This is a genomic window from Cupriavidus sp. SW-Y-13 (assembly GCF_009793345.1).
GTDB lineage: Bacteria > Pseudomonadota > Gammaproteobacteria > Burkholderiales > Burkholderiaceae > Cupriavidus.
In genome coordinates this window covers 1,950,470-2,181,155 of record NZ_WHLX01000001.1, presented here as the reverse complement: position 1 = coordinate 2,181,155, position 230,686 = coordinate 1,950,470, and the positions used below count along the sequence as shown (strand labels likewise).

Below are 230,686 nucleotides of genomic sequence, written 5' to 3'. Positions count from 1 at the left end.
GGCAATGGCCGAAACTGCGTATCGCCACCGAGGTCAGCCACCCGCGTGCGTTGCTGGATGCGCTCTACGCGGAGCAGGTCGATTTCGTCGTGATCGAGCACAGCACGATCCCGACTGCCGCCGAGCTGGAAGTGGTGCGCCTGCCAGCCGGCCCCGGCGGCGTCTTCGTCCGCGCCGGCCATCCGCTGGCCAGCGCGCCTGTGGATCTTGCGACGGTACGCGCCTCGGCGCTCGTCTCCGTCGTCTTTCCGCCGGAAACCCATGAACGCCTGCGCAAGCTACTGCGCTGCAAGCCCGGCGAAGACCTCCCGTTCCAGGTGGAAAGCAACGACTTCCGCGCGCTGACCCATCTTGTGCGCGACGCCGACGCGCTGCTGCTGGCCCCCGCCCGCGCGGTACGTGAAGAACTGGAGGCAGGGCGCCTCGTGCCGCTCGATATTGCCGAACTCCGTGACATCCCGATGCAGTTCGCTGTCGTCTGGCTGACCCAGCGGACGCTGTCGCCAGCGGCAGAGCGGGCGGTGGGGGTGATTTTGGAGGTGGCGGGGGATGGTGTTTCGCAGTGAACGGGTTGACGAGTTCCCAATCTATATTCGGTGTCAACTACTAACCGGAGCCGATTGTGCCCGCAGAGCTAGACCCTGACAGCGACTGGCAAACGTCCTCATTGCTGAGGATTCTCGCCCTTGGACAACTGCAGATCAATCGGCGCCAGTTTTCCGGAATTCAGGACGTGTTCGCAGAATTGGATGAATTGGATGAATTGGATGAATTGGATCGCCGGGACAAGTCCAATAGTTTGTCGAATACACATCCTGCCAAATGAAGAAGCGCCCAAACGGGGCGCTTCTTCATTCGGCAAACAAACTACCAAACCGCTTACTCTTCCACCGCCGTACCGACGATGTTGTAGCCGCCATCGACATACGTGATCTCGCCGGTCACGCCGCTGGCCAGGTCCGACAGCAGGAAGGCGGCCACGTTGCCGACTTCCTCGATCGTGACGTTACGGCGCATCGGGGCCACGTCTTCGAAGTGCTTCAGCAGCTTGCCGAAATCCTTGATGCCCGAGGCGGCCAGCGTCTTGATCGGGCCGGCCGAGATGCCGTTGGCGCGCATGCCCTTGGGACCCACGGCCGATGCCAGGTAGCGGACGCTGGCTTCCAGCGATGCCTTGGCCAGGCCCATCGTGTTGTAGTTGGGAACCACGCGCTCGGCGCCGAGGTACGTCAGCGTGAGCAGCGATGCCTTGTCGTTCAGCAGCGGCATGGCGGCCTTGGCCATGGCCGGGAAGCTGTAGGCCGAGATGTCATGGGCGATGCGGAAGCCTTCGCGCGACAGGCCGTCGAGGAAGTCGCCGGCGATGGCTTCGCGCGGCGCGAAGCCGATCGAATGCACCAAACCGTCGAATTTATCCCAGCGTTGCCCCAATGCGGCGAACGTGGCGGCGATCTGCTCGTCGCTGCCGACGTCGCAGTCATAGATCATGTCGGAACCGAATTCCTTGGCGAAGTCCGTGATGCGGTCCTTGAACCGTTCGCCCACGTACGTGAAGGCCAGTTCGGCGCCTTCGCGCTTGCATGCCGAGGCGATGCCGTAGGCAATCGAACGGTTGGAAAGCAAGCCCGTGATCAGGATCCGCTTACCTGCCAGAAATCCCATAGAAACTCCATGATTGGTTGTGTGGACGGGCATGTTTTGTGCACCGGGCCGTGGCCTGGTGCATCGGCGGGAATCATTGCCCGCATTTTGTTGCGCCGCGTAGAGGGAATGTCCGGATGGCTGGTCGCCAACCGAACGCATGTAAAATTGTCGCACAACTTCGCCCGGCCACAAGCCGTCGGGCTGTCTCGGGCACTGTGGAGGTCTGCAACCGGATGCTGATTCATGCACGTTGGCCGCGTTGGGCGGCAGGGCGGTGCTTCCGTCGACGCGCGGCGATGCAGTGGGGTCTGGCGCTTTCGATCATGGCTACGGGTTTTCCCGTATCGGTTCATGCCGGTCATGGCTTCGCGCTGCATGGCGACCTCAAGTATCAAGCCGATTTCTCGCATTTCGACTACGTCAACCCGACGGCGCCCCAGGGCGGCACGCTGACGCTTGCCAATCCGGACCGCCGCACCAGTTTCGACAAGTTCAACCCGTTCACACTCAAGGGCACGGCCGCGCCGGGCCTGACCTCGCTGATGTTCGAAACGCTGCTGATCAGCAGCGCGGATGAATCGGCCAGCGCCTATGGCCTGCTGGCCAACGACGTGACGGTGGCGCCAGACCAGCTTTCGGTCACGTTCCAGATCCGTCCCGAGGCGCGTTTCAATAATGGCGATCCCGTGCTGGCCGCCGACGTCAAGTATTCCTACGACATGCTGATGAGCAAGTCCGCCAGCCCGGGCTACCGCAGCATGTGCTCGGACGTGAAAGCCGTGGTGGTAACCGGCGAGCGTTCCGTACGGTTTGACTTCAAGCAGCGGAATGCCGAGTTGCCGCTGATCGTGGGGCAATTGCCGATCTTCTCGAAGAAATGGACGGCCAAGGTACCGTTCGAGAAGGTCACGTTCGAAGAGCCTGTGGCCAGCGGCCCCTACCGGATCGAGCGATTCGACGCCGGGCGCGGCATCATTTTCCAGCGCAATCCGGCCTATTGGGGCGCAAAGCTGGCCGTGCGCAAAGGCACGTTCAACTTCAATCGCGTGGTCTACCGGCTCTACAAGGACGAGACCGCCCGGCTCGAGGCATTCAAGGCCGGCGAGTTCGATGCGATCGTCGAATATCGCTCCAAGAACTGGGCCAAGAGCTATGTCGGCAAGCGGTTCCGTGACGGCAGCCTGATCAAGACCGAGTTTCCGCACCGGAACGGCGCCGGGATGCAGGGCTTCGTCATGAATATGCGCAAGCCGATTTTCCAGGACGTGAACGTACGCCGGGCGCTGATCCTCGCGCTCGACTTCGAATGGCTGAACCGCCAGTTGTTCTATGGCGCCTATCGGCGGCTCGACAGCTGGTTCTCCAACAGCGACCTGGCCGCGAGCATCACGTTCGACGGCAAGCCGGGCCCCGGCGAGCTGAAGCTGCTGGAACCACTGCGTCACGAACTGCCGCCGGAAGTGTTTGGCGTGGATGTGGTGCAGCCCACCACCAACCCGCCACGCTCGTTGCGTGACAACCTTCGCGACGCCCGGCGTCTGCTGGCGCAGGCCGGCTGGACCTACGCAGACGGCGCGCTGCGCAACGCCAAGGGCGAACCACTCGTCTTCGAATTCCTTGACGATGGCGGCGCGATGAGCCGCGTGATTACCGCCTACGTGCGGAACCTGGAAAAGCTCGGCATCCAGGTGCATCAGCGCACCACGGACTTCGCGCTGTACCAGAAGCGGCTGGAAGATTTCGATTTCGACATGGTGTCGATTCGCTTCCCGGACTCCCAAAGCCCGGGCAACGAACTGCGCGACCGCTTTACGGCCGAGGCGGCCGGCACGCCGGGCTCGGACAACCTGTTCGGGCTCAAGTCCCCGGCGGTGGACAAGCTGGTGGACGCCGTGCTGCACGCCGAATCGCGCGATGACCTGATCGTGGCGGGCCGGGCACTCGACCGTGTGCTGATGCATGGGTACTACATCGTGCCGAACTGGTACAGTGCGTCCCACCGTGTGTCGTACCGCAAGGAGCTGTCGTACCCGACGCGCCTGCCGTATTTCTACACCGCGGAGGGCTGGATTCTCTCCAACTGGTGGCGCAGCGACCTCGCGCCCAAGACGCAGTAAGGATACCGAAGGCCAATGCTTGCCTATCTGCTGAAGCGAATCCTGCTGATGATCCCCACGCTGGTAGGGGTCATCACGCTGACGTTCATCGTGATCCAGTTCGTGCCGGGCGGTCCGGTCGAACAGATGATGATGGAGATGAAGGGCCGTGGCGGCGCCGCGGAAGCCAGCGGCGGCGGGGCGGAGTACCGCGGCCGGCGTGGCGTGGACCCCGAGAAGATCAAGGAAATCCAGGCGCTCTACGGCTTCGATAAGCCGCCGCTCGAACGCTATTTCATGATGCTCAAGCGCTTTGCCCAGTTCGACCTGGGCCAGAGCTATTTCCAGCACCGCAGCGTCTGGGAACTGGTGAAGTCGAAAATGCCGGTATCCATCAGCCTGGGGCTGTGGACTTTTTTCCTGACCTACCTGATATCGGTGCCGCTCGGCATCTCGAAAGCGATCCGGGCGGGCACGCGCTTCGATGTCATCAGTACGATGATCGTGCTGGTGGGCTACGCGATTCCCGGCTTCGTGCTGGGTGTGCTGCTGCTGGTGCTGTTCGGTGGCGGCACGTTCCTGCAATGGTTCCCGTTGCGCGGCCTGACCTCGGACAACTGGGAACAGCTTTCGCTGATGGGCAAGGTCATGGACTACCTGTGGCACCTGGTCATGCCGATCACGGCGTCGGTGGTCGGCAGCTTCGCGGTGGTGACGATGCTGACCAAGAACGCGTTTCTCGAGGAAATCCGCAAGCAGTACGTGCTGACGGCACGGGCCAAGGGCCTGTCCGAACGGCGCGTACTGTGGAAGCACGTGTTCCGCAATGCACTGATTCCGCTGGTCACCGGATTTCCTGCGGCGTTCATTGGCGCCTTTTTCACGGGTTCGCTGCTGATCGAGACGCTGTTCTCGCTCGATGGCCTGGGCCTGCTCTCCTATGAAGCCGTGCTGCGCCGCGATTATCCGGTGGTACTCGGCACGTTGTACCTGTTCACGCTGATCGGCCTGGTGACGCGCCTGATTTCCGATGTCTGCTACGTGATGGTGGACCCCCGCATTCATTTCGAGGGGATGCACCGATGAGATTCCGCGCCAAAGCCGCGACAGGTGTCCCGAACCTGCCGCACTCGCTCTCGCCACGCCAGCGCGCCTGGCAGCGGTTTCGCCGTAACCGGCTGGGGTACTGGAGTTTGGTGCTATTCGTGATCCTGTTCGTTCTGAGCATGGGCGCCGAACTGCTGTCGAGCGATCGTCCGCTGATGGTTCGCTACAAGGGCGAGTACTACTTTCCGATCGTCAAGGTCTACTCCGAAACCACGTTCGACGGTGACTTTCCCACGCCCGCCGACTACCTTGATCCGTTCATCCGCGACCGGATCACGAGCAACGGCAACTTCGCGATCTTCCCGCCGAACCGGTATTCCTACGATTCGCTGAACTACTTCGCCAAGGAGCCGAACCCGGCGCCCCCGTCGGCAGAGAACTGGCTCGGCACCGACGACCGGGGTCGGGACGTGCTGGCCCGGCTGCTGTATGGCTTCCGCGTCTCGGTACTGTTCGGGCTGGCATTGACGGTCATCGGCGTGCTGGTTGGCACGCTCACGGGCGCCTTGATGGGTTTCTTCGGGGGCCGCTTCGACCTGGTTTCCCAGCGCGCCATCGAGATCTGGAGCTCCATGCCGGAGCTCTACCTGCTGATTATCTTCGCCTCGATTTTCGAACCAAGCCTGGCGCTGCTGGTCATCCTGCTTTCGCTGTTCGGGTGGATGGGCCTGTCGGATTACGTGCGTGCCGAGTTCTACCGCAACCGCTCGCTGGACTACGTCAAGGCGGCCCGCGCGCTGGGACTCTCCAACGTGCAGATCATGTGGCGCCATATCTTGCCCAACAGCCTGACGCCCGTGATCACGTTCCTGCCGTTCCGCATGAGCGCGGCCATCCTGGCGCTGACCAGTCTCGACTTCCTCGGCCTGGGCGTGCCGCCAACCACGCCGAGCCTGGGCGAACTCCTGGCGCAGGGCAAGGCCAATCTCGATGCGTGGTGGATCTCGCTGTCGACCTTCGCAGTGCTGGTCCTGACGCTGCTGCTGCTGACCTTCATGGGAGATGCCCTGCGCGATGCGTTCGACACCCGCCTGGGCCTGGCGCAGTTGCGGGGTCGCGTGGATCCCAAGGTGCCGGCCGGCAGTCCCGCTGCGGAGGCCACGCCATGAGTGCCGTGACGCCGCTGTTCGATGAATCCGTGGCGCCCCCGGCGCCCGGTACGCAACTGATGTGCGTGGATCGCCTGTCGGTGACGTTCGGCGAGGGAGAGCACGCCACGCGCGCCGTGCGCGAGGTGAGTTTTGATCTGCGCGCCGGCGAGCGCTATGCACTGGTTGGCGAATCGGGCTCGGGAAAGACCGTCACCGCGCTGGCCATGCTGCGGCTGGTTGGCGATGCGCAGTACCACGGAGCGATCCGCTTCGAAGGCAAGGACCTGCTCCAGGTGTCCGATCGCGAGATGCGCGGCATCCGTGGGTCGGAAATCGCGATGATCTTCCAGGAGCCGATGACGGCGCTAAACCCGCTCTATACGATCGGCAACCAGATCGTGGAAACGCTGGCGCTGCATGAGGGGCTGGACCGGCGTGCTGCGCGTGCCCGGGCCATCGCGTTGCTGGAGCGCACAGGTATCAGCGACGCTGCCAATCGCTTCAACAGTTTTCCGCACCAGCTTTCGGGCGGGCAGCGGCAGCGGGCGATGATCGCCATGGCGCTGGCCTGCCGCCCCAAGCTGCTGCTGGCCGATGAGCCGACGACCGCGCTCGACGTGACCATCCGCGCCCAGATCCTCGACCTGCTGCGCAGCCTGCAGGCGGAGTTCGGCATGGCCGTGATGTTGATCACCCATGACCTCAACATGGTGCGGGCATTTGCCCAGCGCGTGGGCGTGATGGAGAAAGGCGTGCTTGTGGAAACTGGCGAAACCGCCGAGGTCTTCGCCAATCCACGCCATCCGTACACACGCAAGCTGATCGATAGCCGGCCGAAGCGCGAAGTCTTGCCGCTCGTGCCGCTCGCTCCCGTGCTGCTGGAAACCGACGCGCTGTGCGTCAACTACCAGAAGAAGAAGCCCGGATTTGCCGGCTGGTTCGGCAAGGAAGCCTTTGCGGCGGTCAAAGACGTCACGCTGCAACTGCGTGAAGGCGAGACTGTGGGCATCGTCGGCGAATCGGGTTCGGGAAAGACCACGCTGGCCCATGCGGTGCTGGCGTTGCAGCGCAAGAGCGGCGGGGCGATCCAGTTTCTGGGGCGCAGCTTCGACGCCTGCTCCACGAAGGAGCGCAGCGCGTTGCGTTCGCGCATGCAGGTGGTCTTTCAAGATCCGTTCGGATCGCTCTCGCCGCGCATGACGATCGAGCAGATCGTGGGCGAGGGCCTGGCCCTGCATCAGCCGGGACTGTCGCCGGAAGCCACGCGAGAACGTGTGATCGAAGCGTTGCGCGAAGTCGGTCTCGACCGAACGGCGCTGGGACGCTACCCGCATGAGTTCTCGGGCGGCCAGCGCCAGCGCATCGCCATCGCACGTGTGCTGATTCTGAAACCGCAGGTTCTGGTGCTCGATGAGCCGACTTCGGCACTGGACGTATCGATCCAGCAGCAGGTGCTGGCGCTGCTTTCTCAACTCCAGCACAAGTACAACCTCAGCTATCTGTTCATCAGCCACGACCTGGCCGTGATTCGTGCGATGGCGCACCGAGTCATCGTGATGAAAAACGGTGAAGTGGTGGAATCCGGAGAAACGGATACGGTGCTTGGTGCGCCGCAGCATCCGTATACGCGCAAGCTGATGGCTGCAGCACAACTTGGCGCACCGGGATGATGTGATCGCAGGGTCTTGTTTAACGGTCGTGTCACATGGATTCTTTATAGCGAATCCGAGAAACAAGATGACTTTTTTGCGCTAGTTCGTTGATTTGCTAGTCTTTTGCGGGGAATTTGTAACCAACTTTGACACGTCAAGGTGGGTACTTTAGTATCCTGCGATAAGTTTTGTCGGGGGTGGTTCGTCCGCCGCATGCAGGCCTTGGGGAAGGCCGGAGTTGCACGCGGCTGGTGCAGTCCAGTTGGCGTACTTCTTGCGTACGTTCCGCCCTGATGTTTTCACGCTGTCCGGCTATGTCTGACAAGCCGGTCAGATTTGTCCGATCATCAGGAGAGCCAATGCAAACGGTACTTCATTCGCTGGCGCGTGCCGCTATCGGAATTGCCATTGCCTGCGGCGCGACTGTGTCGAATGGAGCGCTGGCGGATACGGTCTTCAAGGACCCCGACTCCCGGATCGAAGCGCGTGCCGACCAGGCCGCCGATCATCCGGAACACAAGCGTGGCTTGTTGTCGTCGGTCATGAATTCCACCAGCAACGTTGCCAGCAAGGCTGGCGACCTGGTTGTGAACGCGCTGGGCCTGATTGGTGTGCGTTACCGCTTCGGCGGCAACAGCCCCGAATCGGGCCTGGATTGCAGCGGCTTCGTCCGCTACGTGTTCAACGACACCTTCGGCTTCATGTTGCCGCGCCGATCCGTTGAAATGAGCCAGGTGGGCACCACCGTGGTGGCCAACGAGCTGCGTCCGGGGGATCTTGTGTTCTTCAACACGATGCGCCACACCTTCTCGCACGTCGGCATCTATATTGGCGACAACAAGTTCGTGCATGCGCCGTCCACCGGCAGCAAGATCCGCGTGGATGACATGCGGGCCTCGTACTGGGTGACGCGTTACAACGGCGCCCGCCGCATCGACGATTCGGCACGTGGCTCGGTGGACAACACGGGCAGCATGATCGAGACGCTCAAACGTTTCGATCCAAATGCCCAGGGCCGCTCGATGCTTGTGGGTGGCTGACCGGATCCCCGATCTGGTTCCAGCAAAAAGGACTGCCTTGGCAGTCCTTTTTGTTTGTCGCGCTAACTGCTGCCCGCCGCTACCGTCAGGAGGGTGACACTGGCTGTCGGCTCGGTTGACGCTTTTTGTCAGCGTTGTGGTCGAGGTGACAACAATCGCGAGACGTCCCAAGCAGTCAGGGGGCGGCGCCGATTGTCGCCACGGGGCGGTTGCGCGCCTGTGCGAGCTTGTCTTTCAGCGTGGCCAGCACTGCTGCCGTGGCCTGTTCGCCAGCAAGGATCGCCCGGTTGCGCGATGCAAAGTCGCTGCCACCCATATCGGGCAGGTCAGGGCGGATCACCACGTCAGCGCGTGCCAAAGACATCTTGTTGATCGAGTTGCCCATGATGGCGGTGGTCTGCAGCAGCACGCCGCTCTGACCATTGTTCTTCTGGCTCGACGGATCGGCCGAGATGTTGACGGCGATAACGAAGTCAGCGCCCATCTCGCGGGCCGAATCTACCGGCACGGGCTCCACCAGACCGCCATCGACATAGTCCTGACCACCAATGGAAACCGGCTGGAATACACCGGGGACGCTGCTCGATGCGCGCACGGCCTGCCCGGTATTGCCGCGCCGGAACAGGATGCGCTCGCCGGTCTTGAGGTTGGTTGCCACGATGCCCAGCGGCAACTTCATCGACTCGATCGGCCGATTCTTGACCAGCCGGTTGACGTAGTTCTGCAGCGCCTCTCCCTTGAGCCAGCCGCCGAACTTGGTGCCAAACGGCAGCGCCCAGTCGGCAATCGCCGCCTCGTCCATCGTCAGCGCCAGCTTGTTGAGTTCGAAGCCATTCATGCCCGTGGCATACAGGGCGGCGACCACGGACCCGGCACTCGTGCCCGTGACGATCTCGGGATGGATGCCCTGGGCCTCCAGCGCCTTGATGACACCGATATGGGCAAAGCCGCGCGCGGCGCCGCCGCCCAGTGCCAGGCCGATGCGAATCGGGCGCGGCGGGGCGACGGGCGGTACTGTTGCGATAGGCGGGACCGTCGGTGCGGGTTTGGGGCCGAACGAGCAGGCCGCCAGTAGCAAGGCCGCCGAGGCGCCCAGGAAGTTTCGTCGTTGCATCTGGAATGGGAGGCTGGGAAGTGACGCGTCGGGCATTGCGGATGCCGACGAGTCTGAGACCGGTGGCAGGATAAATGATTCCAGGGCCGATGGGTGCGCTGCGCGCGGATGGCGGTAGGGGAGGCGTATAATGCGGCATCCAGCGAAATCCGGCCTGCGCGCACCCGTGCGCGGGCCTTTTTGTTTCTCCCCGACCATGACACAACGCGTCCGCACCCGCTTTGCGCCGAGCCCGACCGGCTTCATCCACCTCGGCAATATCCGCTCCGCGCTCTATCCGTGGGCTTTCGCCCGCCGCATGAAAGGCGACTTCATCCTGCGCATCGAAGACACCGATGTGGAGCGCTCCTCCGAGGAAGCGGTTGACGTGATCCTGGAAGGCATGGCCTGGCTCGACCTCGATATCGATGAAGGCCCGTTCTACCAGATGCAGCGCATGGACCGTTATCGCGCGGTGGTGCAGCAGATGGTGGACAGCGACATGGCCTATCGTTGCTACATGAGCACCGAGGAACTCGACGCGCTGCGCGAAGCCCAGCGCGCTGCAGGCGAGAAGCCGCGCTACAACGGTTTCTGGCGTCCGGAACCAGGCAAGACGCTGCCCGAGCCGCCCGCCGGCGTGCAGCCCGTGATCCGCTTCAAGAACCCGATCGGTGGCAGCGTGGTGTGGGACGACGCCGTGAAGGGCCGCATCGAGATTTCGAACGACGAACTCGATGACCTGGTGATCGCGCGCCCGGATGGCACGCCCACCTACAACTTCTGTGTGGTCGTCGATGACCTCGACATGAAGATCACGCACGTGATCCGGGGCGACGACCACGTCAATAACACGCCGCGCCAGATCAACATCATTCGTGCGCTCGGCGGCGAGGTACCCGTCTATGCCCACCTGCCTACGGTGCTGAACGAGCAGGGCGAGAAGATGAGCAAGCGTCATGGCGCGATGCCGGTGACCGGTTATCGTGATGAAGGGTTTTTGCCCGAGGCCGTGCTGAACTACCTGGCACGCCTGGGCTGGGCACACGGCGATGCCGAGATTTTCTCGCGCGAGCAATTCGTCGAGTGGTTCGACCTGGAGCATCTCGGCAAGTCGCCAGCGCAGTACAACCCGGAAAAGCTCGCCTGGTTGAACAACCACTACATCAAGACGGGCGACAACGCGCGTCTGGCGGACCTGACGCGCCCGTTTATCGAGGCCGAGGGTGGCAAGGTGGAAGGCGCCGATCTGGTCGGTGTGATCGCACTGGTCAAGGACCGCGCCAATACGCTCAAGGAGGTGGCTCAGGCCGCGATGCTGTTCTATCGTGGCGAGCCCCAACCCGACGCCGCTCTTAAGGCCGAGCACCTCGCAGACGAGATCCGGCCCGCGGTGCAGGCACTGGCGACGCAGTTGGGTGCGCTGACCGAGTGGAAGCGCGAGGCCATCAGCGCCACGTTCAAGGCCGTACTCGCGGAGTTCGGTCTCAAGATGCCCAAGCTTGCAATGCCTGTGCGTCTGCTGGTGGTGGGGCAGTTGCAGACCCCGGCCATTGATGCTGTGCTGGAACTGATCGGTCGCGATACGGTGCTGCGCCGGCTGGCCGCTGGATAAAAAGTGCGGAAAAGTCTCGGCGGGGGCTTGCGCTCAGGCCGGGACTTCAGCATAATCTCGTTCTCCCTGCTGCACGGCGCAAGTCAAGCAGCCCGGTTGAAAAACAGGAAAAAGGGACTTGCAAAATGCGGTGACTGATTTATAATCGCCGCTTCGCTGAAACGCAGTTAGTAAGTAACAAAGCGGTCGGCGGCAAGCAGTAGCAAGGCAGTAACTATTGGGGCTATAGCTCAGCTGGGAGAGCGCTTGCATGGCATGCAAGAGGTCAGCGGTTCGATCCCGCTTAGCTCCACCAAAGTTTCTGTCCCCTTCGTCTAGAGGCCTAGGACATCACCCTTTCACGGTGAGTACAGGGGTTCGAATCCCCTAGGGGACGCCAAACATTGGACGTAATCACTCGTCCAGTTGGCTGTCCGGAGCGAAGCTCCAGATAGCAACCAACAACGGAGCGGTAGTTCAGTTGGTTAGAATACCGGCCTGTCACGCCGGGGGTCGCGGGTTCGAGCCCCGTCCGCTCCGCCAGACTGAGCCCGCTTGGGTGAAACCAAGCGGGTTTTTATTTGGGTGAGAAGTGAGTATTTGATAATCACTTTTCGATTTGCCCTGGACTGGTTTTGAAGTCCTGAAAAATCAAAAACATAATCATGGCGTTCGCAAGAAATCGTGATTATGTATTCCAGCAGTATATGGGGCTATAGCTCAGCTGGGAGAGCGCTTGCATGGCATGCAAGAGGTCAGCGGTTCGATCCCGCTTAGCTCCACCAGGATTGAACAGGCGCTGAAGTAGTAAAAAAGTTGCCTGAAATTGTGAAAGTTCTGCTAGAATAGCGGACTTCGCAGCAGTAGACGGAAACGTTGCTTGCAATCGATTTCTGTCCCCTTCGTCTAGAGGCCTAGGACATCACCCTTTCACGGTGAGTACAGGGGTTCGAATCCCCTAGGGGACGCCAAACATTGGACGTAATCACTCGTCCAGTTGGCTGTCCGGAGCGAAGCTCCAGATAGCAACCAACAACGGAGCGGTAGTTCAGTTGGTTAGAATACCGGCCTGTCACGCCGGGGGTCGCGGGTTCGAGCCCCGTCCGCTCCGCCAACTTTTAAAAAAGCCTGCGCAAGCAGGCTTTTTTTTCGTCTGTAGGAAATACAAGCAAGCCCCGACGGTCTGCGCCCCTCTCCGGGAGAGGGGCGGGGGAGAGGGGAACTGAAACGGTAGGGGTCCCTCAACCCACTCGACTCACCCTCATGAAATACCTCACCAACAACGTTCCTGCGATTGCCAGGCTCACGCTGTTGGCAATCCAGAATCCGGACGCGCCGCGCGTGAAGGCTGGCATCCAGTCGATCAGACCGAATCCCAGGACGTAGCCGCCGCCGAGACCGACGCCCCATAGTGAGCCGGCGTAGATCAGCGTGGGAATCAACGCAATCTTGTAGGCACGCAGGATGAAGCCGGTCATGACCTGCACGGCATCGAACGCCTGGTAGAACGCCACGAACAGCACCAGCGGCAGAGCCTTCGCAATCACGGCAGGGTCTTTCACGTAAGCGTGTAGCAGTGGTTCGCGCAGCAGCCAGAGCAGAACCCCGACGACAACGGCCATGCCTGCGCCAAAGCGGATGCCTCGCCAGCCCAGGCGACGCGCACCGGCCATGTCGCGAGCGCCGATGAGCTGAGCCACCAACGTGGAAGTGGCAATCGATAGCGACAGCGGCATCATGTACGCCACGGCGCCAAGATTGGCGATGATCTGGTGACCGGCCAGCGTCTCGGTACCAAGCCGCGTGATGAAGATCGACATCAGCGTGAACGACGTAATCTCTATCAGATAGGTCAGGCCCATTGGCACGCCCAGCCGTAAAAGCGGCATGATCCGGTCCCGACGTGGCCATTCCCATCGTGTGAAAATACCCAGCGGATGGTAGGCGCTGCCGAGCCGCAGGATGCACAGGCCCACGATGCACCAGACCCAGCTGATGATCGTCGATGCCAGGGCGCAGCCCGGGCCGCCCATGGCCTCGATGCCATAGCCGCCGTGGATGAACCACGCGTTGAGAGGCACTTTCAGAACCAGCCCGCCGATCTGCAGCACGGTGACCATGATCGGCCGGGACAGCGCATTGTTGAGCGCCATGTAGATACGAAAGCCCAGTGCAGCCGGCAGCCCGAAAGCAACGATGTGGAGGTATCGTGCCGCCTTGTCGACAAGTTCGGGGGGTGCCTTGGCGAAGGCCAGTAGCGGCTCCGGAAACAGCAGCACCAGCATGCCCGGAACGGCCAGGGCCACGCCGAGCCATGCCGCTTGTCGGACTTCGACGCCGATTTCTGCAGTGCGTCCCGCGCCGTAGAGCTGCCCGGCAATCGGCGAGAGGGCCTGCAATACGCCCATCAGGCTGATATAGACGGTGACATAGATCGAGCCACCCAGGCCAACGGCTGCGAGGTCGGCCGCGGAAGCGCGACCGGCCATGATGGTATCGATGACACCGAAAGCGATCACGGCGAGCTGGCCGACCAGTACCGGCGCGGCCAGATGGATGATGCGACGAAGGTCCTGCAGCGCGCTGCTCATTGTTATTGTCGATTGGAGGATGACAACGCGTGATGCCTGCACGGCCAGGAAGACCATGCAGGTTGCGTCAGGGGCGCCGAACTGCCGCCTACCGCATTACTGCGGTGGGAGGCGTCGCTGCGAGGAGGGGCGGGCCGGCTTGACGGTCGACAGATCGACCAGTCGATACATGCGGAACCGCTCATCGCGGTCGGCGGGGCGTCGGCCTTCCCAGATCAGGCGCCATTCAAAATGCGAGAGGTTGCCCGGGGCGCCATAGTCGACGGCATCGTGCCGCAACAGGATGTCGCATCCGTCCTCGGGACCGCCAAAGCGGATATGCCCGAAGTAGGCGAACGAGGCCAGTTGCGCATTGCCCATCCGGATCGGCTGCACGCAGCGGTAGGTCGACGGCAGCGCCAGCGAAGCGGCCTGGGCCACGTCGCGGTACGTCTTGCCGTAGTTGATCGAAGGGAGCCACAGCGTCATGGCGATCACCCACATCAGCGTGGTGCCAGCGGCCGAAATGACCACGGGGCGCCAGATCTGCTTGGGTGCGCGCGACAGGCGCCAGCGCACGACCAATACCCACGCGAGCGTGACAATCAACGCGATAACCACGGCCGTGGCCGTGAACGTGTGCTGGAAACCGGGAATCTGGCGGAACACGTTGGCCGCAATCTTGGGTGGCCAGCCAGTGGTCTTGGCGATCCACATGAACCAGACGGTGCCGCCGAAGATCGTGAAGAAGAGCAGGGCGAACCAGTCGATCGCATTGATTGCCGCGCGCGGTAACGTGGGCAGTGCGAACGCCGCCAGGATGGCCATGGGCGGCAGCAGAAGAATGAACTGTACATCGCCGGGGCTGCGCTGCAGCACGAGCAGCAGGAACAGCATCGCCAGTACCGTCAGCGGTAGCGCCACGTGAGCGGCCCGGCGCATGCCGCGCCATGACAGCCACGCGAAGGCCGTGATCGGCCAGACCGGCCAGGTGTAGAGGAAGAAATTCCGGGCGATAAAGCCGCCGGTTTGCCAACTGGGCGCGCCGTATGTACGGCGGTCGTAGCGTGCCCATTCGCGGATAAAGGTTACGGCGTCATCGGTGACCGTGGCGCCGAAATAGGTCGCGGCCATCCACGCCAGCACCATCGCCAGCGCTATGCCCACGCCGATAGGCAGCAGACGTCGCAGCGGCAACGGCTGACACACCACGCCCGCAATGATTGTGGCCGCCAGCAGCGAAGTCGCCAGCAACGGTCCGCTGGCCAGGCACAGCGCGCCCAGGCCCACGCCGAACCAAAGGCTGCCCTGGATCGGCATGTCGAGGCTGCGCACCATGCCGTACAGCATGAACGCGATAAAGCAGACCTGACCGACCTGCGCCGTGGTTTCATGGCCACGCATGGCCAGGCCCACGCAGGCCAGGAAGATCAGCAGCGCACCATCGGCCAGCGCCCGGCCGTACGAGCGGGCATCGGGCTGGCCACCGAACGCGAACGCGAACGGCTGCACTTCGTCGCGTCGGCCCAGCAGATAGGTGGAATACCAGATGAAAGCGCAGGTGCCGAAGTAGAACAGCGCTGTGGACAGGCGTGCGGCATCCGGTGCGCCAAGCCATCCGCCGAACAGCCGGATCATCAGGCCGCCGATCCAGAAGACCAGCGGGCCGTCCTCGCTGTAGGGGCGGCCGACGATGTTCGGCATCAGCCAGTCCTGCAGGCCGCCCGTACCCAGTTGCCACATCACGCCGAAGCCAGCCGCATCCTCGTTCTTCCATGGATCGCGACCGAACAGTCCAGTCAATCCGTAGATGATGCAGATCGCCAGCAGCAGGTAACGCGGCAGGGCTCCGGTGGCGGCGGCGGTCAGGTGAACGGGAGTGGTCTTGGCTTGGGACATCGGCAGAGGTTCGTGGCGGCAACCCACAGCTGTGCACAAGCCGCTATTGTGGGCCACAAATGCAAAGAGGCAGCCGATGCTGCCTCTTTGTCAGGTCGCGCGCTGCAGGAGCATCTGTCCCGGCAGGCGCGGCATTCGCTCGGTAGAGCGGCGCGCTTACTTCTTGGCGGCCAGCTTCGAACCGAACTTCTGACGGAACTTCTCGACGCGGCCAGCCGTGTCCATGATCTTCTGTTGGCCGGTGTAGAACGGATGCGATTCCGACGACACTTCGATCTTGGCCAGCGGGTAGGTCTTGCCTTCGAACTCGATCGTGTCCTTGGTCTGGATCGTCGAACGGGTCACGAACTTGAAGTCGCAGGACATGTCCTGGAACACGACTTCGCGGTAATTCGGGTGAATGCCTTCTTTCATGGTGCTTCCTTTCTGGTTGGGTAGCCAGTCCGCTCTACGATGCACAACCTGCTGGGTTGCGCGAGCGAACCACTTGCCTGTAACGGGCAAACCGGGATTATGGCAGAAAAACAAGCACTTGGGCAATCTCCTTGGACATTGGCAACACGACAATGGGGTCGGCGCTAAAGCGCCTCAAGCCGCATGTTTTGCGGGATCTTGTCGATAGAACCTCGCCAGCGTGTCGTAAAGGACTGGCCAATGCTTCTGCAATCCGCCTGGCTCGACAAAGAATGTCTCTGACGCCACCGCGAAAAACTCGCTGGCAGCCTCGCATCCGTAGGGGTCGATGACGAGGAGTGCTGGCGGGAGGCGTTCGGGGTGGTCCCAGTCGGCGTCGGGCACCTGTTCGCAGGCATCCGCAAAGCGATCGTACTCGGCGAGTAGCGATTCCGCCCACGCTTCGGCGTCGATGCCGGGGTGAAGCACGCGCGAAAAGGGCGGCACCCCGTCGGGTTCGCCGTCCAGCATGTCGAGTTTGTGGGCGAACTCGTGGATGACCACGTTGTAGGTGTCGGCCGGTAGCGCGTGGTCGCCGTCGAGTCCGGCGCCCGGCGTATGGACATCGGGCCAGGACAGGATGACCGGGCCATGCTCCCAGGCCTCGCCGCTCGCTTCTTCCTCCACGCCATGCACGAGGCCGATGTCGTCCTCCACGGTCTTGCGGATCAGGAATTCGCCGGGATACAGCACGATGCCGTGCCAGCCGCGATACCACTCGATACCCAGCTTGAGGATGGGCACGCAGGCTTGCACGGCCACGCTGACCACCATCTCGTCGGTCAGTTCGAGTTCGTGCGCCGTCGAGTATTCCTTGCTGGCGATGAACAGCGTGGCCAGTTCGCGGAGCGCGGTCAGATCCTCTGCCACATAGCGTTGCACGAACGGTAGCGCCGCCACTGTTTGCGCCCAAAGTTCGTCGGGGATGGCGTAGTGGGCGAGCTTGCGTTCGCGGGAGCGGGTCCGCAGAAAGCTGGACAGTTTGCCGAGCATCGTTTTCCGGAAGGGTTGGCGAGCGCCGAAAATAAAAAAGGCGCACCCGAAGGGTACGCCTTTCCGCATGCATCGCAAGGGACAGCTACGGCATCAGCCGCAATCAGCCGCCACGACGCATCATGTCGAAGAACTCTGCGTTGTTCTTCGTCGGCTTCATCTTGTCGAGGATGAATTCCATGGCCTGGACTTCGTCCATGTCCGAGATGAACTTGCGCAGGATCCAGATCTTCTGGAGGATTTCCGGCTTGATCAGCAGTTCCTCGCGGCGAGTGCCCGACTTGTTCAGGTTGATGGCCGGATAGACACGCTTTTCCGCCAGACGGCGTTCCAGGTGCACTTCCATGTTGCCCGTGCCCTTGAACTCTTCGTAGATGACGTCGTCCATGCGGCTGCCGGTTTCGATCAGCGCCGTGGCGATGATCGTCAGCGAACCGCCTTCTTCCAGGTTACGCGCGGCACCGAAGAAACGCTTCGGACGTTGCAGCGCGTTGGCGTCCACACCGCCGGTCAGCACCTTGCCCGATGCCGGGACCACGGTGTTGTAGGCGCGGGCCAGACGCGTGATCGAGTCCAGCAGGATCACCACGTCGCGCTTCAGTTCCACCAGGCGCTTGGCTTTCTCGATGACCATTTCGGCCACCTGTACGTGGCGGATGGCCGGTTCGTCGAAGGTCGACGCCACGACTTCGCCGCGCACCGAGCGCATCATCTCGGTCACTTCTTCCGGACGCTCGTCGATCAGCAGCACGAACAGATCCGCTTCGGGATGGTTGTTCGCGATTGCGTGGGCAATGTGCTGCAGCATCACGGTCTTGCCGGATTTCGGCGATGCCACCAGCAGGGCGCGCTGGCCACGGCCGATCGGGGCGATCATGTCGACGATACGGCCGGTGATGTTTTCTTCGGCGCGGATATCGCGTTCGAGCTGGAGCGGCCGGTTCGGATGCAGCGGGGTCAGGTTCTCGAACATGATGCGGTTTTTCACCGCTTCGGGAGGCTGCCCGTTGACCTTGTCCACCTTGACCAGCGCGAAATAGCGCTCGCCGTCCTTGGGCGTGCGCACTTCGCCTTCGATCGAGTCGCCGGTATGCAGGTTGAAGCGGCGGATCTGGGAGGGACTGATATAGATATCGTCCGTGCTCGCGAGGTACGACGTTTCCGGCGAGCGCAGGAAACCGAAGCCATCGGGCAGTACTTCCAGCGTGCCGTCTCCGTAGATGGTTTCGCCCATCTTGGCGCGCTTCTTGAGGATCGCAAACATCAGTTCTTGTTTGCGCATCCGTTGTGCGTTGTCGATCTCGAGCGTAGCCGCCATTTCGAGAAGCGCAGACACGTGAAGCGATTTGAGTTCTGTCAGGTGCATAGACAAAGGGTACAGGGGGTACAGAAGGGCCCGAACGGGCAAGACCTTGGAGAAGGGGGAGGAATGAGCGAACGCTCGGGGAAGTTGTTGGGTGGCATCTTAGCACAATCCGGCCGGCGCGCCAGGGCAGGCGCACGCGAAGCCGGATCATGCATGGCGAGGGCGCGGACGCCCCGGCCGGTTTGTGGATTAGACCTGTGCGTCCAGGAACGCGGTCAGTTGCGACTTCGACAGTGCGCCAACCTTCTGGGCGGCCACTTCGCCGTTCTTGAACAGGATCAGCGTCGGGATGCCGCGGATGCCGAACTTGGCCGGCACCTGCTGGTTTTCATCGACATTGATCTTGGCGATCTGGACCTTGCCGGCGTAGTCGCGGGCGACTTCGTCCAGGATCGGGGCAATCATCTTGCAGGGGCCGCACCATTCCGCCCAGAAGTCGAGCAGGACGGGCTTGTCGGACTTGAGAACGTCGTCTTCGAACGATGCGTCGCTCACATACTTGATTTGATCGCTCATGGCGGGAAACCTCTGGGTTTGCTTTTACGCTGTATTGGTGATGGCGGAATTGCGCAAGACCTGACCGCTACCTTACACGACATCGGACTGCTCCGCCGGTGAGGCTCGGCGTGCATGCACGCGGCCCTTGGCGCCGATATGTTACCAGCTTGCCGGAATTCAAGCGCACTGCAGCGCTCCCTGCCGATAATAGTTTCAATGGGCCCGAGAGATGCACGCTATCGGCATCCCCTATTGGAGTTATTGTGTGCTGCGCAGCAGCAGGGCGGGTTCGCTGGCATGATCTAGAATGCACCTCAGGGGGCATTCCGGCACGCGTAGAATGACTGACGCGGACTTTCCACACACTCCGACCAAGGCCATCATCATGACGCCCGAACCCAGCAAGCCCGAAACACCAGACACCCAGGCCAGCCCGCAGCAGGCTCCGGACGCTGATCAGTTGAGCGACGCGCTGGCGCATCTTTCCACCGCCGTCGAATCCGACAGCATCGCCACCGGCGCCGCCAAGGGGCTGGTCTACAGCGTAATGGAAACGCTCGGCACGCTGATCGGCGACCCCGACCTGCCCGAACATGCCCGCTCGGGCTACGAGGGGTTGTTGGAGACCGCTCGCGAGCTCCGTGCCCGCCTGGAGCACGGCGGAGACGACAACTAATATTCGCTGCATGGCCGTGGGGCGCCGGGTCGCCCCGCGGTCGCGCAGCCGCGCCCCCTTCATCCATGACCCGGCTTTCTTTTCCCCCCGGCCCTTCGTTCCTGGAACAGGCCGCCACGGCTGCGTGGTATTTCCTTGACCGCTGCGGGCCGTCCGCGGCGGATGCGCACGTGGTCGTACCCACCGCCGCCCAGATTCCCGGCGTGCGCCAGGCCCTGGACGCCGCCGCGCGCGCCGCCGGGCAGCCCCGTCTGCTACCGCGCGTGCTGACGCTTGGCCATTGGCTCCTCGACCTGCCTCCCGATCTCGAAAGCGAACCGGTGCCGGCACGCAGCCACGCAGCCAGGCTGCTGGCCGTGCAGCAGGCCATCCGCGCGCAAGATTGGTTGCGCGAAGCGTTCGGCGCGCAGACCGAGGGTGCGGCCTGGGGGTTGGCGCAGACGCTGCTGTCGATCAGCGACGAATTGAGCGCACGCTGGCTGGAGGACGCCGCGATTCGCGAGGATGACGATATCGACGGCGATGACCGTGCGGCTCTGCTGCAAGGCGCGCTGCAACGTACCTACGCGCACCTGACCGAGCGGTTTCTCGGCCAGGAAGCACAGATCGTGCTGGCGTTCTGGCAGATGCTGTCCGGTCCGGAGGATCCACTGCCTGCACGCCGTCGCGCGCTGCAGCGTCTAGCGATGATGGTGCCCGGGCCGGTACTGTGGATCGGTCCGACGCCACCGGAGCCTATCGAAGCCGCGTTCCTGCGTCAGGCGGGCGAAGTCATGCCGACCATCGAGATCGGCTATGACTGGACCGGTGCGGCCGAGGGCGATGACCCGGACGGGGCGGGAGAGGGGGCCTGGTATCGCACGTTGCTGGCGCTGTGGCCCGAGGCATGCCGCGCGCATGATTCCGGCGAGGATGTGGAGGAATGGGATGCGGAATCCAGCGCCGCGCCGCCCCCCGTCTTGCCGCAAAGCCTGCCTGCGAAGCGACCGCGCGTGCGCGTCATCGGCAGCGCACGGTTCGAGGACGAGGCGGCGGCGGCGGCCGACCAGCTCGTTCAATGGCTCAACGAAGGCCGCAAGCACGTGGCGCTGGTGGCGCACGACCGGGTCGTGGCGCGGCGCACGCGCGCGCTGCTGACGCGTGCCGGCGCGCCTGTGCGCGACGAGACCGGCTGGAAACTCTCGACCACGCGTGCGGCGGCTGCGCTGATGCGCTGGTTCGACGTGCTTGTACGCGATGGCGACACGGCCGCGCTGCTCGATCTGCTCAAAAGCCCGTTTTGCCTGCCGGATGCTGCCCACCGTGGCGCCGCTATCGCGCTGCTGGAGCGCCAGATTCGCCGGGATGTGATCACTGGCGGCTGGTCACGTCTGCGGCATCTGTTTGCGGAGCGCCAGCGCACCGAGGAGTCCGGTTCCCAGACCGTTGTCGATATCGAGACCATGGAGGCCAGCGACGCCATGCTCGACATTCGCGCCGCCGCCAGAGCGCTGATCGCCACGCTGGCGGACGAAGCCGCGCAGTGGCCGCGCGGCCACGCCCAGCAGCCGTTGTCGGTCTGGCTGGAACGGCTCGATGCGATGCTCGACACGCTCGGCATGCGTGCGGCCTTGTCCGCCGATGATGCGGGGCAGCAGTTGCTGGACGCGCTGGCCCGGCTCGGTGAACTGGGAGAGGACGAGACCAGCGGCCACGCTACCCTGAACCAGCAGGAGTTCCGCGCGATGCTGTCGGCGCTGCTCGAATCGGTGGCCTACAAGGAGCCCGGCGCGCAGAGCCAGGCGCGCATCACGATCCTGCCGCTGAACGGTGCGCGCATGCGGCGCTTCGAGGGCGTGGTAGTGGTGGGCTGCGACGATGCGCAACTGCCCTCGCGTGCCGCCGAGCTGATGTTCTTTTCGAACCAGATGCGCCGCGAACTCGGCCTGGAAGACCGCGAGGCGCGTTTCGCGCAGCAGGCGCGGGATCTGGCCGAGGTGCTGCTCAACAACGATGACGTGGTGCTGACGTGGCAGCGTTTCGGCGGCCGGGGCGAGCCGCACCACGTTTCGGGCTGGATCGAGCGGTTGTCGGCCTGCTGTGCGCGGGCCGGGGCGCCGATCGAAGCCAGTGCCGTGCCGCAGTGGCTCGACACCTTCGCGCAGCCGGGCTACATGCCAGCGCCATCGGCCCCCGAGCGCGTGCCTGCACGCTGGAGCGCGGCCGCGTACAACATGCTGCGGCGCTGTCCGTACCAGTTCTTCGCCGGCCGCATGCTGGGGCTGGCTGGGCTGGACACGCTCAATGATGATCTTGAGAAGCGCGACATCGGCAACCTGTTGCACCGCGTGCTGCTGCAGTACCACGAGGAAGTCCACGCCAGCGGTGAACGCGACGATGCGCGCCGGCTGACGCGGTTGCGCGAGATCTCGGATACCGTGTTCGGCAAGCAAATGGCAGAGGACGGCAACGCCATTAGCTACTACCGTCGCTGGTGCGAGGTGCTGCCTTCCTATGTCGCGTGGCAGTCTGCTCGCGAGGAAATGGGCTGGTACTGGCGCGCTGGCGAACTCGATGCCGGCGTGGACATGGCGATGCCCGATGGCATGCCGCTGCGGCTCGGCGGACGGATCGACCGCGTGGACAAGGGGCCGGACGGCGCCCATGCCGTGCTCGACTACAAGACGCAGCCAGCCAGCCGCCTGCGGCGCAAGGTGGGCGATGCCGAGGAAGACTGCCAGCTCGCGTTCTATGGGCTGTTGCGTGCGGATGCCGTGGCCGGCAGTTGGGTGTCGCTCGAAGGCGTGAAGCAGGGCGGCAGGGATAGCACGCCGGGCGCGCAACGCGAAATCGACCTGCCCGAGTTCCAGGCCGCCGTGACCTGGCTCGAACGCCAGTTGCGGCGGGACGTGGGCCGTCTGCGGCAGGGCGCCAAACTACCCGCCTTCGGCGATGCCGCCGCCTGTACGTATTGCGAAGCCCGCGGCCTGTGCCGCAAGGGCTTCTGGGAATCCACCGCCTTGCCGGACCTGCAGTCATGACCGCCAGCCCATCGATCCATGCCTATCTGCGCGACGGTGAACCCGTTGGCGAGGCCGATTTCACGCGCGCGGCCTGCGATCCGGCGCGATCCGTCGTGGTCGAAGCCTGCGCGGGCAGCGGCAAGACCTGGCTGCTGGTGGCGCGACTCGTGCGCCTGCTGCTGGCCGGCGCCGCGCCGCACGAGATCCTGGCGATCACGTTCACGCGCAAGGCTGCCGAGGAAATGCGTGAGCGTCTGCTGGAGGTGCTGTCGCAACTCGCCAGCGGCACCGACGAGGCTGTGCTGGGCCAACTTGAAATGCGGGGACTGACCGCCGACGCCGCGCGTGCTGCCTTGCCACGCGCGCGTCAACTGCATGCGCAGGTGCTGGCATCGCCGGGCCGCATGGCCATTGATACGTTCCACGGATGGTTTGGCACGCTGCTGCGTGGCGCGCCGCTCTCGTCGGGCATCGTGCCCGGAGCGTCGCTGCGCGAGGATGCGCTGCGCATGAAGCGCGAGGCGTGGGCGCCGTTCTGGCGCGCGCTGGCGCATCCGCAGCATGCCGAACTGCGCGAAGCGTACGAGCAACTGGTCGATGCCATCGGCGATTTCCAGGCGCGTGGGCTGCTCGACCGCATGTTCCACGCCCGCAACGAGTGGATGGCGTTCCGCGAGGCTGGCGATCCCGCACGGCTTCTGGCGGACGATCTGGGCGAGGATGCCACGTCCGATGTCCTGGTCGAGGCATTGGCCGACGACGAATGGCTCGACGAATGTGCGCAGTTGGCGCAGACGCTGGGGCGGGGCGGCAAAACCGAGCAGGGCCATGCCGGCCGGCTCGCGGAGGGCATTGCAGCCATCCGCGCGTGGCGCGAGGCAGGCGCCGGAGCCGGTGACGCGGCCACGCAAGCCTTCAACGTGCTGCGCAGCGCCTTTTTCACCGATGCCGGCAAGCCGCGTTCGATGAAACGTACGAGTGCGCTGGTCAAGGCGTGCGGCAGCGAGGGCAGCGCCGATGAACTGGTGGCCTGCATGACGGTGCACTGCGAGCGGCTCGAGGAGATCGGGGCGCGACGCTGCGAGGCGGCAGTGCTCGCCATCAACCTCGCGTTGTACCGGCTTGGCGACGCGCTGCTGGATCGCTACCAGCGCTATAAGGGCGAGCAGCGGGCGATGGATTTCGCGGACCTCGAATGGCTGGCCGCAAAGCTGATGGCCAGCGAGGAAACCGCCACCTATCTGCAGGTGCGGCTCGATGCGCGCTATCGGCACCTGTTGCTCGACGAATTCCAGGACACCAATCCGCTGCAGTGGCGCATCCTGCAGGGGTGGCTGGCGGGCTATCAGGGACTGGGCGACAAACCGACCGTGTTTCTCGTCGGCGATCCCAAGCAGTCGATCTATCGCTTCCGTCGTGCCGACGCGCGCCTGTTCGACGCGGCGCGCGACATGCTGCAAGCGGCGTTTCACGCGGGCGTGCTGCGCACGAACCGAACGCGCCGCAATCGGCCCGAGGTGCTGGATTGGGTCAACGCCGTGTTCGACCACGCCCGCAACGAGGGCCGCTATCCGCTCTACGAGACGCAGACCACGGCGCTGACGCAGCCGGGCGGACCGGTGTGGCTGTTGCCATTGGTCGAAGCTGGTGACGCTGCGGAAGACGATGCTGACAAGGAAGATGCTGCCGAAGACGGCCATCGCGATACGCTGACGCAGCCGCGTCGCCAGCAGGGGGATTCGCTGCGTCTGGAGGAGGGCCGTCGCGTGGCTGCGTGGCTGCATTACCTGCGTGATCAAGTGCCCGTGCGCGAGGGCGACAAGGAGCGTCGCGCCGGCTGGCGTGACATGCATCTGCTGGTGCGCCGCAAGACCTATCTGCCCGACTATGAAAGGGCGCTGCGCGAGGCCGGCATCCCGTGCCTGAGCCCTCGGCGCGGCGGGCTGCTGACCACGCTGGAAGCGCTCGACATCTCGGCCTTGCTGGCATTCCTGATGACGCCGGAGTCAGATCTCGATCTCGCTCACGTGCTCAAGAGTCCGATTGTCGGCGCTACCGACGACGACCTGATGATGCTGGCCGCGCAGGAAGGCGAGGGCGGCTGGTGGGCGCGCATCGAGGCGCTGGGGCTGCCCGCGTTGGTGTCCGATGCACTGCGCGATGGGGTAGAGCGGTTGCGCGCCTGGCTAGCGCTGGCGCCGCACAAGCCGGTCCATGACCTGATCGACCGGATCTATCACCAGGGCGAGGTGCGCCGCCGCTATGCGGAAGCCGCGCCGTCGGCCATCCGCGAGCAGGTGCTGGCCAATCTCGACGCGTTCCTGAAGCTGTCGCTCGACCTCGACGGCGGCCGATATCCGAGCCTGCCGAAGTTCATCGACGAATTGCAGGAAATTCGCCGGGGAGAGGAAGACGAGAGCCCCGACGAGGGCGGGATGGGCGAAGGCACCGAAGACACCGACGCCGAACCCGACGATAGCGGGGACAGCCAGCTCGATGCCGTGCATATCCTCACCGTCCACGCGGCCAAGGGGCTCGAAGCGCCGTTCGTGGTGCTGCTCGACGCCAATCACAGTAATCCGGCCGCGGATCGGGGCGGCATCCTCGTCGACTGGCCGCCAGCCTCGGCCGTGCCCCAGCATTTTTCGGCCTACGGCAAGCGCAGCGAACGCGGGCTGGCGCGCGCGCCGATGTTCGAAGCGGAAGCCGCATTGGCCGAGCGCGAGAACTGGAATTTGCTCTACGTGGCGATGACTCGCGCGCAACAGGGGCTGCTGGTCAGCGGCGTGAAAGGGCGCGTGAGCAAGGCTGCACAGGAGGAGGCGGGCGCCGAAATCGCGGGCAGTTGGTATGTGCGGCTCGCGGCGGCAGGGGTGGGCGCTGAGGTGGGCGCCTGGCCCGAGGCCGATATCGCTGCCGTGGATACACTCGCCCCGGTCAGCGAACGCATTCGCTATGCGGACTTCCGGCTGCGGTATCGCGGTGCGGGAGAGGAGGTTCTCGACGATGCCCTCGAGGAGGATGCCGAAGAGATCGTATTCGATGCCGCTGCCGCAGCGCATGGCGAACTCGTCCACGCTTTGCTGGAGCGCCTGACGCGCTATCCGGACGCCCACGCGGCAGTGCCTGATGTAGAAACGATCATGCGCTGGTTCCCGCTGGCGGGTGCCGGTGCGCCGCAGGCGCGCGAGCGCTGGCAGCAACAGGCAGAGGCGGCGCTGGCGGACCTGCGCACGATGCTGGCGGCGCCGGGCTTGCGGCCGTTGCTGTTCCCGAGTGACGCGGTGTCGGCGCGCAACGAAGTGGAGCTGTACGACGGCCGTGGCCGCTTGCTGCGTATCGACCGGCTCGTGGAATTCAACGACCGCGTAGTGATCATCGACTACAAGCTGCGGCTCTTGCCCCAGGAGCACGCTGCCTACGGCGCCCAGTTGGCCCGCTACGTGGCCGCCGTGCAGCCAATGTTCCCGGACAGGCGGATCGAGGCAGGCGTGGCAACCGCTGCCGGCGAGTGGATCGATGCCGGGCAACTACGCATGGCACCGCGTTCTCCGGCCCCGATTTCCACGTCGCAGCAAGGGAGTTTGTTCTGAGGGGGATTGGGCGCAGAATAGGCCAACGTTTCTAGCCCACTCTGTTTTCGCTCCCCTCTCCCGCGAGCGGGAGAGGGGCTGGGGGAGAGGGCCAGCAGTTCAAATTGCGACAAGTTGGCAAGCAGAACCGCATTGCCCTCTCCCCCGACCCCTCTCCCACGTAGTGGGAGAGGGGAGCAAACAGCGGGAGAAAAGAAGGGCTCGCGCTTCATCAATGCGATGGCGCGAAGATTCTGAATGAGCAGGAAGGCGCGGAGAAGTCCGCAAGAACAACAAGAAAAACAAGAAAAACAAGAAGGGGGACGAGCCTGACCGTTGTCACCCATGAAATTATTCCCTTGTAAATCAAACACTTGCCAGATAATTGGTTAGTGAGGTGACGCCTTCAGGTGACACACCAATCCCGAGTTTAACAGACAAAAGCCTACGCCATGTGGGGGGTTTGCCACATCTAGACGGAATGCTAGGGTGCCCATTTCATCACTAAAATGAGGGGCAATATGGGTCCGATTGGGAGGTGGGCTGCGGCAGTAGCACTGTCGGCAGCTTCTTTGTCGGCGCTGGGCGCAGATCAAGGGCTACGACAGCCGAAGAAAGCGGAGATGGCAGCCATCACACAGGCAATCAAGGATCAAGTTAAAGACCCGGACAGCGTGAGACTACGCGGGGTTATGGCGGTGCAAGAGGAGGGGGTGACGAAATTCTGTGGCGAGGTAAATGCGAAGAACTCCTACGGCGGCTATGTCGGGTTCAAACCGTTTTACGCGTTCATGTTGATCAGCGGTGCGAAGCCCGTGTATGCCTCGGTGTCTGGCCTTGGCGACGATGTTAGCTCGCAGTCGGCGGTGATCATGTGCAAAAAGCTGGGCTATGAGCCTCGGACATAGGCACGCATCTTCCTACCTACCTTTTTGACACCACACGGGTTCACTGATGAACAAGTTTATTCGAGCAGTAGTAGTTGCGGTTGTAGCAGTTTGGCTAACAGGCTGTGCCACAGCAGGAAGCGGCAAGATCGACTGGAATAATGCGCGGCAGGTCAAAGACGGTATGACCAAAAAGGAGGTCGCGGCGTTGATGGGCACGCCTTATCAAGTCGTTGCTCGTAACGATGGCACTCAGCGTTATGTTTGGGTCAACGTCAATCTGTTCAGTGGCACCCAGTCCGCTGCATTGGACTTCGATAGGGACGGGAAAGTAGTGAAGGCGTTCCAGATACCGGACAACTTTTGAGTCTACGCCTGAGGCAAAGTCTGGAAGGACGGACGCGGTAATAATCCCTCCAGACTCGAAGCAGTGCAGTGCGCACAGATGCCTACGCTTCGGGCGGGGTTGGCTCCGGCAGTTGATTCCACTTTCGTATCTCCGCGCACAGTTCAGACACCTTTGCATTCAATTCCGGGTCCGCTGTCAGATTGTCTTTGGTGACGAAATCGCGGAACGATTCTGCCAGCACGGCCTTCTGTTTCGACATTTTTTTCCCGAAGCCACTCTTTCGGGCGTCAAGATAGTCGAATACCGAAACAAACCGCTCTGGCGGTGTCTTTAGCTTTATTTCCTTTCCTTCTGCCCACGCTTTTAGGCATGAGAACGGTACGCAATTTTCGATTTCTCTCCCAGAGGTTACCCAAGCAATTCCTCCCATACTTTTTACTTCACTAATTATGCGTTGCTTGGTATCGTTAAGTGGATCATCGGCAGTCCGCTTATCGCTATCGATGATGACAGCCGCGTTCCGATTGACCCGCAGAATCGATACGCCTTCTACAGTATCACTATCCGTTTCATCTGCGGAAAGATGGGAAAGTAAGCGCCCCCCATAAAAAACGCATTGATAGTGAATGCCTTCTGTTAATTCGCCATCAGAATATAAATTTATCCAATGGTTGATGTAAACTCTGTCTGATGGTCCTTCGACCCAGATAATCCCGTTGGCCTGTAGAAGATCACTTGCGCGAATATCTAAGTCATCCAGAATGCCTCTGTGCGCGACGTATGCTTCCACTCGAGTACATTTTGATTCGGTGCCGTCGTGAGTGACATGGTATATAGACGACTCTTGACGCTTGTTGAATAGATCAATCGCGATGCTGGAGTGGGTGGTGAGGAAGACCGGGAAGTTATGTTCGATTGATTTTTTGTAGATATAGTCGAGCAGACGACGTTGAAGTGCGGGGTGTAAATTATTTTCTAGCTCTTCAAATGCCATGATAAATGTATCAAGCGATTTGTCAAGTATATGCGGAACAAGGTGAATAAAGCAAAGTGTCGCTATAACCGTCTTTAGCCCGCTACCTGACTGGGAGAGTGCAATCAGCCCTTTTTTGTGCTCGGCGAGAAATATTTCCCATGCGTTATTCTCTTGTTGGCGACAAATAATCTCATCGAAGCTGGTGTCGGGGTTGAAAATGCGATTAAGAGCGTTGAGCAGTTCGACGCGAATGAGATCGCGAGGAAGGTGTGACTTATTGAGATACCTCTGTATCGCCGATGTTATGCCTGTTCCATTCCATTGAATGTTCTGGTTGGAGTCGGTTTCCGGCGAGATGTCACGCTCGGCATTCAGCCTAATAAAAGTTCGACCGATCAATGGATTCCGCTCCGGTCGATTCGCAAGCGCCTGGAGAAATCGATGAGCATGCTGCACCTCCTCGCGATAATCTCGTTCAGGACATTCTAGGTCTAGGATTCGGCTAAATTCTCGAGCGTCATTTTGTCCTAGCAGTGCGACTAGGCGCTTACCTTCGAACTGGCGTCCATATGCATAGTAGTTTCCCATGCTGTCATTGGATTGGTTCGACGGAAAGGTAAATTTTATTTCTTCGGGAGAAATTGTTGTCTCGGTTGTGACGATGGTTGGCTTGCGGTTGTGCCACTGTATTTCGTTGGCAACGAGATTTCGTTCTACAACTAGGCTGACTAAGTCTATTAGTGCCGATTTTCCTGAGTTGTTTCGGCCTACCAGTATATTTATATTGTCAATCCGTGGGAAGCCTTGTGGGGTAGGGCCGAAACTCTTGAAATTTGCAACCCGTAGCGCCATGTCGATAAGTGGCATATGCTCTCTGTTGTTTTTAATGTTGCTGCGAGCCAATACTAGATTTCGATGAAAAAGTAAGTAATTGCCTTATCGCCTCTGCGATACTCTGGCCGTGTAGCGAATTTGTCTGCAGTCGATGTCAAAGAGTAGACGTCTCTTACCTTTAGCAATTTCCAGCCTGCACGCTCACCGCTTTCGCTACCCCCCGAAACTTGATAGCAGCGCAAAATTTCATCACCGTCCTTGTCTCGACCATACGCGTGAGGTTCCACAAGGCGAGAATACCCATGGTATCGAAGCTCAAGAAAGTTATGATTTCGAATGGCGTCCGCAATGATGAGATTCATATGTTGTTATCCCTATCGGTCAAAGTGGGTAGGCATTGCCACTTGCATATAGGTGTCCACAACTAGTGCAGACTTTTTTGTCGAAAGTCTTCTCCACCAACTGGCGCTTCCGGTGGTCGCTCTCCCAGCAACGCAAGCAGTATGGGATGCCGGTTGGCTTGCCGTCCGCGCCCACCTCGTAGAATGCATCACTAAAACGCACCAAGGTGTCTTTGCTTTGAAACGCCTCTTCCAGCTCAGCGATTCTCTTGTCTTTCGCGGCCAGCGTCTCTTGGACTTCTACAAGTTCGATTTTTGTGTCGGCCAGCGCGCCGATCAAGTCCGCGAGCTTGCTCTTCAACTCTGCTCTCTCAAGTGATAGATCGCTCTCCCGGAGGAATTTGGCGATGTCCGTGGCGGTCTTGACGCTGCTCAGGACGGTTGCAACAGTGGCGAGGTCTGGCATATTACTGGGGAGGTGGTTGCCGAGTCAGATCAAGAATACAACAGCCTAAACATCCGTACAGGAGTCCATATGATCGCCCAAGAGGAAGTGGAAGACATCGTCGGTCGTCTTCAGGAGGAACTGAAGCTACCCAACGGATTTTTCCAAAAGCTTCGGGACGAGGATGATTGGTCGTTTGTTATCAAGCTGCATGCCATGCTTGAGGCAGCATTGGGGCACGTGATAGTCCACAGGTTGGGCTACGATGCGCTTGCAGACGCCGTGAGCTATATGGACATGAGCGACAAGCGGAAGGGCAAGGTTGTCATAGCCGCTGCCCTTGGGATGCTTGTGAGCCATGAGATAACGTATTGCGACGTGCTCTCTGAGCTTCGAAATGTTTGTGCCCACGACATCCGCGAATCAGTGGCGTTCGATCTGGTCAAGACCTGTGCCGCGATGAAGCCTAGCCAGCGTGGGAAATTCATAAAAGGCGTCTGTGGTGATGACGGCAACGACAAGATTGAAGTGGCAGGCCGCGCTACGACTCGGAGCGAGGTGGCACTAGAAAACCCGAAATGGGCGCTATGGCATATCGGCATGTACGTGCTGGCACACCTGTGCTTACAGAAGGAAACAGAGGCATTGCGTCGCCAGTACGACGAAGCAGTGAAAAAGGGCTACGACAGTCTAGTGAAGCAGCGCGAGCAAGATACCGGACGAAGTTCACTGCTGGACGCGCTTATCCTTGCTCGAACACGGCAGGAGCAGGAGCAGGCAGGTAGCCAGAACAAGGAAGCCCTCTGACACTGCGCACCGTACGTCAACAAGAGAACAACAGCATGAGCAAATCAGTGAAATTCCTTTTCGCCTGCTGGGGGTGTGCGCTGGTCGCGCTCGCGGTCGGCTATGCGTATCAGTGGAAGCTAGAGCGGGACGTTAGGAATGCTGTCGCAGAGTGTGAAGCGGAAGGGGTGGCGAAAGTAGCGAAGGGTAAGGCTGAAGGAAAGGCTGGCGAGTGGGAAACTCTGTCCCTGATCTGTGACCCTGAGATGCTCTATAAGCTTAGCCGGGAGGGTGCTATACCGGGTGTACAGGGGCGAATCACGGATTTGCACACGGAGGTGGCACGGGGGGAAGTGAAATTCTTTGCTTATTTCACTGCAATGATGCTCGGGCTGTTGGGTCTGATGCCGCTCGTCTGGTATTTCCTCCTGCGACGACTCAGGGAGGTTTCAGCGGCTGTGCGGGGGAGTGACTAGTCCCATTTCTAGCGGGTACATTTTTTGAAAATTTTTTGGGGCGATTTCGCAGGGGGTGGGGGCTCTTTGAATCGTCCGTCAGAAATGTATCAACGGGCAGCGCGGGGAGCCATTGTCCACGGCGCCATTCAGCGCATGGCTACTCCCCCAAAACGCCACGTGGTAAGCGTTAAAATATTCAAAGGGGAGCCGCAAGGGCCAGGATGGGTCAAGGCTTCTCGAACGCTTTACGAGGCTGTAGAGCGGTCCTAGCACTTCAGACGCTTGCCCAGTTCTGCACAGGTGCGGACGCAGCAGAAGACAGCAGCACGTACCGTTTGATTGTGGACTCAGACAGTCCGAAGTGCTTGGCCGTGGCGCTAATGCTGGCAGCGTTCTCCATCCGCCATGCAGCTACAGCCTTAGCATCAGCCTTTACGGGACGGCCCAGCGATTCTTTTCCCCGATGTGTCTTGCCGGTGGCAGCCAATGCAGCCTTTGCAGTGTCGCGGCCAGCCGCTGTCCTCTCACGGATGCGGTTGCGTTCCATCTCAGCTACTTGTGCCAGCACGGCAACGATAAGCTCACCTACGCCCTTGCCAATGAGGCCAAGACCACGGACATCCACCTGTACGCCCTTGTCCAGTAGCGCACGGATAGTGGTTTGTACGTCGATAGCATCCCGTCCCAGTCGATCAACTGCATAGACGTGTACTACGTCGCCTTCACGCACATACGACAGCAGGGCAGCGAACCCGGGGCGGTTGGCAGCCAGTACGGCCCCCGACACCCCCTCATCCGAGAATTCCTTGTCGAACTTCAGTCCGTCACGTTGCATCGTCTGGCGCTGGGTCTCTACCGACTGCGACACGTCACTAACGCGGGTGTACAGGATGTTGGACATGGCTCGCTTTTGGTTCAGAAGATAGTGATTGTATTATGAGCCGGATCATAACAATGATCAACTATCTTTTGAGCTAGGTGAATCGTAGCTGTGGCTGGTGGCCCTTAAGGTACAAGTTTTGAACCCGCCATGCCGGGTATCGTTGCCCCCGCATCGATGTTGCCTGCATGACTGTGTTGCTCCGTAGCCTTAGGCCGTTTTCGCGGGCTTATCTCACGTAGCTAGGCGGGTTTGAGGGCGATAAAAGTGCGTGGAAAATGCGGTAAATCGTTGTTTTTCAACGTATTTTCCCCCGTAAATTGGGGGCGTTGTGACCCGCTTTCCGGTCTCTGGCTGAGACGTGACAAGGGTTTCGGGGTGATTCACGGTGGAAGATGGCGCTTCGGGAATCAATTCACGAAGAATGAACGCGCAGGTTTGCTTAACCAATCGCCCTTTGTCACAGGGTTGTCCAGGCGGAGTCAGAGCACGAAAGTGGCGCTTTCCTCGGGGTAGGGGAGATTCCATTGCACCGGCAGACCACGACGGGCAAACCGGATGTACTGCAGGTACTGAGGAAGGGCGTCCAAGTGAATCGCCACTAGTCCCACCTTGGCGTAGGCAATCATGGTGGCATAGGGCACCCGTTCTGCAAACACCACAATCATGTTCTGGGGCGTCAGCGCCGATTGCACAGCGGCCTGCTTGTACCGGCTGTGGCTGAATTGGTTCTGCAACATGTGGTACGTACCGAAGGGCTGACCGCGTAGGCTGCAATCACGACGCGCACGCGCTTCCGCGCTAGCGGCGGTCTTAACAGTCGTCTTGCAGTTGAGCGTCCCGCTTTTGGTTTCGACGTACAGGTCTAGCTCGACGTGGTGCCAGTCAGGCCGGGCGCTGAAGGTCGCGCCTGTCTTGTCTCGGAATTGCTGTAGCTGGCCGTCAAGACGGAAGTAGTCATTGCTGCGGACGAAGCCAAGGGCTTCAAGTGTTGGCGCAATACTGCGCTCGAATGCTGAATCGAAAGTTGTCATGTTCTCCTGTATGGCGTTGCCTATCCTCAGGCTGTCGCCTTCGTATGTAATAGAGAGTTCGCGCATCAGTGCATTAGCTGCATTAACGCCGTGAGTTTCCCGCAAACCGTTGTCCAGCAAGGGATGGCCGACTTCTTGGCTTTGCATTAAGGCTGCATTAGCGTTGCATCAGCACTGCATTAACGGTTCAGTACGTTGGCGACAGCACCGCCTGAATCGCTTTTGCTTCGTCTGGTTTCAACGCGCGGGCGCGCCTTCCGGTTGGGATCGGCTGCCACAGGTAGTGTTGAGTCTCGCCACAACCGGGAACTGCACGGCGCACTTGCTGGTAGTTCAGCGCCGCCATCTTTAGCTTGAGCAAATCGCCGTCCGGGCGGCGGCATCCCTGCTCGTCCAGATACTGCATCAGTTGATTGCCGTGGAAGATTTGCGAGTCTTGTACGTAGTCCTTTAGATGCGTTTCCAGTACGGTTGTGCTCAGTCCGACCATCTGTGCATGTGTGGCGGTTTTGACTGTAGACCCGTGCACAAAATCTCTGAGGTCTTCCTTGCTCAACCAGTGAAATAGGGTGGTCGGGGTGTCCGGGTGGTCTAGCCAGTCATTGAATCGCACAAAGAACGCCGCAGTCTCTTCCGGGCTGACTGTGTGCTGGCAGGGTTCGCAGACGTACAGGCGCCTGTCGCCTTCCTCAATTCGTAGCGGTCGCGGGTTGTTGCTGCAAATCATGATGCGGGCGTACACGTCACGTTGTACTGGCTTCTGTACGCCTTTCAACTCAACGGACATTGATGTTCGGGTGATGGCTTGCTTGAGCTTGTGATACGTGCTCTTGTTGTCTGCCGGTGCGTCATCAAAGGACACTAGCAGGTTGTCTGGCAGAACTTCTGAGAACTGCTTAAACGCAGGTGTGTATTCGTTGTGCTCCCACGTATGGCGATTGCCCAGTGCAGCGGACACCAGACGAAATAGCGACGATTTTCCCGTACCTTGAGCGCCAGTAATTACGACGGCCCACTGTGGGCGACGCGCCGGGTTCTGGATGATGTCGGCCATGAATTCCACTATGCGCTTCCTGTCCTCGTCATTCATGAATATGCGGTCCAGGTACTCACTCAGGATGTCAGGCATCACGAAGACATCCGGCACAGTTGGACGGAACGGTACGTAGGTGTTGGCGAACGTTGCGCCGCTATTGGTGAAAAACTTCTCAGGGATGGGGCGAAAGGACGAGCCGACAACGCGAGGCAACATCGGGATTAGCCGGTCTACAAGCGAACTGAGAAACTTCTGATACTCGCCCGTATCGACACGAACTTTGTTAGCACGTGCCCACGATGGGAATTCGTACTTGAAGTTTTCTGGTGCGGCGTTGTAGTTGCTGTCTGCGTGTAAGGCTTTGATGGGATGGCTGGAAACGTCGATGCACCATGACAGCTTCATCAAGTGCTCGGCATAGAGACCGATAACGTCTTTGGCAGGAAGGGTGGTGGTAGAGGTGTTGTCACTCCGAACGAGCGACAGGAGAGGTTGTGCTGTCATGAAAGTCCTTTTCAACTTGTGCGCCTACGGGGGCGGTAATGAGATTGCAGATGAATTGCGAGGCGCTGACGCCTGAGGATGTGGAGCGGGTGTACACGTCGTCCCACACCGATTCCGGTAGGTAGACGTAGCACCGAAGCAACTCCGTGCCTGACGCGGTTTGGACGCGCTGGCGGTTGTGTTTTGTCATGTATGTCCTTAAGCAAAAAAAGAACGGCCCACGAAGGACCGTCCAAAGGGTTCGCCTAATGAAGGGAGGCGATTATTTCGTCTTGCGTGCCGGGGCTGCTGGCTTCGTAAGGGTGGCGCAGTAGTACGAGGGCATGAACGCGCCAATGCCTTCCTCCGAGAGTCCATAGCCTTGCTTCACCCTGTGCTGGAATTCGGTCAAGAAAGTGAATGGGTCCGAGGCAATGACAGTCGCCGTCTCAGGCTCGGAATCTAGGAATTCCTGCCGTGCCTTGGCTGCTGCCAGAGCAGCTTCGTCGCGTTCGCGCTGACGCCGCTGGGCTTCTTCCCAATCCTTTCGCTTGATTTCGTCGTATTCCTCATCCGTCAGATATCGGAAGCTGGCCTCAGGCTCCGTCGTCACGGGTGGTTTGGAATCTTCGCGCAGGCTGGCTTCATAAACCGACATTGCGGTGGTCCATGCTTTACGCTCAGCAATTGAGACGTATCGGTCGGTGGGCAGCGGCTCCGGTTTAGTGATTGCAATGCTCATTGTTTTCTCTCTCAATTGGTGGCGTTAAACATCGGCTGGAACCGGAATGATTTGCCCGAGGGCAACACGGCAAAACCCGCGTGGAGCATGGCTAGGATCAGTCCCGCGAAAGAGATGCGTTTTTGCGTGACTCGTTCGAAGTGACGGCAGAGGGCCGATGGGGTCAGCGTGGAGTCAAAGCCTGACAGATCAGACTTGATGATTGCTGCAAGGTCATTTGCAGAGAGGTTTGCTTGGTTCATGAATAACTCCGGGTTTGATTCGGCAGACGCAAAAAGCCCATGCCGGACAAGATGTCGGGAGGGATTGCACTGCTGGGATTGGTTGAGAGTGCGGCGGAGGGCCGCTGGTGAGGCTGTAGGCTACTGGCGAGTGCCAGAGGCCAAGGGTGTGCGATGCAAGCAGTAAGGCTTACAGCAGAATTTCGAAGCCTCGCGGCGTGGTTAAGACTTGGCCTTCGTCACGCGAGAGCATGCCAACAAAGACGAGGCGGCAGATGGCTTGATAAATCTTTGACGGATGAGCGTCAGGGTGTTTGCACTTGTACAGGGCGAGCTTCACGCTGGTCGCGGTCCAATTGGCACCGCTGGGGGCGGGTAGCTGCGAGTCGTTCAGTAGCCTTGCCAGCTTGGCGTGTGTGAGTCCGGCGCGAATGCCATCAATGAGCAAACGGATGACGGCAAGATAGAACGCAAGGGAGTGCGTTTGACGGGGGTGATGCTTAGTAGGCAATAGGGTTCCTTTGAGATAGTGCTGTAGATAGAAGGCTTGACGGGAGCAAGAATTTTGCGCATAATGATAAATTACTTGCGTAGCTATTCGCTCGACAATAGTATTTTACCATAATTCGGCGCATCTGTCAATAGTGCGACGGATGGATTCTGTGCGATTATCGGTCTACTTCATTCTCGCCTGAGTCAATTCCTACCCGTACTGCGCCGAGTTCGGTCTGTAGGGCGTGATGAGTACTCTGGGCGTGGTTCAGCAGCTTAGCCACTGCGACGTGCAATGCGTCGTCTGATTTCGCAGCAACTACAGTTCCCATAGCTCTTATCTCAGTATCCTGTGTCCGACGGAAACGTGGGGGCATGGAAGTGAGGCGGTGATCGTGACGACTACGAGGTACAACTTAGGGGTGGGGCTGTTGGACGTCTGCGAGCAGATTGTGGGAATGCAGGCCACGCAGCGTGGCCTGCAGCGTCCAGTTTGCCAATATTGACGGGGCGGCTAGCCGCGTGCGTACACTCGATGCAGCAAAAGCTCCGGGTACTGAATCGCTTCCACGGCTTCTTGTAGCTCGTCATCTGCGAGGTGCGTGTACACGCGGGTGCCTACACTGCCTTGCACTTCGTGCCCGGTGATTTTGTCCTGAGTGGCGACGGGAACCTTTGCCCGATTCATCCTAGATCGCACCGTATGTCGGATGCTATGGAAGTCAGGTACGTCTACCTGGGATGTCTTGCGGTAGGTGCCGAACCAGTTGGAGAAGGGGCGTCCCGGCTTGTCTTCGCCTAGCTTAAGTGCAGGCCACAGGCGTTCTGCGCCTCGCTTGCGAACGTCTCGCACATAGTCTAGGAATCCAAGTCTGATAAGTTCGCTGTGCAAGGGAATGTTGCGTATGCTTGCGTCCGTCTTGACTGTCGATCCCTCGCCTACCTCGTTGATGCTTATGAACGGCACGCCATTGCGCTCTATCACATCAGATGCGCGAAGCTGGCAGAGTTCGCCGACACGGGAGCCGGTGAAAAATCCGAGCAGGGGAATCCAGTATCCCGCGTCTTTGCCTGCGTTCTGTTGCTTGGGCAGTTCGTACTGCGTGAACAGGGGCAGATTGAAAAGCGCCTTCACTTGCTCAGGCGTCCAAGGTTCCCGCTTGTTCTCCGTCTTATGCTTGATATCCAGTCCTTCCCAAGGATTCTTTTTTAACCATTCAAGGTCACGGGCAGCATAGTTGAGGAGCGTTTTTAGGGCGGTCAGCTTGTCATGGTGCGTTTTGGATGCTCCGCCTTGCTGTCGCAACCACGCCCTGAAGGCATCGCCCATATCACGGGTGATGTCCGCAAGCGTTGGGTTGCCTGCCTGCGTCTCGAAAGCCTTTAGAGCACGTTCTGTCGCGCGGATCGAATCGGGCTTGCGGTCTGATGATTCCTTCCAGCGATCGAACACATTGCGCAAGCGGCGTGGCTTGATGAGTTCGATTGCTTCTTTTGTCGGTGCAGGAGGTCGCAAGGCCAGTGGCGCATTCAGCGTCGCAAGCTCATGTATGTAGTGGTGGACTGCCTCGCCAGCGCCGGGAGTTGCTTCGTTAAAGCCGATGCCAATCCGCTCTCCTATCTGCTGCATCTCCGTCATACCCAAGCGGTACAGCGTACGGAACATAGCCCTACGCTGTCGAAGGTCTTCCCGCACGGATGATTGCTCCAGCACATCATGAAGGACTTGCTGTGCAATCACTTGCGCCATTTCTGGCGTGACAGTTTCCACCATCAACGGAGCCAGCGTCGCCCGCTGTTCGTCAAAGGTGCGGAGCCAATCGGCACGTAGCTGCGTGGCCTTGAGGTTGGCTTGCCTAAGGTCGGGGGTTCCGAGGGAGCAGTTTTCAGCCCAGTCGGAGGAATACAAGTGGCGGAGGTCTTTGGGTGCTCGAATCTTCCATTGCCAGATGTTGCTACCCCTGCGAGAGTAGACGCCAATGGCTTTTTTCATGGGATCAGTGGTCATCGGAGGTTGCTCAAGTGACACACTGAAAGGCACGCACACCGCTGTAAGTGCTTGATCTACCGTAGGATCTAGGCAGAATAAGGAACAAAAAGGGGGGAGGTGGACGAGCCTGACCCTCGGCACTGGTGGAAAACGGCTGTGGCTGCTTCGTTCCCGACCTGACCAGGTTGACCGCGCCACCATGCGAGGAGGCCCGTCCGACCGGCATTCTAACTCAATCTGAAGCGGCGGTCTGAATTTCGTTGTTATGCGATGTTTTCTTGAGCGGCTTTTGATCTGACACCGGGGTGGTGTGTGGCCATGCTGGCAGCATGGCGGACGGCGAATTTCAGCCGGTACATTCTCATCGACACAGGTTGGGCATGAACGCAAACGACCAGATCCTCCGCGGCGCACTCGTGCCGCAAGAAATCTCCATCGAAGTGCTGCAGGAAAAGTACGCCAAGGGCGAGGAGCGGACGATCGACGATGTCCGTCGACGCGTGGCGCGGGCGCTGGCCGAGGTGGAACCTGCCGATCGCCGCGAAGCGTGGGCAGCGCGATTCCTTTGGGCGCAAGACAACGGCTTCGTACCTGCGGGGCGAATCAACTCGGCGGCCGGCACCGGCATTCAGGCCACGCTGATCAACTGCTTTGTACAGCCCGTGGGCGATTCGGTTTCCGAATCCAGGGGCGGCAAGCCCAGCATCTATACGGCCGTGGCCCAGGCGGCCGAGACAATGCGACGCGGAGGCGGTGTCGGTTATGACTTCTCCTCGATCCGGCCGGGTGGCGCGCTGGTGCGTGCCACGCATTCGCGTGCATCGGGTCCGGTCTCGTTCATGAAAGTCTTTGACGCGTCTTGCGCCACGGTGGAGTCCGCCGGCGCGCGGCGCGGTGCACAGATGGGCGTGCTGCGCTGCGACCACCCGGACATCGAGAGCTTCATCCATGCCAAGGACCGTGGGGACCTGAGCAACTTCAATATCTCGATTGGTGTGACGGACGCATTCATGCAGGCGGTGGAAGCCGACGCGGAAGTGGAGCTCGTGCATGAAGCCGAACCAGGCATGGACGCCATCGACGCCGGCGCATACCGGCGCGACGATGGCATGTGGGTGTATCGTCGCGTGCCGGCCCGCCGGCTGTGGGATCAGGTCATGCAGGCCACCTACGATCATGCCGAGCCGGGCATCTTGTTTCTGTCGCGCATCAATGCCGACAACAACCTCTATTACTGCGAACAGATCGAGGCCACCAATCCGTGCGCCGAACAGCCGCTGCCGTCGTATGGCTGCTGCTGTCTGGGATCGATCAATCTGACGCGCTTCGTTCGCCAGCCGCTCACGGGCGAAGCACATTTCGATTTCGAGGCGTTTGCCGAGGTGGTGCGGGTATCGACGCGCATGCTCGACAACGTGCTCGACATCACGTACTGGCCGTTGGTCGAGCAAGAGGCGGAGGCGCAGGCCAAACGCCGCATCGGGCTCGGTTTCCTGGGGCTGGGCAGCGCCCTGGTCATGCTGGGCCTGCGCTACGACACCAATGCCGCGCGCGACATGGCAGGGCGGATCTCGGAGGCGATGCGCGACAACGCCTACCTTGCCTCGGCGGAACTGGCCGACGAGAAGGGGCGATTCCCCCTGTTCGATGCAAACCAGTACCTGCGCGGAGGCTTCGTCAGCCGGTTGCCCGAAGCGGTGCGCGATGCCATTGGTGAACACGGGTTGCGCAACTCGCATCTGTTGTCGATTGCGCCGACGGGCACGATCACGCTGGCGTTCGCGGACAACGCGTCGAATGGCATCGAACCGGCGTTTTCGTGGACCTACAACCGCCGCAAGCGCATGCCCGATGACAGCTTCCGGACGTTCGAAGTGGCCGATCACGCATGGCGGCTGTATCGGCACATGGGCGGCGATGTCGAGCAACTGCCGGAGAGCTTCGTCACGGCGCTGCAGATGTCGGCACTCGATCATATGCGCATGCTGGAGGCCGTGCAGCCTTATATCGATACGAGTATCAGCAAGACGGTGAACGTGCCGGAAGACTATCCCTACGAGGCTTTCCGCAATCTGTACGTCGAAGCATGGAAGGCAGGTCTCAAGGGGCTGGCCACGTACCGGCCGAACCAGGTGCTGGGTGCCGTGCTCTCGGTGACGCCCGTGGCGCCGGTCACGCCAGCCGCTCCGGCCACGGACGATGACCCGCTGTTGCGGCCGTTCGGCAGTCGTCCGCTGGGTGACCTTGAAGGCGTGACATCCAAGGTCGAATACCTGACATACGAGGGGCACAAGACCGTCTATCTGACTGTGAACTTCATGCGCGTCGCGGGCATCGTCGATGGACAGGCCGTGACGATCGAGCGGCCGATCGAGTTCTTCATGCCGGCGGGACAGCGGTCCGAAGGCCAGCAGTGGATTACCTCGACGATGCGCCTGCTCTCGATGGTAGCCCGTTCGGGTGGCCCGATTGCCAAGGCATTGGCCGATATGCGAAACGTGGTGTGGGACAAGGGCACGGTTCGCTACGGGTCGCTTGTGCGCCAGGACGGCACCGAGGTGCCGCGCTTCCACGATTCCGAAGTGGCTGCCTTGAGCTACGCGCTGCAGCGCATCCTGATCAAGCGTGGATTCCTGGACGATGAAGGCGGTCAGGTGCCGGCTCAGGCGCTGGCCGCAAGGCTGGCGCGGCGTGACGGCGGGGAGACTGCCGTGACCCTGGCGCGGCCAACGCAATCATCCCCCGCCACATCCGCTACGGGACTGGGTACCGGCAAGCGTTGCCCGGAGTGTGGTGCGCATGCATTGCACAAGGTGGATGGCTGCGCGAAGTGCGCGAATTGTGGGTATGTGGGGGAGTGTGGGTAAGTGGAGCCGCGTAACTTCGCCGTCGCTTTTCTCCCCTCTCCCGCTCGCGGAAGAGGGGAGCAAGCAGCATCCTTCCGCGCCTCGAACACCCGTTTGAAGGAGTACCCTCCCGCGATGGTTGTAAGGAGGTACTTAAGCCTGCTCCCAGCAAAAACCCTGATCCCTGAATCCGATTCATCACTTTGGTGACTGAATTTAGGGATCGTTGCCGGGAACCTCGTACTTACAATCTCCTTTCTGTTGTCTGCGTGCGGCGTTTGCGTCGCCTGCAGGGCAGTATCGGCCGCCAAGCCCGTCAGAGGCGTATGGCCGTTTCAACCAGAGGAGGATTCAATCGTGTGGAGTCAAGTCTACGACCCGCTCGGCAGTATGGCGCTGTCCACTATTGCCGCGGGTGTGCCGGTTGCTGTGTTGCTTGCAGCGCTGGCGTTTTTCCATATGCAGGCGCACCTGGCGGCCGGGCTGGCGCTGGCGGTCGGCGTCGTTGTCGCGTCGTTCGTGTTCGGCATGCCGGCCGCGATGGCGGGCAAGGCGGCCGGGTTCGGCATCGTGTCCGGTCTGTTCCCCATCGGTTGGATCGTTCTCAATATTATTTTCCTGCACCGGCTGACCACGTTGAACGGGTCATTCAAGGTCTTGCAGAACTCGATCTCGGGTGTGACCGAGGATCGCCGCCTGCAACTGCTGCTGGTGGCGTTCAGCTTCGGCGCGTTCTTCGAGGGCGCGGCGGGCTTCGGTACGCCGGTGGCCGTGACCGGTGCCATCCTGATCGGCCTCGGCTTCTCGCCGCTGGCGGCGTCGGGTCTGGCGCTGATCGCCAATACGGCGCCCGTGGCCTTTGGCGCGCTGGGTGCGCCGATCATCGGGCTGTCGTCGGTGACCGGTATCGATCAGGTGCAGTTGTCCGCAATGATCGGTCGCCAACTGCCGTTCTTCTCCGTGCTGGTGCCGTTCTGGCTGATCTGGGCGTTCGCGGGCTTCCGCGGCATGCTCGCGATCTGGCCTGCGATTCTCGTGGCGGGCGTCAGCTTCGCAGTGCCGCAGTTCCTGGTGTCGAACTTCCACGGCCCGTGGCTGGTGGACGTCATCTCGGCGCTGATCTCGATGGGCTGCCTGACGATGTTCCTGAAGGTATGGCGCCCGAAGGAAATCTGGACCTCGACGCGGATCCTGGGTCGCCATGACGACTCCAAGATCGACCATCCCGAAGCGCTCGAAGCGGACGCCAAGGCCAACGCGGCATCGGCCAGCATCTCGGTCGTCAAGGCATGGATGCCGTGGGTAATTCTGACGGTCTTCGTGTTTGTCTGGGGCGTGCCGGAATTCAAGAAGCTGATGGATGGGATCTGGCTCTGGAAGTATCCGATTCCGGGTCTGGACAAGGCCATTCTCAAGGGCCCGCCCGTGGTGCCGAAGGAAATCGCCGAAGGTGCGGTCTTCAACTTCAATGTGCTGTCGATGGCTGGCACCGGCATTCTGGTGTCGGCGGTGGTTGGCGGGCTGCTGATGGGCTATTCCATCCCTCGCCTGTTCAAGGAGTATTGGGAGACCATCAAGCTGGTGCGTTACTCGCTGCTGACGATCTGCGCGATGTTCGGTATCGGCTACCTGACCCGCTATTCGGGCCTGGACGCCACGTTGGGGCTGGCGTTTGCACAGACCGGCGTGTTCTATCCGCTATTCGGTACGATGCTGGGCTGGCTGGGTGTGGCGCTGACAGGTTCCGACACGGCGTCGAACGTGCTGTTCGGCGGATTGCAGAAGACCACAGCCGAGCAATTGGGCCTGTCTCCCACGTTGATGGCAGCGGCCAACAGTTCGGGTGGCGTGATGGGCAAGATGATCGATGCGCAGTCCATCGTGGTGGCATCCACCGCGACCAAGTGGTACGGGCACGAGGGCGAGATCCTGCGCTACGTGTTCTTCCACTCGGTTGTGCTGGCGATCATGGTGGGCCTGTTCGTGACGCTGCAGGCGTACGTGTATCCGTTCACGCTGATGGTGATCCACTGATCGCCGGATCGCTGCAGCAGCCTGAAGCCCCGCCCGTATGGCGGGGCTTTTTCGTTGGGGCGCGCCCGGTCGCCCGGGTCTGCGTTTTGCTACAATCGCCGCCATGAGTTATCAAGTTCTAGCGCGCAAATGGCGCCCACGGGATTTCACCACGCTGGTCGGCCAGGAGCACGTGGTCCGCGCGCTCACGCACGCGCTGGAACAGCAACGGCTGCATCACGCCTACCTGTTTACCGGTACGCGCGGGGTGGGCAAGACCACTTTGTCCCGGATTCTGGCCAAGGCGCTCAACTGTACCGGCCCTGACGGCAACGGCGGCATCACCTCCCAGCCGTGCGGCCAGTGCCAGGCGTGTACGGAAATCGACAGCGGGCGGTTCGTCGATTACATCGAGATGGACGCGGCTTCGAACCGCGGCGTCGATGAAATGGCGCAACTGCTGGACAAGGCGGTCTATGCGCCGTCGGTCGGCCGTTTCAAGGTCTACATGATCGACGAAGTCCACATGCTGACCAACCACGCCTTCAACGCCATGCTGAAGACGCTGGAAGAGCCGCCCGGACACGTCAAGTTCATCCTGGCCACGACCGATCCGCAGAAGATCCCGGTTACCGTTCTGTCGCGCTGCCTGCAGTTCAACCTCAAGCAGATGCCGCCAGGGCATATCGTCTCGCACCTCGACCACATCCTGGGGCAGGAAGGCATCCAGCACGATGGCAGCGCACTGCGGCTGCTGGCGCAGGCTGCCCATGGTTCGATGCGCGATGCATTGTCGCTGACCGATCAGGCCATCGCCTACAGTGCCGGCCAGGTATCCGAGGATGCCGTGCGTGGCATGCTCGGCGCCATCGACCAGAGCTACCTCGTGCAACTGCTCGATGCGCTGGCCGCAGAGGATGGCGCCGCGATGATCGGAATTGCCGATGCGATGGCGGATCGCAGTCTGTCGTTTGCCGGCGCGCTGCAGGACCTGGGTTCGCTGCTGCACAAGATCGCGCTGGCGCAGGCGGTGCCGGCATCGGTACAGGACGAATGGCCCGAGGCCGAGGACGTGCGTCGGCTGGCTGGTCAGTTCGACTCACAGGAAATCCAGCTTTTCTATCAGATTGCCAACCTGGGCCGAAGCGAACTGGCGCTGGCGCCGGACGAATACGCCGGCTTCACGATGACGCTGTTGCGCATGCTGGCGTTCCGTCCCTCGGCTGCGCCGGCCACGCCGGCAGGCGGGCAGGGCGGTGGCCAGCAGGTGGCGCGTCCGCGTCCGGCCAGCGCGCCGGGCGGTGCTGCGCCGCGTGCGATGGCGGTGGCGCCGGTTGCTGCAGTGGCAGCGCCAATGCCCTCGGCCCCGCCGAAGATCGAACCTGCCCCGGTGCGAGCCGTGCCACCGCAGCCGATGGTGCAGGAAGCCCGGCCGGTGGCGGCACCGGCTGCTGCTGTCCCGCCAGCCCCTGCCGCCCCGAACACGGCATCCGCGCCTGCTGCGCCATCCGCCAGCCGCGCGCCGATGTCTCCGGCCCGTGCAGCACTCGACGCGGCGCGTCAGGCATCGGCAGGCAAGGGTGGTGCGCGTCCGGCAGGGATGGGCGCACCGCCGATGGCGGGTGCGACGGCCGCCGCCGCGCAGCGCCAGTCCGCCCAGCCGCTGCGTCCGCCTTCGGCTTCGCGTCCGGCCACCGCTGCTACGGCGGCGCCTGACGCGCCCGTCGCGCCAGCGCCTTCCGCTGCACCGGCTGTGCGTCCTGCAGTAATGCCTGAATCCGCTGCACGGCCCGCCCCGGCGGCACCCGCTGCGCGGACCAGCGACGTGCCGCCGTGGGAAGAGATGCCGCCCGACTTGCCGATGATCGGCCCGTACGACGCTGACCCCGGTGTGTCGCAGGATTACGATCCGGGCTTCGATCCGAACTTCGGCGGTTTCGACAACGGTTTCGAAGCGGAAACCGTAGACCGCGCGCCGCGCGGCCATCGTGCCCCGACCTCCCCATCCGCCCCGTCGATGCAGGCCAGCAAGCCGGCACCCGAGCCGGAACCCGCTGTGGCGCTGGCACCGGCCGTGCCGCCGGTGGCCCCAAGTGCTGCCGACGATGGCACGCCGCCCGTGCTCACCAGCGATTGGCCGGAACTGGCCGCTCGTCTGCCGCTCAAGGGTCTGGCGCAGCAACTGGCGTTGCAGAGCGAGATGCACCGTGTGGTGGGCCGCGCGCTGCATCTGCGCGTCCCCGTGGCGGCGCTGGCGGAAGCGAATGTTGCCGAACGCCTGCAGGCCGTCCTGAGCGAAGAATTCGGCGTGGAAGTGCGGCTGCAATGCGAGGTTGGCGCGGTCACGCACACCGCAGCGGCGGTGGATGCCGCTGCGCGCGCCGAACGGCAGCGCGAAGCCGAGGCCGAGATCGACCGCGATCCGTTTGTGCAGGGTTTGCTGCGCGAGTTTGGCGGACAGATCGTGCCGGGCTCGGTGCAGCCGCGCGCCGCCTGATATTCCAGAGGCGGCCGCCTGGAGCCAGGGAGCGCCGCCCGTATATAACTACCTATTTCGCATATTTCCAAGGAGTGATCCCATGATGAAAGGTCAACTGGCGGGGCTGATGAAGCAAGCCCAGCAGATGCAGGAAAACATGAAGAAGATGCAGGACCAGTTGGCACAGATCGAGGTCGAGGGCCAGTCCGGCGCCGGTCTCGTCAAAGTGCTGATGACCTGCAAGAACGACGTGAAGCGCGTCACCATCGATCCGAGCCTGCTGGCTGATGACAAGGACCTGCTCGAAGACCTCGTGGCTGCCGCGTTCAACGACGCCGTGCGCAAGGCCGAGGCCACCACGCAGGAAAAGATGGGCTCGATGACGTCGGGCCTGCCGCTGCCCCCGGGCTTCAAGCTGCCGTTCTGATCGATATATCGATGCCAGTATTTCCGCAGGCGGCGCCGCGATGAAAGCGGCTCCGCCCACCTCGCTGCAGGCGCTGGTCGAGGCCCTGAAAGTGCTACCCGGCGTGGGGCCGAAATCGGCCCAGCGCATGGCGTATCACCTGCTCCAGCACGACCGCGACGGCGCGCGCAAGCTCGGTGACGCCTTGCGCGGTGCGGCCGACGGCATTCGCCATTGCGAGCGCTGCAATACGTTCACCGAGCAGGACATCTGCGAGACCTGCCGCGATGCGGAGCGCGACGCGTCGCTGCTGTGCGTGGTGGAGACACCAGCCGATCAGATCATGATCGAGCAGACGCTGACATACCGGGGCCAGTACTTCGTGCTGATGGGGCGGTTGTCGCCGCTCGATGGTATTGGCCCGAAGGAAATCCACCTTGACCGCTTGCTGGCGCGGGCCACGGACCCCGAGTTTGGCGGGCCGGCCACCGAGGTGATCGTGGCCACCAATTTCACGAGCGAGGGCGAGGCCACTGCGCACTACATCGGCGAGATGCTGAAGGCGCGTGGCCTCAAGGTGTCGCGGTTGGCCCGTGGCGTGCCCGTGGGCGGCGAACTCGAATACGTGGATGCGGGCACCATCGCCCGCGCCGTGATGGACCGGCGCACGCTGTAACGGCATGAATCTCGCGCGCTTCGATCTCGTCACGCTCGGTCTGTTCGTGGCCGTGGCCCGGCAGGGCAGTATCTCGGCCGGAGCGCGGCAATCGCACCTGGCCGTGGCGGCTGCCAGCAAGCGGATCTCGGATCTGGAGACCGCGGTTGGCGCACCGCTGTTCTTTCGACATGCTGCCGGCGTGCAACTGACCGAGGCCGGCCAGGCGTGCTTTCACCATGCGCTGACCATCCTGCAGGACGTGGAACGCATGGCCGGCGTGATGTCGGACTATGCGTCAGGCGTGCGCGGACAGGTGCGCGTCTGCGCCAATACCTCGGCGATCACGCAGTTCCTGCCCGACGATCTGGCGCAGTTCATGCGCCAGCATCCCACCATCCGCATCGAACTCGAGGAACACAACAGCAGCGACATCGTGGCCGCGCTGATGGAGAATCGTGCCGATGTCGGTATCTTTGCCGATCGCACACCCTGCACGGGGCTGGTGACGGTGGAGTACCGGCAGGACGAACTGGTCATCATCACGCCGCCGGGCCATCCGCTGGCTCAGCAGGGCGCCGTCCACTATGCCGATGCGCTCGAATACGATTTCGTCAGCCTGCCGCAGGTGACATCGCTGGCGGCACGCCTGCTCGAAGAGAGTAGCCGGCTGGAGCGCCAGTTCCGGTTGCGCATCCAGGTGCGCAGCTTTGACGCCATGTGCCGCATGGTCATGGCCGGACTGGGCGTTGGCGTGCTGCCAAGAATCGCGGCGGAACCGCACGTCAAGTCGATGGGCCTGGCGCTGGTGGGGCTGCAGGACGCGTGGGCGCGACGATCGCTACTGATTGGCATGCGCGACCCGGCGGGGCTGACGGTGTCGGCCAGGTTGTTGATTACGCATTTGTGCGGGGATCGGGCGCCGTTTTGAGGCTGTATCTGCCGTGGTTTGCTCCCCTCTCCCACTAACGCGGGAGAGGGGAGCAAACCATCAAGGCACCAAAACCCCCACCTCCCCAAACTCCACCCGATTCCTCCCCTTCCTTTTCGCTTCATACAACGCCTGATCCGCGCGAGAAATCATCCCGTGGATGGTATCCCCCGACTGGAAGCTGGCTACGCCGAGGCTGGCGGTCATCGCGCCCATTACCGAAAAATCCTGCGCTGAGATAGCTTGCCGCAGCGCCTCGGCCTGGGCGGCAGCGTCCGGGAGGTCGGTGTCGGGGCATATGATCAGGAATTCCTCGCCGCCCCAGCGGCCGACGATATCGCCGGGACGCTTGGCGTCGAGGATGCGCTGGGCCATGTCCACGAGCACGCGGTCGCCGATCTGGTGGCCGTGGTTGTCGTTGATGGATTTGAAGCGGTCCACGTCGAGCAGGATGATCGAGAATACCGTGCCGCTGTGGGCCAGCGCATCGATCAGCGCCTCGTCGAGACGACGCCGGTTGTACACGCCGGTGAGCTGGTCGGTACGCGACAGCGTTTCGAGTTGCCGATTTTTCTCGACAAGTTCGGCTTGGGTGGCCTGGATCTGTGCAAACGCGTTGTTGCTGCGCTGGATGGCCGCGCGCACGGTCAGTTCGGCCTCGGTGCGCTCCGCGATGATCAGCTTGAGCTTGCGCAGCACCTGGTTGAAGCCATCGATCACGCTGTCGAACTCCTGACGTCCCAGTTTGGCGAGCTCCTCGGGTTCTTCCTCGTGACGCGAGGCAAGCTGGAACAGGGCGCGCTGCAGGCGCTCCAAGGGGACGAAGATCATGCGCAGGCCGAACGTCAGCAGCAACACCAGCACCACGTCGATGGCGGCCACCTCGGTCACGCCCTGGATCATCGCCGCCCGCAATGTTCCATCCATGGGCCTGCGGCTGAAGCGAACCACCGCCTTGCCGATGGAGACCTCGCGCCGCGTGGCATCGATGCCATCGGGCGGGTAGATGACGACGCGGTCAAGCAGGTCATCGGCACCCGCCGATGCACACGGCTCTCCGTTCGGGGATGCGGGTCGGCCGGCAGCGGCGTAGATTTCCTGCCCGTCCGGCGAGAACACACAGGCTTCGACGACCTCAGGGTGGATCAGCGTGGCGTCGAGCCGCGTCCGCAGGATGCCGACGTTCAAGGCCCAGGTGGGTTCCGCCAGGCTCTGCGCGAGGCTTTCGAGCACATCGGCACGGGTCCGTTCGAACCGTTGCTCAAGATCCTGCCGCAGCAGCCAGTGTCGATGCGAGGCAAATGCGCCCAGCGTTGTCGTGATGACAACAATAAACAGCACGATCATCCGGGTCCGGATCGAACGAACCGGGGGCAGCGGTGGCATGGGGCGAAGATCCTGGCAAGGTCCAGCGGGTCCAGCGGTTCGGGCGAGTCAGTGCGGCATTCTATTCAGGCGCCGCCTGGTTGAACAGCTGTCGGAATTTCGCCAATTCCGGATGGGCTTCCTCGTACTTCTTGCTGAATCCTATGTGCACGGTCTCGGTTTTGATGACCAGGGCGCGCCGGGACTTGTAGCGCATGCGCTCAGGTAGTCCGCGCGTTTCCAGCGATCGCAGCGCTTCCTTGATGACGATGCTGGGGTTGACCACGCAGTCGATTTCGCCGACCAGCATCTTCTTGACCAGATCCTGGAACTCGTGCCCCTCCACCATCGTGATGCGGCCTTCCTTCACCATCTGGAAGAAGCGCGGGCCGGGCGCCAGATAGTTGCGCTGGTTGCCGAATCGGAGTCCGGCGAAATCATCGGGATAGTGGTGGAAGGTGCGGCCCTCGATGGCGTCTCGATTGCAGTGTACGGCCACCTCTTCGGCGTAGAACGCCTTCGAATGATTGAGGTACGGCCGTTCTTTAGGTCGGTAATACACCCCCAGGATGCCGGCGCTGTTGCCGTTCTTCGCTTCCTCGACCGTGCGTGCCCACGAGGCGAATCGGATCTCGACCTGATAGCCCGGAATCCGGTTCGCGACGCGCATGAAGTGGTCGATATAGTCGCCTTTGGGCGCGCCGTTTTCCTCGTACGAAAGGGGCCGCTGACCCGCTTCGGAGTACAGCACCACGCGGGTTTGCGCGCTGGCGGGCGGGGCGGTGCCGAGCGTCGCGACTGCAAGCAGCGCGGCGGCGCTGAGGGTCCGGCAAAGGCGGGCGATGTCCATGGCGTCTGTGCCGTCGATTGTTTTCGGCGCGGGAAGAGCGAGGAAGGGAGAGATCGACACGGTTGCCGCGTGAACCCCAATCCCCCAGTAACGGCAGGCGGGCCCGGAGATTGAGCGTTGCCGGGCAGGGTATTCCCGAATCTTTCGCATTCCGAGATAGCCCGCTTTCCGGATTGCCGATTCCGCGTCACTGCGCAACGGGGCACACTCCGTCGAAACAAAGCCACGACGACAATCCCCCGACGGGTCAGCTTAACGGAGACGTTCCCCAACATGGCACAACAGATTCTCAATGGCATTCGTGTCCTGGAACTGGGACAACTGATTGCCGGCCCATTCGCCGCCAAGACGCTGGCCGATTTTGGCGCTCACATTATCAAGGTGGAGCCGCCCGGTCAGGGCGATCCGCTGCGCAAGTGGCGCATGATCCACGAGGATACCTCGGTCTGGTGGGAGGCGCAGTCGCGCAACAAGCAATCTATTGCCATCGATCTGCGCCAGCCGGAAGGCCAGGCGCTGGTGCGCAAGCTGGCTGCCGAGGCCGATGTGCTGATCGAAAATTTCCGCCCCGGCACGATGGAGAAATGGGGCATGGGCTGGGATGTCCTGCACGCCGCCAATCCCAAGCTGATCATGGTGCGCGTGTCCGGTTACGGCCAGACCGGCCCGAAGCGCGACGAACCGGGCTTCGCCGCCGTGGCCGAGGCCATGAGCGGGCTGCGCCACCTGACCGGCGAGCCGGGCCGGCCGCCGGTGCGCGCTGGGCTGTCGTTGGGCGACACCATCGCCGGCCTGCATGGTGCGCTTGGCGTGTTGCTGGCGCTGTACGAGCGCGATGCGCGTGGCGGCGAAGGGCAGGTCATCGACGTGGCGCTCTATGAATCGCTGTTCAACTTGAGTGAAAGCCTGCTGCCCGAATATTCCGCATTCGGCGCCGTGCGCCAGCCGGCTGGCGGCGCGCTGCCCGGCATCGCCCCATCGAACGCCTACCTGTGCGGTTGCGGTGACTATGTGCTGATCGCCGCCAATGGCGATGCCATTTTCAAGCGCCTGATGACGCTGATGGACCGCAACGACCTTGGCGACGATCCGGATCTGGCTCGCAACGATGGCCGCGTGAAGCGCGTGGACGAGATCGATGCCGCCATCGGCGTCTGGACGAAAACCCAGACCGTGGCCTCCGCGCTCGATGCATTGCGCGGCGCGGACGTGCCGTCTGGCCGGATCTACACCGTCAAGGACATCGCCGAAGATCCCCACTACCGGGCGCGCGGCGTGATCGAGACGGTGACGTCGGCCCGGGGGCTCAGTGTCGAGGTACCGGGAATCATCCCCAAGCTGTCCGGCAATCCGGGCGCCATCCACGACCGCGCGCCCACGTTGGGCGAGCATACCGACGCGGTGCTGGCCGAATCCGGCATTGATGCGGCAGCCATTGCGGACCTGCGGGCCCGGGGAGTGATCGCATGAGCGCCAACATTCAGAATCGCTATCCGCTTGCCGGACCCGCGAAGATCGAAATCAACGATGTGGCGCCGCGCGACGGCCTGCAGATCGAGTCGTTCATCGTGCCGACTGAAGGCAAGGTTGCCTTCGTCGATGCACTGGCCCATTGCGGATTCGCGCGTATCGAGGCCACCTCGTTCACCTCGGCCCGCGCCATTCCCGCGCTGGCCGACGCCGAGGCGGTGATGCACCAGATCGAACGCGTGCCGGGCGTGGCCTATACGGTGCTGGTGCCAAACCTGCGTGGCCTGGAGCGCGCGTTGTCGTGCCGTCCCGATGAAGTCAATCTGGTGATGTCGGCCAGCGAGACCCACAACCGCGCCAATCTGCGCATGACGCGCGAGCAGTCGAAAGCGCAGTTGCTGGCGATGATCGCGGAAGCCGGGAAGGTTGGGGTGCCGGTGAACGTGTCGCTGTCCACCGTGTTCGGTTGCCCGTTCGAAGGCGAAGTGGACGAGGCCGAGGTCATGACCCTGGCCCACGGGTTTGCCGAAGCCGGCGCGGCTGGCATCACGTTGTGCGATACCACCGGCATGGCCTATCCGAATCAGGTGGCCGCGTTGTGCGAGCGCTTCCAGCGGGAACTGCCGAAGACTGGCTTGACGATCCACCTTCACAACACGCGCGGCATGGGCCTGGCGAATGCCATGGCCGCGTGGCAGACCGGCGTGACGCGCTTCGACGCCGCAGCCGGCGGTCTGGGCGGCTGCCCCTACGCGCCCGGTGCGAGCGGCAATGTCAGCACCGAAGAACTCGTGCATATGTTCGCGTCGATGGGCGTGGACACCGGCATCGATCTCGAGCGCCTGCTCGGCGTGGTCGGCGGCGTGTCGGAACTGGTTCAGCGTGACGTGACCAGCCAGTTGTTGAGCGCAGGGCCACGGCTGCGCACGCACCAGCCGCCTGGATGGATGGCGGAATTTTTTGCGGCTTCCTGATTTCCCAACCCGATGGTTTTCTCCCCTCTCCCGCGTGCGGGAGAGGGGTGGGGGTGAGGGCAAGCGGTTCTGCCACGACAGGTCGCAATTTGAACCGCCAAGCCCTCACCCCCAACCCCTCTCCCACTAGTGGGAGAGGGGAGCAAGAACAGAACAGATTCTTAGAGTCCCCCACTACAACAACGGAGACAACCCATGAAACGCACTCTTATCGCCGCGCTAGCGCTCGGCCTGACCTACACCGCTACTGCTTACGCCCAAGACGGTTCCTACCCGAACCGCCCGATCATGCTCGTGGTCTCGGCCTCGGCCGGCGGCACTACGGACCTCGCCGCGCGCCTGATCTCCGAGCCCCTGTCTAAGGCGCTCGGCCAATCCGTCGTGGTCGACAACAAGCCGGGCGGCAACGGCAGCATTGCCGCGCAGGCCGTGCAGCGTGCCAAGCCGGACGGTTACACGGTGCTGGTGCAGTACTCCGGCTTCCACGTGATCACGCCGCTGCTGACCAAGATGCCGTGGGACCCGGTCAAGGATTTCGCGCCCGTAGCCAACCTGCTGTCCGCGCCGCAGGTACTGGTGGTGCGGCCGAACCTGCCGGTCAAGTCGCTCAAGGAACTGGTGGCTTACGCCAAGGCCAATCCGAACAAGCTGAATTACGCGTCGTCGGGCAATGGCTCGCTGCAGCATGTATCCACCGAGCTGCTGAACCAGATGGCCGGCATACAGATCACGCACGTCCCGTACAAAGGCACTGGCCCGGCGTTGACCGACCTGCTGGGCGGCAACGTGGACATGACGATGACCACGCCGCCGCCACTGATGGGCCATATCGCCGCAGGCAAACTGCGTCCGCTCGTGGTGACCAGCAAGACGCGTATCGCCAGCCTCAAGGATGTACCGTCGGCGCCCGAGGCCGGCTACCCCGATCTCGACGTATCGTCGTGGTTTGCCATGTATGCGCCGGCCGGCACGCCAAAGCCTGTCATTGATCGCCTGACGACCGAGATCGAGAAGATCATGAAGTCCGATGCGTTCCGCAAGAAGGCCGAAGAACTGGGCGCCGAGGCGCATTACATGAATCCGCAGCAACTGGACCAGTATCAGAAGGCCGAACTGCAGCGCTGGGGCAAGGTCATCAAGTCGGCGGATATCAAGGCCGAGTGACGCCCATGTCCATACATTGGACGTTTAGGTGTTGATCCCGATGTGGGATCGCGCCCGAGGGCGGTAGCATCGCCGGGAGCCGCTTTGCGGCATCCCGGCTTTTGTGCGTGGTGCGAAAGACGACGAAGCAAAAAGAAGTAAAAAAGATGCAGGAGACAACGATGTACGACAAGAAATTCTGGAAGCAGTTGCTGATTGCGCTGGCACTGTTCCTGGCAGGCTGGTTCACGTTCGGCAGCAATGCCTTTGCGCAAGGCAAGCCAGAGAAGTCCAAGGTGACCATCGCCGTGGGCGGCAAGAACCTGTTCTACTACCTGCCGCTGACGATCGCCGAGCGCCTGGGTTACTTCAAGGACGAAGGGCTGGAGGTGGAAATCGTTGACTTCGCCGGCGGCGCCAAGGCGCTGCAGGCTGTAGTGGGTGGCAGCGCCGATGTGGTGTCGGGCGCCTACGAACACACGATCAACCTCCAGGCCAAGGGCCAGCAATACCAGGAGTTCGTGCTGCAGGGCCGCGCGCCGCAGATCGTGCTGGTGGTATCGAACAAGACGATGCCGAACTTCCATTCGATCGCCGACCTGAAGGGCAAGAAGATCGGCGTGACCGCGCCGGGTTCGTCCACCAACATGATGGCGAACTTCGTGCTGGCCAAAGCGGGGCTGAAGCCGTCGGACGTGTCGTTCATCGGCGTGGGCGCCAGTGCCGGTGCGGTGGCCGCGATGCGCTCGGGCCAGATCGACGCCATGGCCAATCTCGACCCCGTGATCTCGATGCTGACGCAGAAGAACGAGGTCAAGATTGCCTCGGATACGCGCACGCTCAAGGAAACGCAGGCGGTGTTCGGCGGCAATATGCCGTCGGGCTGCCTCTACGCTTCGACCAAGTTCATCGAGCAGAATCCGAACACCACGCAGGCGATGACCAACGCCATGGTGCGCGCACTGAAGTGGCTGCAGAAGGCGGGACCGTCGGACATCGTCAAGACCGTGCCGGAAAGCTACCTGCTGGGCGACCGCGCGCTGTATCTGTCCGCGTGGGACAAGGTCAAGGAAGCAATCTCGCCAGATGGCACGATGCCGGCCGATGGTCCGAAGACGGCGCTGAGCACGCTGCAGCAGTTCGATCCGGAACTGAAGGGCAAGGCCATCAAGCTCGACAACACGTTTACGAACGCGTTCGTGCAGAAGGCCAACGCCAAGTACAAGTAAGTTCTGTCGAGGCATTCGGATAACGTTCCGGATGCTCCCGTCGCCCGCCGCGCGGCTTTTCGTCCGGCGGGCGAAGCATTTTGCGCCATTGTCTCCATGAGCACGCCCGCACTCTCCCTTGAAAACGTGACCTGCACCTTCGTCTCGCGCGAAGACCGGGCGCAGCGCTATACCGCCGTGCGCGATGTCACGATGTCGATCCAGCCCGGCGAGTTCCTGTCCGTGGTCGGCCCCACCGGCTGCGGCAAATCCACGCTGCTGAACGTGGCGGCCGGCCTGCTCGAACCCTCGTCCGGCGAGGTACGCGTATTCGGCGAACCGCTGCGCGGCATCAACACGCGCGCCGGCTACATGTTCCAGTCAGAAGCGCTGATGCCGTGGCGCAGCGCGCTCGACAACGTGATCGCCGGCCTGGAGTTTCGCCGTGTGCCGAGAGCGGAAGCAGTGGAGCAGGGCGAGGAATGGTTGCGCCGCGTGGGTCTGGGCGGCTTCGGTGATCGTTATCCGCACCAGTTGTCGGGCGGCATGCGCAAGCGCGTGAGCCTGGCGCAGACACTGGTGATGGACCCCGACATCATCCTGATGGACGAACCGTTCTCGGCGCTCGACATCCAGACGCGCCAGTTGATGGAAAACGAGGTACTCGACCTGTGGGCCGCCAAGCGCAAGGCCGTGCTGTTCATCACGCATGATCTCGACGAGGCCATCGCCATGAGCGACCGCGTGGTGGTGCTGTCGGCCGGTCCGGCCACGCATCCTATCGGCGAATTCGCGATCGAACTGCCGCGTCCGCGTGACGTGGCCGAAGTGCGTAACGATCCGCGCTTCGTGGCCCTGCACGCCGCCATCTGGGATGTGCTGCGCGAGGAAGTGCTGAAGGGCTACGCGCAGCAGCGCAAGGTGGCCTGAGGGCTCTGCAAACAAGCCGACAAACAAGCGATAACAATCACGACATGGCTTTTCATCCCGATTCCCGAGGCATGCTGCGCGTCTGGCAGCTCCTCCTTCTCGTAGCAATTCTTCTGATCTGGCACCTGGCCACGCGCACGGAACAGGTGGCGTTCTTCTTCGGCGAGCCGCTGATGGTGGCCAAGCGCATCTGGACCTGGTTCGTGGTCGAGCGCGATATCTACATCCACCTGGGCGTGACGTTGCTTGAAACCGTCCTCGCGTTCGGTATCGGCACGGTGGCGGGCCTGGGTGTCGGCCTGTGGCTCGCTTTGAGTCCGTTCACGTCGGCGGTGCTCGATCCTTACGTGAAAGCCGCCAACTCGATGCCGCGCGTGATCTTGGCGCCGATCTTCGCGGTGTGGTTCGGACTGGGGATCTGGTCGAAGGTGGCGCTGGCCGTGACGCTGGTGTTCTTCATCGTCTTCTTCAACGTCTACCAGGGCGTGAAGGAAGTCAGCCCCGTAGTCCTGGCCAACGCGCGCATGCTCGGCGCCAACCGCCAGCAACTGCTGCGGCACGTGTACCTGCCAAGCGCCACGAGCTGGGTGTTCTCGTCGCTCCATACCTCGGTGGGACTGGCATTCGTGGGCGCGGTGGTAGGGGAGTATCTGGGATCGGCGCGCGGCGTGGGCTACCTCATCCTGCAGGCCGAGGGGACGTTCGACATCAACACCGTATTCGCCGGCATCGTCGTATTGACGGCTTGTGCGCTGGTGCTGGACTGGATGGTGACGGTGGTGGAAAAGCGGCTGATGAAGTGGCAGCCGAAGAGCGGGGAGACGGAGAAGCTTTGAAAAGCCGGATCCCGCTGTTTGTTTGCTCCCCTCTCCCATGAAGTGGGAGAGGGGCGGGGGAGAGGGCAAGCAGGTCAAATCGCGACAGGTCGGCAAGCAGAGCCTCCGACCCTCTCCCCCAACCCCTCTCCCGCGAGCGGGAGAGGGGAGCAAATGTAGTCCTTACGGATTAATAACAATCTTCCCCGTCACCTTCCGCGCTTCCATATCCTTCAGCGCCTGCGGCGCCTGTTCCAGCGGATACCGTGCCGAGATGTGCGGACGGATCTTGCCTTCCTTCATCCAGCCGAGCATCTGTGCCATGTTGGCCTGATTGGCTTTCGGCTCGCGACGCGCGAAGTCGCCCCAGAACACGCCCACCAGCGAAGCGCCCTTGAGCAGCGCCAGGTTCAGCGGGATCTTCGGAATCTCACCGTTTGCAAAGCCCACCACGAGGTAGCGGCCGCGCCAGGCAATCGAACGGAAGGCGGGTTCAGCGTACACGCCGCCCACCGGATCGTAGATGACGTCGGGGCCCTTGCCATCGGTCAGCGCCTTGATGCGCTCGCGCAGGTCCTCGGTCGTGTAGTTGATGACCTCGTCCGCGCCGTGCTCCTTGCAGACCGCGAGCTTCTCGTCGGTGGAGGCGGCTGCGATGACGCGCGCGCCAATCGCCTTGCCGATTTCGATAGCCGCGAGCCCGACGCCGCCAGCGGCGCCCAGCACGAGCATCGTCTCACCGGCCTTGAGTTCGCCACGGTCCACCACGGCGTGGTGCGAGGTGCCGTACGTCAGCGTGAACGCGGCGGCGACGTCGAAATCGATACCCGGCGGCATGGGCACCACGGCCTTGGCGGGCGCCTTGGCCTGCGTGGCGAATGCGCCATTGCCGAGGTAGGCAATAACCTTGTCGCCCGGTTTCACATGTGTCACACCGGCGCCGACCGCATTGACCACGCCGGCCAATTCCGATCCGGGCGAGAACGGCAGTTCGGGCTTGGCCTGGTATTTGTTCTGGATGATCAGCACGTCGGGGAAGTTCACACCCGCGGCCTTCACGTCGATGACGACTTCGCCATCGCCCGGTACGAGATCGGGCAGCGTTTCCAGTGAAAGGGAATCGGGCGGGCCCCAGGCTTTGCACAGGACGGCTTTCATGTTGTCTCCATTGGTAATGTGGTCGTGGCCGGGCAAGTGTAGCGCAAGAAAAGCACGGTCGTTCTGTGCAGGAAATCGCTTCATGACCCCTATTCGGGGCGCGCATGATCGGGCTGCTGCAAGCGATTTCAAGGTGCCTGGCAGTGCCGCCAGCGGCGCCTCGCTCGGGTACAATCGCGGCCATGCATATCCTTCTCGCCAACGACGACGGCTACCTTGCGCCAGGGCTTGCCGTCCTGCACGCCGCGCTCGCCCCGCTGGCTCGCGTGACCGTGATCGCGCCGGAGCAGAACCATAGCGGCGCATCCAACTCGCTGACGTTGCAGCGACCGCTCTCCGTCTATGAGGCGCGTGAAGGCGTGCAGAAAGGTTTCCGCTTCCTCAACGGCACGCCTACCGATTGTGTGCACGTGGCGCTGACCGGCCTGCTTGAGGACAAGCCCGATCTCGTGGTCTCAGGCATCAATCAGGGCCAGAACATGGGAGAGGACGTACTGTATTCCGGCACCGTGGCCGCCGCCATCGAAGGCTACTTGTTCGGTATTCCGTCGATTGCGTTTTCCCAGGTCCATCATGGCTGGGAGCATCTGGACGCTGCGGCGCGCGTAGCCCGCGAAATCGTGGCACGCGTGATTGCGCAACCGCCGCGCGAGCCGTTCCTGCTCAACGTGAATATCCCGAACCTGCCCTACGAGCATATCCAGGGGCATCGCGCCACGCGGCTCGGCAAGCGCCATCCGTCGCAACCGGTAATCCAGCAAGTCAATCCGCGCGGCGATCCGATCTACTGGATCGGCCCGGCCGGCGACGCACGCGATGCGAGCGAGGGCACCGACTTCCATGCCACGGCCAACGGCTATGTTTCGCTGACCCCGCTGCAACTGGACCTGACCCATCGCGGCCAGCTCGAACAAATCGAACAGTGGCTGAGGTAAGCGTGTCATCGCCTTGCGCGCTTTACCCGTTTCCCTGCGATCGCCGCGCGGCTGCCCTGCGCGTTGCCGCAACCATTTCCGTTTCGTTGTCGTCCCCGCAATGAGTTCCACGCCGCGCCGTCCTCGCTTTCCGCTGCCGCTCGATGCCGTGGTCGAACGCAAGCCTGCGCCCGCACGTACCGCCGGACTCCCCGCGGTAGGCAAGCGCGCGGCTGCACCGGCCCCGGCCACGGTCAAGCCGCGCAAGCCTGCGGCGCCGCCCGCACCGCCTCCGCCACCCGGCAGTGCGGTGGAGGCGCGCGCATCGGCGGCCACGGCGGGCGGCGGCGGCATGGCATCGGATCGTGCGCGCGGTGCGCTGGCCGCAAGGCTGCGCGCCGGTGGCATTCGCGACGAGCGCGTGCTGGGCGCGATTGCCACGGTGCCGCGTCATCTCTTCATGGAGCCGGGGCTCGCCTCGCAGGCCTACGAGGATGCCGCGCTGCCGATCGGCCACCAGCAGACAATTTCCAAGCCATCGGTGGTGGCGCGAATGATCGAACTGCTGCGCGAAGGACTGACGCCAGACCAGCCCCTGGAGCGGGTGCTGGAAATCGGCACCGGTTGTGGTTATCAGGCGGCCGTGCTGAGTCTGGTGGCGCAGGAAGTGTTCTCTATCGAACGCATTCGTCCGCTACACGAACAAGCCAAGGCCAACCTGCGGCCGCTGCGCGTGCCCAACATCCGCCTGCATTACGGGGACGGCATGCTGGGCCTGCCGCAGGCGGCACCGTTTTCCTCGATCATCCTCGCTGCGGCGGGTATGGAGGTGCCGCAGGCCCTGCTGGAACAACTCGCCATCGGCGGACGTCTGATTGCGCCCGTGGTGTCATCTGGCCATGGCGCGCCAGGACAGACGGTGACGCAGCAACTATTGCTGATCGAGCGCCTCAATCGGCATCGATTTCACCGGACTGCGCTTGAAGCCGTTTTCTTTGTGCCTTTAAAATCGGGCACCATCTGAGTCGAAATATGCACAACACCGTGAATCCGGATTCCCTTGCACGCGTCGGAAAACGCCTGAGCGTCGTAGCCTGCGCGGCCATGCTGGCCGCCTGCGCCAATTCCCCCATGCCCGCCCCTGTGGTGGACCGTACCACCGGTGGTGGCGGTACCCAGATCTCGGCTTCCACCGAACCAGCGCCCCCTGGCTACTATCGGGTCAAGCGTGGCGATACCCTTTACCGTATCGCACTGGAAAACGGCCAGTCGTATCGTGACGTGGCCACCTGGAACAACCTGGGCAACGCCAACCAGATCGAAGTCGGGCAACTGTTGCGCGTGGTGCCGCCGAGCGCCGATGTCAATGCTGCGCCGGGCGTCGCCACGATTCCGGTGACACCGGGCACCGTGCAGTCACAGCCGATCGATGCAACGCGCCCCGTGGGCACGCCGATGAGTGCCTCGTCGACACCTGCGGCAGCCGCCCCGGCCGCGGTACCGGCTCCGGCCGCGCCCGCAGCCGCTGCTTCGGCGCCTGCGGGAGACATCCGCCTCGCATGGCCGGCCACCGGCCAGCTCATCGGTAAATTTGACGACAAGGGCAACAAGGGCATCGATATCGCCGGTAAAAAAGGTGATCCGGTGCTGGCTGCGGATGAGGGTAGGGTGATTCACGTAGGCCCCTTGCGCGGCTACGGGAATCTTGTCATCATCAAGCACAACGACACGTATCTCACCGCGTACGGTCACAACGACAAGGTACTGGTGGCAGAGCAGTCAATGGTCAAAAAAGGCCAGAAGATTGCCGAAATGGGTAACAGTGATACTGACAGGGTCAAGCTGCACTTCGAGGTTCGCAAGAACGGAAAACCGATCGATCCGATGCGGTATCTGCCGCCACAGTGAGGTTTCATGCCACGCCAGAAAACTGTTTCATCCGGAGTTGTCAGCAGGACCCGTCGTCCAACGCAGCCGGAAGGAAAAGCTGGCGTGGCAGTACAGGCTGACGATGAGAACGGCACCAGCGTGCCGGCAGTCGATCCGGCCTCCGATATGCTGCCTGTCGCCGACGAGCCCATCCGTGCCAGTTCGCGCGCGCGTTCCCGTACTGCCGACGTGAAGGCCGACGACGCCGATCATGACGAGGACGATGGCGACGAGGAATCCGAAGAAGACGAGGAAGAGGGCCGCGAAGCTGCTGCGCCCGAGCCCGACGACTTCAAGACCGTGCTCCACACGGAGCTGGCTGCCGATACGGTGCAGCATTACCTGAACCGCATCAGTATCAAGCCGCTGCTATCGGCACCCGAGGAACTGCATTTCTCGACGCTGGCCAAGGGCGGTGATTTCTCTGCCCGGCAAGTAATGATCGAGCGCAATCTGCGCCTCGTGGTCAGCATCGCAAAGGGCTACCTGAATCGTGGCGTGCCGCTGCTCGATTTGATCGAGGAGGGCAATCTTGGCCTGATGCACGCCATCGAAAAATTCGATCCGACGCGTGGCTTCCGTTTCTCGACGTACGCCACATGGTGGATCCGCCAGAGCATCGAGCGCGCGATCATGAATCAGGCCCGCACTGTGCGCTTGCCGGTGCATGTGATCCGTGAACTGAATCAGGTCTTGCGCGCCAAGCGTCATCTTGAAAAAGGTGGCACTGATGGCCGCGACGCCAGCCTTGAAGACATTGCACATCTCCTCGGGAAGACCCCGGACGAAGTGCAGGACGTGCTGGCACTTAATGAACACACCACCTCGCTCGATACGCCGTTCGATCTCGACCCGGGATCGAGCCTGCTCGACTTCCTTTCCGATGAGCACAACGCCGCCCCCGACCAGGAGGTGGCGCACCGTGAGTTGGAGGGCCTGATGAAACTCTGGCTGGCTCGCCTGTCCGAGAAGCATCGCTATGTGGTGGAGCGCCGCTTCGGCCTGAACCACATCGAGCCGGCCACGCTTGAAGAACTGGCCGAGGAAATGGGGCTGACGCGCGAACGCGTGCGCCAGATCCAGCAGGAAGCCCTCGTCAAGCTCAAGCGGCATTTCGCTTCGCAAGGTGTACGCAAGGACGCCGTTTTATGACCCCTGTGCTGGTATTCGACATCGAGACGATTCCCGATGTCGACGGCCTGCGCCGTTTGCATGACCATCCCGCATCGATGAGCGACGCCGAAGTCGCCGAGCATGCGTTTGCTGCCCGCCGTGAGAAATCCGGCTCCGATTTCCTGCCGCATTACCTGCAGCGCGTTGCCGCCATTTCGTGCGTGCTGCGCCGGACGCAGCGCGACGGATCGGCAGTGTTCCACGTTGGATCGCTGGGTACGCTCGAGGATGGAGAAGCCACACTCATCCAGAAGTTCTACGAACTGGTTGCGCGCTACAGTCCGCAACTCGTGTCGTGGAACGGAGGCGGCTTTGACCTGCCCGTGCTGCACTACCGCGGCTTGGTCCACGGCGTGGCCGCGCCGCGTTACTGGGAGATGGGCGAGGGACGCGAAGACGATAGCCGCGACTTCAAGTGGAACAATTACATCAGCCGCTATCACATGCGGCATCTGGACCTGATGGACCTGCTGGCGATGTACCAGCCGCGGGCCAGCGCGCCGCTTGATGATCTCGCCAAGCTTTGCGGATTTCCGGGCAAGATGGGCATGGACGGCAGCATGGTCTGGCAGGCGTTCCAGAACGGCAAGCTCGACGAAATCCGGGATTACTGCGAGACCGACGTCGTCAACACCTACCTGATGTACTGCCGCTTCCAGTTGATGCGCGGCGGCCTGACCCCTCGCGAGTTTGACATGGAAGTGTCGCTGGTGCAGGAGTCGCTGGCCGAATTGCCGGGCGCGCAGTGGATGGAATATCTGCGTGCCTTCCGCTTGCAGCCGATGGCGCCGGAGGCGGACGACGACGATTGAACCGGATGCCGTGGCTGCCTGTTAACGTTGCAGGCTCAGGTGGATGGGCTGGTGATCGGACGCATCGGTCGTTGCGTTGACTTCGCAACGTTCCAACTTCGGCAGCAGGTCTTCGGTAACGAATATGAAGTCGCAGGCGAACGGTGGCTCGGGCCACTGTTCCTTATCGAACAGGCCGCAAGTCGGCGCGTGCGGCTGGCCTGGATGCGCATGGCACCAGGCATCCTTCCAAGTTACCGTGCCATCCGTATACGGCTCCAGCATGCGCTGATAGGCAATGTCTGTGGGTTTGGCATTGAAATCGCCGCACAGGATGGCTTCCGTCGGTCGCGGCTCGGGCGTGAACGGGCCGAACTTCTTCTCCGATCGGCTTGGCGTGCGCGCGTGCGAGCATGCCTCGGCATGCCATCGCCGTAACGCGTCGGCCTGGGATTCGCGCTGGATCTTCGAGTAGTACTCGAGGTGAGTGCAGATGACGCGAAGCGGGGTAGCGCCGGCCTGCACCGTGATGTCGAGCGCGACGCGCGGCATCGACGGCACCTCTGGATCCACGGGCCAGGGCAGCGCGTAGCGGAACACCTGATTTACGGGCAGGCGGGTAGCAATGACGTTGCCGAACTGTCGTGGCGTCCCGTCTCCATGCATACGGTCAACACCGGGGGCGAAAATGACGCGATAGCCGGGCAGCAGCGCCGTCAGTTCGGCCACCTGATCGTGTTGTGGCTGGCCGGGCATCTCGGTGAATCCTCGTGTCACTTCCTGCAGGCAGAGCACATCGGCATCCGCCATCTCGCGCAGTGTGCGCACTGTTCGCGCAAGGTCGACACGGCCGTCTGCGCCGCGTCCCCACTGGATATTCCAGGAAATCAGTTCCATTGCTCGCCTGTATGGTTGGCTACGTCGTGACAGCGCCGTGACTGGACTACAATCGCGCTTTCGCAAAACAATACGACAGGTCCCTCAGGTGTCTCAAGCCGTGTCTTCCCAGCCCGCTCTCGTGGAACAGCCGGGTGCTGCGCCCGCCGCATCCACGCCCGCGTCCACCCCACCATCCGCTCCCGTTGTCCATATCGGCAGCCTCGATATGGAGGCGCGCGGCGTCGGCCGCCTGGTGAACGAGGATGGCACCCCGGGCAAGGTAATTTTCGTCGAGGGCGCATTGCCCGGCGAAACGGTCAGTTACCGTAGCTTCAAACGCAAGCCCAGCTACGAGCAGGCCAGCCTGGTCGAGGTGAAGCAGCAATCGTCGATGCGCGTGAATCCCGGCTGCCAGCATTTCGGCGTTTGCGGCGGCTGCTCGATGCAGCATCTGGACTCGCGTGCGCAACTCGCCATCAAGCAGCGCGTACTCGAAGACGATCTCTGGCATCTGTCGAAGGTGAAGCCCGACGTGGTGTTCCGCCCGATTGCTGGGCCGGATTGGGGTTACCGCTATCGGGCACGCCTGACCGTGCGATACGTGGCCAAGAAGGGCGGCGTGCTGGTGGGTTTCCACGAGCGCAAGAGCAGTTTCGTGGCCGACATGACGCGCTGCGAAATCCTGCCGCCGAAGGTGTCGAATATGCTGGTGCCGCTGCGCGAACTCGTGGCTGGCCTGTCCATCCGCGACCGCATGCCGCAGATCGAGCTGGCAATGGGTGCCGAGGTAACGGCGCTGGTGCTGCGCATTCTCGAACCGCTCACCGATGCCGATAAAGATCTGCTGCGCGCCTTTGCAGACAGGCACGAAGTCCAGTTCTGGCTGCAGCCCAAGGGGCCAGACACCGTCTACGCGTTCTATCCGGTCGAGCAGGAACTGGCCTATACGCTGCCGGAGTTCGGCATCCGGATGCCGTTCCGGCCTACGGATTTCACGCAGGTCAATCATCAGATCAATCGCGTGCTGATCGGGCGCGCGTTGCGTCTGCTCGATGCCCAGCCCACAGACCGCCTGCTGGACCTGTTCTGCGGCATCGGCAATTTCACGCTGCCGCTCGCTACACAGGGCGCGTCCGTCATGGGAATCGAAGGCAGCGAGGCGCTGACGACGCGCGCGCTGGCCAACGCCGAATACAACGGATTGGCGCAGAAGACGTCGTTCGCCTGCCGCAACTTGTTCGAGGTAACTGCCGAGGATATCGCCGCGCTGGGCCGCTTCGACCGCTGGCTGGTCGATCCTCCGCGCGAGGGTGCGCTGGCGGTATGCAAGGCACTTGGCGAACTGCACCAGGCCGGCAGCGATGTGCTGCCGAAGCGCATCGTCTACGTGTCGTGCAGCCCCGCTACACTCGCCCGCGATGCGGGCCTGCTGGTTCACGAGGCAGGCTACACGCTGAAGGGTGCGGGCGTCGTCAACATGTTCCCGCATACCTCGCATGTGGAATCCATCGCCGTGTTCGAGCGCGCCTGATTCCAGCGTCAGCCCATGAAAAAAGCCGCCTTGTCGCCAAGGCGGCTTTTTCGTTGCTGCAGCGTCGCGATCAGTCGCGATTGCCGCCGGCAATACCCAGCAGCGCCAGCAGGTTCACGAAGACGTTGTAGACGTCCAGGTAGATCGCCAGCGTCGCCGTCACATAGTTCGTCTCGCCTCCGTTGACCACCCGCTGCACATCGATGAGGATGAACAACGAGAAAATGGCAATAGCAATGACCGACAGCGTGATCATCAGCGCCGGCAATTGCAGCCAGATATTGGCCAGACTTGCCAAGATCAGCAGAATGACGCCGACGAACAGGAACTTGGCCAGGCCCGAGAAATCGCGCTTGCTGACCGTAGCGATCGACGCCATTACTGCGAACACGGTAGCCGTGCCGCCGAACGCGTACATGATCAGCGCCGGTCCGTTCGAGTAGGACAGCGTCAGGCTCAGGATGCGCGCCAGCATCAGTCCCATGAAGAACGTGAACGCCAGCAGCAGGACCACGCCCATGCTGCTGTTCTTGGTCTTCTCGATCGCAAACATGAAGCCGAACGCCACGCCCAGGAAGAGCAGGGCGGACAGCATCGGGCTGCCGGAGATCAGTGCGGTGAAGCCAGTGACGACCCCGATCCAGGCGCCGAGCACGGTCGGCACCATCGAGATGGCCAGTAGCCAGTAGGTATTGCGAAGGACCCGGTTGCGGACTGCAACATCAGCGCCCGCGCTAGTGCCGAATCCGTAACTGTTCAGCTTGTTGTTCATGGTGACTCCTGTCATCAAGTATGTGAGGCGCCGGGGTTACCCGACAGCACGCTGCCAATGTGGCATCGCGTTGGGGCTTTTGCAAGGGGCTTTGTATTGACAAATACCCCCACCCGTAGTTGATCTCCGAAAACGTCAACATTTTGACGCAACTGCGGGGCGACTGTTCCTTCATTTCACGAATGTAATGTGATTTACAAGGCTTTTTATAGTAGTGCCCCACAGATTTATCGCGTGCCTTGATGGCCATGTCCAGGCGCGCTCGAATCCGCCATCCGGTCGTGCTAGAATTGCACGTTTAATCCATTTGTAACCCCTTCATTTTTCGGAGTTTTTCATGGCGATCGAACGCACCCTGTCGATTATCAAGCCGGATGCTGTGGCCAAGAACGTTATCGGCCAGATCTACGCCCGTTTCGAGGCCGCTGGCCTGAAGATTGTTGCAGCCAAGCTGGTTCAACTGTCGCGCGGCGAAGCCGAGCAGTTCTACGCTGTCCACGCAGCACGCCCGTTCTTCAAGGATCTGGTTGACTTCATGATTTCGGGCCCGGTCATGATCCAGGCTCTGGAAGGCGAAAACGCCATCCTCAAGAACCGCGACCTGATGGGCGCCACCGACCCGAAGAAGGCTGAAAAGGGCACGATCCGCGCCGATTTCGCCGACAGCATCGACGCCAATGCCGTGCACGGCTCGGACGCCGCTGAAACGGCTGCCGTGGAAGTGGCTTTCTTCTTCCCGGGTATGAACGTTTACAGCCGTTGATTGTCTTCTGACATCACGACTGAACCTGTAGCAAAGTTGGAAACTGCCGTCATGAACGATCTCGTCAACCTGCTCGACCTCGACGCGGACGCGCTCACCCGCTATTGCGGAGAGCTCGGCGAGAAGCCGTTCCGTGCGCGGCAGCTGCAACGCTGGATCCACCAGTTCGGTGCCAGCCGCTTCGATAGCATGTCGGATCTCGCCAAGTCGCTGCGCGAAAAGCTCGCGACGCGTGCCGAGATCCGCGCGCCTGCCGTCATCACGGACAACCTGTCCACTGACGGCACGCGCAAATGGCTGATCGACGTTGGTGCCGGCAATGCGGTGGAGACGGTGTACATCCCCGAGGACACGCGCGGTACGCTGTGCGTGTCTTCGCAAGCCGGATGCGCCGTCAATTGCCGGTTCTGTTCCACCGGCAAGCAAGGTTTTTCCCGGAACCTCACCACCGGCGAAATTATCGGCCAGCTCTGGATGGCCGAATTCGCGATGCGCGAGCAACTGGGGCGCGGACCCAAGGATGACCGTGTCATCTCCAATGTGGTGATGATGGGCATGGGCGAGCCGCTGCTTAACTACGACGCCGTCGTGCCGGCCATGCGGCTGATGCTCGACGACAACGCGTACGGCCTGTCGCGCAGGCGCGTGACGCTATCCACGTCGGGTGTGGTGCCGATGATGGATCGCCTGTCGAAGGACCTGCCCGTGGCGCTGGCCGTCTCGCTGCATGCATCGAATGACGCGCTGCGCGATGTGCTGGTACCGCTGAACCGCAAATATCCGTTGGCCGATTTGATGGCGGCATGCCGTCGTTATCTCGAATTCGCGCCGCGAGATTTTGTGACTTTCGAATATTGCATGCTCGATGGCGTCAACGACACCGTCGAGAATGCGCGGGAACTACTGAAGCTTGTGGCCGACGTGCCGTGCAAGTTCAACCTGATCCCGTTCAACCCGTTCCCGGAATCGGGGCTGAAGCGCTCGAACAACGAGCAGATCCGCCGCTTCGCCCAGGTGCTGATGGACGCGGGCCTTGTAACGACGATCCGCAAGACCCGTGGCGACGATATCGACGCCGCCTGTGGTCAGTTGGCTGGCGAGGTCATGGATCGTACTCGTCTGGCCGAGCGGGGCAAGTTCGGCAAGATCACGCCACTGGTTCCGGTGCCGTCCGGCGCCGCTCGGGAGGCTCGTCCTGCATGATCCGTCTGCTTGTCGCTGCCCTGTCAGGGCTGTTGATGTTGTCCGCCTGTACTTTGCCCCAGGGACCCTCGCAGGATATCAAGACCGCTTCCGATCAGACTACCGCGAACAAGCGTTCCGCGATTCGGCTGCGCCTGGCGACGCAATACCTCGAGGCGCGCCAGTATCCGGTGGCGCTTGACGAGGTCAAGCAGGCGATCAATGCCGATCCGTCGAGTGTGGACGCCTACCATGTGCGTGCGCTGATCTACATGGGTATGGGCGAGAACGCGCTGGCCGAGGACAGCTTCCGCACGGCCCTGAACATGCGCAGCAACGACGCGGACGTGTTGAACAACTACGGCCTGTTCCTCTGCGAGGCTCATCGCTACCCGGAAGCGAAAGCAACGCTGCAGCGCGCGGTGCAGGCACCGTCGGCCAATGGACCCGTAAAGCCGCTGACCGCGCTCGGTTCATGCGAAATGCGCAGCGGCGACCTGGCCGGTGCGGAAAAAAATTTGCAGACGGCCTACGGATATGACCGCAACGATCCGTCAGTGCTCATGAATCTTGCGCAGCTGAATTTTCAGCGCGGGGACATGAGGCAGGCCAACCAATATATCGGCCGCGTCAACGGCAGCCGTTTCGTCAGCGCGCAGTCCCTCTGGCTGGGTGCGCGTATTGCCCGGCGGCAGGGCGACGATCAGGCGCAGAGCAAGCTGATTGCGGAGTTGCGCAACCGCTTCCCCGATTCGCGCGAGTTGACCGCATACGAGAGAGGAGCTTGGGATGAATGAACAAGAGCGCGCCGACAGCCAGGCCACGACTACCCGGAACGTTGGTGGCGGCGCGACAGACTCCGACCGCGAGGCCGTCGCCCGCGAAATCGGGGCACAACTGAAAGACGCGCGAGAGGCGCAGCGCCTCTCGCTGGAAGATGTGGGTGCTCGCCTCAAAGTGGCACCGAACAAGCTTCAGGCGATCGAGTCCGGCGATGTGTCGAGTCTGATGGACGTGACCTTCGCCAAGGGTGTGATGCGTGCGTATGCGCGTACGCTCCAGATCGATATCGATCCCTTGCTGGGTCGCTATCATGCGCAGGCACAGGCTACGCCCGTGACCGGCATCACGCGTCGCCATGAGGGTGCCCTCAACCAGGCGTTCGACGACCGCAAGCGTTTCGGCAAAAAGACCGGCGGCGCGGGCGGACGTTGGCTCTGGCTGCTTTGCGTCATTGCGCTGGTGGGCGTCGGTGGCTATTTTGGCTATGACCACGTCAAGGCGTGGCTCGATGCACGCAGTGCGGCCGTGACGGAAGCACCGGCTCCGGCCACGTCATCGACAGACGATACGACCGCCCAGCAGAGCAATGGCGACGGCACGGTGACTGCCGCGCTGCCGCCCGTCATGGTCGGTAACGATTCGCCGGCACCGTCGGAATCTGCCGCTGCGTTGGAAGCGCAGGCCAAGCCGGCAGGTGCTGCCACTGCTGCCACAACAGCGACAACGCCGGCACCTGCAACGACGGCTTCCGGCATGCCGTTGGCAACGGGTGGAGCATTGGCTCCCGCCCCGGCCCTCGCACAGGATAAGTCGGCCACCTCCGTCACTGGCGCATCGGCACCAGCCCCTGTGGCTGCCGCGAGTACCGGCACGGGTGCCGTGCAGATCCGCTTCTCGTCCGAAACCTGGTTCGAAGTGCGCGACCGCTCGGGCAAGGTGATCATTGGGGGCACCGGCAAGGCTGGCGATACCGTGACCGGTACCGGCGCGGGTGGTCCGTACAAGGTGATCATCGGAAATGTTAAGGGCGTGGAGTCGATGGCGCACAATGGCGCGCCGGTGGACCTCCAGGCCGCCAATCGGAACAATGTGGCGCGCCTGACCTTGCAGTAATGCGGTCCGGGCGGCGCAACGAGCCATGCCAGATGAAGGTGGTAATGCAATGAACCAGAACGCTTTCCAACCGGTGATGCCGGGTCCGCTGCCGCGTCGCAACTCGCGCCAGGCCAGTGTTGTCTGGGGTGACAACATCGTGACGATCGGCGGTGGCGCGCCAGTGCGCGTCCAGTCGATGACCAATACGGACACGGTCGACGCGATCGGCACGGCCATCCAGATCAAGGAACTCGCACGTGCGGGTTCGGAGATCGTCCGGATTACGGTCAACACGCCGGAAGCCGCAGCCGCCGTGCCGTCGGTCCGCGAGCAACTCGACCGCATGGGTGTGAACGTGCCGCTGGTGGGCGATTTTCACTACAACGGTCATACGCTGCTGCACGATTATCCCGACTGTGCCCAGGCGCTCTCGAAATACCGCATCAATCCCGGCAACGTGGGCAAGGGCGCCAAGCGCGACAAGCAGTTCGCCGAGATGATCGAGATGGCGTGCCGCTACAACAAGCCCGTGCGGATCGGCGTGAACTGGGGCAGCCTGGACCAGGACCTGCTGGCGCGCGTCATGGACGAGAACGCCGCACGTGCACAGCCGTGGGCCGCGCAAAGCGTAATGGTCGAGGCGCTGATCACGTCGGCGATCGAGTCCGCGCAAAAGGCCGAGGAAATCGGCCTGCCGGGCGACCAGATCATCCTGTCGTGCAAGGTGTCGCAAGTGCAGGAACTGATCGCCGTGTATCGTGAACTGGGCCGCCGTTGCGACTACGCGTTGCACTTGGGGCTGACCGAGGCCGGCATGGGCAGCAAGGGTATCGTCGCATCGACGGCAGCGCTGTCGGTTCTGCTCCAGGAGGGCATTGGCGACACGATCCGTATTTCGCTGACGCCCGAGCCGGGTGCTGCGCGCGAGAAGGAAGTCTACGTCGGCCAGGAAATCCTGCAGACGATGGGGCTGCGCAACTTCACGCCGATGGTTATTGCGTGCCCGGGTTGTGGCCGGACGACCAGCACGACGTTCCAGGAGTTGGCGGCAAGTATCCAAGGCTATCTGCGCGAGCAGATGCCGCTCTGGAAGACAGAGTTCCCCGGCGTCGAAGAGATGGACGTGGCCGTGATGGGTTGCATCGTCAACGGCCCCGGTGAAAGCAAGCACGCCAACATTGGCATTTCGCTGCCGGGTTCGGGCGAGTCGCCGGCCGCGCCGGTGTTTGTCGATGGCGTCAAGGTCCGCACGCTGCGCGGAGAGAATATTGCCCAGGAGTTCCAGGCGATCGTGGACGAATATGTCCGCTCGCACTATGGCCCGGGCGCAAAGCAGGCAAAACAGGAAGCCGTGGCCTGAGCGCGTGACGCGCCAGGTAACGCTGCCACTACCAAGAAGACATGAGCGAAGACAAGACGAAGGCCGCCAAGGCACTGCAGGGCGTGAAGGGCATGAACGACATGCTGCCCGCCGACGCCCCGCTGTGGGAAATGTTCGAAGATGCCGCACGCGGCATGCTGCGTGCCTATGGCTACCAGCAGATCCGCACGCCTATCGTCGAGCATACCCAGCTGTTCGTCCGCGGCATCGGTGAAGTCACTGACATCGTGGAGAAGGAGATGTACTCCTTTACCGATGCGCTGAATGGCGAGAATCTGACGCTGCGTCCGGAAGGCACGGCTGCCGCTGTGCGCGCGACGATCGAGCACAACCTGCTGTATGACGGCCCGAAGCGCCTCTGGTACACGGGTCCGATGTTCCGTCACGAGCGCCCGCAGCGTGGCCGCTATCGTCAGTTCCACCAGCTTGGCGCGGAAGCGCTCGGTTTTGCTGGTCCGGATGTCGACGCTGAGATCATCCTGATGTGCCAGCGCCTGTGGGATGACCTGGGCCTGGTTGGTGTACGCCTGGAACTGAATTCGCTGGGACAGGCGCACGAGCGCGCCGCGCACCGCGAGGAATTGATCAAGTACCTTGAAGGGTTCCAGGACATTCTCGACGAGGACAGCAAGCGCCGCCTGTACACGAACCCGCTGCGTGTGCTGGATACGAAGAATCCCGCGTTGCAGGAGATGGCCGCCAACGCGCCCAAGCTGGTCGATTTCCTGGGCGAGGAATCGCTGGCTCACTTCGAGGGCGTGCAACGTATCCTCAAGGCCAACAATATTCCGTTCAAGATCAATCCGCGTCTTGTTCGTGGCCTCGACTACTACAATCTTACGGTGTTCGAGTGGATCACTGACAAGCTCGGTGCGCAGGGCACGATCGCCGGCGGCGGTCGCTACGATCCGCTGATCCAGCAGATGGGCGGCAAGTCTGCTCCAGCGTGTGGCTGGGCCATGGGCATCGAGCGGATTATCGAACTGCTGCGCGAAGAAAAGCTGCAACCCGACCCGGTTGGCTGCGACATCTACATGGTGCACCAGGGCGAAGCTGCCGGACTGCAGTCCATGATCGCGGCCGAGCGTCTGCGTGATGCGGGTCTCGATGTCGTCCTGCATGCCACGCCGGATGGCAAGAGCGGTAGCTTCAAGTCGCAGATGAAGCGCGCCGATGCGAGTGGCGCAGCCTTTGCCGTTATCATTGGCGACGACGAAATTGCCGCTGGTCTCGTACAGGTCAAGCAACTGCGTGGCGGCGACGCTGCGGCAGGGGGCCCGCAGACCAGCGTGCCGGCAGAGGAACTGGTCGAGTTCATCATCGCCAGGATGGTGGATGCGCTCGATGATGAAGAGGACGACGAGGACGACGAGCAGTAAGACAACCGTCGGACTTCGTACCGCGGCCGCTGACCTTGACGGAAAGCGGCCGCGTCAATATTAACCAATGCGGGTAACTGACTCGACATGGCTTACGATCTGGAAGAACAGGAACAGCTTGAGACCCTCAAGGCCTGGTGGAAGCAATACGGCAACACGGTAACCTGGGCGCTGATCGCCGGGTTGTTCGCATTTGCAGCGTGGGCCGGCTGGAACTACTGGCAACGCACGCAGGCACGGGACGCGGGTCTGCTTTACGAGCAGGTGACCAAGGCTGCCGAGGCGCGCGACGCCGATCGCGTCAAGCGCGCAGCGACGGATCTCGAAAGCAAGTTCGGCGGTACCGCATATGGTCCGATGAGCGCGCTGACCGCTGCCAAGGTGCTGTATGACGCCGGCGATCTGGCTGGCGCCAAGTCGCAACTGCAGTGGGCGATCGACCACGGTGGTGATGACTATGCGCCGCTGGCGCGCGTGCGTCTGGCGGGTGTGCTGCTCGACGAGAAAGCCTATGACCAGGGTCTGGCGCTGCTGAAGGACGAGCCGGCGCAATACGCGGCATTGTTCGCCGATCGTCGTGGCGATTTGCTGGCCGCACAGGACAAGCGGGAAGAAGCGCGTACCGCCTACAAGCAGGCACTCGAAAAGCTGGGTGCCGCCGAGGGTGGCATGCGCCAGATTATCCAGTTCAAGCTCGACGCGCTGGGCGCGGCCTGAGCGAGGACCGCGGACCGCTGATAGTTTTCAAAAATTCAGGATCGCACCCTATGACGTCATTGCTTCGTACAGCCGCTACCCGCACTATCGTGGCCGGCACTTGCCTGGGCCTTCTGGCGGGCTGCTCGCTGTTCGGCAAGGAAAACAAGCACCCGCCGACGGAACTCAAGCCGATCTCGGCAACGCTTTCGGTCAAGCAGGCATGGAAGGCCGATGTGGGCAAGGGTGGCCAGTATGTGATGGCGCCTGTGTCCGCCGGCAACGTCGTGTTTGTGTCGGGCAAGAGCGGCTCGGTGATGGCGATAGATGCCACCAACGGCCAGACACTGTGGAAGGCCAAGACCGATATCGACCTGACTTCGGGTCCGGGCACCGATGGGCAGACCACGGCGGTGGCGGGTGAGAAGGGCGCCATCTACGCGTTCGACAAGAGCGGCAAGCAGATCTGGAAGAAGCAGATCAATGGCGAGGTCCTGTCGGCTCCGCTGGTCGGCAACGGGCTCGTGGTCGTTCGTACCACGGATACGCGCCTGATCGGATTGGATGCAGGGACTGGCGAACGCCGCTGGATTTATCAGCGCTCGCAATCGCCTCTGAACCTGCGGGCTGCCATGGGCATGGTGTTCGCCGGCGACGGCATTGTGACGGGCTTCCCGGGCGGCAAGCTCGGCGTGCTGGCCCCGGGCAACGGTGTGCTGCGCTGGGAAAGCACGGTCTCGTATCCGAAGGGCGTGTCGGAAATCGAACGCCTGAACGATGTGACCGGCATGCCGGCTGTCTACGGTCGCCAGGTATGCGCCACGACGTTCCAGGGCCGCGTGGCCTGCCTCGAACTGGCCAACGGCCAGCCGCAGTGGGGCAAGGACTTCTCTTCGCCGGGCGGTTTGGCGCAGGATGAAACGTCGCTGTTTGCTGGCGACGAATCGTCTACCGTCTATGCGTTCGATCGCCAGAACGGCAATGAGCGCTGGAAGAACACGGATCTGCGCTACCGCAGCCTCGGCGCGCCAACGACTCTGGGCCGCTCGGTGGTGGTAGGTGACTACGAGGGCTATGTCCACTTCCTTTCGCGTGAGGACGGCACTGTGCTGGCGCGGATGAAGACTGACGGCAGCGCCGTCACCGCAGCCCCGGTCGTGGCCGGCGCGACGTTGGTGGTGCAGACGCGCGACGGCGATGTATTCGGTTTCGTGCCGAACTGATCGCCTGCGTACACAAGTCCGCCTGTGCCCCTGTCGCACGGGTGGCGCCAATCCGGTAGCATGATCCCTGGTCGTGCCAGGTAAATAGCGGATTGGGGCAGATGCCCCGCATCCGCTCGACAGGAAGAGCGGCCAGCCGTGCCTCAGGCGCGGTGGTTGTTGGATCAACATGACTCCGGAATTGCTGGGGGACGGCGTGCTACGCCCGCCCCCTGTTCCCGTTTATTTGCATGAAACCAGTTATTGCAATCGTCGGCCGCCCGAATGTGGGCAAGTCGACGCTATTCAACCGCATGACCCGCTCGCGCGACGCACTCGTCGCCGACCTGCCGGGTCTTACGCGCGACCGTCACTATGGTGAGGGCCGTATCGGCGAACGTCCGTTTATCGCGATCGATACCGGCGGCTTCGAGCCCGTGGCCAAGGAAGGCATCGTGGCCGAGATGGCCAAGCAGACGCGCCAGGCCGTGGTCGAAGCGGACGTTGTCATCTTCCTGGTGGATGGCCGTCTTGGATTGGCCCCCCAGGATCGCGTGATTGCCGACTACCTGCGCAAGACGGGCCGCCGCATCATGCTGGCGATCAACAAGGCCGAGGGCATGAAGTACACGTCGGTGGCGGCGGACTTCTATGAACTTGGCATGGGCGATCCGTATGCCATCTCCTCTTCGCACGGTGACGGCGTCCGCGAACTCGTGGACGAGGCGCTGGAAATCGCGGTACAGGAGCGTCCGGAACTGGCCGAGGAAGATGACGGAAGCCAGCGCGGCACCAAGATCGCGATCGTGGGACGGCCGAATGTCGGCAAGTCCACGCTCGTCAACACACTGATCGGCGAAGAGCGCGTCATTGCATTCGACATGCCGGGCACCACGCGCGACGCCATCTACGTGGAGTTCGAGCGTGGCGGCAAGCCCTACACGCTGATCGACACCGCTGGCCTGCGCAAGCGCGGCAAAGTGTTCGAAGCCATCGAAAAGTTCTCGGTGGTCAAGACGCTGCAGTCGATTGCGGATGCCAACGTGGTGGTGCTGTTGCTCGATGCGCAGCAGGACATCTCGGAGCAGGACGCGCACATCGCCGGGTTTATCGTCGAATCGGGCCGTGCGTTGGTTGTGGGCGTCAACAAGTGGGACGGTCTCGACGGGCACGCGCGTGACCGCGTGAAGCACGATCTGGAGCGCAAGCTGCAGTTCCTGAGCTTTGCCAATGTGCACTATGTTTCCGCAAAGGAACGCACCGGTATCAGCGCGTTGCTGCGCTCGGTGGATGATGCCTACGCTGCCGCGATGATCAAGTTGCCGACGCCGCAACTGACGCGCGTACTGAACGAAGCGGTGGAATTCCAGCAGCCGAAGCGTGCCGGTGTATCGCGCCCGAAGCTGCGTTACGCACACCAGGGCGGTTCCAATCCGCCGATCGTCATCATTCACGGCAATGCGCTGCAGAACGTGACAGACACGTACAAGCGCTACCTGGAAAACCGCTTCCGGACGGCGTTCAAGCTCAAGGGCACGCCCTTGCGCATCGAATTCAGATCGAACAAAAACCCGTACGCGGACTCGAAGGATTGAGTCGGGAGGGTGCCGTGCCCTCAGCCAAGTTTTCGTTTGCGTTCGTTTGGAACTGCGGCTAAATTCACGGTAGCAGGGGGAGCCCTGCGCGTTGATGCCAGATTGGTACCGTTTTGATCTTTTTTCTGGCGCGTTTTTGCGCCAACTGACTTGAACCGGGGACTTTCGTCCCCATGATCCATCACTAAATCTATAAATTTGGAGTGTGCCATGAGCAACAAAGGGCAATTGCTACAAGACCCGTTCCTTAACGCGCTGCGCAAAGAGCACGTGCCGGTTTCCATCTATCTCGTCAATGGCATCAAGCTGCAAGGCAATATCGAGTCGTTTGACCAGTATGTCGTCCTGCTGCGTAACACCGTGACGCAGATGGTCTACAAGCATGCGATTTCCACTGTCGTGCCGGCCCGTGCCGTCAACTTCCGTGTGGATGATTCGACCGAGAACTGATCTTTTCTTCTCGCGCATGAACGGCCGCGGCATCCGCATGCGGCCGTTGCATTGCCTGTTCCCGCCTTTGCTCTCTGCCCGTCCTGGCCACCCTGGCTATAGCGTTAGTGACCGGGCTGCATCATCTCCCGCCGACTCCCGAAAGCATTCGAAACCGCCCCTGTGCCTGATGGCAACCGGGTGTGGTGTTCTGCCCGAGTCTGGTCAGTCGTTGTCTCAACAATCGTAATTTCCGGCGCCCAGCGTCCACCCGCTTGCAATCCAAAGCTACTACCAACACCGAGCCGTCGCGCGCCGTACTAGTCGGCGTGGATTTCGGCAAGCACGATTTCCAGGAGAGTCTTTCCGAACTGGCACTGCTGACCAGCACGGCAGGCTCGATGCCCGTTCACACGCTGACGGGCAAGCGCTCGCGTCCGGACCCTGCGCTTTTCATCGGATCGGGCAAAGCAGAGGAACTCAAGGAAGCAGCGGATGCACTGGATGCCGACATCGTGGTGTTCAACCACGCATTGAGTCCCGCCCAGCAGCGAAATCTGGAGCGCTTCCTGGGTCGGCATGTGATCGACCGAACTGGCTTGATCCTCGACATCTTTGGGCAGCGAGCGCAGAGCCACGTGGGCAAGGTGCAGGTGGAGCTTGCCCAGGTGCAATACCAGGCGTCGCGCCTGGTCCGCGCATGGAGCCACCTGGAACGCCAGAAGGGTGGTATCGGCATGCGCGGTGGCCCGGGCGAGCGTCAGCTCGAACTGGATCGCCGGATGCTCGATACGCGCGCAAAGCGCCTCAAGGCCGATCTGGCCCGCCTGCAGCGCCAGAATCATACGCAGCGGCGCGCGCGCGCGCGCAACGATACACTCAGCATTTCGCTGGTCGGTTATACCAACGCCGGCAAGTCCACTCTGTTCAATGCGCTGACCAAGGCGCGTGCCTATGCAGCGGATCAACTGTTCGCGACACTCGATACCACGTCGCGAAGGCTGTTCCTGGACGGCTTCGGGAATGTAGTGCTGTCCGATACGGTGGGTTTCATCCGGGATCTGCCGACGCAGCTCGTGGCGGCCTTCCGTGCCACGCTGGATGAAACGGTGCATGCCGACCTCCTGCTGCACGTCGTGGACGCCTCAAGTCCAGTGCGTCATGAGCAGATCGAGCAGGTCAACCGCGTGCTTGCGGAAATCGACGCTTCGGACATTCCGCAGATCGTCATCATGAACAAGATCGACGCGGCACCGGAATTGCGGGAGCAGGGGCCGCGCGTCGAGCGTAACGAGGACGGGGTACCGACGCGCGTGTTCCTGTCCGCGCGTGAGGGCATGGGCCTCGACGCCTTGCGTGAATCGATCGTCGAAGTGGCCCAGTGGCTGGCTGCGCGGCCTGCCGATCCTGCCCCATACGACCCCCGGCTCGACAGCGTGCCGGGAGGCGCGGTGGCTGGGGATGGTGATGGTTTCGACGACGCCGCAGAGGTGGCCGACGAGCCCCGGCAAGACGGTGGCGAGGAGCCTGACGTCCCGCGCTGACCGTCGTTGCATGACAATTCGATGATAATCAGCCCCTGATTGCGGGATTCTGAGCAAAAGTGATCGAGATGACTGCTAGAATCCCCCTGTTCAAACTTTCCCGGACCCGTGCTCTACATGCCCCTGTTCCCTCGGAATCCTGACTCGCACCTCGTGCCAGCCGGCCGCCCGGCGCGGTCTGCGCGCTGGCCTCGCCTGCGCGCCATCTTCTCGTTGAATGATCCCCGCTGGGGCCGCGATGGGCAGGATGATGATGACAAGGACAAAGGCCGCCAGCAGAACCAGCGTCCGCAGCAGGACGGCCCGCCCGATCTCGATGAACTCTGGCGCGACTTCAACCGTCGCCTGAGCGGCCTGCTTGGCCGCAAGGACAATGGCGGTGGCGGCCAGGGCAATGGCTTCGGCTCGCGTCCGTCGGGCAAGGGTTCGAACATTGGCATCGGCGTGATCGTTGCCGCAGTGGTTGGCATCTGGCTGGCGAGTGGCTTCTTCATGGTGCAGGAAGGCCAGACGGCCGTGATCCTGCAGTTCGGCAAGTTCAAGTATTCGACGGGCCCCGGTATCAACTGGCGCGCGCCGTGGCCGATCCAGTCGGCCGAGATCGTGAACCTGTCGGCGGTGCGCTCCGTGGAAGTCGGGCGTTCGACGTCGATCAAGGACAGCAACCTGAAGGACTCGTCGATGCTCACGCAGGACGAGAACATCATCGACGTCCGCTTCACGGTCCAGTACGACATCCAGGACGCGAGCGAATATCTGTTCTTCAACAAGACCGACCGTGGCGGTGACGAGGAACTGGTTACGCAGGCCGCGGAAACGTCGGTGCGGGAGATCGTGGGCCGCAACCGCATGGATTCGGTGCTCTACGAGAACCGTGAACAGATTGCGCAGGGGCTGGCCAAGTCCATCCAGTCGATCCTGACTTCGTACAAGACCGGCATTCGCGTGATCTCGGTCAACGTCCAGAGCGTGCAGCCGCCCGAGCAGGTGCAGGCCGCTTTCGACGATGTGAACAAGGCAAGCCAGGATCGCGAGCGCGCGATCAGCGAAGGGCAAGCCTATGCCAATGACATCCTGCCGCGCGCCAAGGGGACGGCGGCACGCCTGAAGGAAGAGTCCGAAGCCTATCGTGCCCGCGTGGTGGCGCAGGCAGAGGGTGATGCGTCGCGCTTCCGCTCGGTGCAGACCGAGTATGCGAAGGCGCCGCAGGTCACGCGCGACCGTATTTATCTGGAAACCATGCAGCAGATTTACAGCAACTCGAACAAGATCCTTGTCGATGCCAAGGGCGGCAACAATCTGCTCTACCTGCCGCTGGACAAGCTGATGTCGCAGGTGCAATCGTCGACGGCGCCTGCCGTGGCGCCGGGCACCAGCGCGCCGGCCGTACCGGATGCCGGTACGACGGATATCCGCTCGCGTGAAGCGATGCGTAACCGCGACCGCGACGTACGCTAAGGAGACCCGTCATGAACCGACTGATTTCCTTCGTCATTGGCCTGTTTATCCTGCTGGCCATCGCATCGTCGATGCTCTTCGTCGTGGACCAGCGCCAGTATGCCGTGGTCTTCGCGTTCGGCGAGATCAAGCAGGTGGTGCGTGAGCCTGGCCTGCATTTCAAGTTGCCGCCGCCGCTGCAGAACGTGGTCTTCATGGATCGCCGCCTCCAGACGATCGACGTCGCGGCAAACGAGCGTTTCCTGACCGCCGAAAAGAAGTCGATGGTGGTGGACTGGTTCGTCAAGTGGCGCATTACCGATCCGCGCAAGTTCTTCGTGGCCTTTGGTGGAAATGTGCGCGGCGCGCAGGATCGCATGACGCAACGTATCGATGCCGTGGCCCGCGAGGAGTTCGGCAAGCGCACCGTGACCGATGTCGTGGCGGGTGAGCGTGACAAGGTCATGCAAAACATCCGCGCCGGGATGGCGGAGTACGCGCAATCTGTGGGTGTCGAGATTCTGGACGTGCGCCTGAAGCGCGTGGACCTGTTGCCTGCAATCAGCGAGTCTGTCTATCGCCGCATGGAGGCCGAGCGCAAGCGCGTGGCCAACGAACTGCGTTCGACGGGCGCCGCGGAAGGTGAGAAAATCCGTGCCGATGCCGACCGTCAGCGTGAAGTGGTGCTGGCCGAGGCGTATCGCGACGCGCAGGTGGTGAAGGGCGAGGGCGATGCCAAGGCTTCGCAGGTCTATGCCGATGCGTTTGGCAAGGATCCGAACTTTGCCCAGTTCTGGCGCAGCATGGAAGCCTACCGCAACACGTTCCGCGACAAGGGCAACGTCATGGTGCTCGAGCCGAATTCCGACTTCTTCCGCTACATGCGGTCGTCGGGTGGCAATGCCGCACCGGCCCCGTCCGGCGGCAAGAAGTAGCGCGTACATCGCGCCCCGGGTGCTGGAAGTGCCCGGATAAGCAATATGCGACAGAACCCCGGTCCGTCCGGGGTTTTGTCCGGCTGGAGGGCGTGCAGCTCGCCAGCCAGGTTTTTGATATAAGAGACCCCCATGTCCAATCGCTGGCTCCTGCCTGAAAACATTGCCGACGTGCTTCCGTCGGAAGCGCGCAAGCTCGAAGAGCTGCGCCGCCGGATGCTCGACCTGTTTCGTACCTACGGCTACGAGATGGTCATGCCCCCGATGCTTGAGTACCTGGAGTCGCTGCTGACCGGTACGGGCCATGACCTGGATCTGCGCACGCTGAAGTTGGTGGACCAGTTGTCCGGCCGTACGATGGGCTTGCGTGCCGATATCACGCCGCAGGTGGCCCGCATCGACGCCCACTTGCTGAATCGCCCTGGCGTGACGCGCCTCTGCTACGCGGGCAACGTCCTGCACGCACGTCCGGCTGGTTTTCATGCGACGCGCGAGCCGATCCAGATCGGCGCCGAGATTTATGGTCATGCGGGCCTGGAAGCTGACGTCGAAATTCAGGAGTTGATGCTGGCTGCGCTGCAAGTGGCGGGCCTGACAGATATCCGGCTGGACCTTTGCCACGCTGGCATTCTCGAAGCGCTGCTCTCGGCGTTGCCGTCGGTGCGCCAAATCGAGGATGCAATGTTCGCGGCACTGGAAACCAAGGACGTCGCCGCGCTGCGCGAGTTGACGCAGGGACTGCCAGACACCGAGCGCAAAGCCCTCCTGGCGTTGCCGACGCTATATGGCGGCGTGGAAGTCATCGAGCGCGCGCGCGCGACGTTGCCGTCCAATGCTGCTATTGGCCGTGCGTTGGACGAACTGGCGGCGCTGGCCAATCAGGTCCGTGGTGCCAGCGTCAACATCGACCTTTCCGATCTGCGCGGCTATCACTACCACAGCGGCGTGATGTTCACCGCGTACGTGTCTGGCCTGCCGAACTACGTTGCACGTGGCGGCCGCTACGACAAGGTAGGCGAGGCATTTGGCCGTGCCCGGCCGGCTACCGGTTTTTCGCTTGATCTGCGTGAGGTGGCGGCGTTGTCGCCAGTCGAGGTCCGCGCCCTGGCGATCTTTGCGCCGTGGGACGCCGATCCCGCATTGCGGTCGACGATTGCCACGCTGCGCGCCGCTGGCGAGATCGTGATTCAGTCGCTGCCGGGTCATACGCACGAGCTCGATGAGTTCAACTGCGACCGTCAGCTTCAGCGGCAGGGCGACGCCTGGGTGGTGGTCCCCCGCTGATTTTTCGCCGGGCCGGCATGTCCTGCCGGCCTGTTTTCCGTGCTCTCAAAATGACGTTTGCTGCTCGCGGCGGCCTATTATCGCCCGTGAAGGGCGGTAAACGTCTGTCCGAGAGGGGCCCGAAAACCGGGAACCGTCCGGCAACGAGAGTAGAATACGTTTTTAACCTTCTGACCAATTCAACATGTCCGCATCCGCAGTAAGCCAGGGACGCAATGTCGTCGTGATCGGAACCCAGTGGGGTGACGAAGGCAAGGGAAAAATCGTCGATTGGCTTACCGACCAGGCAAAGGGCGTGGTGCGGTTCCAGGGCGGCCACAACGCTGGCCACACGCTCATTATCGGCGGCAAGAAGACGATCCTGCGACTGATCCCCTCGGGCATCATGCGCGCCAGTACCGTCTGCTACATCGGTAACGGTGTGGTCCTGTCGCCCGAAGCGCTGTTCCGTGAGATCGAGGAACTGGAAAGCGCCGGCCTGCAAGTGCAGAACCGCCTGCGCATCTCCGAAGCCACCACGCTGATCCTGCCGTACCACGTTGCCATCGACAAGGCGCGCGAAGCCCGCCGTGGTGCTGCCAAGATTGGCACGACCGGTCGTGGCATTGGCCCGGCCTACGAAGACAAGGTCGCCCGCCGCGCATTGCGCGTGCAAGACCTGTTCAACCCGGAGCATTTCGCCGAACGCCTGCGCGAGAACGTCGAGTTCCACAACTTCATGTTGACCCAGTACCTGGGCGCCGAAGCTGTGGACTACCAGCAGATCCTCGACGAGATGCTGGCCTATGCGCCGCGCCTGAAGCCGATGATCGCCGATGTGTCGGCCGAGCTGTATGCCGTGAATGAAGCAGGTGGCAACCTGATGTTCGAAGGCGCGCAAGGCACGCTGCTCGACGTCGATCACGGCACGTACCCGTTCGTGACCTCGAGCAACTGCGTGGCCGGTGCGGCTGCTGCGGGCGCTGGCGTCGGTCCGGGTCGCCTGAACTACATCCTTGGCATCACCAAGGCTTACTGCACCCGCGTGGGCGCTGGTCCGTTCCCGAGCGAACTGTACGACCACGATAACCCTGCCCGTCAGGATGCCGTGGGTGTGCGTCTGGCCAATGTCGGCAAGGAATTTGGCTCTGTTACGGGCCGTCCGCGCCGCACGGGGTGGCTCGACGCCGCTGCGCTGAAGCGTTCGGTACAGATCAATGGTGTGTCTGGCGTGTGCATGACCAAGCTCGACGTGCTGGACGGTCTGGAAACGATCAAGCTGTGCGTGGGCTACGAGCTCGACGGCAAGCGGGTCGATATCCTGCCGCGTGGCTCGGATGCCGTGGCCGCATGCCAGCCGATCTATGAAGAATTCCCGGGCTGGAACGAGTCGACGTTTGGCGTGAAGACCTGGGATGCGCTGCCGGAACAGGCACGCGTGTACCTGAAGCGCATCGAGGAAGTGGTCGGTATCCCGATCGACATGATCTCGACCGGTCCGGATCGAGACGAGACTATCCTGCTGCGCCATCCGTACCTGGTGGCCTAAGCCCCGGTCAATGCAGTGTGCAGGACCGTGGCGCCACCCGCGCCACGGCCTCACTGAAGATATTCGGCCCGCGATATGCGGGCCGATGCTTTATCCATCGGCCAACGAAGCCGCTGATATCAGAAGATTGCCATGAACCTGCCAACCAATGATGACGAGAACCTCTGGGTCTCGTGGGATGACTACCACCGACTGATCGCGCGTCTCGCGCTGAACGTGCATGAATCGGGCTGGAAGTTCGATCAGATCCTGTGCCTGGCCCGAGGCGGTCTGCGCGTGGGTGATCAGATGTCGCGTATTTTCGATGTGCCGCTAGCTATCCTGGCGACGAGTTCGTACCGCGAAGCTGCCGGCACGCAGCAGGGCACGCTCGACATTGCGCAATACATCACGATGACGCGTGGCAACCTGGAAGGGCGAATCCTGCTGGTGGATGACCTCGTCGATTCGGGTGTGACGCTGGAGCGAGTGGGTCGCCACCTGAAGGAACGCTATCCTGAAGTGACCGACGTGCGCTCGGCGGTGCTTTGGTACAAGGCGTGCTCCAAGGTTGAGCCCAACTACCACGTGACGTTCCTGCCTTCGAACCCATGGATTCATCAGCCGTTCGAGGAATACGACACGCTTCGCCCGCACAATCTCGCGGCCTGGCTCAAGCGCGGCAAGCGCGCCAGCCTGCTGGACGACGACTCGGCAGCCTGAGTCTGCGGCACCCCTCCGCCCGCGCGGCGGAGGGGTGCTCCAAGGTACGGATCGAGGTATCAGTACCCTACGGTGAACCGCTCCCGCACATGTTCTGGCTGCTCGATCTCATCGAGCATGGCCATTGCGTAGTCCTCCATCGAGATCGAGCTGCCGTCCGCGGTGGCGAGCAAATCCTCCTTGCCCAGTCGGAACTTGCCGGTGCGCTCGCCCGGCGTGAAGAGGGCCGACGGCGACAGGAACGTCCACTCAAGCGACGTTTCCTTCTTCAGCGCATTCAGGAAGTCACGACCGGCCGAGGCTTCGGCCTTGTACGCGTCCGGGAATTCCGGGGTGTCGACCAGTTGCTTGCCCGGCGCGATGTAGAGACTGCCCGCGCCTCCCACCACCAGCAAACGCTTCACTCCCGCCGCCTTGACGGCGTCGGTGATCTGCGAGGCCGTGGCTTGCAGGAATCGGACGGTGCTGATGACGACATCGCTGCCGCGCAGTGCATCGGCCAGGACCTGGGCATTGCTCACGTCGATATCCTTTGCGACGACGCCGTCGCGTGTAGGAAGCTTTGAAGCCTGGCGGGCGAGGGCAGTGACGGTATGGCCGCGACGCAGCGCTTCGTCGGTCAGGCGGGTGCCCACGTTGCCGGTGGCGCCGATAATGGCGATCTTCATGATGATGGCTCCTTCATAGTAGCGAATGATATGTAATCAATGTGGTTACATATCGAGGTAAAAAAATCAGCGCTTGCGGCGCCGGGCGGCATGTTCGACTTCGCCGAGCATGCTGGCAATCGTGATCTCCTTGAGCGAAGCATCCATCGCGGCTTGCGCACGGTCGGCCACGACCTGCAGCGCACCGGTGATCTCGCGGCCGACCATGCACGCCGGGTTGGGCGCGCTCTGATGCAGCGTGATCAGCGCCGTGGTTTCGGTGGCGCGGAACACGTCCAGCAGTGTGATGGCCGACGCCGGGCGCGCCAGCATTGCGCCGCCGGTGCTGCCCATTGTCGTGCTCACGAACCCGGCTTCGGTCAGCGCTCCGATCATGCGGCGGATCAGCGCGGGGTTGGTGCCCACGCTGCCGGCAATCATGGACGATGGCACCGGACCCTCGGCCTGTGCAAGCAGCGTGAGGATATGGACGGCGACGGCAAACCGGCTACTGGTGCTCATGGGGAAATCTCAATGTGAAACCATGGTAGTTACAGATCAGCGATGGGTCAACCTTTCCATCAGCGGGGCCGGGCGGTGTAGCAACAGGCTGCGAGGAAGAAATGCTGCATTTTCGGCGATCGAACTTGCAAAGATGGCGAGATAATGCCGGAATCGACACTGAAACTGATACACTCATCCACGGCTCGAACTCAGAAATGAGCCATGGACAAAGCAACGAGGGGAGAGGATTTGAAAGATTCGGCGACGCAAAAACAAAAAACCCGCAACGTGCGTTGCGGGTTTCTCGCTAAATCTTGGTGCCCAGGAGAGGACTCGAACCTCCACAGTGTTGCCACCGCTAGGACCTGAACCTAGTGCGTCTACCAATTCCGCCACCTGGGCAGGTGTCGAAACAACCGAAGCGGCCATTATAGCGACCGCAAAACGATTGTCAAATAGTTTCCAGAAAAATTGAATCAAAACAACTATCCGATCCCGAGCCGGGAAGAAATCCTGGGCGTATTGAGAACTTCGGGGTCGCCCCTTTCGGCAGGCGATATCGCCAAGGCCCTGTCCGTCACGCGCAAGGAGCATGACGGCTTCCAGAAACGTCTGGCCGCAATGGAACGCGACGGGCAGATCGAACTCAATCGCAAGGGCCGCTACGAGCTGGCCCATCAGCCTAACTTCGTGACCGGCCGCGTGCAGGGCCATCGCGATGGCTTTGGCTTCCTGATCCGCGACGACGGCGACGACGATATCTTCCTGCCCGAGCGTGAACTGCAGAAGGCCATGCACAACGACCGCGCGCAGGTGCGCGTGGTGGGCTACGACCGTCGCGGACGTCCGGAAGGCCAGATCGTCGAGATCCTGGACCGGGCCAACCGCTTCGTGATTGGCCGGCTGTTGTCCGAGAATGGTGTGCTCGTGGTGGCGCCAGAGGACAAGCGCATCAGCCAGGACATCCTGATTCCGCCCAAGGCCCAGGGCAAGGCGCGAGTGGGGCAGATCGTCAGCGTCGAACTGACCGAATGGCCGGACCGCTACGTGCAGCCCGTGGGACGTGTGGTGGAAGTGCTTGGCGATATCGACGATCCTGGCATGGAGATCGAGATCGCGGTGCGCAAGTATGGCGTGCCGCATGAGTTTTCGGCGGGTGCGGCCAAGGAAGCGCAGGCGCTGCCCGACGAGGTGCGCCAGGCTGACCTCGATCATCGTATCGACCTGCGTGATGTCTCGCTGGTCACGATCGACGGTGAAGACGCACGGGACTTCGACGATGCGGTCTACTGCGAGCCGGTCAAGATCGGACGTGCGAAGGGTTGGCGCCTGATCGTGGCGATTGCCGACGTTTCGCACTATGTGCGTCCGGGCACGCCGCTGGACGCCGACGCACTGGATCGTGCCACCTCGGTGTACTTTCCGCGCCGCGTGATTCCGATGCTGCCCGAGAAGCTGTCGAACGGGCTGTGCTCGCTGAATCCAGAGGTGGATCGTCTCTGCATGGTCTGCGATGCCGTGATCACGGCCAAGGGCGAGCTCAAGGGCTACCAGTTCTATCCGGCGGTCATGCACTCGAAGGCGCGCCTGACCTATAACGAGGTCTGGTCGATCCTGTCGAACACCAAGGGTCCGGAAGCGCACAAGCGTGCCGATCTCGTGCCGCACCTGCAGAACCTGTACGAACTGTTCCAGGTTTTGCTAAAGGCCCGCCGCGAACGCGGTGCCATCGATTTCGACACCACCGAGACCTATATCGTCTGCAATGCGCAGGGCAAGATCGAGCAGATCCTGCCGCGCACGCGCAACGATGCGCACCGCCTGATCGAAGAGTGCATGCTGACGGCCAACGTCTGCGCAGCCGACTTCCTCGAACGCTTCAAGCATCCGGCGCTATACCGTATCCACGCGGGCCCGAGTGAAGAAAAACTCAAGAATCTGCGGGAATTCCTGAAGACTTCAGGGCTGTCGCTGGGTGGCGGAGACAAGCCGCAGGCATCGGATTACGCCGAGGTGATGGACAAGATCAAGTCCCGTCCCGACGCGCCGATGCTGCAGACCATGCTGCTGCGTTCGATGCAGCAGGCGGTCTACAGTCCGGACAACATTGGCCACTTCGGCTTGGCATATGAAGCCTATGCGCACTTCACGAGTCCGATCCGGCGCTATCCGGACTTGCTCGTGCATCGTTCGATCAAGGCGATTCTTGCGCATACGAAGTACCAACCGGCCTTTGGCCCGGGCACCGAGTTCAATACGCAGATCTCGCCGAAGGCTCGCCGCATGCAGGCCGCCGACGCTGAGAAGCGCGCCGCGAACGCCGCCGCGCGTGCCAAGCGCAACGAAGCCATCTGGGACGAACTCGGCCTGCACTGCTCGGCTAACGAGCGCCGTGCCGACGAGGCATCGCGCGATGTGGAAGCCTGGCTGAAGTGCTACTTCATGCGCGACAAGCTCGGCAGCGACTATGCCGGTACGGTCAGCGCGGTCACATCGTTCGGCATCTTCGTCCAGCTCGACGAGCTGTATGTGGAAGGGCTGGTACACGTGACGGAACTGGGCAGCGATTACTTCCAGTACGACGAGGCGCGCAACGAACTTCGCGGCGAGCGGACTGGCATTCGCTACCGTTTGACGGATCGGGTGCGCGTGCAGGTGTCGCGCGTGGACCTCGATGCGCGCAAAATCGACTTCCGTCTGGTGCAGGAGCCATCGGCCAAGACGTTGCGTGGCCGTGCCGGTGTCTCCGAGCCGCCCCGCGTGCCTGCTGCGCACGCCGTGCCGGCGCGCAAGAAGGGTCGCCAACTGGCAGCGCTGCTGGGCGGGACGTCGAAGCCGGAAGAGTCGTTCGACGAAACGCTCGACCGTGTGATCGAAGAGCAGCCTGTGTTCGAGGCTGTGATCACGCCGCTGAAGCCGCGCGATGCGCATGTGGGTCATACATCGCACGGACGCGCACCGGCGAAGGCGCCGGCCGGCAAATCGGCCAAGCGGGCAGCCAAGCCGAAGCCCGGTCATTTGAAGACGGCCCGCAAGGCGGCTGCCAAGCATCCGGCCAAGACGGCCAGCAAGACCAGCCGCACACCGCGCAAGCGGTGACATGGCGGGCGACCGCTCCGGTCGCCCAAAAGCCGGTTTGAGTGAGGCCATGGCGAGTACAATGCGCGCCATGGCTAAACACAAACTCCTGATCGGCTTTCACGCCGTGCAAGCACGCCTGCGCCAGAGCGCGCAGAGCGTGTCCGACATCTATATCGAAGCGAACCGCAAGGACCGACGCATGCAGGACTTCATCCGCCTGGCGGAGAGTCTTAACGTCACGCTTCATCCCGTTGATAGCGACCGCCTGCGTGGCATGGCTGGTACCGATCGCCACCAGGGCGTGGTGGCGCGTGCCGAAGATGTGTCGCTTGCACTCAACCTCGACGAACTGCTCGATGGCATCGAAGGCACGCCGCTGCTACTGATTCTCGATGGTGTCACTGATCCGCATAACCTGGGCGCATGTCTGCGCGTGGCCGATGGTGCCGGTGCCCATGCCGTGATCGCGCCGAAGGATCGTAGCGTTGGTTTGAACGCGACTGTCGCCAAGGTGGCTAGCGGTGCCGCGGAAACCGTGCCCTACATCACCGTAACTAACCTGGCGCGCACGCTGCGTGAACTGCAGGAGCGCGGCATCTGGGTGATCGGCACGGCCGATGGCACGGAGAAGTCGCTGTACGACGTGGATTTCAAGGGCCCGACGGCCATCGTGATGGGTGCAGAAGGCGAGGGTATGCGCCGCCTGACGCGCGAAACCTGCGACGACCTGGTATCGCTGCCGATGGCGGGTGGCGTGGAAAGCCTGAACGTCTCGGTGGCCAGCGGCGTGTGCCTGTACGAAGCCGTTCGCCAGCGTCGCCTGCCACGCTGACATGATCGTCGACGCCGCCCTGCTGGCACAGGCTCGCGCGTGGATTGCCGACGCGCGGAACATCTTCGTCCTGACCGGCGCAGGTATCTCCGCCGAGTCAGGTGTGCCCACGTTTCGCGATGCCCTGACCGGACTTTGGGCGCGCTTCGATCCTGAGGAACTGGCGACCGAAGAAGCTTATCGGCGCCAGCCCGCGCTGGTGTGGCAGTGGTATCAACATCGCCGCGAACTCGTATCGGCCGCGAAACCGAATCCGGCGCACTATGCGCTGGCAGCGCTCGCCGGTGACAAATCAAAGTCCATCACGCTGGTTACGCAGAATATCGACGGCTTGCATCAGCAGGCCGGCAGCGAGCATGTGGTGGAATTGCACGGCAACCTGTTCGCCAATAAGTGGCTCGATACCTGCGGCCGTTGCGATACGGTGCCGCCCATTCCGGGTGATCCGCCCCATTGCGCGCTGTGCGGCGCGATGATGCGTCCCGGTGTGGTCTGGTTCGGCGAGGATTTGCCGCGCGTCGCCCGCTTCCGCGCCGATCACGCGGCGCAAAGCTGCGATGTCTGTCTGGTAGTGGGCACGTCGGGGCTGGTGTATCCGGCAGCGGCGCTGCCGGGGCTGGCCCGTGAGCATGGTGCCAAGGTGATTGTGGTCAACCCGCAGCCTTCCGCGCTGGATGAGACGGCAGATGTGGTCTTGGCAGCGGCGGCAGGGGAGTGTTTGCCGGCGTTGTGGTCTTAGTTATTTGACCTGGCCTCTCTGTTTTCGCCCCTCTCCCGCGAGCGGGAGAGGGGCGGGGGAGAGGGCAAGCGGTTCAAGTTGCGATGTGGTCGGCAAGCAGAATCTCCGGCCCTCTCCCCCAACCCCTCTCCCATTGCATGGGAGAGGGGAGCACACCAGCAGTAGTTGCTAGTCTTCGGGGCAAATCAGCCCGCCATTTCCTCAACCAGCTTCTCCAGCTTCACCGCATCCGCCGCAAATAATCGGATGCCTTCCGCCAGCTTTTCAGTGGCCATGGCATCTTCGTTGAGTTGCCAGCGGAAGGCGGCTTCGTCGGCAGCGATGCGGGCGATGTTGCCGGCTTGCGCTTGTTCGACGGAGAGCTTGCGCTCGACGGTGGCGTTGCTGGCAGCGAGTTGCTCCAGCAAGTCGGGGCTGATCGTCAGCAGGTCGCTGCCGGCCAATGACAGGACCTGTCCGGTGCCGCGGAAGCTGGCGCCCATCACTTCGGTCGCGTAGCCGAACTTCTTGTAGTAGTCGTAGATCTGGCGCACCGAGCGGACGCCGGGATCATTGTCGCCGGCGTTGGCTTCGGCGTCCCATTTGTCGCCGGCCTGCTTCTTGTACCAGTCGAGGATACGGCCGACGAACGGGGAGATCAGTTGCGCGCCAGCTTCGGCGCAGGCTACGGCCTGCACCAGCGAGAACAGCAGCGTCATGTTGCAGCGGATGTTGTCGCGCTGGAGGATTTCGGCAGCCTTTATGCCTTCCCAGGTCGAGGCGATCTTGATGAGTACACGCTCGCGGGCGATGCCGCGTTGCTCGTACAGGCCGATCAGGTGGCGTGCCTTGTCGACGGTGGCCTGGGTGTCGAACGACAGGCGGGCATCGACCTCGGTGGACACGCGGCCCGGCACGATGGCCAGGATTTCGCAGCCGAAGGCGATGAGCAACTGGTCCATCACGGCTTCGAGCCCCGCGCTGCCGTGATGGTCGCGCGTGGTCTGCTCCAGCAGCGGACGGTATTCGGGCTTCTGCACGGCCTTCAGGATCAGCGAGGGGTTCGTGGTCGCATCCTGGGGCGTGTACTGCTTCATCAGCTGGAAGTCGCCGGTATCGGCAACCACCGTTGTGATCTGCTTCAGCTGTTCGAGCGCGGTCATGATCTGTGTCCGTCTGGAAGAGTGGGGCGGGGAATCCGCCCGGGAATGAGGCATTGTAACGGCGAGGCGTAACGGGGCAATATCTGGCGCGGCAAACAGGAACCAGCCACGTCGATCCGCTACACTACGCGTTTTCCCCCAGACGCAGGCTGTTTTCATGACGCAGGATGAACTCAAGGCGCAAGTCGCGCAAGCCGCCGCCGACTATGTGAAGCAGGAAGTGCCCGAGGGCGCGGTGCTTGGCGTGGGCACCGGCTCCACCGCCAATCTCTTCATCGACGCCGTGGCGGCATTCAAGGAGCGCTTCTCGGGTGCTGTGTCGAGCTCGGAAGCCTCCACGCGCCGCCTGCAGCAGCACGGTTTCACGGTGCTCGATCTCAACGAAGTCGACAGCATTCCCGTCTACGTGGACGGTGCCGACGAGATCGATGCCTCGGGCGCGATGATCAAAGGTGGTGGCGGTGCGCTGACGCGCGAGAAGATCGTGGCCTCGGTGGCAGACCGATTTGTTTGCATCGCCGATGGCAGCAAGCTCGTGCCGGTCATGGGCAACTTCCCGCTGCCGGTCGAGGTGATCCCGATGGCACGTGCAGCCGTGGCGCGCCAGATGGCCGTCCTCGGTGGTCAGCCGAAGCTGCGCATGACGAAGGAAGGCGGCATCTACAAGACCGACAACGGCAATGTGATCCTCGATGTGTCCGGCCTCAAGATCGAAGACCCGCGTGCACTGGAACAGCGCATCAACCAGTTGCCCGGTGTGGTGACGGTGGGCCTGTTCGCGCTGCGTGGCGCCAATGTGTTGCTGCTCGGCACGGAGCAGGGCGTCAAGCGATCGGACTACTGATCGCCCCGGCGGTCGAACCATGCGCCAATGCGGTCAGGTGGCAGCGATGCCATGTTCGACCGCATAGACCGCTACTTGCACGCGGCTGGCGAGGTTGAGCTTCTTGAGAATGTTCTGCACGTGGATCTTGACCGTGCTCTCGGCCACGCCCAGATCCCGCGCGATTTCCTTGTTGCTCTCCCCGCGTACCAGCCCTTGCACGATATCGCGCTCCCGCGCGGTCAGTGATGGCGCGTCGGCGGCGCGCGGCGCGGCAGCAGGCGGACTCGGCGCGCGAAACTGCTGCACCAGCTTGGCCGTCATCGCTTCGGAAATCACCGGTTCGCCTGCCGCCGCGCGGCGGATCGCGCTGGTCAGCGCCTCGGTTTCGATATTCTTGAGCAGGTAGCCGCGCGCACCGCTTCGCAGCGCCGTAGCCAACTCTTCGGCTTCCTCCGAAACAGTCAGCATGACTACCGCGCTGTCCGGGAGGTCTTCCACCATTAACTGCAACGCGTCGAGTCCCGAGAGGCCCGGCATGTTCAGATCGAGCAGGATCACATCCGGCCGGTGCTGCTTGGCGCGCTTGATCCCTTCCACGCCGTCGGCAGCTTCGTCGACGATCTCGAAATCGGTCTGCCGCTGCAGCAGGGCACGGATGCCAGAGCGGAACAGCGTGTGGTCGTCGATCAGCAGGATGCGGATAGTCATGAGGCAGGCTCCTGGAGTCGGCGCAAGGGAATGAACGGGGTGAAGGTGGGGGATGGCGCCGCGTCGGCCGCGTGCGGTAGCGTGAGGGCGATGCGCACGCCCAACCCGGGGCGGGCGTCGATGGTCAACTCGGCACCGAGCCGCGCCGCGCGCTCTCTCATGATGTGCAGGCCGACGTGGGAGGTGTCGCTTACGTCGAGCCGCGCGGCATCGAAGCCGTCACCGTCGTCCTGCACCACAAGCCGGAACGCGCGGCCATGTTCGATGGAGATGGTGACGTGCTCGGCCATCGCATGCTTGCGAACGTTCGACAGCGCTTCTTGCAGGATGAACAGTATTTGCAACTGCTGTTCCGGCTGAAGCGGCAGGCCCTGATCGTCGATCTTCAACGTGGCCTCGGTGCGGCACTGACGCCGGAAGCGGGCCACGGTTTCCTCGATGGCCGGACGCATGTCGCCCGTGGTCAATCGTGAGCGGAAGTTGTTCAGTAACTCGCGTACGTCCTGGTAACTCTCTTCCACGCCGTGACGCAGCAGCGGGACAATCTCGCGCACTTCGTCATGTTCGGCGCGTTCCACGGCATCATCGAGCAACTGGACCTGGAGGTTCAGAAAGTTCAGGCCTTGCGCAATGCTGTCGTGCAGCCCCTGCGCCACAAGATTGCGTTCTTCCACCACGGCCAATTGACGTGCGCTGGCGGACAGCCGCACATGTTCCAGTGCGGTGGCCAAATGCTGAGCCATGGTTTCGAGCAGTTGTCTATCCGACGGCGGCAATTCGCGCGGCGTGCGGAAATGGAGTGTGAAGGTGCCGACCGGACCGCGCAGCGTGTCGAGCCGGAAGGCGGCCATCGACAGGAAACCTTCGCGGCGGCATGGGGACAGCGTATCGGCAATCTTGTGGCGAGGCGTCGTATGGCGCAGATCGGCAATGGCGATGCTGCCGACCTGCGTGGCAAAACCGCAGTGGCACGCTTCGATCTCGGCACAGTGCGAACTGTCGGCCAGTTCTGCGGACAGTCCGGTGGACGCCACGCGATGAAGCTTGCCCTGGCGTGCGTCGACGATGCGCACGGTACCGCCGTCGGCATTGAATCGTTGCGTGACGCGCTCCAGGAATCCGTTGGCAAGCGCCTGTTCGTCGCCTGCCTGGTTCAGGAATGCCGCCATGTCATATAGCGTTTCGAGATCGCGATTCTGGCGTGCCAACTCGGCGGTCTTGGTCGAGACACGTGCGGCCAGATCCTGGTAGAGGCTTTGCAGTTCGGCCGCCATCCGGTTGAAGCCGGCATTCAGCGTGCCGAACTCGTCACGGGTTTCGATGGGCAGCCGCAGCGAGAACTCGCGTGCGGCCATGCGCCGCAAGCCATCCTGTAGTCGCAGTACCGGAAGGATGATCCACAGGTAGAGCAGGTAAATCACAGCCACGGTGCCCACGCAGGCGATGGCCGCCAGAATCACCTGGGAGAGGCGCAGCAGGTCTGTCTTGCGGGCGCTATTCTGCTCGATCAGTCCGACTAGCTTGTTCGCGCGATCCACGAAGGCGGGTAGTGCGTGGATGTATTGGGAAGGGGTGCCCGCCACGGCCAGTGGTTTGAGGTGGCGCTCCCAGTCGGCCTGTACGGCGCGGAGTTGTGCCCGCATGGCGGGTTCATTGGGGAGGACCAGCGGTCGTGCCGGATTGCCCTGACGTAGCTGCGCGAGCGTGTGGTCCATCGCCTGGATCTCGGTGGCCAGCGCGTTGGGCTCATCGGCGACCGCGAGCGATAGTTCGATGGCGATGCGGTTGGCGCGCATCCGGAGGCTGCCGGCATCATTGATGGCCGCACCGGCGCCTTCCAGTTTCCAGGATAGATACAGGGTCCCCGAAATCATTGTCAGCACGACCAGCAGGGATGCCAGCGACAGCAGGATGATGCGTGTAGACAACCGATAGCGCGGCGGCGTCAGGCGAACCGTCTCGGATACATGGGCGGTGTCTGGCAGGGGCGGCTGCCCGCCAATGTGGGGACTGCCATCAGGGCGGGAAGTCTCGTGCGGGAAGTGGCGGGTTTCTGATTCTGGCATGGGGCCGGGTTGGCGCAAATCGAAGGGGGCGGGCGCAACCTGGTTGTCGATTCTCCGCTCCTGTTGCCTCAATACTTCTGCGCTAGATCAAGAAAATGGCAGGTTGCGACGACGGCGTTATAGGGGGGACGTCCCACAATTTCGAGGGTGTATCACGTCACGAAGGCAGGCGAGGAGAACAATGAAGGCGGTAGATCTCGATTACGCGCAGGCACCCCGACCGGCGGTGGTGTTCGGTTGCCTGATGCCGGCGCCATGGTTGGGTGCCTTGGCGGGACTGTTGTTGGCGATCGGACCCGTCGATGGCCTGCCGGACCGATTCGCGCCTTTGGCGCTCGCCGCCGTTCATGCGCTGGCGCTCGGGATGCTGCTGCCGGTGATGGTCGGAGCGCTATTTCAGATGATGCCCGTGGTGGCGCGAGTGTCCGTATCGGGTAGCCGCTTTGCCTCGCCATTTATTGCACTGTGCGGCGCCACGGTTGCCTGCGGGCTCGCGGTCGGGTTTCTTGGTCTTGGCCCGCAGGGGTTTCGCTGGGCGGCGGTGGCCGCATTGTTTCTGGCTCTGGTGGCGGGTTTGCTGCTTGCAGCCGGTCGCCGGGTCGAACGGGTCGATGCCACCACGCGCACGCTGGCGGGTATCGGTGTGCCGTTGCTGGTGACCGTCGCAGCCGGCATGGCATTGGCCGGAATGCTCGGTGGGATGTGGACGCTGCCGCTCCACAAGATTCTGCCGCTGCACGTGGCATGGGGACTCGGCGGTTGGCTGGCGGCCCTGGTTTCGGGAGTGTCGGCAAAAGTGCTGCCGATGTTCTGGCAGGCGCGGCGCCTGCATCGCCGTGTCGCCGGGGCCTTGCCATGGCTGCACTGGCTGCCGCTGGCCGTGTTCAGCGTGGCGCTGGCGGTCAATCCGTCAGGGTTATGGGCTGTCGGGGCCTTGCTGGTGTGGCTCGCGCTGGTGGTGGTGCTGGCGACATCCATGCTCATTGCAGTACTCCGTGCCCGACGACGGCACGATCAACACTGGTTGCTCTGGATCGTTGCCATCGCCAGCATGCTGCTGGCCGCGATACTTACCTTTCTGATCCTGCTATGGCCGGGCGATATGCCGGCCGCCACGGCATGGTGGATCGGCGTGTTGGCAATGGTGGGAGGGGGTGTGCTGCCAATCACGGCGATGCTCGGCAAGATCGTGCCATTCCTGGTCTGGCTGCATCTGCGACGGCTGCTGCCGCTGCGCGCGCGGGTGCCGGTGATGCAGGAAATCATCTCGCCGGCGCGGCAGCGGCGACAGGCGGGGTTGATGCTGGCGGCCTACGGCGCGTTGCTCGCATTGCCGGTCGCCCCAGGTCCGATGGCGCGGGTGGGAGGGGTACTTTTTGCGCTGGCCTGTGCCTGGCTTGGCATGCAGTTGCTCGGCGCTATGCGCTGCATGCTTGCGATGCGCCGGCAGGGTGGTTTGCCGCCACGCCTGCCAGACACCAGCATCGAGTGACTAGGCCGCGAGCGCGGCGGGAGCGACGGGAACCTCCAGATCCTTTGGTTTTTCGCCCGTCATCAGGTAGTGCATCAGGTCGGCCACGGGCCGGATCGCCTCGCCGAAGGGCAGCTTGCCTTTGCCGCGGAAGAACAGGCCGCGCTCGACATCGCCGCGTACGGCCTGCGCCAGCTTGAGGTCGATGCAGAACTGGCCGATCTTGGCGATCCCGTCGCGCAGCCCGCAGTTCTGCAGGCAATCGAAGCCTTCAAGGCAATCGCGTGCCTTGGCGCGGCGTTGCAGACGGGTTTCGCTGGCGAGGTAGCGGGCCAGCCATGGCGTCAGCACCGCACGGGCCGGCAAACCGGCGACACTGGTGAACTCCTGGAGCGTGTCCGGTGTGGCGGTGGCCAACACCTGCTTGAACGCTGGATGCGCGTCGCATTCCTCGGTGACGGCGAACGCTGTGCCCAGTTGCACAGCCGAGGCACCTTCGCTGATCCAATGCTTGGCCTTTTCGTGCGTATTGATGCCACCGGCCAGGATCAGGGGAATGCTCTCCCAGGCCAGTCCAAGCGTCTGGAACAGCTCGCGGCACTCGCGCAGCACGCGCGAGAACGAAAAGCGGTCATCGCCGAGGTCCTGGATCGTGGCTGCGCCGAGATGGCCGCCAGCATGGGCGGGATGCTCGATGACGATGGCGTCGGGCAGGCGTCCTTTCTTCATCCACCGACGCAGCACCAGACCGATGCCGCGGCTTTCGGAGAGGATCGGAATCAGTGCAACCCTGGGATGATCCGCAGCCATTTCTGGCAGGTCCAGCGGCAGGCCAGCCCCCATGACGATGGCATCTGCGCCGCTTTCGCAGGCTTGCCTGACCATCTGGGCATGCGAGCCGATTGCCTTCATCACATTGACCGCAATGGCGCCGCGTCCATTGGCAAGTTGGCGGGCCGCGACGATTTCGCGGTCCAGCGCGATGCGGTTGGCGGCTTCGATCTGCGTCTTGTCGCGGGTTTTGTGCAGTTGAGCCATCAGGTCCGGATGATGATGGCGGAGGTCAATGCTGGCAATCGTGCCCATGCCGTTGTGGGCAGCCACGGTGCCTGCCAGGCGATGGGCGGAGATACCGACGCCCATCCCGCCCTGGACGATGGGCACCAGATTGCGCCCGGCAAGTTTCAGCCAATGTTCATTCATGAGTCCGTTCCGGTAGGGGTTTGTTCGACGGCCGCCCTGTGACCGCCTTGTCTCCCTACCGGTTGCTCGCCGGTGCAGGCACCATGCTGGCGGCAGGGCGGAATTGGTGGAGGGTGGCACGGCAAACGGCCTTGGACTTTAATCAAACGCAAACCGGAGCAATATCTTCCGCGACGAATCCGGATCGTGCCCTGGGCATCACCCGCATTCGGGTGACGTCCGGCGTAAGGGGCACACCAGCGGCAGGAAGCTGTCGGCACGCGCCGAGTACGCGAGCAGCGCACCAGCCTGCAGGTCGAAGTACCAGCCGTGCAGCGTCAGCGCACCGCGCCCGCACGCTTCGCGTACAAACGGAAACGATTCGAGGTTGCCGAGCGAAACCAGGATCGCGGCCTGCTCGCAGGCGCGCTGGCGCTGTTCCGCCGTTGCGTGGGAAAGCGACTGCTCGACCATGCGCCGCGCCGGGGAGGCGATGCGCACCCAGGGACCGATGAAGTCCTGACCGGCATCGATCCTGCCGGCCTCTTCGGGATCGGGCCGCGCCAGCAGTGCGCGAATGCCGCCGCAGCCGCCGTGCCCCATGACGATGATGCGCTCTACGCGGAGTTGTTCCACAGCGAACTGGATGGCGGCGGACACGCCATGCAGCCTCCCGGCCTCCGTCTCGTGGCAGGGCGGCACGAGGTTGGCTACATTGCGTACGGTGAACAGGTCGCCCGGATCGCAGCCCAGCAGCAGGCCGGGATCGACGCGCGAATCACTGCAGCCGATCAGAAGTGTCTGAGGATGCTGGCCGCTGCGCAGGGAATCGAACAGCGCTGGCGCGTCCTCGAAGTAATGCTGCTGGAAACGCTCGAAACCCTTCAGGAGTCGTTCGATCGTGTGCATGAGCTATCGACTTCGCACCAGCTGCCACGCGCGGCCAAGGTAGGCCACGGACGCAAAGCCGCTCCACACATGCACAAGCCTGGTGAACGGAAAGATCGCGAACAGCGAGATCCCCATGAACAGATGAGCCTTGAAGACCAGCGGGGCATCGGCAATGTAGCTTGCGGCATCGGCGCGCAGCGTGACGATATGCTGGGCCCAGGTCATCAACTGCAACATCATGTGGCCGTCCATATGGCTGGCCGAGGCGAAGATCGTCGAGAGCCCCAGCAGCAGCGTCACCAGCAGCCACAGCAGCAGGACCTTGTCGCCCGTGCGCGTGACAGCGGATACGCGGGCATTGGTAAGCCGGCGGTGCAGCAGGATCAGCAATCCGGCCAGGCACATAGTGCCCATCACGCCACCGGCTGTCATTGCCACGGCTTGCTTGAGGCTGTGCGAGACACCGAGCGCATCCCAGACCGCCACGGGCGTGAGCAACCCGCCGAGGTGGCCGAAGAACAGCCCGATGATGCCGACGTGGAACAGGATGTTTCCGACGCGCAGGTTGCCGCGATACAGCACCTGCGAACTGTCGGACTTCCATGTGTACTGCTCGCGCTCGAACCGCGCGAGGCTGCCGAACAGGAAAATGGCAGCGGCGATATACGGATAGACGCCGAAGAGGAATTGGTTGACCAGGTTCATGATGTTTCTTCTCTGGTTTTACGATTGAGAGGCGAGTTCCGATTGTTTTCTCCCCTCTCCCGCGTGCGGGAGAGGGGCGGGGGAGAGGGCCGGCGGTGGCTTTGCGAGGAACTGGATAGTGGCGACATGCTTCCCCTCTCCTCCAACCCCTCTCCCGCACGAGGGAGAGGGGAGCGAACCCGAGCCGGGGCCAAGCAGCGGCTCCACACCATCCGCCCCCGGCCCGAACATCTCCATGGCCTCGTCCATATCGCGCACGGGCGGGTCTTCCTGTGCCTGCGGCTGGACATCGGTCAGCGTGCGCAGCACGGCGAATGCGCTCGCATATGGGCTGTCGTTGCGCGCCAGCCGATCACCGATTGCAGCGAGCACGTGGATGGCGTCGCCTAGCAACTGCTCGGCGTGTGCCTCTCGTCCATCCAGCGCGAGTACGCCCAGGAACTCCAGGAACAGCGGTACGTAGTCAGGCAATTCGGATGTGACGAGGTCGAAGCCTTCGCGTCGGTATTCCTCCAACAGGTCCACCATTGCCTGGCCGCGATCGCGGCTCTCGCCATGCACATGCTCGAACAGGTGCAGCGAGTGGGACGGATTGCGGTCGAAGGTGGCCACGTAGTTTTCCTGCAGCGAAATCAGCGACGTGCTGCGCAACAGGTCGGTGAGAGGGGCCAGCAACGTGCGGGCCTGCGGCCACTCGGCAAGGCACTGCTCGATCTCGTCGAGGCTGTCGAGCAGCGCTTCGTCCGGGTAGGTGAGCAGGGCGCTCAGTACGGTATGAATTTTCATCTTCGTTTCCCGGTTCAGGTGGCCAGCGCCTTGCGGCGCGACGTAGGCAGGTCTGCGTAGGCGACTTCCGGCTGTGGCTTCTTTTTGCCGAACAGCGTGCCGTCCGAAGTGCCGCCCGAGCAGCCGTTGCCAAAGCTGAAACCGCAACTGCCTTTCTCGTCGAAGCTGTCCTCGGCCATTTCCTTGTGGGCGGAAGGCACCACGAAGCGATCCTCGTAGTTGGCGATGGCCATGATCTGGTACATCTCCTCGACCTGGGCCGGCGTCAGGCCCACTTGCCGCAGCACCGCCAGGTCTTCCACGCCATCCACGGACTGGCTGCGCTTGTACGCGCGCATGGCGAGCATGCGATCAAGCGCCGACAGCACAGGCATCACATCGCCGGCCGTCAGCAGGTTGGCGAGGTATTGCACGGGGATGCGCAGGCTCTTGACGTCCGGGATCACACCGTTCATGCCCATGAAGCCGGATTCGGCGGCCGACTGGATCGGAGAGAGCGGCGGGATGTACCAGACCATCGGCAGCGTGCGGTACTCGGGATGCAACGGGAAGGCTACCTTCCACTCGCAAGCCATCTTGTAGACGGGCGACTTGCGCGCGGCATCGATCCAGCTTTGCGCAATGCCCTGGCGCAGCGCTTCGGCCTGAACGGCGGGATCGTTCGGGTCCAGGAAGATGTCGAGCTGCGACTGGTACAGGTCGCGCGTATCTTCCACCGACGCGGCTTGCTCGATGCGGTCCGCGTCATAGAGCATCACGCCGAGATAGCGGATGCGTCCGACGCAGGTTTCCGAGCAGACCGTGGGTTGCCCGGCTTCGATGCGCGGATAGCAGAACACGCATTTCTCGGCCTTGCCGCTCTGCCAGTTGAAATAGATCTTCTTGTAAGGGCAGCCGGAGATGCACATGCGCCAGCCGCGGCACTTGTCCTGGTCGACGAGCACGATGCCATCTTCCTCGCGCTTGTAGACCGAGCCGGACGGGCAGGACGCCACGCAGGTCGGGTTCAGGCAGTGCTCGCACAGACGGGGCAGATACATCATGAAGGTGTTCTCGAACGTCGAGTACACGTCCTTCTGGATGTTGTCGAACAGCTTGTCGCGGCTGCGCGAATCGAACTCGCCGCCCAGGTCGTCTTCCCAGTTCGGACCCCATTCGATCTTCTCCATCTTCTTGCCGGTGATGGCGGAGACCGGGCGCGCCGTCGGCGGCGTTTCCACCAGCGGCGCCTTCTGCAGGTGCTCGTAGTCGTAGGTGAACGGCTCGTAGTAGTCGTCGATCTGCGGCATGTTCGGATTCGCAAACATGTTCGACAGGATCTTCGCGCGGCCGCCCTGGCGCGGTGTCAGGCTGCCGTCGCCGTTTCGCTTCCACCCGCCGTTCCACTTGTCCTGGTTTTCCCATTCCTTTGGAAACCCCACGCCGGGCTTGGTCTCGACATTGTTGAACCAGGCGTATTCCACGCCCTCGCGGCTGGTCCATACGTTCTTGCAGGTTACGGAGCAGGTATGGCAGCCGATGCACTTGTCGAGGTTCAGCACCATGGCCACTTGTGCGCGGATCTTCATTGCGGGGCTCCTTCAGACTTCCTTGCCTTGTTTTGGGGGGAGGGATCTTCTTTTCGCGGACCTTCGAGCCAGTCCACCTTGTTCATCTTGCGCAGGATCACGAATTCGTCGCGGTTGCTGCCTACCGTGCCGTAGTAGTTGAAGCCGTAAGCCAACTGCGCGTATCCGCCGATCATGTGCGTGGGCTTGGTGACGGCGCGCGTCACCGAGTTGTGGATGCCGCCCCGCATGCCGCTGGTCTCGGCGCCCGGTACGTTCACGATCTTTTCCTGGGCGTGGTACATCAGACACATGCCCTGGGGCACACGCTGCGATACCACGACGCGGGCGGTCAGCGTGCCGTTCACGTTGAACACTTCCACCCAGTCGTTGTCGCGGATGCCGTTGGCCTTGGCCTCGGCTTCCGAGATCCACACGTGCGGACCGCCGCGCGACAGCGTCAGCATGCGCAGGTTGTCGGAGTACGTGGAGTGGATGCCCCACTTCTGGTGCGGCGTGATCCAGTTCAGCACGAGTTCGGGGTTGCCGTTCGGCTTGCGGCCCAGCATGGGGCTCACGGTCTTGGTGTCGATGGCCGGTTTGTAGACGCATGCACCTTCGCCGAAATCGAGCATCCACCGGTGGTCTTGATAGAACTGCTGGCGGCCAGTCAGCGTGCGCCATGGAATCAGTTCATGCACGTTGGTGTAGCCGGCGTTGTAGCTGACTTCCTCAGATTCCAGACCCGACCACGTAGGCGCGGAGATGATCTTGCGCGGTTGCGCCTGCACATCGCGAAAGCGGATCTTGTCGTGCTCGCGGCCTTCGGCCAGATGCGTGTGATCGCGACCCGTGATCTTCGACAGCGCCTCCCAGGCTTTCACCGCGACGTGTCCATTGGTCTCGGGTGCGAAGGTCAGGATCATTTCGGCAGCGTCGATGGCCGTCTCAAGACGCGGCCGGCCCTGGCTCACGCCGGGCTCGGTCACGGTCTTGCTGAGGTGGCCGATCTCGCCCACTTCGTGCTTCGTGTCCCAATTGATGCCCTTGCCGCCATTGCCGAGCTTGTCCAGCAGCGGCCCGATCGATGTGAATTTCTTGTAGATGTCTGCGTAGTTACGCTCCACCACGGTCATCGACGGCGCGGTCTTGCCGGGGATCAGGTCGCATTCGCCTTGCTTCCAGTCCTTCGGCTCGAAGGGCTGGCCCAGTTCGCCCGGGGTGTCGTGCAGCAGTGGCGTGCAGACCAGATCCTCGCGTGTGCCGAGATACGGGCCGGCGATCTCGGTGAACTTTGCCGCGATGGCCTTGTAGATTTCCCAGTCGGTCTTGCTTTCCCACAACGGCTGCACGGCTTCGGACAGCGGGTGGATGAACGGGTGCATGTCCGACGTGTTCAAGTCATCCTTCTCGTACCACGTGGCCGTGGGCAGCACGATGTCGCCATACAGGCAGGTCGTGCTCATGCGGAAGTCGAGCACAGTCAACAGGTCGAGCTTGCCCTCGGCGGCAGGACGCACGGTGACTTCGCTCGGCTTGATCGCGTCGTTTTCATCCCCGAACACGGCGTTCTGCGTGCCGAGCAGGTACTTGAGGAAGTATTCGTGGCCCTTGCCCGAGCTGCCCAGGATGTTCGAGCGCCAGACGAACATGTTGCGCGGGAAGTTGGCGGGGTTGTCGGGGTCGTCGCACGCAAATTGCAACGTGCCGGACTTCAACTGTTCGACGGTATGGGCGATGGGGTCCTTGCCGGCGGCGCGCGCATCGGCCACCACGTCGAGCGGATTGCGGCCCAGTTGCGGGGCCGAGGGCAACCAGCCCATGCGCTCGGACTTCGCGTTGAGATCGAGCAGCGACAGGTTCTCGTAGCGTTTGCGGTCGGCGGTGGCCGCGAGGATCTCGTCCACGCCGAGCTTCTCGTGGCGCCATTGGCTGGTGTGGCTGTAGAAGAACGAGGTGCCGTTCATCTGGCGCGGCGGACGCGACCAGTCGAGGCCGAACGCCAGCGGTGCCCAGCCGAACTGCGGCCGCAGTTTCTCCTGTCCCACATAGTGCGCCCAGCCGCCGCCGCTCTTGCCCACGCAGCCGCACATCATCAGCAGGTTGATAATGCCGCGATAGATCATGTCGTTGTGATACCAGTGGTTCAGTGCGGCGCCCACGATGACCATGCTCTTGCCCTGCGTGCGATCCGCGTTGTCCGCGAACTCGCGCGCCACCTGGATCACGAGCTTGCGCGGCACGGACGTATGCTTCTCCTGCCAGGCTGGGGTGTAGGGTACGTCATCGTCGAAGGACGTTGCCACGTTCGGGCCGCCCAGCCCCTGATCCACGCCGTAGTTCGCCATTTGCAGGTCGTAGACCGTGGCCACGTGGACCTTGCTGCCATCGGCCAGCGTCAGGCAGCGCACCGGGACGCGGCGCGTCAGCAGGTCGGCGTGTTCGCCGCCAAAGTAGGGGAAACCTACCTCGACGACTTCATCGTCATGGCCAATCAGCGAGAGGCGCGGCATGATGTCGCGCCCCGTGCCGCCATCCTTCATCTCCAGGTTCCAGCGGCCTACCTTCTCGCCGCCGTTGTGGGCGCCTTCACCCCAGCGGAAGCCGATGGAGCCATTGGGTGCGACGATGTCGCCAGTGGTCTCGTCGATCAGCAGTGTCTTCCAGTCTGGCTGGTTGGCCTCGCCGAGGTTGCCGTCGAGCTGCGATGCACGCAGGAACTGGTCGGGCACGAGCGTCCCGTCCTGGTCACGCAACGCCACGAGCATCGGCATGTCGGTGTATTGCCGGATGTAGTCGCGGAAGTACGCGGACTTGCCGTTGGCGTGGAATTCCTTGAGCACGACATGACCCATCGCCATGGCCAGCGCGGCATCTGTGCCTTGCCTGGGCGCGAGCCAGATGTCGCCAAACTTGACCATTTCACCGAAGTCCGACGACACGGCCACGGTCTTGGTGCCCTTGTAGCGGACCTCAGTGTAGAAGTGCGCATCGGGCGTGCGGGTCTGTGGCACGTTCGAACCCCAGACCATCAGGTAGGTGCTGTTGTACCAGTCGGCAGATTCGGGCACATCCGTCTGTTCGCCCCAGATCTGCGGGCTGGCCGGTGGCAGGTCGCAATACCAGTCATAGAACGACAGGCAGGCGCCACCGATCAGGCTCAGGTAGCGGGCACCGGCGGCGTACGACACCATCGACATCGCAGGAATGGGCGAGAAGCCGATCACGCGGTCGGGGCCGTATTCCTTCACCGTGAACGCGTTGGCGGCGGCGATGATTTCGGTGGCGGTGTTCCAATCGGCGCGCACGAAACCACCCTGGCCACGCACGCTCTTGTAGCGCGCGGCCTTCTCGGGGTCCTGGCTGATCGATGCCCACGCGGCGATGGGGTCCATGGTCTTGCGCGCCTCGCGCCACATCTCCATCAGGCGGCCCCGGATCATCGGATATTTCACGCGCTGGGCCGAGTAGACGTACCAGCTATACGACGCGCCACGCGGGCAGCCGCGCGGTTCGTGATTGGGCAGGTCGGGGCGGGTGCGCGGGTAGTCGGTCTGCTGGGTTTCCCAGGTGATCAGGCCGTTCTTGACATAGACCTTCCACGAGCACGAGCCGGTGCAGTTCACACCGTGCGTGGACCGCACGATCTTGTCGTGCTGCCAGCGGCTACGATAGCTGTTTTCCCACTTGCGGTCCTCGTTGACCACGGTGCCATACCCATCCGCGTACGTGGACTTGATCCGCGACAGGAACTTCAATCGATCCAGAAAGTGAGACATGTCTTATGTACTCCGACTTGCTTTGTTTTGTGGGGCCTGGAAGGGGTGACTTGCACTCAGCAGGGCATGGGGGCATTGCGACGGGCGTAGTACCACCACGTCACGAGTACGCAACTCACGTAGAAGGCGATGAAGCAATACAGCGCGGCATCGGGCGTGCCGGTCATCTCCAGCGATGTGCCGAAGCTCTTGGGGATGAAGAAGCCGCCGTAGGCGCCGATTGCACCTGAGAAGCCGAGCACCGCAGCGGACTCCTTGCCCGCGTCCTGCAGCGCCTGCTTTTGCGCCGCGTCGCCACGCCCGGCGGCGGCGCGCTGGCGCTCGGTCAGGAAGATCACCGGAATCATGCGGAAGGTGGAGCCGTTGCCCACGCCCGCCAGTGCAAACAGGACGATGAACGCAGCCAGGAATGCCTGGAAGTTGCCGACGTTGCCGTCGTGGGGCAGGGCGGCCAGCACCGCGCAGACGGCGGCAATCATGCCGACGAAAGTCCACAGCGTGACGCGCGCCCCGCCAAGCTTGTCCGAAATCCAACCGCCCACCGGGCGCGTCAGCGCGCCGACCAGCGGGCCGAGGAATGCGTAAGCCGTGGGATTGATGCCGGGGAACTGCGACTTGGTGAGCAGCGCGAGTCCGGCAGAAAATCCGATGAACGAGCCGAACGTGCCGATGTAGAGCCAGCACATCAGCCAGTTGTGCTTGCGCTGGAAGATCACGGCCTGCTCCGCAAACGATGCGCGTGCCGAGGCGATATCGTTCATGCCGAACCACGCGGCCAGCGACGCCACCACGATGAACGGCACCCAGATGAAGCCGGCGTTCTGCAACCAGAGGCTTTGCGATACGCCATTGGCGGTGTGGGTTTGCGGTTCACCGCCGAGCGCACCGAACACGGCCAGCGACACCACCAGCGGCGTGACGAACTGCACCACCGATACGCCGAGATTGCCGATACCCGCGTTCAATCCCGTTGCCAGCCCTTTCTTCGCCTTGGGGAAGAAGAAGCTGATATTGGCCATCGACGAACTGAAGTTCGCGCCACCCAGGCCGCACAACAGGGCCAGCACCAGCAGTGTGGGGTAGCTTGTCGAGGGATCACGCAGGGCAAAGCCGATGCCGAGCGCCGGGATCAGCAACAGGGCGGTGGAGATGGCGGTGAAGCGCCGTCCGCCGAAGACTGGAACGAGGAACGAGTAGAAAATGCGCAGCGTGGCGCCAGACAGCGCGGGCAAGGCCGTGAGCCAGAACAATTGGTTCTTGCTGAACTGGAAGCCGGCGCGGTCAAGGTTGACCGCCACTACGCTCCAGAGCATCCAGATCACGAACGCCAGCATCAGTGCGGGAATCGAGATCCAGAGATTGCGATAGGCGATGCGTTCGCCTTCCGCGCGCCAGAACACGGCGTTCTCGGGCTCCCAGCGGGTCAGTACGGAACTGGTCATGATTGTTGGGGAATGAGGGTTGAGGGTGCAGAACGTTCGCCACGGTGGCTGTAGTGCATCCAGACCAGGCTTACGCAGACCGTGCCGTACATCAACATGAAGCAGCTGCTGCCGATGCCGGTGAGGTCGGCCAGTGCACCGAACATGATCGGGAGGATGAAGCCGCCAAGCCCGCCGGCCAGGCCCACCACCCCGGATACCGCGCCGATGTTGTGCGTGAAGTCATTCGAAATGAACTTGAAGACCGATGCCTTGCCGATGGCGAACGCGATGCCCACTACGAACATCAGGATCGTGAACAGCGTGGGCGTCAGCGCGATGTGGAACGATTGCGGACCGGTGGCGGTGTAGATCGTGAAATCGGTCTTCGGATAACTGAGCAGGAAGAACGCCACCCAACTGATCCACATGACCCACCACGTGGTGCGATGCGCGCCGTAGCGGTCGGAGATCCATCCGCCGATCGCGCGCAGCACGCCGCCCGGCAGCGAGAAGCAGGCGGCCAGGAAGGCAGCGGTCTTGATGTCGAAGCCGTATTCGCCGATGTAGTACTTGGTCATCCACAGCGCCAGCGCCACGTAGCCGCCGAACACCACGGAGTAGTACTGCGAGTAGCGCCACACGCGTGGATCGCGCACCATCGCCATCTGTGCGCGCCAGCTCGTGGCCGAGGCCGAGCGGTGCGAAGGATCGCTGCGCGAGAACACCCAGAACAGCACGGCGGTGACGAGCATCGCCACGGAGTACACCTTCGGCACGATTTCCCAGGTGCCGGCCGCGAGGATCAGTACTGGTGCCACGAACTTGGTCAGCGCGGCCCCCGAGTTGCCGGCGCCGAAGATGCCCATCGCCAGACCCTGCCGCGAACGCGGGAACCACCGTGCGACGTAGGGCGTGCCCACCGAGAACGAGCCGCCGGCCAGCCCGACGAATAGTCCCAGCACCAGCAGTTGCCAGAACGTGTGGACATAAGAAATCAGCCAGATCGGCACCACCGTCAGCAGCATCAGCACGAAGAACACGATCCGACCGCCGTAGCGATCCGTCCAGATACCGAGCGGCACACGCACCAGCGAGCCGCTGAGCACAGGCGTGGCTGCCAGCAGGCCGAACTCGGTATCGCTAAGGCCCAGTTCGGCTTTGAGCGGGATGCCGAGCACCGCAAACATCATCCAGACGGCAAAGCAGATGGTGAAGGCGAAGGTGCTGGACCAGAGGGTCATCCAGCCCCCGGGAGGGACCGGCGCTGCGGATGAAGAAGGGTGCGATGCTGAAGACATAGCCGTTTCCGGAGTCACTTTGAAGAGTGATGCCAGAGTAGGCCGATGCCGGGCCCACGCCTATTCGTCAGGCGAGGAGGGGAAGGGGAATGGGATAGGTGAGTGGAACTAGGTCGGGAGAACTAGGTGAAAGACTTGTACTTTTCTCCCTTTTCGGTTTTCTCCCCTCTCCCTCTGGGAGAGGGCGGGGGAGAGGGCATGCGGTGCAAATTGCGATGTGGTCGGCAAGCAGAACCTCCGGCCCTCACCCCCAGCCCCTCTCCCGCAACGCGGGAGAGGGGAGCGGACCGGCGGGAAATCAAATGCCTACCGGCAAATCTTCCGCCGTGCCTTCACCCGCCGCAGCACCTTCGGCGCATCCTGCCCGACCTTGTCCGCCATAAAACTGATCGGGTTGTTCATATAGGCCGCCAGCTTGTCACGCACGAACGATGTGTCGTCGCCCACCGTCGAGATGATCCCCGTCGTCGCGCCGCCGCCGAGCAGCATTGTGAAGATGCCGCGATACGGGAAGTCGCCATAGGCGGGCACGCTGACGTCGAACGGCTCCGAGCGCTTGAACATGTCTTCGGCGGTGCTGCCCATTGCCCAGTGGAATGCCTGCGGGAATTGCAGCGCGACAATCCTTGGGTGGATGTTGTGATAGTCCGAGCCAATGGCTGCGTCGCCGAAGATGTAGGTGCCGCCCGTGCCCCAGTTCTGGGTGTCGAAGTCGACGTTGACCGCATCGCTGACCAGCGGCGCATGGCTGGCCGGAACCTGCCACGGCATGATCGGAAACTTCAGGTCGCGGCTCAGACCAGCGCAGAAGTCGAAAAATCGCTTCCACTCGTGCGTCCAGTAGCAGTAGCCGTTGGCGTAGCTGCGGATCGTGAAATCGTCGGCCTCGTAGCGGTCCACGGCCAGGAAGTCCGGCACGTCCGGACCTTCGTGGACGCGCATGGCGCGGATGAAGGCCGCTGTCTCCAGCGCGTTGAGGCGCGGTGCATCATCGGACGAGTAGATCCACTCCGACGCCCCCACCCCCCAGAGGTTGACCTGCCAGCCGTACGTCACAGCGGGGGCGATGGTGCGGAACAGCCAGTTCACCGCTGCCACATAGCCCCGAATGTTTTCCTCGATGTGCGAGGGAATGGTGGCCGCCACGTTCCAGTGGTCGAGCGCCATCCGCAGTGGCTCGCGCACGGGCATGGCGTACTCGGGGCCGAATCCGCCTTGCTGGCACGCGCCCAGGAAGTCGGGGTTGATGACGTAGCCAGCAGGCACGGGGTGATCGGCATCGATGTGCTCGTTCACCAGATTCAGCGAGAGGATCAGGTTGCCGAAGCTGTGCGCCAGGCCCTGCTTGTTGGCGAGTTGCGTGGGCGTGTCACCGAGCGACAGGTTGCATGTGTACGAGACGATCACCGGCAACACCTTGTGCCCGCCACCGATCTGCCGCTCCACATCGCGTGCGAGCAGCACCGTGGCCGTGGTCTGGTTGTCGGAGGTCAGGTAGACGTTGGCATCGCCCGCGCCGTCGAAGCCCGCGTACTTGAACACCGACGATGCGCGCGCGGCCACGAAATCCGCCGCATTGCCCGGCGTCAGGTCAGCGCAGCCGCCGAAGCTCAGAAAGCTGGGAAAGCCGCGCACGTTCAGGTTGGCACCCTTGGCCACGTCGATGGTCAGCCGCGAGGTGCCGTTGGGCAGTACCAGCGCCTGCACAGGTGTGAAGACGTTGTGGACCGTGCCGTCGATGATGAAGTCCGAGACCTCGACGTCGTAGTGCTGGGGCTGCACCGGTACGGCGAAGTCGTAGATATGCGTGCCCGCCAGCAGGTGGAAGTCCTGCTTGTAGGTCATGTTCGGTGCCACGAGCCGCACGGTGAGCGGCGTCGCCACGGCCACGTCGGACGTGATGAATACCGGCAGCGTGACATAACCACCGGTGTCCACTGCGGTGGATGTCATCTCGGCCTCGGTGAACACGACCGCTTCCACCGATGCGGTCAGGTTGCGCAGCTTGGATGGGAAGCTGTAGCGCACGTTGTTCAGGCTGATCGTCCTGGCGTTCACATCCACCGCACCCGCCGTCGGCAGGCCAGTCAGCGGCAGCATGTTGTCGGGAGCCAAGCCAACTTCGGCCAGGACCTCGCCGGTGTTGCGGACCACCACGCTGATGTCGAGTTCCTCATCGTCCAGAACGGGGATCGGCCCGACGGCGAGGTCGAGGCGGGCATAGTGCTGGGCCGGGCCATAGTCGATGACGAGCGCGGCCGTGCCACCTGCTGACAGCGCGATGCTGGTGGGATGCATCTGCGCATTGGCCACCACGGTATAGGTGTGGTTGGCGAGCGGGCTCACCGACACCTGGTAGTTGCCACTGGGCAACGAAATCGGCGTGGTCGTGCCCGGCGACACGGCCTGCGCATGGATCTGCGAGCCTTCCGTAAAGGTAACGGTCTGCGCCACGGAGTACAGCGCGGGGTCGGGAGCGGAGGCCGTCTGGATGCGCACCGTGCCGTTGGTACTGGGCAATGCATCGGCGGCCAGAGCAAACGACGACAAGTAGGTCTCGACATCGTCGCCGGTCAGATCGCCGTTGATGCCGATCTGCACCTTGTCCGTTGCCGCGAACGTATAGGCGGATTCGAGGCCGACCTCCGCCTCGACGTTCCAGTGCTGTCCGTCGATCTGATCGTTCTGGGTCCGGGCCGTGGTGGCCCGCCAGCTTTGCAACTGAAGATTGAAGTCGGTGGGCTGCACGGCTGCCGGGGAGCGGAACTTCAATCCGAGGAAGTGCTCGACCCTGACGGCCGTGCCGTCGCTGTTGCGGATATTCGAGATCGAGATCACGCCGTACCACTGCGACGCGCCGCTCTCCACCTTGATGTCGAAAAGAATTGCCATGGTTCCTGCCTCCGCCTGGTTGTGAACGCAGCGCGCAGTGCGCCGTCGTCAGCGCAGAGTAGGGGGCAAGACAGGGTGGGGGGAATGGATTGCCGAAGCGGCGGGAGGTGGAATATTTCCCCTCTCCCGCGTGCGGGAGAGGGGAGCAAACCAGTAGCGGGAGCGGAACCGCTTAAGCCGAAGGCGGCGGCACGTAACCCATGGCTTGATCAGCGCCTTCACCGAAGAAATACTTCTCGGTCTGCTTGAGCAGGTACTGGCGCGCGCGGGTGTCGGCCATGTTCAGGCGGTTTTCATTGATCAGCATCGTCTGGTGCTTGAGCCAGCCGGCCCAGGCTTCCTTCGAGACGCTTTGCCAGATCTTCTTGCCGAGTTCGCCCGGCAGCGGGGGGAAATCGAGACCTTCCGCTTCCTTGTTCAGTTTGACGCATTGGACCATGCGGGCCATGTGGGACTCCTTCTTTCGTGTGGGCGCTATTGTAGCCAAGCTCGCGGGACGGGGCAGCGGCGGCTGCCCATGTCCCTGCGGCGCATATTGTTATGTCGTACCAGGGGTTACAGCTTCTTCATCAGCACCATCGACTTGCGCTGCCAGTTGTAGAGCTTGCGCTTGTCTTCGGGCAGGTCGTCCACGCTGGCGTGGACGAAACCACGTTTCAGGAACCAGTGCTCGGTGCGCGTGGTGAGTACGAACAGACGCTCGAGTCCCAGCGTACGGGCGCGGCGCTCGATGCGCTTGAGCAGCCGCTCGCCGTCGCCGGTGCCCTGCGCTTCCGAGGAAACGGTCAGGCAGGCCATCTCTCCCATGTTCTCGCGCGGGAATTCGTAGAGCGCGGCGCAGCCGAACAGCACATTGTCGTGCTCGATGACCGAGAACTTGTCGATGTCGCGCTCGATCAGGTGGCGTCCGCGTGGCACCAAAGTGCCATCGGCTTCCAACGGGGCGATCAGTTGCAGGATGCCGCCCACGTCGTCGAGCGTGGCTTCGCGCAGGCTTTCCAGATCGGTATCGGACACCATCGTGCCCACGCCATCGTGCAGGAACAGTTCCAGCAGCACCGAACCATCGAGGTCGAACGGAATCAGGTGGGCACGCGGCACACCGTTGCGCAGCGCCTTGACCAGATGCTGGAGGTAATAGGCCACGTCAGGCGGCAGGTGATTGTTCTGCAGGCGCTCCATGGCGGTACGCAGCGACATCTCCTTCATCAGCTTGCCCACGGCATCGGGCACGCCTGGCACTTCGGTGATGTAGATCAGCTTGTCGGCCTTGAGCGCGCTGGCCGTGGCGCTGGCCACATCTTCCATCGACAGGTTGAACGCCTGCCCGGTGGGCGAGAAGCCCAGTGGCGACAGCAGCACCACCTTGCCGTGCGACAGCGACATGCGCATGGATTCGTCATCCACCTTGCGCACGAGTCCCGTGTGCTGGTAGTCCACGCCATTGACGATGCCCACTGGCCGAGCGGTGATGAAGTTGCCGGAAATCACAGAGAGCTGCGCGCCGGCCATCGGCGTGTTCGGCAGGCCCTGGCTGAAGGCGGCCTCGATGTCGAGGCGCAGTTCGCCGGCAGCTTCCTTGGCGCATTCCAGCGCCGCGTTGTCGGTGATGCGCACGCCATCGGCGTACTGCGACTGCACGTTGCGCAGCGCAAGCTGTTCTTCCACCTGCGGCCGCGAGCCGAACACCAGTACTACGTGCATGCCCATCGCGTGCAGCAGCGCCACGTCGTTGACCAGTGCGTTGAGCACACCGGCCTTGACCAGTTCGCCGCTGAAGGCGATCACGAAGGTCTTGCCTCGGAACGTGTGGATGTACGGGGCGACGGCGCGCAGCCAGTCCACGAACTGCTGCTGGTCCGGCGGGCTGGCTTCGGCCAGTTCGGCGCCTGCCAGGGCGGACGGAATCGGCGTGACGGGCGCAGGCACTTCGGACTGAGCGTCCAAGGCAGGAGCGGTCGGGGCAGGGGCGGCGGCAGGATCGGGGTCCTGTGCGGGGGAGTCGGTTCTGGCGTTCATGCGGCGGATTATAATCCCGGCCAATGTCAGCACAACGCCCCGCCAAACAAGCCCCGGCCCAGCCTGCCGCGGCCCCATCGAAATCGGCCAGCCAGCAGCCCGCTCCGCGTGACGCAGGCGGCGGCACGCGGCCGCCCCGTCAGCCGCAGAAGGCGCAGCAGAAGCCGCAGCCGATTCAGGCCGCCAAGCCGCAGCAGCAGGCCCGGCTGCCCCGGTCTCAAAAACCAGCAGACGGCGCGCCTCGCCCGCCTCGTCCTCCGCGTGAGCCGCGTCCGCCACAGCCGGAGCGCTTGGCCAATCCGCTGCCTGAGATCACGTTCCCCGAGGCGCTGCCGGTTTCGGCCCGCCGCGACGAGATCGCGCAGGCCATGCGCGACAACCAGGTGGTTATCGTGTCCGGCGAGACCGGCTCGGGCAAGACCACGCAGTTGCCGAAGATCGCGCTGTCGATCGGGCGCGGGCCGGCGCGGGAAGGCAAGCCCGGCGGCGGGCTGATCGGCCACACGCAGCCCCGGCGGATCGCGGCCACGTCCACGGCCAAGCGAATCGCGCAGGAACTGGGCACGCCGGTGGGCGAGCACGTGGGTTACCAGGTGCGGTTCAACGACGCGATGTCCGCAGGCGCCTCGGTCAAGCTGATGACCGACGGCATCTTGCTGGCCGAGACGCAGAATGACCCGCTCCTGCGCGCCTATGACACGATCATCATCGACGAGGCGCACGAACGCAGCCTCAACATCGATTTCCTGATCGGCTACCTGCGCCAGATCCTGCCCAAGCGGCCGGATCTCAAGGTCATCATCACGTCGGCGACGATCGATGCAAAGCGCTTTGCCGAGCATTTCGCGCGCAATGGCAAGCCGGCGCCGGTGATCGAGGTCAGCGGACGGCTGTATCCCGTGGAAGTTCGCTACCGACCGATTCAGGAGGACAAGCCGGCCGACGCCCCGCCGAAGGGCGAGAAAGCACGCGAGCGCGACCTGTTCGATGGCATCGTCGACGCCGTGGACGAACTTTGCCGCCTGGGCCCGGGCGACGTACTGGTCTTCCTGCCTGGCGAGCGCGAAATCCGCGAGGCGGCCGAGGCGCTACGCAAGCACCATCCGCCGCATACGGAGATCCTGCCGCTGTTCGCGCGCTTGTCCGTGCAGGATCAGGAGCGCGTGTTCCGGGCATCCAACGCGCGCCGCATCGTGCTGGCCACCAACGTGGCGGAAACTTCGCTGACCGTGCCGGGCATCCGCTACGTCGTCGATACCGGGCTGGCGCGTGTGAAGCGGTATTCGTACCGCAACAAGGTCGAGCAACTCCAGGTCGAGTCGATTTCGCAAGCCGCCGCCAACCAGCGCGCGGGTCGTTGCGGCCGCGTGGCCGATGGCGTCTGTATCCGGCTCTACGAGGAAAGCGATTACCAGGGCCGTGCGCGCTTTACCGATCCGGAGATCCTGCGCTCGTCGCTGGCTGCCGTGATCCTGCGCATGAAGGCGCTGCGGCTCACCGATATCGAGGCGTTCCCGTTCATCGAGCCGCCGCTGGGCCGCGCCGTGGCCGACGGCTACCAGTTGCTGCAGGAACTGGGGGCGCTCGACGAATCGAATCAGCTCACGTCCACGGGCCGGCAGGTGGCCAAGTTGCCGCTGGACCCCCGCGTGGCCCGCATGATTCTGGCCGCGCGCGATCACCAGTGTCTGCGCGAGGTGCTGATCATCGCCAGCGCGCTGTCGGTGCAGGACCCGCGCGACCGTCCGCCCGATGCGCAGGAAGCCGCCGATCAGGCCCATCGCAAGTTCATGGACGAAAAGTCCGAGTTCCTCGGTTGGGTCAAGTTGTGGAAGTGGTTCGAGGAGGCGGTGGCACACAAGAAGACCAACCGCCAGTTGCAGGACCAGTGCCGCAGCAACTTCCTGTCGCACGTGCGGCTGCGCGAATGGCGCGATGTGCATTCGCAACTGCTGACCACGGTGAGTGAGCAGGGCTGGCGGCTCAACGAGAGCGAGCCGACCTTCGAACAGGTGCACAAGGCGCTGCTGACGGGCCTGCTCGGCAACGTCGGACTGAAACTCGACGAAGCCGACGGCAAGGGCCGCGAGTATCTGGGCGCGCGGGGGATCAAGTTCCACCTGTGGCCGGGTTCTCTGATCGCCCGCAAGGTGGGCCGCTGGATCATCGCCGCCGAACTGGTGGAGACCAGCCGCCTCTTTGCACGAACGCTGGCGCGCGTGGAACCCGAATGGATCGAACAGGTGGGGCGCCACCTGCTCAACGTGAGCTGGAGCGAGCCGCACTGGGAGAAAAAGGCGGGACAGGTGGTGGCGATGGAGCGCGGCACGCTATATGGCCTGCCCGTGTACCAGCACCGGCGCGTGCATTTCGGGCCGATGAACCCGAAGGAAGCGCGCGAACTGTTTATCCGTGGTGCATTGGTGGAAGGCGAGTTCGATACGCGCCTGCCGTTCTTCGCCCATAACCAGCGTCTGGTGCGCGAGATCGAGAACCTGGAACACAAGTCGCGCCGGCAGGACGTGCTGGTAGACGACGCGCTGATCTATGCGTTCTACGACGGTGCGATTCCCGCCGACATCCACAACCAGGTGTCGTTCGAGCAGTGGTATCAGGCCGAGGCCGCGAAGCTGCCCAAGGACCGCAAGCTGCTGTACCTGAACCGCGACGAACTGATGCGTCACGAGGCGGCCGGTATCACGACGGACCTGTTCCCGAAGATCCTGCCCGTAGCCGGTATCGACATGGGTTTGACGTACCACTTCGAGCCGGGCAGCCATCGTGATGGCGTGACGCTGACTGTGCCGCTCTACGCACTGAATCAGGTGCGGCCCGATCGCGCCGAATGGCTCGTGCCGGGCATGATCAAGGAGAAGGTGCACCTGCTGCTGAAATCGCTGCCGCAGAAACTGCGCCGTCACTGCGTGCCGCTGCCCGATTACGCAGCAGGTTTTGTCGATCGCCAGCCGTTTGGCGAGGGCGACCTGATCGACGTGCTGATTGCCGATATCCGCGCCGAGACCGGCACCATGATCCGCCGCGCCGATTTCAAGCTCGAGACGCTGCCAGTGCATCACACGATGAACTTCAAGGTCATCGACGAGCACGGCCGGCAACTCGACATGGGCCGCAACCTGGCCCAGTTGCGTGCCGAGTTCGGCGGACAGGCGCAGCAATCGTTCCAGAACATTGCCGCGCGCGATGTGCCGGCTGCGGAGGCGGGCCAGTACGAGAACCTGACCTCGTGGTCGTTCGGCGAATTGCCGGAACTGCTGGAAATCCGCAAGGGCAACCAGACGCTGTTTGGCTATCCGGCGCTGGTGGATCGCACCGATCATTGCGACGTGGAAGTCTTCGACGATCCGCAGGAAGCGGCACGCATCCATCACGTGGGGCTGCGCCGGCTGTTTGCGCTGCAACTGCGCGAGCAGGTCAAGTTCATCGAGAAAAACATCCCCAACCTGCAACAGATGGCGATGCAGTACATGACGCTGGGGTCGCAGGAGGAACTGCGCAACCAGATCGTGCTGATGGCGCTGGAACGCGCCTGTCTGCAACCGCCGCTGCCGCGTAACGAATCCGAATTCAACGCGCGCAAGGAAGAGGGGCGGGCACGACTCTCGCTGCTGGCGCAGGAAATTGCCCGACTCGTCGGCACGATCCTGGCGGAGTACGCGGGTCTGCCACGCAAGCTGCTGCAGGCCAAGCCGCATGGTAGCGCCTATCAGGATCTGGAGGCGCAACTCGGTCGACTGATGAGCAAGTCATTCGTGGCCGATACGCCGTACAACCAGCTCGTCCACTTCCCGCGCTATCTCAAGGGTATGGCGATGCGCGTGGACAAGCTCAAGGGCGACCCGGGTCGCGACAGTCAGCGCACGCAGGAAATGTCGCCGCTGATCCAGCAATGGCAGCGCGCAGAGAAAATGCTGCGGTCGCAGGGCAGGGGCGCGGTGGTGGATGAGCGCATGGATGAGTTCCGCTGGATGCTGGAAGAACTGCGGATCGCACTGTTCGCGCAGGAACTGAGGACGCCGCAGCCCATGTCGGTGAAGCGGCTGCAGAAGGTTTGGGAGAGTATGCAGCGCTGAAAACCCGGCGGAAGCTGTCGCCGCCTCACATGTATCCAAATGTAAGTAACCCTAAAGATTCCTCTCAGTTCGTCAGCGCATTCCATAGCCGAAACGTTAGAATGCCCGGTTCGTATCGAAATCCACTGTCTTATGCTCGCGTTGCGTCGTGTCGTAGCTGTTTCGGTTGGCGCCCTGGCGCTGGCCCTGGTGTCCGCGCCGGCTCTCGCGGAAGTGGTTACCATCCTGAATTCAGGTGATGCTAGCGTCACCTTAATCGACAAGGATACCCAGAAGGTCATCGAGACCTTCCCGGTTGGCAAGGAGCCGCACCACCTGATCGCCACGCCCGACGACAAGTCGCTGATCGTGGCGAATGCCGTGGGCAACGATCTGGTGTTCTTGGATCCGGTGACCGGCAAGGTCCAGCAGCGCGTGCCGAATATCGACGATCCCTACCAGATCGGATTTTCCCCAGACAGCAAGTGGTTCATCGCCACCGGCAACCGCCTGGACCGCGTGGACGTGTACCGCTGGGATGGCCATCAGCTCAAGATCGCCAAGCAGTTCCCGTTGGCCAAAACGCCCAGCCACATCGCGTACACGGCAGACAGCAAGATCGCCTTCATCACGCTCCAGGATTCCAACCAGATCGCCGCTATCGACCTGAATACGCTGACGGTGATGTGGGTCATGGAAGCCGGTTCGGCACCCGCTGGCGTCTGGGTGACGCCGGATCAGAAATACCTGCTCGTGGGCATGACCGGCGCGGACTACGTGGCCGTCATTGACTGGCGCACGCGTACCGTGGTCAAGCAGATCCAGACTGGCAAGGGCGCGCACAATTTCCGCGCGGTGGGCGACAAGCGCCACCTGTTCCTGACCAACCGCGTGTCCGGCTCGATCAGCATCATCGACCAGCAGACGTTGTCCAAAGTGGGCGATATCACGGGTCTGCTGCCGGGGCCCGACGACATGGAGCTGACCGCGGACGGCAAGACGCTGTGGGTGACGTTCCGCTGGGCGCGCTCGGTGGGGTTGATCGACGTGGCCAGCCGCAAACTCGTGAAGACGATCCGTGTAGGTAAATCGCCGCACGGCATCTATTTCAAGACGCGCGCTCCGCTGTATTGATGGGTTGACACGTTCTTGCTGAGGACATCATGCGCAGCTTGATTTCGCGCATCGCCATGCTGGCTCTGGCATCTGCCAGCGCCGTGGCACTGGCAGCCGAGCCGGCGCACCAGGCCGGCGCCTGCCGCGCCGGCACGCTCTACCTGACCTTCGACACCGGCAGCATGAGCCAGGCCGAACTGATTGCCCGGACGCTGCGCAAGCACCATATCCGGGCGACGTTCTTCCTGGCCAGCGAGCCGACCGTCAACAAGGACAACTCGCTCGATTCCACCTGGGCTTCGTACTGGAAATCGCTGGCCGCCGATGGCCACGCGTTCGGCACGCATACCTTCGATCACGTCTACCTGCGCAGCGTCCGCGAAGGCAAGGTCACGATGCGCCCGCAGTTCGGCGCACAGGCGGGACGCGACACGGTCATGACCGAGGCGTCTTTCTGCGCCGAACTGCGCCGCAGCGCGCAGGCATTCCAGTCGATGACCGGGCAGCAGATGGTGCCGCTCTGGCGCGCGCCGGGTGGCCGTACCGCGCCGCAGACGCTGGCCTGGGCCGAGCAGTGTGGCTTCAAGCACGTAGGCTGGGCGCCGGCAGGCTTCCTGGGCGACGAGTTGTCGTCCGAGAAATTTCCGAATCAGGCATTGCTCGACAAGGCGCTGCGCGATCTTCGCGACGGCGACATCACGATGGCCCACCTCGGCATCTGGTCGCGCAAGGACCCCTGGGCGCCAGCCGTGCTGGAGCCGCTGATTACCGGACTCGAAAAGAAGGGCTTCTGCTTCGCCACGCTGCGTGAACATCCGCTATACCGGAACTGGATCGTGCAACACGGCCCGGTGCAAGCTGCGACGGGAGCGAAACAGTAATGTGGGATGCCTTCAGTAACTGGGTAAGCCTTTGGGTCGGCCAGATCGAAGCCACGGTGTTCCAGGACGCCATCCTGCCGGTGGTCTACAACCTCGGATTCGGCGGCTATGCGGAGGATGCCTTCACGGGCACCGAATGGCTGCTCGTGGGCGTGGTGCAGATTGCCGTGATGTTCCTGATCCTCGGTCCGCTGGAAAAACTGCGCCCCGTGGAGGCCGTGACCGATCGCGCGGCCATCCGCACCGACATGCTCTACACGGTGATTCACCGGCTCGGACTGTTCCGGCTCGCCATGTTCTTCCTGCTGGCGCCGCTGATGGATGGCATCGAAGGCCATTTGCGCCTGCTGGGCTGGCAGCGTGTGAATGTGGAAGACTGGTGGCCGGCGGTGACCGCGATCCCGCTGGTCAGCTTCTTTATCTACTTGCTGCTGTTCGACCTGCTCGACTACTGGTATCACCGGCTGTCGCACACCTACCGCTGGTGGTGGAGCCTGCATGCGTTGCATCACAGCCAGCGTCAGATGACGCTGTGGAGCGATAACCGCAATCACCTGCTTGACGATATCCTGCGCGACGCCGTGTTCGCGACCGTGGCACTGGCGGTGGGGGTGGAACCCTCGCAATACGTGCTGCTCGTGGCGCTGTCGCAATTGCTGCAGAGTCTGCAACACGCGAATCTGCGCGTGCACTTTGGCTGGCTGGGTGAGCGGCTGATCGTGTCGCCACGCTTCCATCGCACGCACCACGCCGTGGGACTGGGCCATGAACGGCAGGGCGCCGATGGCCGCGCCGTGCGACTCGGCGGCTGCAACTACGGTGTGATTTTCCCGTGGTGGGACATGCTGTTCCGCACCGCCGTCTTCACCGAAGCCTATTACCCCACCGGCATCCGCGACCAGATGCCGCCCCCTGCTGGCAAAGGCCGCAGCTACGGTGCCGGTTTCCTGTCCCAGCAATGGCTGGGGATCAAGCGGCTGCTGCGGCTCGGGTGACATTTGGGAGGCGAAAGACGCACGGCGCTGTGCTAGGCTTTCAGGGCTTTCTCCACTCCTGATCGCATGAACGATATCTTCCGCGCGTTTGGCCGCGCTCTTGTCAGCCAGATGCATCCGCGCATGCTGATGCTGACCGTCATTCCCTTCGTCCTGGCCACCGTCCTCTGGGGCGGCTTGATCTGGTGGGGCTGGGAGCCAATCATGGGCACGGCCCGCACGTTGCTCGAAGGCTCCGTCTTCACAAGCTGGATCTATTCAATGCTCGACTGGCTCGGTCTGCAGTCGCTGCGTACGGTGGTGGCGCCGCTATTCGTGCTGACGCTGGCCATTCCGCTGGTGATCGCCTCGATGCTTGTCTTTATCAGCCTGTTCTCGGTGCCCGCCGTGTTAAAGCACCTGGAGCGCAGTTATCCCGACCTGCACAAGGCGCGCGGAGGCAGCATCGCCGGCAGCGTGTTCCAGGCGCTCGGCAACACCGTAGTGTTCCTGCTGCTGATCGTGATCACGTTGCCGCTTTGGCTGATTCCTCCTTTCTTCGCGCTGATTCCGCCCGTGCTCTGGGGTTGGCTGACCTACCGCGTGATGACCTACGACGCACTGGCCGAACATGCCACGGCGGAGGAGCGCAAGACACTCATGAAGCGGCATCGCGTGCCGCTGCTGACCATGGGCGTGGTGGTGGGCCTGCTGGGCTCGGCGCCCACCTTGCTGTGGGTCTGGTCGGCTGTCATCATCTTCCTGTTTCCGGTCGTACTGGCCGGCACGCTGTGGCTCTACGTGCTGATCTTTATCTTCTCGGCGTTGTGGTTCGGCCATTTTTGCCTGCGCGCGCTGACGGACCTGCGTGCCGAGCGTGCCGCCATCACGCCGCCGCCAGCGGGGCCGGACGTTATCGACCTGGCGCCGTCGGACGTGCGCCGCATCGAACAATCCTGAAAGAGGGGCATCATGGGTTTCGGTCTGATTGTCATTGGCGACGAGATTCTCTCTGGCCGTCGCGAAGACAAGCACATGCGCCGCGCCATCGAGTTGCTGGCCGCGCGCGGCCTGGCACTGGACTGGGCCGAATACATCGGCGACGAGCGCGATCGCATCACGGCCACGCTGCGCCGCACGTTCGCGGGCTCGGACGTGGTGTTCTGCACGGGCGGCATTGGCGCCACGCCTGACGATCACACGCGCCAATGCGCGGCAGCAGCGCTGGGCGTGGAACTGGCTCTGCATCCTGATGCGCGCGAACAGATTGCGCTGCGCATCGCGGAGACGGCGGAAGGGGATCCGGTCAAGGCCGACCTGACCCGGCCCGAGAACCAGCATCGCTTCAAGATGGGCGAGTTTCCGGCGGGCGCCCGGATTATTCCGAACAGCTACAACCGTATTCCGGGTTTCTCTGTGGCCGATCACCATTTCATGCCTGGTTTCCCGGTCATGGCGTGGCCGATGATGGAATGGGTGCTCGATCACTACTACCCGTCGCTGTTCCATCGTGACGCGGAACAATCGCGCGCATTCTATGTGTTCGAGGCACCTGAATCGACGCTCACGCCGCTGATGGAGCAGGTGCAGGACACCTTCCCCGGCATCCGCGTGTTCAGCCTGCCGTCAGTCGGCGATGTCTCGCGCGGCGACCGCTTTGGACGACGCCATATCGATCTCGGCGTGAAGGGGCCGGCGGAGCTGGTGCCGGCGGCCTATGCGATGTTGCTGGGTGGGGTGTCTGCGATGGGGTTCGAGATCGTCGAGCAGTAGTAAAGACTTCGACATTCCCCTAGGCTTGCTTCCCTCTCCCGCCCCTCTCCCACTTCGCGGGAGAGGGGAGAGCGGCCATTCAAACCTCAAGCCCCAAACCAGGGCAACCCTCGCACGCACCAACCCTCCACCGTCTTGCGATGATGGTCCTCATCGCGCGGACCTTCGAAGCCTTCGAGTACGTCCATCGCAAACTGGTAGCCTGCCTCGGTGGCCACGCGTGCGGCATGCTTCGAGCGGGCAGCGCTGCGGCACAGGAACAGCACCGGGGCATCGGTGGGAACGCGGGCCTTAAGTTCGGCCACGAAGTTGGGGTTCTGCGAGCCGCCCGGATATGTCGACCACTCCACGTGAACCAGTTGCTCCTCCGGCAAGGCAACGCCACCCACCCAATCCAGTTCCGCCTGCGTGCGGACGTCCACGAGCACGGCCTTTGGGTCGGCCTGAAGTAGGGCATACGACTCTTGCGGTGTCAGCGCGCCGAAGTAGGCAAGCTGGCTCGATTGCTGGCGGTCGTGGGCAGTCTGCAAAAGGGTGTCTCGGGTAGTCATGTTTTCTGACGGCGTCAATGAGTGCGGCGGGGATATCTACGGCGGGATGCGCAAGGACAACAGGAGCAGGGCGCGGTCGGCAGGGGGCTGTGAACCTGCCCCGATCGGCGCTATTCTAGCGCGCGGCCGTTGCGACGGCCCGAAAAATGGCGGATGCCAGAACGCATCGTTTTGGTGCTGATGCAAGGGGAAGGCACTTGTATGGTGCGTTTCCTTGAGTTGCGCACCGTTATGGTGTTTCATGGGTGTCGAGCCCACGCCCACGGGCGGGGCCGATGTGATGTGGCCGACGCGGCAAAGTGGGTTCGCAGTCAGTTGTATGCAATCTGCGTCCCCCGTCTCAGTGCGATGGCGCCGGCCCCTGCACGTTTTTCGGGAAGTCCGTGCGATTGGCGGCCGTGGGACGGACTTCGTTGGCACGCTTTCTGCTAACATCCCTCGTCCCTTTTGGGTGGCCTGGATCGGTTCTTCGATCGGTCGCACCAACAATGGCTTTCTCAGACACCGCCTCGAATTTCCAGGAGATAGGCATGGCGCAGAGCGTTGCAGATGTGATGAAGCTCGTGAAGGAAAACGACGTCAAGTTCGTCGACTTCCGTTTCACGGATACCAAGGGCAAGGAACAGCACGTTTCGGTTCCGACGTCGCACTTCGACGAAGACAAGTTCGAAAGCGGTCATGCCTTTGACGGTTCGTCCATCGCCGGCTGGAAGGGTATCGAAGCATCGGACATGCTGCTGATGCCGGACTCGGGTACTGCTTACATCGACCCGTTCTATGAAGAACCGACCCTGGTCCTGACCTGCGACGTGATCGAACCGTCGGACGGCAAGGGCTACGACCGCGACCCGCGTTCGATCGCCAAGCGCGCCGAAGCCTACCTGAAGAGCACCGGCCTGGGCGACACCGCTTTCTTCGGTCCGGAACCCGAGTTCTTCATTTTCGACGGCGTGACCTGGAACATCGACATGCAGGGCTGCTCGGTGAAGATCCAGTCGGAAGAAGCACCGTGGTCGTCGGCCAAGGAATTCGAGCACGGCAACAGTGGTCACCGTCCGGGCAAGAAGGGCGGCTACTTCCCGGTTGCCCCGATCGACACGTTCCAGGACATGCGTTCGGAAATGTGCCTGATTCTCGAATCGCTGGGCATTCCCGTTGAAGTGCACCACCACGAAGTGGCTGGCCAGGGCCAGAACGAAATCGGCACGCGCTTCAGCACGCTGGTGCAACGCGCCGACTGGACGCAACTGCAGAAGTACGTGATCCAGAACGTGGCACACACGTATGGCAAGACCGCTACGTTCATGCCGAAGCCGATCGTTGGCGACAACGGTTCGGGCATGCACGTTCACCAGTCCGTGTGGAAGGACGGCCAGAACCTGTTCGCAGGCAACGGCTATGCCGGCCTGTCGGAATTCGCGCTGTACTACATCGGCGGCATCATCAAGCACGCCCGCGCGCTGAACGCCATCACCAACCCGGGTACGAACTCGTACAAGCGTCTGGTGCCGGGCTTCGAAGCGCCGGTGAAGCTGGCCTACTCGGCCCGTAACCGTTCGGCCTCGATCCGTATTCCGTACGTTGCCAACCCGAAGGGCCGCCGTATCGAAACGCGCTTCCCGGATCCGCTGATGAACCCGTACCTGGGCTTCTCGGCACTGCTGATGGCTGGCCTGGACGGCGTCATGAACAAGATCCACCCGGGCGAAGCGGCTGACAAGAACCTGTACGACCTGCCGCCGGAAGAAGACGCGAAGATCCCGACCGTCTGCTCGAGCCTCGACCAGTCCCTGGAGTACCTGGACAACGACCGCGAGTTCCTGACGCGCGGCGGTGTGTTCTCGAACTCGATGCTGGACGCCTACATCGAACTCAAGATGGAAGAAGTCACGCGTTTCCGCATGACCACTCACCCGATCGAGTTCGACATGTACTACTCGCTGTAAAGCGCGTCGTGCGTTGCCAGGTTGCGACCGGGCAACAGTTGCACCAGGAAGGGGCGGCTTCGGCTGTCCCTTTTTGTTTTGCAGAAGCGTTGATCGCTAGAATGGGGACTCTTTTCCTAACCTTCATGCCGATGTTCATGAAAGCGATTCCGAACCAGATCGACGGCCGCGCCGACAGCGTGCCAATGCACCAGATGCGGGTGGGTTTCACCATTCTGGTGATGGCCGTGACCAGCCTGCTGGCCGTGTGGAGCGCCCCAGCGCCTGCACAGTCGTCGGATGTCTACATGTGCAAGGGCGCCGGTGGCGTGCCTGAGTACCGCAATGGCAATCCCGGCAACAGCAAGGACTGCAAGCGGCTGAACCTGCCGGACGTGGTCACAGTGCCCGGCACGCGCAGCGGTGGCGGTGCAACGTCGGGCGGCGCAGCCAAGGCAGCAGCCACTTCGCCGGCGGCGTTTCCGCGCGTGGATACCGCTACGCAGCGTAGCCGGGACGGCGAGCGCCGTGGCGTGCTGGAGCAGGAGCTGCAGAGCGAGGAAGCCAAGCTTGCCGGGTTGCGTGCCGAATACAACAACGGCGAACCCGAGCGCCAGGGCAACGAGCGCAACTATCAGAAATATCTCGATCGCACGGCACGGCTGCGCGATGACGTCGCGCGCAGCGAGGCCAACGTGGCATCGCTGAAGCGCGAATTGTCGACCCTCAAGGATTGAAAACAATGCGTCGCCTGATTCGCGGAGTCTCACGCAAAGTCACCGGAGCGGACCGCAAGCCGGATGCCGCCACGGCGGAGCCGCGCGAGGCCGATGTCGTGCCGCTGGGCGACGTGACCTTCCATCCCGGCCTGGACGTGGTGGCCAACCCCGTGCTGCTCGTGCGCCAGCCGGGCCTGCGCGTGGTGTATGCCAATCCGGCGGCCGAGGCCAGCTTTGCCATCTCCCGCAAGGCCATGGTGGAACTGACCTTGCCGGACCTGTTCGGTGAATCGGAAGAGCTTGATGCGATGATCGAGACGGTCATTGCGCGCCAGATCGACGTGCGCCGCCAGGACCTGATCCTGCGTCCGCCACTGCAGGAGGCGCTGCATGCGCACGTGGTGATTGGCGGCATCGAGGGCAGTGCCAGCACTGTGCTGGTGGAGATCCTGCTCAACGAGCAGAAGGTCAGGAGCGACCGTGAGGAACGCATCCTCGATCTCACTTCGGCCAACAAGGAACTGATCCGCAATCTGGCCCACGAGATCAAGAATCCGCTCGGTGGCATTCGTGGCGCGGCGCAGTTGCTGGAGTTCGAACTGCCCGAACGGGCGCTGCGCGAATACACCCAGGTCATCATCAAGGAGTCCGACCGGCTGCAGACGCTGGTGGACCGGTTGCTGGAGCCGCATCGGCACCCGCATATCGTCTCGGACCTGAATATCCACGAGGTGCTGGAGCGCGTGCGCTCCGTGGTACTCGCGGAGTTCCCGAATGGGCTCGACATCGTGCGTGACTACGATGCCAGCCTGCCGGACCTGCGCGGCGACATGGAACAGTTGATCCAGGCTGTGCTGAACATCGTGCACAACGCGGCGCAGGCGCTGCACGAGCGTATTGCGGCGGGCGACGCGCAGATTGTCCTGCGCACTCGCGTGGCGCGCCAGGTCACGATTGCCAAGCGTTTGTACAAGCTGGCATTGGACTTGCATGTAACGGATAACGGCCCGGGCATCCCCGAGGACATACGCGAACGCATCTTCTACCCGCTGGTTTCGGGCAGGGATGGCGGAAGCGGTCTCGGTCTTACACTCGCTCAAACCTTCGTGCAGCAGCACGAGGGCTTGATCGAATGCGAGAGCCGGCCGGGCTGCACCGACTTCCGTATCCTGCTGCCGCTGCATTGATCGCCGGTTGTGCCACGGCGCTCCGGTGCGCGCGGACCAGCGGGTCACACGGGAGACCATATGACACCGAGCAGACAAGCGACGCACATGAAGCCGATCTGGATAGTCGACGACGATCAATCAATCCGCTGGGTCCTTGAAAAGGCCCTTGCACGTGAAAGCCTGCTCTCCCGCAGTTTTACCAATGTCCGCGACGTGCTCGCGGCGCTGGAAGAGGACGAGCCGCAGGTCCTGATTTCGGATATCCGCATGCCCGGCGGTTCCGGCCTGGACCTGTTGCAGGCCCTCAAGGCTCGCCATCCGGGGCTACCGGTCATCGTGATGACCGCCTACTCGGATCTGGATAGCGCCGTGGCGGCGTTCCAGGGCGGTGCGTTCGAGTACCTCGCCAAGCCATTCGACGTGGACAAGGCGGTGGAACTGATTCGCCGTGCGCTCGAAGAGAGCCTGCGCGAAGAAGAAATGGAGGACCGCCTTGTCGATGCGCCCGAGATCCTGGGCCAGGCGCCGGCGATGCAGGACGTATTCCGCGCGATCGGACGCCTGTCGCAGTCCAACGTCACAGTGATGATCACTGGCGAGTCAGGGACCGGCAAGGAGCTCGTCGCCCGCGCCCTGCACAAGCACAGTCCGCGTGCCAATGGCCCGTTCATCGCGCTGAACACTGCGGCGATTCCGAAAGACCTTCTCGAATCGGAACTGTTCGGCCATGAGCGCGGCGCGTTCACCGGCGCGCAGACCATGCGGCGTGGTCGATTCGAACAGGCCGAAGGCGGCACGCTGTTTCTCGATGAAATCGGCGATATGCCATTCGATCTCCAGACGCGACTGCTGCGTGTGCTGAGCGATGGCAATTTCTATCGCGTCGGTGGGCACAACCCGCTGCGTGCCAACGTGCGCGTGATTGCTGCCACCCACCAGAACCTGGAAACGCGCGTCAAGGAAGGGCTGTTCCGCGAGGACTTGTTTCACCGCCTGAACGTGATTCGCCTGCGCCTGCCGCCGCTGCGCGAGCGTCCGGAGGACATCACGCTGCTGGCACGCCATTTCCTGCAGAAGAGCGCCAAGGAGCTCGGCGTAGAACCGAAGCGTATGTCAGACGAGGCGCTGAGCTACGTCAGCACGCTGCCGTTCCCCGGCAACGTGCGCCAGCTGGAGAACCTCTGCAACTGGCTCACCGTGATGGCGCCGGCCCAGACGATCGAGGTCAAGGATCTGCCGCGCGAAATGATCGGCACGGGGACGGGCGACAGCCAGGCGCCGGCACGTTCCCTGGCAACGGAGTCGCGACCGGCCAGCGAATACGACGCGATCGAATCGCCCGACTACGGCATGCACGCGTCGGGCGATGGCGACATGATGGTGGCAACGCGTCCGCCCATGGTGATTCCTGGCCAGGCTGCCGCGCCGGTATTCGCGGCAGCGGCGATCGCGCAAAGCTGGGAAAACCTGCTGGCAGGCGAAGCGAAGTCGATGCTGGAAGCGGGTCAGCCCGAGGTGATGGATGTGCTGACGCGCCGTTTCGAAAAAGCCGTACTCGAAGCCGCACTAGGCGTCACCCGTGGCCGCCGTGTGGAAGCCGCAACGCGTCTGGGGATCGGTAGAAATACAATCACGCGGAAGCTGCAGGAGTTGGGGTTTGATTGAGTGGGTGTTTGATCCACTGATTGTTTTCTCCCTCTCCCGCTGATTTCTGTCTCCCCTCCCCGCTTGCGGGAGAGGGGAGAAAACCAGGGGCGTGTCAAAACCCCTGCACCCGCAACACCCGCTCCGCCATCTCCGCAAATCCCTCCCCACCCGCTGCTTCGGTGATATAAGCCGGCTTCATCGGCAGCTTGTCCAGGATGTCCCGGACGTTGGCCACGCCGACCGACAGCGGAAAATGTCCGAACATGGCCACGTCATTGGCGGAGTCGCCGATGAACAGCCATTCGTCGCGCTTCGCGTCGATATCGTCCCCGAGCAATTCCTCTACACAAAGCCGGCTCATCGAGAGCTTGTCGTGCGCGCCAAACCAGCCGTTCACGTGAATCGAGCTGACCGTGGCGGTCATGCCCGCGCCGCGCATCATGGCCGCAATCTTCTCAACGGCGGCCGGTGGCAACGGAGCTACGTCCTCCGCATGGTCGATTGCGAGGTCGGCGGCATGCCACGCCTGGTCCGAGGCCAGCGCACAGCCCGGGACTTCGCGCAGGATTTCCTGGCCCAGCGCATGGATCCGGTAGAGGTTCGCATCACGTGTGCTCGCATCGTCCAGGAAACGCGTCACAAGCTTGTTGTCAATGAGATGGGAGTAGAACGCGCCGTTTTCACCGATGATTGCGTCGACGGGCCAGAGCCGTACCAGGATTTCGGCCCAGGCTATGCAGCGGCCGGTCACCGGGATCACATGCAGGCCGGCGCGCGACAGGCGGTCCAGCGCGAGATAGGTCGAGGCAGGCAGTCGGCCATCGGTGGTCAGCGTGCCGTCGATGTCGGTCAGGATGCCGCGCACGCGGCGGAGGGCGGCGTCGGGGAGCGATGCGAAGGAAATCGGTGCGGTCATGGCGGCGCATTGTAGCTGGCAGCGGGAGAGCGTGGCACCCGCCATCGCCTGACGTCAATATGCTGCAACATCGGCCGCAGCAAGAAGGGTTTGCCCGGTGTCGCATGACAATCAGGCGGCGTAACATGCCTGTCACAAAAAATGCATACAGTCGGTCGCTTTTTCAAAAAAATCGACGGACCGAACCAAGCCTCAGGAGAATTGCCCATGTCCTTGCCACGCACTGTGTTGAAGTTCGCCGCTGCCGCCAGCCTCGCGCTGGCCGGCACCGCCCATGCTGCTGTCGAAATCCAGTGGTGGCACGCCATGGCGGGCGCGCTGAATGACAAGGTCAACGAGATCGCGACCAAGTTCAACGCGAGCCAGTCCGAGTACAAGATCGTGCCGGTCAACAAGGGTAACTACGACGAGGCCATGGCGGCCGGCATTGCAGCCTTCCGCGCGGGCAGCGCACCGGCCATCCTGCAGGTCTTCGAAGTCGGTACGGCAACGATGATGAGCGCCAAGGGCGCAATCAAGCCCGTGTCCGTCGTCATGAAGGAAGCCGGCGAGAAGTTCGACCAGAAGGCGTACATCCCGGCCGTGGCGGGCTACTACACCTCGGCCAAGGGCGAGATGCTGTCGTTCCCGTTCAACAGCTCGACGACGGTCTTCTATTACAACAAGGACGCCTTCAAGAAGGCCGGCCTGACCGACGCCCCGAAGACGTGGCCCGAAGTGATGCAGTACTCGGCCAAGCTCAAGGCGGCCGGCGTGAACTGCGCGTACACCACCGACTGGCAGAGCTGGGTACACTTGGAAAGTTTCTCGGCGTGGCACAACACGCTGTTCGCCAGCAAGAACAACGGGTTCGGCGGCACCGACGCCCGCCTGGTGTTCAACAGCCCGCTGCACGTCAAGCACATCACGAACCTGCAGGACATGGTCAAGAAGGGCTACTTCAGCTACGGCGGCCGCAAGGCGGAGTCGCAGGCCAAGTTCTACAACGGCGAGTGCGCGATGTTCACGGGCTCGTCGGCTTCGCTGGCCAACATTCGCAAGAACGCCAAGTTCCAGTTCGGCGTAGCGCAGCTGCCCTACTATGCGGACGTGCAGGGCGCCCCGCAGAACACCATCATCGGCGGCGCGTCGCTGTGGGTGATGGGCGGCAAGAAGGCCGAGGAATACAAGGGCGTGGCCAAGTTCTTCACGTTCCTGTCCAAACCGGAGATCCAGTCCGACTGGCACCAGGCCACCGGCTACCTGCCGCTGACGATGGAAGCCTACGAACTGACCAAGAAGTCCGGCTACTATGAGAAGAACCCTGGCGCGGACGTATCGGTGCAACAGATGATCGTGAAGACCACCGACAAGTCGCGTGGCGTGCGCCTGGGCAACCTGGTGCAGATCCGTACGATCATCGACGAGGAACTCGAAGCGGTGTGGGCCGGCAAGAAGGAACCGAAAGCTGCGCTGGACACCGCCATCGCACGTGGTAACGAGCAACTGGAACGCTTCCAGAAGACGGCCAAGGAATAAGGTCTTCGGGGCAAATCGCCTGAAGGTCTGAGGCGGGCGGCGGCAACACCGTCGCCCGCTTGCGTTATAGAGCCGGACTAGAAATCCGACTCGAACTCGGGACCCTGAAAGATGGAAAAACGCGTTGTCTTCCGGTCGCCGTGGTTGCCGTATCTGCTGGTACTGCCGCAGATCGTCATCACGCTGGTCTTTTTCTTCCTGCCCGCCGGGCAGGCGCTGTGGCAATCGATGCTTCAGCAGGATGCCTTCGGCATCAGCCTCGACTTTGTCGGGTTCGATAATTTCCTCACGCTCTGGAATGACCCGCAGTACGTGGAATCCTTCCAGACGACGGGTATCTTTGCAGTGGGCGTGACCGTAGTAGGCCTGTCCGTGGCACTGCTGCTGGCGTACTTTGCCGATCGCGTCGTGCGCGCGGCCACTGGCTACAAGACGCTGCTGATCTGGCCCTACGCGGTGGCACCGGCCATGGCCGGCGTGCTATGGATGTTCATGTTCAATCCGACGCTCGGCGTGGTCTCGTACGCGCTGCGCCAGATGGGCGTGGACTGGAACTTCCTGCTGAACGGCAACCAGGCATTGCTGCTTGTGGTGCTGGCCGCGGCGTGGAAGCAGATCAGCTACAACTTCCTGTTCTTCCTGGCCGGTCTGCAGAGCATTCCGAAATCGCTGATCGAAGCGGCTGCCATCGACGGGGCAGGACCGTGGAAACGCTTCTGGTCCATTATTTTCCCGCTGCTGTCGCCGACCACGTTCTTCCTGCTGGTGATCAACGTGGTCTACGCGTTCTTCGACACCTTCGCCATCATCGATGCCGTTACGCACGGGGGTCCGTTCAACTCGACGAACACGCTTGTCTACAAGGTGTTCCACGACGGCTTCCGTGGGATGGATATCGGCGGCTCGGCGGCCCAGTCCGTGGTGCTGATGGTGATCGTGATCGCGCTGACCGTGGTGCAGTTCCGCTTCGTGGAACGCAAGGTCCAGTACTGACAGGCACAGGAGAAACGCAATGGTAGAACGTCGTCCTGTACTGGACTTCATCACGCACCTGGTGCTCATCGTCGGCATTGCCGTGGTGGCATTCCCGGTGTACCTGACCTTCGTGGCATCGACGCTGACCGCCGAGCAGGTGCTTGACGCGCCGATGACGCTGATCCCGGGCAGCCACCTGATCGAAAACTATCGCACCGTGCTGTTCCAGGGCGTGGGCGAGGCCGCATCGCCGGTCACCACGATGATGAAGAACAGCCTGATCATGGCGCTCGGCATCGCAGTGGGCAAGATTGCCATCTCGATCATCTCGGCCTTCGCTATCGTCTATTTCAAGTTTCCGCTGCGCAAGACCTTCTTCTGGATGATCTTCATCACGTTGATGCTGCCGGTGGAAGTGCGGATCCTGCCGACCTACAAGGTGGTGTCGGATCTGGGCATGCTGGATAGCTACTTCGGCCTGACTATCCCGATCATCGCGTCGGCCACGGCCACGTTCCTGTTCCGGCAGTTCTTCCTGACGATCCCGGACGAGCTGGCCGAGGCGGCACGAATCGACGGTGCCGGGCCGCTGCGGTTCTTCTGGGATGTCTTGCTGCCGCTATCGCGTACAAGTATCGCGGCACTGTTCGTGATCCAGTTCATCTACGGTTGGAACCAGTATCTCTGGCCGCTGCTGATTACCACGCAGAAGTCGATGACCCCGGTGGTGGTGGGGGTGACGCAGATGGTGTCCCGGTCCGGCGATGCCGCCACCGACTGGAACCTCGTGATGGCTACCGTGATGCTGGCGATGATTCCGCCGGCCGTGGTGGTGGTGTTGATGCAACGCTGGTTCGTCAAGGGCCTCGTGGAAACGGAAAAATAAGGTCAAAGCATGGCAAAGCTGTCTCTACGTAACGTACAGAAAACCTACCCCGGCGGCACGCAGGTGGTGCATGGCATCGATATGGAGATCGCCGACGGCGAGTTCATCGTGATCGTCGGGCCGTCCGGCTGCGGAAAGTCCACGTTGCTGCGCATGGTGGCGGGACTCGAAACAATTTCCGGCGGCGAGGTGCATATCGGTGAGAAGGTCGTCAACGACCTGGAGCCGGCGGCACGCGACATCGCCATGGTGTTCCAGAACTACGCGCTGTATCCGCATATGAGCGTGTACGACAACATGGCCTACGGTCTCAAGATCCGGGGCATGGCGAAGGCCGAGATCGCACAGCGCGTGAACCACGCCGCGGGCATCCTGGAACTGGCGCCGTTGCTGGAACGCAAGCCGCGTGCGCTGTCGGGTGGCCAGCGCCAGCGCGTGGCGATGGGGCGTGCCATCGTGCGCGAGCCTTCGGTCTTCCTGTTCGATGAGCCGCTGTCCAACCTTGATGCCAAGCTGCGCGTTCAGATGCGGCTGGAGCTCAAGGAACTGCATCGCCGCCTGCGCACGACCAGCCTCTATGTGACCCACGACCAGGTCGAGGCCATGACGCTGGCAGACCGCATGATGGTGCTCAACGGTGGTCGTGTCGAACAGATCGGCACGCCGCTGGACGTCTACGCCAAGCCGGCCAGCACGTTTGTGGCGAGCTTTATCGGATCGCCGCCGATGAATCTCGTGCCGGTGGCGCGCGAGGGTGCGGGGCAGGGCGGCGAGGCTCGCATGCGTGTCGTGCCGAAGGAAGGGCAGGCGGGTTCCGCCACGCTGGGCCATTTGCCAATGGGTTTGCATCTACCCGGTGAGGCGCTGCTGGGTCTGCGTCCCGAACACGTGGAGCCGTGCGCGACGCACGAGGCCATCGCCGAAGTCGACGTCCGTGTCGTGGAGGCGCTCGGTGCCGATTCCTATGCATATGGCACCCTGGGTGGCCAGCCGATCGTAGTCCGGCTGGATACGCACATGCCCGTGCGCGCCGGCGACAAGTTGCCGATCACCGCATCGGCCGAGCATCTGCATTTCTTCGACACGCAAAGCGGCAAGCGAATCGAGGCGCTGGCATGACCCAAGCCGCTTGGCCGTATCCACGCCATATTGCCCATCGCGGCGCCGGCAAGCTGGCGCCCGAGAACACGCTGGCGGCGTTCCGGCATGGGGCGTCATTCGGCTATCGCATGTTCGAATTCGACGTGAAGCTGTCCGGCGACGGCAAGGCCGTGCTGATACACGACGCTACGCTGGACCGCACCACCTCGGGCAGCGGTCGCGTCGATGCGCTGACGCTTGGCGAGCTGGCCGCGCTCGACGCCGGAAGCTGGCATGGCCCGGCGTTCGCCGGCGAGCCAGTGCCGACGCTCGCCGCCATTGCCCGGTACACGCAAGCCAACGGCTTCCTGGTCAATATCGAGATCAAGCCCGTGCCGGGTACGGAGTACCGGACTGGTGCTGCAGTGGCGCTTGATGCACTCTCGCTGTGGAGAGACGCGGCGGTGCCGCCGCTGTTGTCGTCCTTTTCCGAGGCGGCGCTAGAAGCTGCGCACCAGGTGGCGCCGGCGCTGCCGCGCGCGCTGCTGCTCGACAAGTTGCCGCCCGACTGGCTCGACCGCCTGCAGCGTCTGGACTGCGTGGCGCTCGACGCCAACCATCGCGAACTCGATGCCGCCGTCATTGGGCAGGCTCATGCGGCGGGATTCAAGGTCTTGTGCTACACGGTCAATGACGAAACTCGCGCAAACCACCTGCTGGGGTGGGGTCTGGACGGGCTGATCACGGACGCAGTGGACCGGATTGCGCCGGATCGTATAGGCGCCTGATCAAAGTGTCTCGATTTTGCATCACGAAAAGTCCCCACTGTCGATGGGATAACGTGCTATTCTTTTGCGAGTGAAGACTTAGGTCCTTCCCCGCACAACTGACCCTTCCGGGTCTGGCGGTGAGGCCGAAGACCAACGGCACCCGGGCAATACATATTCCCGTCGGTGCCGTTCGTTCAAGGTATCGCAGTCAGTATCCTCAAGAGTTGTTTGCAATCCGCTAACCGGTCAAGCCGTGTCGCGGAAGGTTGATGAACCCGCTTAACTCCGGCATTCCCGGAGAATAGTGAGCGCCCCATGATGCAGCAGTATCAGAGCAATTCGTACCTCTTCGGCGGCAACGCCCCCTATGTGGAAGAGCTGTACGAGGCCTACCTCCAGAATCCCAGCTCGGTTCCCGACAACTGGCGCGCGTATTTCGACGCGATGCAGAATGTCCCGGCTGTGGACGGTTCCAACGCCCGCGACATCCCCCACGCACCGATCGTTGCCTCGTTCGCCGAGCGCGCCAAGCAAGGTCCCATCAAGACCATTGTTGCCTCGGCCGATTCCGACATGGGCCGCAAGCGCGTCGCTGCAACCCAGCTGATCGCCGCCTACCGCAACATCGGATCGCACTGGGCCGACCTCGATCCGCTCAAGCGCCAGGAGCGTCCGCCCCTGCCGGATCTGGACCCGGCGTTCTACGGTTTCTCCGAGGCTGACCTCGACATCGTCTTCAATGCCAGCAACACGTATTTCGGCAAGGAGTCGATGAGCCTGCGCGAGTTGCTCAACAACCTGCGCGAGACCTACTGCGGCACCATTGGCGCCGAGTTCATGTACGTGAGCGACCAGGCGCAGAAGCGCTGGTGGCAGGAACGCCTGGAAACCACGCGTTCCAAGCCGGTGTTCACGCTGGAGAAGAAGCAGCACATCCTCGACCGCCTGACCGCGGCCGAAGGCCTGGAGCGCTTCCTCCACACCAAGTACGTTGGCCAGAAGCGCTTCTCGCTGGAAGGCGGCGAAAGCTTCATCGCCGCCATGGACGAAATGATCCAGCACGCCGGTTCGAAGGGCGTGCAGGAAATCGTGATCGGCATGGCCCACCGTGGGCGTCTGAACGTGCTGGTCAACACGCTGGGCAAGATGCCGGCTGACCTGTTTGCCGAATTCGAAGGCAAGCACGTCGACGACCTGCCGGCCGGTGACGTGAAGTACCACAAGGGCTTCTCGAGCGATGTCTCGACCGAAGGCGGCCCGGTTCACCTGTCGCTCGCATTCAACCCGTCGCACCTGGAAATCGTCAACCCGGTGGTGGAAGGCTCGTCCAAGGCGCGCCAGGAACGCCGTGGCGATGCTGGCCACAAGGAAGTGCTGCCGGTGCAGGTGCACGGCGACGCGGCCTTCGCCGGCCAGGGCGTCGTGATGGAAACGCTGAACCTCGCGCAGACCCGTGGCTACGGCACGGGCGGCACGATGCACATCGTCATCAACAACCAGATCGGCTTCACGACCTCGGACCCGCGCGACGCGCGTTCGACGCTGTATTGCACGGACGTGGTCAAGATGATCGAGGCGCCGGTGCTGCACGTGAATGGCGACGATCCCGAAGCCGTGGTGTACGCCATGCAACTGGCTGTTGACTTCCGTATGGAATTCAACAAGGACGTTGTGGTCGACATCATCTGTTTCCGCAAGCTGGGCCACAACGAGCAGGACACGCCTGCCATGACCCAGCCGCTGATGTACAAGAAGATTTCCCAGCATCCGGGCACGCGCAAGCTGTACGCCGACAAGCTCGTCGCACAGAACCTGACCGCCGCCTCGTTTGGTGACGACAAGGTCAAGGAATACCGCAACGCGATGGATGCGGGCAAGCACACGGCCGATCCGGTCCTGTCGAACTTCAAGAACAAGTTCGCCGTGGACTGGATGCCGTTCCTGAACCGCAAGTGGACCGACGCTGCCGACACCGCCGTGCCGGTGACCGAACTGAAGCGCCTGGCCGAGCGGATCACCACGATCCCCGAACACCTGAAGCTGCACCCGCTGGTCGAGAAGGTCATCAAGGACCGCTCGAACATGGGCCGTGGCGACCAGATGCTGGACTGGGGCATGGGTGAGCACCTGGCCTTCGCCTCGCTGGTGGCGTCGGGCTACCCGGTCCGTATCACGGGTCAGGATGCCGGCCGTGGCACCTTCACGCACCGTCACGCCGTGCTGCACGACCAGGCACGCGAGCGTTGGGATGCGGGCTCGTATATTCCGCTGCAGAACGTGTCCGAGAACCAGGCACCGTTCACGGTGATCGACTCGGTGCTGTCCGAAGAAGCCGTGCTCGGCTTCGAATACGGTTACTCGACTGCCGAGCCGAATGCGCTGGTGATCTGGGAAGCCCAGTTCGGCGACTTCGTCAACGGTGCCCAGGTGGTGATCGACCAGTTCATCTCGTCCGGCGAAGTGAAGTGGGGCCGCGCCTCGGGCCTGACGATGATGCTGCCGCACGGCTACGAAGGCCAGGGTCCGGAGCACAGCTCGGCCCGTATCGAGCGTTTCCTGCAGCTCTGCGCGGACCACAACATGCAAGTGGTCCAGCCGACGACTCCGGCCCAGATCTTCCACCTGCTGCGTCGCCAGATGATCCGTCTGTTCCGCAAGCCGCTGGTGATCATGACGCCGAAGTCGCTGCTGCGTAGCAAGGACGCCGTGTCGCCGCTGTCCGATCTGGCCAAGGGTCATTTCGAGACCGTGATCCCCGATCACGAGGAACTGAACGCCAGCAAGGTCAAGCGCGTGATCATGTGCTCGGGCAAGGTCTACTACGACCTGGTCAACACCCGCAAGGAGCGCGAAGTCACCGATACGGCCATCATCCGCCTGGAACAGCTCTACCCGTTCCCGCACAAGGCTGTGGCAGCAGAACTCAAGAAGTACTCCGGCGCGACCGAAATCGTGTGGTGCCAGGACGAGCCGCAGAACCAGGGCGCCTGGTTCTTCGTCCAGCACTACATCATGGAAAACATGACGGAAGGCCAGAAGCTCGGTTATGCCGGTCGTCCTGCCTCGGCTTCGCCGGCGGTGGGCTACTACGCAAAGCACAACGAGCAACAGAAGGCGCTGCTGGACGCGGCGTTCTCGAAGCTCAAGGGCTTTGTTCTGACCAAGTAATTCGTTGGTACCCCGCGAGCGCGCACAGGGATGCGCATCGCGGGACTACCTGCCCGAAACGAAACACATACGCATACATCGAGGAAATACCAAACCATGGCTATTGTTGACGTCAAGGTTCCGCAGCTGTCTGAATCGGTCGCCGAAGCGACCATGCTGAACTGGAAGAAGAAGCCGGGCGAAGCAGTCGCTCAGGACGAAATCCTGATTGAAATCGAAACGGACAAGGTTGTGCTGGAAGTGCCGGCCCCGTCGGCTGGCGTGCTGTCGCAAGTGATCAAGAACGACGGCGACACCGTGGTGGCCGATGAAATCATCGCCAAGATCGACACGGAAGCCACTGCTGGCGCCGTGGCCCCGGCAGCTGCAGCTCCGGCACCCGCCGCAGCTGCACCGGCTCCGGCCGCTGCTGCCCCCGCAGCCGCTACGGCTGGCGGCATCGCCATGCCGTCGGCTGCCAAGCTGATGGCCGAAGGTGGCCTGTCGGCTTCGCAGGTTGCCGGCACCGGCAAGGACGGCCGCATCACCAAGGGTGACGTGCTGGCCGCTGGTTCGGCTCCTGCCAAGGCTGCTCCGGCACCGGCCGCGGCCAAGCCCGCGCTGCAGCAAGTGGCAGCCAAGGTGGACTTCGCTGCGCTGGGTGATCGCCCGGAAGAGCGCGTGCCGATGAGCCGCCTGCGTGCCCGTATCGCCGAGCGCCTGATCCAGTCGCAATCGACCAACGCCATCCTGACCACGTTCAACGAAGTGAACATGAAGCCGGTGATGGATTTGCGCAACAAGTACAAGGATCGCTTCGAGAAGGAACATGGCGTGAAGCTGGGCTTCATGTCGTTCTTCGTGAAGGCCGCCGTGCACGCGCTGAAGAAGTACCCGATCATCAACGCTTCGGTCGACGGCAACGACATCCTGTACCACGGCTACTTCGACATCGGTATCGCCGTGGGTTCGCCGCGTGGCCTGGTGGTGCCGATCCTGCGCAACGCCGACCAGATGAGCCTGGCCGACATCGAGAAGAAGATTGCCGAGTTCGGTGCCAAGGCCCGTGACGGCAAGCTGTCTCTGGAAGAGCTGACCGGCGGTACGTTCTCGATCTCGAACGGCGGTACGTTCGGTTCGATGCTGTCGACGCCGATTATCAACCCGCCGCAATCGGCCATCCTGGGCGTGCACGCCACCAAGGACCGCGCCGTGGTGGAAGACGGCCAGATCGTGATCCGTCCGATGAACTACCTGGCCATGTCTTATGACCACCGTATCATCGACGGCCGCGAAGCCGTCCTGGGCCTGGTGGCCATGAAGGAAGCGCTGGAAGATCCGGCACGCCTGCTGCTGGACCTGTAATCGGTCCTATCCCCAGACAGACCTTGGTCTTTCGTTTGTCGTCGTCCCCACGCTTCGGCGTGGGGACCCGGCGAGCGCATCGCCATCGCGATGTGCCCGGATGGTCGCCAACCTGCGGCGGGCATGACGTGCCAAAGAGATAATTCCCATGAGCAAACAATTCGACGTGCTGGTGATCGGCGCCGGCCCCGGCGGCTACATCGCCGCCATTCGCGCTGCCCAGCTGGGCCTGAACGTGGCCTGCCTGGAAGGCAACGCTTACGACGATCCCAAGGGCGAAGCCCGCCTGGGCGGTACCTGCCTGAACGTGGGCTGCATCCCGTCCAAGGCACTGCTGGCTTCCTCGGAAGAATTCGAGAACGCTTCGCACCACCTGGCTGACCACGGCATCACCGTGGGCGACATCAAGGTCGACGTGGCCAAGATGCTCAAGCGCAAGGACGACATCGTCGGCAAGATGACCAAGGGCATCGAGTTCCTGTTCCGCAAGAACAAGATCACGCTGTTCAAGGGCTACGGCAAGTTCGCAGGCAAGGCTGCCGAAGGTTTCCAGGTGGAAGTCAACGGTGAGACACTGACTGCCAAGCAAGTCATCGTAGCCACGGGTTCGAAGGCTCGTCATCTGCCGGGCATCACCGTCGACAACAAGCTGATCAGCGATAACGAAGGCGCACTGAAGTACGACTCGGTGCCCAAGAAGCTCGGCGTGATCGGCGCTGGCGTGATCGGCCTGGAACTGGGTTCGGTGTGGCGCCGCCTGGGTGCCGACGTGACCGTGCTGGAAGCGTTGCCCGCATTCCTGGGCGCCGCTGACGAAGGCGTGGCCAAGGAAGCCCAGAAGCTGCTGACCAAGCAGGGTCTGAAGTTCAACCTCGGCGTCAAGGTCAACGAAGTCAAGACCGGCAAGGACAACGTCACGGTCAACTACACGGACAAGGACGGCAAGGACCAGACGCTCGAAGTGGATCGTCTGATCGTGTCGGTCGGCCGTGTGCCGAACACCGACAACCTGAACCTGGAAGCTGTTGGCCTGGGTGTGGACCAGCGCGGTTTCATCGAGGTGGACGACCACTGCCAGACCAAGGTGCCGGGCATCTGGGCAATTGGCGACGTGGTGCGTGGCCCGATGCTGGCACACAAGGCAGAAGACGAAGGCGTGGCCGTGGCCGAGCGTATCGTTGGCCAGAAGCCGCACATCGATTTCAACACGGTGCCGTGGGTGATCTACACGTTCCCGGAAATCGCCTGGGTCGGCAAGACCGAGCAACAGCTGAAGGCCGAAGGCCGTGCCTACAAGTCCGGTCAGTTCCCGTTCATGGCCAACGGCCGTGCGCTGGGCATGGGCGCTGCTGACGGCTTCGTCAAGATGCTGGCGGATGCCAAGACCGACGAAATCCTCGGCGTGCACATCGTGGCCGCGAACGCTTCGGACCTGATCGCCGAAGCCGTGGTGGCGATGGAGTTCAAGGCAGCAAGCGAGGACATCGGCCGCGTTTGCCACCCGCACCCGTCGATGTCGGAAGTCATGCGCGAAGCTGCGCTGGCTGTCGACAAGCGTCAGTTGAATATGTAATGCATCCGTTCACCTTCCGGTGAACCCCGGCGCGCCGCGATTTCTGCGGCGCGCCGTTTTCGCTTTGCAAGCATCAGAATTTTCGTAGGCCCCCACGATGAACGTCACCGAGTTTTACGAGCACGAACTCAAGCAGCGCGGCTATCAGTCCGATGAGGCGCAACTGCGTGCCGTGGCGCGGCTGCAGCATTGCTACGACGAATGGGTGGCCTACAAAAGCCGCCGCAACAATACGCTGAAAAAGTGGCTCGTGCATCCTGACGTGCCCAAGGGCGTGTACCTGTGGGGCGGGGTAGGGCGCGGCAAGTCCTTCCTGATGGACAGCTTCTATTCCTGCGTGCCCGTGGTGCGCAAGACGCGACTCCATTTTCACGAGTTCATGCGCGAGGTACACCGCGAACTCGAAGAATTACGCGGCAGGCCCGATCCGCTCGACGAGTTGGCAAAACGGATTGCACGACGCTTCCGACTGATCTGTTTCGATGAGTTCCACGTCAGCGACGTGGCCGACGCCATGATGTTGCACCGGCTGCTGCAACAACTGTTCGACAACGGCGTGCAGTTCGTGATGACTTCGAACTATCGCCCGGACTTGCTGTACCCGGACGGCCTGCACCGTGATCGCGTGCTGCCAGCTATCGCATTGCTGCAAACCAAGTTGGATGTGCTGAACGTCGATGCCGGCATCGACTACCGCAAGCGCGCACTGGAGCAGGTAGATGCATACCACACGCCGCTCAGCCGCGAGGCCAGCGCTGCGCTGCGCGATGCTTTCACGTCTATTGCAGGTACGGCCGACGAATCGCCGATACTGCATATCGAACATCGCGAAATCAAATCGCTGCGCAAGGCCAATGGCGTGGTCTGGTTCGACTTTGCCACGCTGTGCGGCGGTCCGCGTTCACAGAACGACTACCTGGAAATCGCTTCGCAGTTCCACACCGTGATCCTGTCGGACGTGCCGAAGATGACACCGCGTATGTCCTCTGAGGCGCGCCGCTTCACCTGGCTGATCGATGTCTTCTACGACCACAAGGTCAAGCTGCTGATATCGGCTGAGGTCCCCGCCGACGAGCTTTACACGGAAGGGCAGATGGCCAGCGAATTCCATCGCACGGTCTCGCGAATCATCGAGATGCAGTCGCGCGAATACCTGGAGTCGGAACGACGCGTGATGGACACGTCGCTGACCTGACCTCTGGAAGCCCGCTGTTGTTTGTGGGAAACCGGTGGCGGGAGAATCCGCCCCGGTAGTTTCTGACTTGACTTGCATCAACGCAGGGTGAGTTTTTTTTACCTAATATCCGTTGGGTAAAAAAAGCGCGCCATGCCGTCGATAAATCCTGCCCCCTTCGCGCCATCTCTTTCCGTAGCCAGTGCTGCGAGCCTTCCCGTCGGCACCAATCACTCGACGGCGACCTCCTCAGATTCTGCATCCGACTGTTTTCACTGTGGCCAGCCTCTCAATGATGCCGCGCCATTAGTCGCGCCTATCGAAGGGCAACAACGCGTCTTCTGTTGCGCAGGCTGCCAGACGCTCGCGCAGACGCTTCATGCGGCCGGTTTTGGCCACCTCTATCGCGACATCACCCGCTTTGCCCGCCCACTCGATGCCGAGGCCCGGCGTGAGGCCGAGCCAATTTGGGCGGCTTACGACACGCCCGAGTTGCGCGGCCAGTTCGTTCGCGAGTTGGGCGACGGGCGTTGCGAGATTACGCTCGCGCCAGAGAACATTCGTTGTGCGGCCTGCGCGTGGCTGATCGAACAGCATCTGAATCAGTTGGAAGGCGTGGAGTCGGTGGTGGCGAACGTGGCGACACGCCGCGTTGTCGTGCGCTGGCGCGCGGCATCGCAGGGTGTGGCGGCACTACTTGGCAGGTTGGCGGACATTGGCTATACGGCCTGGCCGTTCGAGGTGTCGCGCACGGATCGGCAGGATCGTCGCGAGCGGCGCGGCTTGCTGATGCGCATGGCCGTGGCGATGCTCGGCATGATGCAGGTGATGATGTATGCGTGGCCGCTCTACACGCATGAAGCGACCATTGATCCCGGCCAACTTCAGTTGATGCGCTGGGCCAGCTTTGCGCTGACGCTACCGGTGGTCTTCTATTCGGCCTCGCCAATCTTTGCAGGTGCCTGGCGTGCGCTGCGGCAGCGACATATGGGGATGGACGTCCCCGTGGCGATTGGCATTGCTGCCGGCTTCCTCGCCAGCGCCGTGGCAACGGTGCGAGGCATCGGAGAAGTCTATTTCGATTCGGTCACGATGTTCGTGGCATTCCTGCTGCTGGCGCGCTATCTGGAATTGCGTATGCGCCAGGCCTCGCGCAGTGGTGCCGAGATGCTCGCGCGGCAACTTCCCGCTACCTGCGAGCGTATCGCCCATGGTGGCGGGCAGGGCGAGCGCATCCCCGTGGCACGGCTGCAGCCCGGTGACCGGATTCGGGTCAAGGCCGGCGAGATCGTGCCTGCCGATGGTGTGGTGGTGGCCGGTGCGAGCGAGATAGATGAATCCATGCTGACCGGCGAGGCGCGCCCGGTGACGCGTGAAATAGGCGATGCGGTGCTGGCAGGTTGCTTCAATGCCGCGAGTCCGCTGGAAGTGCGCATTGACCGGATCGGTGCGCAAACGCGATTGGCCGAGATCGTTGCAGTCCTGGACCGCGCGCTCGCTGACAAGCCACGGCTCGCCCAACTGGCGGATCGGGTGGCCGGATGGTTCGTGGGGCTGCTGCTGCTGATGGCAGCCGTAACAGGGTTGGTTTGGGCCGTCTGGATCGATCCGTCACGTGCGGTGCTGGTGACAGTGGCAGTGCTGGTGGTGAGTTGTCCGTGTGCGCTGTCGCTGGCTACGCCGGCGGCGCTGGCGGCGGCCGGTGCGGCGTTATCGCGGCGGGGCGTGCTGTTGACGCGCGCTCATGCGCTGGAGACGCTGGCGAGCGTCACCGACGTGATGCTCGATAAGACAGGCACGTTGACCGAGGGACGATTCGCGCTCGTCGAAACGCAAACTTTCGGCGATCTCGATGCGGCGGGCTGCGCGCAGATCGCTCGGACCCTCGAACGTGGCGGCGAGCATCCGATCGCACGGGCATTTGCCGAGCCGGCGGGCACGGCCGGCGATGCCTCACTGACAGTGACAGATCTGCGCAACGTGCCGGGGCAGGGGCTGGAGGCAACAGTCGATGGCCGTAAGGTGCGTCTCGGTCGTCGAGAATTCGTAGCGGTTTTGTCAGGCGATGTCAATGGGGGCGTCGCGCGGTTGGATGCCGGACACCCCGGCGCAACCGAAGTCTGGCTTGGCGATACCCACAATATCCTCGGATGCTTTCGACTTGCCGATGTCGAGCGGCCGCAGACCGCCGCGCTGCTGTGCCAGTTAAAAGCGCTCGGTGTGCGCTGCCACCTCGTTTCCGGCGACACGGATGCGGCGGTGCGTTGGTGGGCCGGGCATTTCCAGATAGCAACTGCGGCAGGCGCCGTGACACCTGAGGGCAAGCGTGAGTATGTCAGCGCACTGCAGCGCAATGGCGCGGTAGTGCTGGCAGTTGGCGACGGCATCAACGATGCGCCGGTGCTGGCGCAGGCCCAGGTATCGATCGCAATTGGTGGCGGTGCCCCGCTCGCGCAGGCCGGCGCCGATGCGGTGTTGACTCATGGCGGCATCGCGGAGATTGCCACGGCTATTGCCGTCGCGCGCCGAACGCGCCGCGTCATCCGCCAGAACCTGGGCTGGGCATTTACCTACAACGTGGTCGCAATCCCGCTGGCCGCAACGGGCTTCGTCACCGCATGGATGGCTGGCATCGGCATGTCGCTGTCCTCGCTACTGGTGGTGGCGAATGCCTGGCGACTATTGCGCGTGCGCACCGCGACGCGGCCTCGGGAGTCTTGAATGGAAACGCTGTATCTGCTGGTGCCGATGAGCCTGGTGCTCGCCGCGTTGATCGCGGGTGCCTTGTGGTGGGCCTTGCATGCCGGCCAGTACGACGATCTGGAGCGTCCCGGCGAAGCCATTCTTCTCGACAACGATACCCCTGCGGATTTGACTCGTATCGGGCGTTCGTCGCGCGGGTCGGACAAGTCTTAGAAGCACTGGGAAAGTGCCGGGGGACAGCGTGGGCGCAACAGACCAACTTATTTGCGCTCGGTTCTCCGGACATGCGGTTGTGTTGATCGAAGTCAAGACGATGGCCGTGCCGTTTTTCTAAAGTCACACCGTCAATAGGTTTATTCTTTCTTAGCTTGGGGGTCTGAATGGCTGTCACCACCGCGTCTCCACGCGTCGACACCTTCAACTATGGCGTGGTGCGGCTGTTTGCCGTCATGACCGTGGTCTGGGGTATCGTCGGCATGGCCGTAGGCGTTCTGCTTGCGGCGCAACTGATCTGGCCGGAACTGAATTTCAATACGCCGTGGCTGTCATTCGGCCGTCTACGTCCACTTCACACCAACGCCGTTATCTTCGCCTTCGGCGGTAGCGCACTGTTTGCCACGTCGTATTACGTGGTTCAGCGTACGTGCCAGGCGCGGTTGTTCTGCGGACCGCTCGCCGCCTTTACGTTCTGGGGCTGGCAACTTGTCATCATCGCCGCCGCGATCACCCTGCCGATGGGCATTACGACTTCCAAGGAGTATGCGGAACTCGAATGGCCCATCGACATCCTGATCACGCTGGTCTGGGTGGCGTATGCCATCGTCTTTTTCGGCACGATTGTCAAGCGCAAGACCCGCCACATTTATGTGGCCAACTGGTTCTTCGGCGCCTATATCCTGACCATCGCCATCCTGCATATCGTCAACAACATCGAGATGCCGGCGTCGATGTGGAAGTCGTACTCCGCTTATGCAGGCGTGCAGGACGCGATGATCCAATGGTGGTACGGCCATAATGCAGTGGGCTTCTTCCTGACCACCAGCTTCCTCGGCATGATGTACTACTTCATTCCGAAGCAGGCCGAGCGCCCGATCTATTCCTACCGCCTGTCGATCGTCCACTTCTGGGCGCTCAACTTCACGTATATGTGGGCGGGTCCCCATCACCTCCAATACACGGCGCTGCCCGACTGGGCGCAATCGCTTGGCATGGTGTTCTCGCTGATCCTGCTCGCGCCATCCTGGGGTGGCATGATCAACGGCATCATGACCATGTCCGGCGCCTGGCACAAGCTGCGCACCGATCCGATTCTCAAGTTCCTCGTTGTCGCACTCTCGTTCTACGGCATGGCGACCTTCGAAGGCTCGATGATGTCGATCAAGACCGTCAATGCGCTTTCGCATTACACGGACTGGACGATCGGCCACGTGCATTCCGGCGCGCTCGGCTGGGTGGCGATGATTTCGATCGGCTCCCTGTATTACCTCATTCCGCGCTTGTTCGGGCAGAAGGAAATGTTCAGCGTCCGCCTGATCGAATGGCATTTCTGGATCGCAACCATCGGCGTGGTGTTGTACATCGCCTCGATGTGGATTGCTGGCGTGATGGAAGGCCTGATGTGGCGCGCCACGCAGCCGGACGGCACGTTGACTTATGCGTTCGTCGAAGCCGTTAAAGCCAAGTATCCGTTCTACCTGATCCGTCTGCTCGGAGGTATCTGCTTCCTGGCCGGGATGTTCGTCATGGCCTACAACGTCGTCCGCACCATCGTTGGCAAGCCTGCCGTCGATGCGCCGATTCCGACCAGCCTGCCGGCTTCCGCCCACTGATCGCGAGGATAGAACGATGTCTCAGAATCAAGGTTTCTTTCGTCACGAGACGCTCGAGAAGAACGTCGGATGGCTGATTGTCGCGACGATCATCGTCGTGAGTATTGCGGGCCTGGTGCAGATCGTACCGCTGTTCTTCCAGCACTCGACCACCAAGCCCGATCCCGGCATCACGCCGTATTCGCCGCTGCGGCTGATGGGCCGCGATATCTATATCCGCGAGGGTTGTGCGGGTTGCCATTCGCAACAGGTTCGCACGCTGCAGGCCGAAACGGAACGCTACGGCCATTTCTCGACGGCAGGAGAGTCGGTGTATGACCACCCGTTCCTGTGGGGTTCCAAGCGCACGGGTCCTGATCTGGCGCGCGTAGGCGGCCGCTACTCCGACGACTGGCAGCGCATCCATCTGCGCAGTCCGCGTGATGTCGTGCCGGAATCGGTGATGCCGTCCTATCCGTGGCTCGAGAAGACGCCGTTGCCGACCGATTCGGTGCAGCCGCGTATGCGGGCCCTCCAACGGCTTGGCGTGCCGTACACCGATGCGGAAATCGAGCGGGCACCGGAGGATCTGGTGGGCAAGACCGAGGAGGACGCGATGGTGGCGTACCTGCAGGGTCTGGGCCTGAACCGCCGCAATGTGCGCGTGGAAGCGGCGCCGAAGGAGTGAAGCCATGGTGATCATCACTGCCATTGCCACTGTCATTTCGATGGTGACATTTCTGGCCATCTGCTGGTGGGCATGGTCGGCGGGGCGCAAGGGCGCCAACGAGGAATCGGCGATGCTGCCCTTTGCCTTGCCTGACGAAGATAACAATCCAAGGCGGAATTCGTAACCATGAGCGATTTCATCTCCGATATCTGGGGCCACTACATTGCGGCCATCGCGCTGATCGGCATTGCCTGGTGCGTCTGGCTGCTGTTCTCCCAGCGCAAGATGCCAAAGGGCGTCAGCACCTCCGACGACACGGGCCACGTGTGGGATGACGACCTGCGCGAGCTGAACAATCCGCTGCCGCGCTGGTGGATGTGGATGTTCCTGTTGGCCTGCGTGTTCGGACTGGGCTATCTGATCCTCTTTCCGGGACTGGGCGCCTATCCTGGCGTGCTGAAGACCTCGTCCCAAGTGGAGCTGGCCGCGCACCGCGAGGCCGCCGAGCGCATGCAGCATCAGATCTACGCCAAGTACCTGAAGATGGATGTCAAGCAGGTGGCGGCCGACCCCGAGGCGCGCGAGATCGGCCAGCGACTGTTCCTCAACTATTGCGCGCAGTGCCATGGATCCGATGCGCGTGGCAGCCGCGGCTTTCCCAACCTGACCGACAACGACTGGTTGTATGGCGGTGAGCCCGACACCATCCAGCAATCGATCACCAAGGGGCGCAATGGCGTGATGCCTCCGCTGACTGGCGTCATCGACGCAAAGCTGGCTGGCGATACCGCGCAGTATGTGCGCTCGCTGTCCGGGCTGGCCTACGACCCGATCCGGGCATCGCGCGGCGAAAGCACGTTCAAGTCGACCTGCGCGGCGTGCCACGGTGGCACAGGCAAAGGCAACCAGGCATTGGGCGCGCCGAACCTGTCCGATAACGTCTGGCTGTACAGCAGTTCGGAAGGCGCGATCGTCGAAGCCATCCTGAAGGGCCACAACGGCCACATGCCAGCGCACGAAGAAATCCTGACGCCGGAGCGTATCCGGATGCTGACTGCCTACGTGTGGGGACTCTCCAGTACCTCCAGCGCTGCGGCCGGAGCAGCCGGGCAATGACAAACCGCCCCGGCCAGCGACGGCGCTGACCGGGGCATTAGGGCTAGTCCCATGAATGCGCCCCTGAAATCCCCTCCTGAAGGATCCGAGGTCTCAGAGACTCGGGGATGGCGCCCCGCGCCACCGCCCAAGACCGCTAACGATGCAACGGAAGAAGCGTTGTACGAAGTGCGCCGCAAGATCTACCCGCGCTCGGTGAAAGGCGCGTTTTCGAGCTGGCGCGTATGGCTCGTCATCCTGACGCAACTGGTCTACTACGGTGCGCCCTGGCTGCGATGGAACGACCGGCAGGCTGTTCTGTTCGACCTCGGAGCACGCAAGTTCTACATTTTCGGTCTTGTGCTCTGGCCGCAGGACGTGATCTATCTCGCCGTGCTCCTGGTCATTTCGGCACTGGCACTTTTTCTGTTCACCGCCATCGCCGGCCGGCTCTTCTGTGGCTACGCTTGTCCTCAGACGGTCTACACCGAAATATTCATGTGGATCGAGCGGCGTGTGGAAGGTGATCGCATCGCGCGCATCCGGCTCGATGGCGATCCATGGAGTTTGCGCAAGTTCAGGATCAAGACGACGAAGCATACGCTCTGGATCCTGATCGCCCTCTGGACCGGCTTCACATTCATCGGCTATTTCGCGCCGATCCGGGAGCTTGGCAGCGAGATACTGCAGTGGTCACTGGGGCCGTGGCAGGCATTCTGGATGCTGTTCTATGCGTTCGCTACCTGGGGCGCCGCCGGCTTCATGCGTGAGCAGGTCTGCAAGTACATGTGTCCGTATGCGCGTTTCCAGAGCGTGATGGTGGACCGCGACACCTTTGTGGTGACCTATGACGTGGGGCGTGGTGAGCCGCGCGGCGGCCGCTCGCGGAAGCTGGATCACCGTGCCGCCGGCCTGGGCGACTGCGTGGACTGCAGCATCTGCGTGCAGGTGTGCCCGACGGGGATCGATATCCGGGACGGCCTCCAGTACGAATGCATTGGATGCGGAGCTTGTATCGACGCCTGCAATCAGGTCATGGACAAGCTGGAGTACCCGCGCGGGCTGATCCGGTACACCTCCGAGAATGCCATGCGATCGGCGTTGTCCATTGCCGAGGCCCGCAAGCGGCTGGTGCGGCCTCGCACCATGATCTACATGGTGATCTGGCTGGCACTGATGGGTGGCTTTGCCGCGTCGCTGGCGATGCGCACGCCGCTGAAGGTCGACATCATTCGAGACCGTGGAGCGCTTGGTCGCGAGGTGGATGGACGCTGGGTCGAGAACGTGTACCGGTTGCAGTTGATCAATGCCACCGAGTCACCAGTGACAATCGATGTGAAGGTAGATGGCTACGATATGAAAGGGCTCACCGTCGAGTATGACCAGACGGCCAGCACTCTAGATCCCACGTCGAACCGGCTGTTGCCAATTCGCATCCGTGTGCCGATCGAAGACGCCAGGCAAGGTACCCACAAGATCGACGTGACGGTCACGGCGGAAACCGAGTCGCAACGCCGGTCGCAGATCCGTCAGAGCACAAGCTTTATCGTTCCCCGCAACTTGTAAGAGGAGATGCAATGGCTCAGCGCCCCCAACAGCCTCCCCATGCCGTTCGACCCTGGTACAAGGAGCCGTGGCCGTGGATCTTGATGGCCGGCCCGATGCTGGCGATGGTGGGTTGTGGTATCACGATCTGGCTGGCCAGCACACATGCGGACGTCCCTGTGCGCGATGCCACCCGCCATGGACTGGTCGTCGAGAAAGCCGATGTCGGAAGCGCCACGGAACAAGGGAGTCATCCATGAGGTTGCGCTGGCTGATGTGGGTACTGTGGCCAGCGTTTCTGATGGGTGGCGCGGCTACGGCGGTAGTGTTTTCCGTTGTCGACCCGGGAGACATCAGTTTCTTCGGCCAACCGGTGGAGGCTTCGAGGCAGGCGATCTACACCGTGGGCTTTCTGCTGGCGTGGCTGTTCTGCGCACTGTCCAGCGGTCTCACGCTTTACACGATGCCGGGCAGGCTCAGCGATACCGATGAACTCGAATAGCAATTTCGCAAAAAAAGCCGCAACAGCGTGATGCTGTGCGGCTCTGGTCTTGCAGCAGGATGGCGCCTAGCAGGAGCGACTATAGACCTGCTTGATGCCAGCCATGTCGATGATCTTCACATGCCGTTGACGAATTTGGATCAGGCCAGCTTCCGCGAACCGGGAGAACAGGCGGCTGACGGTTTCGAGCTTGAGGCCGAGATAGCTGCCGATTTCCTCGCGGCTCATGCGCAGCACGAACTCCGTGGAGGAATAACCGCGTGCGGAGAGGCGCTCGGACATATTGACGAGGAAGGCGGCGAGTCTCTCTTCGGCACGCATCGAGCCAAGCGTGATCAGCATGACCTGGTCCTGCGAGATCTCCTTGCTCATAAGTCGCAGGAACTGACCTTGCAGCGAAGGCAGATGATTCGACAGCGATTGCAGATCGTCGAACCGCACGACGCAGACTTCAGCGTCCTCGAGGGCGGTCGCATCCGATGCATGTTGCATCTCGCCGAGTCCATCGAGGCCGATGACTTCTCCCGGAAGATGGAAGCCGGTAATTTGAGTACGCCCATCCTCCATGGTGACGTGGGTTTTCAGCGTGCCGAAACGAATGGCGTAGACCGCGGAGAGCGGTTCACCCATTCGATACAGCGTTTCGCCCTTGTGGACACGCACGCGCTCCTGCACGAGAGTGTCCATTTTTACGAGGTCCTGCTGCGACATGCCCACGGGCAGGCAGAGTTGGCCCATGGCACACGTGGAGCAGCGTGGCGACATCTCGGTAACGGGGATGGAAGTCAGCAATTGAAGTGCTCGTTTGAATGCGCTTGCAGCGAGGGCGCGATGCATGCATTTTACAGCGTCGAGTGACGCGGAAGCGAGGAACAGTTGCCATTTGGCGTGCTTTTAAGCGTTTTTCTGATTGCCCTGTTTGGCGGTGTGCATTGCGCGGCGATGTGTGGAGGAATTGCTATTGCAGTCGAACAAAATCCGCAGCAAGTGCAACAGACGGTCTCGTTCTTGCACCGTTCTAGACGGCACTGGTGGATGTCGATTTGCGTCATGCATGCGGGCCGGGTGACGACGTACATGTTGCTCGGCGCATTGGCCGGTGCAGTGGGTGCGGCGGCGTGGGCGCACGACTATCTGCCATTGCAGCGATGGCTGTTCGGCGTGGGGAGCCTGTTGCTGATCATGGCCGGATTGTGGTTGCTTTTCGGCTGGCAGATGCGCATGGGTGCCGTGGAACGTTTTGTCGCGCGGATCGCTTCGCACGTCGCCAAGCTCTTGCGGCACGTTCGATCGACTCAGGGGTTGCATGGCGGTCCTGCCGCAGTGCCGTCAGCGATGCACCGATTCGGCATGGGTCTTGTATGGGGTATGGTGCCCTGCGGAATGATCTATAGTGCGCTCGGCTTGGCGCTGCTGGCGGGCAATGCTTCGTCGGGCGCACTCGTCATGGGAGCCTTCGGACTAGGTACTTTGCCGAATCTGCTGGTGATCTCGGGGTTATCCGGTTACCTGCGGCAGTGGTCGCGCAAGCGGTGGGTTCGCACCGTTTCAGCTTTGCTCGTGGCGGGTTTCGGGTTGCTGGGGGTGGCCCGGGCCGTATGGCTTCCGGAGACGCTTGCGCACGCCGGATTCTGCGTGGTGTTCTGAATCGGCCACAGCCCCGGGTTGCGGTATCCGGCGGTAATGCCATACAATCGCGAGAACCACGGTATCGCGCCGCGTCATGCACGAGGCGTCGCCGGGGCGGTTTCTCTCATCAGGGATGCCCGCCCAGGGTTTCTGGCCATGCAGTTGCATGCCGGAACCATCCCCACAGTCCATCCGGTTCAAAAGATCTGGTTAAAAGGCCGACGGCGGTGTGGAAGGTGACGCCGGGTCAGGGCGAAGTTTCCTGAGCCGATATCCGATTGTTTCTTGCCGTCTTGGTCATGCGTTGGCCCAGGCGAATGTCCGCCCCGAAGGGGAGGCGCGACGCAAGAGGTCCGTCGACCGGTGATGGCTGCCGGCCCTGGACGATCTCCTGCCGGACAGTCCCGGCAATTCGATGCAAAGAACGAGGTGCACGGCGGCGCTGAAACCAGCGTGGACCGTCTGCGCGACGAGATGGCGATGGCTTTGGCCTCGCTGTATCTGCAATCTCCAGTGCCCCGGGATTCGTCCGGGGGCAGGTGCAAAGACAGGCTGCACACAATCACATGAATACCCAAGAGGCGAAGATCGTCCTCGAGACCGCGCTGATCTGTGCGCAGGAACCGTTGCGCGTCGGTGATCTGCGACGGTTGTTTGCCGACGATGTCGGTGCCGACACGATCCGGGTGCTCCTCGAAGAGTTGCGGAACGATTGGCAACGGCGTGGCGTGGAACTCGTGGCGCTGGCGAGCGGCTGGCGTTTTCAGAGCCGGCCCGAAATGCGCGAGTATCTCGACCGGCTCAATCCGGAAAAGCCGCCCAAGTATTCCCGCGCGGTGATGGAAACGCTGGCGATCATCGCGTATCGCCAGCCGGTGACGCGTGGCGACATCGAAGAAATCCGCGGAGTGACGGTCAGTACGGAAGTCGTCAAAAAGCTTGAGGACCGCGACTGGATCGAAGTGATCGGCCATCGTGACGTTCCTGGACGCCCGGCACTCTATGCGACGACCAAGGCGTTTCTCGATGACCTTGGCTTGCGTTCGCTGGACGAACTCCCGCCGCTTGAGGATGCTCAGGCGCAGGCCCAGGCAACGTTGCTGGATCAACAAGCCATCGACTTCGAAGATATCGCCACGGCCAATCCGCCTGCTGGCGACGAAGAGGCTTTTGCGGCCACGGAAGTGGTCCCCAACGCCGTGACGCCGGCGGACACCGAGAAGGCCGATGCGGAGACGCCGGCCAATTTGGAAACTGCCGATTCCACCGAGGTCATTGAAGGCGCATCGCAAGAACAAGAAAGCAGCGTCGAGTCCGATCCCCCGTCACTCGGGCAGGACGACGACGTGCCGCTGGCGCATGCCAACGGTTTCCACGTGGACACTCAGGCTTCCGTTTCGGAAGTTGCCGAGGAATCGGGTCTGGAGGGCGACGCGCCTTATCCGGCCGAGGACGACGAGCGCGTGTCCAACTGAATAACATGCAACATCGATAGTGAATACTTTGTCTGATTCCGCTGATCAAGACGTCCGCCAGCCGGACGTGCCGGGCGACACCGGCGCAGCGCCCGATACGGGCAATGGCGCGGACGGCGCGCCGCGCCGCAAGGGCCTCCGCCGCGGTCTGCGAAACCTGGTGGCGTCCCGCCGCCAGGGTGCCCAGGATCGGGATGCCGGTCGGGGTGATGCCGATGCGCCGCCGGTGCAGGCCGAAGAGGGTGCGCAGCCCGCAGCACCGCGGACACGCGGCCGACGCAAGCCTGCGCCTGCCGCCGATGCCGGTGAACAGGTCGCGGCTCCACGGGCGGAAATGCGGCCGGCTAATCCGCGCCAGTCCGAATCGGGCGAAGGCCAGCCGCAGCGCCGTCGGCGGCAGCAGCCGCAACGTAAGGCTGCGATGGTCGACGGTGAGAACAAGCCAGCAGCCGAGCAGGCCGGCAGGCGCAACAAGCCAGGCCCGCAGCAGCGCAAGGGCCAGGGTGGCGCTGGCAAACCGGGTGGTCGCGGCGATCAGCGCCAGGGTGAATCCCGTCAAGGTGACAAGTCGGCGAAGCCCGCCGGCAAGGCGCTCAAGGCTGCAGGTGGCGAGGATCTGTTCCGCTTTGTGATCTCCGAGCAGTTCGACCAGGAAGACATGGTCGTTCCGCGCACAAAGGCGAAGCCCGTTCGTGAGCTGACATCGGATGACGATGCGCCGAAGCTGCACAAGGTGTTGGCTGACGGTGGGCTGGGGTCCCGCCGCGAAATGGAAGAACTGATCCTGCAGGGTCGTGTTTCCGTCAACGGGCTTCCAGCACATATTGGCCAGCGGATCCTGCCGGCCGATCAGGTGCGCGTAAACGGCAAGCTGATCCACCGCAAGATTACGACCAAGCCGCCCCGGGTGTTGCTGTATCACAAGCCAGCCGGTGAAATCGTCAGCCAGTCGGATCCGGAAGGCCGTCCGACCGTATTCGACAGCCTGCCGCGTATCAAGAACGGCAAGTGGGTCGCCGTGGGCCGGCTGGACTTCAATACCGAGGGCCTGCTGATTTTCACGACTTCGGGCGATATCGCCAACCGCTTCATGCACCCGCGCTATGGCGTGGAGCGTGAATACGCGGTGCGCACGCTGGGTGAACTGGCCGAGTCCGATCGTCAGCGTCTGCTTCACGGCATCGAACTCGACGACGGCCAGGCTAACTTCCTGCAGATCGCCGATGGCGGTGGCGAGGGTGTGAACCAGTGGTATCACGTAGCGCTGACCGAAGGACGGAACCGCGAAGTACGCCGCATGTTCGAGGCGGTGGGCCTGACCGTTTCACGCCTGATTCGCACACGCTACGGGCAATTCCTGTTGCCACGTGGTCTCAAGCGTGGCCGTTGGCAGGAACTCGAAGCCACCGAGGTGCGCAACCTGATGGCCAATATTGGCCTGAAAGCACCGGCCAAGGGCGAGCAGGGCGGCGGCAAGGGCATGACCAAGGTGGGCGGGCGTAAGGCGCGCACCGAGGCTGCGATCGCGGGCATGCCCATGGTCACGGGCATGGATGGACTGCCGCGGTTCGAGAAAGCCGGTGGCAATCGCGGTGGCGGTAACGCCGGCCGCGGCCAGCCTGATCCGATGCAGACATCAATGGGCTACATCCCGTCGGGTCCTGCGCCGCTGACGTCGCACTCGACGAAGTTTGGCGGTGGCATGGGCGGTATGGGTGGCGGTGCACGTGGTCCTGGCGGTGCAGGTGGCCGTGGTGGGCGTGGTGGAAACGCTGGCAATGCTGGCAATGCCGGAGGCAACCGTCCGCGTCGTGGCGGTGGCGAGGTGAACGGCAATGTGATGCCGAAGGCTGCCAAGGGCGGCGGCAATGCCCGTGGCAATAGCGGTGGCGGGGCGGGTGGTGGTGGCGCACGGCGTCCGCGTGGTGGCGGGGGCGGTGGTGGTCGGGGCGGTCATCGCTGACGCCAGGCAGGGTGGGGTCGATGTGCGCATGGCGTCATTGCCCCCATCCAGTGCGGATACAACCGGCTTTTGCCTTTTGGACATAATCCGCGTATAATCCAAGTCTATTCAAAAGTATCATCCTCAGTGGGATGGGCGAATGATGGGCATTGCGCCCATTTTTTTTTGGTTCGCCCGTTCGTGAGTGCGCGTCGAGTGCGGCTGGTTTGCGCCACGCTGCGCACCGCCCGAGGGTGATGGGCAGGCAGGGGCAGCTTACAGGTTTCGGAAACTCGCTTTCAGAACGTTGTGTTGTCCAGTGCCTGCCACGGTGTTGAAGGCCACTACTCGGGATTACAGTGCATCTGGCAGATTTGATCGAAACCACCCTTATCGGCATGGGCTACGAGTTGGTTGAGCTTGAGCGTGCCCCGGCCGGACTTCTGCGTGTCTACATCGATCAGCCTGAAACCGGCATCGTCATTGAGGATTGCGAGAAGGTAAGCCGCCAGCTTACCCACGTTCTGACAGTGGAGAACGTCGATTACGAGCGCCTCGAAGTGTCGTCGCCCGGTCTGGATCGTCCGCTCAAGAAGTTGGCTGATTTTGTCCGCTTCGTCGGCGCCGAAGCCAGGGTCACGCTGCGCCTGCCGGTCAACGGCCAGAAGAATTTCGTCGGCATCCTGAGGGAACCCTCGGGCGAAGCTGGCGCCGAGAAGATCGGCCTGGAATTCGAGGGCAAGGATGGTCCGGCGCTGCTGGAATTCGCCATACCCGATGTCGACAAGGCACGCCTGGTGCCGGTGATCGACTTCAAGGGAAATCAAAGAAAAGGGAACAAGCAATGAGCCGCGAAGTTCTGTTGCTCGTCGATGCGCTAGCGCGCGAGAAGAACGTCGACAAGGATGTGGTTTTCGGTGCGCTGGAGGCGGCACTCGCCTCTGCGACCAAGAAGCGTTTCGAGGAAGACGTGGATATCCGCGTCCATATCGACCGTGAATCCGGTGAGCATGAAACGTTCCGCCGCTGGCTCGTGGTTCCTGACGAACAGGGCCTGCAGGAGCCGGACAAGCAGATCCTGCTGTTCGAAGCCCGTGACCAGATCGCCGATATCGAACTCGATGAGTTCATCGAGGAACAGATCGAGTCCGTGGAATTCGGCCGGATCGGCGCGCAGGCTGCCAAGCAGGTGATCCTGCAGCGCATCCGCGATGCCGAGCGCGAGCAGATCCTGAACGACTACCTCGATCGCGGCGAAAAGATCATGACCGGCACGGTCAAGCGCGCCGACAAGAAGGGTCTGATCGTGGAATCTGGCCGCGTGGAAGCGCTGCTGGCACGCGATCAGATCATTCCGAAGGAAAACCTGCGCACCGGTGATCGCGTGCGTGCGTACATCCTGAACGTGGACCGTGCTGCGCGCGGCCCGCAGATCGAGCTGTCGCGTACGGCACCCGAGTTCCTGATCAAGCTGTTCGAGAACGAAGTGCCCGAGATGGAACAGGGCCTGCTGGAAATCAAGGCGGCTGCCCGCGACCCGGGCGTTCGCGCCAAGATCGCCGTGGTGGCGCATGACAAGCGTATTGACCCGATCGGTACCTGCGTCGGCGTGCGAGGCACGCGTGTGACGGCGGTGCGCAACGAGATCGGTGGCGAAGCCGTGGACATCGTGCTGTGGTCGGAAGATCCGGCGCAGTTCGTGATCGGTGCGCTGGCGCCGGCCCAGGTCCAGTCGATCGTGGTCGACGAAGAGAAGCACAGCATGGATGTGGTGGTGGACGAGGAAAACCTCGCCATCTCCATCGGTCGCAGTGGTCAGAACGTACGCCTGGCGTCGGAGCTGACCGGCTGGCAGATCAACATCATGACGCAGGAAGAATCGGCGCAAAAGCAGGCCGAGGAAAGCGAAGTGGTACGCAAGCTGTTCATGGCCAAGCTGGACGTGGACGAGGAAGTGGCGGACATCCTGATCGACGAAGGTTTCTCCACGCTGGAAGAAGTGGCCTATGTGCCTATCAGCGAAATGATGGAGATCGAGGCCTTCGACGAAGATACCGTCACCGAGTTGCGCAATCGCGCCCGCGATGCGCTGCTGACGATGGAACTGGCCCGGGAAGAAAAGGTGGAAGAGGTATCGCAGGACCTGCGTTCCCTCGACGGCCTGACGCCCGAGCTGATCGGCAAGCTGGCCGAAGGCAATATCCACACGCGCGACGACCTGGCCGAACTGGCCGTGGACGAACTGGTCGAGATGGCCAGCGTGACCGAGGATGAGGCCCGCGGGCTGATCATGAAAGCACGGGAACATTGGTTTAACTGAGGGACACGTCCGGGCCTGGCTCGGACGCGCTTTCCGCACACGAATTGTCCCGACGTAGAAACCGAGCATTGAAAGGGTTTGAATGGCAAGCACAACAGTTGCCCAACTGGCCGCAGAACTGAGCCGCAGCCCTGCTGCACTGCTGGAACAATTGCAGGCAGCTGGGGTGGGCAAGGCAAAGCCTGAAGACATCATTACCGAATCGGACAAGACCCGACTGCTGGATTTCCTCAAGCGGTCGCATGGTCAGGCCGACGATAGCGCGCGCAAGAAGATCACATTGACCAAGCGTGAAACTTCGGAGATCCGCCAGTCGGACTCCACCGGCAAGACCCGCACGGTGCAGGTCGAGGTACGCAAGAAGCGCGTGCTGGTGAAGCGTGACGACGTGGAATCGCACGACGATGGCTCCGACGAGCAGGCCGCGGCTGACGCCGCCGAGCAGGCACGTCGCGACGAAGAGGCGCGTCGGCAGGAAGCGGAGGCCCTGGCTCGCCAGGAAGCCGAAGCCCAGGCTGCACGCGAAGCCGCCGAACGCGAGGAAGCCGAACGCCGCGCGCGCCAGGAAGCCGCCGAGGCCGAGCAGCGCCGCCAGGCTGAACTGCTCGCGCAGAAGGCCGAGGAAGAGGCTGCCGCTTCGCGCGCCGCGACCGATGCCGCCGAGGAAACTGCGCGCAAGAAGGCCGAAGACGACAAGGCGCGTCTGGCTGGTGAGCGTGCGCAGGCCCAGAAAAACGCCGACGATGCGAAGGCTGCTGCCGACAAGGCACGCGCCGAGCAGGACAGCGCCAAGGCCGCCGCCGACAAGGCACGTGCCGAGCAGGATGCTGCCGCGCGCCGCCGTCGCGAAGCTGCAGAGGCCGAGGCCCGCGCCATCCAGCAGATGCTGAATGCGCCGCCGCGCGTGCTCAAGGCGCCGTCGGAACGCAAGGCAGAGGAAAAGAAGGCCGAGCAGACCGGCACGCTGCACAAGCCGGTGAAGCCGGCGGGTGCCACGGCCGAGCCGAAGAAGGACGAAAAGAAGGCCGCACCGGCCGCCACTACCACCACGACGACGGCGACCGCCGACAAGAAGGGTGGCAAGGGCGCCAAGGCTGGCGGCTGGCAAGACGACAATCGCGGCAAGAAGGGCAGCGGCCTGAAGACGCGCGGCGATTCGTCCGGCGGCACGGGCGGCTGGCGCAGTGGTTCGCGTGGTCGCGGCGGCAAGCAGCATGCCGACGATCGCAGCAACTTCCAGGCGCCGACCGAGCCGGTCATCCGTGAAGTGCACGTGCCGGAAACCATCTCCGTGGCCGACCTGGCGCACAAGATGGCCGTGAAGGCATCCGAGGTCATCAAGCAGATGATGAAGCTCGGCCAGATGGTCACGATCAACCAGGTGCTGGACCAGGAAACCGCCATGATCGTGGTGGAAGAAATGGGCCACAAGGCGTTTGCCGCCAAGCTGGACGATCCGGAAGCCCTGCTGGTGGTGGATGGCGAGGATCATACTGACGCCGAATTGCTGCCGCGTCCGCCGGTGGTGACCGTGATGGGTCACGTCGACCACGGCAAGACGTCGCTGCTGGACTACATCCGCCGCACCAAGGTTGCCGCGGGCGAAGCCGGTGGTATCACGCAGCACATTGGCGCGTACCACGTGGAAACCGACCGTGGCGTGATCACGTTCCTGGACACCCCGGGTCACGAGGCCTTCACGGCCATGCGTGCCCGTGGTGCCAAGGCGACCGATATCGTGATCCTGGTGGTGGCTGCCGACGACGGCGTGATGCCGCAGACCAAGGAAGCGATTGCGCACGCCAAGGCTGCCGGAGTGCCGATCGTGGTGGCGATCAACAAGATCGACAAGCCGGACGGCAACCCGGACCGCGTCAAGCAGGAACTGGTGGCAGAGCAGGTCTTGCCGGAAGAGTACGGCGGCGATTCGCCGTTCGTGCCGGTGTCCGCGAAGACCGGTTTCGGTATCGAAGAACTGCTGGAACAGGTGTCGCTGCAGGCGGAAGTGCTGGAACTGAAGGCCCCCGTCGATGCACCGGCCAAGGGTCTGGTCGTGGAAGCCCAGCTCGACAAGGGCAAGGGCCCGATCGCAACGATCCTGGTCAGCAGCGGCACGCTCAAGCGTGGCGACGTCGTGCTGGCAGGCAGCGCCTACGGTCGTGTGCGCGCCATGCTGGACGAAAACGGCAAGCCGGCGAAGGAAGCTGGTCCGTCGATCCCGGTGGAAATCCAGGGTCTGTCGGAAGTGCCGGCCGCCGGTGAAGAAGTGCTGGTGCTGCCGGATGAGCGCAAGGCACGTGAAATCGCGCTGTTCCGTCAGGGCAAGTTCCGCGACGTGAAGCTGGCCAAGCAGCAGGCGGCCAAGCTGGAAACGATGCTGGAGCAGATGGCCGAAGGCGAAGTCCAGTCGCTGCCGCTGATCGTGAAGGCGGACGTGCAGGGTTCGCAGGAAGCGCTGGTGCAGTCGCTGCAGAAGCTTTCGACCGCCGAAGTGCGCGTGCAGATCGTGCACGGTGGCGTGGGTGGCATTTCGGAGTCGGACGTCAACCTGGCGACCGCCTCGAAGGCTGTCATCATCGGCTTCAACGTGCGAGCCGACGCTGGCGCGCGCAAGCTGGCCGAGCACAACGGCATCGATATCCGCTACTACAACATCATTTACGATGCGGTAGACGAGATCAAGGCGGCGATGTCGGGCATGCTGGCGCCGGAAAAGCGCGAGACGACGATCGGTCAGGTGGAAGTCCGTCAGGTCTTCCGCGTGCCGAAGATCGGTGCGGTGGCGGGTTGTATGGTCACCGACGGCATGGTCAAGCGCTCGTCGCTGGTCCGCGTGCTGCGCAACAACGTGGTGATCCACAGCGGCGAACTGGACTCGCTCAAGCGTTTCAAGGACGACGTCAAGGAAGTCAAGCAAGGTTTCGAGTGCGGCTTGTCGATCAAGAACTTCAACGACGTTCAGGAAGGCGACCAACTCGAGGTGTACGAAATCACCGAGGTGGCGCGTACGCTGTAAGGCGCAACGCAGAACGGCAGGCTCCGGCCTGCCGTTTTTACTTCGGCAAGGCAAAAAGCAGCAAGCAAGCTAAAAGTATTGAATGGCCAAGAAAGGCAATATCTCCTCCCGTAACCTGCGCCTGTCCGACCAGATCCAGAAGGAACTGGCCGAGATGATCCAGCGCGAGCTTCGCGATCCGCGCCTGGGTCTGGTGACCCTGCAATCGGTCGCGCTGACGCCCGACTACGCGCACGCCAAGGTCTATTTCACGGTGCTAGGCGCCGAGCCGGACGTAGCGGCTGGCATCCTCCGTGAGAAGGCTGGCTACCTGCACTCGTTGCTGTTCAAGCGCCTGCATATCCATACGGTGCCGACGCTGCATTTCCATCACGATACGTCGGTGGAGCATGCGATCGAAATGTCCAAGCTGATCAACGAGGCGAACGCCACGCGTTCGAAGGACGACGACACGCGTACCGACGAGTAGTCGATCCGCATATCCCCAAGCGCGCCGGCGTTCGCCGGTGCCGCTTCTCTCGAATTTCCCTCAATGACCGATTCCCAAGCCAGCCGTCCGCCCCGGTTGCCGCGCCGTGACGTCCATGGCGTGCTGTTGCTCGACAAGCCGCTGGGCCTTTCGTCCAACGACGCGCTGGTGCGCGCCAAGCGCCTGCTGCGCGCGAACAAGGCCGGGCACACCGGTACGCTCGATCCGCTGGCGACCGGCTTGCTGCCGCTTTGCTTTGGCGAAGCGACCAAGTTCTCGCAGGATCTGCTTGAAGCAGACAAGACCTACGAGGCTGAGGTGCGATTGGGCGCGACCACGACCACGGGCGATGCGGAGGGCGATGTCGTCATCGAGCGTCCCGTGACATGCAATCGCGCTGCGCTGGATGCGGCGGTCGCGCGCTTTACGGGCGATATCGAACAAGTGCCGCCGATGTATTCGGCGCTGAAGAAGGACGGCAAACCACTCTACGAATACGCGCGCGCCGGCCAGACCGTGGAGCGCGCGGTGCGTCGGGTGACGATTCACGAACTGACCTTGCTCGACGTGGACCTCGCGAATCAACGGTTCATGATGCGCGTGACGTGCAGTAAAGGCACGTACATTCGGACTTTGGCCGAGGACATCGGCGAAGAATTGGGTTGCGGCGCGCACCTGACCGGCCTTCGTCGAACTGCAGTGGGCGATCTCACGCTTGTTGGCGCGGTGACGCTGGCGCAGATCGATGCCCAGGCTGATGACGAGCGGCCGGGAATGCTGGCGCCAGTGGATGCGCTACTGCAGCGCTGCGTACGCGTGGACCTCGATGCCGTGGCGGCAGGACGGTTCGTGCAGGGTCAGCGGATTGCGCGTCGGGATTTGCCGGAAGGGCAGGTGCAGGAAGAGGGCGTGCTGGCGCGGGTCTATGGCGAAGGGAAACTGCTGGGCGTGGCGAGGATGAAGGAAGGGGCGTTGAGGCCGGAGCGGTTGGTGAAGCTTTAATTCACAGCTGTGTTTTGATTGCCCGACGGTTTGCTCCCCTCTCCCGCGAAGTGGGAGAGGGGTTGGGGGTGAGGGCAATGCAGTTCAATTTGCGGACATCGCGTCTTGATGCGCTGGCCCTCACCCCCGCCCCTCTCCCGCGCGCGGGAGAGGGGAGCAAATCAGGCGCGTGGGACAGTGGGCGGGCTTCAATGCGCCCCAGCCGCCTCAGCCCCGCCGCCACCTTGCGCACGCTTCGTCAGCCAGACGAACACGATCAGCACGAAGAACAGCACGCCGGAAATCCAGAAGATATCGTTTGCCCCCAGCATCGATGCCTGGAGCGAGATATTTCGTTCGATGGAGCCGATGGCCTGCATCTTCGACATGCCCATACTCATCAGGTGATCCAGCTGCTGCTGGTAGATCGGATTGTACGGATTGATCTGTTCGACGAGTTGCGCATGATGCAGCGCCGAGCGGTTTTCCCAGAGCGTAGTCGAGATCGATGCGCCGATGGCGCCGAACGTGATCCGCACGAAGTTCGACAGCCCGGAAGCAGCCGGAATCTTCTCAGGCGGCTGGCCTGACAGGATGATCGAGGTCAGCGGGATGAAAAACATCGCCATGGCCGCGCCCTGAATCAACGTCGGAATCACCAGCGCCCGCGTATCTACCCCGGTCGTGAAGCCCGCCCGCATGAAGCTGACCGCGCCGAATGTGATGAACGCCGTAGTGGCGATCCACCGTGCGTCTACCTTGGGCAGCACCCGGCCGATGATCGGGGACAGAATGATTGCAAAAATCCCCACTGGCGCGGTGACCAGACCGGCGTCGGTTGCCGTGTAGCCCACGATGGTCTGCAGCCATAGCGGCAGGATCACCAGGTTGCCAAAGAACAGCCCGTAAGCCACCGAGATGGCTACCACGCCCGCGGCGAAATTGCGGCCGCGGAACAGGTGGATATCGACGATCGGGTGCTTCTCGTACAGTTCCCAGATCAGGAAGAACAGGAAGCCCACGATGGCGATCACGGTTAGTGCGACGATCACGCCGGAGTGGAACCAGTCGAGTTCCTTGCCCTTGTCGAGCATCAACTGCATCGACCCTACCCAGATGACCAGCAGTGCCAGGCCGATGCGGTCGATGGGCAGCGACTTGGTTGGTGTTTCGCGGTCCTTGTAGATGACCCAGGTTACATAGGCCGTCAGGATGCCGATGGGGATGTTGATGTAGAAGATCCAGGGCCACGTCATGTTGTCCGAGATCCAGCCGCCGAGCAGCGGCCCCATGATCGGGGCCACGAGCGTGGTCATGCCCCATAGCGCGAGCGCCATGGAACTCTTTGCCGGAGGGTAACTGGCCAGCAGCAGCGCCTGCGAGAGCGGAATCATCGGGCCCGCCACGGCACCTTGCAGGACGCGTGCGGCAAGCAGGGTCTCCAGGTTCGGCGCCACGCCGCAAAGCCACGACGACACCACGAACAGCAGGATCGACAGCACGAACAGGCGTACGGCACCGAAGCGCTGGGTCAGCCATCCGGTCAACGGCACCGAGATGGCGTTGGCTACCGCGAACGACGTGATGACCCAGGTGCCCTGGTTCGGCGACACGCCAAGGTCGCCCGAGATGGCCGGGATGGACACGTTGGCGATCGACGAGTCGAGCACGTTCATGAACGTGGCCAGCGACAGCGCGATGGTGCCCAACACGAGTTTGCCGCCCGTGAGTGGCGGATGCTGCGCGGGGCGAGCGGGGGGCGCCGGCTTGGGTGCCGGCGCCGCGCTGTCGTCCGGCGTAGCGGTGATGGAATTAGCCATTGGCAGTCAGCGGTTCGTCGGTTCAGCTATGGGCCGCGGGCTTCGGAGCCATGGCGCGTGGCGCACCCGTGGCCGCCGGCGCTGCCGTGCGTCCGCCGTTGTTCAGGGCGATAATGCGAGCGATCAGCGCGTCGGCATCTTCTGCCACCTTGTCGTAGACATTGGTCTGCATTGGGCGGCCCTTCGTAGCGTTGACCATGGCCGCGCCTTCCTCGTTGCGCACATCGACCGTGACATTCATCGACAGACCCACGCGCAGCGGATGATCCTTCAATTGCTTGGCATCGAGCGCGATACGCACGGGCAGGCGCTGCACCACCTTGATCCAGTTGCCGGTGGCGTTCTGCGCCGGCAGCAGCGAGAAGGCCGCACCCGTGCCGGCCGAGAAGCCTTCGACGTGGCCCGTGTACTTGACCTTCGAGCCGTAGACATCGGCTTCTAGCTCGACGGGCTGCCCGATGCGCATATGCGTGATTTGCACTTCCTTGAAGTTGGCGTCCACCCAGACCTGGTCGAGCGGCACCACGGCCATCAGCGGCGCGCCAGGCTGCACGCGCTGGCCAACCTGCACCGAGCGCTTGGCCACGTAGCCTGTGACCGGCGCGGGAATTGTCGATCGTGCGAACGCCAGGTAGGCCGAGCGCAGGTTGGCGGCGGCGCGCTGGACGCTCGGGTGCTTCTCGACCGTGGTCTGGTCGGTCAGCACCTTGTTCGAGGCCAGTTGTTCCTGCGCGGCCAGCAGTGCCGATTCGGCGGCCTTCAGCGAGGTCTGTGCGTGGGCGATTTCCTCGCTCGACACGGCGCCCGAGCCGGCGATGGCCTGGCGGCGGCGAAGGTCGTCTCGCGCCTTGGCCACATCGGCTTCGCGCAGCGCCACGTTGGCGGCCAGCGACCCATTGTTGACGTACAGCGTGCGTACTTCGCGCACGGCTTGCGCGAGCTGGGCCTCGGCCTGTTCCATGGTGACCTGCGAGTCGGCGCGGTCGAGCTGGATCAGCGGCTGGCCGGCGGTGACGAGTTGCGTGTCGTCGGCTGCAATCGATACCACGGTGCCGCCCACGAGCGGGGTGACCTGCACAACGTTGCCGGCCACGTAGGCATCGTCGGTGTTCTCGAAGTGGCGCGCGTACAGACCCCAGTAGAGGCCATAGCCGATGCCTGCCACCACCACGGCGGCGGTCAGCGAGATCAGCAGGCGGCGGCGCTTGCCGTTGTTTTCAGCCGCGGCGGCTGCTTGTTGGTTGGAGCTCATGATCGAATTCTCGTCCGTAATGTCGTCGTATCTTGCGTTTGCCCGGGTCTTGGCGATGCAGCGTCAGCCGTGTGCGCCCGAGGTCTTGGTCTTTTCGGTTTGTTCGGCCTTGCCCGTGGCCCCGACGGGTTCCTCGTAACCGCCACCCAGTGCTTTCATCAGTCCGATCTGCAGATCGAGCCGGCGCGCCTGCAGGTCGGTGGACAGGCGTCGTTGCTGCAGCACGTTGCTCTCGGTGTTGAGCACGGTCAGTTGCGTGCCGAGGCCGGCCTTGTAGCGCGTGATGGAAAGCGAGTAGGCGTGTTCCGCCAGATCGAGCGCTTCGCGTTGAGTGCGGATTTGCTGATCGACGCTGCGGATGCTCGTCACCGTATCGGCAGTCTCGCGCAGGGCATCGACCAGCGTCTGGTTGTAGCTGGCCGCAGCGATGTCGTACTGCGCGTACTTGCCCTTGAGGTTCGCGCGCAAGCGTCCGCCTGCGAAGATTGGCAGCTTCAGCGTGGGACCCACGCCGAACGTGCGGCTGATCCCCATCAGCAGGTTCGACGGATCGAGCGATGCGTAGCCTGCGAACGCGGTCAGCGTGAGATCGGGCAGGAATTCCTTCTTCGCCACGCTGATGTCCTGCGACGCGGCTTCCACGCGCCAGCGCGCAGCCACGAGGTCGGGGCGGCGTCCTATCAGGCCGATGGTCAGGTCGTCGGGCAGTTGTGGCGTGGCGTTGGCGAGCAGCGTCGGCTTGGCGATCTGCAGGCCACGGTCCGGGCCCTTGCCGAGCAGCGCGGCGATCTGGTTGCGGGCGAGGGCAATTTCCTCATCCACGCGCTGCAGATCGGTCTGAGCGGCAGCCACGGTGCCGCGTGCCTGCGTGGTTTCCACCTGGGTGTCGAGGCCGGCGGCCAGGCGCTGGCGCGACAGGTCGGTCAGGTCGCGGCGCTGGGCGATGGCGCGTTCGGCCACGTCGCGCTGCGCATAGAGTGCAGCCAGACGGTTGTAGCCGCGTGCGATCGACGTGGTCAGCATCAGCCGTGCCGCCTGGCTTTCGGCTTCCATGGAGCGGTCTTCGGAGAGCGCGGCTTCCAGTGCGTCGCGGTTCTTGCCCCAGAAGTCGAGATCCCACGACAGTCCAAGCTGCAGGCGCGACTGGTTCTGCCACGAGCCGGCGAGCGGCGTACCTTCGAACAGATCGGTTTCGGAGAAGCGCTGGCGCACCAGGCTGCCTTCGAAATCGACACCCGGGTACAGCGCGGCACGCGTGGCATCGGCCATGGCGCGCGACGCTTGCAGGCGCGCGATCGCCACTTGCAGGTTCGGATTGTCCAGGATGGCTTCGTCGACGAGCTTGCGCAATTGCGCATCGTGGAACTGGTCGACCCAATCCTGCGACGGCCATTGGCCGTGGTCGTTGGTGAACGTCTGCGGCGAGGTCAGCGTGGCGGGATCGGCCACATGCTGCGTGCTCTGCGAATTGCCGAACGCGGCACAGCCGGCCAGTACGGCCGCAGCGAGCAGCGTCAGGGCAAGGGCGCCGGTCCGGTGCCATTCCCGGTGCGGATGCGTCGGGGCGGAAGAATGAATGGGTGTCATGGAACAGGTGCGTTGACGCTGACTCTCGGGGCCGGAAACAACGGGCATCCGGCCGTTTGGGTTCACTGCAAGGACTGGTGCGCCATCTGGGCGCTATCGGAAGGGCTACTCGGAATTGCGGTCCTGCGGACATCCGGCTTCGCCGGCAGGGCAGGTATTGGTGATGATCCGCTGCAGCATGCCGCACAGCACATCGATCTCTTGTTGCGAGAAGCCATCGAAGCCACGGCGCATGACGTTGCACAACGCGACAGGCAACTTCTCCACCAGTGCATCGCCTTCGGGCGTGATCGACAGATCCACCACGCGGCGGTCGTCGTCACGCCGCGTGCGGGCAATCAGCCCGCGCTTTTCCATACGGCTCAGCAGGCGGGTGACCGAACCTGCGTCCGTGTTGAGCGCGCGCGCCAGATCCGTGACGGTGGTGGCCTCGCCCTCGGCGAGCATCATCAGGCAGATGGCCTGCGCGTGCGTCATGTCCAGGCCGCTGACTTCCTGTTCCACCCCTAGCGACAGCATGTTCTTGGCGCGCGCGAGCAAATAGCCCACGCTTTTGCCGATTTGATAGTCGGTAGGATCGAACAGGTCGGCAGGTGAATGAGAAGTCATCTCTTGGCGCGGCAATATTTGTCTGGGCAAATATAGCTAATCGGCTATGCCACTCGCAAGCGTCACAATTGGTTATTGCAATTTACGCAATGGCTGCCCTTGATCTATGCTGAAGAACCATAGCGCGTTCCGCGCTGCAACATGCTAGAATGTCGGGTTAATTTTTCTTCCGATTGCCCGATTTCAGGGGACCGAATGACCCGCGCCATCCGTAATATCGCCATCATCGCTCACGTCGATCATGGCAAGACCACTCTGGTCGACCAACTCCTGCGTCAGGCAGGCACCTTCCGCGACAACCAGCAAATGGTTGAGCGCGTGATGGACTCCAACGACCTGGAAAAGGAGCGCGGGATCACGATTCTCGCGAAGAACTGTGCCGTGGAGTACAACGGCACGCACATCAACATCGTGGACACCCCGGGCCACGCCGACTTCGGCGGTGAAGTGGAGCGCGTACTGTCGATGGTCGACGGCGTGCTGCTGCTGGTCGATGCCGTGGAAGGCCCGATGCCGCAGACGCGTTTCGTGACGCGCAAGGCACTGGCCCTAGGCCTGAAGCCGATCGTCGTGATCAACAAGATCGACCGTCCGGGCGCACGTCCTGACTGGGTGATCAACCAGACGTTCGACCTGTTCGACAAGCTGGGCGCCAACGACGAGCAGCTCGACTTCCCCGTGATCTACGCATCGGGCCTGAACGGCTATGCCGGTCTGACCGAAGACGTGCGCGATGGCGACATGAAGCCGTTGTTCGAGACCGTGCTGACCAAGGTGCCGGTCCGTAACGACGATCCGGATGGTCCCCTGCAGATGCAGATCATCTCGCTGGACTACTCCAGCTACGTCGGCAAGATCGGCGTTGGCCGCATCTCGCGTGGCCGCGCCCGTGCGCTGCAGGACGTGGTGGTCAAGTTCGGTCCGGAAGGCAACCCGATCAAGGGCCGTATCAACCAGGTGCTGAAGTTCCGTGGCCTGGAGCGCGAGATCGTGCCCGAAGCCGAAGCCGGCGATATCGTGCTGATCAACGGTATCGAGGAACTGGGCATTGGCTGCACCGTGTGCGCCCCTGAAGCCCTGGACGCACTGCCGATGCTGAAGGTGGACGAGCCCACGCTGACGATGAACTTCTGCGTGAACACGTCGCCGCTGGCCGGCCGTGAAGGCAAGTTCGTCACGAGCCGCCAACTGCGCGAGCGTCTGGACCGCGAACTGAAGGCAAACGTGGCACTGCGCGTGCAGGACACCGGCGACGACACGATCTTCGAAGTCTCGGGCCGTGGCGAACTGCACCTGACGATTCTGCTGGAAAACATGCGCCGTGAAGGCTACGAGCTGGCCGTGTCGCGTCCGCGCGTGGTGTTCAAGGACATCGGCGGCGTCAAGCACGAGCCGTTCGAACTGCTGACCGTGGACGTCGAAGACGGCCATCAGGGTTCGGTCATGGAAGAACTGGGTCGCCGCAAGGGCGAACTGCTCGACATGGCATCGGACGGCAAGGGCCGCACACGTCTGGAATACCGTATTCCGGCACGTGGCCTGATCGGCTTCCAGGGCGAGTTCCTGACGCTGACGCGCGGTACCGGCCTGATCAGCCACATCTTCGACGACTACGCGCCGCTGCGCGAAGGCGGCCTGGGTGAGCGCCACAACGGCGTGCTGATCTCGCAGGACGACGGCGACGCCGTGGCCTACGCACTGTGGAAGCTGCAGGATCGCGGCCGCATGTTCGTGAAGCCGGGCGATGCACTGTACGAAGGCATGATCATCGGCATTCACAGCCGCGACAACGACCTCGTCGTGAACCCGATCAAGGGCAAGCAGCTGACCAACGTGCGCGCCTCGGGTACTGACGAAGCCGTGCGCCTGGTGCCGCCGATCCAGATGTCGCTCGAATACGCGGTGGAATTCATCGCTGACGACGAACTGGTCGAGATCACGCCGAAGAGCATTCGTCTGCGCAAGCGCCACCTGAAGGAGCACGAGCGCAAGCGTGCTTCGCGCGAAGCGGTGTAAATCTCCGCATCGCAAGGTAAAAAACCGCGCCCTGGTGGCGCGGTTTTTTTATTGTCGAGACGCTATCACATACCAGGGGTTTGCTCCCCTCTTCCTCCGGGAGGGGGGCCGGGGGAGAGGGCCAGCGCATCAACCGCTTCAGCATCAGCCTTCGCCCGCCACTCCGGCGGCTTCCACAAATACCGCAGATCCCGATCCCGCCAGACATCCGCGAACATGTCGCGCCATTCGTGGAAGGTCAGCGTCAGCGGATTGTGCGTGCGGACCTGTCGCGTGATGCCGTACTGCGGCGCGTCTTCCTCGGGCACGAACGTGCCGAATATCCGATCCCAGATCGTCAGCACGCCCGCGTAGTTTCGATCGATGTATTGCGGATTCTTCGCGTGATGCACGCGGTGGACGCTCGGTGTGTTCACGAGTTTCTCGACGAGGGGCCAGCGCTGCCCGAGTCGCGTATGCACGAAGAACTGGAATGCGAGGTTCAGGCCCACGGCCAGGATCACCCAGTCTGGCGAGAATCCGATCCACGCCAGCGGAATCCAGAACAGCCACATGCCGGAAATCGGATAGGTCAGGCTTTGCCGGAACGCCGTGGAGAAATTCATTCCTTCGGACGAATGGTGGGCCACATGCGAGGCCCACATCCATCGCACGCGGTGGCTCGCGCGGTGAAACCAGTAGTAGAGAAAATCCTGCAGCAGCAATAGCAGCGCGAAGGACCACCACGTCTCAGGCACCGCGCGCAGACCCTGCGCATAGCACCAGGTGTAGACGGTGCGAATCATCAACCAGAGGAAGAAGGCGTCGGACGCCTGATGCAGCAACGCTAGCGTGGCGTTCGACAGTGTGTCGCGCCAACTGTAGATCGAGCGATCGCGCTTCGACCAGTACCACGCTTCCCATCCGATGGTCAGCAGGAATACCGGCGCGAAGGCCATCAGGATGAGGCCGGGATCGAATGTGGCGGCAGTGGCCGTGGAAGCAGGGGCGGTCATCCCGCCAGTGTGCCTATTCCAACGAAAACCGCACTGAGGATTTCCTCCATACGCGGGCTCGTGCGTGCTTGTCCGGACTTGCGTCACGACAGGTGATGTGTCCGCAACTCTTTCGGCGTCATCACAAAAATGCACGGCTGAACATCACGCGAATGCAATCAAGTCAGTCGTGGCAATGCCGTCATTGGGAACGTCGGCCATGGAGGAGTGGCCGTCATTCACGTCACGGAGAGAACGCCCCCATGTTTCGCAACACTACGATCGGAGCCCGACTGTGGCTCCTGACGATTGTCACCAACTTGTTGCTGCTGATTGTCGGTGCCGTTGGTTGCATCGGCATGTCGCGCAGCAACGATGCCACGCGGCAAATCTATCAACAGCAATTGTCGGCAGCATCGTTCCTTGCCGAAGCCCGTTCCAACCAGTTACTCGTGCGCGTGCTGCTGGATCAGGCAGCGTTCGCCACGAAAGCAGAAGATGGCAAGGCGCGCGCCGCGACGGCGCAGGATTTCGCGCGGCTCTCCGATGCCGCGTGGCAGGGCTACATGGCGATTCCGCGTACGCCTGAACAGGCGCGTGCCACCGACGACGTCTCGGCCAAGCGCCGCGCACTGTTCGAGCAGGGTGTGGCGCCGATGATCGCCGCGTTGCATCGCGGTGATCGCGATGCCGTGATGCGTTACGTCATGGAGGAAATTCCGAAACTCGACATCGCCTTCACGGCCGTCAATACCGAACTCGCGAAGCTGCAGGTTGCCAGTGCAAAGGCGGTCTACGAATCGTCGCAGCAGCGCTATGACTGGCTGCTGACGATTTCCATCGGCGTGCTGCTGGTGGGGCTGGTGTTCAGTACGGTGGTGGCGTGGCGTCTGCGTGCGTCGATCGTGCAGCCGCTCGATATCGCTATCGCACGTTTTGCGCGGATGGCCGATGGTGACCTGAGCGCATCGACGGATCGCCATCTGGGCGTGGACGCCGACGAGCACGCGAAGAGCGAAACCACGCGCATGCTCGGCATGCTGGGCCGCATGCAGCAGAAGCTTGCGCAGATGGTGGGCGAGGTGCGCGGTGGTGCGGACTCGATCGCGGCGGCCAGCCAGCAGATTGCCAGCGGCAATGCCAACCTGTCGCAACGCACGGAGCAGCAGGCCGCGTCGCTCGAAGAGACCGCGTCGAGCATGGAGGAACTGACGAGCACGGTGCGCCTGAACGCCGATAGCGCGCGCGAAGCGAGCACGCTGGCTGTGGATGCCCGCTCGCTGGCCGAGCATGGCAGCGAGGCCGTGGCGCGCGTGCAGACCACGATGCAGCAGATCGACACGGGCGCCAACAAGATCGTCGACATCATCGAGGTGATCGAGAAAATCGCGTTCCAGACAAACATCCTCGCATTGAACGCGGCGGTGGAAGCGGCAAGGGCCGGCGAACACGGACGTGGCTTTGCCGTGGTGGCCGGCGATGTGCGCGACCTGTCGCAACGCTGTGCGTCGGCGTCGAAGGAAATTCGTGCGCTGATCGGCGCATCGGTGGCGAATGTGCGCGAAGGGACGGCACTGGTCAATGGTGCGGAGCGCGCCATGCAGGACATCGTGGGCGCGGTGCGGCGCGTGACCGACATCATCGGCGATATCAGCGCCGCGTCCGGCGAGCAGTCGCGCGGCATCGAGCAGGTGAACGTAGCCGTGTCGCATATGGATGGCATGACGCAGCAGAATGCCGCGCTGGTGGAGGAAGCTGCAGCGGCGGCAGGTTCGCTGGAGGATCAGGCGCAGCGGCTCAAGGGGCTGATGGGAACGTTCCGGCTGGCCTGAGCACGATGGGTCAGGGTCCGTCTTCGTGAAACCGCGATGCGAGACTGAGGCATTTCTCATTCGCTTCCGAATCGGGGCGAAGCGGTCCCGTCAGCGTTGTTTCGCGGGATGTCTGGCGTAGAATCGCTGACGATCAGAACGAAGACGGAAGAGACTGCACATGACGGATGTCGTATCGAACGTAGCAACGGAACCGGGTTTCACCGAGTTTGTATCGACCGGACTGCAGGGCGGTGTGGCGTACCTGACGCTGACCCGCCCGCAGGCCCTCAATGCGTTGTCGCTGGAGATGATCCGAGCGATGACGGCGGCGCTGACGCGCTGGGAAGCCGACCCGGCCGTGCATGCGGTGGTAGTGGCCGGTGCAGGAGGCAAGGCGTTTTGCGCGGGCGGTGATATCCGCTGGTTCCACAAGGCGTACCACGAGGGTGATCCGCTGCTCGACCAGTTCTTCGTCGAGGAATACGCGCTCAACTACCTGATCCATCGTTACACCAAGCCTTACATCGCGCTGATGGATGGCGTGGTCATGGGCGGCGGCATGGGCATCTCGCAAGGCGCGAAGCTGCGGATCGTCACCGATCGCACGAAGATGGCGATGCCGGAGACCAATATCGGATTGTTTCCCGATGTAGGCGGCGGCTGGTTCCTGGCGCGTACGCCGGGGCACATTGGCGAGTACCTCGGACTCACCGGCGTCGTGATTGCTGCGGCAGATGCGTTGTACGCGAAGCTGGCAGATGCTTTCCTGCCAACGAATGCACTGGCCGAACTGGTGGCGTCGCTGCAGGCGCAGTCGTTCAACAGTGGTGATGCGGTGCTGGCACATGTTTCCACGTTCACGCAGCAGCATGCAGGGGCCTGCGTGCCGGCGGAGAGCCAACTGGCACATCAGGCCGAAGCCATCGACAGCCTCTTTGGCCGCGCGACGGTGCGGGACATCCTCGACGGGGTTAGCGATGCCGCTGGCGACTGGGCGGCGCAGACCGCGGCGATGCTGCGCAGCCGTTCGCCGATGATGCTTTGTGTCACGCTGGAGCAGGTGCGCCGTGCACGGTCGATGTCGCTGGCCGACGAACTGCGCATGGAGCTGGACATGATGCATGACGTGTTCCGCCATGGCGACGGCGTGGAAGGTATCCGCGCGCTGGCAATCGACAAGGATCATCAGCCCCGCTGGAATCCGGTGCGACTCGACGAGGTGACGCCGGGCCGTGTTCGTGCGTTCTTCGACAGCAAGTGGAAAGCCGAGGATCACCCGCTGGCCGCGCTGGGCCGATAGTTGTCGCTGGCCTGACCCGCGGAGCAGAACCACGCAGGCTCTAGTAGAGTGATGGCTGCCCTGCACGGTCGTGCGTTTGGCATGACCTGGGCAGGGCGGTCACGCCCTCGATCTCCCTGAACGTCTCTACATTCGCTGAACAGTGAAAGGAACCGTATGAGCAATCCTCGTGATGTCGCCGTAGTGGTGGGTAGCCTGCGCAAGGACTCCCTGAACCTGAAACTGGCCAAGGCCCTTGCCGCGCTCGCGCCGCCCCAGTTGAAACTCGACATTGTCGAGATCGGCCAGTTGTCGATGTATAACCAGGATCTGGACGACAACCCGCCAGCCGAGTGGGTGGCGTTCCGCGATCGCATCCGCCGCGCGGACGCCGTGCTGTTTGTTACGCCCGAATACAACCGCTCGGTGCCTGCCGTGCTCAAGAACGCTATCGACATTGGTTCACGGCCCTATGGTCAGAGCGCATGGGATGGCAAGCCCGGCGCGGTGGTTAGCGCATCGCCGGGCAATATCGGCGGGTTTGGCGCCAACCACCATCTGCGACAGTCGCTGGTCTTCCTGAACGTGCCGGTGCTGCAGCAACCCGAGGCCTATCTGGCCGGTGCCGACAAGCTGTTCGACGAACAAGGGGGGATTGCCAACGAATCCACGCGCGGTTTCCTGAGCAAGTACCTGACCACCTTCGCGGCCTGGATCGAGAAGACGGGCGGCTGAGATTCACCGGCGTCACAGGCGCTACGGGAGCGATTGTCTTGGGTCAGTTCCGTCCTACAACGCGAAGCGGAACGGACCCGACACCGGCGTTTGAATCGCCTTTCTATAGTGGAGTCGTGCTCACCACATATAGACAAGGAGGAAACAAATCATGCCGTATATCCTCGCGTGGCTCCTCGGCGTACCGGCCTTCGTTCTGATCCTGATCTGGCTGTTCATGCACTGATCATGCATGGATCGGCACTTGCCTTGGGGCACGCTGTACCGGCCCCGCAAGCTGCCTCTCCTGCGACGGCGCCCTTATGGGCGCCGTTTTCATTGGTGCGCCCAGCAAGCGTGCTGGAATCGTCATTGATCCACCAGTTTCGCGGTCATGCAAATCCCAGGGCAACGCGTGCGTCGCGCAGCATGAACTTGATCAGTGTGGCCGACAACACCTCAGTGCTTGGGGTTCTCGCTTTGCAGGTGCGGGCGGTAACGTGGCCAGCTTTGCCAACAAGTCTCGTATCTCCTGCCCTGTTTCCATACCGGAGCCAGTGAGGACGTCGCGCTCGTTTGAGCTGGCTGCCGTATACTTCCGTGCTTTCGCATCTGGTAGTAGGTGATGGAACAGACCCGCAGTACCCCGCAACCCGAAGTCGGCATCGAAGGCACCCAAGGCAGCCCAGCCGGTGTGCGGCCTCGCCGGATATCCGTGGCACCCATGATGGATTGGACGGATCGCCGCTGTCGCACATTTCACCGTTCGCTGAGCCGCCACACGTGGCTCTATACCGAGATGGTGACGACAGGTGCGTTGCTGCATGGAGACGTGCCGCGCCACCTCGATTTCGATGAGATCGAGCATCCCGTGGCGCTCCAGCTGGGCGGTAGCGAGCCGGACGATCTGGCAAAGGCCGCGAAGCTGGGCGAACAGTGGGGCTACAAGGAAATCAACCTGAACTGTGGCTGCCCGTCCGAGCGCGTGCAGCGCGGTGCATTCGGCGCTTGCCTGATGGCGGAGCCACAACTGGTGGCGGACTGCGTGAAAGCCATGCGCGATGCGGTGGCCGTGCCGGTGACCGTGAAGCACCGGATCGGCATCGATACCATCGAGCACTATGACTTCGTGCGCGATTTTGTCGGCATTGTGGCCGAAGCTGGTTGCGAAACGTTTATCGTCCATGCGCGTAACGCGATTCTCAAGGGACTAAGTCCCAAGGAAAACCGTGAGATTCCGCCGCTCCGCTATGAGGTAGCCTACCGCTTGAAAAAAGAGTTTCCAAATCTGGAAATTCTGATTAATGGCGGTATTACGACCTACGACGAAATCGAAAATCATCTCCAATATGTAGACGGCGTCATGCTCGGGCGCCAGGCTTATCACGATCCGTATATTCTTGCGGAGATGGATAATCGATTCTATGGCGCCGGCACTCCCATCCCGACACGCGAGGACGCGGAATTGGCGATGCAGGCGTATATCGGCAACCTGGTGGAGCAGGGTGGCTATATGGGTTCGGTCACCCGCCATATGCTGGGCCTGCATCGTGGTGTGTACGGTGGGCGAGGCTGGCGACGCGTGCTGTCGGATGCCCGCAGGATGAGCGCGGCTCGCTCTCGCGCGGAAGTTGATGCGCTTTTCGTTGAAGCTCGCAGCCACCTTCGACCCGACCTGCAGGAAGCCGCATAGGCCCCGAGGAAAAGCTCTAATTTCGAACGGCGGCCGTGTGCCATTGCCTCAAATGTATGCACCAGCGGCGTTTGCGGCAGATGAACCGACTGGAGAGCCGCCTCGGCAAAGGGATTCCCCTAATTCGCCAGGGCCGCTTCATGTTCTTACACTGTGCCTGCCCTCGAATACAGGGCTTTCTTCAACTGATTATTCAGCCCGCCGTGTGCGGGCTGTTTTTTTCACAAGATGGGAAGCACGACACCGACCGTGGGTTTGCCCGGATGGTACGAGTGGTGTGCGACGTCTACATTGAAACGGCCTTCAGGGCATTGAGATCGCAAAATTTAGAGTCCGCTTCGGCGGGCTCTTTTTTTTGTCCGGAGGGTTAGGACGGGGAGCGATGCAAGAACGCGCGCATCAAAAAAAAGCAGGCGATGCTCGTCGGGAGTGATCGCCTGTCGGGAATGTCGAGGGGGGTCAATGTCCCTCGGGGAAGAGTATCCAACATCACCACGCACGGAAGAACCCTTCATTGGTAGGGCAAACACTCCGCTTTCTGGTGGATATGCCGATACTCGTTTGTGTGGCGAATCCTTGCTAAATGTCCCAATCTCTATAAGGCGACGCCGGTCGACCCAGGGATGGCGATGCAAAGTGTCGAAAGCAGCATGCTAGGATTCGCGCCGGCGCTGAGATCAGATGCCGTCTGGTGAACCTGCGGAAGAGTCCGCATGGTTCTGTGGGGGATAAGAATAGAGAGGCTGGCCGGTCGACCGACCGGAAGCAAGCCCTGAGGACTAGGAATGAACGCGGAAGAGCCCTTCGGCGAAGTATTTGAAGATTGCCGGGTGATCTGGGTAGCAGAGCAGTTGCAGGACGGCAAATGGACCGCCCGCTATTGCTGGCACCCGGGTACGTCCGTCGAAGCCGGCGACGCCTTGCATCGCGATGTGCTGAATGGCAAGTCGAAACGCCTGCTCGGTCTCTTCGAGAGCGAGACAGAGACCATCGCCGCCATCAAGGAGGCTGTGCTGCTAGAGTCGAAGTGGGTTGGCGGCCGCTGACCCACACGTAATTTATTTGTGCGGAATACTAGCCATCCGCCCGGAATCCTTGTATAGTCTTGTTCTTCGCTGATCGCAACGATCAACGAAACAAGTTCTACGGTGGCTGTAGCTCAGTTGGTAGAGTCCAGGATTGTGATTCCTGTTGTCGCGGGTTCGAGTCCCGTCAGCCACCCCAAAGAATTACTCTAAAATAGCCGCTTCCAAGCGGCTATTTTGCTTTTTTGGTCCGGCTGTCGCGTTCGCGTGGTCCAGTGTGTCGCAACACTTCTGTTTCTCTTTAGCGGTCGGCCAGTTCTACCCGTTCAAAGCGCCCCCTAACTCGTCGTGGCCAATGTCTCGTCACGGCATCAATCCGGACTTGTATTCCGCATCTTCGATTGATGCGGCAGATGACGGCCGGGTAAGGAGGTGGTTTGAAATGGCGCAGGTTTCGTGCACCGAATGCCAGAAAGAAATAGATGATGAGGAGCCCACGTGCCCTCACTGTGGTGTCAAAAGGGAAAAGCCTGCCTTCAATTTTTTTGTGGCAACTGGGCCTCTTGTCCTTTCGATTGCTGCCCTGCTGCAGATACTGTCTTCATGTCAGCGTAGCGTGTAAGGCATGCACCTTTGGATGGCGGGAGAGCAAGCCGCGTCCAACACCACGTTTTACTCAAAATCCCATAAAGCCCCGATCATCAAGATTCGCCTGATTTATGCTTTAAAAGGCGAGGTGGCAAGGTAACACGCATGCCAAAAAAAACCGGGCCTTGGCGGGTGACAAGGTCCGGTTCTGCGCATGACGCGACTGCGCCAGTGATGCATTGCGCGCCAGTGAATTTAACCACGCTTCCGGCTGATGTAAGCGTAGCCTTAATTACACGTGGTGAGGTTGCAACTCCACTTTTTACAAAGTCCTCAAGACTTTGCCAGGCTTGCCGCGCGAGGGATGCGAGGGATTAGCCCGGCGCGGAGGCTAGCGGCCGTTGGGGGACGGTTCTGCCAGTTCGAGCATTCGGCAGATGGCGGCCATGTTGCCGACCATCGTGCGCCGCTGGGCGCCCTGATAGACGCGTACGCCCTTGATCTGACGGAAGGGCACGGGCTTGACCGGGCGGCGGGAAGCGACGGGAAGGGATGGCAGCATGGCAGCACCTCGAAATTTGCGACAGCAGGAGTCCGCACCCTTCGTTCGACGGAAACGGGGCGGCATGGGCAAGGCAAAGCGGGTGACCAGGGCAGACGGCCGTGCTGCCTGGGTCTTGGCGCGGAGCGGCGACGTATTTCAGTGAGTCGTGCTACCGCGCCAGGCGGATATCAGAAGCCTGACGATCGGATCAGGCCCACAGCGATACCTTCCAGAGAAAACTCATCGCGTCCAGACTGCACCACGATGTTCGAGAAATCAGGGTTCTCGGCAATCAGTTCGATCGAGTCGCCGCGCTTGTTCAAGCGCTTGACGGTGACGTCCTCGCCGATCCGTGCCACGACGATCTTGCCGTTGGCAGCTTCGCTGGCTTTCTTCACGGCGAGCAGGTCACCGTCGAGAATACCGGCGTCGCGCATACTCAGGCCGCGTACGCGGAGCAGGTAGTCAGGACGTTCATCGAAGACCGATGCGTCGACCTGATACTGCCGGTCGATATGTTCCGCGGCGAGGATCGGGCTGCCGGCCGCCACGCGGCCCACCAATGGCAACGTCAGTTGCAGCACGCCGGCCATGGCCAGTGAAAGCTGGTCCGGGCGTTCCGAATCACTCCGCCCAACCTTCAGGCGGATGCCGCGTGAAGCGCCGGGCGTCAATTCGATGACGCCTTTGCGCGCCAGCGCCCGAAGATGTTCCTCTGCCGAGTTGGGCGAGGAGAAGCCGAACTCCGCAGCAATCTCGGCGCGCGTCGGCGGAAAGCCGGTGTGCTGGATCGTGTTGCGGATCAGGTCGAAAATCTGCTGCTGCCGGGGTGTCAGGGTAGCCATGGTTCGCCGGTCTCTCGTGCCGAGGCACTGTATGTTTAAACAGTATGCTGTGATTTTATACAGTATCGAGTGAAGTGCAAGCACAATTTGCGCAGCGGACTTAACCTCGGCAAATTCCTCGCGGGCCTCGCAGACGGGTTTGCCACGCATTTCGAGTCGAAGTTCGCCGGGTACAATCGCCGCCCACGTCCTGCCAATCCACGCCTCGAACAACATGTCAGCTTCCCTGCCTCGTATTGTCGTGCTCGCCACGGGCGGCACCATCGCCGGGTCGTCCGGTAGCGCTGCCAGCAGTGCGCATTACCAGGCGGCCACGGTTCCGGTATCGCAACTCGTTCAAGCCTTGCCCGCGCTGGCCGATGTGGCGCGCATCGAGACCGAGCAGGTGGCCCAGGTCGACAGCAAGGACATGGCGTTCTCCCTTTGGCAGACGCTTGCGTGCCGGGTTGAGCATTGGTCAGGTGTGCCGGATGTTGCCGGTATCGTCATCACGCATGGCACCGATACGCTTGAGGAAACGGCGATGTTCCTGCACCTGACGCAGGCGTGTCCGGTGCCGGTGGTGATGACGGCGGCCATGCGTCCGTCGACATCGCTGTCTGCGGACGGCCCCTTGAATCTGCTCGATGCCGTACGGGTAGCGGCAAGTCCGGAGGCGCGCGGAAAGGGTGTGCTCGTCGTACTGAACCAGGAGATTCACGCAGCGCGGGATGTGGCCAAGTTGCATACGTCGGCGGTGGATGCCTTCGACTCGCCGACCGCCGGTCCGCTGGGTTTTGTCCAGGATGCCTTCGTGCGTTTCGTGCGCGTGCCGCGGGCTTTCGCACAGCCTCTGCCCGTGCCGGCATCATGGCCCGTCGTCGAGGTCGTGGCGAGCTATGCGCAGCCGGGCAGGGTGATGGTCGACGCGCTTGTCTCGGCCGGGGTGACAGGGATCGTAGTGGCCGCTGCTGGCAATGGATCGATCCACGAGACGTTGGCCGGGGCGTTGGCCGACGCGGCGGCTTGTGGTGTCGCCGTCGTGCGCAGCTCGCGGACCGGCGCGGGTCATGTGACGATGCCGGGCAAGCCTGTGCCGGCTGTCGGTCTCTTCGTATCGGCCGGAGACCTGAATCCTTACAAGGCGCGCGTGTTGTTGGCGGTGGTGCTGGCGAACGATCCCGGGCTCGCGGGTGACGCTGTGCGCCTGCAGGCGACGTTTGCGGCGCATTGATTGGGGCAGAGGCCCAATCTTGCGGGGGCCGGCCATTCCGTACTATACTCGCGGGCTACTCAACCTTGCCGCACCGGACTTGACGCCCGGGTGGCTCATCCAAAAGGAGCGTCAATGCGTCACTACGAAATCGTATTTATCGTCCATCCGGACCAAAGCGAACAAGTGCCTGCGATGATCGAGCGCTACAAGCAGCTCGTCACGTCGCAAAACGGCCAGATCCATCGCGTGGAAGACTGGGGCCGCCGTCAGATGGCCTACATGATCCAGAAGCTGGCCAAGGCTCACTACGTTTGCCTGAACATCGAGTGCGGCAAGGAAACGCTGGCTGAACTGGAACACGCGTTCAAGTTCAACGACGCCGTGCTGCGTCACCTGATCGTCCAGACCAAGAAGGCTGAGACTGCACCTTCGCCGATGATGAAGGAAGTTCAGCGCGAAGAAGCCCGCAAGGCTGCGCAAACGACCACGGAAGGCCAAGCCGCCGCCTGAGTGCGGACGGCAGTGTCGCGGTGAACCAGCTCCGGCTGACCGCAACGCTCGCGGAGCGCGATACGCTGCGCTATACGCCGGCAGGCGTCCCGGTCGTCAACTGCATCCTGCAGCATGGCGGCGAGGTCGTCGAGGCGGAAACGCCCCGGCAGGTGGAATTCGCAGTGGTGGCGATGGGCATTGGTGCCATCGCCCAGCAACTGCTCAGATTGCCGCTCGAAGCGGTAATCGATTGCGAAGGATTCCTGGCGCGCAAGCACCGCAACAGCAAGACACTGGTCTTTCACATCACTCGATGTAAAGCATACGAAAAGGATTGAATCATGGCATTCGTCAAACGTGACAACAAGAACAAGAAGCGCTTCCAGCAACAGAACCCGCTGTTCAAGCGCAAGCGCTTCTGCCGCTTCACCGTGGCTGGCGTCGAACAGATCGACTACAAGGATCTGGACACGCTGAAGGACTTCGTCGGCGACAACGGCAAGATCACGCCGGCCCGCCTGACCGGTACCAAGGCTCACTATCAACGTCAGCTCGACACGGCTATCAAGCGCGCCCGCTTCCTGGCGCTGGTTCCGTACACCGACCTGCACAAGAACTGATAGTCCCGGGACCGCAAGGAGAAATACACGATGCAAATCATTCTGCTGGAAAAAGTCATCAACCTGGGCAACCTGGGTGACATCGTTCGTGTGAAGGACGGTTACGCACGTAACTTCCTGATCCCGACCAAGCGCGCTCGCCGTGCAACGCAAACGGCCATCGCCGAATTCGAAGTGAAGCGCGCCGAGCTGGAAAAGGCCGCCGCCGAGAAGCTGGCAGCCGCACAAGCCGAAGGCCAGAAGCTGGACGGCCTGACCGTTCAGATCACCCAGAAGTCGGGTGTGGACGGCCGTCTGTTCGGTTCCGTGACCAACGCCGACATCGCTGAAGCGCTGGAAGGCCAAGGCTTCAAGCTGGAGAAGTCGCAGGTCCGCCTGCCGAACGGCCCGCTGAAGCTGGTGGGCGACTACACCGTTGGCGTGGCACTGCACACCGACGTGCTGGTCGACATCAACGTGTCCGTCCTGGGCGAACACGTCTAAGTCGTACCTGGCAAACGATGCGCCGGCCTGGCCGGTGCGTCCGATGCACGAAAAGGCAGGGGCCAGCGCTCCTGCCTTTTTTGTTTGCGGCCCGGCTTCGTGCCTGGCTCCCGCCGCTATAATTGCCCCCCATGAACGCGCCCGCCGCAGATCCCCAACTAGACAGTCTCAAGGTTCCTCCGCACTCGATCGAGGCCGAACAATCGGTACTCGGTGGCCTGCTGCTGGACAATGCCGCCTGGGACCGTATTGCCGATTTTCTCTCCGAAGCCGATTTCTACCGCTTCGATCACCGCCTCATCTTCCAGAGCATCGCCCGCCTGATTTCCGCCACCAAGCCGGCGGACGTGATCACGGTGTTCGAGATGCTCCAGGTGTCTGGCAAGGCCGAGGAAGTGGGTGGGCTGGCCTACCTGAACTCGCTGGCTCAGAACACGCCGAGCGCCGCCAATATCCGCCGCTACGCCGAAATCGTGCGCGAGCGGTCGGTGCTGCGCAAGCTGGTCACCGTGGCCGACGACATTGCGTCTGCGGCCTTCGCGCCCAAGGGGCGCGAGGTGCGCGAGCTGCTCGACGAGGCTGAATCGAAAGTCTTTGCGATTGCGGAAGAGGGGTCGCGTGGCCAGAAGGGGTTCCAGGAAATCCAGCCGCTGCTGACGCAGGTGGTGGAGCGTATCGACGAGTTGTACCATCGCGACAGCTCCACGGATGTGACCGGCGTGCCCACGGGCTTCATCGACCTCGACCGCATGACCAGCGGTATGCAGGCCGGTGACCTGATCATCGTGGCAGGTCGTCCGTCGATGGGTAAGACCGCGTTCTCGCTGAACATCGGGGAGCATGTGGCCGTGGAACAAGGCCTGCCCGTCGCGGTGTTCTCGATGGAAATGGCGGGTGTGCAACTGGCCATGCGTATGCTCGGCTCGGTCGGGCGCCTGGACCAGCACCGCCTGCGTACCGGTCGTCTGCTCGACGAGGACTGGCCGCGTCTGACGCACTCGATCCAACGCATGAACGATGCGCAACTGTTCATCGACGAGACGCCGGCGCTGAATCCGATGGAACTGCGGGCGCGCTCGCGCCGCCTGGCGCGCCAGTGCGGGCAGCTAGGCCTGATCATCATCGACTACCTGCAGCTGATGTCAGGTTCCGGCGGCGGGGAGAACCGCGCGACCGAGATCTCCGAGATTTCGCGGTCGTTGAAGGGCTTGGCGAAGGAACTCAACTGTCCGGTGATCGCCCTGTCGCAGCTGAACCGAAGCCTGGAACAACGGCCGAACAAGCGCCCGGTGATGTCCGACCTGCGTGAATCGGGCGCCATCGAACAGGATGCCGACGTGATCCTGTTCATTTACCGCGACGAAGTCTATAACGCCGACTCGCAGGACAAGGGAACGGCCGAAATCATCATCGGCAAGCAGCGTAACGGCCCGATTGGTACCGTTCGCCTCACATTCCTGGGCCAGTTCACCAAGTTCGACAACTTCAGCGGCGGTCCGGCGTTCTTCGATAACGACAACTGAGCGATATTCACCGTAGGGGTTACACCTACATGCGGTGCAACCCTGTAAAATATTGCGCTTTGATGACAGCCGCCCACGAGGCGGCTGTTGTGCGATTGCTCCGCTCCCATTTGCCACACAACCGAGCGCTGCCGTGAGGCGCGCCACAAGGACATTTCATGTTCGGTCGATTCATGCCCACGGAGGGCAAGTTCTTCGAATACTTCAACCAGCATGCCGACTGTGCGGTGACCGCCGCGCACGAGCTGGAAGCGCTGGTCAACGACCTGCCCAACGCCGAAGCCCATGCCCGCCGCGTGCAAGCCACGGAGAAAAAGGCTGACCGCGTCACGCACGACACGATCGACCTGCTGCACAAGACCTTCATCACGCCGCTGGACCGCGACGAGATCCACAAGCTCATCACGACCATGGACGACATCCTGGACCTGATGGAAGACGTGGCGGAAACGATCTCGCTTTACGACGTGACCCACCTGACCGATGAAGCGCGCCACCTGGCCCGGATCTGCGTGCAGTGCTGCGACCAGGTCAAGATCGCGGTGGCCCTGCTCGAAGACATGGGCAATGCCAGCACCATCCTGAAGACGGCCCAGCAGATCGACCAGCTCGAATCGGAAGCGGACCGTGTGATGCGCGCTGCGATGTCGAAGCTGTTCCGCGAGGAAACCGACGTCAAGCGCCTGATCAAGCTGAAGGCGATCTACGAACAGCTCGAGTCGATTACCGACAAGTGCGAGGACGTGGCGAACATCATCGAAGGCATCGTCCTGGAAAACGCCTGAGAACCGCACCGGCATGCAAACTATACAAATGAGCTTGTGGGTGATCGGCCTGCTGGTCGCGCTCGCGTTGCTGTTCGACTTCATGAACGGCTTCCACGACGCGGCCAACTCGATTGCCACGGTGGTTTCCACGGGTGTGCTCAAGCCGCACCATGCAGTGGCCATGGCGGCCATGTGCAATGTGGTGGCGATCTTCATCTTCCATCTGAAGGTAGCGGCGACAGTCGGCACCGGGACGATCGATGTGGCGATCGTCGATCACTACGTGATATTCGGGGCGCTGGTCGGTGCCATCGCGTGGAACGTCATCACCTGGTTCTACGGCATTCCTTCGTCGTCGTCGCACGCGCTGATCGGTGGCCTGGTGGGCGCCGCGGTGGCCAAGGCCGGCACCGGAGCGCTGGTGGGCAATGGGCTGCTGAAGATCGTGGCCTTCATCCTGATCTCGCCGCTGCTGGGGTTCCTGCTCGGCTCGATCATGATGGTGATCGTGAGCTGGACGTTCTTCCGCACGCCGCCGTCACGCGTGGACCGCTGGTTCCGCCGCCTGCAACTGGTGTCGGCATCGCTCTACAGCCTGGGTCACGGTGGCAATGACGCGCAGAAGACCATCGGCATCATCTGGATGCTGCTGATTGCGAGCGGCCACGTGGCCTCTGGCGGTGAGCCGCCGATGTGGGTGATCGTGAGCTGCTACGTGGCCATCGGCCTCGGTACGCTGTTTGGCGGCTGGCGAATTGTCCGGACCATGGGCCAGAAGATTACCAAGCTCAAGCCGGTGGGTGGTTTCTGTGCGGAGACGGGGGGTGCGCTGACGCTGTTCATCGCCTCGGCACTGGGCGTGCCAGTGTCGACCACGCACACCATTACCGGCGCCATCGTTGGGGTGGGTTCGGCGCAGAAGATGTCGGCCGTGCGCTGGGGTGTGGCAGGCAACATCGTCTGGGCCTGGGTACTGACCATTCCGGCATCGGCATTCATGTCGGCGATTGCCTGGTGGATAGGCAAGCAGATCCTGTGAGATCGGCGGGATCGATCCGATAAAAAAGCCAGGCTTCGCGCCTGGCTTTTTTACTTACTGGCGGGCAAAGGCCGCGATGGGGTCGTCGTCTTCCGGTGGAGGTGCAGTCGGGGTGACGGGGGCGGCTGGGATCGGCGTGGGCGTCATCGGCAGATTGCTCACAGCCACCACGCGACGCGCGCCGTTGTATCGCGAAGCCCAGTATGACTTGCCCATGTCTTCGAGCCGCACCGTGCCGCCGGTAGCGGGTGCGTGGACGAAGCGGTTCTGGCCAACGTAGATGCCAACATGCGAGTTCGCGCGCCCCGTCGTGTTGAAGAACACGAGGTCGCCCGACGCCACCTGACTGCGATCCAGCGATGTGCCGCGCTGGCCCATCTGATCCGTGGTGCGGGGCAGGTTGACGTTGGCGGCGCGCGACACGACATAACGGACCAGGCCGCTGCAATCGAATCCTGAATCGGGGGTGTTGCCGCCGTAGCGATAAGGCGTGCCGACCAGCGACATCGCCTGGATCGATATTTCCTCGAGTCCGGCACTGGGGTCGATCATCGGCTTGCCTGGGGTGCGGGGCAGGGATGATGTCTGGCGTGCCGGCGGGCCACCTGCGCAGGCGGCCAGCAACAAGGCGCTGGCGCACAGCGCGCTCAGCGCAGCGCGTGATCGTGAAAACGCGTGTGCATGTGGAGCCGGTGGTGAGAGCGGGCGGGGCGGCATCCTTCCTGTCGATCGAAAAGCCGGACCAGCCTCGATGCGACGTGGAGAGCGAATTGCGCGACTACCTGCGTCGATTTACCAACGCAGTTGCGCGTTGCGCGTGCCGGTGCTCACCTTGATAGTCTTGGGCTGGCCCTTGTAACGGGCCTCGATATTGTAGCTGCCTTCTGGCGCACGTATGAGGCAGCGCGGCCCGCCCGCCCGGAATTCGGCAACGGTTTGGCCGTCGCGTGTCAGTTTTACGTCAACATCGGCGATGAACTCGCTGTTGGCGCCCTGCGAGAACAGGATTCCGATATTGAAGTTCTTTTCTTTCTCCGCCAGTTTGGCGCGCTGGTCTTCCGCAATACCGCCGCAGACATAGCTAACCGGACCCATCGTGCGGATCACCATTTCTTCCGCCACGGCCGGCGTGTTTGCGGCCGCGGGTGCCGGAGCCGCACTCGCTGCACTGGCGGCACTGGCGGCACTGGCGGCACCCGGCACACTCGCCGGGCCTTCCGCCGCCTTGGCCGGTTGTAGGGCGGCCGCGAGCAACACCGTGGCGCCCACCAGCGTGGCTGCCACGATAAGCCGGCGCCGCGTGTTGCTGGCGCGGCGGGAAAACAGCGTCCTGTTACTCGACAGGTATCTGCTGAATGATTGTTGTCGGATCATCGACGCCTCCCATATCGACATGGACACACCGGCCATCATAGCCGGGCCGTGCAGCGCCGGCTGTCAGTCGGAGACCGACGCGGCCGGGAAGCGCCACACTATGCGAAATGAACATCGGCCGGCCATGGAACATGGGCCGGCCGATGGGTTTGCCAGTCGAGTTGTCTTCCGAAAAGCTACAGCACGTCCGCCGCGTGGTCCGCCAGGCGCGAGCGCTCGCCGCGCGCCAGCGTCACGTGGCCGCTGTGGCTCCAGCCCTTGAAGCGATCCACCACATAGGTCAGGCCCGACGAACCTTCGGTCAGGTAAGGCGTGTCGATCTGGGCGATATTGCCCAGGCAGACGATCTTGGTGCCCGGACCCGCCCGTGTGACCAGCGTCTTCATCTGCTTCGGCGTCAGGTTCTGCGCCTCGTCGATGATGACGAACTTGTTCACGAAGGTACGGCCGCGCATGAAGTTCATGCTCTTGACCTTGATGCGCGAGCGGATCAGTTCCTGCGTGGCCGCGCGACCCCATTCGCCGGCGCTGTCGTCGCTTTTCTGCAGGACTTCGAGGTTGTCGTCGAACGCGCCCATCCAGGGCTGCATCTTCTCTTCCTCGGTGCCCGGCAGGAAACCGATGTCCTCACCTACGGGCACGGTGGCACGCGTGACGATAATCTCGTTGTAGATCTTCTGGTCGAGCACCTGCTCCAGCCCCGATGCCAGTGCCAGCAGCGTCTTGCCTGTTCCGGCCTGGCCCAGCAGCGTCACGAAATCGACATCGGGGCTCATCAGCAGGTTCAGTGCGAAGTTCTGCTCGCGGTTGCGGGCGACCACGCTCCACACGTTGTTCTTGTTGTGGGTGTAGTCCTTCAGCGTTTGAAGCAGGGCGGTCTTGCCGTTGATCTCCTTGACCTGCGCGTAGAGCGGCAGGCTGCCGTCCATCGGCTCGAGGTAGACGAACTGGTTGACCAGGAACGACGGTACCAGCGGGCCGGTCAGGCGATAGAACATCGTGCCGGACTTCGGGTCCTGCCAGCTTTCCACGCCCTTGCCGTGCTTGGCCCAAAAGTCGTTGGGCAACTGCATCACGCCCGAGTACAGCAGGTCCTTGTCTTCCAGGACCTGGTCGTTGAAGTAGTCCTCGGCCGGCAGGCCCAGGGCACGCGCCTTGATGCGCATGTTGATGTCTTTCGACACCAGCACGACCTGGCGCTCCGGGAACTGCTGCTGCAACGCGCTGACCACGCCCAGGATCTGGTTGTCCGCCTTGCCTTGCGGCAGCCCCTCGGGCAACTTGATCTCGTTGAGCCGCGTCTGGAAGAACAGCTTGCCTGCGGCGTCGCGATTGCCAAGGCCGGCCAGCGGCAGACCCTCGTCGAGCACACCATCGGTGCCGCCCACAAGTTGGTCGAGCGTGCGGCTGACCATCCGCGCGTTACGCGCGACTTCGCTCATGCCCTTCTTGTGATTGTCGAGCTCTTCGAGCGTCATCATCGGCAGATAGACGTCATGCTCTTCAAAGCGGAACAGCGAACTCGGGTCGTGCATCAGCACGTTGGTGTCGAGCACGAACAGCTTGCTCGGGCCGGTATCCTTGCGTGCACGGCGTGTAGGACCGGCAGCCGGCTTGACCAGGCTGACCGCTGGTGCGGACGGCGCGGTGGTGGCCGGCGCCGGTGCTTCGGCCTTTTTGGCGCGGGTTGTGCTGCCGGCGCGTGCGCGTGTGGCGGGTGCCTGGGAGTCGCCGGTCTCGAGCAATGCCACACGCTCGAGGGTCGGCACAGGTTTTTTACCCTGCGCTGCTTTGGCCTTGGGTAGTGTGACCGGGGCGAATTCGCTCGGGTCCAGCAGTTGGGCAGGCTTGGCGGGCATGGTAGGCAGCGGCATGCTTGGCGTTCCTTTCAGGGGGCTAACGGGGGCGAGAAAAAGCTTGCGTACGACCAGCGAACGGCAGGAAGCCGGGAAACCGTGAGGTGAGTAGGTTGAGGACGGGTGGACAGGAAAGCGATGGATCGTGCGTGAAGTCGGGCAAACATAAGCCGGGCAAACAAAAAAGCCGCCAGGCCTGAAGAACAGGTGTGGCGGCTTCTTTCGCGGACCCACGACACGGCAGGTCCGCTACCAGCCCTGGGACTCAACCTGATGGGCCGGTACGATTCAACAGTGTGGCAACTGGGATCTGAACGCATTGCGTCCAAATCTACCCGAACGTTTTCCGTTTGGCAATCGGACTGAGGGGCGTAGCGGGCACGCAACTGGATTGGCGGTTCAGCGGTTCCACTGTCACGCTGGCCTCACAATCCCTTGACGATCTCCAGTACCTCGTCCACGTGGTTCGGCACCTTGATGCCACGCAGTTCGTGACGCAGCACGCCCTTGGCGTCGAGGATGAAGGTGCTGCGCTCGATGCCGCGCACTTCCTTGCCATACATCTTTTTCATCTTGATGACGTCGAAGATATTGCAGATGGCCTCGTCGCCGTCGGAAATCAGTTCGAAGGGGAGTTCGAGCTTGGTTTTGAAATTCTCATGCGACTTCAGGCTGTCGCGCGAGATGCCGAACACCGCCACGCCAGCCGCCTCGAATGCCTCGTGCTGGTCGCGGAAGTTCATGGCCTCAGTGGTGCAGCCCGGCGTATTGTCCTTGGGGTAGAAGTACAGGACCACGGACTTGCCGCGCTGGTCGGCCAGCCGGAAGTCCCCGCCGGTAGCGGGAGCCTGGAAGTCGGGAACGGCCTTGTTGAGACTGACGGTCATGCTGGTGGCTCTCCTGGAGGGCGTGTGCGTCATCGGTGTCGGCAGCACCCCGGTCTTGCGCCGGGATTGCGCCATTGGCGGGTGCAGATTGGGGCAGTCAGCCAGACTTCAAGCGTGGCGCGGGCGTAACCTGTAACCACCGGTCTTCAATCCGCGAGACGGCGTGGCCGTCAAGCATGGATAGTGGACCGCGCGATCACCCCTGCGGCGCGGCATCCTCCACCAGCAGGATGGCGGCCACGCGGCGACCCTCAGCCATCAGGATATTGTAGGTACGGCACGCCGCCTGCAAGTCCATCGCGTCCACGCCGATATGCCGGCGCGCCAGGGCGGCAGTCAGGCGGGGATGCGGGAAGCGCAGCTTCTGGCCAGTGCCGAGTAGTACCACTTCTGGCATTTTTTCGAGCAGGGCCTCGAAGTGTGCGGGTTCGAGATCCTCGAACCGCGCAACGGGCCAGGGTTCGACATCACCCTGGGGCAGCACAAGGACCGACTGCTCATGCCGCACGGCGTTGATTTCGACATAGCCGGGACCGTAGCTGGTCACGGTATTGAGGTTCTGGGGGGAATCTGCGTGGAGTTTCAAGACGGGGGCCTCGTGCCGCGCGCTGCATCCGGGAGGCCTGAGGCTCGCCGGAAGCGCCAGGGAAGGGAGGGCGCGGCGGGTTCGTGGCAGGATCGTGCGCGCAGTGGTCCGGAAGGTACGCTGCGATGCAAGAATCCATGCCGAAGTCTGTCATAATCCGATATCTTATAGCTTTTGGTGCGACACGCACTTATTCGTGTCCGGCCGCTCTACGTTAAGAGCATCGACCTCTGTTGAGACAAGGGAAAGGCTTCGGCCTGAACCGTCCAATCTCAACCATTTCTTGCTTTGACAAGCCCAACCGCAAGGTTGGAGCGAGTCCATGTGTTGTGGGAAGGCCAGACTATCGGCTGACCTGCAGCTTGCTATTTGCTGGATGGATTTCCAGCCATTGCCCAAAGGCGGGGACGCTTGCCTTTGGGCAAGTGTCTTTGCAGTACGCACTCTCTCCGGAGGGGGTGGGTGGACATGCGGCGGTAGTCTCGCCGCATCTTCGCTATATAGCATTCAAACCGGCCCAGTCTGGGTCGGCGCTACGTTCTTTGGGACGCAGGTCATGCGCTCGCAAGAGCCCGTCTGTCGTCAAGCGCCTGCCAGTATGGAGGCACTGAAGCTATGAAGTGAGGTTCCCGGAGCGTATAGCTCTGCGCGTTATGGTTCGGTCGAATACGCCCGCGAGGGTGCCTCGATAGAGAACCTGTCATGCGACTGACAGTAGCCTAGGGAGACATGCGTCACTGGTAACGGTGGGGTGTGAAGCTCTCCTGACAATGTAGCCCCCGAAAGGGTGCGTCACTATCGCGAGGTAGTGGCGCAGAGACTCCGAGCAGCAATGGGGTCGAGGAGCTAGGCTGGCTGGTATGGGCAACATATGTGAACTGCTGATAAACGTCGTAAATAAGGTCGTGCCAAAGCTGCTGACAGGCACTAACCAACATGGTGTGTGATTGGATGCTCCGTTCGAAAGTCGGAGCACGTCGTCGCGAAATCACCGGCGAAGAGGCAGGCCCTAACCCAGTCTTGTAGCGCGCAGGGAACGTGGTAAGCCCGTATGGCTGCCGGGGCGCTGTATGGCTCTGGCAAGCGAACCGCAAGGAACGCTGTTGGCTGTGCGGGTATGGGAGGTTGGAGAAAGCGAACGTCGGGCTGTAATGGTCCGGATAGGGGTTGAAACATCATCCCACGCGAAAGCGGGCAGACTTCCAACTGGTCTTTCGTCGCAAGACGGCTGACTGAACTCGCTTGTTTAATTTTCTTCCCTTGGGGGGTGACATGCCCCTCAAGGGGCATGTTGTCTCTGCTAGTTGGGGAAGTCCTCAAGATAGGAGAGCAGCATGGAAGCATTGATCCGCGAGGATGAATCTGCGCCCTCCGGCATTCCGCAGCGATGGGGCGACATCAATTGGCGCCGCGTCGAACGGAATGTTCGAGCAATGCAGATTCGAATTGCGAAGGCAACACAGGAAGGAGATTGGCGCAGGGTGAAAGCCCTGCAACGATCTCTGACCCGCTCGTTCTCCGCCAAGGCATCGGCGGTAAGACGGGTGGCGATTAACCAAGGAGCGCGGACGGCAGGTGTCGACCGCGTTGTGTGGAACTCACCTGAAGTTCGGTGGCAAGCCATCGGACGGTTGAGACGCCGGGGGTATCGGCCCATGCCATTACGGAGGGTCTTCATCCCCAAAGCCAACGGAAAGGAGCGCCCTCTGGGTATCCCGACCATGTTGGACAGAGCCATGCAGGCGCTGTACTTGCTGGCGTTGGAACCGGTGTCCGAAGGGACGAGCGATCTGAACTCCTACGGGTTTCGACTCAATCGTTCTACTGCGGATGCCATGTCCCAGCTGTTTGTCTCCCTATCCAAAAGAGCTTCGGCTCAATGGGTGCTGGAGGCAGATATCAAAGGGTGTTTCGACCATATCAGTCACGACTGGCTGGAGCGCAATGTCCCAATGGACAAAGCGATCCTTCGGAAGTGGTTGAAAGCTGGCGTGGTATTTCAGGGCCAGTTTCAGGCGACCGAAGCCGGCACACCACAGGGGGGCATTATTTCCCCGACCTTGGCGAATGTGGCACTGAACGGGTTGGAACAGCAACTAGTGGCGTCCTTGCGGGCGAAATTAGGAGTCGCCAACACGAAGAAGCTAAAGGTAAATGTCGTGCGGTATGCGGACGACTTCGTAATCACCGGCAACACGCCGGAAGTCTTAGAGAACGAAGTGAAGCCGTGGGTAGAACAGTTCCTAGCAACACGGGGACTGACCTTATCTGCGGAGAAAACGCGAATCGTCAACATCGCCGAAGGTTTCGACTTCCTCGGGTGGAATTTCCGGAAGTACTCGGGAACGCTGCTCATTAAACCGAGCAAGAAAAACGCGCAAGCGTTCTATCGCAAGGTGAAGGAGGTCATCAGAGTCAACAAGACGGTCAAGCAGGAGCATCTTATCGGCCTGCTGAATCCGATGCTGAGGGGCTGGGCGCAGTATCACAGCCCGGTGGTTGCGAAGGCGGCGTTCACCCGAATGGAGTACCTGATCTTTAGGTCCCTGTGGAGGTGGGCAAAACGGCGGCACCGAGGAAAGAATACCGAGTGGGTGCGAAAGAAGTACTTCGCCTCAGTCGGAACGCGAAACTGGGTGTTTGGAACCAACGCTTTGGGTAAGACGGGCGAACGCTACTGGATGGAGTTGTACTCGATACCGAGTACACCTGTCCGGAGGCACAAGAAAGTTCGGGGGGACTTCAATCCTTTCGACCCGGCGCAGGAAATGTATGGTGAGACACTGCGGCAGGAACGCATGGTAGAAAACATGTCGTACCGAAGGCAGTGGGCAAAGCTGTTCATGTCCCAGCGAGGCTTGTGTGCGGTGTGTCAGTGCAAGATCACCAAAGAGACCGGATGGCATGACCATCACATCGAACCCAAAGTTTCTGGGGGTTCGGACGCTCTAGGGAATCGCGTGCTGTTGCACCCCGATTGTCACGTTCAAGTCCATTTCCACGGCCGAATTGCAGTGAAGCCGGTGTATGATTCGTCCATATATTTTGTAGAGGCTTGAGCCGTATGCGGGGAAACTCGCACGTACGGTTCTTAGGGGGGAGGGGGTCAGCAATGACCTTCCTCCTACCCTACCCTCCCGGTCTGCCACGCTCGCCACGCCATACGGCGATACGCGCCGCCAGACACCCAGGACAATCCAGAAGATTCCCAATACCGCTGCCTCCGGGACGGGCAGCCTGCCCTGACCTCAGCCAACTCCGCCGTGAAACCCATCCAGAAATCGAACAAGCTCCAGAACGTTTGCTATGACATCCGCGGCCCGGTGCTGGAAAAGGCCCGGCAGATGGAGGAAGAGGGCCACAAGATCATCAAGCTGAACATCGGCAACCTGGCCGTGTTCGGTTTCGATGCGCCGGAGGAAATCCAGCAGGACATGATGCGCAACCTGCCCAATTCGGCGGGTTACTCGGATTCGAAGGGCATTTTCGCCGCGCGCAAGGCGATCATGCACTACACCCAGGAAAAGCAGATCCAGGGCGTGGGGCTGGAAGACATCTATGTGGGCAACGGCGCGTCCGAGCTGATCGTCATGGCGATGAACGCGCTGCTGAACAGCGGCGACGAAATGCTGGTGCCGGCGCCCGACTATCCGCTCTGGACGGCTGCTGTCAGCCTGTCCGGCGGCACGCCCGTCCACTACATGTGCGACGAGGGCAACGGCTGGATGCCGGACCTCGACGACATCCGCCGCAAGATCACCCCGAACACGCGCGGCATCGTCATCATCAACCCCAACAATCCCACCGGGGCGCTCTATTCGGACGAGTTGCTCAAGGAAATCGTCGTCATCGCGCGCGAGCATGGCCTGATCATCTTTGCCGACGAGATCTACGACAAGGTGTTGTACGACGGCGAGACGCATACCTCGATCGGGTCGCTCTCGACCGATGTCCTGACGGTCACGTTCAACGGGCTGTCCAAGAACTATCGCTCGTGCGGCTACCGCGCCGGCTGGATGGTGGTGTCGGGCGACAAGCGTCCCGCGCAGGACTATATCGAAGGGCTGAACATGCTCTCGTCGATGCGCCTGTGCGCCAACGTGCCGGGCCAATGGGCGATCCAGACCGCGCTGGGCGGCTACCAGAGCATCAACGATCTCGTGGGCGACGGTGGGCGGCTGCGCCGCCAGCGCGACCTGGCTTACGAACTTATTACCAAGATTCCCGGCATTACCTGCGTCAAGCCGAAGGCGGCGCTGTATTTGTTTCCGAAGCTCGACCTGTCGATGTACCCGATCCAGGACGACCAGGAGTTCATCTACGAATTGTTGCAGGAGTCGAAAGTGCTGCTGGTGCAAGGCACCGGCTTCAACTGGGGCGCGCCGGACCACTTCCGGATCGTGTTCCTGCCCCACGAGGAAGACCTGCGCGAGGCGATCAACCGCGTGGCGCGCTTCCTTGAGAACTATCGCAAACGTCACGGCACGCTGTAACGCCGGGGCGTCCCCCATTTTTCGTATCAAGCAACCCAGAGTCAGACGTCCATGAATCCCATCAAAGTCGGCCTTCTCGGCATCGGTACCGTCGGTAGCGGCACGTTCAACGTGCTCCAGCGCAATCAGGAGGAAATTCGTCGCCGCGCAGGCCGCGGCATCGAGATTGCGGTGGTGGCCGACCTCAACACCGAGCGCGCCCGCGAACTGACCGGTGGCTCGGTGGATGTAGTCAGCGACGCCAACGAAGTGGTGACGCGCCCCGACATCGACATCGTGGTGGAACTGATCGGCGGCTACGGCATCGCGCGCGAACTGGTGCTGAAGGCCATCGAGAACGGCAAGCACGTGGTGACCGCCAACAAGGCGCTGCTGGCCGTGCATGGCAACGAGATCTTCGAAGCCGCGCGCCGCAAGGGCGTGATCGTGGCCTTCGAGGCCGCCGTGGCTGGTGGCATCCCCATCATCAAGGCGCTGCGCGAGGGCCTGACCGCGAACCGCATCCAGTGGATCGCCGGCATCATCAACGGCACGACGAACTTCATCCTGTCCGAGATGCGCGACAAGGGCCTGGATTTCGACACCGTGCTCAAGGAAGCGCAGCAACTGGGTTATGCCGAAGCGGACCCTACCTTCGACATCGAAGGTATCGACGCCGCGCACAAGGTCACGCTGATGAGCGCCATTGCCTTCGGCATGCCGGTGCAGTTCGATCGCGCCCACGTGGAGGGCATCACCAAGCTCTCCGCTGTCGATATCAAGTACGCCGAGGAGCTGGGCTACCGCATCAAGCTGCTGGGCATCACGCGCCGCCGTGAGGAAGGCGTGGAACTGCGCGTGCATCCGACGCTGGTGCCGGCGTCGCGCCTGATCGCCAACGTGGAAGGTGCGATGAACGCGGTGCTGGTGCAGGGCGACGCCGTGGGCGCCACGCTGTACTACGGCAAGGGCGCGGGCGCCGAGCCGACCGCCTCGGCCGTGATTGCCGACCTGGTGGACGTGACGCGCCTGCACACGGCCGATCCCAACCATCGTGTGCCGCACCTGGCGTTCCAGCCGGACGAGCTGTCGAGCGTGCCGGTGCTGCCCATCGAGGAAGTCACCAGCTCGTACTACATGCGCATGCGCGTGGCGGATCAGACCGGCGTGCTGGCCGAGATCACCCGCATCCTGGCCGAAGGCGGCATCAGCATCGACGCGATGCTGCAGAAGGAATCGCGTGAGGGCGAGCCGCAGACCGACATCATCATCCTGACGCACCTGACGCGCGAAAAGCAGATCAATGCCGCCATCCGCAGCATCGAAAGCCTGCAGACGGTGCTGTCGCCGGTGACGCGTCTGCGCATGGAAGAACTGAATTAAACAATCGCGATGAACTATCAGTCGACGCGCGGCCATGACATGCCGCAATCGTTCTCGGAAATCCTGCTCGGCGGTCTTGCGCCGGACGGCGGCCTCTACCTGCCGAAGCAGTATCCGCAAATCACCGCTGACGAACTGGAAGCGTGGCGCAAGCTGCCGTATGCCGATCTGGCTTACGAAGTGCTGTCGCGCTTCTGTGACGACATCCCGTCCGAGGATCTGCGTGCGCTGACGCGCAAGACCTATCGGGCCGAGGTGTACTGCAACGCGCGCCCGGGCGACAACACGGCGGATATCACGCCGCTGCGCACGCTGGGCGTGGAAGGCGAGAGCGGGACGAAGCTGCAACTGCTGGGCCTGTCCAACGGTCCGACACTCGCGTTCAAGGACATGGCGATGCAGTTGCTCGGCAACCTGTTCGAGTACGCACTGAAGCGTGCCGGACTGAAGCTGAACATCCTGGGTGCCACGTCGGGTGACACCGGCAGCGCCGCCGAGTACGCGATGCGCGGCAAGGAAGGTATCCGCGTGTTCATGCTGAGCCCGCACCGCAAGATGAGTGCGTTCCAGACTGCGCAGATGTTCAGCCTGCAGGACCCGAATATCTTCAATATCGCGATCGAAGGCGTGTTCGACGACGCGCAGGACATCGTCAAGGCGGTGTCGAACGATCACGCATACAAGGCCCGCCAGCGCATTGGCACCGTGAACTCGATCAACTGGGCCCGTGTGGTGGCGCAGGTGGTCTATTACTTCAAGGGCTGGCTGCTGGCGACCGATGGCCCCGGCCAGAAGGTGTCGTTCTGCGTGCCGTCGGGCAACTTCGGCAACGTCTGCGCAGGACACATCGCGCGCATGATGGGTCTGCCGATCGACAAGCTGGTGGTGGCCACGAACGAAAACGACGTGCTGGACGAGTTCTTCCGCACGGGCACCTATCGCGTGCGGACCTCGGCGCAGACGTACCACACGTCGAGCCCGAGCATGGATATCTCGAAGGCGTCGAACTTCGAGCGCTTCGTGTTCGACCTGCTGGGCCAGGATGGCGACAAGCTGGCCGCGATGTTCCGCGACGTGGATACGAAGGGTGGGTTCGATCTGGCCGGCACGCCGGAATTCGACCGCATCCGCCAGTTCGGTTTTGTCTCGGGCCGCAGCACGCACGAAGATCGCCTGGCGACCATCCGCGATGTGAAGGCGCGCTACGGCGTGACCATCGACACCCACACTGCTGATGGCGTGAAGGTGGCGCGCGAGCATCTGTCGCCGGGTGTGCCGATGGTGGTGCTGGAGACGGCGCTGCCGGCCAAGTTCGCGGACACGATTCGCGAGGCACTGGGCCACGAGCCGGAGCGGCCCGCTGCATTCGACGGTATCGAGACGCTGCCGCAGCGCTTCGAGGTCATGCCCGCCGATGCCGACAAGGTCAAGGCGTACATCGCCGCGCACACCGGCCTGTAATCTGCAGTATCAGCACGCGTAAAGCCGGCTCGGCGCCAACTCGCTACAATCGGGTTTGCCGGGCCCCGCTGCCACGGCCCCCGAGCGTTCCGCGCCGGGGGCTGTTTCGTTTGCGGGACCAACCAGACCCCCACGATTCCATGACACAACCCGCGGCACGTCCTCCGATGCTGACCATGGCCCAGGCGCTCGACGCCTTGATGGCCGGCGCCCGTCCCATCACCGATATCGAATCCATCCCTACGCTCGACGCCAATGGCCGCGTGCTGGCCGCGCCGGTCACGAGCGGGCTGCGCGTGCCGCCGGCCGATAACACGTCGATGGATGGTTACGCCATGCGCGCTGCCGACGTGCCAGCCGCAGGCACGCGCCTGCCGGTCTCGCAGCGCATTCCCGCCGGCCATGTCGGCAGCGAACTGGCAGCGGGGACCGCCGCGCGCATCTTCACGGGTGGGTTGATTCCGCCCGGCGCCGATGCCGTGGTCATGCAGGAGCAGTGTGAGGCCGATGGCGATGCCGTCATCGTCAATCACGTGCCGGCATCGGGCGAATGGATTCGCCGCGCCGGCGAGGATATTGAAGCGGGTAGCGTGATCCTGCCGACCGGCGCGCGGTTGTCGCCGCAGGCGCTCGGGCTGGCCGCTTCGGTGGGACAGGCCCGGCTTGACGTGATTCGCCGCGTGCGTGTGGCCGTGTTCTTTACCGGCGACGAACTGGCGATGCCCGGCGAGCCGCTCCGTCCCGGTGCGATCTACAACTCTAACCGCTTCACGCTGCGTGGTCTGCTGGAGAACCTGGGGTGCGAAGTGTCCGATTTCGGCATCGTGCCCGACACGCTGGCCGCCACGCGCGACACGCTGCGCCGTGCCGCCGAGGGCCACGACCTGATCATCACCTCGGGCGGTGTCTCGGTGGGCGAGGAAGACCATATCCGCCCGGCGGTCACCACCGAGGGGCGCCTGGATCTGTGGCAGATCGCCATCAAGCCGGGCAAGCCGCTGGCATTCGGACAGGTGGGCAACGGTAGCAATGGCGACGAAAGACCGACCTTCTTCATCGGCCTGCCGGGCAACCCCGTGTCGAGCTTTGTGACCTTCCTGCTGTTCGTGCGGCCGTTCCTGCTGCGCCTGCAAGGCGTGGCAGACGTGACGCCGCGCCGTCTGGCGTTGCGCGCCGACTTCGACCTGCCGAAGGGCGATCGTCGCAACGAGTTCCTGCGCGCGCGGCTCAACGATGCGGGCGGGCTGGACCTGTTCCCGAACCAGAGTTCGGGCGTGCTGACCTCGACGGTATGGGGCGACGGATTGATCGACAATCCGCCGAACCAGCCGATTGCGCGCGGCGATACCGTGCAGTTCATTCCATTTGCCAGCCTGCTGGCCTGAGTCTTTTCCGATCCGATGCAACTCGAACTTCGATACTTCGCCAGCGTGCGGGAACAGGTGGGGCAGGGCGCCGAACGTGCCGAGGTGCCTGCCGGTGTGGCAACCGTGGGAGAACTGCGGGCCTGGCTGCGCACCCGTGGCGGTGCATGGGCCGAGGCGCTGGCCGAAGGGCGGGCGCTGCGGATGGCTGTGGACCACACGGTGGCCCGCGCCGATACCCCGCTGGCCGAAGGCTGCGAGGTGGCGTTTTTCCCGCCCGTGACCGGAGGCTGACATGACGGTGCGCGTGCAGCATGAGGATTTCGATCTTGGCGTGGAAGTGGCTGCCCTGCGCGCAGGCAATCCCGGCGTAGGAGCAGTAGCGAGCTTTATCGGCACCGTGCGCGACGTGAGTGACGGCGCCCGGGTCAGCACGATGGAGCTTGAGCACTATCCGGGCATGACGGAAAAGGCGCTGGCGCAGATCGAGACCGCCGCGCGGGAGCGCTGGCCGCTTTTGGGCGTGACGATCATCCATCGGGTGGGGTTGCTGCAGCCGCTGGACCAGATCGTGCTGGTCGCCGTGGCCTCGGCCCACCGTGGAGCATCGTTCCAGGCGTGCGAATTCATCATGGATTACCTGAAATCGGAAGCGCCGTTCTGGAAGAAGGAAGAGACTCCCCATGGTGCGCGCTGGGTAGATGCCCGCGTGTCCGACGATGCGGCGCTGGCGCGGTGGGGCATTGCCTCGCTGAATGCCGATCCGGACGCCGCACAGTAATTTCCTTCCAAACCGTAACGCAAACGAAAAGAACAATATGGGTCCGCTTGGCTTTGCAGCAGTGGGCGTGGGCGCCGCCGTGGGTGCCTGGCTGCGCTGGGGGTTTTCTGTCATGTGGAATGCGGCGAACCCGGCGCTTCCGTACGGTACGCTGGCGTCGAACCTGATCGGCGGCTACCTGATCGGATTGGCGGTGGCGTTCTTCCAGAGCCATCCGGACCTGCCGCCGGAGTGGCGTCTGCTCGCTATCACCGGTTTTCTGGGTGGGCTGACCACGTTCTCCACGTTTTCGAGCGAAGTGCTGAATAACCTGGTGTCCGGTGACTATCGCTGGGCGCTGGCGCATCTTGTCCTGCATCTCGGCGGTTCGGTGCTGCTGACTGCCGTCGGCATCTGGTCGTACCGGACGTTGTTCGCCTGACGCCTTCCTAGCGCGGGCTCGCGTTCGGAGACATAGGTAACACTCCCGATCCCGCCGCCTCCCTTCGGGTGCTGTTTAGCGCCTATGATGTCCTGACGAACCGGCCTTGCTGCACTGCAAGCGCCGGTTGTACTGCTTCCCCCAGCTGCGCGCGCTAGCCGGCCCGCCGCGGCATCCCCACAATCCGGCCCCTTGCTGTTGCTGTCTCGATTCAAGGTGCCCGGCCCTCGCGTGCCGGTGCACTGTGGCGTGCTTTCCCATAAGTCCGATCCAGAACGAGGAGACAATCCCATGCAGCCCAGCCATGCCCGCGCATCCTTCCGTCGCACCGCCCTGTCTGTTGCCGTTACCGCTGCCCTGGCCGCGCTGACGCTGGCGGCCTGCGGCAGCGACGACGGTCCACCCTCGAACACTGGCACTCCACCCAGTCCGACGCAGAACCCCAACAACCGGCCGAGCTTTGTGGTTGGGACGATCGGCATTCAGACCTATGACGGCGTCAGCGATGACCTGGCCACTGGCGGATTGGGCAAGGATGGCATCGGCGGGACGGCGCCGGCCTTCGCGGACCCGAACAATCCGACGGCGGCGGAGTTGCGGCGCAATGCCATTTTCACGAACTACCGCGCCATCGTCGATGTGAACCCGGCGGGCGGCTACGGTTCGCTCTACGGCCCGAACGTGGATGCGCAGGGCAATGTGACCAGCGGGCAAGGCAAGGTGCCGGGTGTCGAATACATCGCTTACTCGGATGACGGCACGGGTCGCCAGAACGTTACGCTGATGGCGCAGATTCCGGATACGTTCGACCGCAACAATCCCTGCATCATCAGCGCTACGTCGTCAGGGTCGCGTGGCATCTATGGCGGAATTGCGGTGGGCGAGTGGGGCCTGAAGCGCGGTTGCGCCGTGGCCTACACGGACAAGGGCACGGGTGCGGCGCCGCACGACCTCGACAGCGACACGGTGCCGCTGATCAACGGTACGCGGCAGGGCCGCGCCGGCGCGGGCAAGCTGGCGCAGTTTGCTGCCCAGCCGGGCAGCCAGTCGCTGGCCGATTTCACCGCCGCCTATCCGCACCGGCAGGCGTTCAAGCACGCGCATTCGCAGCAGAATCCCGAGGCCAACTGGGGCAAGAACACGCTGCAGGCCATCGAGTTCACGCTGTTCGCGATCAATGACAAGTACGGCACGATGGGCTCGGACGGGGTGCGGCAGGCCACGTTCTCGGCCTCCAATGTGCTGGTGATCGCGTCGGCGGTTTCCAACGGCGGCGGCGCGGCGATTGCGGCGGCGGAACAGGATACGACGGGGCTGATCGACGGGGTGGCGGTGGGCGAGCCGAATGTGGAAATGCCACCCAGCCCGGCCATCGTGGTGCGACGCGGTGGCGTACAAGTACCGGCCTCGGGCAAGCATTTGTACGACTACACGACGACGGCGAACCTGTTCCAGCTTTGCGCGCGGCAGGATGTCAACCTTGTCAACGCCCCGTCGGCTGGCGCGCTGCTGCAAGCCACGAACCGTTGCCAGTCGCTGGCTGACAAGAACCTGGTCACCGGCGCGACGACCGACGACCAGTCGGCTGCCGCCCGGACGGCGCTACGTAACGCGGGTTGGGAGTCGGAATCGGATGACCTCTATGCGTCGCTGTCGGCACTCGAAGTCGCAAGTTCGATTTCGGTCACCTATGCGAACGCCTATGCACGCGCCAGCGTCACTGACCGGCTCTGCAACTACAGCTTTGCGGTGACGGGTTCCGATTTCAAGCCCCTCGCGATCCCTGCCGCAACGCTGGCGCAGTTCTTCTCCACCGGCAATGGCGTGCCGCCTAGCGGCATCGTCACGCTGATCAACGATGCCAACCCGTTGCCAACCGGCCCGATCAAGGATTTCGCGTCGACTTCGCCATCCACGTCCCGCGCGGACGCCAATCTCGACGGCGCCCTGTGCCTGCGCAATGCCCTGACGGGCAACGCTGCAGTGCAGGCCGGTATTGCCGAGACGTACCGTAACGGCAACCTGCGCGGCAAGCCGACCGTGATCGTGCATGGCCGCAACGATGCGCTGCTGCCGGTGAATCACACCTCGCGACCTTATCTCGGGTTGAACAAGTCGGTGGAGGGTAGCGCCAGCAAGCTCTCGTATATCGAGGTGACGAACGCGCAGCACTTTGACGGGTTCATCGATGTGCTGCCCGGCTATGCGGCGCGATACATCCCGCTTCACCTGTACCTGAACCGGGCGCTCGACTCGGTCTACGCCAACCTGCGCAACGGCACGGCGTTGCCGCCGTCGCAGGTGGTGCGGACCACGGCGCGGGGCGGCAGCAACTCTGCTGCAGTCGGCCCGCAGATTCTCCCCTCCAACGTCCCGCCGATGGCCGCCACCCCGGCAGCCGGTGACGTGATCACGGTCAGCGGCGCGACGGTGGATATTCCCAACTAAGCGCTAACCAAACCCCAACTGACTGGCTTTCTGTCGGCGCCACAGCACAACCTTCCGGCTTTCCGCCGGAAGGTTGTCAAAACTGCAACAGCGCCGCTTGAAATGTCAAGGCAAAGCCCTATCTTTCCGGAGTACCGTGTCCGGCAGGGCTTTCGCGCAAGAGCAGCCGTCGAGCTGTAACCTCGCATCCCCGCAACAGGACACACTTTCACTATTGAGAGAGGGCACCTGATGCGTATCGACAAACTTACTACCCGGTTCCAGGAAGCACTGGCCGAGGCGCAAAGCCTCGCGCTCGGCAACGACAACCAGTACATCGAACCTCAACACCTGCTGCGTGCACTGCTGGCGCAGGACGATGGCTCTGCGCGCACGTTGCTGTCGCGTGCCGGCGTCAATGTGGCCGGCCTGCAGACCGCGCTGGACGCGGCCATCAAGCGCCTGCCGCAGGTTCAGGGCACCAACGAGATCCAGGTTGGTCGCGACCTGAACAACCTGCTGAACGCTACCGAGAAGGAAGCGATCAAGCGTAACGACCAGTTCATCGCCAGCGAACTGTTCCTGCTGGCCGTGTCCGACGACAAGGGCGACACGGGGCGTATCGCACGCGAGAACGGCCTGTCGCGCAAGTCGCTGGAAGCGGCGATTACCGCCGTGCGCGGTGGTGACGGGGTAAATAGCGCCGATGCCGAATCGCAGCGCGAGGCACTGAAGAAATACACGATCGACCTGACCGAGCGGGCTCGTGCAGGCAAGCTCGACCCGGTGATCGGCCGCGATGATGAAATCCGTCGCGCGATCCAGATCCTGCAGCGTCGCACCAAGAACAATCCGGTGCTGATTGGCGAGCCGGGCGTGGGCAAGACCGCCATCGTCGAAGGGCTGGCGCAACGTATCGTCAACGGCGAGGTGCCGGAGACGCTCAAGAACAAGCGCGTGCTGGTGCTGGACATGGCCGGCCTGCTGGCGGGCGCCAAATATCGCGGCGAGTTCGAGGAACGGCTCAAGTCCGTGCTGAGCGACGTGGCCAAGGATGAAGGCCAGACCATCGTCTTCATCGATGAAATCCACACGATGGTGGGCGCGGGCAAGGCCGAGGGTGCGATCGATGCGGGCAACATGCTCAAGCCGGCGCTGGCGCGTGGCGAACTGCACTGCATCGGCGCCACCACGCTGAACGAGTACCGCAAGTACATCGAGAAGGATGCAGCGCTGGAGCGCCGCTTCCAGAAGGTGCTGGTCGAGGAGCCGAGCGTGGAGGCGACCATCGCCATCCTGCGCGGCCTGCAGGAAAAGTACGAGCTGCACCACAAGGTGGAGATCACCGATCCGGCCATCGTGGCGGCGGCGGAACTGTCGCACCGCTACATCACGGACCGGTTCCTGCCGGACAAGGCGATCGACCTGATCGACGAGGCGGCGGCGCGCATCAAGATGGAAATCGACTCGAAGCCCGAGGCGATGGACAAGCTCGAACGTCGCAACATCCAGCTCAAGATCGAGCGCGAGGCCGTCAAGAAGGAAACCGACGAGGCATCGCGCAAACGTCTGGAACTGATCGAGCAGGAAATCGTGCGGCTGGACAAGGAGTATGCGGACCTCGACGAGATCTGGCGTGCCGAGAAGGGCGCTGCCCAGGGTGCTGCCGCGCTGAAGGAAGAGATCGAGAAGATCAAGATGGAGATCACGCGCCTGCAGCGTGAAGGCAAGCTCGACAAGGTGGCTGAACTCCAGTACGGCAAGTTGCCCGAACTGGAAGGCAAGCTGCAGGCCGCGAACAAGGCCGAGGCCAATGCCGAGAAGCAGCCCAACAAGCTGCTGCGCACGCAGGTGGGCGCCGAGGAAATTGCCGAGGTGGTCAGCCGCGCCACGGGTATCCCTGTGGCCAAGATGATGCAGGGCGAGCGCGAGAAGCTGCTCAAGATGGAAGACCGGCTGCACAACCGTGTGGTGGGGCAGGACGAGGCCGTGCGGCTGGTGTCCGACGCCATCCGCCGCTCGCGTGCCGGACTGTCGGACGAGAACAAGCCGTATGGCTCGTTCCTGTTCCTGGGGCCGACCGGCGTGGGCAAGACCGAACTGTGCAAGGCATTGGCCGAGTTCATGTTCGATTCCGAAGAGCACCTGATCCGCATCGACATGAGCGAGTTCATGGAGAAGCACAGCGTGAGCCGCCTGATTGGTGCGCCGCCGGGATACGTGGGCTATGACGAGGGCGGCTACCTGACCGAAGCCGTGCGTCGCAAGCCGTACGCGGTGATTCTGCTCGACGAAGTCGAGAAGGCGCACCCGGACGTGTTCAACGTGCTGCTGCAGGTGCTGGACGATGGCCGACTGACCGATGGCCAAGGGCGCACCGTGGACTTCAAGAACACCGTGATCGTGATGACGTCGAATCTCGGCTCGCAGATCATCCAGTCGATGTCCGGCGAGCCGCAGGAAGCGGTGAAGGGCGCCGTCTGGCAGGAGGTGCGCACGCATTTCCGGCCCGAGTTCCTGAACCGGATCGACGAGGTGGTGGTGTTCCACGCGCTGGACCAGAAGAATATCGAGTCCATCGCCCGCATCCAGCTGCAACGCCTGCAGGCCCGCCTGGCCCGCATGGACATGACGCTGGATATCACCGAGATGGCGCTGGAGAAAATCGCCAGCGCGGGCTACGACCCGGTGTTCGGCGCACGTCCGCTGAAGCGCGCGATCCAGCAGCAGATCGAGAACCCTGTGGCCCGCGCCATCCTCGAAGGCAAGTTCGCCGCCAAGGACGTGATTCCGGTGGACTACAAGGATGGCGAGTTCACGTTCGGACGGCTGGTTCACTGAGGCCGCTGAACCGCTGATCGGCCGATCGGCCAGTAGCAAGGCAAAGCCCCCGCCCGCCATCACGGCAGGCGGGGGCTTTTTCGTGGCGGCCCGCAGATGGAGTGATCGCCATTTGCCTGTTACGAGAACGTAGCTATTTGTCGACTTTCCAGCTTTCCGTCCCGGCTTGCCGAGCAATTGATTTGCATCAATTCAGGAATCGGGGCAAATGGCTACTATTCACTCCGTCATGGAGATGCGGGGGCGCTCTTCATGACTTGTCTACCCGTTTCCGGAATGGAAACTTGGCCCGCAGCGCTTCTCCGGCGCTGCGGGTTTTTTCTTTTGGGCGTGTCGCTGACGGCTCTTCCGCCATCCTCTCGCATACCCATATTCCCGCCCGGTCTTATGCACTTTTCGTGCTTGGATCGATGAAACCATTCGTTCCGTTCAGATAGCCCGGCCGGTAGCCTGTCTTCCTGACAGAAGCCCGACCGTGCCGATTACCGACGCCGCGCCGGGCCGATATTTTTCACGACATTCGATATCTGACGGGAGCAACTGCAATGATTCGCAAACTGGCTATTGGCCTGGCCGTACTGTCCGCCCTCGGCGCTGCCCAGACCGCCTTCGCCGCCACCAATCTGCTGAACGTGTCCTATGATCCCACGCGCGAGCTGTACGTGGACGTGAACGCCGCGTTTGCCAAGGCGTACAAGGCGCAGGGCGGCGACGCGGTGCAGATTCGCCAGTCGCACGGTGGCTCGGGCAAGCAGGCGCGCTCGGTGATCGATGGGCTGGACGCCGACGTGGTCACGCTGGCGCTGGGCTACGACATCGATGCCATTGCCGAGAAGGGCCTGATCAAGCCGGACTGGCAGAAGCGCTTGCCACACAACGCCTCGCCGTACACCTCGACCATCGTGTTCCTGGTACGCAAGGGCAATCCCAAGGGCATCAAGGACTGGAACGATCTGGTGAAGCCGGGCGTGCAGGTCATCACGCCGAACCCGAAGACCTCGGGCGGCGCGCGCTGGAACTACCTGGCTGCGTGGGGCTATGCACTGCGCCAGCCGGGTGGCAATGAAACCAAGGCGAAGGAATTCGTCGGCCAGTTGCTCAAGAACGTGCCGGTGCTGGATTCGGGCGCACGTGGCGCCACCACGACGTTCGTGGAGCGTGGCCTGGGCGACGTGCTGATCGCCTGGGAAAACGAAGCCATCCTGGCCATCAAGGAACTGGGTCCGGAGAAGTTCGACATCGTGGCGCCGTCGGTCTCGATCCTGGCCGAGCCGCCGGTGGCTGTGGTCGACAAGGTCGTCGACAAGAAAGGCACGCGCAAGGCTGCGGAAGCCTACCTGCAGTTCCTGTACACCGACGAAGGCCAGGAAATCGCGGCCAAGAACTACTACCGTCCGATTTCCGAGAAGGTGGCGGCCAAGTACGCGGCCAACTTCCCGAAGGTGAAGCTGTTCACGATCGACGAAGTGTTCGGTGGCTGGGCCAAGGCCCAGAAGACCCACTTTGCCGATGGCGGTTCGTTTGACCAGGTCTACCTGCCTGGCAAGCGGTAATGCCTGATGCCGGGGCGGCTCGTTGCAGCCCGCCCCGGCGCGCCTGAAAAGGGAGCCTGCGATGTCCGCTGTCCATACTGCCTTAGCCGTCTCAGCTTGCCGCGCTGTAGCCGCTGTACACGCCTTGCCCAGCCGCATCGCCATGGGGCGATGTCCCGCCTGAACTGAATTCCAAAGCCTGACGTCTGGCATGCCGCCTGTCGACTCCGACACGCCGGCAGGGCGTCGTGCCGCCATCGCTTTCGTATTTCCAATTTCAGGAGTCCACCATGTCTGCTTCCGTTTTCCGCCCGATTTCACTACGACGACGCCTGCTGCTCGGCGCCCTCGTCATCGCCACTGGCCTGGCTTACGGCCTGACCGCCACCACGGCCAGCGCCCAGTCGCAGACCGTGAACCCAAAGCAGTTGCGGATCGGCTATCAAAAGTACGGCACGCTGACGCTGCTCAAGGCGCGTGGCACGCTGGAGAAGCGGCTGGCCGGACAGGGCATCACGGTCAAATGGACCGAATTCCCGGCGGGGCCGCAGTTGCTGGAAGGGCTCAATGTCGGCGCCATCGATTTCGGCACCGTGGGCGAAGCCCCGCCGATCTTTGCGCAGGCCGCTGGCGCGCAACTGGCCTATATCGGCAATGAGCCGCCTGCGCCGACGGCCGAGGCCATCGTCGTGCCCAAGGGTTCGACGCTGAAATCGGTGACGGACCTGAAGGGCAAGCGCGTGGCGCTGAACAAGGGTTCGAACGTGCATTACCTGCTGGTGCGCCAGCTGGAGAAGGCCGGCATTGCCTGGAGCGAGATCCAACCCGTCTACCTGCCGCCTGCCGATGCGCGCGCGGCGTTCGAGCGCGGTGCCGTGGATGCCTGGGTGATCTGGGACCCGTTCCTGGCCGCAGCCGAAAAGCAGTTGGGTGCCCGCGTGCTCGCCGATGGCCGCACTGCCGATGGCAAGAACGTGGTCAGCAATCACCAGTTCTATCTGGCCTCGCGCCCCTATGCGAACGCCCGGCCTGACGTGGTGTCAGTGATCCTCGACGAACTGTTCCAGCTTGGCCAATGGGCCGAGAAAAATCCGAAGGACGCCGCGCAGGTGCTGGTCAAGGAAACCGGTCTCGACGCTGGTGTGCTCGATCTGGCCGTCTCGCGCTTCTCGTATGGCGCCAAGCCGGTCACGCCCGAGGTGCTGGCCGAGCAGCAGCGCATTGCCGACGCCTTCGTGGCGCTCAAGCTGATTCCCAAGCCGATCAAGGTGGCTGATGCTGCCTGGACTGCCCCCGCAACGGCCCAGGCCCAGCGCTGATTCCATACCGATAAAGAGGCCCGACATGCAAGTTTTCTGGTTCATCCCCACCCATGGCGACAGCCGCTACCTTGGCACATCCGAAGGCGCGCGCGAGGTAGGTTTCGACTATCTGAAGCAGATCGCCGTGGCCGCCGACACGCTGGGCTACGAAGGTGTGCTGATTCCTACTGGCCGCTCATGCGAAGACCCGTGGGTGGCCGCCTCGGCGCTGGCTGCCGTGACGCAGAAGCTCAAGTTCCTGGTGGCCGTGCGGCCGGGTTTGATGACGCCAACGCTGGCCGCCCGCATGGCTGCCACGTTCGACCGCATCTCCGGGGGCCGGCTGCTGGTGAACCTGGTGACGGGTGGCGATGTGGCCGAACTGGAAGGCGATGGCCTGTTCCTCGATCATGCCGAGCGCTACGAGGCATCGTCCGAATTCATCCGCGTCTGGCGCGACGTACTGGCCGCGAGCCATGACAACGGCGAGGTAAGTTTCGAAGGCAAGCACATCACGGTGAAGGGTGCGCGCGTGCTGTACCCGCCGTTGCAGCGTCCGCATCCGCCGGTGTATTTCGGCGGATCGTCGGCCGCCGCACACGATCTGGCGGCCGAACAGGTGGAGAAGTACCTGACCTGGGGCGAGCCGCCCGCCGAAGTGGCAAAGAAGGTGGCCGATGTGCGCGCCCGTGCGGAAAAGCATGGCCGCAAGGTGAGCTTCGGTATCCGCCTGCACGTGATCGTGCGCGAGACCGAGGACGAAGCCTGGGCCGCTGCCGACAACCTGATCAGCCGCCTGGACGATGCCACCGTCGCCCGCGCGCAGGCCGTGTTCGCCAAGATGGATTCCGAAGGGCAGCGCCGCATGGCCGCGCTGCATGCTGGCGGCGCCAACCGCTCGCGCGAGGCGCTGGAGATCAGCCCCAACCTGTGGGCTGGCGTGGGGCTGGTGCGCGGCGGTGCGGGTACGGCGTTGGTCGGCGACCCCAAGACTGTTGCGGCGCGGATCGAGGAATACGCAGAACTCGGTATCGATACCTTCATCTTCTCGGGCTATCCGCATCTGGAGGAAGCGTACCGGTTCGCCGAACTCGTGTTCCCGCTGCTGTCGCGCCGCGTGCGCGACAAGCTGCCGGGGCAGGTGCTGTCCGGGCCGTTTGGCGAAGTGATGGCGACGGGCATCGTGCCGCGCGCGTCGCAGAGCTAGGGAGCCATCGCCATGACTTCTTCGAATGCAAGATCGAACGCCACTTCGCGACGCAGCGTGCGCGCTATTGGGCAGGCCATCGCGCCGTGGATCGTGCCGGTGATGCTGATCGTAGGGTGGCAGGCGGCCTCGCAACTGGGCTGGCTATCGAACCGCGTACTGCCTGCGCCGCTGGCCGTGGTGGAAGCCGCGTGGGGGCTGGCTTTGTCTGGCGAGCTGTGGCGCCATGTCTGGGTCAGCACGTGGCGGGCGCTGGTTGGGCTGGCGGTGGGCGGCGGGCTTGGCCTGCTGCTGGGGCTGCTGACCGGCACATTCCGCCCGGTGGCCACGCTGCTCGACAGCACGCTGCAGATGGTGCGCAACATTCCCACGCTGGCGCTGATTCCGCTGGTGATCCTGTGGTTCGGCATCGACGAGACGGCCAAGCTGTTCCTGGTGGCGCTGGGCGTGTTCTTCCCGGTGTACCTGAATACGTATCACGGCATCCGCGCGGTGGATCCGGCGCTGGTCGAGATGGCGCGCAGCTATGGGTTGTCTGGCTGGCGCCTGTATCGCGAGGTGATCCTGCCCGGCGCGCTGCCCAACATCCTGGTGGGCGTGCGGTTCTCGCTGGGGTTGATGTGGGTGATCCTGATCGTGGCCGAGACGATTTCGGCGCAGTCAGGCATTGGCTACATGACGATGAACGCGCGCGAGTTCCTGCAGACCGATGTGGTGCTGGTGGGCATCCTGCTCTACGCGCTGCTGGGCAAGCTGGCCGATGTGCTGTCGCGCTCGCTGGAACGGTTCTGGCTGCGGTGGCATCCGGGCTACCAGGCTCACTGATTACTAGGAGAACCCCATGCAAACGCTCTATCCGATGGAAGCCGCTGCGGTGGCCTGGATTGACGCAGGGCTGGCGGCCCGTGAGGCGGCTCGCGACGAACAGCGCACGGCGCGCGAGGCGCAGCGCCATGAAGGGAACGCAGGCGCTGAAGGTGGCATTGCGCTGCACGTGCGGCAGGTGGTCAAGCGTTATGACGGCCGCGAGGTGCTGCACGGCATCGACCTCGATGTCACGCCGGGCGAGTTCGTGGCCATCGTCGGCCGGAGCGGCTGCGGCAAGAGCACGCTGCTGCGGCTGGTGGGCGGACTGGAAACGGCCGATGACGGCACCATCGCGCTCGATGGGGTCGACGGTAAGGCCGGACGCGCTGACAAGTCGGTGCGTGACGGCATCCGCGTGATGTTCCAGGACGCGCGGCTCCTGCCGTGGAAACGCGTGCTCGACAACGTGGCGCTGGGCCTGCCGCGCGAACGGCGCGACGATGCCGCCGCCGTGCTCGAACAGGTGGGTCTGGCGGATCGCGCGGGAGAATGGCCGGCGCGGCTCTCCGGCGGTCAGCGTCAGCGCGTGGCGCTCGCTCGGGCGCTGGTCCACCATCCGCGCCTGCTGCTACTCGATGAGCCACTCGGTGCACTCGACGCGCTGACGCGCATCGACATGCAGGCATTGATCGAATCGCTGTGGCGCCGGCTCGGCTTTACGGCGCTGCTGGTTACACACGATGTGTCCGAGGCCGTGGCGCTGGCGGACCGCGTGGTCCTGATCGAGGATGGCCGCATTGCACTGGATCAGCGCGTGCCGCTGGACCGACCCCGCCAGCGGGGATCGGCGGCGTTCGCGCAACTTGAGGATGCCGTGCTGCGCCGCGTGATGCGCCAGCCGTCGACGCCCAATCAAACGCCCCTGAATCTTCACACGTCGGTGGTCGCGGAACTCCTATGATGGTCAATCAGGCGATTCGCGCATCGACATGGACTTGACCCATGACCCTTGCTTCCGCTGCTTCTGTTCTAGCGCCACTCGAACGATATCTCGAAACCCTGCCACGCGAGCCGGTGCCTGGCCGCGAGCTTTGGCGCGACGCGCGCGGCCAGGTGCAGGGCCAGTACTTCAACTGCTCGCTGACGAGCGCCTTCGAGCCGCTGGCCACGCTGGCCGACCGTCAGGTGGTGGCGCACGAAGGCACCATCCGCACCTATGCCGGCGACGGCGTGGGGCTGGCCGCGTGGAAGCTGTTCGCGATGGCTGCGGACGATGCCTCGCTGGTGTCGCTCGACCGCCTCTCGCGGCTGGTGCATGCGATGAACTACTTTGCGGCGCACGGTGAACACCGGCTCGTGCTCAACGTTCACAACCGGCTGCTGGCGGCCGTGGCCGATGACCACGGCGCCGCGTTCCGGCGCGCGCTGGAATCTCTCGGGCTGCCCGTCGATCGCTTTGTGATCCAGGTGCCGGCGAGCGCCAACGACGATCTGCCGCTGCTGCTGCACGTGGTGGGCAACTATCGCCGCAACGGGTTTGCCGTGAGCCTGCAGGCATCGGACCCGGCAGAAGCCGGCGCGCTGATGGCGCATGCGTTGCCTGACTGGCTCAAGCTCGACATGCGCCGCACGTGGACCGATCGCCAGCTCGCGGGCCTGCGTGCCAGTGCCGATGGGGCAGGCGTGACGCTGATCGGTCGGCGGCTCAACGACGACGAGATCGTGGAGCGGCTCCAGAACGCGGGCATCGCGCTGGGGCAGGGCGAGGCCGTAGCCGGCGGCCCGGTGCAGGCACGACATCTGCATGTGCACGAAGCAGGCAGTTCCAGGACGTAAGACGCCAGGAGGAGGAAAGCATGGGAGCTTCAGCAGGAGCAGGGGAAAGAGCGGAAGAAGGCGGACGGCCACGCGCCAAGCGTGACGCGCGAGGAGAGACGAAAGCGGGCAGTGCGGTCACGCGGATCGAAGTGCCACGCGGCTTGCAGATTCTGACCGTGCCGGGGCTGCATGGCAGCGGGCCAGCGCATTGGCAGAGCCGATGGGAAGCGGCGTATCCCGATTGGCAACGCATCGAACAGCATGACTGGGGCCGGCCAAGCCTGCCGCTCTGGTCCGAGCGAGTCTCCGAAGGTGTGTCGCGTGCGCTGCGCGTGGCCTCGCGCGGCGCAGTTCTCGTGGCGCACAGTTTTGGATGTCTCGCCACCTTGCGTCAGGCGTCGCTCGATCCAGTCGGCATCGCCGGGGCTTTGCTGGTCGCGCCTGCCGATCCGGACAAATTCGGCGTCGGCGCCTTGCTCCCGACCTGGAAGCTGCCGTTTCCGACCATTCTCGTCGCCAGCACCAACGATCCGTGGATGTCCCAGCGCACCGCGTTTAGCTGGGGCACGCTCTGGGGCAGCGAGCTGATCGACGCCGGGGCGCTGGGTCATATCAATGCCGATTCAGGACTGGCGGACTGGACAAACGGCCAGGGCTTGCTCGCCACTTTGTTGCAGCGAATCGACTCCGATGGACGAATTTTGGCGTTAGGTGACGGCTCAGATACCTGGGAAGCCTCCGTGGAAGTCACCCCGACATCGCCTTATATTTAAAACATCTAAGAAAATTCGGAAAGATTCGTTCTGTTTATAAGGACCCATCTGCAAAATTTGTCTCGTACACCGGCGCCTTATGCGCCGGTTTCATATAGACGAGACACATGCCCCCATCGATATCCCTGTCGGATGCGCCGCCGCCCTCGGTGCAAGACGCGCCCAGGCGGTTGGCTCCGGCCTCCCAGCGGTTCACGGTGCTGCCCGGCTTTGGGTTGTCGCTGGGTTTCACGATCTTCTACCTGACGTTGATCGTCCTGATTCCGCTGTCGGCCACGTTCCTCAAGACGTTCACGATGACGTGGGACCAGTTCTGGACAACGGTGTCGAACCCGCGCGTCGTGGCCTCCCTGGAACTGAGCTTCGGCGCCTCGCTGGTGGCGGCCATCATCAACACGGCCTTTGGCCTGATAGTGGCCTGGGTGCTGGTGCGCTACCGCTTCTTCGGCAAGCGCTTTATCGATGCATTGGTTGACCTGCCGTTTGCCTTGCCTACGGCCGTGGCCGGTATCGCCCTGACCGCGCTGTTCGCCGGTAACGGCTGGCTGGGCCGATACCTCGAACCGCTCGGCATCAAGGTGGCCTTCACCCCGTTGGGCATCGTGGTGGCGCTGACGTTCATCGGCCTGCCGTTTGTGGTGCGCACCGTGCAGCCCGTGCTGGAAGACGTGGAGCGCGAACTGGAGGAGGCGGCAGCCAGCCTGGGCGCCACGCGTCTGCAGACCTTCTACCGCGTGATCCTGCCAGCCATCCTGCCCGCGCTGCTCACCGGGTTTGCGCTGTCGTTCGCCCGCGCCACGGGCGAGTACGGCTCGGTGGTCTTCATCTCGGGAAACATGCCGATGGTGTCCGAGATCGCGCCGCTGATGATTTATTCCAAGCTCGAACAGTATGACTATGCGGGTGCTACCGCCGTGGCCGTGGTGATGCTCGTGATCTCGTTCGTGCTGCTGCTGTTGATCAACCTGCTGCAGGCGTGGACGCGCCGCCACCAGTCTGGTGCGCGTGCGTCGGCACTGCCCGATGGCAACCCGGAGGTGAACTGACATGGCCGGCGCAATTTCCCGTCTTGGCGCAAGCAGCCCGGCTGACCTGCGCGAAGCCACTGCCGAGTCGCCCTGGGTGAAGTACACCTTGATCACGATTGCGGTGCTGTTCCTCGGCCTGTTCCTGTTCATCCCGCTGGCCTCGGTGTTCTACGAAGCGCTGCGCAAGGGCGTGGACACCTATCTGGCCGCACTGGTGGAGCCGGACGCGGTCTCCGCCATCCAGCTCACGCTGCTGGTGGCGGCCATCTCGGTGCCGCTGAACATCGTGTTCGGCGTGGCGGCGGCCTGGGCCATCGCCAAGTTTGAATTCCGTGGCAAGAACCTGCTGATCACGCTGATCGACCTGCCGTTCTCGGTGTCGCCCGTGATCTCGGGTCTGATCTACGTGCTGATGTTTGGCGCGCAGGGCTGGTTCGGCCCGTGGCTGGAAGCCCACGACATCAAGATCCTGTACGCGGTGCCCGGCATCGTGCTGGCCACGATCTTCGTCACGTTCCCGTTCGTGGCGCGCGAACTGATTCCGCTGATGCAGTCGCAGGGCAGCGAAGAAGAAGAAGCCGCCATCGTGCTGGGCGCGTCGGGCTGGCAGACCTTCTGGCACGTGACGCTGCCCAATATCCGCTGGGGCCTGCTGTACGGCGTGATCCTGTGTAACGCGCGGGCGATGGGCGAGTTTGGCGCGGTGTCGGTGGTCTCGGGCCATATCCGCGGCCTGACCAACACGATGCCGCTGCACGTGGAAATTCTCTACAACGAATACAACTTCGCGGCCGCGTTCGCCGTGGCGTCCCTGCTGACGCTGCTGGCACTGGTCACACTGGGTATCAAGACGCTGGTCGAAATCCGCGCCGGCAAGGAACAGGAGGCACCATGAGCATTCAGGTCCGCAACGTACAGAAGCAGTTTGGCGACTTCGTGGCGCTCAACGATGTCTCGCTCGATTTCGCCGAAGGTGAACTGACCGCGCTGCTGGGGCCGTCCGGATGCGGCAAGACCACGCTGCTGCGCATCATCGCCGGCCTGGAACGTGCCGACTCCGGACAGGTGGTGCTGTCCGGGCAGGATGCCTCCACCCAGCACGTGCGTCAGCGCAACGTGGGCTTTGTGTTCCAGCACTACGCGCTGTTCAAGCACATGACCGTGTTCGAGAACGTGGCGTTCGGCCTGCGCGTGAAACCGCGCGCCGAGCGTCCGTCGGAAGCGAAGATTCAGGAGAAGGTGAAGTCGCTGCTGCAACTGGTGCAACTGGACTGGCTCGGCGACCGCTACCCGGCGCAGTTGTCAGGTGGCCAGCGTCAGCGGATTGCACTGGCCCGCGCGCTGGCCGTGGAGCCGCGCGTGCTGCTGCTCGACGAACCGTTCGGCGCGCTTGACGCCAAGGTGCGCAAGGAACTGCGCCGCTGGCTGCGCCGCCTGCATGACGAACTGCACGTGACCAGCGTGTTCGTCACGCACGACCAGGAAGAGGCGCTGGAAGTGGCGGATCAGGTCGTGTTGATGAACAAGGGCAGCGTCGAACAGTTCGGCACGCCCGAAGCGGTGTACAACCATCCGGCCACGCCGTTCGTGTTCGGCTTCCTCGGCAACGTGAACCTGTTCCATGGCCGGCTGGAAGTGGGCGATAGCGGCGGCCTGCTGCACACCGGTGACTCCGTGCTGCCCGTGATCGGCAGCGGCCACGAGACGGCTGGCGATGCGGTGGCCTATGTGCGGCCGCATGACCTGGATCTCGAACGCTATGCGCCGGGTACTGACGGCATCGCCGTCACGCTGCGCCGCGCGCTGACGCTGGGCCCGGTGGCCCAGCTCGAACTGGAGCGCGAGGACAATCAGGATGTGATCGAGGTGGCGCTGCCGCTCGAACGCTTCCGTCATCAGGGCTTCCGCGAAGGGGAACTACTGGCGGTGCGTCCGCGCCAGTTGCGGGTCTTCAACCGTGGGCAGGCAGTACAGGAACAAGGAACGGCGAAATGAACTTCCAGCAACTGCGATCGATCCGCGAGGCGGTGCGCCGCCAGTTCAACCTGACCGAAGTCGCCAACGCGCTGTACACGTCGCAGCCGGGTGTGTCGCGCCAGATCCGCGAGCTTGAGGAAGAACTCGGTGTGGAAATCTTCGAGCGCTATGGCAAGCGTCTGACCGGCCTGACCGAACCCGGCCGCGAGATCGTGCGCATCGTCGAGCGGCTGCTGCTGGAGGCGGAGAACCTGCGGCAGGCCGGCGACGAGTTCGCTGGCCGACATACCGGCCGGCTGACCGTGGCCACCACCCACACGCAGGCACGCTACGCTTTGCCCAAGGTGGTGCAGAGTTTTCGCCGCGAGTATCCGCATGTGACGCTGGCGCTGCAGGAGGCATCGCCTGCGCATATCGTGGAGTTGCTGCTGACGGGGCAGGCCGATATCGGCATCGCCACCGAGGCCGTGGCAAACGAGGCAGGGCTGACATCGTTCGAGGCGTATTCGTGGCAGCACGTGATCGTGGTGTCGCCGGAGCATCCGCTGACGCGCCTGCCCGAACCCACGCTCGAAGACCTCAGCAATTTCCCGATCATCACGTACGATGCCGGCTTCACGGGCCGCCGCAAGATCGATGGCGCCTTTGCCGAAGCCGGACTGCAGCCCGAGATCGTACTGACCGCCATGGATGCCGATGTGATCAAGACTTACGCCGAGCTGGACCTGGGCGTGGGCATCATCGCGTCGATGGCCTATGACCAACGCAAGGACGCCGGTCTGGTCAAGATCGAAGCCGGCCATCTGTTCTCGCCCAACACCACCAGTGTTGCGGTGCGGCGTGGCGCCTATCTGCGCGGCTACGCGCATGCGTTCATCAACATGTTTGCGCCGCATCTGTCGCGCGACACGGTGTCCACGGCGCTGGCCGAGGCATCGAACCGGGCGGTCGTGGAGGCGTGATCTGTCCGGCAGTCAGGCAAGCGGCGTTGAAACGACCGTTTGTCTGACGAGTCTGCCGGGGGCCATAAGCAGACCCTTCGGTCGCGGGCCGGACCCTCTGGCGCCCGTTGCCGCCCCTTCGTCGCACGACTCTTTCCTCGCGTCACGCTCCGGCGTACAGTCCACTCGACGCGGCCCTCTGGTTTAGCCCGATGCACGGGGCCGCCTGTGCTGCAGTGCATCACAGAATGACACGCGGCTGGCTGGAACCAAGGGAGGGAGAGACCCCATGCGCATGTCGTGCGCGGTGCCGTCACGGCTCAATATCCTGGCGCGAGACCTGCTGTTCGTGCTCTGCATGAACACGGTGATCGCGGTCAGCCTGAATTACGGGTTCCAGACCGGCGGCTCGCTGGTGCAGAACTTTGTCTATAGCCAGTTGATCGGGCTGGCCATCTGGGTACTCATCGATATTCCGCGCGTGCTGATCTGGTGGAACGACCGGCCGCGCCGCTGGCCGTTCATGTGCCTGGCCGTGGTGGCCGTGCCGCTGGGCGTGGTGGCCGGAAGCTGGGCCACGCGCGTGGTGCTGAACCTGCCGGTGAAAGACGCCGCCGCCACGGGCGACATGCTGCGCATGTGCCTGATCGTCGGCATGCTGGCATCGGCGAGCATGATCTATTTCTACTGGTCGCGCGAGAAGCTGGCCTACCTCGAACGGCAGGCCGCGCTCGACGCCCTGCAGCGCGAGGAAGCCGAGAAACAGCTCGTGCGCGCCCAGTTGATGGCGCTGCAGGCGCAGATCGAACCCCACTTCCTGTTCAACTCGCTGGCCAACCTCGACGGTCTGATCGCCACCGACCCGCGCGCGGCTCGCCAGTTGCTGCAACGGCTGATCGGGTTCCTGCGCATGTCGCTGTCACACACCCGTGCCGAGCATTGCACGCTGGCGCAGGAGTTCGAACTGCTGCGCAGCTATCTCGATATCCAGGGCATGCGCTTCGGTGCGCGGCTCGACTATCGTATCGACCTGCCGCCGGCATTGGCCGATGCCGAGATTCCGCCGATGCTGATTCAGCCGCTGGTGGAGAACGCGGTGACGCATGGGATCGAGCCCTGCATGCGTGGGGGCAACATCGTGCTGTCCGCCCGTGAAGCCGGGGAGGGCAACCTGGAGGTGGTGATTTCGGACACTGGTGTGGGCTTTACGCATAGCCAGGGCAGCAAGGGTGGTTCTGGCCTTGGCCTGACTCATGTGCGCGAACGCTTGGCGCGGATCTTTGGTGCCGCGGCGACCATGCAGATGGAAGAGAACACGCCGCGCGGCGTGGTGGTGCGGCTGACGCTGCCGCTCACACGCAGCGCAGAGCCGACCATTGCCCCGATGCGCGCCACGCATGCGGGTCGTGCTGCCGCACCCACCGGTGCGACGCCGGCCACGCCCTGATCGTCCCCTTCGATTTCGCCCCCTTTTTGTCCATGTCCCCGACCCTGCTGATCGCCGACGACGAACTGCTGCTCGCCCGTGTCCTCGAGGCCGAACTGAAAGCCCTGTGGCCTGACGCCACGATCTCCGCCGTGGTGCACGACGGCGTGTCCGCCCTCGACGCCGCGCGCGAGCACCAACCCGATGTAGCCTTCCTCGATATCCGCATGCCGGGCATGAGCGGCATGGATGTGGCCCGCGAATTGATCGAGTTCGACCGCCCGCCGCTGGTGGTCTTCGTCACCGCGTACGACCAGTTTGCGCTCGAAGCATTTGAACGTGCTGCGGTGGACTACGTACTCAAGCCGGTGCAGCACGAGCGGCTGGAAGCCACGGTGGATCGGCTCAAGGCAAGGCTGGCCGCCAAGGCGGTTGAAGAAGACGAGGAGGCTTCGACCACCGACATCGGCACGATGGTCGATGCCGACCGGCTCGCGCAACTGCTGCATCGGCTGGAATCGCTGGAGCGTCCCGCTGCGGCACGTGGCCAGTACCTGCGGTTCATCAAGGCGCTGGTGGGGCAGGAGGTACGCATCATTCCGGTGGACGAAGTGGTCTACCTCGCCGCCACCGACAAGTACGTCAATGTGGTATCCACCAGCGGCGAAGCACTGATCCGCACGAGCCTGCGTGAACTCACGCAGCAGCTTGATCCGGACCGCTTCTGGCAGATCCATCGTGGAACGGTGGTGAACATCGATTGCGTGGCGAGCGCGGTGAATCAGTCGCTGGGACGGCTGTCGCTGAAACTGCGTGATCGACCGGAATCGCTGCCGGTGGCGCGGCAGTACGCGCATTTGTTCAAGCAGATGTAGGGCACGTTTGCTTTGCTCTCGGTGTTCTCCCCTCTCCCTCCGGGAGAGGGGTGGGGGAGAGGGCCAGCGGTGCAAAATGCGACGCGGTCGGCAAGCAGAGCCTCCAGCCCTCTCCCCCAACCCCTCTCCCGCTGTGCGGGAGAGGGGAGCAAAACCAGCGAGGGAGAGAGCCGCACAGGCATTCTTCTTGCACTACCATCCCACCATCCATCTACCCAGGAAGCCCTCATGCCCCGCGTATTCGTCTACGGCACCCTGCGTGCCGGCGAGGTCAACGATCTGAACCGTGCCGCCGATCGTCACGGCATCCAACCGCCGATATTGCTCGGCACAGGCAACGTGTCAGGGCGTCTGCATGACTTCGGCACCTATCCCGGCCTCGTGCTGGATGCCGCCGCAGGCTCGGTCATCGGCGATATCTACGACATCCCCGACGCGCTGCTGCCGGTGCTCGACGAAATCGAGGAGGTATACCCCGGGCAGGCCACGCTGTTCATTCGAGAATCCCGGGTGGTGATGCTTGATGGCGCGCCGACCGACTGCCTGCTGTACCCCGTAGCCGAATCCGCCGTAGCCGGTCTCGCTCGTATCGACAGCGGCGACTGGGTGGCTTACCGTCAGGCACGCGACACGGCCGCCGCCGCAGCCTGAAACTTCCGTGTTTCAAACGCCGGTGCACACGTTGCAGCGGCGTTAGCATGGCTCCCGACATTCCTTTCCGTCGAGACCATGGCCTTCATCCCCATCCGTTTCCGCATCGATACCGGCACCCTCCGTCTGGAGGCTTCGGCCTGGGGCGATCCCGCGCAGCCGGTGGTCGTGCTGGTCCACGGCTATCCGGACAACCGCCATGTCTGGCAGGCTGTGGCGCAGGAGCTGGCCGCGCGCTTTCATGTGATTGCCTATGACGTGCGCGGCGCCGGTGCATCGGATGCACCGCCGAACGTCGCCGACTATCGGCTGGAGCGGCTGGCCGACGATTTCATCGCGGTGATCGATGCCGTCTCGCCCAATCGCCCGGTGCATCTGGTCGGGCACGACTGGGGATCGATCCAGGGCTGGGAGTTTGTGACCGATCCGCGCCTGTATGGGCGCATCGCGTCGTTCACCTCGTGTTCGGGGCCGAGTCTCGATTACGCGGCGCAGTCGCTGCGGCAGGGCGGGCGCCGCCAAAAGGGCCAATGGACGGCCACCCTGCGGCAGGCGCTGGCGTCCTGGTACATCGTCTTCTTCCATATTCCGAAGCTGCCCGAATGGCACTGGCGGCTCTGGCTCGGCCGCCACTGGCCCACGTGGCTACGCATGACCGAAGGGCTCCACACTGCCGCCAACCCCACGCAGACCGCCGATGGGGTGCAGGGCCTGCGCCTGTATCGCGCCAATTTCCGCGCGCGGCTGCGCGCGCCGAGGGATCGCCGGCCGCATGCGCCGATCCAGGTCATCGTGCCCACGCGCGACCGCTACGTCAGGCCGGCGCTGACCGAGGATCTGGGGCTCTGGGTAGCGCAACTTTGGCGCCGACAGATCGACGCCCATCACTGGCTCCCCCTGGCTCAACCGCAGCGCATGGCGGCCATGGTGGGCGAGTTTGTTGACCATATCGGCGGCGCGCCGGCATCCCCTGCATTGGAGCGCGCCCGCGTGACCTCTGAGGCTGCCAAAATTTCATGATGTGGAATGATGTTTTGGCCCGCAAAAATACATAGGTGCGTAGCACAAGCGCCATTTCTCATCATGAAAGAACACTTGCCGCATCGTGAAATTGCATCGGCAAGTCATTGAATTGACGTAATTAATTTCCCTGTGCGAAAACACACGGGAGGCTTGTTGCGACGCGGGAGCTTTCCCTACACTCTTATATAAGACACATGACCTGAGGCGCCGCAAACGATGGCGCCAGGGTCGTCCCCCAGGAGAGTGAACATGACGTCGCGCCAACAACAGATCGAAGCCCTGCAGAAGGATTGGGACACGAACCCGCGCTGGAAGGGTGTGCAACGTCATTTCACTGCCGAAGATGTGGTGCGCTTGCGGGGTTCGGTGCAGATCGAGCATACGCTGGCTCGCCGTGGTGCCGAGAAGCTCTGGCATCTGTTGAACACCGAACCGTTCGTCAATACGCTCGGCGCGCTCACCGGTAATCAGGCCATGCAGCAGGTGAAGGCGGGTCTCAAGGCCATCTACCTGTCGGGCTGGCAAGTGGCTGGCGACGCCAATCTCGCTGGCGAGATGTATCCCGACCAGTCGCTGTATCCGGCCAACTCGGTGCCGATGGTCGTCAAGCGCATCAACAACACGTTCCAGCGCGCCGATCAAATTCAGTGGAGCGAAGGCAAGGGCGACACCGATTTCTTCGCACCGATCGTGGCAGATGCCGAAGCGGGTTTCGGTGGCGTGCTCAATGCATTCGAACTGATGAAGTCGATGATCGAGGCTGGCGCCGCTGGCGTGCACTTCGAAGATCAACTGGCGTCGGTGAAGAAGTGCGGCCACATGGGCGGCAAGGTGCTGGTGCCCACCCGCGAAGCCGTGGCCAAGCTGACCGCCGCGCGACTGGCTGCCGACGTCTCGGGCGTGCCGACCCTCGTCATTGCCCGTACCGATGCCGAAGCGGCCGATCTGCTGACCTCGGACGTGGACGAGCGCGACCAGCCGTTCCTGACCGGCGAGCGCACCGTGGAAGGGTTCTACCGCACCAGGCCGGGTATCGATCAGTCGATCGCCCGCGCGCTGGCCTACGCCGAAGTGGCGGACCTCGTCTGGTGCGAAACCGGCAAGCCAGACCTGGAGTTCGCCAAGAAATTTGCCGATGCGGTGCATGCGAAATTCCCGGGCAAGATGCTGGCCTACAACTGCTCGCCGTCGTTCAACTGGAAGAAGAACCTCGACGATGCCACCATCGCCAAGTTCCAGCGCGAACTGGGTGCGATGGGCTACAAGTTCCAGTTCATCACGCTGGCTGGCTTCCACTCGCTGAACTACTCGATGTTCAATCTGGCGTACGGCTACGCCCGCCACCAGATGTCGGCGTTCGTGGAGTTGCAGGAGTCGGAATTCGCCGCCGCCGAGAAGGGGTTCACCGCCGTCAAGCACCAGCGCGAAGTGGGCACCGGTTACTTCGACGCCGTGACGCAGACCATCGAAGGCGGCCAGTCATCGACCACCGCATTGAAGGGATCGACCGAGGACGAGCAGTTCTTCGAAGACAAGAAGGTGGCCTGACGAATTTGGCAGGAAGGCAGGGAGAGGAAGGGGAAAGCAGGAGAGAGAAGGGTAATTCGGGAAGCGGCGCGCGACCATCGTGCCGCTTGGTTTGGCCCCGCGTCGGCAACCCCGACGCGGGTTTTTTACGAGACATCATAAAAACGATGCTGGCGTCGTTGCCGCTGCCGCGCCGTACCGTTTGTACTGTCTGCGGCAGCGGCGCCTAGCCAGCACCGCTGCGCTTCGTTTTTCTGATGTCTCGTGAAGCGTGCAGTTACCGATAAACAATCACTGGAATATCCGTATGTGTCAGGACTTTCTGGGTCTCGCTGCCGAGCAGCAGGCCCGATAGCCCGCGCCGGCCGTGCGACGCCATGAAGATCACGTCGCAGCCATGACGCTCCGCCGCGTCGATGATGCCGAGGTAGGGCACTGCGAAGGTGCTCATGTCGGCGTCGAAGGGCAGGCCATCGGCCACGGCGGCGCTTTCGATTTCCTTCAGGTAGAGCCGTGCCTGGTTCTCGATGCGTTCCTTGAACGCTTGCGGGGCCTCGACCACGATCTCGCTGAAGGGCGTATACGGATACTCCTCCAGGCAGACGTAGGCGGTAACGCGTGCGCCAATGGCCTTGGCCAGTTCCAGGCCACCGTCGATGGCTTTTTTCGACAGTTCCGAACCGTCGGTGGGTAACAGGATGTGCTTGAACATACCGGACCTCCTTGCGCGAGTGGACGGGGAAGCAGGCGATCAGTGCGTGCCTGTGTGATTCGATTGTAGTCAGTGTGCAGTCTGCGTCATTGCCATTTATCAAGAAAATGCGATTGCGCACGCATTTAAAACGTGGTTCAGGCAACCACCGCGTGCACTTCGGCGGCGGCACTGGTCGGCGCCTGTTCCGCGCGGCGCCAGTAGGCGGGGTTGCCGTAGGTGTTCTTGAGATGGTCGATGAACAGGCGCACGCGCAGCGGCAGGTGCTTGCGCTGCGGGAAGACGGCGTGGATGCCGATGGGTGGCGCCTGGAATTCGTCGAGCACGGTCACGAGGTGGCCGCTGACGATTTCCTGGCCAACTTCCCACCAGGAGCGCCACGCCAGACCGTGGCCCTGCAGGCACCAGGCGTGAAGCACGGCGCCGTCAGTGCATTCCATGGTTCCGCCCACCTTGACGGTGACGGCGCGGCCATCCTGCTGGAAGACCCAGCCGCGCTGCACGTTGGCGCTGGCGCCGAAGGCCAGGCAGTTGTGGCGCGACAGGTCTTCGGGCAGTTGCGGCGTGCCAGCGCGGGCCAGATATTCGGGCGAGGCCACCACGACGCGGCGGTTCTCGGCCAGCCGGATGGAGACGAGGCTGGAATCGGGCAGGTCGCCGAGGCGGATGGCGCAGTCGAACCCTTCGTTGACGAGGTCGACCACGCGGTCGGAAAGATCGAGCGTCAGGGTGACGTCCGGGTGGGATTCAATGAACAGCGGCACCAGCGGCGCCACGTGCTTGCGGCCGAAGCCCGCCGGAGCCGTCACGCGCAGGTGGCCGCTGGCCTTGACGCCACCGGCCGAGACGCTGGCCTCGGCATTGTGCAGGTCGTTCAGGATGCGTTGGCAGTCTTCGAGGAAGGCCGAGCCTTCGAAGGTGAGCGTGATCTTGCGGGTGGTGCGGACCAGAAGCTTGACGCCGAGACGCTCTTCGAGCGCGTCGATGCGGCGGCCGATGATCGCTGGTGCCACGCCTTCGGCGGCAGCGGCGGCAGAGAGGCTGCCACGTGACGCTACCGATACAAAAGTCTCGAGCTGCTTGAAATGATCCACGATTGTTAGCTCGCTGATATACGAGTCTTGATGAGGATGGCCAAGATTAGTAGCGGAAAAGTAAAAGATCAAGTGACCCGGTCCGACTTTGCCGCACTGCAGCGTCTCTCTACAATGCACTGCATTCAAACGTGTACAGGCTGACTCAGTCCTTCGATGAACAAGATTCGCGCAGTCGTTTTCGATGCCTACGGCACGCTGTTCGACGTGTATTCCGTCACGGCGCGCGCGGAGCAACTGTTCCCGGGCAAGGGCGAGGCCCTGGCGCTGCTCTGGCGCGAGCGGCAGATCGACTACACGCGCCTGCGTTCGCTGGCCGCGCCGGACGGGGCGCGCTACAAGCCGTTCTGGGATATCACGATCGATGCGTTGCGCTATGCGGCGGATCGGCTGGGTTTGAAGCTGGACGAAGCCACCGAAGCGCAGATGCTCAAGGAGTACGCATGCCTCTCGGCATTCCCCGAGAATCTGAGCGTGCTCAAGCGCCTGCGCCGTGCGGAGCTGCCGCTGGGCATCCTGTCCAACGGCAATCCGCAGATGCTCGACATCGCGGTCAAGAGCGCAGGTATGCACGGCTTGTTCGACCACGTGCTGTCGGTGGATGCGGTGCGCCAGTACAAGACCGCGCCGGCAGCGTATGCGCTCGGTCCGCAGGCATTCAACCTGCCGGCCAGCGAGATTTTGTTTGTGTCGTCGAACTGCTGGGACGCATGCGGCGCCACCTGGTTTGGCTACACCACTTTCTGGATTAACCGTGCCGGACACCCGGCGGAGCGCCTCGACGTGGCGCCCACCGGCACCGGGCACGACATGAACGACCTGCTCGACTTTGTCACTGCCGCTGGCGTGACGGTCTGAGCCAGGCCAACCCTCGATCACCATCGCATACAGGAGAAGACTGATGGCTATCACGCTGCCCGCGGGCATGAAGATTACCGGCGAGATCCTGCCGGCCTACGAAGACATCCTCACGCCGGAAGCCCTGGCCCTGGTGGACAAGCTGCACCGCGCCTTCGAGCCGCGCCGCCAGGAACTGCTGGCTGCGCGCGTCGAGCGCGCCAAGCGCCTCGATGCCGGCGAAATCCCCGACTTCCTGCCGGAAACGAAGAACATCCGTGAAGGCGACTGGCAAGTGGCCCCGGTGCCGCCGGCACTGGAATGCCGCCGCGTGGAAATCACGGGTCCGGTCGAAGCCAAGATGGTGATCAACGCCTTCAACTCGGGCGCTGACAGCTACATGACCGACTTCGAGGATTCGAACACCCCGAACTGGCACAACCAGATGCAGGGTCAGGTCAACCTGAAGGCTGCCGTGCGCCGCACGCTGACGCTGGACAGCAACGGCAAGCACTACAAGCTGAACGACAAGATCGCCACGCTGCAAGTGCGTCCGCGCGGCTGGCACCTGGAAGAGAAGCACGTCACCATCGACGGCAAGCGCATCTCGGGCGGCATCTTCGACTTCGCGCTGTTCCTGTTCCACAACGCGAAGGAGCAGCTCGCACGCGGCGATGGCCCGTTCTTCTACCTGCCGAAGATGGAAAGCCATCTGGAAGCCCGCCTCTGGAACGACATCTTCGTGATGGCGCAGAAGGAAGTGGGTCTGCCGCAAGGTACGGTCAAGGCCACGGTGCTGATCGAAACGATCCTGGCCGCGTTCGAAATGGAAGAAATCCTGTACGAACTGCGCGACCACAGCGCTGGCCTGAACGCTGGCCGTTGGGACTACATCTTCTCGTGCATCAAGAAGTTCAAGGTGGACAAGAACTTCTGCCTGGCCGACCGCGCCAAGGTGACGATGACCGCGCCGTTCATGCGCTCGTACGCACTGCTGCTGCTGAAGACCTGCCACAAGCGCGGTGCACCGGCCATCGGCGGCATGAGCGCGCTGATCCCGATCAAGAACGATCCGGAGAAGAACGCCATCGCCATGGAAGGCATCATCAGCGACAAGCGTCGCGATGCCACGGACGGCTACGACGGCGGCTGGGTGGCTCACCCGGGCCTGGTGGCACCGGCCATGAAGGAGTTCGTGGATGTGCTGGGTGACAAGCCCAACCAGTTCGGCAAGCAACGCATGGACGTGGAAGTGAAGGCGGCAGACCTGCTGAACTTCCAGCCCGAAACGCCGATCACCGAGCACGGCCTGCGCATGAACATCAACGTGGGCATCCATTACCTGGGCGCCTGGCTGGCCGGTAACGGCTGCGTGCCGATCCACAACCTGATGGAAGACGCCGCTACCGCAGAGATCTCGCGCTCGCAGGTGTGGCAGTGGATCCGCTCGCCGAAGGGCAAGCTCGAAGATGGCCGCAAGGTCACCGCCGAACTGGTGCGCGCGCTGATTCCGGAAGAACTGGCAAAGGTCAAGGAAGTGGCCGGCACCGGCCCCACCTACGACCGCGCCGCCCAGATCTTCGAACAGATGTCGACGTCGGAAGATTTTGCAGAGTTCCTGACGCTGCCGCTGTACGAAGAGGTCTGATCGACAATCTCTGTCGGTTTGCTCCCCTCTCCCGCTTGCGGGAGAGGGGCAGGGGGTGAGGGCAAGCGGTACAACTTGCGATGTGGTCGGCAAGCAGACCCTCCAGCCCTCTCCCCCAACCCCTCTCCCATTTCATGGGAGAGGGGAGCCAGACAGCCCAACCGCCACCACATCCCCCGCTCGAAACCCGCATAATACGGAGAACTACGATTTGGGAGAGTGAAGTTGCGTTTCGAGCATCTGGTTGAGATCAATGACCCCAACAACCCTGGCCTGGAGCCGCTCTCGGCGGATCAACTCTGGCAGGGGCTTGTGCTGCGGGCCGAATCGCCCGAGCTGTTCGTGCTGGGCCTGGACCGCGCGGAAGTCACGGAGCGGGGCGAGGGCTGGATCGAGCGCGTGCTGCATTTCGGCCAGGCCAATATTCGCGACCGCGTGGTATTCGAGCCGCGCCGCATGGTGCGTTACGAAACCAAGCCCACCGCCGAACACGCAGGCGGTTCGCTCTCGATGATCATCGAAACCCCGACGCCCGTCGCGTTGCTGGTGCGCTTCATCTACGAAACGACCATGCCCAATGTGGATGCCATGGGCGACGACCGCTACGCCGAGATCGTGAAGTCTGCCTATCACGAGGCCGACCTCGACACCGTTCGCAAGATTCGCGAGATTGCCGCCACGGGGCAACTCGGGTGAGCGGCCCATCCACTGCGCCGGCACGTACCGGCAGCGGGGATGCAAACGGAGGAGGGAGCGGCGGCATGGGTGGTGAACCCGAGCCGCCACGCGGCGGACCCACGCGCGCCGAGCTGCGCGCCCGCTATGGTCCGCGCCTGCGTTGGCTGATCCTGATGACGTTGATGCTCGGCACGATGTCTTCCATCGTGTCGTCGACCATCGTCAACGTCGCCATTCCCGACCTCAGCCGACATTTCACGCTGGGGCAGGAGCGCGCCCAGTGGGTGGCCGCCAGCTTCATGATTGCCATGACGCTGTCGATGCTGCTGACGCCGTGGCTGCTGAATCGCTACGGCCTGCGCCGCACGTTCATCGGCACGCTGATCCTGCTCGGCGCCGGGGGCCTGATCGGCGGATTCTCTCCGACCTTCGGTGTCATGCTGGCGATGCGCGTGGCCGAGGGCATCGCAGCCGGCATTCTTCAGCCGCTGCCCAATATTTTCATCCTGCGCTTCTTCGAGGAACGCGAGCAAGGCAAGGCGCTGTCGCTATTCGGCTTCGGCGTCGTGCTGGCGCCGGCCATCGGGCCTAGCCTGGGCGGCTTCCTCGTAGAACTGTTCGGCTGGCGCTCGATCTTCTTCGTGGTGGTGCCGCTGACACTGGCCGGCCTCTGGATGGCGCGGCGTTACATGGCCGTGGACTCGTCGATGATGGGCGAGCGCAAGCCGCTGGACTGGCGAGGGCTGGCGCTGGTCGGCGTGGCGACGGTCAGCCTGCTCAATGGCGTGGTGGAACTGCGCAATGACCTGACGGCGGGCCTGATGCTGGCCGGCTTCGGCGTGGTGATGTTGGTCGGCTTCGTGGCCTGGCAACTGCGCGCACCGGATCCGCTGATGAACATGCGGCTCTACAGCTATCGCCAGTTCTCGGCCGGCGCCGTGGTGGCGTTTATCTATGGGGCGGGGCTGTTCGGCTCGACGTACCTGCTGCCGGTCTACATGCAGACCGCGCTGGCCTATACGCCTTCGGCGGCCGGTCTGGTGCTGATGCCCGCAGGCATTGCGCTGGCCGTGACCATTGCCATTGCTGGCCGGCTGACCAACCGCATCCTGCCGCATCGGCAGGTCTCGTTCGGACTGGCGCTGCTCGCGGGTTCGTTCCTGCTGATGGCGACCGGATCGCTGGCCACGCCTTACGTGCTGCTGGTGCTGTACGCGGTGATTGGGCGAATCGGGCTGGGGTGCATCCTGCCTTCGCTGACACTCGGGTCGATGCGCGGCGTGGATTTCTCGCTGATCGCACAGGGATCGAGCTGTATCAATTTCGTGCGGCAACTGGGCGGCGCTATCGGCGTGAGCCTGGCCGGGGTAGGCCTGCAATGGCGCCTGGGCCACCACGGCGCCGACCTGACGGCCGGCGGCGGTGCGGCCGCCGAAGCGGCCCGTATTCATGCCTTCGACGAGACCTTCCTGGCGGTAGGACTCGTCATTGCCACGGCGATTCTCGCGGCGTGGCGGATCAGGCCAAAACCCGCGCTGGGTGAGGGCGGGTCGACGGCTTAACTTTCCTTGCCAGCCAGCAGGTCGCCAACCAGTTCGACGTACTTCTGCTTGGCGTCATCCTGGCTGGTGCCCTTCAGGGCTTCCCACGCCTCGAATTTGTAGCGGCCAACGAAATCGGTCATGCCCGGCTTGTCACCGTGCGCATCGCCCTCGGCACCTTGCTTGTACAGCGCGTACAGGCGCAGCAGCGTCATGTTGTTGGGACGCTCGGACAGCGTCTTGACGTCGAGTTGTGCCTGGTCGAAACGGGCTTGCAGGTCGCTCATGGAGGGCTCCAGTTAGGGGTGTCGATAGCAGTGGCCGATGATATCGCCAAGCCGCGCCCGTTTCAGACAAGAAAATAAGAGGGAGGCTTCGGTTCTCGATGCGGCGATGTGCGGATCGGCGCGGTGGCAAGGATCTCGCGGAACACGCGCCTGGCTCCCATGCAGCTTCCCCCCGACAGCGATTACAATCGCTGCCATGTCCTGGATCCTTGCTGTAGAGACCTCCACAGAGTGGTGTTCCGTCGCTCTCGGGCGCGCCGCCGCTGACGGCGCCCTCGAGTGTTTTTCCCGCCATGAGCACACCGGCGCGCGTTCGTCGTCGCGGGTGTTGCCGGCTGCCGCCGAGGTGCTGGCCGAAGCCGGTATCAAGCTGGCCGACTGTGCCGCGATTGCCTTTGGCGCCGGCCCCGGCTCATTCACTGGCCTGCGTACCGCTTGTGGCGTGGCGCAAGGGCTGGCCTTCGGTGCCGAACTGCCCGTGATTCCCGTCAACGTCCTGATGGCGTGTGCCGAAAGTGCGCGTGGCGCCATGCCGATGCCGGCTGATGTCTCGGTCCTCGTGGCGCTCGATGCGCGCATGGACGAAGCCTATTCGGCGTGTTTCCAGTGGAAGGCGGGCGAATGGTCGATGACGGGTGCCATGGGTGTGGGCGCGCCGGAAGCTATCGTGCGGCCCGACGGCGAGTTCTGGCTGGTCGGTAACGGTGCGGCCGTGTTCGGCGAGCGGCTTGACGTGGCCGCGCAGGCTAGCCGCGTGTTGCCCGAGGCCATGCCCGACGCGCGGGCCATGGTAGCCATCGGCCTGCGGGCGCTCGCCCGGGGCGAGACCATCGACGCGGCCGAGGCCATGCCGATCTACGTGCGCGACAAGGTGGCCCAGACGATCGCCGAGCGCGCGGTCGTGGCTGCCGAGAAAGCCGAAAAGCTCAAGGCCGCCCAAGCGGCCGGAGGAGGCGCACCATGAGCGCCGCGATGCTGCCCGATCCGGCGGATCGTCCGCTGCAGCCGTCATGGCCGACGATTCCCGCCATGCCGACGCTTTCTCCCGGCTGGGCGCTGGACCACATGACCGCGCGCGACCTGCAAGCCGTGGCCGAGATCGAACTGCGCGCTTACTCCCATCCATGGACGCGCGGGAATTTTGAGAATTCTCTCAAGGCGGGCCACCGCGGGCTGACGCTACGCGACCCTTCGAATACGCTGGTCGGCTACGCGATGCTGATGCCGGTGGTCGACGAGATGCATCTGCTGAACATCACCGTCGATCCCGCCCGCCAACGCCAGGGCCTGGGCCGGCTGCTGCTGGCCATCGCGCTGGCCACCACGCACGACAGCAATCTCCATACGATGCTGCTCGAAGTGCGGCCGTCGAATCTCGGCGCGCTGGCGCTCTACGTGGAAGCCGGTTTCGTCGAGATCGGGCGCCGCAAGGGGTACTACCCGGCCACGGCGCTGGGCCGCGAGGATGCACTGGTGCTGCGCCGCATGTGGTCGGAAGGCGCGGAAGGAGAGTCGGCATGACGCGCCGCGCGCTGTTCCTCGAAGCGCTGGGCATCCCTGTGGAATGGGTGCCACGCAATGCCGTGTCCGCAACGGAAGCCGACAGCGAGACTGTTGTCGAAGCCGATGTGGCGCGGGTTGAGCCGCCACCCGAGGTGGTTGTCCGCGAGGCGGTGGCGATAACGGCAGCGTCCGATGTCGCGCGCGATGCCGTCCTCGATGCCCCAGTCGATACCGCCCCGGAACCCGCCGACCTTGCCGAAACCATCGAGGCATTCGATGCCCCCGGCGAAGCAGCGCCGCGTCCGGTGCGACAACCTTCCGCCGATCCGCAAGCCCAGACCGATCGCGAAGCCGCCATCGCCACGATGGACTGGCCCGCGCTGGCCGACAGTATAGCCAAATGCACGGCCTGCGGGCTGTGCAACACCCGGACCAACACCGTGTTCGGCGTGGGCGACCAGCAGGCCGAATGGATGTTCGTTGGCGAGGCGCCCGGAGAGAACGAGGATCTGCAAGGCGAGCCTTTCGTCGGCCAGGCGGGCAAGTTGCTCGACAATATGCTCGGCGCACTGGGACTGGCGCGAGGCCGCAACGTCTATATCGCCAACGTGCTCAAGTGCCGCCCGCCCGGTAACCGCAATCCGGAGCCAGAAGAGGTGGCGTTGTGCGAACCACACCTGAAGCGCCAGATCGCGTTGATCAAGCCGAAGGTGATTGTCGTGCTGGGACGCTTTGCCGCGCAGACTTTGCTGCGGTCGGATACGCCGATCGGCAAGCTGCGAAACACCGTCTACGCCTATGAAGGCATCCCGGTCGTGGTGACCTATCACCCGGCCTATCTGCTACGCACATTGACCGACAAGGCTCGCGCCTGGGAGGACCTGTGCCTGGCCCGCGAGGTACACCATCGTGCGGGAGCTCAAGCCTGATCTCGTGCAACCGGGCACGCCGGGCGGCACCGTGCCGACCGGTGCCGATGCACGCGTGCCGCTCTGGCGCACCGCCCCGTCGCAGCGTACGCGAGACCTGGCGTGGTGTACGTTATCGCCGCCGCTGTTGTCGGCGCTACCTGATGAATACCATCGCGAAGTTGCCCGGCTGGCGCAGTGGCCGGCTGGCGCTCGCGCAGCCTGGCAGGCATGGCTCGGTTATGCCGATCCCGGTACGCTCCCCGAGACCATCGCAGAACTGAGCGGGCACCCTGACCCCACGGGCAGCCGCAGCCTCCGGCTGGGCCGGCATGCCGAGCGGTTGCTGCATTTCGCGCTTCAGCACGCACCGGGCATGACGCTGATGTCGGCCAATGTGCCGATCCGCCGTGCCAACGGGCATGGCATCCAGACCCTTGGCGAACTCGACCTGATCTGGCGGGACCCTGCACAGGACCAGGTCGTGCATTGGGAGATGGCAGCCAAGTTCTACCTGATGGTCGATGGCGTGGCGGACCGTCGCGCGTTCGTGGGGCCGAACCTGGTAGACCGTCTGGGCGACAAACTCGATCACATCGTGCGGCGTCAGTTGCCGCTGGGCCGGACAACCGAGGCCGAGGCGCTGGTCGGTGCTCCCGTGAACCGTAGCGAAATCTATCTGCTGGGCTGGCTGTTCTATCGCGACGGGGTGCTGCCGCCGGGACTCGCATCGCTCGGAATTGCGCCCGATCATCTGCATGGCTGGTGGTCCACGCTCGATGCCTGGTATGCGCGCGCCGCCGCGCAGGATCATGGCACCACCCGCTGGTGCCGCCTGCCGCGCGTGGACTGGCTGTGTGGGGCACGTGTGAGCGAGGCTGGCACCGAGGACGCCGCCACGTTGCGCGACGCGCTGGCGCGGCGCTTTGCCGATCCGGAGCAGGTGTGGCGCCGCGAGGCGCCAGTGATGATCTGCGAACTGGAACCGGCGGTGAACGAGCCTGGCGTCTGGGTGGAGCGGTCGCGCGGATTTGTCGTGCCGCCAGATTGGGAGGCGAGGGCGGCGCTGCGAGCCACCCGTCCATAGAAAAAGCCGCCTGGGCAGATGCTGCAGGCGGCTTTTTTGTTGCTGACCAAACGCAAGCGGCGTGGTCAGTGATGCTTGTCTTCGCCGATCATCGCCAGCGAGTTGTAGACCTTCACGTTGTGCTTGTGCAGGCGCATCACCAGCGCCATGGTCGCGCAGATGAACAACCCCAGCGCCACGATGACGAAGCCGATCGGCACATTGAGCTTGATCAACAGTGCGTACAGGCACAGCATCAGCAGCACCGACACGTTCTCATTGAAATTCTGTACGGCAATCGAATGGCCGGCGGACAGCAGCACGTGTCCGCGGTGTTGCAGCAGCGCGTTCATCGGCACCACGAAGTAGCCCGACATGGCACCCACGATGGCCAGGAATACGTA

Annotated in this window: 195 protein-coding genes, 8 tRNA genes and 1 other RNA gene (2 of these 204 cut by a window edge); 145 read left to right on the top strand and 59 right to left on the bottom strand. The window is 62.8% G+C overall.

Annotated features, from left to right (window positions below; translation table 11 throughout):
• Together GA566_RS09700 and GA566_RS09695 are read left to right on the top strand one after the other, a co-directional pair.
• Window positions 1–566, top strand: partial view of a LysR family transcriptional regulator gene (locus tag GA566_RS09700; protein ID WP_160472621.1) — the 3' portion only. 343 nt of this gene lie to the left of the window's left edge; 566 of the gene's 909 nt are visible here — the last part of the coding sequence; its start codon lies beyond the left edge, outside the window; its stop codon occupies window positions 564–566.
• 56 nt (window positions 567–622) lie between these two features.
• Window positions 623–826 (top strand): hypothetical protein, encoded by a 204-nt coding sequence (locus tag GA566_RS09695; RefSeq protein WP_160472620.1) that lies wholly within the window; start codon window positions 623–625, stop codon window positions 824–826.
• Between the two features lie 53 nt (window positions 827–879).
• Here the strand turns inward: GA566_RS09695 and fabI are convergent, their stop codons facing one another.
• Entirely contained in the window at window positions 880–1,662 is a 783-nt protein-coding gene (gene fabI, locus GA566_RS09690; RefSeq protein WP_137926063.1) for an enoyl-ACP reductase FabI, read from the bottom strand.
• A gap of 215 nt (window positions 1,663–1,877) precedes the next feature.
• Here fabI and GA566_RS09685 point away from each other — a divergent pair, with 215 nt between their 5' ends.
• From GA566_RS09685 to GA566_RS09665, 5 genes are all read left to right on the top strand, one after another.
• Window positions 1,878–3,761, top strand: coding sequence for an extracellular solute-binding protein (locus GA566_RS09685; RefSeq protein ID WP_137926062.1), 1,884 nt, complete (start codon window positions 1,878–1,880; stop codon window positions 3,759–3,761).
• Window positions 3,762–3,776: 15 nt separating this feature from the next.
• Complete coding sequence (locus tag GA566_RS09680) at window positions 3,777–4,826, top strand: microcin C ABC transporter permease YejB (protein WP_137926061.1); 1,050 nt, start codon at window positions 3,777–3,779, stop codon at window positions 4,824–4,826.
• Window positions 4,823–5,956, top strand: coding sequence for an ABC transporter permease (locus GA566_RS09675; RefSeq protein WP_160472619.1), 1,134 nt, complete (start codon window positions 4,823–4,825; stop codon window positions 5,954–5,956). The genes GA566_RS09680 and GA566_RS09675 overlap by 4 nt, the downstream gene beginning before the upstream one ends.
• Window positions 5,953–7,608 carry an ABC transporter ATP-binding protein gene (locus GA566_RS09670; RefSeq protein ID WP_137926059.1) on the top strand — a complete coding sequence of 552 codons (1,656 nt, stop codon included), beginning with the start codon at window positions 5,953–5,955 and terminating at the stop codon, window positions 7,606–7,608. Before GA566_RS09675 ends, GA566_RS09670 begins: the two co-directional genes overlap by 4 nt.
• A gap of 341 nt (window positions 7,609–7,949) precedes the next feature.
• A complete protein-coding gene (locus GA566_RS09665; RefSeq protein WP_160472618.1) occupies window positions 7,950–8,630 on the top strand; it encodes a C40 family peptidase in 681 nt (226 codons plus the stop codon).
• A gap of 175 nt (window positions 8,631–8,805) precedes the next feature.
• On the opposite strand, the gene GA566_RS09660 is transcribed toward GA566_RS09665, so the two are convergent.
• Window positions 8,806–9,744 carry a patatin-like phospholipase family protein gene (locus GA566_RS09660; protein WP_160472617.1) on the bottom strand — a complete coding sequence of 313 codons (939 nt, stop codon included), beginning with the start codon at window positions 9,742–9,744 and terminating at the stop codon, window positions 8,806–8,808.
• Between the two features lie 196 nt (window positions 9,745–9,940).
• Between GA566_RS09660 and gltX the strand changes: the two genes are divergently transcribed.
• The 7 genes from gltX to GA566_RS09625 all read left to right on the top strand — a co-directional run bounded on the left by gltX (window position 9,941) and on the right by GA566_RS09625 (window position 12,431).
• The gene (gene gltX, locus GA566_RS09655; RefSeq protein WP_137926056.1) at window positions 9,941–11,338 is read left to right on the top strand and encodes a glutamate--tRNA ligase; all 1,398 of its coding nucleotides are present in this window, start codon (window positions 9,941–9,943) and stop codon (window positions 11,336–11,338) included.
• 219 nt (window positions 11,339–11,557) lie between these two features.
• Window positions 11,558–11,633 (top strand) — tRNA-Ala (locus GA566_RS09650).
• An 8-nt stretch (window positions 11,634–11,641) separates the two neighbouring features.
• Window positions 11,642–11,717, top strand: a tRNA-Glu gene (locus GA566_RS09645).
• 66 nt (window positions 11,718–11,783) lie between these two features.
• Window positions 11,784–11,860: transfer RNA gene (locus tag GA566_RS09640), tRNA-Asp, on the top strand.
• Window positions 11,861–12,026: 166 nt separating this feature from the next.
• Window positions 12,027–12,102 (top strand) — tRNA-Ala (locus tag GA566_RS09635).
• Window positions 12,103–12,212: 110 nt separating this feature from the next.
• A tRNA-Glu gene (locus tag GA566_RS09630) sits at window positions 12,213–12,288 on the top strand.
• A gap of 66 nt (window positions 12,289–12,354) precedes the next feature.
• Window positions 12,355–12,431: transfer RNA gene (locus GA566_RS09625), tRNA-Asp, on the top strand.
• Between the two features lie 127 nt (window positions 12,432–12,558).
• On the opposite strand, the gene GA566_RS09620 is transcribed toward GA566_RS09625, so the two are convergent.
• From GA566_RS09620 to trxA, 6 genes are all read right to left on the bottom strand, one after another.
• Complete coding sequence (locus GA566_RS09620) at window positions 12,559–13,908, bottom strand: MATE family efflux transporter (RefSeq protein ID WP_137926055.1); 1,350 nt, start codon at window positions 13,906–13,908, stop codon at window positions 12,559–12,561.
• Between the two features lie 96 nt (window positions 13,909–14,004).
• A complete protein-coding gene (locus GA566_RS09615) occupies window positions 14,005–15,786 on the bottom strand; it encodes a glycosyltransferase family 39 protein (protein ID WP_137926054.1) in 1,782 nt (593 codons plus the stop codon).
• Window positions 15,787–15,942: 156 nt separating this feature from the next.
• Entirely contained in the window at window positions 15,943–16,200 is a 258-nt protein-coding gene (locus tag GA566_RS09610) for a type B 50S ribosomal protein L31 (RefSeq protein WP_137926053.1), read from the bottom strand.
• A 174-nt stretch (window positions 16,201–16,374) separates the two neighbouring features.
• Complete coding sequence (locus GA566_RS09605; protein ID WP_160472616.1) at window positions 16,375–17,232, bottom strand: M90 family metallopeptidase; 858 nt, start codon at window positions 17,230–17,232, stop codon at window positions 16,375–16,377.
• Window positions 17,233–17,335: 103 nt separating this feature from the next.
• Window positions 17,336–18,598 carry a transcription termination factor Rho gene (gene rho, locus GA566_RS09600; protein ID WP_137926051.1) on the bottom strand — a complete coding sequence of 421 codons (1,263 nt, stop codon included), beginning with the start codon at window positions 18,596–18,598 and terminating at the stop codon, window positions 17,336–17,338.
• 189 nt (window positions 18,599–18,787) lie between these two features.
• Complete coding sequence (gene trxA, locus GA566_RS09595) at window positions 18,788–19,114, bottom strand: thioredoxin TrxA (protein WP_137926050.1); 327 nt, start codon at window positions 19,112–19,114, stop codon at window positions 18,788–18,790.
• A 367-nt stretch (window positions 19,115–19,481) separates the two neighbouring features.
• Here trxA and GA566_RS09590 point away from each other — a divergent pair, with 367 nt between their 5' ends.
• The 5 genes from GA566_RS09590 to bamE all read left to right on the top strand — a co-directional run bounded on the left by GA566_RS09590 (window position 19,482) and on the right by bamE (window position 27,600).
• Window positions 19,482–19,772, top strand: coding sequence for a hypothetical protein (locus GA566_RS09590; protein ID WP_171020436.1), 291 nt, complete (start codon window positions 19,482–19,484; stop codon window positions 19,770–19,772).
• Between the two features lie 65 nt (window positions 19,773–19,837).
• A complete protein-coding gene (locus tag GA566_RS09585) occupies window positions 19,838–22,792 on the top strand; it encodes a PD-(D/E)XK nuclease family protein (RefSeq protein WP_160472615.1) in 2,955 nt (984 codons plus the stop codon).
• Window positions 22,789–26,367, top strand: coding sequence for an exodeoxyribonuclease V subunit beta (locus GA566_RS09580; protein WP_160472614.1), 3,579 nt, complete (start codon window positions 22,789–22,791; stop codon window positions 26,365–26,367). The genes GA566_RS09585 and GA566_RS09580 overlap by 4 nt, the downstream gene beginning before the upstream one ends.
• A 602-nt stretch (window positions 26,368–26,969) precedes the next feature.
• Window positions 26,970–27,254 carry a hypothetical protein gene (locus GA566_RS09575; RefSeq protein ID WP_160472613.1) on the top strand — a complete coding sequence of 95 codons (285 nt, stop codon included), beginning with the start codon at window positions 26,970–26,972 and terminating at the stop codon, window positions 27,252–27,254.
• 46 nt (window positions 27,255–27,300) lie between these two features.
• Window positions 27,301–27,600, top strand: a complete 300-nt coding sequence (gene bamE / locus GA566_RS09570; protein WP_160472612.1) for an outer membrane protein assembly factor BamE — start codon at window positions 27,301–27,303, stop codon at window positions 27,598–27,600.
• Window positions 27,601–27,682: 82 nt separating this feature from the next.
• Here bamE and GA566_RS09565 read toward each other — a convergent pair whose 3' ends face one another.
• Window positions 27,683–29,425: an ATP-dependent endonuclease gene (locus GA566_RS09565; protein ID WP_160472611.1), complete on the bottom strand. Its 1,743-nt coding sequence runs from the start codon at window positions 29,423–29,425 to the stop codon at window positions 27,683–27,685.
• A 348-nt stretch (window positions 29,426–29,773) separates the two neighbouring features.
• A complete protein-coding gene (locus GA566_RS09560) occupies window positions 29,774–30,199 on the bottom strand; it encodes a hypothetical protein (RefSeq protein ID WP_160472610.1) in 426 nt (141 codons plus the stop codon).
• A gap of 69 nt (window positions 30,200–30,268) precedes the next feature.
• On the opposite strand from GA566_RS09560, the gene GA566_RS09555 reads away from it, so the two are divergent.
• Both GA566_RS09555 and GA566_RS09550 read left to right on the top strand, forming a co-directional pair.
• Window positions 30,269–30,985 carry a hypothetical protein gene (locus tag GA566_RS09555; protein ID WP_160472609.1) on the top strand — a complete coding sequence of 239 codons (717 nt, stop codon included), beginning with the start codon at window positions 30,269–30,271 and terminating at the stop codon, window positions 30,983–30,985.
• A gap of 35 nt (window positions 30,986–31,020) precedes the next feature.
• Entirely contained in the window at window positions 31,021–31,440 is a 420-nt protein-coding gene (locus GA566_RS09550; protein WP_160472608.1) for a hypothetical protein, read from the top strand.
• A gap of 256 nt (window positions 31,441–31,696) precedes the next feature.
• Here GA566_RS09550 and GA566_RS09545 read toward each other — a convergent pair whose 3' ends face one another.
• The 8 genes from GA566_RS09545 to ffs form a co-directional block, all read right to left on the bottom strand.
• Entirely contained in the window at window positions 31,697–32,323 is a 627-nt protein-coding gene (locus GA566_RS09545) for a recombinase family protein (RefSeq protein WP_160472607.1), read from the bottom strand.
• A gap of 461 nt (window positions 32,324–32,784) precedes the next feature.
• On the bottom strand, window positions 32,785–33,483 hold the full coding sequence (locus GA566_RS09540) for a hypothetical protein (protein ID WP_160472606.1): 699 nt from the start codon (window positions 33,481–33,483) through the stop codon (window positions 32,785–32,787).
• A 40-nt stretch (window positions 33,484–33,523) separates the two neighbouring features.
• Entirely contained in the window at window positions 33,524–34,876 is a 1,353-nt protein-coding gene (locus GA566_RS09535) for a primase-helicase family protein (protein WP_160472605.1), read from the bottom strand.
• A gap of 262 nt (window positions 34,877–35,138) precedes the next feature.
• Window positions 35,139–35,597 carry a hypothetical protein gene (locus GA566_RS09530; protein ID WP_160472604.1) on the bottom strand — a complete coding sequence of 153 codons (459 nt, stop codon included), beginning with the start codon at window positions 35,595–35,597 and terminating at the stop codon, window positions 35,139–35,141.
• An 11-nt stretch (window positions 35,598–35,608) separates the two neighbouring features.
• Window positions 35,609–35,839 carry a hypothetical protein gene (locus GA566_RS09525; protein WP_160472603.1) on the bottom strand — a complete coding sequence of 77 codons (231 nt, stop codon included), beginning with the start codon at window positions 35,837–35,839 and terminating at the stop codon, window positions 35,609–35,611.
• Window positions 35,840–36,008: 169 nt separating this feature from the next.
• A complete protein-coding gene (locus GA566_RS09520; protein WP_160472602.1) occupies window positions 36,009–36,329 on the bottom strand; it encodes a hypothetical protein in 321 nt (106 codons plus the stop codon).
• A 495-nt stretch (window positions 36,330–36,824) separates the two neighbouring features.
• Window positions 36,825–38,318 carry a site-specific integrase gene (locus GA566_RS09515; RefSeq protein WP_160472601.1) on the bottom strand — a complete coding sequence of 498 codons (1,494 nt, stop codon included), beginning with the start codon at window positions 38,316–38,318 and terminating at the stop codon, window positions 36,825–36,827.
• A 99-nt stretch (window positions 38,319–38,417) separates the two neighbouring features.
• Window positions 38,418–38,516: signal recognition particle sRNA small type (gene ffs, locus GA566_RS09510), an RNA gene on the bottom strand.
• Window positions 38,517–38,680: 164 nt separating this feature from the next.
• On the opposite strand from ffs, the gene GA566_RS09505 reads away from it, so the two are divergent.
• The 6 genes from GA566_RS09505 to GA566_RS09480 all read left to right on the top strand — a co-directional run bounded on the left by GA566_RS09505 (window position 38,681) and on the right by GA566_RS09480 (window position 47,630).
• Window positions 38,681–41,167, top strand: a complete 2,487-nt coding sequence (locus GA566_RS09505; protein ID WP_160472600.1) for an adenosylcobalamin-dependent ribonucleoside-diphosphate reductase — start codon at window positions 38,681–38,683, stop codon at window positions 41,165–41,167.
• A 336-nt stretch (window positions 41,168–41,503) separates the two neighbouring features.
• On the top strand, window positions 41,504–43,180 hold the full coding sequence (locus tag GA566_RS09500; RefSeq protein ID WP_160472599.1) for an L-lactate permease: 1,677 nt from the start codon (window positions 41,504–41,506) through the stop codon (window positions 43,178–43,180).
• 103 nt (window positions 43,181–43,283) lie between these two features.
• The gene (locus GA566_RS09495) at window positions 43,284–45,656 is read left to right on the top strand and encodes a DNA polymerase III subunit gamma/tau (RefSeq protein ID WP_160472598.1); all 2,373 of its coding nucleotides are present in this window, start codon (window positions 43,284–43,286) and stop codon (window positions 45,654–45,656) included.
• Between the two features lie 82 nt (window positions 45,657–45,738).
• On the top strand, window positions 45,739–46,065 hold the full coding sequence (locus tag GA566_RS09490) for a YbaB/EbfC family nucleoid-associated protein (protein ID WP_137926044.1): 327 nt from the start codon (window positions 45,739–45,741) through the stop codon (window positions 46,063–46,065).
• 40 nt (window positions 46,066–46,105) lie between these two features.
• Complete coding sequence (gene recR / locus GA566_RS09485) at window positions 46,106–46,720, top strand: recombination mediator RecR (RefSeq protein WP_137926043.1); 615 nt, start codon at window positions 46,106–46,108, stop codon at window positions 46,718–46,720.
• 4 nt (window positions 46,721–46,724) lie between these two features.
• Entirely contained in the window at window positions 46,725–47,630 is a 906-nt protein-coding gene (locus GA566_RS09480) for a LysR family transcriptional regulator (RefSeq protein WP_137926042.1), read from the top strand.
• Window positions 47,631–47,690: 60 nt separating this feature from the next.
• Here GA566_RS09480 and GA566_RS09475 read toward each other — a convergent pair whose 3' ends face one another.
• Together GA566_RS09475 and GA566_RS09470 are read right to left on the bottom strand one after the other, a co-directional pair.
• Window positions 47,691–49,016, bottom strand: coding sequence for a GGDEF domain-containing protein (locus GA566_RS09475; protein WP_160472597.1), 1,326 nt, complete (start codon window positions 49,014–49,016; stop codon window positions 47,691–47,693).
• A 61-nt stretch (window positions 49,017–49,077) separates the two neighbouring features.
• A complete protein-coding gene (locus GA566_RS09470; protein WP_160472596.1) occupies window positions 49,078–49,905 on the bottom strand; it encodes an ABC transporter substrate-binding protein in 828 nt (275 codons plus the stop codon).
• A 213-nt stretch (window positions 49,906–50,118) separates the two neighbouring features.
• Between GA566_RS09470 and GA566_RS09465 the strand changes: the two genes are divergently transcribed.
• The 6 genes from GA566_RS09465 to GA566_RS09440 all read left to right on the top strand — a co-directional run bounded on the left by GA566_RS09465 (window position 50,119) and on the right by GA566_RS09440 (window position 56,406).
• Window positions 50,119–51,315 carry a CaiB/BaiF CoA-transferase family protein gene (locus tag GA566_RS09465; RefSeq protein WP_160472595.1) on the top strand — a complete coding sequence of 399 codons (1,197 nt, stop codon included), beginning with the start codon at window positions 50,119–50,121 and terminating at the stop codon, window positions 51,313–51,315.
• The gene (locus GA566_RS09460; protein WP_160472594.1) at window positions 51,312–52,289 is read left to right on the top strand and encodes a hydroxymethylglutaryl-CoA lyase; all 978 of its coding nucleotides are present in this window, start codon (window positions 51,312–51,314) and stop codon (window positions 52,287–52,289) included. The genes GA566_RS09465 and GA566_RS09460 overlap by 4 nt, the downstream gene beginning before the upstream one ends.
• 195 nt (window positions 52,290–52,484) lie before the next feature.
• On the top strand, window positions 52,485–53,453 hold the full coding sequence (locus GA566_RS09455) for a tripartite tricarboxylate transporter substrate binding protein (protein WP_160472593.1): 969 nt from the start codon (window positions 52,485–52,487) through the stop codon (window positions 53,451–53,453).
• Between the two features lie 161 nt (window positions 53,454–53,614).
• Entirely contained in the window at window positions 53,615–54,661 is a 1,047-nt protein-coding gene (locus GA566_RS09450) for an ABC transporter substrate-binding protein (RefSeq protein WP_160472592.1), read from the top strand.
• Window positions 54,662–54,757: 96 nt separating this feature from the next.
• Window positions 54,758–55,570 carry an ABC transporter ATP-binding protein gene (locus tag GA566_RS09445; protein WP_160472591.1) on the top strand — a complete coding sequence of 271 codons (813 nt, stop codon included), beginning with the start codon at window positions 54,758–54,760 and terminating at the stop codon, window positions 55,568–55,570.
• Between the two features lie 44 nt (window positions 55,571–55,614).
• Window positions 55,615–56,406, top strand: a complete 792-nt coding sequence (locus GA566_RS09440) for an ABC transporter permease (protein ID WP_160472590.1) — start codon at window positions 55,615–55,617, stop codon at window positions 56,404–56,406.
• Between the two features lie 162 nt (window positions 56,407–56,568).
• Here the strand turns inward: GA566_RS09440 and GA566_RS09435 are convergent, their stop codons facing one another.
• A complete protein-coding gene (locus tag GA566_RS09435) occupies window positions 56,569–57,543 on the bottom strand; it encodes an NADPH:quinone oxidoreductase family protein (protein WP_160472589.1) in 975 nt (324 codons plus the stop codon).
• A 182-nt stretch (window positions 57,544–57,725) separates the two neighbouring features.
• Here GA566_RS09435 and surE point away from each other — a divergent pair, with 182 nt between their 5' ends.
• The 5 genes from surE to GA566_RS09410 all read left to right on the top strand — a co-directional run bounded on the left by surE (window position 57,726) and on the right by GA566_RS09410 (window position 62,371).
• Entirely contained in the window at window positions 57,726–58,478 is a 753-nt protein-coding gene (gene surE / locus GA566_RS09430) for a 5'/3'-nucleotidase SurE (RefSeq protein WP_137926161.1), read from the top strand.
• Window positions 58,479–58,578: 100 nt separating this feature from the next.
• A complete protein-coding gene (locus GA566_RS09425; RefSeq protein WP_137926162.1) occupies window positions 58,579–59,481 on the top strand; it encodes a protein-L-isoaspartate(D-aspartate) O-methyltransferase in 903 nt (300 codons plus the stop codon).
• A gap of 8 nt (window positions 59,482–59,489) precedes the next feature.
• Window positions 59,490–60,365 carry a peptidoglycan DD-metalloendopeptidase family protein gene (locus GA566_RS09420; RefSeq protein ID WP_137926163.1) on the top strand — a complete coding sequence of 292 codons (876 nt, stop codon included), beginning with the start codon at window positions 59,490–59,492 and terminating at the stop codon, window positions 60,363–60,365.
• A gap of 6 nt (window positions 60,366–60,371) precedes the next feature.
• The gene (gene rpoS / locus GA566_RS09415; protein ID WP_160472588.1) at window positions 60,372–61,538 is read left to right on the top strand and encodes an RNA polymerase sigma factor RpoS; all 1,167 of its coding nucleotides are present in this window, start codon (window positions 60,372–60,374) and stop codon (window positions 61,536–61,538) included.
• Window positions 61,535–62,371 (top strand): 3'-5' exonuclease, encoded by an 837-nt coding sequence (locus GA566_RS09410; protein ID WP_137926165.1) that lies wholly within the window; start codon window positions 61,535–61,537, stop codon window positions 62,369–62,371. Before rpoS ends, GA566_RS09410 begins: the two co-directional genes overlap by 4 nt.
• A gap of 21 nt (window positions 62,372–62,392) precedes the next feature.
• On the opposite strand, the gene GA566_RS09405 is transcribed toward GA566_RS09410, so the two are convergent.
• Window positions 62,393–63,247, bottom strand: coding sequence for an endonuclease/exonuclease/phosphatase family protein (locus GA566_RS09405; protein ID WP_160472587.1), 855 nt, complete (start codon window positions 63,245–63,247; stop codon window positions 62,393–62,395).
• Between the two features lie 121 nt (window positions 63,248–63,368).
• Here GA566_RS09405 and rlmD point away from each other — a divergent pair, with 121 nt between their 5' ends.
• Window positions 63,369–64,760 (top strand): 23S rRNA (uracil(1939)-C(5))-methyltransferase RlmD, encoded by a 1,392-nt coding sequence (gene rlmD / locus GA566_RS09400; protein WP_370459305.1) that lies wholly within the window; start codon window positions 63,369–63,371, stop codon window positions 64,758–64,760.
• Between the two features lie 70 nt (window positions 64,761–64,830).
• Here the strand turns inward: rlmD and GA566_RS09395 are convergent, their stop codons facing one another.
• A complete protein-coding gene (locus GA566_RS09395; protein ID WP_137926168.1) occupies window positions 64,831–65,532 on the bottom strand; it encodes a Bax inhibitor-1/YccA family protein in 702 nt (233 codons plus the stop codon).
• Between the two features lie 337 nt (window positions 65,533–65,869).
• Between GA566_RS09395 and ndk the strand changes: the two genes are divergently transcribed.
• The 16 genes from ndk to GA566_RS09315 all read left to right on the top strand — a co-directional run bounded on the left by ndk (window position 65,870) and on the right by GA566_RS09315 (window position 83,467).
• Window positions 65,870–66,295 (top strand): nucleoside-diphosphate kinase, encoded by a 426-nt coding sequence (gene ndk, locus GA566_RS09390; protein WP_137926169.1) that lies wholly within the window; start codon window positions 65,870–65,872, stop codon window positions 66,293–66,295.
• 51 nt (window positions 66,296–66,346) lie between these two features.
• Entirely contained in the window at window positions 66,347–67,498 is a 1,152-nt protein-coding gene (gene rlmN / locus GA566_RS09385; protein ID WP_160472585.1) for a 23S rRNA (adenine(2503)-C(2))-methyltransferase RlmN, read from the top strand.
• Complete coding sequence (pilW, locus tag GA566_RS09380; RefSeq protein ID WP_160472584.1) at window positions 67,495–68,274, top strand: type IV pilus biogenesis/stability protein PilW; 780 nt, start codon at window positions 67,495–67,497, stop codon at window positions 68,272–68,274. Before rlmN ends, pilW begins: the two co-directional genes overlap by 4 nt.
• Entirely contained in the window at window positions 68,267–69,373 is a 1,107-nt protein-coding gene (locus GA566_RS09375) for a RodZ domain-containing protein (protein WP_160472583.1), read from the top strand. The genes pilW and GA566_RS09375 overlap by 8 nt, the downstream gene beginning before the upstream one ends.
• Before the next feature lie 49 nt (window positions 69,374–69,422).
• On the top strand, window positions 69,423–70,715 hold the full coding sequence (ispG, locus tag GA566_RS09370; protein WP_160472582.1) for a flavodoxin-dependent (E)-4-hydroxy-3-methylbut-2-enyl-diphosphate synthase: 1,293 nt from the start codon (window positions 69,423–69,425) through the stop codon (window positions 70,713–70,715).
• A gap of 41 nt (window positions 70,716–70,756) precedes the next feature.
• Window positions 70,757–72,115: a histidine--tRNA ligase gene (hisS, locus tag GA566_RS09365; protein WP_137926174.1), complete on the top strand. Its 1,359-nt coding sequence runs from the start codon at window positions 70,757–70,759 to the stop codon at window positions 72,113–72,115.
• A gap of 87 nt (window positions 72,116–72,202) precedes the next feature.
• Window positions 72,203–72,832, top strand: coding sequence for a tetratricopeptide repeat protein (locus tag GA566_RS09360; RefSeq protein ID WP_137926175.1), 630 nt, complete (start codon window positions 72,203–72,205; stop codon window positions 72,830–72,832).
• A gap of 50 nt (window positions 72,833–72,882) precedes the next feature.
• Window positions 72,883–74,034, top strand: a complete 1,152-nt coding sequence (gene bamB / locus GA566_RS09355) for an outer membrane protein assembly factor BamB (protein ID WP_160472581.1) — start codon at window positions 72,883–72,885, stop codon at window positions 74,032–74,034.
• 230 nt (window positions 74,035–74,264) lie between these two features.
• Window positions 74,265–75,608 carry a ribosome biogenesis GTPase Der gene (der, locus tag GA566_RS09350; protein ID WP_137926177.1) on the top strand — a complete coding sequence of 448 codons (1,344 nt, stop codon included), beginning with the start codon at window positions 74,265–74,267 and terminating at the stop codon, window positions 75,606–75,608.
• A gap of 210 nt (window positions 75,609–75,818) precedes the next feature.
• On the top strand, window positions 75,819–76,058 hold the full coding sequence (hfq, locus tag GA566_RS09345; RefSeq protein WP_130389837.1) for an RNA chaperone Hfq: 240 nt from the start codon (window positions 75,819–75,821) through the stop codon (window positions 76,056–76,058).
• Window positions 76,059–76,312: 254 nt separating this feature from the next.
• Window positions 76,313–77,581 (top strand): GTPase HflX, encoded by a 1,269-nt coding sequence (gene hflX, locus GA566_RS09340; protein WP_237380115.1) that lies wholly within the window; start codon window positions 76,313–76,315, stop codon window positions 77,579–77,581.
• Between the two features lie 117 nt (window positions 77,582–77,698).
• Entirely contained in the window at window positions 77,699–79,039 is a 1,341-nt protein-coding gene (gene hflK, locus GA566_RS09335; RefSeq protein WP_160472580.1) for an FtsH protease activity modulator HflK, read from the top strand.
• An 11-nt stretch (window positions 79,040–79,050) separates the two neighbouring features.
• On the top strand, window positions 79,051–79,953 hold the full coding sequence (gene hflC, locus GA566_RS09330) for a protease modulator HflC (protein WP_137926179.1): 903 nt from the start codon (window positions 79,051–79,053) through the stop codon (window positions 79,951–79,953).
• 132 nt (window positions 79,954–80,085) lie between these two features.
• Window positions 80,086–81,237, top strand: a complete 1,152-nt coding sequence (locus GA566_RS09325; protein WP_160472579.1) for an ATP phosphoribosyltransferase regulatory subunit — start codon at window positions 80,086–80,088, stop codon at window positions 81,235–81,237.
• 184 nt (window positions 81,238–81,421) lie between these two features.
• Complete coding sequence (locus tag GA566_RS09320; protein WP_160472578.1) at window positions 81,422–82,765, top strand: adenylosuccinate synthase; 1,344 nt, start codon at window positions 81,422–81,424, stop codon at window positions 82,763–82,765.
• Between the two features lie 132 nt (window positions 82,766–82,897).
• Entirely contained in the window at window positions 82,898–83,467 is a 570-nt protein-coding gene (locus tag GA566_RS09315) for a phosphoribosyltransferase (RefSeq protein ID WP_137926182.1), read from the top strand.
• Between the two features lie 59 nt (window positions 83,468–83,526).
• On the opposite strand, the gene GA566_RS09310 is transcribed toward GA566_RS09315, so the two are convergent.
• From GA566_RS09310 to GA566_RS09300, 3 genes are all read right to left on the bottom strand, one after another.
• Entirely contained in the window at window positions 83,527–84,135 is a 609-nt protein-coding gene (locus GA566_RS09310) for an NAD(P)-dependent oxidoreductase (protein ID WP_160472577.1), read from the bottom strand.
• A 66-nt stretch (window positions 84,136–84,201) separates the two neighbouring features.
• Complete coding sequence (locus tag GA566_RS09305; protein ID WP_137926184.1) at window positions 84,202–84,636, bottom strand: Rrf2 family transcriptional regulator; 435 nt, start codon at window positions 84,634–84,636, stop codon at window positions 84,202–84,204.
• Between the two features lie 297 nt (window positions 84,637–84,933).
• Window positions 84,934–85,020, bottom strand: a tRNA-Leu gene (locus tag GA566_RS09300).
• Between the two features lie 69 nt (window positions 85,021–85,089).
• Here GA566_RS09300 and rnr point away from each other — a divergent pair.
• The 3 genes from rnr (at window position 85,090) to GA566_RS09285 (ending at window position 89,270) form a co-directional block, all read left to right on the top strand.
• The gene (rnr, locus tag GA566_RS09295; protein WP_160472576.1) at window positions 85,090–87,717 is read left to right on the top strand and encodes a ribonuclease R; all 2,628 of its coding nucleotides are present in this window, start codon (window positions 85,090–85,092) and stop codon (window positions 87,715–87,717) included.
• Window positions 87,718–87,787: 70 nt separating this feature from the next.
• The gene (gene rlmB, locus GA566_RS09290) at window positions 87,788–88,531 is read left to right on the top strand and encodes a 23S rRNA (guanosine(2251)-2'-O)-methyltransferase RlmB (RefSeq protein WP_137926186.1); all 744 of its coding nucleotides are present in this window, start codon (window positions 87,788–87,790) and stop codon (window positions 88,529–88,531) included.
• Window position 88,532: 1 nt separating this feature from the next.
• Window positions 88,533–89,270 (top strand): NAD-dependent deacylase, encoded by a 738-nt coding sequence (locus tag GA566_RS09285; RefSeq protein WP_160472575.1) that lies wholly within the window; start codon window positions 88,533–88,535, stop codon window positions 89,268–89,270.
• A gap of 185 nt (window positions 89,271–89,455) precedes the next feature.
• On the opposite strand, the gene tal is transcribed toward GA566_RS09285, so the two are convergent.
• Entirely contained in the window at window positions 89,456–90,412 is a 957-nt protein-coding gene (gene tal / locus GA566_RS09280; RefSeq protein ID WP_160472574.1) for a transaldolase, read from the bottom strand.
• 157 nt (window positions 90,413–90,569) lie between these two features.
• Here tal and rpiA point away from each other — a divergent pair, with 157 nt between their 5' ends.
• Entirely contained in the window at window positions 90,570–91,256 is a 687-nt protein-coding gene (gene rpiA / locus GA566_RS09275) for a ribose-5-phosphate isomerase RpiA (protein WP_137926189.1), read from the top strand.
• 33 nt (window positions 91,257–91,289) lie between these two features.
• On the opposite strand, the gene GA566_RS09270 is transcribed toward rpiA, so the two are convergent.
• Together GA566_RS09270 and GA566_RS09265 are read right to left on the bottom strand one after the other, a co-directional pair.
• The gene (locus GA566_RS09270) at window positions 91,290–91,946 is read right to left on the bottom strand and encodes a response regulator (RefSeq protein WP_160472573.1); all 657 of its coding nucleotides are present in this window, start codon (window positions 91,944–91,946) and stop codon (window positions 91,290–91,292) included.
• Window positions 91,943–94,012, bottom strand: a complete 2,070-nt coding sequence (locus GA566_RS09265; RefSeq protein ID WP_160472572.1) for a type IV pili methyl-accepting chemotaxis transducer N-terminal domain-containing protein — start codon at window positions 94,010–94,012, stop codon at window positions 91,943–91,945. Before GA566_RS09265 ends, GA566_RS09270 begins: the two co-directional genes overlap by 4 nt.
• A 181-nt stretch (window positions 94,013–94,193) precedes the next feature.
• Here GA566_RS09265 and GA566_RS09260 point away from each other — a divergent pair, with 181 nt between their 5' ends.
• Window positions 94,194–95,504 carry a hypothetical protein gene (locus GA566_RS09260; RefSeq protein ID WP_160472571.1) on the top strand — a complete coding sequence of 437 codons (1,311 nt, stop codon included), beginning with the start codon at window positions 94,194–94,196 and terminating at the stop codon, window positions 95,502–95,504.
• Here GA566_RS09260 and GA566_RS09255 read toward each other — a convergent pair whose 3' ends face one another.
• The 11 genes from GA566_RS09255 to argA form a co-directional block, all read right to left on the bottom strand.
• The gene (locus tag GA566_RS09255) at window positions 95,505–96,686 is read right to left on the bottom strand and encodes a nitronate monooxygenase family protein (protein WP_160472570.1); all 1,182 of its coding nucleotides are present in this window, start codon (window positions 96,684–96,686) and stop codon (window positions 95,505–95,507) included.
• A gap of 198 nt (window positions 96,687–96,884) precedes the next feature.
• The gene (locus tag GA566_RS09250) at window positions 96,885–97,574 is read right to left on the bottom strand and encodes a carbonic anhydrase (RefSeq protein ID WP_160472569.1); all 690 of its coding nucleotides are present in this window, start codon (window positions 97,572–97,574) and stop codon (window positions 96,885–96,887) included.
• A 3-nt stretch (window positions 97,575–97,577) separates the two neighbouring features.
• Complete coding sequence (gene narI, locus GA566_RS09245) at window positions 97,578–98,261, bottom strand: respiratory nitrate reductase subunit gamma (protein WP_137926195.1); 684 nt, start codon at window positions 98,259–98,261, stop codon at window positions 97,578–97,580.
• An 18-nt stretch (window positions 98,262–98,279) separates the two neighbouring features.
• Window positions 98,280–99,047, bottom strand: coding sequence for a nitrate reductase molybdenum cofactor assembly chaperone (gene narJ / locus GA566_RS09240; protein ID WP_160472568.1), 768 nt, complete (start codon window positions 99,045–99,047; stop codon window positions 98,280–98,282).
• A gap of 14 nt (window positions 99,048–99,061) precedes the next feature.
• The gene (narH, locus tag GA566_RS09235) at window positions 99,062–100,615 is read right to left on the bottom strand and encodes a nitrate reductase subunit beta (RefSeq protein WP_160472567.1); all 1,554 of its coding nucleotides are present in this window, start codon (window positions 100,613–100,615) and stop codon (window positions 99,062–99,064) included.
• The gene (locus tag GA566_RS09230; RefSeq protein ID WP_160472566.1) at window positions 100,612–104,373 is read right to left on the bottom strand and encodes a nitrate reductase subunit alpha; all 3,762 of its coding nucleotides are present in this window, start codon (window positions 104,371–104,373) and stop codon (window positions 100,612–100,614) included. Before GA566_RS09230 ends, narH begins: the two co-directional genes overlap by 4 nt.
• 56 nt (window positions 104,374–104,429) lie before the next feature.
• Window positions 104,430–105,815: a NarK family nitrate/nitrite MFS transporter gene (locus tag GA566_RS09225; protein WP_137926199.1), complete on the bottom strand. Its 1,386-nt coding sequence runs from the start codon at window positions 105,813–105,815 to the stop codon at window positions 104,430–104,432.
• A complete protein-coding gene (locus GA566_RS09220; protein ID WP_160472565.1) occupies window positions 105,812–107,095 on the bottom strand; it encodes a nitrate/nitrite transporter in 1,284 nt (427 codons plus the stop codon). The genes GA566_RS09225 and GA566_RS09220 overlap by 4 nt, the downstream gene beginning before the upstream one ends.
• Before the next feature lie 306 nt (window positions 107,096–107,401).
• Window positions 107,402–109,987, bottom strand: a complete 2,586-nt coding sequence (locus GA566_RS09215) for a hypothetical protein (RefSeq protein WP_160472564.1) — start codon at window positions 109,985–109,987, stop codon at window positions 107,402–107,404.
• 172 nt (window positions 109,988–110,159) lie between these two features.
• Window positions 110,160–110,435: an oxidative damage protection protein gene (locus GA566_RS09210; protein WP_137926202.1), complete on the bottom strand. Its 276-nt coding sequence runs from the start codon at window positions 110,433–110,435 to the stop codon at window positions 110,160–110,162.
• A gap of 107 nt (window positions 110,436–110,542) precedes the next feature.
• Window positions 110,543–112,006, bottom strand: a complete 1,464-nt coding sequence (gene argA, locus GA566_RS09205) for an amino-acid N-acetyltransferase (protein WP_160472563.1) — start codon at window positions 112,004–112,006, stop codon at window positions 110,543–110,545.
• Window positions 112,007–112,029: 23 nt separating this feature from the next.
• Here argA and hrpA point away from each other — a divergent pair, with 23 nt between their 5' ends.
• The 6 genes from hrpA (at window position 112,030) to GA566_RS09175 (ending at window position 120,820) form a co-directional block, all read left to right on the top strand.
• A complete protein-coding gene (gene hrpA, locus GA566_RS09200; protein ID WP_160472562.1) occupies window positions 112,030–116,097 on the top strand; it encodes an ATP-dependent RNA helicase HrpA in 4,068 nt (1,355 codons plus the stop codon).
• A 132-nt stretch (window positions 116,098–116,229) separates the two neighbouring features.
• The gene (locus GA566_RS09195; protein ID WP_137927173.1) at window positions 116,230–117,210 is read left to right on the top strand and encodes a cytochrome D1 domain-containing protein; all 981 of its coding nucleotides are present in this window, start codon (window positions 116,230–116,232) and stop codon (window positions 117,208–117,210) included.
• A 29-nt stretch (window positions 117,211–117,239) separates the two neighbouring features.
• Window positions 117,240–118,073, top strand: a complete 834-nt coding sequence (locus GA566_RS09190) for a polysaccharide deacetylase family protein (RefSeq protein ID WP_160472561.1) — start codon at window positions 117,240–117,242, stop codon at window positions 118,071–118,073.
• On the top strand, window positions 118,073–119,068 hold the full coding sequence (locus GA566_RS09185) for a sterol desaturase family protein (protein WP_160472560.1): 996 nt from the start codon (window positions 118,073–118,075) through the stop codon (window positions 119,066–119,068). The genes GA566_RS09190 and GA566_RS09185 overlap by 1 nt, the downstream gene beginning before the upstream one ends.
• 66 nt (window positions 119,069–119,134) lie before the next feature.
• Window positions 119,135–120,007: an EI24 domain-containing protein gene (locus tag GA566_RS09180; protein ID WP_137927176.1), complete on the top strand. Its 873-nt coding sequence runs from the start codon at window positions 119,135–119,137 to the stop codon at window positions 120,005–120,007.
• Window positions 120,008–120,019: 12 nt separating this feature from the next.
• A complete protein-coding gene (locus GA566_RS09175; protein ID WP_137927177.1) occupies window positions 120,020–120,820 on the top strand; it encodes a molybdopterin-binding protein in 801 nt (266 codons plus the stop codon).
• An 86-nt stretch (window positions 120,821–120,906) separates the two neighbouring features.
• Here GA566_RS09175 and GA566_RS09170 read toward each other — a convergent pair whose 3' ends face one another.
• Window positions 120,907–121,371 (bottom strand): rhodanese-like domain-containing protein, encoded by a 465-nt coding sequence (locus GA566_RS09170; protein ID WP_160472559.1) that lies wholly within the window; start codon window positions 121,369–121,371, stop codon window positions 120,907–120,909.
• Between the two features lie 530 nt (window positions 121,372–121,901).
• On the opposite strand from GA566_RS09170, the gene GA566_RS09165 reads away from it, so the two are divergent.
• The 4 genes from GA566_RS09165 to ntrC all read left to right on the top strand — a co-directional run bounded on the left by GA566_RS09165 (window position 121,902) and on the right by ntrC (window position 126,849).
• On the top strand, window positions 121,902–123,317 hold the full coding sequence (locus GA566_RS09165) for a 3-hydroxylaminophenol mutase (protein ID WP_137927179.1): 1,416 nt from the start codon (window positions 121,902–121,904) through the stop codon (window positions 123,315–123,317).
• A 185-nt stretch (window positions 123,318–123,502) separates the two neighbouring features.
• A complete protein-coding gene (locus GA566_RS09160) occupies window positions 123,503–124,033 on the top strand; it encodes a DUF4124 domain-containing protein (RefSeq protein WP_237380293.1) in 531 nt (176 codons plus the stop codon).
• 5 nt (window positions 124,034–124,038) lie between these two features.
• A complete protein-coding gene (glnL, locus tag GA566_RS09155) occupies window positions 124,039–125,202 on the top strand; it encodes a nitrogen regulation protein NR(II) (RefSeq protein WP_137927180.1) in 1,164 nt (387 codons plus the stop codon).
• Between the two features lie 87 nt (window positions 125,203–125,289).
• On the top strand, window positions 125,290–126,849 hold the full coding sequence (gene ntrC / locus GA566_RS09150; RefSeq protein WP_137927204.1) for a nitrogen regulation protein NR(I): 1,560 nt from the start codon (window positions 125,290–125,292) through the stop codon (window positions 126,847–126,849).
• 94 nt (window positions 126,850–126,943) lie between these two features.
• Here the strand turns inward: ntrC and GA566_RS09145 are convergent, their stop codons facing one another.
• A complete protein-coding gene (locus GA566_RS09145) occupies window positions 126,944–127,747 on the bottom strand; it encodes an HAD-IIB family hydrolase (protein WP_137927181.1) in 804 nt (267 codons plus the stop codon).
• A 207-nt stretch (window positions 127,748–127,954) separates the two neighbouring features.
• Between GA566_RS09145 and ugpB the strand changes: the two genes are divergently transcribed.
• The 18 genes from ugpB (at window position 127,955) to GA566_RS09055 (ending at window position 148,558) form a co-directional block, all read left to right on the top strand.
• Window positions 127,955–129,265 (top strand): sn-glycerol-3-phosphate ABC transporter substrate-binding protein UgpB, encoded by a 1,311-nt coding sequence (gene ugpB, locus GA566_RS09140; RefSeq protein ID WP_137927182.1) that lies wholly within the window; start codon window positions 127,955–127,957, stop codon window positions 129,263–129,265.
• A gap of 111 nt (window positions 129,266–129,376) precedes the next feature.
• The gene (ugpA, locus tag GA566_RS09135; RefSeq protein ID WP_137927183.1) at window positions 129,377–130,258 is read left to right on the top strand and encodes a sn-glycerol-3-phosphate ABC transporter permease UgpA; all 882 of its coding nucleotides are present in this window, start codon (window positions 129,377–129,379) and stop codon (window positions 130,256–130,258) included.
• Between the two features lie 19 nt (window positions 130,259–130,277).
• Window positions 130,278–131,126 (top strand): sn-glycerol-3-phosphate ABC transporter permease UgpE, encoded by an 849-nt coding sequence (ugpE, locus tag GA566_RS09130; RefSeq protein WP_160472558.1) that lies wholly within the window; start codon window positions 130,278–130,280, stop codon window positions 131,124–131,126.
• Between the two features lie 9 nt (window positions 131,127–131,135).
• Entirely contained in the window at window positions 131,136–132,245 is a 1,110-nt protein-coding gene (locus tag GA566_RS09125) for a sn-glycerol-3-phosphate import ATP-binding protein UgpC (protein ID WP_160472557.1), read from the top strand.
• Window positions 132,242–132,994: a glycerophosphodiester phosphodiesterase gene (gene ugpQ / locus GA566_RS09120; protein ID WP_160472556.1), complete on the top strand. Its 753-nt coding sequence runs from the start codon at window positions 132,242–132,244 to the stop codon at window positions 132,992–132,994. Before GA566_RS09125 ends, ugpQ begins: the two co-directional genes overlap by 4 nt.
• A gap of 297 nt (window positions 132,995–133,291) precedes the next feature.
• A complete protein-coding gene (locus GA566_RS09115; RefSeq protein WP_137927187.1) occupies window positions 133,292–136,144 on the top strand; it encodes a 2-oxoglutarate dehydrogenase E1 component in 2,853 nt (950 codons plus the stop codon).
• Window positions 136,145–136,240: 96 nt separating this feature from the next.
• Window positions 136,241–137,488 (top strand): 2-oxoglutarate dehydrogenase complex dihydrolipoyllysine-residue succinyltransferase, encoded by a 1,248-nt coding sequence (gene odhB / locus GA566_RS09110; RefSeq protein WP_160472555.1) that lies wholly within the window; start codon window positions 136,241–136,243, stop codon window positions 137,486–137,488.
• A gap of 148 nt (window positions 137,489–137,636) precedes the next feature.
• Entirely contained in the window at window positions 137,637–139,061 is a 1,425-nt protein-coding gene (lpdA, locus tag GA566_RS09105) for a dihydrolipoyl dehydrogenase (protein ID WP_137927189.1), read from the top strand.
• Window positions 139,062–139,158: 97 nt separating this feature from the next.
• Window positions 139,159–140,256: a cell division protein ZapE gene (gene zapE / locus GA566_RS09100; protein ID WP_137927190.1), complete on the top strand. Its 1,098-nt coding sequence runs from the start codon at window positions 139,159–139,161 to the stop codon at window positions 140,254–140,256.
• Window positions 140,257–140,388: 132 nt separating this feature from the next.
• Window positions 140,389–142,956 (top strand): heavy metal translocating P-type ATPase, encoded by a 2,568-nt coding sequence (locus tag GA566_RS09095; protein ID WP_202126679.1) that lies wholly within the window; start codon window positions 140,389–140,391, stop codon window positions 142,954–142,956.
• A complete protein-coding gene (ccoS, locus tag GA566_RS09090; protein ID WP_137927191.1) occupies window positions 142,957–143,151 on the top strand; it encodes a cbb3-type cytochrome oxidase assembly protein CcoS in 195 nt (64 codons plus the stop codon).
• 167 nt (window positions 143,152–143,318) lie between these two features.
• A complete protein-coding gene (ccoN, locus tag GA566_RS09085) occupies window positions 143,319–144,767 on the top strand; it encodes a cytochrome-c oxidase, cbb3-type subunit I (protein ID WP_137927192.1) in 1,449 nt (482 codons plus the stop codon).
• Window positions 144,768–144,783: 16 nt separating this feature from the next.
• A complete protein-coding gene (gene ccoO / locus GA566_RS09080; protein WP_160472554.1) occupies window positions 144,784–145,434 on the top strand; it encodes a cytochrome-c oxidase, cbb3-type subunit II in 651 nt (216 codons plus the stop codon).
• Window positions 145,435–145,438: 4 nt separating this feature from the next.
• A complete protein-coding gene (locus GA566_RS09075) occupies window positions 145,439–145,600 on the top strand; it encodes a CcoQ/FixQ family Cbb3-type cytochrome c oxidase assembly chaperone (RefSeq protein ID WP_137927194.1) in 162 nt (53 codons plus the stop codon).
• A gap of 2 nt (window positions 145,601–145,602) precedes the next feature.
• Entirely contained in the window at window positions 145,603–146,532 is a 930-nt protein-coding gene (gene ccoP, locus GA566_RS09070; protein ID WP_160472553.1) for a cytochrome-c oxidase, cbb3-type subunit III, read from the top strand.
• Window positions 146,533–146,583: 51 nt separating this feature from the next.
• On the top strand, window positions 146,584–148,077 hold the full coding sequence (gene ccoG / locus GA566_RS09065; protein WP_160472552.1) for a cytochrome c oxidase accessory protein CcoG: 1,494 nt from the start codon (window positions 146,584–146,586) through the stop codon (window positions 148,075–148,077).
• A gap of 11 nt (window positions 148,078–148,088) precedes the next feature.
• A complete protein-coding gene (locus tag GA566_RS09060; RefSeq protein WP_137927197.1) occupies window positions 148,089–148,316 on the top strand; it encodes a FixH family protein in 228 nt (75 codons plus the stop codon).
• On the top strand, window positions 148,313–148,558 hold the full coding sequence (locus tag GA566_RS09055) for a hypothetical protein (protein WP_137927198.1): 246 nt from the start codon (window positions 148,313–148,315) through the stop codon (window positions 148,556–148,558). The genes GA566_RS09060 and GA566_RS09055 overlap by 4 nt, the downstream gene beginning before the upstream one ends.
• A 66-nt stretch (window positions 148,559–148,624) precedes the next feature.
• On the opposite strand, the gene fnr is transcribed toward GA566_RS09055, so the two are convergent.
• Window positions 148,625–149,350: a fumarate/nitrate reduction transcriptional regulator Fnr gene (gene fnr, locus GA566_RS09050; RefSeq protein WP_160472551.1), complete on the bottom strand. Its 726-nt coding sequence runs from the start codon at window positions 149,348–149,350 to the stop codon at window positions 148,625–148,627.
• An 84-nt stretch (window positions 149,351–149,434) separates the two neighbouring features.
• Here fnr and GA566_RS09045 point away from each other — a divergent pair, with 84 nt between their 5' ends.
• The 8 genes from GA566_RS09045 (at window position 149,435) to truB (ending at window position 160,411) form a co-directional block, all read left to right on the top strand.
• Window positions 149,435–150,205: a sulfite exporter TauE/SafE family protein gene (locus GA566_RS09045; RefSeq protein WP_137927200.1), complete on the top strand. Its 771-nt coding sequence runs from the start codon at window positions 149,435–149,437 to the stop codon at window positions 150,203–150,205.
• Window positions 150,206–150,753: 548 nt separating this feature from the next.
• Window positions 150,754–151,662, top strand: a complete 909-nt coding sequence (gene scpB / locus GA566_RS09040) for an SMC-Scp complex subunit ScpB (protein WP_160472550.1) — start codon at window positions 150,754–150,756, stop codon at window positions 151,660–151,662.
• 28 nt (window positions 151,663–151,690) lie between these two features.
• Window positions 151,691–153,625 carry a 23S rRNA pseudouridine(2605) synthase RluB gene (gene rluB / locus GA566_RS09035; RefSeq protein WP_160472549.1) on the top strand — a complete coding sequence of 645 codons (1,935 nt, stop codon included), beginning with the start codon at window positions 151,691–151,693 and terminating at the stop codon, window positions 153,623–153,625.
• Between the two features lie 338 nt (window positions 153,626–153,963).
• On the top strand, window positions 153,964–154,452 hold the full coding sequence (gene rimP, locus GA566_RS09030; RefSeq protein ID WP_137928585.1) for a ribosome maturation factor RimP: 489 nt from the start codon (window positions 153,964–153,966) through the stop codon (window positions 154,450–154,452).
• Window positions 154,449–155,924, top strand: coding sequence for a transcription termination factor NusA (nusA, locus tag GA566_RS09025; RefSeq protein WP_137928584.1), 1,476 nt, complete (start codon window positions 154,449–154,451; stop codon window positions 155,922–155,924). The genes rimP and nusA overlap by 4 nt, the downstream gene beginning before the upstream one ends.
• An 82-nt stretch (window positions 155,925–156,006) precedes the next feature.
• Window positions 156,007–158,940 carry a translation initiation factor IF-2 gene (gene infB / locus GA566_RS09020; RefSeq protein WP_160472548.1) on the top strand — a complete coding sequence of 978 codons (2,934 nt, stop codon included), beginning with the start codon at window positions 156,007–156,009 and terminating at the stop codon, window positions 158,938–158,940.
• A gap of 82 nt (window positions 158,941–159,022) precedes the next feature.
• A complete protein-coding gene (gene rbfA, locus GA566_RS09015) occupies window positions 159,023–159,409 on the top strand; it encodes a 30S ribosome-binding factor RbfA (protein ID WP_137928582.1) in 387 nt (128 codons plus the stop codon).
• 63 nt (window positions 159,410–159,472) lie between these two features.
• Window positions 159,473–160,411, top strand: a complete 939-nt coding sequence (gene truB, locus GA566_RS09010) for a tRNA pseudouridine(55) synthase TruB (RefSeq protein WP_160472547.1) — start codon at window positions 159,473–159,475, stop codon at window positions 160,409–160,411.
• Window positions 160,412–160,599: 188 nt separating this feature from the next.
• Here truB and GA566_RS09005 read toward each other — a convergent pair whose 3' ends face one another.
• From GA566_RS09005 to GA566_RS08990, 4 genes are all read right to left on the bottom strand, one after another.
• Window positions 160,600–162,210 (bottom strand): DHA2 family efflux MFS transporter permease subunit, encoded by a 1,611-nt coding sequence (locus GA566_RS09005; protein WP_160472546.1) that lies wholly within the window; start codon window positions 162,208–162,210, stop codon window positions 160,600–160,602.
• A gap of 22 nt (window positions 162,211–162,232) precedes the next feature.
• Window positions 162,233–163,462 (bottom strand): HlyD family efflux transporter periplasmic adaptor subunit, encoded by a 1,230-nt coding sequence (locus GA566_RS09000; protein WP_160472545.1) that lies wholly within the window; start codon window positions 163,460–163,462, stop codon window positions 162,233–162,235.
• Window positions 163,463–163,525: 63 nt separating this feature from the next.
• Complete coding sequence (locus tag GA566_RS08995; RefSeq protein ID WP_160472544.1) at window positions 163,526–165,049, bottom strand: AdeC/AdeK/OprM family multidrug efflux complex outer membrane factor; 1,524 nt, start codon at window positions 165,047–165,049, stop codon at window positions 163,526–163,528.
• A 105-nt stretch (window positions 165,050–165,154) separates the two neighbouring features.
• Window positions 165,155–165,658, bottom strand: a complete 504-nt coding sequence (locus tag GA566_RS08990) for a MarR family winged helix-turn-helix transcriptional regulator (RefSeq protein WP_160472543.1) — start codon at window positions 165,656–165,658, stop codon at window positions 165,155–165,157.
• A 195-nt stretch (window positions 165,659–165,853) separates the two neighbouring features.
• Between GA566_RS08990 and typA the strand changes: the two genes are divergently transcribed.
• Window positions 165,854–167,674 (top strand): translational GTPase TypA, encoded by a 1,821-nt coding sequence (gene typA, locus GA566_RS08985; protein WP_137923898.1) that lies wholly within the window; start codon window positions 165,854–165,856, stop codon window positions 167,672–167,674.
• Window positions 167,675–167,739: 65 nt separating this feature from the next.
• On the opposite strand, the gene GA566_RS08980 is transcribed toward typA, so the two are convergent.
• Window positions 167,740–168,669, bottom strand: coding sequence for a sterol desaturase family protein (locus tag GA566_RS08980; RefSeq protein ID WP_160472542.1), 930 nt, complete (start codon window positions 168,667–168,669; stop codon window positions 167,740–167,742).
• A 242-nt stretch (window positions 168,670–168,911) separates the two neighbouring features.
• Between GA566_RS08980 and GA566_RS08975 the strand changes: the two genes are divergently transcribed.
• From GA566_RS08975 to GA566_RS08950, 6 genes are all read left to right on the top strand, one after another.
• Window positions 168,912–170,480, top strand: coding sequence for a methyl-accepting chemotaxis protein (locus GA566_RS08975; protein ID WP_160472541.1), 1,569 nt, complete (start codon window positions 168,912–168,914; stop codon window positions 170,478–170,480).
• A gap of 160 nt (window positions 170,481–170,640) precedes the next feature.
• Entirely contained in the window at window positions 170,641–171,762 is a 1,122-nt protein-coding gene (locus tag GA566_RS08970) for an enoyl-CoA hydratase/isomerase family protein (protein WP_137923901.1), read from the top strand.
• A 156-nt stretch (window positions 171,763–171,918) separates the two neighbouring features.
• Window positions 171,919–172,476, top strand: a complete 558-nt coding sequence (locus tag GA566_RS08965; protein WP_160472540.1) for an NADPH-dependent FMN reductase — start codon at window positions 171,919–171,921, stop codon at window positions 172,474–172,476.
• Window positions 172,477–173,080: 604 nt separating this feature from the next.
• Window positions 173,081–174,148 (top strand): tRNA dihydrouridine(20/20a) synthase DusA, encoded by a 1,068-nt coding sequence (gene dusA / locus GA566_RS08960; RefSeq protein WP_137923903.1) that lies wholly within the window; start codon window positions 173,081–173,083, stop codon window positions 174,146–174,148.
• Between the two features lie 785 nt (window positions 174,149–174,933).
• Complete coding sequence (locus GA566_RS08955; RefSeq protein ID WP_137923904.1) at window positions 174,934–175,194, top strand: hypothetical protein; 261 nt, start codon at window positions 174,934–174,936, stop codon at window positions 175,192–175,194.
• A gap of 102 nt (window positions 175,195–175,296) precedes the next feature.
• Window positions 175,297–175,372: transfer RNA gene (locus GA566_RS08950), tRNA-His, on the top strand.
• Between the two features lie 780 nt (window positions 175,373–176,152).
• Here the strand turns inward: GA566_RS08950 and GA566_RS32890 are convergent.
• A complete protein-coding gene (locus GA566_RS32890) occupies window positions 176,153–176,323 on the bottom strand; it encodes a hypothetical protein (protein ID WP_171020329.1) in 171 nt (56 codons plus the stop codon).
• A gap of 170 nt (window positions 176,324–176,493) precedes the next feature.
• Entirely contained in the window at window positions 176,494–177,150 is a 657-nt protein-coding gene (gene lexA / locus GA566_RS08945; protein ID WP_160472539.1) for a transcriptional repressor LexA, read from the bottom strand.
• Window positions 177,151–177,364: 214 nt separating this feature from the next.
• Here lexA and GA566_RS08940 point away from each other — a divergent pair, with 214 nt between their 5' ends.
• From GA566_RS08940 to GA566_RS08905, 8 genes are all read left to right on the top strand, one after another.
• Window positions 177,365–178,363, top strand: coding sequence for an asparaginase (locus GA566_RS08940; protein ID WP_160472538.1), 999 nt, complete (start codon window positions 177,365–177,367; stop codon window positions 178,361–178,363).
• A gap of 114 nt (window positions 178,364–178,477) precedes the next feature.
• Window positions 178,478–178,855 carry a 30S ribosomal protein S6 gene (rpsF, locus tag GA566_RS08935; protein ID WP_137923972.1) on the top strand — a complete coding sequence of 126 codons (378 nt, stop codon included), beginning with the start codon at window positions 178,478–178,480 and terminating at the stop codon, window positions 178,853–178,855.
• Window positions 178,856–178,875: 20 nt separating this feature from the next.
• Window positions 178,876–179,175 (top strand): primosomal replication protein N, encoded by a 300-nt coding sequence (priB, locus tag GA566_RS08930; protein ID WP_137923973.1) that lies wholly within the window; start codon window positions 178,876–178,878, stop codon window positions 179,173–179,175.
• Window positions 179,176–179,178: 3 nt separating this feature from the next.
• Window positions 179,179–179,457 carry a 30S ribosomal protein S18 gene (gene rpsR / locus GA566_RS08925; protein ID WP_137923974.1) on the top strand — a complete coding sequence of 93 codons (279 nt, stop codon included), beginning with the start codon at window positions 179,179–179,181 and terminating at the stop codon, window positions 179,455–179,457.
• A 30-nt stretch (window positions 179,458–179,487) separates the two neighbouring features.
• Window positions 179,488–179,940 carry a 50S ribosomal protein L9 gene (gene rplI, locus GA566_RS08920; protein WP_137923975.1) on the top strand — a complete coding sequence of 151 codons (453 nt, stop codon included), beginning with the start codon at window positions 179,488–179,490 and terminating at the stop codon, window positions 179,938–179,940.
• A 131-nt stretch (window positions 179,941–180,071) separates the two neighbouring features.
• Complete coding sequence (locus tag GA566_RS08915) at window positions 180,072–181,463, top strand: replicative DNA helicase (RefSeq protein WP_137923976.1); 1,392 nt, start codon at window positions 180,072–180,074, stop codon at window positions 181,461–181,463.
• Between the two features lie 158 nt (window positions 181,464–181,621).
• The gene (locus GA566_RS08910; RefSeq protein WP_137923977.1) at window positions 181,622–182,248 is read left to right on the top strand and encodes a DUF47 domain-containing protein; all 627 of its coding nucleotides are present in this window, start codon (window positions 181,622–181,624) and stop codon (window positions 182,246–182,248) included.
• Window positions 182,249–182,261: 13 nt separating this feature from the next.
• Window positions 182,262–183,269 (top strand): inorganic phosphate transporter, encoded by a 1,008-nt coding sequence (locus GA566_RS08905; protein ID WP_137923978.1) that lies wholly within the window; start codon window positions 182,262–182,264, stop codon window positions 183,267–183,269.
• A 54-nt stretch (window positions 183,270–183,323) separates the two neighbouring features.
• Here GA566_RS08905 and GA566_RS08900 read toward each other — a convergent pair whose 3' ends face one another.
• From GA566_RS08900 to GA566_RS08880, 5 genes are all read right to left on the bottom strand, one after another.
• Window positions 183,324–183,986: a C40 family peptidase gene (locus GA566_RS08900; RefSeq protein ID WP_137923979.1), complete on the bottom strand. Its 663-nt coding sequence runs from the start codon at window positions 183,984–183,986 to the stop codon at window positions 183,324–183,326.
• Between the two features lie 75 nt (window positions 183,987–184,061).
• Entirely contained in the window at window positions 184,062–184,472 is a 411-nt protein-coding gene (locus GA566_RS08895) for a hypothetical protein (RefSeq protein ID WP_160473263.1), read from the bottom strand.
• Between the two features lie 347 nt (window positions 184,473–184,819).
• Window positions 184,820–186,517 (bottom strand): PhoH family protein, encoded by a 1,698-nt coding sequence (locus tag GA566_RS08890; protein ID WP_160472537.1) that lies wholly within the window; start codon window positions 186,515–186,517, stop codon window positions 184,820–184,822.
• A gap of 407 nt (window positions 186,518–186,924) precedes the next feature.
• Window positions 186,925–187,386 carry a peroxiredoxin gene (locus GA566_RS08885; protein WP_137923982.1) on the bottom strand — a complete coding sequence of 154 codons (462 nt, stop codon included), beginning with the start codon at window positions 187,384–187,386 and terminating at the stop codon, window positions 186,925–186,927.
• A 196-nt stretch (window positions 187,387–187,582) separates the two neighbouring features.
• Window positions 187,583–187,972: an Mth938-like domain-containing protein gene (locus tag GA566_RS08880; protein ID WP_137923983.1), complete on the bottom strand. Its 390-nt coding sequence runs from the start codon at window positions 187,970–187,972 to the stop codon at window positions 187,583–187,585.
• A gap of 1,334 nt (window positions 187,973–189,306) precedes the next feature.
• Here GA566_RS08880 and ltrA point away from each other — a divergent pair.
• From ltrA to aceA, 26 genes are all read left to right on the top strand, one after another.
• Window positions 189,307–191,031, top strand: coding sequence for a group II intron reverse transcriptase/maturase (gene ltrA, locus GA566_RS08875; RefSeq protein WP_160472536.1), 1,725 nt, complete (start codon window positions 189,307–189,309; stop codon window positions 191,029–191,031).
• A 204-nt stretch (window positions 191,032–191,235) separates the two neighbouring features.
• On the top strand, window positions 191,236–192,465 hold the full coding sequence (locus GA566_RS08870; protein ID WP_160472535.1) for a pyridoxal phosphate-dependent aminotransferase: 1,230 nt from the start codon (window positions 191,236–191,238) through the stop codon (window positions 192,463–192,465).
• A gap of 51 nt (window positions 192,466–192,516) precedes the next feature.
• On the top strand, window positions 192,517–193,827 hold the full coding sequence (locus GA566_RS08865) for a homoserine dehydrogenase (RefSeq protein WP_137923985.1): 1,311 nt from the start codon (window positions 192,517–192,519) through the stop codon (window positions 193,825–193,827).
• Window positions 193,828–193,836: 9 nt separating this feature from the next.
• Complete coding sequence (gene thrC, locus GA566_RS08860; RefSeq protein ID WP_160472534.1) at window positions 193,837–195,288, top strand: threonine synthase; 1,452 nt, start codon at window positions 193,837–193,839, stop codon at window positions 195,286–195,288.
• A gap of 140 nt (window positions 195,289–195,428) precedes the next feature.
• Window positions 195,429–196,673: a gephyrin-like molybdotransferase Glp gene (gene glp, locus GA566_RS08855; protein WP_160472533.1), complete on the top strand. Its 1,245-nt coding sequence runs from the start codon at window positions 195,429–195,431 to the stop codon at window positions 196,671–196,673.
• A gap of 15 nt (window positions 196,674–196,688) precedes the next feature.
• Complete coding sequence (gene moaD / locus GA566_RS08850) at window positions 196,689–196,946, top strand: molybdopterin converting factor subunit 1 (RefSeq protein ID WP_137923988.1); 258 nt, start codon at window positions 196,689–196,691, stop codon at window positions 196,944–196,946.
• Between the two features lies 1 nt (window position 196,947).
• Window positions 196,948–197,433, top strand: coding sequence for a molybdopterin synthase catalytic subunit MoaE (moaE, locus tag GA566_RS08845; RefSeq protein WP_137923989.1), 486 nt, complete (start codon window positions 196,948–196,950; stop codon window positions 197,431–197,433).
• Window positions 197,434–197,470: 37 nt separating this feature from the next.
• On the top strand, window positions 197,471–197,854 hold the full coding sequence (crcB, locus tag GA566_RS08840; protein WP_137923990.1) for a fluoride efflux transporter CrcB: 384 nt from the start codon (window positions 197,471–197,473) through the stop codon (window positions 197,852–197,854).
• Between the two features lie 291 nt (window positions 197,855–198,145).
• A complete protein-coding gene (locus GA566_RS08835; RefSeq protein WP_160472532.1) occupies window positions 198,146–200,302 on the top strand; it encodes a 3-hydroxybutyrate oligomer hydrolase family protein in 2,157 nt (718 codons plus the stop codon).
• A 231-nt stretch (window positions 200,303–200,533) separates the two neighbouring features.
• Window positions 200,534–203,122 (top strand): ATP-dependent chaperone ClpB, encoded by a 2,589-nt coding sequence (clpB, locus tag GA566_RS08830; protein WP_137923992.1) that lies wholly within the window; start codon window positions 200,534–200,536, stop codon window positions 203,120–203,122.
• Window positions 203,123–203,667: 545 nt separating this feature from the next.
• On the top strand, window positions 203,668–204,675 hold the full coding sequence (locus tag GA566_RS08825; protein ID WP_137923993.1) for a sulfate ABC transporter substrate-binding protein: 1,008 nt from the start codon (window positions 203,668–203,670) through the stop codon (window positions 204,673–204,675).
• A gap of 269 nt (window positions 204,676–204,944) precedes the next feature.
• The gene (locus GA566_RS08820) at window positions 204,945–205,973 is read left to right on the top strand and encodes a sulfonate ABC transporter substrate-binding protein (RefSeq protein WP_160472531.1); all 1,029 of its coding nucleotides are present in this window, start codon (window positions 204,945–204,947) and stop codon (window positions 205,971–205,973) included.
• Window positions 205,974–205,998: 25 nt separating this feature from the next.
• Window positions 205,999–207,162 (top strand): FMNH2-dependent alkanesulfonate monooxygenase, encoded by a 1,164-nt coding sequence (ssuD, locus tag GA566_RS08815; RefSeq protein WP_160472530.1) that lies wholly within the window; start codon window positions 205,999–206,001, stop codon window positions 207,160–207,162.
• 12 nt (window positions 207,163–207,174) lie between these two features.
• On the top strand, window positions 207,175–207,987 hold the full coding sequence (ssuC, locus tag GA566_RS08810) for an aliphatic sulfonate ABC transporter permease SsuC (RefSeq protein ID WP_160472529.1): 813 nt from the start codon (window positions 207,175–207,177) through the stop codon (window positions 207,985–207,987).
• 16 nt (window positions 207,988–208,003) lie between these two features.
• Entirely contained in the window at window positions 208,004–208,930 is a 927-nt protein-coding gene (locus GA566_RS08805; RefSeq protein ID WP_160472528.1) for an ATP-binding cassette domain-containing protein, read from the top strand.
• A gap of 41 nt (window positions 208,931–208,971) precedes the next feature.
• Complete coding sequence (locus GA566_RS08800; RefSeq protein ID WP_160472527.1) at window positions 208,972–209,805, top strand: EAL domain-containing protein; 834 nt, start codon at window positions 208,972–208,974, stop codon at window positions 209,803–209,805.
• Window positions 209,806–209,825: 20 nt separating this feature from the next.
• Window positions 209,826–210,560: an alpha/beta hydrolase gene (locus tag GA566_RS08795; protein WP_160472526.1), complete on the top strand. Its 735-nt coding sequence runs from the start codon at window positions 209,826–209,828 to the stop codon at window positions 210,558–210,560.
• Window positions 210,561–210,667: 107 nt separating this feature from the next.
• A complete protein-coding gene (gene cysT / locus GA566_RS08790) occupies window positions 210,668–211,606 on the top strand; it encodes a sulfate ABC transporter permease subunit CysT (RefSeq protein ID WP_137923999.1) in 939 nt (312 codons plus the stop codon).
• Window position 211,607: 1 nt separating this feature from the next.
• Complete coding sequence (gene cysW / locus GA566_RS08785; protein WP_137924000.1) at window positions 211,608–212,483, top strand: sulfate ABC transporter permease subunit CysW; 876 nt, start codon at window positions 211,608–211,610, stop codon at window positions 212,481–212,483.
• Window positions 212,480–213,583 carry a sulfate/molybdate ABC transporter ATP-binding protein gene (locus GA566_RS08780; RefSeq protein ID WP_160472525.1) on the top strand — a complete coding sequence of 368 codons (1,104 nt, stop codon included), beginning with the start codon at window positions 212,480–212,482 and terminating at the stop codon, window positions 213,581–213,583. The genes cysW and GA566_RS08780 overlap by 4 nt, the downstream gene beginning before the upstream one ends.
• On the top strand, window positions 213,580–214,527 hold the full coding sequence (locus tag GA566_RS08775) for a CysB family HTH-type transcriptional regulator (protein WP_137924002.1): 948 nt from the start codon (window positions 213,580–213,582) through the stop codon (window positions 214,525–214,527). The genes GA566_RS08780 and GA566_RS08775 overlap by 4 nt, the downstream gene beginning before the upstream one ends.
• Window positions 214,528–214,795: 268 nt before the next feature.
• Window positions 214,796–215,953 (top strand): sensor histidine kinase, encoded by a 1,158-nt coding sequence (locus tag GA566_RS08770; RefSeq protein WP_137924003.1) that lies wholly within the window; start codon window positions 214,796–214,798, stop codon window positions 215,951–215,953.
• 32 nt (window positions 215,954–215,985) lie between these two features.
• Window positions 215,986–216,807, top strand: a complete 822-nt coding sequence (locus GA566_RS08765; RefSeq protein WP_137924004.1) for a LytTR family DNA-binding domain-containing protein — start codon at window positions 215,986–215,988, stop codon at window positions 216,805–216,807.
• 228 nt (window positions 216,808–217,035) lie between these two features.
• A complete protein-coding gene (locus GA566_RS08760; RefSeq protein ID WP_160472524.1) occupies window positions 217,036–217,458 on the top strand; it encodes a gamma-glutamylcyclotransferase in 423 nt (140 codons plus the stop codon).
• A 78-nt stretch (window positions 217,459–217,536) separates the two neighbouring features.
• Window positions 217,537–218,478 (top strand): alpha/beta fold hydrolase, encoded by a 942-nt coding sequence (locus GA566_RS08755; RefSeq protein WP_160472523.1) that lies wholly within the window; start codon window positions 217,537–217,539, stop codon window positions 218,476–218,478.
• A 252-nt stretch (window positions 218,479–218,730) separates the two neighbouring features.
• A complete protein-coding gene (aceA, locus tag GA566_RS08750; protein ID WP_160472522.1) occupies window positions 218,731–220,029 on the top strand; it encodes an isocitrate lyase in 1,299 nt (432 codons plus the stop codon).
• A 256-nt stretch (window positions 220,030–220,285) separates the two neighbouring features.
• Here aceA and GA566_RS08745 read toward each other — a convergent pair whose 3' ends face one another.
• Window positions 220,286–220,720 carry a universal stress protein gene (locus tag GA566_RS08745; protein WP_137924008.1) on the bottom strand — a complete coding sequence of 145 codons (435 nt, stop codon included), beginning with the start codon at window positions 220,718–220,720 and terminating at the stop codon, window positions 220,286–220,288.
• 137 nt (window positions 220,721–220,857) lie between these two features.
• Window positions 220,858–221,886, bottom strand: coding sequence for a LysR substrate-binding domain-containing protein (locus GA566_RS08740; RefSeq protein ID WP_370459282.1), 1,029 nt, complete (start codon window positions 221,884–221,886; stop codon window positions 220,858–220,860).
• Between the two features lie 84 nt (window positions 221,887–221,970).
• Here GA566_RS08740 and GA566_RS08735 point away from each other — a divergent pair, with 84 nt between their 5' ends.
• From GA566_RS08735 to GA566_RS08720, 4 genes are all read left to right on the top strand, one after another.
• Entirely contained in the window at window positions 221,971–222,672 is a 702-nt protein-coding gene (locus GA566_RS08735) for a haloacid dehalogenase type II (protein ID WP_137924010.1), read from the top strand.
• 43 nt (window positions 222,673–222,715) lie between these two features.
• Window positions 222,716–224,299 carry a malate synthase A gene (gene aceB / locus GA566_RS08730; protein WP_137924011.1) on the top strand — a complete coding sequence of 528 codons (1,584 nt, stop codon included), beginning with the start codon at window positions 222,716–222,718 and terminating at the stop codon, window positions 224,297–224,299.
• A gap of 225 nt (window positions 224,300–224,524) precedes the next feature.
• The gene (locus GA566_RS08725) at window positions 224,525–224,995 is read left to right on the top strand and encodes an SRPBCC family protein (protein ID WP_137924035.1); all 471 of its coding nucleotides are present in this window, start codon (window positions 224,525–224,527) and stop codon (window positions 224,993–224,995) included.
• A 65-nt stretch (window positions 224,996–225,060) separates the two neighbouring features.
• Window positions 225,061–226,539, top strand: coding sequence for a DHA2 family efflux MFS transporter permease subunit (locus tag GA566_RS08720; protein ID WP_202126676.1), 1,479 nt, complete (start codon window positions 225,061–225,063; stop codon window positions 226,537–226,539).
• Here GA566_RS08720 and GA566_RS08715 read toward each other — a convergent pair.
• Complete coding sequence (locus GA566_RS08715) at window positions 226,536–226,805, bottom strand: acyl-CoA-binding protein (RefSeq protein ID WP_160472520.1); 270 nt, start codon at window positions 226,803–226,805, stop codon at window positions 226,536–226,538. The genes GA566_RS08720 and GA566_RS08715 overlap by 4 nt on opposite strands.
• Before the next feature lie 196 nt (window positions 226,806–227,001).
• Between GA566_RS08715 and tsaB the strand changes: the two genes are divergently transcribed.
• From tsaB to GA566_RS08695, 4 genes are read left to right on the top strand one after another with little or no spacing between them, the layout of a single operon-like run.
• Complete coding sequence (tsaB, locus tag GA566_RS08710; protein ID WP_160472519.1) at window positions 227,002–227,769, top strand: tRNA (adenosine(37)-N6)-threonylcarbamoyltransferase complex dimerization subunit type 1 TsaB; 768 nt, start codon at window positions 227,002–227,004, stop codon at window positions 227,767–227,769.
• A complete protein-coding gene (gene rimI / locus GA566_RS08705; protein WP_137924015.1) occupies window positions 227,766–228,326 on the top strand; it encodes a ribosomal protein S18-alanine N-acetyltransferase in 561 nt (186 codons plus the stop codon). Before tsaB ends, rimI begins: the two co-directional genes overlap by 4 nt.
• Window positions 228,323–229,237, top strand: a complete 915-nt coding sequence (locus GA566_RS08700) for a uracil-DNA glycosylase family protein (protein ID WP_160472518.1) — start codon at window positions 228,323–228,325, stop codon at window positions 229,235–229,237. Before rimI ends, GA566_RS08700 begins: the two co-directional genes overlap by 4 nt.
• Complete coding sequence (locus tag GA566_RS08695; RefSeq protein ID WP_160472517.1) at window positions 229,218–230,303, top strand: DUF1853 family protein; 1,086 nt, start codon at window positions 229,218–229,220, stop codon at window positions 230,301–230,303. Before GA566_RS08700 ends, GA566_RS08695 begins: the two co-directional genes overlap by 20 nt.
• A gap of 65 nt (window positions 230,304–230,368) precedes the next feature.
• Here the strand turns inward: GA566_RS08695 and lplT are convergent, their stop codons facing one another.
• Window positions 230,369–230,686 carry the 3' end of a lysophospholipid transporter LplT gene (lplT, locus tag GA566_RS08690; RefSeq protein WP_137924036.1) on the bottom strand. It continues 1,002 nt past the right edge of the window, so 318 of the gene's 1,320 nt are visible here — the last part of the coding sequence; its start codon lies off the right edge, out of view; it ends in the stop codon at window positions 230,369–230,371.

Excerpts from the sequence above, each read along its gene's own strand:
- rho (WP_137926051.1), bottom strand. The coding sequence starts at position 18,598 with ATGCACCTGACAGAACTCAAATCGCTTCACGTGTCTGCGCTTCTCGAA.
- GA566_RS09445 (WP_160472591.1), top strand. The coding sequence starts at position 54,758 with ATGAGCACGCCCGCACTCTCCCTTGAAAACGTGACCTGCACCTTCGTC.
- GA566_RS08910 (WP_137923977.1), top strand. The coding sequence starts at position 181,622 with ATGTTCGGTCGATTCATGCCCACGGAGGGCAAGTTCTTCGAATACTTC.
- GA566_RS09195 (WP_137927173.1), top strand. The coding sequence starts at position 116,230 with ATGCTCGCGTTGCGTCGTGTCGTAGCTGTTTCGGTTGGCGCCCTGGCG.
- dusA (WP_137923903.1), top strand. The coding sequence starts at position 173,081 with ATGGAACAGACCCGCAGTACCCCGCAACCCGAAGTCGGCATCGAAGGC.
- hflK (WP_160472580.1), top strand. The coding sequence starts at position 77,699 with ATGCCCCTGTTCCCTCGGAATCCTGACTCGCACCTCGTGCCAGCCGGC.
- hflC (WP_137926179.1), top strand. The coding sequence starts at position 79,051 with ATGAACCGACTGATTTCCTTCGTCATTGGCCTGTTTATCCTGCTGGCC.
- ispG (WP_160472582.1), top strand. The coding sequence starts at position 69,423 with ATGAACCAGAACGCTTTCCAACCGGTGATGCCGGGTCCGCTGCCGCGT.
- GA566_RS09610 (WP_137926053.1), bottom strand. The coding sequence starts at position 16,200 with ATGAAAGAAGGCATTCACCCGAATTACCGCGAAGTCGTGTTCCAGGAC.
- ccoN (WP_137927192.1), top strand. The coding sequence starts at position 143,319 with ATGGCTGTCACCACCGCGTCTCCACGCGTCGACACCTTCAACTATGGC.
- GA566_RS08780 (WP_160472525.1), top strand. The coding sequence starts at position 212,480 with ATGAGCATTCAGGTCCGCAACGTACAGAAGCAGTTTGGCGACTTCGTG.
- GA566_RS09170 (WP_160472559.1), bottom strand. The coding sequence starts at position 121,371 with ATGACTACCCGAGACACCCTTTTGCAGACTGCCCACGACCGCCAGCAA.
- GA566_RS09410 (WP_137926165.1), top strand. The coding sequence starts at position 61,535 with ATGACCCCTGTGCTGGTATTCGACATCGAGACGATTCCCGATGTCGAC.
- ssuD (WP_160472530.1), top strand. The coding sequence starts at position 205,999 with ATGCAAGTTTTCTGGTTCATCCCCACCCATGGCGACAGCCGCTACCTT.
- rpsR (WP_137923974.1), top strand. The coding sequence starts at position 179,179 with ATGGCATTCGTCAAACGTGACAACAAGAACAAGAAGCGCTTCCAGCAA.
- GA566_RS08835 (WP_160472532.1), top strand. The coding sequence starts at position 198,146 with ATGCAGCCCAGCCATGCCCGCGCATCCTTCCGTCGCACCGCCCTGTCT.
- GA566_RS09475 (WP_160472597.1), bottom strand. The coding sequence starts at position 49,016 with ATGCCACCGCTGCCCCCGGTTCGTTCGATCCGGACCCGGATGATCGTG.
- GA566_RS09360 (WP_137926175.1), top strand. The coding sequence starts at position 72,203 with ATGGCTTACGATCTGGAAGAACAGGAACAGCTTGAGACCCTCAAGGCC.
- GA566_RS09580 (WP_160472614.1), top strand. The coding sequence starts at position 22,789 with ATGACCGCCAGCCCATCGATCCATGCCTATCTGCGCGACGGTGAACCC.
- rpoS (WP_160472588.1), top strand. The coding sequence starts at position 60,372 with ATGCCACGCCAGAAAACTGTTTCATCCGGAGTTGTCAGCAGGACCCGT.
- GA566_RS08940 (WP_160472538.1), top strand. The coding sequence starts at position 177,365 with ATGTCAGCTTCCCTGCCTCGTATTGTCGTGCTCGCCACGGGCGGCACC.
- ugpB (WP_137927182.1), top strand. The coding sequence starts at position 127,955 with ATGTCCTTGCCACGCACTGTGTTGAAGTTCGCCGCTGCCGCCAGCCTC.
- GA566_RS08995 (WP_160472544.1), bottom strand. The coding sequence starts at position 165,049 with ATGACACCCATTCATTCTTCCGCCCCGACGCATCCGCACCGGGAATGG.
- ltrA (WP_160472536.1), top strand. The coding sequence starts at position 189,307 with ATGGAAGCATTGATCCGCGAGGATGAATCTGCGCCCTCCGGCATTCCG.
- ugpA (WP_137927183.1), top strand. The coding sequence starts at position 129,377 with ATGGAAAAACGCGTTGTCTTCCGGTCGCCGTGGTTGCCGTATCTGCTG.
- GA566_RS08765 (WP_137924004.1), top strand. The coding sequence starts at position 215,986 with ATGTCCCCGACCCTGCTGATCGCCGACGACGAACTGCTGCTCGCCCGT.
- der (WP_137926177.1), top strand. The coding sequence starts at position 74,265 with ATGAAACCAGTTATTGCAATCGTCGGCCGCCCGAATGTGGGCAAGTCG.
- ccoP (WP_160472553.1), top strand. The coding sequence starts at position 145,603 with ATGAGCGATTTCATCTCCGATATCTGGGGCCACTACATTGCGGCCATC.
- tal (WP_160472574.1), bottom strand. The coding sequence starts at position 90,412 with ATGACCGCGCTCGAACAGCTGAAGCAGATCACAACGGTGGTTGCCGAT.
- GA566_RS09375 (WP_160472583.1), top strand. The coding sequence starts at position 68,267 with ATGAATGAACAAGAGCGCGCCGACAGCCAGGCCACGACTACCCGGAAC.
- GA566_RS09490 (WP_137926044.1), top strand. The coding sequence starts at position 45,739 with ATGATGAAAGGTCAACTGGCGGGGCTGATGAAGCAAGCCCAGCAGATG.
- GA566_RS08720 (WP_202126676.1), top strand. The coding sequence starts at position 225,061 with ATGGGTGGTGAACCCGAGCCGCCACGCGGCGGACCCACGCGCGCCGAG.
- GA566_RS09115 (WP_137927187.1), top strand. The coding sequence starts at position 133,292 with ATGATGCAGCAGTATCAGAGCAATTCGTACCTCTTCGGCGGCAACGCC.
- hrpA (WP_160472562.1), top strand. The coding sequence starts at position 112,030 with ATGTCAGCACAACGCCCCGCCAAACAAGCCCCGGCCCAGCCTGCCGCG.
- moaE (WP_137923989.1), top strand. The coding sequence starts at position 196,948 with ATGACGGTGCGCGTGCAGCATGAGGATTTCGATCTTGGCGTGGAAGTG.
- GA566_RS32890 (WP_171020329.1), bottom strand. The coding sequence starts at position 176,323 with ATGCTGCCATCCCTTCCCGTCGCTTCCCGCCGCCCGGTCAAGCCCGTG.
- GA566_RS09095 (WP_202126679.1), top strand. The coding sequence starts at position 140,389 with ATGCCGTCGATAAATCCTGCCCCCTTCGCGCCATCTCTTTCCGTAGCC.
- GA566_RS09005 (WP_160472546.1), bottom strand. The coding sequence starts at position 162,210 with ATGGCTAATTCCATCACCGCTACGCCGGACGACAGCGCGGCGCCGGCA.
- GA566_RS09685 (WP_137926062.1), top strand. The coding sequence starts at position 1,878 with ATGCTGATTCATGCACGTTGGCCGCGTTGGGCGGCAGGGCGGTGCTTC.
- GA566_RS09615 (WP_137926054.1), bottom strand. The coding sequence starts at position 15,786 with ATGTCCCAAGCCAAGACCACTCCCGTTCACCTGACCGCCGCCGCCACC.
- ssuC (WP_160472529.1), top strand. The coding sequence starts at position 207,175 with ATGACTTCTTCGAATGCAAGATCGAACGCCACTTCGCGACGCAGCGTG.
- bamB (WP_160472581.1), top strand. The coding sequence starts at position 72,883 with ATGACGTCATTGCTTCGTACAGCCGCTACCCGCACTATCGTGGCCGGC.
- GA566_RS08970 (WP_137923901.1), top strand. The coding sequence starts at position 170,641 with ATGACGGATGTCGTATCGAACGTAGCAACGGAACCGGGTTTCACCGAG.
- GA566_RS09190 (WP_160472561.1), top strand. The coding sequence starts at position 117,240 with ATGCGCAGCTTGATTTCGCGCATCGCCATGCTGGCTCTGGCATCTGCC.
- GA566_RS08890 (WP_160472537.1), bottom strand. The coding sequence starts at position 186,517 with ATGCCGCTGCCTACCATGCCCGCCAAGCCTGCCCAACTGCTGGACCCG.
- GA566_RS09590 (WP_171020436.1), top strand. The coding sequence starts at position 19,482 with ATGACGCCCGAACCCAGCAAGCCCGAAACACCAGACACCCAGGCCAGC.
- GA566_RS09530 (WP_160472604.1), bottom strand. The coding sequence starts at position 35,597 with ATGAGCATTGCAATCACTAAACCGGAGCCGCTGCCCACCGACCGATAC.
- GA566_RS09680 (WP_137926061.1), top strand. The coding sequence starts at position 3,777 with ATGCTTGCCTATCTGCTGAAGCGAATCCTGCTGATGATCCCCACGCTG.
- GA566_RS09515 (WP_160472601.1), bottom strand. The coding sequence starts at position 38,318 with ATGACCACTGATCCCATGAAAAAAGCCATTGGCGTCTACTCTCGCAGG.
- moaD (WP_137923988.1), top strand. The coding sequence starts at position 196,689 with ATGCAACTCGAACTTCGATACTTCGCCAGCGTGCGGGAACAGGTGGGG.
- GA566_RS09285 (WP_160472575.1), top strand. The coding sequence starts at position 88,533 with ATGATCGTCGACGCCGCCCTGCTGGCACAGGCTCGCGCGTGGATTGCC.
- GA566_RS08700 (WP_160472518.1), top strand. The coding sequence starts at position 228,323 with ATGACGCGCCGCGCGCTGTTCCTCGAAGCGCTGGGCATCCCTGTGGAA.
- GA566_RS08820 (WP_160472531.1), top strand. The coding sequence starts at position 204,945 with ATGTCTGCTTCCGTTTTCCGCCCGATTTCACTACGACGACGCCTGCTG.
- clpB (WP_137923992.1), top strand. The coding sequence starts at position 200,534 with ATGCGTATCGACAAACTTACTACCCGGTTCCAGGAAGCACTGGCCGAG.
- GA566_RS09525 (WP_160472603.1), bottom strand. The coding sequence starts at position 35,839 with ATGAACCAAGCAAACCTCTCTGCAAATGACCTTGCAGCAATCATCAAG.
- GA566_RS09305 (WP_137926184.1), bottom strand. The coding sequence starts at position 84,636 with ATGAGCACCAGTAGCCGGTTTGCCGTCGCCGTCCATATCCTCACGCTG.
- GA566_RS09075 (WP_137927194.1), top strand. The coding sequence starts at position 145,439 with ATGGTGATCATCACTGCCATTGCCACTGTCATTTCGATGGTGACATTT.
- cysT (WP_137923999.1), top strand. The coding sequence starts at position 210,668 with ATGCCCCCATCGATATCCCTGTCGGATGCGCCGCCGCCCTCGGTGCAA.
- crcB (WP_137923990.1), top strand. The coding sequence starts at position 197,471 with ATGGGTCCGCTTGGCTTTGCAGCAGTGGGCGTGGGCGCCGCCGTGGGT.
- GA566_RS09455 (WP_160472593.1), top strand. The coding sequence starts at position 52,485 with ATGAAACGCACTCTTATCGCCGCGCTAGCGCTCGGCCTGACCTACACC.
- GA566_RS08775 (WP_137924002.1), top strand. The coding sequence starts at position 213,580 with ATGAACTTCCAGCAACTGCGATCGATCCGCGAGGCGGTGCGCCGCCAG.
- hisS (WP_137926174.1), top strand. The coding sequence starts at position 70,757 with ATGAGCGAAGACAAGACGAAGGCCGCCAAGGCACTGCAGGGCGTGAAG.
- GA566_RS09250 (WP_160472569.1), bottom strand. The coding sequence starts at position 97,574 with ATGCACACGATCGAACGACTCCTGAAGGGTTTCGAGCGTTTCCAGCAG.
- GA566_RS08975 (WP_160472541.1), top strand. The coding sequence starts at position 168,912 with ATGTTTCGCAACACTACGATCGGAGCCCGACTGTGGCTCCTGACGATT.
- GA566_RS09505 (WP_160472600.1), top strand. The coding sequence starts at position 38,681 with ATGAACGCAAACGACCAGATCCTCCGCGGCGCACTCGTGCCGCAAGAA.
- GA566_RS09230 (WP_160472566.1), bottom strand. The coding sequence starts at position 104,373 with ATGTCTCACTTTCTGGATCGATTGAAGTTCCTGTCGCGGATCAAGTCC.
- GA566_RS08915 (WP_137923976.1), top strand. The coding sequence starts at position 180,072 with ATGAACGCGCCCGCCGCAGATCCCCAACTAGACAGTCTCAAGGTTCCT.
- GA566_RS09125 (WP_160472557.1), top strand. The coding sequence starts at position 131,136 with ATGGCAAAGCTGTCTCTACGTAACGTACAGAAAACCTACCCCGGCGGC.
- GA566_RS08905 (WP_137923978.1), top strand. The coding sequence starts at position 182,262 with ATGCAAACTATACAAATGAGCTTGTGGGTGATCGGCCTGCTGGTCGCG.
- cysW (WP_137924000.1), top strand. The coding sequence starts at position 211,608 with ATGGCCGGCGCAATTTCCCGTCTTGGCGCAAGCAGCCCGGCTGACCTG.
- GA566_RS09535 (WP_160472605.1), bottom strand. The coding sequence starts at position 34,876 with ATGACAGCACAACCTCTCCTGTCGCTCGTTCGGAGTGACAACACCTCT.
- GA566_RS09605 (WP_160472616.1), bottom strand. The coding sequence starts at position 17,232 with ATGCTCGGCAAACTGTCCAGCTTTCTGCGGACCCGCTCCCGCGAACGC.
- GA566_RS08885 (WP_137923982.1), bottom strand. The coding sequence starts at position 187,386 with ATGACCGTCAGTCTCAACAAGGCCGTTCCCGACTTCCAGGCTCCCGCT.
- trxA (WP_137926050.1), bottom strand. The coding sequence starts at position 19,114 with ATGAGCGATCAAATCAAGTATGTGAGCGACGCATCGTTCGAAGACGAC.
- GA566_RS09000 (WP_160472545.1), bottom strand. The coding sequence starts at position 163,462 with ATGAGCTCCAACCAACAAGCAGCCGCCGCGGCTGAAAACAACGGCAAG.
- GA566_RS08900 (WP_137923979.1), bottom strand. The coding sequence starts at position 183,986 with ATGCCGCCCCGCCCGCTCTCACCACCGGCTCCACATGCACACGCGTTT.
- glp (WP_160472533.1), top strand. The coding sequence starts at position 195,429 with ATGACACAACCCGCGGCACGTCCTCCGATGCTGACCATGGCCCAGGCG.
- GA566_RS09575 (WP_160472613.1), top strand. The coding sequence starts at position 26,970 with ATGGCAGCCATCACACAGGCAATCAAGGATCAAGTTAAAGACCCGGAC.
- GA566_RS09405 (WP_160472587.1), bottom strand. The coding sequence starts at position 63,247 with ATGGAACTGATTTCCTGGAATATCCAGTGGGGACGCGGCGCAGACGGC.
- GA566_RS09550 (WP_160472608.1), top strand. The coding sequence starts at position 31,021 with ATGAGCAAATCAGTGAAATTCCTTTTCGCCTGCTGGGGGTGTGCGCTG.
- GA566_RS09185 (WP_160472560.1), top strand. The coding sequence starts at position 118,073 with ATGTGGGATGCCTTCAGTAACTGGGTAAGCCTTTGGGTCGGCCAGATC.
- GA566_RS09265 (WP_160472572.1), bottom strand. The coding sequence starts at position 94,012 with ATGCCAGAATCAGAAACCCGCCACTTCCCGCACGAGACTTCCCGCCCT.
- GA566_RS09440 (WP_160472590.1), top strand. The coding sequence starts at position 55,615 with ATGGCTTTTCATCCCGATTCCCGAGGCATGCTGCGCGTCTGGCAGCTC.
- rlmN (WP_160472585.1), top strand. The coding sequence starts at position 66,347 with ATGAACGATCTCGTCAACCTGCTCGACCTCGACGCGGACGCGCTCACC.
- GA566_RS09310 (WP_160472577.1), bottom strand. The coding sequence starts at position 84,135 with ATGAAGATCGCCATTATCGGCGCCACCGGCAACGTGGGCACCCGCCTG.
- GA566_RS09420 (WP_137926163.1), top strand. The coding sequence starts at position 59,490 with ATGCACAACACCGTGAATCCGGATTCCCTTGCACGCGTCGGAAAACGC.
- GA566_RS09060 (WP_137927197.1), top strand. The coding sequence starts at position 148,089 with ATGGCTCAGCGCCCCCAACAGCCTCCCCATGCCGTTCGACCCTGGTAC.
- GA566_RS09225 (WP_137926199.1), bottom strand. The coding sequence starts at position 105,815 with ATGACCAGTTCCGTACTGACCCGCTGGGAGCCCGAGAACGCCGTGTTC.
- GA566_RS08795 (WP_160472526.1), top strand. The coding sequence starts at position 209,826 with ATGGGAGCTTCAGCAGGAGCAGGGGAAAGAGCGGAAGAAGGCGGACGG.
- GA566_RS09320 (WP_160472578.1), top strand. The coding sequence starts at position 81,422 with ATGTCCGCATCCGCAGTAAGCCAGGGACGCAATGTCGTCGTGATCGGA.
- GA566_RS09460 (WP_160472594.1), top strand. The coding sequence starts at position 51,312 with ATGAGCGCCAACATTCAGAATCGCTATCCGCTTGCCGGACCCGCGAAG.
- zapE (WP_137927190.1), top strand. The coding sequence starts at position 139,159 with ATGAACGTCACCGAGTTTTACGAGCACGAACTCAAGCAGCGCGGCTAT.
- GA566_RS09480 (WP_137926042.1), top strand. The coding sequence starts at position 46,725 with ATGAATCTCGCGCGCTTCGATCTCGTCACGCTCGGTCTGTTCGTGGCC.
- GA566_RS09165 (WP_137927179.1), top strand. The coding sequence starts at position 121,902 with ATGGCGCAGAGCGTTGCAGATGTGATGAAGCTCGTGAAGGAAAACGAC.
- GA566_RS09565 (WP_160472611.1), bottom strand. The coding sequence starts at position 29,425 with ATGCCACTTATCGACATGGCGCTACGGGTTGCAAATTTCAAGAGTTTC.
- GA566_RS09620 (WP_137926055.1), bottom strand. The coding sequence starts at position 13,908 with ATGAGCAGCGCGCTGCAGGACCTTCGTCGCATCATCCATCTGGCCGCG.
- ugpE (WP_160472558.1), top strand. The coding sequence starts at position 130,278 with ATGGTAGAACGTCGTCCTGTACTGGACTTCATCACGCACCTGGTGCTC.
- GA566_RS09160 (WP_237380293.1), top strand. The coding sequence starts at position 123,503 with ATGCACCAGATGCGGGTGGGTTTCACCATTCTGGTGATGGCCGTGACC.
- GA566_RS09585 (WP_160472615.1), top strand. The coding sequence starts at position 19,838 with ATGACCCGGCTTTCTTTTCCCCCCGGCCCTTCGTTCCTGGAACAGGCC.
- GA566_RS08755 (WP_160472523.1), top strand. The coding sequence starts at position 217,537 with ATGGCCTTCATCCCCATCCGTTTCCGCATCGATACCGGCACCCTCCGT.
- glnL (WP_137927180.1), top strand. The coding sequence starts at position 124,039 with ATGCGTCGCCTGATTCGCGGAGTCTCACGCAAAGTCACCGGAGCGGAC.
- GA566_RS09325 (WP_160472579.1), top strand. The coding sequence starts at position 80,086 with ATGTCCAATCGCTGGCTCCTGCCTGAAAACATTGCCGACGTGCTTCCG.
- GA566_RS09055 (WP_137927198.1), top strand. The coding sequence starts at position 148,313 with ATGAGGTTGCGCTGGCTGATGTGGGTACTGTGGCCAGCGTTTCTGATG.
- argA (WP_160472563.1), bottom strand. The coding sequence starts at position 112,006 with ATGAACGCCAGAACCGACTCCCCCGCACAGGACCCCGATCCTGCCGCC.
- narI (WP_137926195.1), bottom strand. The coding sequence starts at position 98,261 with ATGAACCTGGTCAACCAATTCCTCTTCGGCGTCTATCCGTATATCGCC.
- GA566_RS08770 (WP_137924003.1), top strand. The coding sequence starts at position 214,796 with ATGCGCATGTCGTGCGCGGTGCCGTCACGGCTCAATATCCTGGCGCGA.
- GA566_RS09670 (WP_137926059.1), top strand. The coding sequence starts at position 5,953 with ATGAGTGCCGTGACGCCGCTGTTCGATGAATCCGTGGCGCCCCCGGCG.
- ccoG (WP_160472552.1), top strand. The coding sequence starts at position 146,584 with ATGAATGCGCCCCTGAAATCCCCTCCTGAAGGATCCGAGGTCTCAGAG.
- pilW (WP_160472584.1), top strand. The coding sequence starts at position 67,495 with ATGATCCGTCTGCTTGTCGCTGCCCTGTCAGGGCTGTTGATGTTGTCC.
- rplI (WP_137923975.1), top strand. The coding sequence starts at position 179,488 with ATGCAAATCATTCTGCTGGAAAAAGTCATCAACCTGGGCAACCTGGGT.
- infB (WP_160472548.1), top strand. The coding sequence starts at position 156,007 with ATGGCAAGCACAACAGTTGCCCAACTGGCCGCAGAACTGAGCCGCAGC.
- ntrC (WP_137927204.1), top strand. The coding sequence starts at position 125,290 with ATGAAGCCGATCTGGATAGTCGACGACGATCAATCAATCCGCTGGGTC.
- gltX (WP_137926056.1), top strand. The coding sequence starts at position 9,941 with ATGACACAACGCGTCCGCACCCGCTTTGCGCCGAGCCCGACCGGCTTC.
- narJ (WP_160472568.1), bottom strand. The coding sequence starts at position 99,047 with ATGAAAATTCATACCGTACTGAGCGCCCTGCTCACCTACCCGGACGAA.
- GA566_RS08805 (WP_160472528.1), top strand. The coding sequence starts at position 208,004 with ATGCAAACGCTCTATCCGATGGAAGCCGCTGCGGTGGCCTGGATTGAC.
- GA566_RS09665 (WP_160472618.1), top strand. The coding sequence starts at position 7,950 with ATGCAAACGGTACTTCATTCGCTGGCGCGTGCCGCTATCGGAATTGCC.
- GA566_RS09175 (WP_137927177.1), top strand. The coding sequence starts at position 120,020 with ATGGGTTTCGGTCTGATTGTCATTGGCGACGAGATTCTCTCTGGCCGT.
- GA566_RS09425 (WP_137926162.1), top strand. The coding sequence starts at position 58,579 with ATGAGTTCCACGCCGCGCCGTCCTCGCTTTCCGCTGCCGCTCGATGCC.
- GA566_RS09495 (WP_160472598.1), top strand. The coding sequence starts at position 43,284 with ATGAGTTATCAAGTTCTAGCGCGCAAATGGCGCCCACGGGATTTCACC.
- GA566_RS08760 (WP_160472524.1), top strand. The coding sequence starts at position 217,036 with ATGCCCCGCGTATTCGTCTACGGCACCCTGCGTGCCGGCGAGGTCAAC.
- GA566_RS08745 (WP_137924008.1), bottom strand. The coding sequence starts at position 220,720 with ATGTTCAAGCACATCCTGTTACCCACCGACGGTTCGGAACTGTCGAAA.
- GA566_RS08735 (WP_137924010.1), top strand. The coding sequence starts at position 221,971 with ATGAACAAGATTCGCGCAGTCGTTTTCGATGCCTACGGCACGCTGTTC.
- GA566_RS09560 (WP_160472610.1), bottom strand. The coding sequence starts at position 30,199 with ATGCCAGACCTCGCCACTGTTGCAACCGTCCTGAGCAGCGTCAAGACC.
- ccoS (WP_137927191.1), top strand. The coding sequence starts at position 142,957 with ATGGAAACGCTGTATCTGCTGGTGCCGATGAGCCTGGTGCTCGCCGCG.
- recR (WP_137926043.1), top strand. The coding sequence starts at position 46,106 with ATGAAAGCGGCTCCGCCCACCTCGCTGCAGGCGCTGGTCGAGGCCCTG.
- GA566_RS09255 (WP_160472570.1), bottom strand. The coding sequence starts at position 96,686 with ATGAATGAACATTGGCTGAAACTTGCCGGGCGCAATCTGGTGCCCATC.
- GA566_RS09315 (WP_137926182.1), top strand. The coding sequence starts at position 82,898 with ATGAACCTGCCAACCAATGATGACGAGAACCTCTGGGTCTCGTGGGAT.
- truB (WP_160472547.1), top strand. The coding sequence starts at position 159,473 with ATGACCGATTCCCAAGCCAGCCGTCCGCCCCGGTTGCCGCGCCGTGAC.
- rpsF (WP_137923972.1), top strand. The coding sequence starts at position 178,478 with ATGCGTCACTACGAAATCGTATTTATCGTCCATCCGGACCAAAGCGAA.
- scpB (WP_160472550.1), top strand. The coding sequence starts at position 150,754 with ATGAATACCCAAGAGGCGAAGATCGTCCTCGAGACCGCGCTGATCTGT.
- GA566_RS09210 (WP_137926202.1), bottom strand. The coding sequence starts at position 110,435 with ATGGCCCGCATGGTCCAATGCGTCAAACTGAACAAGGAAGCGGAAGGT.
- ugpQ (WP_160472556.1), top strand. The coding sequence starts at position 132,242 with ATGACCCAAGCCGCTTGGCCGTATCCACGCCATATTGCCCATCGCGGC.
- GA566_RS08865 (WP_137923985.1), top strand. The coding sequence starts at position 192,517 with ATGAATCCCATCAAAGTCGGCCTTCTCGGCATCGGTACCGTCGGTAGC.
- thrC (WP_160472534.1), top strand. The coding sequence starts at position 193,837 with ATGAACTATCAGTCGACGCGCGGCCATGACATGCCGCAATCGTTCTCG.
- GA566_RS09260 (WP_160472571.1), top strand. The coding sequence starts at position 94,194 with ATGAAGGCGGTAGATCTCGATTACGCGCAGGCACCCCGACCGGCGGTG.
- aceA (WP_160472522.1), top strand. The coding sequence starts at position 218,731 with ATGACGTCGCGCCAACAACAGATCGAAGCCCTGCAGAAGGATTGGGAC.
- GA566_RS08825 (WP_137923993.1), top strand. The coding sequence starts at position 203,668 with ATGATTCGCAAACTGGCTATTGGCCTGGCCGTACTGTCCGCCCTCGGC.
- tsaB (WP_160472519.1), top strand. The coding sequence starts at position 227,002 with ATGTCCTGGATCCTTGCTGTAGAGACCTCCACAGAGTGGTGTTCCGTC.
- ndk (WP_137926169.1), top strand. The coding sequence starts at position 65,870 with ATGGCGATCGAACGCACCCTGTCGATTATCAAGCCGGATGCTGTGGCC.
- GA566_RS09555 (WP_160472609.1), top strand. The coding sequence starts at position 30,269 with ATGATCGCCCAAGAGGAAGTGGAAGACATCGTCGGTCGTCTTCAGGAG.
- GA566_RS09180 (WP_137927176.1), top strand. The coding sequence starts at position 119,135 with ATGAACGATATCTTCCGCGCGTTTGGCCGCGCTCTTGTCAGCCAGATG.
- GA566_RS08990 (WP_160472543.1), bottom strand. The coding sequence starts at position 165,658 with ATGACTTCTCATTCACCTGCCGACCTGTTCGATCCTACCGACTATCAA.
- GA566_RS08955 (WP_137923904.1), top strand. The coding sequence starts at position 174,934 with ATGAACGCGGAAGAGCCCTTCGGCGAAGTATTTGAAGATTGCCGGGTG.
- typA (WP_137923898.1), top strand. The coding sequence starts at position 165,854 with ATGACCCGCGCCATCCGTAATATCGCCATCATCGCTCACGTCGATCAT.
- odhB (WP_160472555.1), top strand. The coding sequence starts at position 136,241 with ATGGCTATTGTTGACGTCAAGGTTCCGCAGCTGTCTGAATCGGTCGCC.
- GA566_RS09450 (WP_160472592.1), top strand. The coding sequence starts at position 53,615 with ATGTACGACAAGAAATTCTGGAAGCAGTTGCTGATTGCGCTGGCACTG.
- narH (WP_160472567.1), bottom strand. The coding sequence starts at position 100,615 with ATGAAGATCCGCGCACAAGTGGCCATGGTGCTGAACCTCGACAAGTGC.
- GA566_RS09270 (WP_160472573.1), bottom strand. The coding sequence starts at position 91,946 with ATGACTATCCGCATCCTGCTGATCGACGACCACACGCTGTTCCGCTCT.
- hfq (WP_130389837.1), top strand. The coding sequence starts at position 75,819 with ATGAGCAACAAAGGGCAATTGCTACAAGACCCGTTCCTTAACGCGCTG.
- GA566_RS09465 (WP_160472595.1), top strand. The coding sequence starts at position 50,119 with ATGGCACAACAGATTCTCAATGGCATTCGTGTCCTGGAACTGGGACAA.
- lpdA (WP_137927189.1), top strand. The coding sequence starts at position 137,637 with ATGAGCAAACAATTCGACGTGCTGGTGATCGGCGCCGGCCCCGGCGGC.
- ccoO (WP_160472554.1), top strand. The coding sequence starts at position 144,784 with ATGTCTCAGAATCAAGGTTTCTTTCGTCACGAGACGCTCGAGAAGAAC.
- rimI (WP_137924015.1), top strand. The coding sequence starts at position 227,766 with ATGAGCGCCGCGATGCTGCCCGATCCGGCGGATCGTCCGCTGCAGCCG.
- surE (WP_137926161.1), top strand. The coding sequence starts at position 57,726 with ATGCATATCCTTCTCGCCAACGACGACGGCTACCTTGCGCCAGGGCTT.
- rbfA (WP_137928582.1), top strand. The coding sequence starts at position 159,023 with ATGGCCAAGAAAGGCAATATCTCCTCCCGTAACCTGCGCCTGTCCGAC.
- GA566_RS09220 (WP_160472565.1), bottom strand. The coding sequence starts at position 107,095 with ATGTCTTCAGCATCGCACCCTTCTTCATCCGCAGCGCCGGTCCCTCCC.
- nusA (WP_137928584.1), top strand. The coding sequence starts at position 154,449 with ATGAGCCGCGAAGTTCTGTTGCTCGTCGATGCGCTAGCGCGCGAGAAG.
- GA566_RS09545 (WP_160472607.1), bottom strand. The coding sequence starts at position 32,323 with ATGTCCAACATCCTGTACACCCGCGTTAGTGACGTGTCGCAGTCGGTA.
- fabI (WP_137926063.1), bottom strand. The coding sequence starts at position 1,662 with ATGGGATTTCTGGCAGGTAAGCGGATCCTGATCACGGGCTTGCTTTCC.
- GA566_RS09145 (WP_137927181.1), bottom strand. The coding sequence starts at position 127,747 with ATGACCGCACCGATTTCCTTCGCATCGCTCCCCGACGCCGCCCTCCGC.
- GA566_RS09675 (WP_160472619.1), top strand. The coding sequence starts at position 4,823 with ATGAGATTCCGCGCCAAAGCCGCGACAGGTGTCCCGAACCTGCCGCAC.
- aceB (WP_137924011.1), top strand. The coding sequence starts at position 222,716 with ATGGCTATCACGCTGCCCGCGGGCATGAAGATTACCGGCGAGATCCTG.
- GA566_RS08800 (WP_160472527.1), top strand. The coding sequence starts at position 208,972 with ATGACCCTTGCTTCCGCTGCTTCTGTTCTAGCGCCACTCGAACGATAT.
- GA566_RS09435 (WP_160472589.1), bottom strand. The coding sequence starts at position 57,543 with ATGAAAGCCGTCCTGTGCAAAGCCTGGGGCCCGCCCGATTCCCTTTCA.
- lexA (WP_160472539.1), bottom strand. The coding sequence starts at position 177,150 with ATGGCTACCCTGACACCCCGGCAGCAGCAGATTTTCGACCTGATCCGC.
- GA566_RS08715 (WP_160472520.1), bottom strand. The coding sequence starts at position 226,805 with ATGAGCGACCTGCAAGCCCGTTTCGACCAGGCACAACTCGACGTCAAG.
- GA566_RS09540 (WP_160472606.1), bottom strand. The coding sequence starts at position 33,483 with ATGCAAAGCCAAGAAGTCGGCCATCCCTTGCTGGACAACGGTTTGCGG.
- GA566_RS08980 (WP_160472542.1), bottom strand. The coding sequence starts at position 168,669 with ATGACCGCCCCTGCTTCCACGGCCACTGCCGCCACATTCGATCCCGGC.
- GA566_RS09660 (WP_160472617.1), bottom strand. The coding sequence starts at position 9,744 with ATGCAACGACGAAACTTCCTGGGCGCCTCGGCGGCCTTGCTACTGGCG.
- GA566_RS08965 (WP_160472540.1), top strand. The coding sequence starts at position 171,919 with ATGAGCAATCCTCGTGATGTCGCCGTAGTGGTGGGTAGCCTGCGCAAG.
- GA566_RS09215 (WP_160472564.1), bottom strand. The coding sequence starts at position 109,987 with ATGGCAATTCTTTTCGACATCAAGGTGGAGAGCGGCGCGTCGCAGTGG.
- rlmB (WP_137926186.1), top strand. The coding sequence starts at position 87,788 with ATGGCTAAACACAAACTCCTGATCGGCTTTCACGCCGTGCAAGCACGC.
- GA566_RS09395 (WP_137926168.1), bottom strand. The coding sequence starts at position 65,532 with ATGAACAACAAGCTGAACAGTTACGGATTCGGCACTAGCGCGGGCGCT.
- bamE (WP_160472612.1), top strand. The coding sequence starts at position 27,301 with ATGAACAAGTTTATTCGAGCAGTAGTAGTTGCGGTTGTAGCAGTTTGG.
- rpiA (WP_137926189.1), top strand. The coding sequence starts at position 90,570 with ATGACGCAGGATGAACTCAAGGCGCAAGTCGCGCAAGCCGCCGCCGAC.